Source organism: Streptomyces sp. CB02058, assembly GCF_001905505.1.
Taxonomy (GTDB): domain Bacteria; phylum Actinomycetota; class Actinomycetes; order Streptomycetales; family Streptomycetaceae; genus Streptomyces.
In genome coordinates, this window is record NZ_LIPG01000003.1 from 690,068 (window position 1) to 919,187 (window position 229,120).

General features: G+C 71.9%; 205 protein-coding genes and 1 tRNA gene (2 of these 206 cut by a window edge). 138 read left to right on the top strand and 68 right to left on the bottom strand.

Features of this window, described 5'->3' with window-relative positions; all coding sequences use genetic code 11:
* Positions 1–529, top strand: partial view of an 8-oxoguanine deaminase gene (locus AMK10_RS16620; protein ID WP_073748569.1) — the 3' portion only. The gene continues 869 nt to the left of window position 1, outside the view; the window shows 529 of its 1,398 coding nt (coding positions 870–1,398); its start codon lies off the left edge, out of view; its stop codon occupies positions 527–529.
* Between the two features lie 232 nt (positions 530–761).
* Positions 762–2,204: a nucleobase:cation symporter-2 family protein gene (locus AMK10_RS16625; RefSeq protein WP_073748570.1), complete on the top strand. Its 1,443-nt coding sequence runs from the start codon at positions 762–764 to the stop codon at positions 2,202–2,204.
* A 67-nt stretch (positions 2,205–2,271) separates the two neighbouring features.
* On the opposite strand, the gene AMK10_RS16630 is transcribed toward AMK10_RS16625, so the two are convergent.
* On the bottom strand, positions 2,272–3,144 hold the full coding sequence (locus AMK10_RS16630) for a chitosanase (protein WP_073748571.1): 873 nt from the start codon (positions 3,142–3,144) through the stop codon (positions 2,272–2,274).
* Between the two features lie 38 nt (positions 3,145–3,182).
* Positions 3,183–3,986: a chitosanase gene (locus tag AMK10_RS16635; RefSeq protein ID WP_073748572.1), complete on the bottom strand. Its 804-nt coding sequence runs from the start codon at positions 3,984–3,986 to the stop codon at positions 3,183–3,185.
* 65 nt (positions 3,987–4,051) lie between these two features.
* Between AMK10_RS16635 and AMK10_RS16640 the strand changes: the two genes are divergently transcribed.
* Positions 4,052–4,735, top strand: a complete 684-nt coding sequence (locus AMK10_RS16640) for an alpha/beta fold hydrolase (RefSeq protein ID WP_073748573.1) — start codon at positions 4,052–4,054, stop codon at positions 4,733–4,735.
* On the opposite strand, the gene AMK10_RS16645 is transcribed toward AMK10_RS16640, so the two are convergent.
* Positions 4,725–5,375 carry a TIGR03086 family metal-binding protein gene (locus AMK10_RS16645; protein WP_073748574.1) on the bottom strand — a complete coding sequence of 217 codons (651 nt, stop codon included), beginning with the start codon at positions 5,373–5,375 and terminating at the stop codon, positions 4,725–4,727. The genes AMK10_RS16640 and AMK10_RS16645 overlap by 11 nt on opposite strands.
* A gap of 117 nt (positions 5,376–5,492) precedes the next feature.
* On the opposite strand from AMK10_RS16645, the gene AMK10_RS16650 reads away from it, so the two are divergent.
* A complete protein-coding gene (locus tag AMK10_RS16650) occupies positions 5,493–6,485 on the top strand; it encodes a fibronectin type III domain-containing protein (protein ID WP_073748575.1) in 993 nt (330 codons plus the stop codon).
* A 15-nt stretch (positions 6,486–6,500) separates the two neighbouring features.
* On the opposite strand, the gene AMK10_RS16655 is transcribed toward AMK10_RS16650, so the two are convergent.
* Positions 6,501–7,106: a GOLPH3/VPS74 family protein gene (locus tag AMK10_RS16655; RefSeq protein WP_073748576.1), complete on the bottom strand. Its 606-nt coding sequence runs from the start codon at positions 7,104–7,106 to the stop codon at positions 6,501–6,503.
* A 166-nt stretch (positions 7,107–7,272) separates the two neighbouring features.
* Here AMK10_RS16655 and AMK10_RS16660 point away from each other — a divergent pair, with 166 nt between their 5' ends.
* Complete coding sequence (locus tag AMK10_RS16660) at positions 7,273–7,866, top strand: QsdR family transcriptional regulator (RefSeq protein ID WP_079180724.1); 594 nt, start codon at positions 7,273–7,275, stop codon at positions 7,864–7,866.
* 90 nt (positions 7,867–7,956) lie between these two features.
* Positions 7,957–9,306: a hypothetical protein gene (locus AMK10_RS16665; RefSeq protein ID WP_079180725.1), complete on the top strand. Its 1,350-nt coding sequence runs from the start codon at positions 7,957–7,959 to the stop codon at positions 9,304–9,306.
* A 59-nt stretch (positions 9,307–9,365) separates the two neighbouring features.
* On the opposite strand, the gene AMK10_RS16670 is transcribed toward AMK10_RS16665, so the two are convergent.
* From AMK10_RS16670 to AMK10_RS16690, 5 genes are all read right to left on the bottom strand, one after another.
* Positions 9,366–10,538, bottom strand: coding sequence for a vWA domain-containing protein (locus AMK10_RS16670; protein WP_073748577.1), 1,173 nt, complete (start codon positions 10,536–10,538; stop codon positions 9,366–9,368).
* Positions 10,531–11,739 (bottom strand): AAA family ATPase, encoded by a 1,209-nt coding sequence (locus AMK10_RS16675; protein ID WP_073748578.1) that lies wholly within the window; start codon positions 11,737–11,739, stop codon positions 10,531–10,533. The genes AMK10_RS16670 and AMK10_RS16675 overlap by 8 nt, the downstream gene beginning before the upstream one ends.
* Entirely contained in the window at positions 11,736–13,493 is a 1,758-nt protein-coding gene (locus tag AMK10_RS16680; protein ID WP_073748579.1) for an ankyrin repeat domain-containing protein, read from the bottom strand. The genes AMK10_RS16675 and AMK10_RS16680 overlap by 4 nt, the downstream gene beginning before the upstream one ends.
* On the bottom strand, positions 13,490–14,632 hold the full coding sequence (locus AMK10_RS16685; protein WP_073748580.1) for a gala protein: 1,143 nt from the start codon (positions 14,630–14,632) through the stop codon (positions 13,490–13,492). Before AMK10_RS16685 ends, AMK10_RS16680 begins: the two co-directional genes overlap by 4 nt.
* Before the next feature lie 96 nt (positions 14,633–14,728).
* Positions 14,729–14,804 (bottom strand) — tRNA-Cys (locus tag AMK10_RS16690).
* A 135-nt stretch (positions 14,805–14,939) separates the two neighbouring features.
* On the opposite strand from AMK10_RS16690, the gene AMK10_RS16695 reads away from it, so the two are divergent.
* Entirely contained in the window at positions 14,940–15,290 is a 351-nt protein-coding gene (locus AMK10_RS16695) for a hypothetical protein (protein ID WP_143194960.1), read from the top strand.
* 34 nt (positions 15,291–15,324) lie between these two features.
* Here the strand turns inward: AMK10_RS16695 and aceB are convergent, their stop codons facing one another.
* Together aceB and AMK10_RS16705 are read right to left on the bottom strand one after the other, a co-directional pair.
* On the bottom strand, positions 15,325–16,944 hold the full coding sequence (gene aceB / locus AMK10_RS16700) for a malate synthase A (protein ID WP_073748582.1): 1,620 nt from the start codon (positions 16,942–16,944) through the stop codon (positions 15,325–15,327).
* Between the two features lie 298 nt (positions 16,945–17,242).
* Positions 17,243–17,848, bottom strand: a complete 606-nt coding sequence (locus AMK10_RS16705) for a nucleotidyltransferase family protein (RefSeq protein WP_073748583.1) — start codon at positions 17,846–17,848, stop codon at positions 17,243–17,245.
* Between the two features lie 203 nt (positions 17,849–18,051).
* On the opposite strand from AMK10_RS16705, the gene AMK10_RS16710 reads away from it, so the two are divergent.
* Positions 18,052–18,357, top strand: a complete 306-nt coding sequence (locus tag AMK10_RS16710) for a DUF5955 family protein (protein ID WP_198959745.1) — start codon at positions 18,052–18,054, stop codon at positions 18,355–18,357.
* A 43-nt stretch (positions 18,358–18,400) separates the two neighbouring features.
* Here the strand turns inward: AMK10_RS16710 and AMK10_RS16715 are convergent, their stop codons facing one another.
* Both AMK10_RS16715 and AMK10_RS16720 read right to left on the bottom strand, forming a co-directional pair.
* A complete protein-coding gene (locus AMK10_RS16715) occupies positions 18,401–19,033 on the bottom strand; it encodes a response regulator (protein WP_073748585.1) in 633 nt (210 codons plus the stop codon).
* On the bottom strand, positions 19,030–20,265 hold the full coding sequence (locus tag AMK10_RS16720) for a sensor histidine kinase (protein ID WP_073748586.1): 1,236 nt from the start codon (positions 20,263–20,265) through the stop codon (positions 19,030–19,032). The genes AMK10_RS16715 and AMK10_RS16720 overlap by 4 nt, the downstream gene beginning before the upstream one ends.
* A 110-nt stretch (positions 20,266–20,375) precedes the next feature.
* Between AMK10_RS16720 and AMK10_RS16725 the strand changes: the two genes are divergently transcribed.
* On the top strand, positions 20,376–21,455 hold the full coding sequence (locus tag AMK10_RS16725) for an ABC transporter permease (RefSeq protein ID WP_073748587.1): 1,080 nt from the start codon (positions 20,376–20,378) through the stop codon (positions 21,453–21,455).
* Positions 21,452–22,132: an ABC transporter ATP-binding protein gene (locus AMK10_RS16730; RefSeq protein ID WP_073748588.1), complete on the top strand. Its 681-nt coding sequence runs from the start codon at positions 21,452–21,454 to the stop codon at positions 22,130–22,132. Before AMK10_RS16725 ends, AMK10_RS16730 begins: the two co-directional genes overlap by 4 nt.
* Positions 22,133–22,234: 102 nt before the next feature.
* Here the strand turns inward: AMK10_RS16730 and AMK10_RS16735 are convergent, their stop codons facing one another.
* A complete protein-coding gene (locus AMK10_RS16735; protein ID WP_073748589.1) occupies positions 22,235–23,035 on the bottom strand; it encodes an IclR family transcriptional regulator in 801 nt (266 codons plus the stop codon).
* A 334-nt stretch (positions 23,036–23,369) separates the two neighbouring features.
* Here AMK10_RS16735 and allB point away from each other — a divergent pair, with 334 nt between their 5' ends.
* The 3 genes from allB (at position 23,370) to AMK10_RS16750 (ending at position 26,321) form a co-directional block, all read left to right on the top strand.
* Positions 23,370–24,713, top strand: coding sequence for an allantoinase AllB (allB, locus tag AMK10_RS16740; RefSeq protein ID WP_073748590.1), 1,344 nt, complete (start codon positions 23,370–23,372; stop codon positions 24,711–24,713).
* 2 nt (positions 24,714–24,715) lie between these two features.
* Positions 24,716–25,831 carry an allantoicase gene (gene alc, locus AMK10_RS16745; RefSeq protein ID WP_073748591.1) on the top strand — a complete coding sequence of 372 codons (1,116 nt, stop codon included), beginning with the start codon at positions 24,716–24,718 and terminating at the stop codon, positions 25,829–25,831.
* A 160-nt stretch (positions 25,832–25,991) separates the two neighbouring features.
* On the top strand, positions 25,992–26,321 hold the full coding sequence (locus AMK10_RS16750) for a putative quinol monooxygenase (protein ID WP_073748592.1): 330 nt from the start codon (positions 25,992–25,994) through the stop codon (positions 26,319–26,321).
* Positions 26,322–26,400: 79 nt separating this feature from the next.
* Here the strand turns inward: AMK10_RS16750 and AMK10_RS16755 are convergent, their stop codons facing one another.
* The gene (locus tag AMK10_RS16755) at positions 26,401–27,237 is read right to left on the bottom strand and encodes an aldo/keto reductase (RefSeq protein ID WP_073748593.1); all 837 of its coding nucleotides are present in this window, start codon (positions 27,235–27,237) and stop codon (positions 26,401–26,403) included.
* Positions 27,238–27,421: 184 nt separating this feature from the next.
* Here AMK10_RS16755 and AMK10_RS16760 point away from each other — a divergent pair, with 184 nt between their 5' ends.
* Positions 27,422–28,039, top strand: a complete 618-nt coding sequence (locus AMK10_RS16760; protein ID WP_073748594.1) for a dihydrofolate reductase family protein — start codon at positions 27,422–27,424, stop codon at positions 28,037–28,039.
* A gap of 33 nt (positions 28,040–28,072) precedes the next feature.
* On the opposite strand, the gene AMK10_RS16765 is transcribed toward AMK10_RS16760, so the two are convergent.
* Complete coding sequence (locus AMK10_RS16765; RefSeq protein WP_073748595.1) at positions 28,073–28,717, bottom strand: TetR/AcrR family transcriptional regulator; 645 nt, start codon at positions 28,715–28,717, stop codon at positions 28,073–28,075.
* A gap of 223 nt (positions 28,718–28,940) precedes the next feature.
* On the opposite strand from AMK10_RS16765, the gene AMK10_RS16770 reads away from it, so the two are divergent.
* From AMK10_RS16770 to AMK10_RS16780, 3 genes are all read left to right on the top strand, one after another.
* Positions 28,941–29,885 (top strand): DMT family transporter, encoded by a 945-nt coding sequence (locus AMK10_RS16770; RefSeq protein ID WP_073748596.1) that lies wholly within the window; start codon positions 28,941–28,943, stop codon positions 29,883–29,885.
* A gap of 84 nt (positions 29,886–29,969) precedes the next feature.
* Entirely contained in the window at positions 29,970–31,142 is a 1,173-nt protein-coding gene (locus tag AMK10_RS16775) for a cytochrome P450 family protein (RefSeq protein ID WP_073748597.1), read from the top strand.
* A 15-nt stretch (positions 31,143–31,157) separates the two neighbouring features.
* Positions 31,158–31,577 carry a PaaI family thioesterase gene (locus tag AMK10_RS16780; RefSeq protein WP_073748598.1) on the top strand — a complete coding sequence of 140 codons (420 nt, stop codon included), beginning with the start codon at positions 31,158–31,160 and terminating at the stop codon, positions 31,575–31,577.
* 22 nt (positions 31,578–31,599) lie between these two features.
* Here the strand turns inward: AMK10_RS16780 and AMK10_RS16785 are convergent, their stop codons facing one another.
* On the bottom strand, positions 31,600–32,604 hold the full coding sequence (locus AMK10_RS16785; protein ID WP_073748599.1) for a Gfo/Idh/MocA family protein: 1,005 nt from the start codon (positions 32,602–32,604) through the stop codon (positions 31,600–31,602).
* A 93-nt stretch (positions 32,605–32,697) separates the two neighbouring features.
* Between AMK10_RS16785 and AMK10_RS16790 the strand changes: the two genes are divergently transcribed.
* The 7 genes from AMK10_RS16790 to AMK10_RS16820 all read left to right on the top strand — a co-directional run bounded on the left by AMK10_RS16790 (position 32,698) and on the right by AMK10_RS16820 (position 40,437).
* Positions 32,698–33,459, top strand: coding sequence for a GntR family transcriptional regulator (locus tag AMK10_RS16790; protein WP_073748600.1), 762 nt, complete (start codon positions 32,698–32,700; stop codon positions 33,457–33,459).
* Positions 33,460–33,671: 212 nt separating this feature from the next.
* Positions 33,672–34,685, top strand: a complete 1,014-nt coding sequence (locus tag AMK10_RS16795; RefSeq protein ID WP_443333122.1) for a substrate-binding domain-containing protein — start codon at positions 33,672–33,674, stop codon at positions 34,683–34,685.
* Positions 34,682–35,731, top strand: a complete 1,050-nt coding sequence (locus tag AMK10_RS16800) for an ABC transporter permease (RefSeq protein ID WP_073748602.1) — start codon at positions 34,682–34,684, stop codon at positions 35,729–35,731. Before AMK10_RS16795 ends, AMK10_RS16800 begins: the two co-directional genes overlap by 4 nt.
* Positions 35,728–36,588 (top strand): ATP-binding cassette domain-containing protein, encoded by an 861-nt coding sequence (locus AMK10_RS16805; protein WP_073748603.1) that lies wholly within the window; start codon positions 35,728–35,730, stop codon positions 36,586–36,588. Before AMK10_RS16800 ends, AMK10_RS16805 begins: the two co-directional genes overlap by 4 nt.
* A 132-nt stretch (positions 36,589–36,720) precedes the next feature.
* On the top strand, positions 36,721–37,887 hold the full coding sequence (locus AMK10_RS16810) for an ROK family glucokinase (protein WP_073748604.1): 1,167 nt from the start codon (positions 36,721–36,723) through the stop codon (positions 37,885–37,887).
* Positions 37,888–37,952: 65 nt separating this feature from the next.
* Positions 37,953–38,594: a hypothetical protein gene (locus AMK10_RS16815; protein WP_073748605.1), complete on the top strand. Its 642-nt coding sequence runs from the start codon at positions 37,953–37,955 to the stop codon at positions 38,592–38,594.
* 412 nt (positions 38,595–39,006) lie between these two features.
* Positions 39,007–40,437: a nucleobase:cation symporter-2 family protein gene (locus AMK10_RS16820; RefSeq protein WP_241839558.1), complete on the top strand. Its 1,431-nt coding sequence runs from the start codon at positions 39,007–39,009 to the stop codon at positions 40,435–40,437.
* 87 nt (positions 40,438–40,524) lie between these two features.
* Here AMK10_RS16820 and AMK10_RS16825 read toward each other — a convergent pair whose 3' ends face one another.
* The 3 genes from AMK10_RS16825 to AMK10_RS16835 all read right to left on the bottom strand — a co-directional run bounded on the left by AMK10_RS16825 (position 40,525) and on the right by AMK10_RS16835 (position 43,008).
* Positions 40,525–41,322, bottom strand: coding sequence for a thioesterase II family protein (locus AMK10_RS16825; RefSeq protein WP_079180726.1), 798 nt, complete (start codon positions 41,320–41,322; stop codon positions 40,525–40,527).
* A complete protein-coding gene (locus AMK10_RS16830; protein ID WP_241839559.1) occupies positions 41,309–42,724 on the bottom strand; it encodes an aldehyde dehydrogenase family protein in 1,416 nt (471 codons plus the stop codon). The genes AMK10_RS16825 and AMK10_RS16830 overlap by 14 nt, the downstream gene beginning before the upstream one ends.
* 65 nt (positions 42,725–42,789) lie before the next feature.
* Positions 42,790–43,008 carry an MbtH family protein gene (locus AMK10_RS16835; protein ID WP_073748606.1) on the bottom strand — a complete coding sequence of 73 codons (219 nt, stop codon included), beginning with the start codon at positions 43,006–43,008 and terminating at the stop codon, positions 42,790–42,792.
* A gap of 82 nt (positions 43,009–43,090) precedes the next feature.
* Here AMK10_RS16835 and AMK10_RS16840 point away from each other — a divergent pair, with 82 nt between their 5' ends.
* Positions 43,091–44,014, top strand: a complete 924-nt coding sequence (locus AMK10_RS16840) for a polysaccharide deacetylase family protein (protein WP_079180727.1) — start codon at positions 43,091–43,093, stop codon at positions 44,012–44,014.
* A 1-nt stretch (position 44,015) separates the two neighbouring features.
* On the opposite strand, the gene AMK10_RS16845 is transcribed toward AMK10_RS16840, so the two are convergent.
* Positions 44,016–44,711, bottom strand: coding sequence for an aspartate/glutamate racemase family protein (locus tag AMK10_RS16845; RefSeq protein ID WP_073748607.1), 696 nt, complete (start codon positions 44,709–44,711; stop codon positions 44,016–44,018).
* Positions 44,712–45,087: 376 nt separating this feature from the next.
* Here AMK10_RS16845 and AMK10_RS16850 point away from each other — a divergent pair, with 376 nt between their 5' ends.
* From AMK10_RS16850 to AMK10_RS16980, 27 genes are all read left to right on the top strand, one after another.
* Positions 45,088–45,450 carry a phosphopantetheine-binding protein gene (locus AMK10_RS16850; RefSeq protein ID WP_073748608.1) on the top strand — a complete coding sequence of 121 codons (363 nt, stop codon included), beginning with the start codon at positions 45,088–45,090 and terminating at the stop codon, positions 45,448–45,450.
* Positions 45,451–45,635: 185 nt separating this feature from the next.
* Entirely contained in the window at positions 45,636–46,580 is a 945-nt protein-coding gene (locus AMK10_RS16855; RefSeq protein ID WP_073749303.1) for a fatty acid desaturase family protein, read from the top strand.
* Positions 46,581–46,593: 13 nt separating this feature from the next.
* The gene (locus tag AMK10_RS16860; RefSeq protein WP_143194961.1) at positions 46,594–47,970 is read left to right on the top strand and encodes a condensation domain-containing protein; all 1,377 of its coding nucleotides are present in this window, start codon (positions 46,594–46,596) and stop codon (positions 47,968–47,970) included.
* Between the two features lie 2 nt (positions 47,971–47,972).
* Entirely contained in the window at positions 47,973–49,844 is a 1,872-nt protein-coding gene (asnB, locus tag AMK10_RS16865; RefSeq protein ID WP_073748610.1) for an asparagine synthase (glutamine-hydrolyzing), read from the top strand.
* A gap of 44 nt (positions 49,845–49,888) precedes the next feature.
* Positions 49,889–51,778, top strand: a complete 1,890-nt coding sequence (locus tag AMK10_RS16870; protein WP_073748611.1) for a non-ribosomal peptide synthetase — start codon at positions 49,889–49,891, stop codon at positions 51,776–51,778.
* A gap of 1 nt (position 51,779) precedes the next feature.
* The gene (locus tag AMK10_RS16875) at positions 51,780–54,338 is read left to right on the top strand and encodes a condensation domain-containing protein (RefSeq protein WP_073748612.1); all 2,559 of its coding nucleotides are present in this window, start codon (positions 51,780–51,782) and stop codon (positions 54,336–54,338) included.
* On the top strand, positions 54,335–58,846 hold the full coding sequence (locus tag AMK10_RS16880) for a non-ribosomal peptide synthetase (RefSeq protein ID WP_079180730.1): 4,512 nt from the start codon (positions 54,335–54,337) through the stop codon (positions 58,844–58,846). Before AMK10_RS16875 ends, AMK10_RS16880 begins: the two co-directional genes overlap by 4 nt.
* Positions 58,843–60,642, top strand: a complete 1,800-nt coding sequence (locus tag AMK10_RS16885; protein WP_073748613.1) for an ABC transporter ATP-binding protein — start codon at positions 58,843–58,845, stop codon at positions 60,640–60,642. Before AMK10_RS16880 ends, AMK10_RS16885 begins: the two co-directional genes overlap by 4 nt.
* Positions 60,642–62,468 carry an ABC transporter ATP-binding protein gene (locus AMK10_RS16890; RefSeq protein ID WP_073748614.1) on the top strand — a complete coding sequence of 609 codons (1,827 nt, stop codon included), beginning with the start codon at positions 60,642–60,644 and terminating at the stop codon, positions 62,466–62,468. The genes AMK10_RS16885 and AMK10_RS16890 overlap by 1 nt, the downstream gene beginning before the upstream one ends.
* Positions 62,458–64,002, top strand: coding sequence for a class I adenylate-forming enzyme family protein (locus AMK10_RS16895; RefSeq protein ID WP_073748615.1), 1,545 nt, complete (start codon positions 62,458–62,460; stop codon positions 64,000–64,002). Before AMK10_RS16890 ends, AMK10_RS16895 begins: the two co-directional genes overlap by 11 nt.
* Positions 63,999–67,727, top strand: coding sequence for a condensation domain-containing protein (locus AMK10_RS16900; RefSeq protein ID WP_073748616.1), 3,729 nt, complete (start codon positions 63,999–64,001; stop codon positions 67,725–67,727). The genes AMK10_RS16895 and AMK10_RS16900 overlap by 4 nt, the downstream gene beginning before the upstream one ends.
* Complete coding sequence (locus AMK10_RS16905) at positions 67,724–70,342, top strand: lantibiotic dehydratase (protein ID WP_073748617.1); 2,619 nt, start codon at positions 67,724–67,726, stop codon at positions 70,340–70,342. The genes AMK10_RS16900 and AMK10_RS16905 overlap by 4 nt, the downstream gene beginning before the upstream one ends.
* A gap of 14 nt (positions 70,343–70,356) precedes the next feature.
* Positions 70,357–73,806, top strand: a complete 3,450-nt coding sequence (locus AMK10_RS16910; RefSeq protein WP_073748618.1) for a non-ribosomal peptide synthetase — start codon at positions 70,357–70,359, stop codon at positions 73,804–73,806.
* Between the two features lie 8 nt (positions 73,807–73,814).
* Positions 73,815–75,338, top strand: coding sequence for a condensation domain-containing protein (locus tag AMK10_RS16915; protein ID WP_073748619.1), 1,524 nt, complete (start codon positions 73,815–73,817; stop codon positions 75,336–75,338).
* Complete coding sequence (gene uvrA / locus AMK10_RS16920) at positions 75,335–78,115, top strand: excinuclease ABC subunit UvrA (RefSeq protein ID WP_073748620.1); 2,781 nt, start codon at positions 75,335–75,337, stop codon at positions 78,113–78,115. Before AMK10_RS16915 ends, uvrA begins: the two co-directional genes overlap by 4 nt.
* A 32-nt stretch (positions 78,116–78,147) precedes the next feature.
* Positions 78,148–79,713: an amino acid adenylation domain-containing protein gene (locus AMK10_RS16925; RefSeq protein ID WP_073748621.1), complete on the top strand. Its 1,566-nt coding sequence runs from the start codon at positions 78,148–78,150 to the stop codon at positions 79,711–79,713.
* Positions 79,714–79,809: 96 nt separating this feature from the next.
* Entirely contained in the window at positions 79,810–80,943 is a 1,134-nt protein-coding gene (locus AMK10_RS16930; RefSeq protein WP_073748622.1) for a hypothetical protein, read from the top strand.
* A gap of 41 nt (positions 80,944–80,984) precedes the next feature.
* Positions 80,985–82,289 (top strand): nucleotide sugar dehydrogenase, encoded by a 1,305-nt coding sequence (locus tag AMK10_RS16935; RefSeq protein ID WP_073748623.1) that lies wholly within the window; start codon positions 80,985–80,987, stop codon positions 82,287–82,289.
* Positions 82,282–83,262, top strand: coding sequence for an NAD-dependent epimerase/dehydratase family protein (locus tag AMK10_RS16940; protein ID WP_073748624.1), 981 nt, complete (start codon positions 82,282–82,284; stop codon positions 83,260–83,262). The genes AMK10_RS16935 and AMK10_RS16940 overlap by 8 nt, the downstream gene beginning before the upstream one ends.
* A 5-nt stretch (positions 83,263–83,267) precedes the next feature.
* Positions 83,268–84,359 (top strand): glycosyltransferase family 4 protein, encoded by a 1,092-nt coding sequence (locus AMK10_RS16945; RefSeq protein ID WP_079180732.1) that lies wholly within the window; start codon positions 83,268–83,270, stop codon positions 84,357–84,359.
* Positions 84,356–85,108 (top strand): nucleotidyltransferase family protein, encoded by a 753-nt coding sequence (locus AMK10_RS16950; protein ID WP_079180733.1) that lies wholly within the window; start codon positions 84,356–84,358, stop codon positions 85,106–85,108. Before AMK10_RS16945 ends, AMK10_RS16950 begins: the two co-directional genes overlap by 4 nt.
* Complete coding sequence (locus AMK10_RS16955) at positions 85,105–86,256, top strand: DegT/DnrJ/EryC1/StrS family aminotransferase (protein ID WP_073748627.1); 1,152 nt, start codon at positions 85,105–85,107, stop codon at positions 86,254–86,256. Before AMK10_RS16950 ends, AMK10_RS16955 begins: the two co-directional genes overlap by 4 nt.
* Entirely contained in the window at positions 86,238–88,160 is a 1,923-nt protein-coding gene (locus AMK10_RS16960; RefSeq protein WP_107428435.1) for a beta-galactosidase trimerization domain-containing protein, read from the top strand. The genes AMK10_RS16955 and AMK10_RS16960 overlap by 19 nt, the downstream gene beginning before the upstream one ends.
* The gene (locus AMK10_RS16965) at positions 88,157–89,047 is read left to right on the top strand and encodes an amidohydrolase family protein (protein WP_073748629.1); all 891 of its coding nucleotides are present in this window, start codon (positions 88,157–88,159) and stop codon (positions 89,045–89,047) included. Before AMK10_RS16960 ends, AMK10_RS16965 begins: the two co-directional genes overlap by 4 nt.
* A complete protein-coding gene (locus AMK10_RS16970) occupies positions 89,044–90,090 on the top strand; it encodes an alcohol dehydrogenase family protein (RefSeq protein ID WP_073748630.1) in 1,047 nt (348 codons plus the stop codon). Before AMK10_RS16965 ends, AMK10_RS16970 begins: the two co-directional genes overlap by 4 nt.
* Positions 90,087–93,227, top strand: a complete 3,141-nt coding sequence (locus AMK10_RS16975) for a non-ribosomal peptide synthetase (protein WP_073748631.1) — start codon at positions 90,087–90,089, stop codon at positions 93,225–93,227. Before AMK10_RS16970 ends, AMK10_RS16975 begins: the two co-directional genes overlap by 4 nt.
* A gap of 8 nt (positions 93,228–93,235) precedes the next feature.
* Positions 93,236–95,602 (top strand): M20/M25/M40 family metallo-hydrolase, encoded by a 2,367-nt coding sequence (locus AMK10_RS16980; protein ID WP_158070876.1) that lies wholly within the window; start codon positions 93,236–93,238, stop codon positions 95,600–95,602.
* 59 nt (positions 95,603–95,661) lie between these two features.
* On the opposite strand, the gene AMK10_RS16985 is transcribed toward AMK10_RS16980, so the two are convergent.
* Both AMK10_RS16985 and AMK10_RS16990 read right to left on the bottom strand, forming a co-directional pair.
* A complete protein-coding gene (locus AMK10_RS16985; protein ID WP_073748633.1) occupies positions 95,662–95,928 on the bottom strand; it encodes a Rieske (2Fe-2S) protein in 267 nt (88 codons plus the stop codon).
* On the bottom strand, positions 95,925–96,590 hold the full coding sequence (locus AMK10_RS16990) for an iron-containing redox enzyme family protein (protein WP_241839561.1): 666 nt from the start codon (positions 96,588–96,590) through the stop codon (positions 95,925–95,927). The genes AMK10_RS16985 and AMK10_RS16990 overlap by 4 nt, the downstream gene beginning before the upstream one ends.
* Before the next feature lie 255 nt (positions 96,591–96,845).
* Here AMK10_RS16990 and AMK10_RS16995 point away from each other — a divergent pair, with 255 nt between their 5' ends.
* On the top strand, positions 96,846–97,772 hold the full coding sequence (locus tag AMK10_RS16995; RefSeq protein WP_073749305.1) for a hypothetical protein: 927 nt from the start codon (positions 96,846–96,848) through the stop codon (positions 97,770–97,772).
* A gap of 15 nt (positions 97,773–97,787) precedes the next feature.
* Here the strand turns inward: AMK10_RS16995 and AMK10_RS17000 are convergent, their stop codons facing one another.
* Complete coding sequence (locus tag AMK10_RS17000; RefSeq protein ID WP_079180734.1) at positions 97,788–98,546, bottom strand: aspartyl/asparaginyl beta-hydroxylase domain-containing protein; 759 nt, start codon at positions 98,544–98,546, stop codon at positions 97,788–97,790.
* 407 nt (positions 98,547–98,953) lie between these two features.
* Here AMK10_RS17000 and AMK10_RS37425 point away from each other — a divergent pair, with 407 nt between their 5' ends.
* From AMK10_RS37425 to AMK10_RS17020, 4 genes are all read left to right on the top strand, one after another.
* A complete protein-coding gene (locus tag AMK10_RS37425; RefSeq protein WP_073748636.1) occupies positions 98,954–99,406 on the top strand; it encodes a peptidoglycan-binding domain-containing protein in 453 nt (150 codons plus the stop codon).
* A gap of 367 nt (positions 99,407–99,773) precedes the next feature.
* Positions 99,774–101,033, top strand: a complete 1,260-nt coding sequence (gene pcaDC / locus AMK10_RS17010; protein WP_382565035.1) for a bifunctional 3-oxoadipate enol-lactonase/4-carboxymuconolactone decarboxylase PcaDC — start codon at positions 99,774–99,776, stop codon at positions 101,031–101,033.
* A gap of 12 nt (positions 101,034–101,045) precedes the next feature.
* Positions 101,046–101,693 carry an MBL fold metallo-hydrolase gene (locus AMK10_RS17015; RefSeq protein WP_073748638.1) on the top strand — a complete coding sequence of 216 codons (648 nt, stop codon included), beginning with the start codon at positions 101,046–101,048 and terminating at the stop codon, positions 101,691–101,693.
* Between the two features lie 34 nt (positions 101,694–101,727).
* Positions 101,728–102,507, top strand: coding sequence for an exodeoxyribonuclease III (locus AMK10_RS17020; protein ID WP_073748639.1), 780 nt, complete (start codon positions 101,728–101,730; stop codon positions 102,505–102,507).
* 52 nt (positions 102,508–102,559) lie between these two features.
* Here the strand turns inward: AMK10_RS17020 and AMK10_RS17025 are convergent, their stop codons facing one another.
* Positions 102,560–102,853, bottom strand: a complete 294-nt coding sequence (locus AMK10_RS17025; protein WP_073748640.1) for a mycoredoxin — start codon at positions 102,851–102,853, stop codon at positions 102,560–102,562.
* A gap of 110 nt (positions 102,854–102,963) precedes the next feature.
* On the opposite strand from AMK10_RS17025, the gene AMK10_RS17030 reads away from it, so the two are divergent.
* From AMK10_RS17030 to AMK10_RS17040, 3 genes are all read left to right on the top strand, one after another.
* Positions 102,964–103,758 (top strand): hypothetical protein, encoded by a 795-nt coding sequence (locus AMK10_RS17030; protein ID WP_241839562.1) that lies wholly within the window; start codon positions 102,964–102,966, stop codon positions 103,756–103,758.
* On the top strand, positions 103,745–104,347 hold the full coding sequence (locus AMK10_RS17035; protein WP_241839563.1) for a Fic family protein: 603 nt from the start codon (positions 103,745–103,747) through the stop codon (positions 104,345–104,347). The genes AMK10_RS17030 and AMK10_RS17035 overlap by 14 nt, the downstream gene beginning before the upstream one ends.
* Before the next feature lie 88 nt (positions 104,348–104,435).
* Positions 104,436–105,185, top strand: a complete 750-nt coding sequence (locus AMK10_RS17040) for a Clp protease N-terminal domain-containing protein (RefSeq protein WP_073748641.1) — start codon at positions 104,436–104,438, stop codon at positions 105,183–105,185.
* Positions 105,186–105,354: 169 nt separating this feature from the next.
* Here AMK10_RS17040 and AMK10_RS17045 read toward each other — a convergent pair whose 3' ends face one another.
* The gene (locus AMK10_RS17045; protein WP_073748642.1) at positions 105,355–106,134 is read right to left on the bottom strand and encodes an SDR family NAD(P)-dependent oxidoreductase; all 780 of its coding nucleotides are present in this window, start codon (positions 106,132–106,134) and stop codon (positions 105,355–105,357) included.
* A gap of 500 nt (positions 106,135–106,634) precedes the next feature.
* Here AMK10_RS17045 and AMK10_RS17050 point away from each other — a divergent pair, with 500 nt between their 5' ends.
* The 5 genes from AMK10_RS17050 to AMK10_RS17070 all read left to right on the top strand — a co-directional run bounded on the left by AMK10_RS17050 (position 106,635) and on the right by AMK10_RS17070 (position 110,395).
* A complete protein-coding gene (locus AMK10_RS17050) occupies positions 106,635–107,096 on the top strand; it encodes a DUF6278 family protein (protein WP_073748643.1) in 462 nt (153 codons plus the stop codon).
* Between the two features lie 102 nt (positions 107,097–107,198).
* Positions 107,199–107,942: an amino acid ABC transporter ATP-binding protein gene (locus AMK10_RS17055; protein ID WP_073748644.1), complete on the top strand. Its 744-nt coding sequence runs from the start codon at positions 107,199–107,201 to the stop codon at positions 107,940–107,942.
* 11 nt (positions 107,943–107,953) lie between these two features.
* Positions 107,954–108,868 (top strand): glutamate ABC transporter substrate-binding protein, encoded by a 915-nt coding sequence (locus AMK10_RS17060; protein WP_073748645.1) that lies wholly within the window; start codon positions 107,954–107,956, stop codon positions 108,866–108,868.
* A 16-nt stretch (positions 108,869–108,884) separates the two neighbouring features.
* Positions 108,885–109,529: an amino acid ABC transporter permease gene (locus AMK10_RS17065; protein ID WP_073748646.1), complete on the top strand. Its 645-nt coding sequence runs from the start codon at positions 108,885–108,887 to the stop codon at positions 109,527–109,529.
* Positions 109,526–110,395 carry an amino acid ABC transporter permease gene (locus tag AMK10_RS17070; RefSeq protein WP_073748647.1) on the top strand — a complete coding sequence of 290 codons (870 nt, stop codon included), beginning with the start codon at positions 109,526–109,528 and terminating at the stop codon, positions 110,393–110,395. Before AMK10_RS17065 ends, AMK10_RS17070 begins: the two co-directional genes overlap by 4 nt.
* A gap of 398 nt (positions 110,396–110,793) precedes the next feature.
* Here the strand turns inward: AMK10_RS17070 and AMK10_RS17075 are convergent, their stop codons facing one another.
* From AMK10_RS17075 to AMK10_RS17090, 4 genes are read right to left on the bottom strand one after another with little or no spacing between them, the layout of a single operon-like run.
* A complete protein-coding gene (locus AMK10_RS17075; protein ID WP_079180736.1) occupies positions 110,794–111,609 on the bottom strand; it encodes an ABC transporter permease in 816 nt (271 codons plus the stop codon).
* Between the two features lie 34 nt (positions 111,610–111,643).
* Positions 111,644–112,465, bottom strand: coding sequence for an ABC transporter permease (locus AMK10_RS17080; RefSeq protein WP_073748648.1), 822 nt, complete (start codon positions 112,463–112,465; stop codon positions 111,644–111,646).
* Between the two features lie 49 nt (positions 112,466–112,514).
* Positions 112,515–113,495, bottom strand: a complete 981-nt coding sequence (locus AMK10_RS17085; RefSeq protein WP_073748649.1) for an ABC transporter ATP-binding protein — start codon at positions 113,493–113,495, stop codon at positions 112,515–112,517.
* On the bottom strand, positions 113,488–114,906 hold the full coding sequence (locus AMK10_RS17090; protein ID WP_158070877.1) for a condensation domain-containing protein: 1,419 nt from the start codon (positions 114,904–114,906) through the stop codon (positions 113,488–113,490). Before AMK10_RS17090 ends, AMK10_RS17085 begins: the two co-directional genes overlap by 8 nt.
* A gap of 401 nt (positions 114,907–115,307) precedes the next feature.
* Here AMK10_RS17090 and AMK10_RS17095 point away from each other — a divergent pair, with 401 nt between their 5' ends.
* The 13 genes from AMK10_RS17095 to AMK10_RS17155 all read left to right on the top strand — a co-directional run bounded on the left by AMK10_RS17095 (position 115,308) and on the right by AMK10_RS17155 (position 130,443).
* Complete coding sequence (locus AMK10_RS17095; protein WP_107428436.1) at positions 115,308–116,666, top strand: nitroreductase family protein; 1,359 nt, start codon at positions 115,308–115,310, stop codon at positions 116,664–116,666.
* Positions 116,663–118,087, top strand: coding sequence for a class I adenylate-forming enzyme family protein (locus AMK10_RS17100; RefSeq protein WP_073748651.1), 1,425 nt, complete (start codon positions 116,663–116,665; stop codon positions 118,085–118,087). Before AMK10_RS17095 ends, AMK10_RS17100 begins: the two co-directional genes overlap by 4 nt.
* Before the next feature lie 105 nt (positions 118,088–118,192).
* A complete protein-coding gene (locus AMK10_RS17105; RefSeq protein WP_079180738.1) occupies positions 118,193–118,462 on the top strand; it encodes a hypothetical protein in 270 nt (89 codons plus the stop codon).
* A complete protein-coding gene (locus AMK10_RS17110) occupies positions 118,452–119,198 on the top strand; it encodes a dihydrodipicolinate reductase C-terminal domain-containing protein (protein ID WP_073748653.1) in 747 nt (248 codons plus the stop codon). The genes AMK10_RS17105 and AMK10_RS17110 overlap by 11 nt, the downstream gene beginning before the upstream one ends.
* A 13-nt stretch (positions 119,199–119,211) precedes the next feature.
* Positions 119,212–119,931 (top strand): class II aldolase/adducin family protein, encoded by a 720-nt coding sequence (locus AMK10_RS17115; RefSeq protein ID WP_073748654.1) that lies wholly within the window; start codon positions 119,212–119,214, stop codon positions 119,929–119,931.
* The gene (locus AMK10_RS17120) at positions 119,916–120,680 is read left to right on the top strand and encodes a 4'-phosphopantetheinyl transferase family protein (protein WP_073748655.1); all 765 of its coding nucleotides are present in this window, start codon (positions 119,916–119,918) and stop codon (positions 120,678–120,680) included. The genes AMK10_RS17115 and AMK10_RS17120 overlap by 16 nt, the downstream gene beginning before the upstream one ends.
* A gap of 97 nt (positions 120,681–120,777) precedes the next feature.
* Positions 120,778–121,941 (top strand): acyl-CoA dehydrogenase family protein, encoded by a 1,164-nt coding sequence (locus tag AMK10_RS17125; RefSeq protein WP_073748656.1) that lies wholly within the window; start codon positions 120,778–120,780, stop codon positions 121,939–121,941.
* Between the two features lie 402 nt (positions 121,942–122,343).
* Positions 122,344–123,483: a ThiF family adenylyltransferase gene (locus tag AMK10_RS17130; RefSeq protein ID WP_073748657.1), complete on the top strand. Its 1,140-nt coding sequence runs from the start codon at positions 122,344–122,346 to the stop codon at positions 123,481–123,483.
* 620 nt (positions 123,484–124,103) lie between these two features.
* The gene (locus tag AMK10_RS17135; RefSeq protein ID WP_073748658.1) at positions 124,104–125,438 is read left to right on the top strand and encodes an ABC transporter substrate-binding protein; all 1,335 of its coding nucleotides are present in this window, start codon (positions 124,104–124,106) and stop codon (positions 125,436–125,438) included.
* Between the two features lie 78 nt (positions 125,439–125,516).
* On the top strand, positions 125,517–126,461 hold the full coding sequence (locus AMK10_RS17140; RefSeq protein ID WP_073748659.1) for a carbohydrate ABC transporter permease: 945 nt from the start codon (positions 125,517–125,519) through the stop codon (positions 126,459–126,461).
* A 133-nt stretch (positions 126,462–126,594) separates the two neighbouring features.
* Complete coding sequence (locus AMK10_RS17145; protein WP_241839605.1) at positions 126,595–127,455, top strand: carbohydrate ABC transporter permease; 861 nt, start codon at positions 126,595–126,597, stop codon at positions 127,453–127,455.
* Between the two features lie 124 nt (positions 127,456–127,579).
* Entirely contained in the window at positions 127,580–129,184 is a 1,605-nt protein-coding gene (locus AMK10_RS17150) for a glycoside hydrolase family 13 protein (RefSeq protein WP_073748660.1), read from the top strand.
* A 248-nt stretch (positions 129,185–129,432) separates the two neighbouring features.
* On the top strand, positions 129,433–130,443 hold the full coding sequence (locus AMK10_RS17155; RefSeq protein WP_073748661.1) for a LacI family DNA-binding transcriptional regulator: 1,011 nt from the start codon (positions 129,433–129,435) through the stop codon (positions 130,441–130,443).
* 298 nt (positions 130,444–130,741) lie between these two features.
* On the opposite strand, the gene AMK10_RS17160 is transcribed toward AMK10_RS17155, so the two are convergent.
* Positions 130,742–131,488, bottom strand: coding sequence for a hypothetical protein (locus tag AMK10_RS17160; protein WP_073748662.1), 747 nt, complete (start codon positions 131,486–131,488; stop codon positions 130,742–130,744).
* Between the two features lie 105 nt (positions 131,489–131,593).
* Here AMK10_RS17160 and ggt point away from each other — a divergent pair, with 105 nt between their 5' ends.
* Together ggt and AMK10_RS17170 are read left to right on the top strand one after the other, a co-directional pair.
* Positions 131,594–133,399 (top strand): gamma-glutamyltransferase, encoded by a 1,806-nt coding sequence (ggt, locus tag AMK10_RS17165; protein WP_073748663.1) that lies wholly within the window; start codon positions 131,594–131,596, stop codon positions 133,397–133,399.
* A gap of 152 nt (positions 133,400–133,551) precedes the next feature.
* Positions 133,552–134,244, top strand: a complete 693-nt coding sequence (locus AMK10_RS17170; RefSeq protein WP_198959714.1) for a glycoside hydrolase family 75 protein — start codon at positions 133,552–133,554, stop codon at positions 134,242–134,244.
* Positions 134,245–134,271: 27 nt separating this feature from the next.
* Here the strand turns inward: AMK10_RS17170 and map are convergent, their stop codons facing one another.
* Positions 134,272–135,039, bottom strand: a complete 768-nt coding sequence (gene map, locus AMK10_RS17175; RefSeq protein ID WP_073748665.1) for a type I methionyl aminopeptidase — start codon at positions 135,037–135,039, stop codon at positions 134,272–134,274.
* A 41-nt stretch (positions 135,040–135,080) separates the two neighbouring features.
* Between map and AMK10_RS17180 the strand changes: the two genes are divergently transcribed.
* From AMK10_RS17180 to AMK10_RS17235, 12 genes are all read left to right on the top strand, one after another.
* Entirely contained in the window at positions 135,081–135,362 is a 282-nt protein-coding gene (locus AMK10_RS17180; RefSeq protein WP_073748666.1) for a helix-turn-helix domain-containing protein, read from the top strand.
* Positions 135,363–135,382: 20 nt separating this feature from the next.
* On the top strand, positions 135,383–135,763 hold the full coding sequence (locus AMK10_RS17185; protein WP_073748667.1) for a PPOX class F420-dependent oxidoreductase: 381 nt from the start codon (positions 135,383–135,385) through the stop codon (positions 135,761–135,763).
* A gap of 132 nt (positions 135,764–135,895) precedes the next feature.
* Positions 135,896–137,218 carry a hypothetical protein gene (locus AMK10_RS17190; protein ID WP_198959715.1) on the top strand — a complete coding sequence of 441 codons (1,323 nt, stop codon included), beginning with the start codon at positions 135,896–135,898 and terminating at the stop codon, positions 137,216–137,218.
* 238 nt (positions 137,219–137,456) lie between these two features.
* Positions 137,457–137,639, top strand: a complete 183-nt coding sequence (locus tag AMK10_RS17195) for a hypothetical protein (protein WP_073748668.1) — start codon at positions 137,457–137,459, stop codon at positions 137,637–137,639.
* Complete coding sequence (locus AMK10_RS17200) at positions 137,636–138,373, top strand: hypothetical protein (protein ID WP_073748669.1); 738 nt, start codon at positions 137,636–137,638, stop codon at positions 138,371–138,373. The genes AMK10_RS17195 and AMK10_RS17200 overlap by 4 nt, the downstream gene beginning before the upstream one ends.
* Positions 138,370–139,287 carry a DUF6895 family protein gene (locus tag AMK10_RS17205; RefSeq protein ID WP_073748670.1) on the top strand — a complete coding sequence of 306 codons (918 nt, stop codon included), beginning with the start codon at positions 138,370–138,372 and terminating at the stop codon, positions 139,285–139,287. Before AMK10_RS17200 ends, AMK10_RS17205 begins: the two co-directional genes overlap by 4 nt.
* 4 nt (positions 139,288–139,291) lie before the next feature.
* Positions 139,292–140,311 carry a serine hydrolase domain-containing protein gene (locus tag AMK10_RS17210; RefSeq protein ID WP_079180739.1) on the top strand — a complete coding sequence of 340 codons (1,020 nt, stop codon included), beginning with the start codon at positions 139,292–139,294 and terminating at the stop codon, positions 140,309–140,311.
* A 140-nt stretch (positions 140,312–140,451) separates the two neighbouring features.
* Entirely contained in the window at positions 140,452–141,294 is an 843-nt protein-coding gene (locus AMK10_RS17215; RefSeq protein WP_073748671.1) for a nitrilase-related carbon-nitrogen hydrolase, read from the top strand.
* Positions 141,291–142,574, top strand: coding sequence for an aspartate aminotransferase family protein (locus tag AMK10_RS17220; RefSeq protein ID WP_073748672.1), 1,284 nt, complete (start codon positions 141,291–141,293; stop codon positions 142,572–142,574). The genes AMK10_RS17215 and AMK10_RS17220 overlap by 4 nt, the downstream gene beginning before the upstream one ends.
* 209 nt (positions 142,575–142,783) lie before the next feature.
* Entirely contained in the window at positions 142,784–144,157 is a 1,374-nt protein-coding gene (locus tag AMK10_RS17225; protein WP_073748673.1) for an MBL fold metallo-hydrolase, read from the top strand.
* Positions 144,158–144,223: 66 nt separating this feature from the next.
* Entirely contained in the window at positions 144,224–144,583 is a 360-nt protein-coding gene (locus AMK10_RS17230; RefSeq protein ID WP_073748674.1) for a rhodanese-like domain-containing protein, read from the top strand.
* Entirely contained in the window at positions 144,580–145,323 is a 744-nt protein-coding gene (locus AMK10_RS17235; RefSeq protein ID WP_073748675.1) for a sulfite exporter TauE/SafE family protein, read from the top strand. Before AMK10_RS17230 ends, AMK10_RS17235 begins: the two co-directional genes overlap by 4 nt.
* A 63-nt stretch (positions 145,324–145,386) precedes the next feature.
* Here the strand turns inward: AMK10_RS17235 and AMK10_RS17240 are convergent, their stop codons facing one another.
* The gene (locus tag AMK10_RS17240; RefSeq protein WP_073748676.1) at positions 145,387–145,665 is read right to left on the bottom strand and encodes a metal-sensitive transcriptional regulator; all 279 of its coding nucleotides are present in this window, start codon (positions 145,663–145,665) and stop codon (positions 145,387–145,389) included.
* A gap of 69 nt (positions 145,666–145,734) precedes the next feature.
* Here AMK10_RS17240 and AMK10_RS17245 point away from each other — a divergent pair, with 69 nt between their 5' ends.
* The 3 genes from AMK10_RS17245 to AMK10_RS17255 all read left to right on the top strand — a co-directional run bounded on the left by AMK10_RS17245 (position 145,735) and on the right by AMK10_RS17255 (position 147,549).
* Positions 145,735–146,307 (top strand): rhodanese-like domain-containing protein, encoded by a 573-nt coding sequence (locus AMK10_RS17245; protein WP_073748677.1) that lies wholly within the window; start codon positions 145,735–145,737, stop codon positions 146,305–146,307.
* 163 nt (positions 146,308–146,470) lie between these two features.
* Positions 146,471–146,947 carry a hemerythrin domain-containing protein gene (locus AMK10_RS17250; RefSeq protein WP_073748678.1) on the top strand — a complete coding sequence of 159 codons (477 nt, stop codon included), beginning with the start codon at positions 146,471–146,473 and terminating at the stop codon, positions 146,945–146,947.
* A gap of 110 nt (positions 146,948–147,057) precedes the next feature.
* Complete coding sequence (locus AMK10_RS17255) at positions 147,058–147,549, top strand: MarR family winged helix-turn-helix transcriptional regulator (protein WP_073749313.1); 492 nt, start codon at positions 147,058–147,060, stop codon at positions 147,547–147,549.
* On the opposite strand, the gene cofC is transcribed toward AMK10_RS17255, so the two are convergent.
* Together cofC and AMK10_RS17265 are read right to left on the bottom strand one after the other, a co-directional pair.
* On the bottom strand, positions 147,519–148,184 hold the full coding sequence (gene cofC / locus AMK10_RS17260) for a 2-phospho-L-lactate guanylyltransferase (RefSeq protein WP_241839564.1): 666 nt from the start codon (positions 148,182–148,184) through the stop codon (positions 147,519–147,521). The genes AMK10_RS17255 and cofC overlap by 31 nt on opposite strands.
* A 14-nt stretch (positions 148,185–148,198) precedes the next feature.
* On the bottom strand, positions 148,199–148,657 hold the full coding sequence (locus AMK10_RS17265; protein WP_073749315.1) for a nuclear transport factor 2 family protein: 459 nt from the start codon (positions 148,655–148,657) through the stop codon (positions 148,199–148,201).
* 118 nt (positions 148,658–148,775) lie between these two features.
* Here AMK10_RS17265 and AMK10_RS17270 point away from each other — a divergent pair, with 118 nt between their 5' ends.
* Positions 148,776–149,030: an acyl carrier protein gene (locus tag AMK10_RS17270; RefSeq protein WP_073748679.1), complete on the top strand. Its 255-nt coding sequence runs from the start codon at positions 148,776–148,778 to the stop codon at positions 149,028–149,030.
* Here the strand turns inward: AMK10_RS17270 and AMK10_RS17275 are convergent.
* Positions 149,012–150,064 carry an acyltransferase domain-containing protein gene (locus AMK10_RS17275; protein ID WP_073748680.1) on the bottom strand — a complete coding sequence of 351 codons (1,053 nt, stop codon included), beginning with the start codon at positions 150,062–150,064 and terminating at the stop codon, positions 149,012–149,014. The two genes, AMK10_RS17270 and AMK10_RS17275, sit on opposite strands and share 19 nt — an antisense overlap.
* Before the next feature lie 174 nt (positions 150,065–150,238).
* Here AMK10_RS17275 and AMK10_RS17280 point away from each other — a divergent pair, with 174 nt between their 5' ends.
* The 7 genes from AMK10_RS17280 (at position 150,239) to AMK10_RS17310 (ending at position 156,790) form a co-directional block, all read left to right on the top strand.
* Positions 150,239–151,501 (top strand): beta-ketoacyl-[acyl-carrier-protein] synthase family protein, encoded by a 1,263-nt coding sequence (locus AMK10_RS17280; RefSeq protein WP_073748681.1) that lies wholly within the window; start codon positions 150,239–150,241, stop codon positions 151,499–151,501.
* Positions 151,498–152,790: a ketosynthase chain-length factor gene (locus AMK10_RS17285; RefSeq protein WP_079180742.1), complete on the top strand. Its 1,293-nt coding sequence runs from the start codon at positions 151,498–151,500 to the stop codon at positions 152,788–152,790. The genes AMK10_RS17280 and AMK10_RS17285 overlap by 4 nt, the downstream gene beginning before the upstream one ends.
* Before the next feature lie 90 nt (positions 152,791–152,880).
* Entirely contained in the window at positions 152,881–153,138 is a 258-nt protein-coding gene (locus AMK10_RS17290; protein WP_073748682.1) for an acyl carrier protein, read from the top strand.
* Between the two features lie 17 nt (positions 153,139–153,155).
* Complete coding sequence (locus AMK10_RS17295; RefSeq protein WP_073748683.1) at positions 153,156–153,950, top strand: SDR family NAD(P)-dependent oxidoreductase; 795 nt, start codon at positions 153,156–153,158, stop codon at positions 153,948–153,950.
* A gap of 119 nt (positions 153,951–154,069) precedes the next feature.
* Positions 154,070–155,059 (top strand): aromatase/cyclase, encoded by a 990-nt coding sequence (locus tag AMK10_RS17300; RefSeq protein ID WP_073748684.1) that lies wholly within the window; start codon positions 154,070–154,072, stop codon positions 155,057–155,059.
* A complete protein-coding gene (locus AMK10_RS17305; protein ID WP_073748685.1) occupies positions 155,056–156,003 on the top strand; it encodes an MBL fold metallo-hydrolase in 948 nt (315 codons plus the stop codon). Before AMK10_RS17300 ends, AMK10_RS17305 begins: the two co-directional genes overlap by 4 nt.
* Complete coding sequence (locus tag AMK10_RS17310) at positions 155,996–156,790, top strand: 4'-phosphopantetheinyl transferase family protein (protein WP_079180743.1); 795 nt, start codon at positions 155,996–155,998, stop codon at positions 156,788–156,790. The genes AMK10_RS17305 and AMK10_RS17310 overlap by 8 nt, the downstream gene beginning before the upstream one ends.
* Here AMK10_RS17310 and AMK10_RS17315 read toward each other — a convergent pair.
* Positions 156,733–157,866 (bottom strand): hydrolase, encoded by a 1,134-nt coding sequence (locus AMK10_RS17315; RefSeq protein ID WP_073748686.1) that lies wholly within the window; start codon positions 157,864–157,866, stop codon positions 156,733–156,735. The two genes, AMK10_RS17310 and AMK10_RS17315, sit on opposite strands and share 58 nt — an antisense overlap.
* A 306-nt stretch (positions 157,867–158,172) precedes the next feature.
* On the bottom strand, positions 158,173–158,760 hold the full coding sequence (locus AMK10_RS17320; RefSeq protein ID WP_241839565.1) for a TetR/AcrR family transcriptional regulator: 588 nt from the start codon (positions 158,758–158,760) through the stop codon (positions 158,173–158,175).
* Positions 158,761–158,894: 134 nt separating this feature from the next.
* On the opposite strand from AMK10_RS17320, the gene AMK10_RS17325 reads away from it, so the two are divergent.
* Both AMK10_RS17325 and AMK10_RS17330 read left to right on the top strand, forming a co-directional pair.
* The gene (locus AMK10_RS17325) at positions 158,895–159,362 is read left to right on the top strand and encodes a nitroreductase family deazaflavin-dependent oxidoreductase (protein WP_073748688.1); all 468 of its coding nucleotides are present in this window, start codon (positions 158,895–158,897) and stop codon (positions 159,360–159,362) included.
* Between the two features lie 3 nt (positions 159,363–159,365).
* Positions 159,366–160,433, top strand: a complete 1,068-nt coding sequence (locus tag AMK10_RS17330; protein ID WP_073748689.1) for an aldo/keto reductase — start codon at positions 159,366–159,368, stop codon at positions 160,431–160,433.
* Positions 160,434–160,502: 69 nt separating this feature from the next.
* Here AMK10_RS17330 and AMK10_RS17335 read toward each other — a convergent pair whose 3' ends face one another.
* Genes AMK10_RS17335 through AMK10_RS17355 form a run of 5 tightly spaced genes read right to left on the bottom strand, consistent with a single transcriptional unit; the run spans position 160,503 to position 164,112 of the window.
* Entirely contained in the window at positions 160,503–160,961 is a 459-nt protein-coding gene (locus tag AMK10_RS17335) for a PPOX class F420-dependent oxidoreductase (RefSeq protein ID WP_241839566.1), read from the bottom strand.
* A 4-nt stretch (positions 160,962–160,965) separates the two neighbouring features.
* The gene (locus AMK10_RS17340; protein ID WP_079180744.1) at positions 160,966–161,382 is read right to left on the bottom strand and encodes a lipocalin-like domain-containing protein; all 417 of its coding nucleotides are present in this window, start codon (positions 161,380–161,382) and stop codon (positions 160,966–160,968) included.
* The gene (locus AMK10_RS17345; RefSeq protein WP_079180745.1) at positions 161,379–162,458 is read right to left on the bottom strand and encodes a DUF6081 family protein; all 1,080 of its coding nucleotides are present in this window, start codon (positions 162,456–162,458) and stop codon (positions 161,379–161,381) included. Before AMK10_RS17345 ends, AMK10_RS17340 begins: the two co-directional genes overlap by 4 nt.
* Before the next feature lie 59 nt (positions 162,459–162,517).
* Positions 162,518–163,195 (bottom strand): HAD family hydrolase, encoded by a 678-nt coding sequence (locus AMK10_RS17350; RefSeq protein ID WP_079180746.1) that lies wholly within the window; start codon positions 163,193–163,195, stop codon positions 162,518–162,520.
* The gene (locus tag AMK10_RS17355) at positions 163,192–164,112 is read right to left on the bottom strand and encodes a pseudouridine-5'-phosphate glycosidase (protein WP_073748690.1); all 921 of its coding nucleotides are present in this window, start codon (positions 164,110–164,112) and stop codon (positions 163,192–163,194) included. The genes AMK10_RS17350 and AMK10_RS17355 overlap by 4 nt, the downstream gene beginning before the upstream one ends.
* A gap of 171 nt (positions 164,113–164,283) precedes the next feature.
* Between AMK10_RS17355 and AMK10_RS17360 the strand changes: the two genes are divergently transcribed.
* Positions 164,284–165,345, top strand: a complete 1,062-nt coding sequence (locus AMK10_RS17360; RefSeq protein WP_079180747.1) for a DUF6081 family protein — start codon at positions 164,284–164,286, stop codon at positions 165,343–165,345.
* A 178-nt stretch (positions 165,346–165,523) separates the two neighbouring features.
* On the opposite strand, the gene AMK10_RS17365 is transcribed toward AMK10_RS17360, so the two are convergent.
* The 3 genes from AMK10_RS17365 to AMK10_RS17375 form a co-directional block, all read right to left on the bottom strand.
* Positions 165,524–166,348, bottom strand: coding sequence for an AfsR/SARP family transcriptional regulator (locus tag AMK10_RS17365; RefSeq protein ID WP_073748691.1), 825 nt, complete (start codon positions 166,346–166,348; stop codon positions 165,524–165,526).
* Between the two features lie 349 nt (positions 166,349–166,697).
* Positions 166,698–167,264 carry a DUF1579 domain-containing protein gene (locus tag AMK10_RS17370; protein ID WP_143194962.1) on the bottom strand — a complete coding sequence of 189 codons (567 nt, stop codon included), beginning with the start codon at positions 167,262–167,264 and terminating at the stop codon, positions 166,698–166,700.
* Between the two features lie 157 nt (positions 167,265–167,421).
* Positions 167,422–168,957, bottom strand: a complete 1,536-nt coding sequence (locus AMK10_RS17375; RefSeq protein ID WP_073748693.1) for an MFS transporter — start codon at positions 168,955–168,957, stop codon at positions 167,422–167,424.
* Between the two features lie 88 nt (positions 168,958–169,045).
* Between AMK10_RS17375 and AMK10_RS17380 the strand changes: the two genes are divergently transcribed.
* A complete protein-coding gene (locus AMK10_RS17380) occupies positions 169,046–169,549 on the top strand; it encodes a MarR family winged helix-turn-helix transcriptional regulator (protein WP_073748694.1) in 504 nt (167 codons plus the stop codon).
* Between the two features lie 7 nt (positions 169,550–169,556).
* Here AMK10_RS17380 and AMK10_RS17385 read toward each other — a convergent pair whose 3' ends face one another.
* Positions 169,557–170,162 carry a response regulator gene (locus tag AMK10_RS17385; protein ID WP_073748695.1) on the bottom strand — a complete coding sequence of 202 codons (606 nt, stop codon included), beginning with the start codon at positions 170,160–170,162 and terminating at the stop codon, positions 169,557–169,559.
* A gap of 235 nt (positions 170,163–170,397) precedes the next feature.
* Between AMK10_RS17385 and AMK10_RS17390 the strand changes: the two genes are divergently transcribed.
* From AMK10_RS17390 to AMK10_RS17410, 5 genes are all read left to right on the top strand, one after another.
* A complete protein-coding gene (locus AMK10_RS17390; RefSeq protein WP_073748696.1) occupies positions 170,398–171,405 on the top strand; it encodes a beta-ketoacyl-ACP synthase 3 in 1,008 nt (335 codons plus the stop codon).
* Entirely contained in the window at positions 171,402–171,944 is a 543-nt protein-coding gene (locus AMK10_RS17395; protein WP_073748697.1) for a flavin reductase family protein, read from the top strand. Before AMK10_RS17390 ends, AMK10_RS17395 begins: the two co-directional genes overlap by 4 nt.
* Before the next feature lie 358 nt (positions 171,945–172,302).
* Positions 172,303–173,691: a dihydropyrimidinase gene (gene hydA, locus AMK10_RS17400; protein WP_073748698.1), complete on the top strand. Its 1,389-nt coding sequence runs from the start codon at positions 172,303–172,305 to the stop codon at positions 173,689–173,691.
* A 288-nt stretch (positions 173,692–173,979) separates the two neighbouring features.
* On the top strand, positions 173,980–174,981 hold the full coding sequence (locus AMK10_RS17405; RefSeq protein ID WP_073748699.1) for a TIGR03842 family LLM class F420-dependent oxidoreductase: 1,002 nt from the start codon (positions 173,980–173,982) through the stop codon (positions 174,979–174,981).
* A gap of 84 nt (positions 174,982–175,065) precedes the next feature.
* A complete protein-coding gene (locus AMK10_RS17410) occupies positions 175,066–176,619 on the top strand; it encodes an NCS1 family nucleobase:cation symporter-1 (protein WP_073748700.1) in 1,554 nt (517 codons plus the stop codon).
* Here AMK10_RS17410 and AMK10_RS17415 read toward each other — a convergent pair.
* Complete coding sequence (locus tag AMK10_RS17415; RefSeq protein WP_073748701.1) at positions 176,582–177,343, bottom strand: hypothetical protein; 762 nt, start codon at positions 177,341–177,343, stop codon at positions 176,582–176,584. The two genes, AMK10_RS17410 and AMK10_RS17415, sit on opposite strands and share 38 nt — an antisense overlap.
* A gap of 201 nt (positions 177,344–177,544) precedes the next feature.
* Between AMK10_RS17415 and AMK10_RS17420 the strand changes: the two genes are divergently transcribed.
* Positions 177,545–177,901, top strand: a complete 357-nt coding sequence (locus AMK10_RS17420) for a hypothetical protein (RefSeq protein ID WP_073748702.1) — start codon at positions 177,545–177,547, stop codon at positions 177,899–177,901.
* 178 nt (positions 177,902–178,079) lie between these two features.
* On the top strand, positions 178,080–179,567 hold the full coding sequence (locus AMK10_RS17425; protein ID WP_073748703.1) for an amidase: 1,488 nt from the start codon (positions 178,080–178,082) through the stop codon (positions 179,565–179,567).
* On the opposite strand, the gene AMK10_RS17430 is transcribed toward AMK10_RS17425, so the two are convergent.
* Entirely contained in the window at positions 179,545–180,354 is an 810-nt protein-coding gene (locus AMK10_RS17430) for a class I SAM-dependent methyltransferase (RefSeq protein WP_073748704.1), read from the bottom strand. The genes AMK10_RS17425 and AMK10_RS17430 overlap by 23 nt on opposite strands.
* Positions 180,351–181,331 carry a carboxymuconolactone decarboxylase family protein gene (locus AMK10_RS17435; RefSeq protein WP_073748705.1) on the bottom strand — a complete coding sequence of 327 codons (981 nt, stop codon included), beginning with the start codon at positions 181,329–181,331 and terminating at the stop codon, positions 180,351–180,353. Before AMK10_RS17435 ends, AMK10_RS17430 begins: the two co-directional genes overlap by 4 nt.
* Positions 181,332–181,499: 168 nt before the next feature.
* Between AMK10_RS17435 and AMK10_RS17440 the strand changes: the two genes are divergently transcribed.
* The 5 genes from AMK10_RS17440 (at position 181,500) to AMK10_RS17460 (ending at position 187,782) form a co-directional block, all read left to right on the top strand.
* Complete coding sequence (locus AMK10_RS17440) at positions 181,500–182,636, top strand: sensor histidine kinase (protein WP_073749323.1); 1,137 nt, start codon at positions 181,500–181,502, stop codon at positions 182,634–182,636.
* On the top strand, positions 182,633–183,325 hold the full coding sequence (locus AMK10_RS17445) for a response regulator (protein WP_073748706.1): 693 nt from the start codon (positions 182,633–182,635) through the stop codon (positions 183,323–183,325). The genes AMK10_RS17440 and AMK10_RS17445 overlap by 4 nt, the downstream gene beginning before the upstream one ends.
* 99 nt (positions 183,326–183,424) lie before the next feature.
* The gene (locus AMK10_RS17450; protein ID WP_073748707.1) at positions 183,425–185,644 is read left to right on the top strand and encodes an NADP-dependent isocitrate dehydrogenase; all 2,220 of its coding nucleotides are present in this window, start codon (positions 183,425–183,427) and stop codon (positions 185,642–185,644) included.
* A 259-nt stretch (positions 185,645–185,903) separates the two neighbouring features.
* The gene (locus AMK10_RS17455) at positions 185,904–187,133 is read left to right on the top strand and encodes a YncE family protein (protein ID WP_241839567.1); all 1,230 of its coding nucleotides are present in this window, start codon (positions 185,904–185,906) and stop codon (positions 187,131–187,133) included.
* 142 nt (positions 187,134–187,275) lie between these two features.
* Positions 187,276–187,782, top strand: coding sequence for a nucleoside deaminase (locus tag AMK10_RS17460; protein ID WP_073748708.1), 507 nt, complete (start codon positions 187,276–187,278; stop codon positions 187,780–187,782).
* A 67-nt stretch (positions 187,783–187,849) separates the two neighbouring features.
* Here AMK10_RS17460 and AMK10_RS17465 read toward each other — a convergent pair whose 3' ends face one another.
* On the bottom strand, positions 187,850–189,034 hold the full coding sequence (locus AMK10_RS17465; RefSeq protein ID WP_073748709.1) for a spore photoproduct lyase family protein: 1,185 nt from the start codon (positions 189,032–189,034) through the stop codon (positions 187,850–187,852).
* 267 nt (positions 189,035–189,301) lie between these two features.
* On the opposite strand from AMK10_RS17465, the gene AMK10_RS17470 reads away from it, so the two are divergent.
* From AMK10_RS17470 to AMK10_RS17485, 4 genes are all read left to right on the top strand, one after another.
* Positions 189,302–190,939: a PucR family transcriptional regulator gene (locus AMK10_RS17470; RefSeq protein ID WP_073748710.1), complete on the top strand. Its 1,638-nt coding sequence runs from the start codon at positions 189,302–189,304 to the stop codon at positions 190,937–190,939.
* Positions 190,940–191,093: 154 nt separating this feature from the next.
* Entirely contained in the window at positions 191,094–192,479 is a 1,386-nt protein-coding gene (locus AMK10_RS17475; protein ID WP_073748711.1) for a diaminopimelate decarboxylase, read from the top strand.
* A gap of 294 nt (positions 192,480–192,773) precedes the next feature.
* Positions 192,774–194,222, top strand: a complete 1,449-nt coding sequence (locus AMK10_RS17480) for a Na+/H+ antiporter NhaC family protein (protein WP_107428438.1) — start codon at positions 192,774–192,776, stop codon at positions 194,220–194,222.
* 74 nt (positions 194,223–194,296) lie between these two features.
* Positions 194,297–195,895 (top strand): N-acyl-D-amino-acid deacylase family protein, encoded by a 1,599-nt coding sequence (locus AMK10_RS17485; RefSeq protein ID WP_073748712.1) that lies wholly within the window; start codon positions 194,297–194,299, stop codon positions 195,893–195,895.
* A gap of 95 nt (positions 195,896–195,990) precedes the next feature.
* Here AMK10_RS17485 and AMK10_RS17490 read toward each other — a convergent pair whose 3' ends face one another.
* Positions 195,991–197,055, bottom strand: a complete 1,065-nt coding sequence (locus AMK10_RS17490; protein WP_073748713.1) for a lipoate--protein ligase family protein — start codon at positions 197,053–197,055, stop codon at positions 195,991–195,993.
* 261 nt (positions 197,056–197,316) lie between these two features.
* Positions 197,317–198,054, bottom strand: a complete 738-nt coding sequence (locus AMK10_RS17495) for a translation initiation factor IF-2 (protein WP_073748714.1) — start codon at positions 198,052–198,054, stop codon at positions 197,317–197,319.
* A gap of 385 nt (positions 198,055–198,439) precedes the next feature.
* Between AMK10_RS17495 and AMK10_RS17500 the strand changes: the two genes are divergently transcribed.
* From AMK10_RS17500 to AMK10_RS17535, 8 genes are all read left to right on the top strand, one after another.
* Complete coding sequence (locus AMK10_RS17500) at positions 198,440–200,023, top strand: ABC transporter substrate-binding protein (RefSeq protein ID WP_107428439.1); 1,584 nt, start codon at positions 198,440–198,442, stop codon at positions 200,021–200,023.
* Positions 200,020–200,973, top strand: coding sequence for an ABC transporter permease (locus tag AMK10_RS17505; protein ID WP_073748716.1), 954 nt, complete (start codon positions 200,020–200,022; stop codon positions 200,971–200,973). Before AMK10_RS17500 ends, AMK10_RS17505 begins: the two co-directional genes overlap by 4 nt.
* Complete coding sequence (locus tag AMK10_RS17510; protein WP_079180749.1) at positions 200,970–201,860, top strand: ABC transporter permease; 891 nt, start codon at positions 200,970–200,972, stop codon at positions 201,858–201,860. Before AMK10_RS17505 ends, AMK10_RS17510 begins: the two co-directional genes overlap by 4 nt.
* Positions 201,857–203,056 (top strand): ABC transporter ATP-binding protein, encoded by a 1,200-nt coding sequence (locus AMK10_RS17515; RefSeq protein ID WP_073748717.1) that lies wholly within the window; start codon positions 201,857–201,859, stop codon positions 203,054–203,056. The genes AMK10_RS17510 and AMK10_RS17515 overlap by 4 nt, the downstream gene beginning before the upstream one ends.
* Before the next feature lie 80 nt (positions 203,057–203,136).
* On the top strand, positions 203,137–204,093 hold the full coding sequence (locus AMK10_RS17520) for an ABC transporter ATP-binding protein (protein WP_073749326.1): 957 nt from the start codon (positions 203,137–203,139) through the stop codon (positions 204,091–204,093).
* Between the two features lie 184 nt (positions 204,094–204,277).
* Entirely contained in the window at positions 204,278–206,083 is a 1,806-nt protein-coding gene (locus AMK10_RS17525) for a gamma-glutamyltransferase family protein (protein WP_073748718.1), read from the top strand.
* 45 nt (positions 206,084–206,128) lie between these two features.
* Positions 206,129–206,980, top strand: a complete 852-nt coding sequence (locus AMK10_RS17530; RefSeq protein WP_073748719.1) for an inositol monophosphatase family protein — start codon at positions 206,129–206,131, stop codon at positions 206,978–206,980.
* 149 nt (positions 206,981–207,129) lie between these two features.
* Positions 207,130–208,545: a phytoene desaturase family protein gene (locus AMK10_RS17535; RefSeq protein WP_073748720.1), complete on the top strand. Its 1,416-nt coding sequence runs from the start codon at positions 207,130–207,132 to the stop codon at positions 208,543–208,545.
* Between the two features lie 68 nt (positions 208,546–208,613).
* Here AMK10_RS17535 and ssuE read toward each other — a convergent pair whose 3' ends face one another.
* The 10 genes from ssuE to AMK10_RS17585 form a co-directional block, all read right to left on the bottom strand.
* Positions 208,614–209,171, bottom strand: a complete 558-nt coding sequence (gene ssuE / locus AMK10_RS17540; protein ID WP_073748721.1) for an NADPH-dependent FMN reductase — start codon at positions 209,169–209,171, stop codon at positions 208,614–208,616.
* Between the two features lie 123 nt (positions 209,172–209,294).
* Positions 209,295–210,068 carry an alpha/beta hydrolase gene (locus tag AMK10_RS17545; protein ID WP_073748722.1) on the bottom strand — a complete coding sequence of 258 codons (774 nt, stop codon included), beginning with the start codon at positions 210,066–210,068 and terminating at the stop codon, positions 209,295–209,297.
* A gap of 82 nt (positions 210,069–210,150) precedes the next feature.
* Positions 210,151–211,491 carry an NtaA/DmoA family FMN-dependent monooxygenase gene (locus AMK10_RS17550; protein WP_073748723.1) on the bottom strand — a complete coding sequence of 447 codons (1,341 nt, stop codon included), beginning with the start codon at positions 211,489–211,491 and terminating at the stop codon, positions 210,151–210,153.
* Between the two features lie 81 nt (positions 211,492–211,572).
* Positions 211,573–212,445, bottom strand: coding sequence for an ABC transporter ATP-binding protein (locus AMK10_RS17555; RefSeq protein WP_073748724.1), 873 nt, complete (start codon positions 212,443–212,445; stop codon positions 211,573–211,575).
* Positions 212,442–213,359, bottom strand: coding sequence for an ABC transporter ATP-binding protein (locus tag AMK10_RS17560; protein ID WP_073748725.1), 918 nt, complete (start codon positions 213,357–213,359; stop codon positions 212,442–212,444). Before AMK10_RS17560 ends, AMK10_RS17555 begins: the two co-directional genes overlap by 4 nt.
* Positions 213,356–214,252, bottom strand: a complete 897-nt coding sequence (locus tag AMK10_RS17565) for an ABC transporter permease (protein WP_073748726.1) — start codon at positions 214,250–214,252, stop codon at positions 213,356–213,358. Before AMK10_RS17565 ends, AMK10_RS17560 begins: the two co-directional genes overlap by 4 nt.
* A 2-nt stretch (positions 214,253–214,254) precedes the next feature.
* Positions 214,255–215,283: an ABC transporter permease gene (locus tag AMK10_RS17570; RefSeq protein ID WP_073748727.1), complete on the bottom strand. Its 1,029-nt coding sequence runs from the start codon at positions 215,281–215,283 to the stop codon at positions 214,255–214,257.
* Positions 215,284–215,319: 36 nt separating this feature from the next.
* Positions 215,320–216,891, bottom strand: coding sequence for an ABC transporter substrate-binding protein (locus AMK10_RS17575; RefSeq protein WP_073748728.1), 1,572 nt, complete (start codon positions 216,889–216,891; stop codon positions 215,320–215,322).
* A gap of 480 nt (positions 216,892–217,371) precedes the next feature.
* Complete coding sequence (locus AMK10_RS17580; RefSeq protein ID WP_073749328.1) at positions 217,372–218,238, bottom strand: DsbA family oxidoreductase; 867 nt, start codon at positions 218,236–218,238, stop codon at positions 217,372–217,374.
* 50 nt (positions 218,239–218,288) lie between these two features.
* Positions 218,289–218,723 (bottom strand): RrF2 family transcriptional regulator, encoded by a 435-nt coding sequence (locus AMK10_RS17585; protein ID WP_073748729.1) that lies wholly within the window; start codon positions 218,721–218,723, stop codon positions 218,289–218,291.
* Between the two features lie 137 nt (positions 218,724–218,860).
* Here AMK10_RS17585 and AMK10_RS17590 point away from each other — a divergent pair, with 137 nt between their 5' ends.
* The gene (locus AMK10_RS17590) at positions 218,861–219,370 is read left to right on the top strand and encodes a cupin domain-containing protein (protein ID WP_073748730.1); all 510 of its coding nucleotides are present in this window, start codon (positions 218,861–218,863) and stop codon (positions 219,368–219,370) included.
* 271 nt (positions 219,371–219,641) lie between these two features.
* On the top strand, positions 219,642–220,010 hold the full coding sequence (locus AMK10_RS17595) for a nuclear transport factor 2 family protein (RefSeq protein WP_073748731.1): 369 nt from the start codon (positions 219,642–219,644) through the stop codon (positions 220,008–220,010).
* Positions 220,011–220,139: 129 nt separating this feature from the next.
* Here AMK10_RS17595 and AMK10_RS17600 read toward each other — a convergent pair whose 3' ends face one another.
* Both AMK10_RS17600 and AMK10_RS17605 read right to left on the bottom strand, forming a co-directional pair.
* Positions 220,140–220,478: a P-II family nitrogen regulator gene (locus tag AMK10_RS17600; RefSeq protein WP_073748732.1), complete on the bottom strand. Its 339-nt coding sequence runs from the start codon at positions 220,476–220,478 to the stop codon at positions 220,140–220,142.
* On the bottom strand, positions 220,475–221,797 hold the full coding sequence (locus AMK10_RS17605) for an ammonium transporter (RefSeq protein ID WP_073748733.1): 1,323 nt from the start codon (positions 221,795–221,797) through the stop codon (positions 220,475–220,477). Before AMK10_RS17605 ends, AMK10_RS17600 begins: the two co-directional genes overlap by 4 nt.
* A 458-nt stretch (positions 221,798–222,255) precedes the next feature.
* On the opposite strand from AMK10_RS17605, the gene AMK10_RS17610 reads away from it, so the two are divergent.
* Complete coding sequence (locus tag AMK10_RS17610) at positions 222,256–222,819, top strand: hypothetical protein (protein ID WP_143194963.1); 564 nt, start codon at positions 222,256–222,258, stop codon at positions 222,817–222,819.
* Positions 222,820–222,955: 136 nt separating this feature from the next.
* On the opposite strand, the gene AMK10_RS17615 is transcribed toward AMK10_RS17610, so the two are convergent.
* Positions 222,956–224,188, bottom strand: coding sequence for a right-handed parallel beta-helix repeat-containing protein (locus AMK10_RS17615; RefSeq protein WP_073748735.1), 1,233 nt, complete (start codon positions 224,186–224,188; stop codon positions 222,956–222,958).
* Positions 224,189–224,581: 393 nt separating this feature from the next.
* On the opposite strand from AMK10_RS17615, the gene AMK10_RS17620 reads away from it, so the two are divergent.
* Complete coding sequence (locus AMK10_RS17620) at positions 224,582–226,054, top strand: AlkA N-terminal domain-containing protein (protein WP_073748736.1); 1,473 nt, start codon at positions 224,582–224,584, stop codon at positions 226,052–226,054.
* Between the two features lie 17 nt (positions 226,055–226,071).
* A complete protein-coding gene (locus tag AMK10_RS17625; protein ID WP_073748737.1) occupies positions 226,072–226,590 on the top strand; it encodes a methylated-DNA--[protein]-cysteine S-methyltransferase in 519 nt (172 codons plus the stop codon).
* 119 nt (positions 226,591–226,709) lie between these two features.
* On the opposite strand, the gene AMK10_RS17630 is transcribed toward AMK10_RS17625, so the two are convergent.
* Positions 226,710–227,294 carry a TMEM165/GDT1 family protein gene (locus AMK10_RS17630; protein ID WP_073748738.1) on the bottom strand — a complete coding sequence of 195 codons (585 nt, stop codon included), beginning with the start codon at positions 227,292–227,294 and terminating at the stop codon, positions 226,710–226,712.
* A 317-nt stretch (positions 227,295–227,611) separates the two neighbouring features.
* Here AMK10_RS17630 and AMK10_RS17635 point away from each other — a divergent pair, with 317 nt between their 5' ends.
* Positions 227,612–228,022, top strand: coding sequence for a hypothetical protein (locus tag AMK10_RS17635; RefSeq protein ID WP_073748739.1), 411 nt, complete (start codon positions 227,612–227,614; stop codon positions 228,020–228,022).
* 220 nt (positions 228,023–228,242) lie between these two features.
* Here the strand turns inward: AMK10_RS17635 and AMK10_RS17640 are convergent, their stop codons facing one another.
* The gene (locus tag AMK10_RS17640; protein WP_073748740.1) at positions 228,243–228,971 is read right to left on the bottom strand and encodes an SIR2 family NAD-dependent protein deacylase; all 729 of its coding nucleotides are present in this window, start codon (positions 228,969–228,971) and stop codon (positions 228,243–228,245) included.
* 70 nt (positions 228,972–229,041) lie between these two features.
* On the opposite strand from AMK10_RS17640, the gene AMK10_RS17645 reads away from it, so the two are divergent.
* Positions 229,042–229,120, top strand: partial view of a type II toxin-antitoxin system VapB family antitoxin gene (locus AMK10_RS17645; protein WP_073748741.1) — the 5' portion only. Its footprint extends 122 nt past the window's final position; 79 of the gene's 201 nt are visible here — the first part of the coding sequence; the start codon lies at positions 229,042–229,044; its stop codon lies beyond the right edge, outside the window.

Here is a 229,120-nt window from a genome sequence, read left to right on the forward strand (position 1 = left end):
CTTCGCCCGCACCGGCACCGGTGTCGCGCACTGCCCGTCCTCCAACGCCCGCCTCGCCGCGGGCATCGCACGCGTCCCCGACATGCTCGCCGCCGGTGTCCCGGTCGGGCTCGGTGTCGACGGCACCGCGTCCAACGAGTCCGGCGAACTCCACACCGAGCTGCGCAACGCCCTCCTCATCAACCGCCTCGGTGCCCACCGCGAGAAGGCCCTGAACGCGCGTCAGGCGCTGCGCCTGGGCACGTACGGCGGAGCCCGTGTGCTCGGCCGCGCCGACGAGATCGGCTCCCTGGAGCCGGGCAAGCTCGCCGACCTGGTGCTGTGGAAGCTGGACACCCTCGCCCACGCCTCCATCGCCGACCCGGTGACCGCCCTGGTCTTCGGCGCGGCGGCCCCGGTCACCCTCTCCCTCGTCGACGGCAGGCCCGTCGTCGAGGACGGCCGCCTCATCACGGCCGACGAGGACGCCATCGCCCGCGCGACCCGCGACGAGGCCCGGCGCCTGGCGCAGATCGCCGCAGGAGCCTGACGCTCCGCACCCCCCCATGACAGGCCGGCCGAGGGGGACGGCCCTCGGCCGGCCGTAGTGGACCCAGCAGGGTTCACCGAAGCCTGCCCGGGTGCGCGTACGCCCTGTACGCGCACCCGCGCAGGTGAGCTCCGAGCTGCCCGCACCAGCTGCACGACCTGCACCAACGCACCACTCAGCACCACCTCCCTGACACCCACGTCGCCCGATGTGTACCCGACCGGAGGAAGCCGTGGCAGCTACGCCCAGGTTTCGCAAGAACGCAGTCGAAGGAAGCACCCCGGAGGGAAGCGGACCGGAAGAGAAGCATCCGGTCGACGAGAGGCTTCCGCCCCTCAGGATGTTCACCAGCGGCCTCCAGCACGTGGCCGCGATGTACGCGGGTGTGGTGGCCCCGCCCATGATCGTCGGCCCCGCCGTGGGCCTCAGCGCCAAGGAGACCGCCTTCCTCATGGGGGCGAGTCTCTTCACCGCGGGGATAGCCACCCTGCTCCAGACGCTCGGCTTCTGGCGCATAGGCGCCCGGCTGCCGTTCGTCAACGGCGTCTCGTTCGCCGGTGTCACCCCGATGATCGCGATAGGCAAGGACCGCGGCCACGACGGCATCGCCGTCATCTTCGGAGCGATCATCGTCGCCGGTCTGCTCGGCTTCGTCCTCGCCCCGTACTTCTGCAAACTGGTGCGGTTCTTCCCGCCCGTCGTCACCGGCACGGTGATCACCCTGATCGGTGTCTCGCTGCTGCCGGTCGCCTTCAACTGGTCCCAGGGCGGCAACGCGACCGCCGACGACTACGGTTCGACGACGAACATCGCGATGGCCGCCGTTACCCTCGTCATCGTCCTGGCCCTGCGGAAACTGCTGCGGGGCTTCCTCCAGCAGATCGCGATCCTGCTCGGCCTCGTCGTCGGCACCCTGATCGCGATCCCCGCCGGCATCACCGACTTCGGGGCACTGGGCGACGCCGACCTGGTCGGCTTCCCGACGCCGTTCCACTTCGGCGCACCGCAGTTCGAGGTCGCCGCCATCATCTCGATGTGCATCGTGATGCTGGTCTGCATGACCGAGTCCACCGCCGACATGCTGGCCCTCGGCAAGATCGTCGGACGCCCCGCCGACGAGCGGACCATCGAGGGCGGGCTCCGCGCGGACACCCTGGGCAGCGCCGTCAGCCCGCTGTTCAACGGCTTCATGTGCAGCGCCTTCGCCCAGAACATCGGTCTGGTCGCCATGACCAAGGTCCGCAGCCGGTTCGTCGTCGCCGCGGGCGGTGTCATCCTCGTCCTGCTGGGGCTCGTCCCCGTGGCCGCGTCCGTCATCGCCCTCGTACCGCTCCCGGTGCTCGGCGGCGCCGGCATAGTCCTCTTCGGTTCGGTCGCGGCGAGCGGCATCCAGACGCTCGCCACCGCCGCCCTGGAGAAGGGCGAGAACGCCCTGATCGTCGCGGCGGCCGTCGGCGTCGGCCTCATCCCGATCGCCGCGCCGGACTTCTACCACGCCTTCCCCGAGGACCTGCTCGTCGTCCTGGACTCGGGCATCTCCACGGGCTGTGTGGTGGCGATCGTGCTCAACCTGGCCTTCAACCACTGGGGCCGGAGGGCGGACGAGGACCCGGAGGCCGGTGCCCCGGCCGGCGAGCGGCCGAAGGACCCCATGGCGGTGCCCGTCGCCCACTGAACCGCCGGTGCGCGTACGCGGCCCCCTCGCGGGGAGCGCGTACGCGCACCCGTGTGCGGCCGGGCGGTCAGCCGATGTGGAAGCTGTCGCCGTAGACCTTCCAGTCCAGCGGCGGGTCCAGGTCCATGTTGCGCTCGCGCAGGAACACCCGCTGGGCCGTGTCCACCCGGCTGGTGTCCGAGTGGGCCTCCTCCCGCTTCATGGCGCGGACCCGCACGTCCAGGAACGCGTTCAGATACGCGGCCTCGTCGCCGCCGAGCGACGGCGGCCGGGCCTTGTCCAGCGCCGCCCGCCGGATGCCGCCGAAACTGTCGGCGTCGTCGCCCTCGCCGTGCATGACGGCCGCGTCGTAGTACACGAACTGGCCGAGCGTGCCGAGACCGTCCTTCTTGGCGGCGCGTACCGCCGGATCGAAGTACACCCGGTCGCGCTCGTCGCGCTGTGCCTTGCGGAACGACGCCCCGGAGGCCGCCTTCACCCAGTCCCGGGTGAAACCGGGGTCGAGCCCCTCGTGGGAGTCGGTGCCGTCGACCTCCCGCAGCGCGGGCAGGTACTTCGCGAGTACGTTGCCCGGTTCGCGCCCGGTATGGTGCCGGACCAGCTCCAGCATGTCGCTCGTCCCGGAGCAGAAGCCGACGATCCCGGCGGTGTAGCCGCGGCCGTCGCCGATGTCCTCGATGTAGTCGTACTGGGCTTCCCAGTCCAGTGTGGAGTTCTCGGCGCTGGACACCAGCTGCATCGCGATGTCCTTCTTCACGAGGTCGTCGAGCCCGGACGTGGCTGCCTCCAGGAGGTGAGCGGCCGGCACCGTGGGGACGCCGGCCTGTGCGGTGAGGGGCGCCGCGGCGAGCGCGAGCCCGATGATCGTCGAGGCGGTACGGATGAGGCGTTCGCGCCGGGCCGTGCGGCGGCGAGCGGTGCCGGTGTGGGGGTGGTGCACCAGTCCTCCCGGAGATCTCTTCCCCGCCGTGGCGGGGTTCAGCCCCCGTCGATGCGGAAGCTCTCGCCGTACACCTTCCACGCCAGCGGTGTCTCCAGCTGCAGTTTCCCCTCGCGCACGAAGACGCGTTGCGCCGTTTCCACCCGGCTGGTGTCGCTGTGGGAGGGCTCCTCGCGGATCGCGGCCACCCGGGCGTCCAGGAAGGCGTTCAGATACGCCTCCTCGTCCCCGCCCCCGGACGGCGTGTCCGCCTCGGCCACGGCCTGGGCGCGGATCGTACGGAAGCCGACGGTGCCCGGGGTGTCGGCGTAACCGTGCATCACATAGGCGTCGTAGTAGATGAACTGACCGAGCGCGCTCAGCCCGTCGGCCTCCGCCCGCGCGACCGCCGGATCGAAGTACGCCGAGTCGCGCTCCTCGTCCTGCGCCGACCGGAAGGCCGGGTCCGACGCCGCCTTCTTCCAGGCACCGGTGAAGGAGCTGCCCAGCCCTTCGTGCGAATCCGTGCCGTTCACCGCGCGCAGCGCCGGGAGGAACGCGGCGAGCGCGTTCCCCGGACGCTTCACCGTGTAGCGCTCCACGACCTTCAGCAGGTCGCCGGTGCCGGAGCAGAACCCGATGATCCCGGCGGTCCAGCCGCGGCCGTCGCCGATGTCCTCGATGTAGCCGTACTGGGCTTTCCAGTCCAGTGTGGAGTTCTCGGCGCTGGACACCAGCCGCATGGCGATGTCCTTCTTCGCGGGGTCGTCGAGCCCCTTCTCGGGGGCGCCGGAGCCCTCCCCGGAGCAGCCGGTCAGGACGAGGACCGCGACGGCGGCGAGGACGAGACATCTGTGCTTCACGCACCAAGCCTGCCAGGCCGGGGGGCCGGGAACGGCAGCCGTCCGGCGCCTGTAGCGTTCGGGACATGGAAGATCAGTCTGTTGTGGATGTCGGCGATGTGCGGCTGGCGTACCGGACCTGGGGGGAGTCGCTCGGCTCCCCCGTCGTGCTGCTGCACGGCCTCGGCGGCTCGTCGGCGAACTGGGAGGCGGCCGGGAGCCTGCTCGGCGAGGACTGGCGGGTGTACGCCATCGACCTGCGCGGCCACGGCGAGAGCGACTGGCCCGACGAGTACGGCTTCGAGCTGATGAGGGACGACGTCGCGGAGTTCCTGGAGGCCTGCGAGATCGACCGGGTCGGCGTCGTCGGCCACGGGATGGGCGGAGTCGTCGCCTGCATGCTCGCCGAGGAGCACCCGGACCGGGTGGAGCGGCTGGTGCTGGTCGAGACACCGCCGCCGTTCCGGCCCGAGGAGCCCGCCGAGTTCGTCCCGGAGGGCCCGGTCGACTACGACGAGAACGCCGTGCCCGCCGTCATGGCGCAGATCAACGACCCGGACCCGGGCCTGGAGGAGCAGCTCGGCCAGATCGTCGCCCCCACCCTGATCCTCGCCGGCGGCCCGGAGAGCACCATGGACCAGGGACGCCTGGCCGACATGGCCTCCCTGATCCCGGACTGCCAGCTGGTCACCCTGGGCGGCGGCCACCGGCCGCACGAGCGGGACCCCGGTCAGATCGCGTCCCGCGTCTCGGAGTTCTTCACGAGCTGATCCCCGCGGTGCCGTCCCCGGGCGCCCCGGGCCCTCCGTCCGGCCGCCAGTCGGGCCGCCGTCCGCTCAGCGCGATCACCCGGTCGAGCAGCGGCGCCCCGGGCGGGACGGGGACCGGCGGGCCGAAGATCGCGTCCGGGCCCGACCTGTCGTCGTCGCCCGGGGCGAGCATCACCTCCGACGCGCGCAGACTCTCCTCGTCCGCCCGGAACTCCTGCCCGGTCGCCCTGGCCAGGTCCCAGCCGTGCACGAGCAGCTCGTTCCTCGCGACCGCCCCGGCGATCGGGCCCGGCAGATCGATCCCGCCCGCCTGGGTCATGCCCTCCAGGGAGTCCGGGGAGCGCCAGGCCGCCACCAGCTCGTCCAGCAGCGGCGGCATCGTCTCGCGCCAGTCGCCGGGCAGCACCGGGAGCGCCGAGCCGGGGGAGGTGCCGGTCGTCGGGCCCAGCTCCTTGCGCCCCGCGTCGCGGAAGGCGACGGTCAGCCCCAGCAGATGGCCGAGCAGCTCCCGCACCGAGTAGCCCGGGCAGGGCGTCGGGCCCGCCAGCTGCCGGTCGTCGACGGAGCCGACCAGCTCCCGGACCTGCCGCGCCACCGGTTCGAGGTCGAGTCCGGGCGCGGTGCCGTTTCGTGTGTCCATACCCTTCAGACCGCTTTCGCGCCCGGAACTCATCGCGGACATTGCGGAACGTTCCGATCCGCCCCCTTGTGGCGGGCCCCACCCGCATGGCATATAGGTCTGGACCATTGCTGTCGGATGGAAGGCATCACCGTGCAACGCCCCCACGCACGCACCGCGTTGGCCTGCTCCGCCACCCTGCTCCTCGCCGCACTCACCGCCTGCGGGGGTTCCGCCGAGGCGGACACCGGAAAACCGACGGTCCCCGAGGGGGTGACGGCCCAGGCGGGCAGCGCCACCTCCGTACACGTCATGTGGGAGCGCGCCTCGGACAATGAGGGGATCGCCGGTTACGACGTCTACCGGGAGGGGAAGAAGGCCGCCTCGGTCGACGCGGCGAAGCTGATGACCGACATCGACGGGCTCACCGCCTCCACGGCCTACTCCTTCACCGTCCGGGCCCGCGACGCCGCGGGAAACGTCTCCGCGCCGAGCGCCGCCGTCCCCGTCACCACGCCCGCCGCCGCACCCGCCGACGAGGAACCGCCGACCGGGCCCACGAAACTGCGGGGCACGGCGGACAGCGGCCGGACGGTCTCCCTGTCCTGGGGCGGTTCCACGGACGACGTGGGCGTGACCTCGTACGACATCTACCAGGAGGACTCCAGGATCCACAGCGTCCCCGGCACGCGCACCACGGCCCGTATCGGCGGGCTGCGGCCCGGCACCGTCTACACCTTCACCGTCCGCGCCCGCGACGCCGCCGACCGCTCCTCACCGGACAGCAACGCCCTCGACCTCAGCACCCCGTCCGCCCCGGGCGACCCCGCGAGCACGGCGCCCACCGGGCTGCGGACGAAGCTGACGGCCGAGGGCCAGGAGTTCCTGGTCGACCTCTCGTGGGACCAGCCGGACACCGGCGGCACGATTCCCGCGTACCAGCTGTTCCTGAACGGGAAGGCGACCACCACGATCGTCTGGGGCGGTACGCCGCCCAAGGGCCGCGCGACGTACCGGCTCACCCTGAGCGACCCGCCGGGCACCCGCTACTCGCTCAAGATCCGGCCCAAGCTGCCCGACGGGAAGTGGGGTGACTTCTCGGCCCAGCGCACGGTGGTGCTGGGCGGCTGACCGGAGGCCGGCCGTTCACGGGCCGCGCCAGAGGTTGGCGAAGGCGGAGTTCTCGATGTTCCGCCGCTGGCGTACGGCCTCCAGCTCCATCACCGCGTCGTGGACGGCGGCCACCACCGTCGCGACCGCCTCGTCGTCCAGGCCGCTCTCCTCGCCGGACCGGCCGTCGTCGATGCCCACGGCCGAGGCGAGGGCGGCCAGCACGGGTTCCCCCGCCTCCCGGCGCCCGGCCGCCCGGCGGCGGCCGGGCGTATCGGCCGGTTCGACCCGCTCCGGACCGAAGGGCGACCGGCCGCTCCGCTTCCGCGTCAGCTCGCCGTCCTTCTCCAGGCCGGCCTGGTACGCGGCCGAGAGGCCCTCGCCCCGGCGCCACAGCCAGTCGTCGATCCGCTCGTGGGGCGGCTGGCGGGTGAGCCCGGCCGCGGCATCGCCGAGGAGCGCGTCGTCCGGCGTCCGGGGCTCACCCGGCACGATGCGGTCACCGTCCACGGTGACGGCCCCCGCACCGATGAGATCGATCAGCTCGGCTCCCGCGAGCGCGAGCGACAGGTCACCCTGTCCCACGGCATGCTCGGGCCGCGGGTCCAGAGTGATGATGAACAGGTCCTTCGCCGTGGTCATGTACGGCTCCCCTCGCAGGCATCGACAGAAATGCGTCCCCACCGGTCCCGTGCGCAGCCGGTGCGGCGGGGCGACCGTCACGATCAGTATCGCCCCCGGGCGTGCCGGCGCGCTAAGGTACCGGCCCCCGGCGGCGGCGCCGGAGTCGTCACAGGAGGCGGTCGGCATGCGGGACGCGCGGCCCTCCCGGCGTGTCGTCACCCGGGGCCATGTCGTGCGCGGGGCCTGCCGGTTCTTCCTGCGGCACGGCACCGTGGACATGGACGCGCTCGCGCAGGACCTCGCGGTCAGCCGGGCGACCCTGTACCGCGTGGTGGGCAGCCGCGACGCGCTCCTGGCCGACGTGCTCTGGAAGCTGGCCGACCACCTGCTGGAACGGGCACGGCGGCGGCGCACCCGCGCGGGCGTGGACGGGGTCCTGGAGATCACCCGGTACTTCGTCGGTGCGCTGCGCGGCTCCGCCCCCTTCGAGGACTTCCTGCGGGCCGAACCCGAGACGGCGCGGCGCCTGCTGACCGGCGGCTGCGTCCACCGGCGGGCGGTGCTGGCCCAGCGGAGCATCCTGCTGGAGGCGGGGGAGAGGGACCGACTGTGGCCCCGCGCGGGCATCGACGATCTGGCCTACCTCTACGTCAGGGTCGTCGAATCCGCCCTGTACGCCGAACTGCTGAGCAGCCGACGGCCGGACCTCGCCCTGGCCGAGCGCACTGCCCGCGCGGTGCTCCAGCAAACCCGCGGGACGTCGCCCCGCGCGAGCTGAGACCGCCGTCTCAGCCTCGGTCCCGCGACTGGTGGGCCCCTCGGCACCGGCCGTAGCTTCCCCTCCGACGACGGCAACTCGGAGGACACGATGACCGGTTCCCAGCCGGCCCTGACGGGCCGGGCCACGCTGCTCGCTGTGTTTCTGGCACTCGTCGGAACACTCGCCGCCCTGGCGGCCCCGACCCGGGCCGCGACCGTGCCGCGCGCCACGGTCAACCCCGTGATCTTCGTCCATGGGCAGGAGGGCTCGGCCCAGCAGTGGCAGGCGCAGGCCAAGCGGTTCTCCAGCAACGGCTACCGCGACGACCTGCTGTACGTCCATGAGTACGACACATCCATCGCCACCGACGACCACGCGATCGCCGGACTCGAGACACTGGTCGACTCCGTCCGGGCGCGCACCGGCGCTTCCCGGGTCGACCTCCTGGCGCACTCGCGCGGGACACGGGTCGCGCAGGCGTACCTCTCCGTGCCGGAGCGCGCGGCGGAGGTCGCGAAGTACGTGAACCTGGACGGCCGCACCGCCGCCGCCCAGCCCGGCGGGGTGCCCACCCTGGCCATCTGGAGCAGCCTCCAGCCGAACGGGTCGATCGGCGGCGCGCTCAACGTCCACGAACCGCAGGCGGGCCACACGGAGAGTGCCACCTCCGCCGAGAGCTTCGGCCACATCTACGCGTTCCTCCGGGGCAGGGAGCCGCTCACCACACGCGTCCTGCCCGAGCCTCCCGCCTCCGTCGTGATCGCGGGACGCGCCGTGCACTTCCCGCAGAACAAGGGGCTTCCGGGCCGGCTGGAGGTGTGGCGGCTGGACCCCGCCACCGGAGCCCGGGCGGGTCTCCTGCCGCAGCACGTGGTGAAGACCGGCGCGGACGGAGCCTTCGGCCCGCTCGCGGTCGGCGGACGCGGACACTACGAGCTCGCCCTCGTCCGCTCCGGCGAGCGCACCAACCACTTCTACTTCGAACCCTTCGAGCGCGACGACCGTTTCGTCCGGCTGCTCGTCTCCCCGCCCGGCGGGGTCGCGGACTCCATCGACGCGTGCCCGGGACAGACGGCGCTCACCGTGGTCCGTGCGCGCGAGTGGCGGGCCGGCACGGCCGACGACGACCGGCTCCGGATCGGCGGGGCCGATGTGCTCAACCCCGCCGTGTCTCCGCAACTCCGGCAGATCCTCGGCCTGTTCGCCTTCGACAAGGGGTGCGACGGGGTCAGTCATCTGGATGCGGCACTGCCGCCCTTCGACCGCGTACCGTTCCTGACGGCGACCGACCTGTCCCTCCCGGCCGACGAGCGGGGCAGGGGCCCGATCCCGGTCACGCAGACGATGCGCGGGACCGGCGGGGTGGACGAGACCGTCGTGGTGCCGAACTGGCCGTCCGACCGGCACACCGTGTCGTTGCTCTTCAAGGACTACGTGGACGTCCCGTCCGGTGGGTGAGCCTCGACGACCGTACGACCGGTGCGCCGCTTCCAGGCACGGGAGCGGCGCACCCGGGCTCAGTTCGTGACGCGCACCGTCTCGACCCACGCGGGAGCGGCGGGCGCGGACGGGCCGACGAGCGCGGCGACGATCCGGCAGGACGGGATCTCGTCCGGCCACGGGGTGAGGCCGTCCGTCAGGACGACCACGACGGAGGGGCGCTCGCGCACGGCCAGCGCCGCCGCGATCCCCACCCGCATGTCGGTGCCACCGCCGCCGGCGAGCGCGATCTGCTCGGCGGACGTCACTCGGGAGACGGCCCGGACATCGGCGTCGCAGGCGAGGACGGTGACCCGGTTGCCCCGGATCCCCACCTCCCGCAGCACACCGGTCACCTCGGCGAGCGCGGCGGCGATCTCCTCGTCACCCATCGAGCCCGAGGTGTCGATGACGACCGCCACCCTGGGCAGGGGCCGGCGCAGGCTGGGCAGCACGACGCCGCGCAGGGCCGTGCTCCGGCGCGCGGGGCGGCGGTAGGTGTAGTCCACCGCCCCGGCCGCCCAGGCGGCTGCCTCCCGTACGGCCCCCGCGAGCACCTGCCGCCAGTCGACCGTGGGTTCGAGGACCTCGTCCGCCCACCGCTTCCAGCCACCCGGCAGGGTCCCTCTGGCCCGCACATGGGCGCGCATGGCCTCCGCGGTGTGATGGCGCAGCGACTCCGCCTCCACGCCGCCGACTCCCGGCGGCCCCGAGGTCGCGCCCGATTCCCAGGGGGACGGCTCGCCATGGGCGCCCGACCCGCAGTCGTGGATCCAGGTGGAGCGCGGCAGCTCCGTCAGATACGCCTCGAAGAGCTGCCCCTCCGGGAGACCGAAGAGGCGGGGCTCCAGCCGCCCGGCGGGCAGGGGCAGCCCGTCGGCGACCAGGTCGTCGTTGATCTCGCAGTCCTGGGCGACGTTCACCCGGTGCCTGTCACGCCGGTCCGCCGCCGGCAGCAGATCCGCGCGGCCGTGATGGTCGCGCAGCAGATGCGCGACCTCGTGCACCCAGACCGCCGCCAGCTCCGCCACCGGGGTCCGGTCGACGAAGCCGGGCGAGACGTAGCAGCGCCAGTGACGGTCCACGCCCATGGTCGGCACCTCGTCGCTGGGCACCACCGTCAGGGCGTACAACGCCGAGGCGAGGTACGGACGGTCCGTCGCCGCCCGGTACCGCGCCGCGAGCAGCTTGGTGGTGTCCAGCTCAGCCACCCCGCGGCAGGGCGCCGGACTGCCGCAGCAGGTCCAGGAAACCGTCGATGCCCGGCGGCACCGGCCAGTCCAGGCTGCGCATGGCCGCCAGGTCGACCGCGGCCCGGGCCGCCACGTCGGGCACCCCCGCGTCCACGGCCTTGGCCAGAACCGCCCACCCGGCCTCCCAGCGCTTCCGGGTCGGCTCGCCCTGCACCGCGGCGACGACCGCGATCAGGAAGGCGAGCTGCCGGTCGCCCCGCTCGGGCAGCGCGAAGGCGTCCGGGTCCGCGAGCACACGGTCCGGGTCGGGCAGGTCGAGGTGGTCCAGGTACGACAGCAGCTCGATGCCCGCACCGTCCCCGACGGCGCCGGTGAGCGCCGCGGCGACCGCCTCCCGCCCGGTCCCCGCCGCGTAGCCGGTGGCCAGCAGCCGCAGGGCCATGTCCCAGGTCCTCGGGGACGGCCACGCGCGGCCCCGGCTCTCCGCGTCGGCCGGGATGTGGTGGACCAGCCCCGGACGTGCCGTCAGGAACCCGGAGACGGCACCCCGGGCCCGCGCCGCGGCGCCGGAGACCTTGGCCGGGTCGACCACCGGCACCCCCAGGGCCGGCCAGGTCCCCGCCATGCCGCGGGCGACGGTACGCGGGTCGTGCGTCCACCGGAGATGGACGAAGCGGTTGGCGAGCGGCGGGCTGAGGTGCCAGCCGTCCGCCGCGCTCGACGGAGGATTGGCCGCCGCGACGATGCGCACGCTCTCCGGCAGCCGCAGGCTGCCCACCCGCCGTTCCAGTACGACCCGCAGCAGCGCGGCCTGCACGGCGGGAGGCGCGGACGACAGCTCGTCGAAGAACAGCAGCCCCTGACCGGAGCGGGCGAGCCGGACCGCCCAGTCCGGGGGCGCCATCGGCACACCCGTCACCGCCGGATCGTCCCCCACGACCGGCAGCCCCGCGAAGTCCGACGGCTCGTGGACGCTCGCGATGACGGTCTCCAGCTCGAGCCCCAGGCCGGCGGCGAGCTGCTCCAGGCCGGCGGACTTGCCGATGCCGGGCTCGCCCCACAGCAGGACCGGCTGATTGGCCGTCACCGCCAGGGCGAGCGCCTCGAGCTGCGGGCTCTCGGCGGGCTCGGTGCGGGTGACGCGCAGGCGCCGGTTGAGCTCGTCGGCCGCTTCGAGGGGGCCGGAGGGGCGGGCCCGGTCCCCCGTGGTCGTGCTCACTGCTGCCCGTCCTCCCCGTCCTTGTTCATGAACCACCGCTGGTACCAGTCGGCACCCGTGCCCGGGTGCTCCGCGGCCAGCCGCTCCCGGAGGAACGCGAGGTCCTCGCGCTTGTACCGGTGGATCAGCTGGTCGAGGGAGAGTCCCTGCGTGTCCGTCACGTCGATCCTGGCCCCCGCGTCGATCAGCGCCCGTACGAGCGTGGGGGAACCCCGCTCGCTCACCGCGACGCTCAGCGGGGTCCGGCCGAGCTGGTCCCTGGCCTCCAGGTCGAGCCCTGCCGCCAGCAGCCGTGGCAGGACCGCCTCGTGGTCGAGCAGTGGCAGCACGTGCAGCAGTCCCCGGCGTCTGGCGTTGCGCACGCGGAGGTCGACCCCGGCGTCCAGCAGCTCCAGGACTCCGGCGGTGTTCCCGTGCTGGATGTGCAGGAACAGCTCCTTGCGCTGTGCACGCAGCGCCTTCGGGAGACGCCCCTGCCCCGTCGTGCAGGAGTGCTCCACCGCGAAGCAGCCCGAGACCGCTCCACCGAACGCCCGCATGGCGCTCTCGCGCTGCCGTTCCTCCTCGGTGTGCGGCGAACGCAGGGCACCGGCACGGAAGGACACCTCGTGCCACTCGCCGCGGCAGCGCACGCGCACCGGAGCCGGCAGGGACGGCCCGGGCGGCCCGAAGGGCCCTTCGAGCGCGGGGAACAGGGCCCTGGCCACCAACGGGTGCAGCCACTGCGGCGGTACGACACCCGCCCGCAGCAGATCGAGGTCGCGCGGACGCCGCCAGGCCGTCTCCGGCAGGTAGGCGGCGGGAACGGTGGAGGAGGCCTCCACGATCGTGGCCCTGAGCCGGCCCCCCGCGCTGTGGTCCGTGAGCTCCAGCAGGATGTGCCTCCGCCAGTGGCCGGCGGCCAGGAAACCCTCGCTGCCGACGGCGGCCGTCGCCCGGCGCACGGCCGACTCGAGGCGGGGAAGGTCGATCGCGGACGCGCGGAGGATCGCCCCGGGGTCCATCCGGTACATCGACCGCTCGGAGGCGGGAGGCGTCGGATCCCACTCGATCCCCGCCGCGGCGAACGCCTCCGAGATCTCTCCCCGCTCGTACAGCAGTGTCACCCGCTCCGCCCGGGCGGCGGCGTCACCGTCACCGGACGCCCCGAGCTCCTGGCGTGTGAGCGGGGTGCCGTCGTCGTGGAAGAAGGGGACCCGGCCACCTGCTCCCACGGCCGCCCGCAGACCGTCCGTACGCCGGGAGTCCCACAGATGCCGGACCGAGCGCCAGTCCTCGGTGCCGAGGGCGAACAGACCGGGGGAGGACTCCCCGGGCACGGCACCGAAACGCAGCGAGAGCCGCTGGCTGCCCTCCACCATCGGGGGCGTACGCAGATGGAGGTACGGCGCGTGCGGCAGACCGGACCCGACCCGGTGCCCGGCGTATCCGGCGAGCACCACGGTCCGGTCGGGGGCGAGCGTCGAGCGCCCTCCGAGGACCCGGGGCAGGTGCCAGCGCACCAGGTCGGGCACCAGATGGAGCAGGTCGGCGACGAGGGCCTCCGCCACGGCCGTACTGTGCGTGGAGGCCACCTCGACGGGATCGAAGTCCACGTCGACGTGGGCCGCGGCGAGCGCGCCCCGCCAGTCACCGGCGCGCCGACGCTCCGCGGAGCGCTCGATCATGCCGCGGGGCACGGCGTACCGCCGGACCTGCCAGAGGCTGGTGGCCTCCTCCGCGGTGAGGAACCGGTCCTCCGGACGGAGCCTCACCGGTAGACGCTCCGGATCGCGCGCAGGTCCGGGTGGGCGCCGTGGTCCGGGCGCAGCCGGGTGGCGAAGGACCGCTTCACCTTGCGGGGGAGCCCGGGGCCGAGCCCGACGTACTCCAGCCGGCAGTCCGCGCCGACCGCGCCCAGCAGGGCCTTCGCCCCTCGCCCCGTCAACCCGGTGTGGGCCAGTTCGAGGCGTCGCAGAGGGCTTCCGGGCAGGGCCGTGGCCAGCGCGTGGGCGCCCGCGTCGCCGGTCGTGTTGCCGGTCGCCCCGAGGCTGCGCTCCGACATGGGCCGCCCGAGGTCGAGGGACTCGATGCCGCCGAGCGCGTCGGCCAGGGCGCCGGCGCCGGCCGGCCCGATCCCGTTGCCGCCGAGCCCGAGCCGCACCGGGCGCTCCGGACCGGCCGCGGCACCGGCGAGCACGGCGGCCCCCGCGTCGCCGAGGTGGTTGGCCGACGCGTACAGCTCCCGCACCCCCGCGTCCCGGATCAGCGCGGCGAGGAGCGGAGCGTCGTCCGGGCCGAGCCCGTTGCCGCCGAGGAAGAGCCGCTCCAGCGGCTCTACCCGCGCGGTCAGCGCGTCGAGCAGTGCCTCCAGACCGGCGGTGGTGACCCCGGTGTTGACGAGGTCCAGCGTGCGCAGCGAGGTGGTGCGGGCCAGCATCGGCACGAGCGCCCGGACGCCCGCGTCGCCCAGCGGATTCCGCTTCAGCCACAGCGCCCTGACGGTGGAGTCCTCGCTCAGCGCGCCCGCGAGCGCGGCGGCGCCCTCGGCCCCGATGCGGTTGCAGCCGAGATAGACCGTCCGCAGCCCGTGTCCGCGTACGTCGCGCAGAGCGTCCGCCACCGAGCGCGCGCCCTCGTCGCCGAGGGAGTTGGTGCCGAGCAGGACGTGACCGGCGTGCGGCGACCGGGCGAGGGCAGGCATCAGCAGGGCGGCACCGGCCGCGCCGAGACCCTGCTTGCAGAGATCGACGCGCCCGTCGGCCCGCAGTGTCCCGACCGGGAACACCTCGTCGGACCCGACCGTTCGCTCAGCTCCGAGCCGCTCCACCAGCGGGTCCAGCGCGGCCGCATCGACGAGCGGAACGTCCGGGTGCTCGATCGCGGGGCAGCGCACGGGCATCGGCTGCGACAACAGAACTCCCCCAGTCCCCTCGCCGGACGCCGGGCCGGACGGGGACCGTTCACGCCCACCACCCGCCCAGCGCGGGCGCGTTCCTCCACGAACAGGTGGCAAGACCGGCCGGATTCGAACCGGCGTCCTCCAGCTTGCTGCGTGGGCGCGACGACCTCTGCGCTACAGCCTTGCCGTGCGTGATCATAGCGGCCACCGGCTCGAAATCGCACTCCAGTACGTCGAACGACGTGGGGGTGCGTAGAGTTTCGAACATGTTCAATAATGGCCGGGTCCAGTCACCCCGTGCACCGAGAGGCCCGTCACGATGAGCCGTACCCGTATTTCTCGCGCTGCCCGGATCACGGCCGTCGCCTATGTCGTTGCCATGGCGGCCGGTGGACTGATCGTGGGGGCCCAAGCCCCCTCGTCCGCGGAGTCGTTGCTCTTCGAGCTGTCCCAGCCCGGGCTGAACGTGCTGTACGTGTTCGTCCTCATGCCGCTCGTCGCGCTTCTCGGTGACACCGGCGGGGGAGCGGGCGACGCCGGGAGCCTCGCTCTCGCCTGCGGGCTGGGGGCGGCCGTGAACGTCCTGCTCGTGCGGGCGGCCGTCTGCGCGGCCCGCGCGGTCGCGGCGGACCTCCCCGTGTGCAGGAAGCGCCGCACCCCCGCGCGGTGAGGCGCGGGGGTGCGGCGCTCGGGTCCGCGGAGGGTCAGCCCAGCTGCTCGTACGCCGGCAGCGTCAGGAAGTCCGCGTAGTCCTGGTCCAGCGAGACCTGGAGCAGCAGGTCGTGGGCCTGCTGCCACGTGCCGGACTCGAAGGCCTCGTCGCCGATCTCGGCGCGGATCGCGGCCAGTTCCTCGGCCGCGACCTTGCGGGCGAGGTCCGCGGTGGCGTGCTCGCCGTTCTCGAAGACCACGTCCGCGTTGATCCACTGCCAGATCTGCGAGCGCGAGATCTCGGCGGTGGCCGCGTCCTCCATCAGGTTGAAGATGGCGACCGCGCCCATGCCCCGCAGCCATGCCTCGATGTAGCGGATGCCGACCGCGACGGCGTTGCGCAGGCCGTCGTACGAGGGCTTCGCGTCCAGGGTGTCGATGGCGATCAGGTCGCCCGCCGCCACCGAGACGTCCTCGCGCAGACGGTCCTTCTGGTTCGGCTTCTCGCCGAGGACCGCGTCGAAGGAGGCCATCGCGATCGGGACCAGGTCGGGGTGGGCGACCCAGGAGCCGTCGAAGCCGTCGTTCGCCTCGCGGTCCTTGTCGGCCTTGACCTTCTCGAAGGCGACCTTGTTGACCTCGGCGTCACGCCGCGAGGGGATGAAGGCCGCCATGCCGCCGATGGCGTGGGCGCCGCGCTTGTGGCAGGTGCGGACGAGGAGTTCGGTGTACGCCCGCATGAACGGGGCGGTCATCGTGACCAGGTTGCGGTCCGGCAGGACGAACTTCGAGCCGCCGTCTCGGAAGTTCTTGACGATGGAGAAGAGGTAGTCCCAGCGGCCGGCGTTCAGCCCGGAGGCGTGGTCGCGGAGCTCGTAGAGGATCTCCTCCATCTCGTACGCGGCGGTGATCGTCTCGATCAGGACGGTCGCGCGGACCGTTCCCCGCGGGATGCCGACGTAGTCCTGGGCGAAGACGAAGATGTCGTTCCAGAGGCGGGCCTCCAGGTGCGACTCCGTCTTCGGGAGGTAGAAGTACGGGCCCTTGCCGAGGTCGATCAGGCGCTGCGCGTTGTGGAAGAAGTAGAGGCCGAAGTCGACCAGCGCGCCCGGCACCGGGGTGCCGTCCAGCTGGAGGTGGCGCTCGTTCAGGTGCCAGCCGCGCGGGCGCGTGACGACGGTCGCGAGCTCCTCGGCGGGCCTGAGGGCGTACGACTTGCCCGACTTCGGGTCGGTGAAGTCGATGTTCCGGGTGTAGGCGTCGATCAGGTTGAGCTGGCCGGTGATCACGTTCTCCCACGTGGGGGCGGACGCGTCCTCGAAGTCGGCGAGCCAGACCTTGGCGCCCGAGTTCAGGGCGTTGATGGTCATCTTGCGGTCGGTCGGACCGGTGATCTCCACCCGGCGGTCGTCCAGCGCGGCGGGGGCCGGGGCGACCTTCCAGGTGTCGTCCACCCGGACCGCCTCCGTCTCCGGCAGGAAGTCCAGCGTGGAGGTGCGGGCGATCTCGGCCCGGCGCTCGCCGCGACGGGCGAGCAGCTCGTCACGCCGGGGCGTGAACCGCCGGTGCAGCTCGGCCACGAACGCGAGGGCCGCATCGGTCAGGACCTCGTCCTGCCTCGGCAGGGGCTCGGCATCGACGATGGCCAGCGGGGACGGCGCTGGTGCGGACATGAGCTGTCACTCCTTCAGCGGGTGGTGCGGTGGCATCCCGTGGCCGCCGGGTCGCCCGGGGCGGCACGGGGTGCCAGGGCTCCGAGATACGGCCACGGGGCGCCTCCGGGGACCGGAAGCGGAACCATGGGCTTCTGATCAGTGGATATTAGTTTCCTCATGGTGGAAGTTCAATGGTTTGTTGATATCGAGATTCTCCGGGTCGAGGCACGTGCGGCCGCGGTGGCGCGGCGTGCCGCCCCCGGCACGGACCGTCTTCCCCCGGGGGCGCCGTCCACCCGGCCGCCTCGCCCGGCCGTCACTCCAGGTGCGTCAGGTCCTCCGCCGTGTCGATGTCGTACGCCTGAGCCACATCGGAACACTCGACGAGCGTGATCGCATCGCGGTGCGCCCGCAGATACGCCCGCGCCCCCTGGTCGCCGACCGCGCCCGCCGCGATGTCCGCCCAGCGGTCGGCCCCGAACAGCACGGGGTGCCCCCGTTCACCGGCGTACGAGGCCGCCGCGAGGCTCGCCCGGGAGCGGTACGCCGAGCGGACCCGCGCCACCGCCTCCGCCCCGATGCCCGGCTGGTCGACCAGGAGCACGAGCACCGCGTCCGCGTCCGAACCGGCGAGGGCGCCGAGACCGGCCCGGAGCGAGGAGCCCATGCCCTCCTCCCACAGCGGGTTCACGGTCACCGCGCACCCCGGCAGTTCCGCCCGCGCCCGCACCTCGTCGGCCGCGGCGCCCAGGACGACATGGACGGGGCCGCAGCCGCCGTTGCGCAGGGTCCGCACCGCGTGTTCGACCAGAGGGCGGCCGCGATGCTCCAGGAGCGCCTTCGGCCTGCCGCCGAGGCGACGGCCGCCGCCCGCGGCGAGGAGGAGCCCGGCGACCACGGGGTTTCGTTCTGAGTGATCCATGCGCCCTGGATACCACTGCCCCGCTCGGACCGGCGGAAGGAATGTCACCCCCCGGAGGTACGCTCGTTCTGTGTCCGCACGGTGGCGCACGCCACCTTTCATGGCGTTAACTTGCGGACGAACCCAGGCGTTTGACCGCCGCCCGGGGGTCGTTCGACACACCGGCACAATGACGTGCGAGGGGGAGTGCTTTGTTGCGAAGCGTGGGGCAGGAGCGGTTGGCCGGCAGCGGTGAGGACCCGAGAGTGGCGGAGCTGCGCACGGCGGTCTCCCGGCTCCGCCGGGAACTGGCCGGTCATCCCGTCGAGTTCCCCGACCGGGGCATAGCCGAGGACGAGCTCGCGGCGCTGGACGCCATGGCGGCCGGCGGCATGCCCGAGATCCCCCGGCTGCGGCGCTCCCTGCTGCTGGTCGCCGGAGCGATCGGCTCGGTCAGCGCGCTGGCCCCGCGCCTCCGCGAGGTCAGGATCGCGATCGAGCTGTTCGGGGAGCCCCCGCGCCACCCGTGAGGTCAGCGGTGGGTCAGGCGGGGGCCCCGCGCCACCCGTGAAGTCAGCGCCGGATCAGGCGGCGGGCGGTCGCGGCGGCCACCGCCGACGTGCGTGAGTCGACGCCGAGCTTGGCGTAGATGTGCACCAGATGGGACTTCACCGTCGCCTGGCTCAGAAAGAGCCGCTTGCTGATCTGCTGGTTCGACAGGCCCTCACCCACCAGCTGGAGCACCTCCAGCTCCCGCTTGGTCAAGGCCTGGGCCGGTGTCCGCATGCGGTCCATCAGCCGGTGCGCCACCGCCGGAGCCAGCGCCGAGCGTCCGGAGGCCGCCGTGCGCACGGCGGCCGCCAGCTCCTCGGGCGGGGCGTCCTTGAGCAGATAGCCCCCGGCGCCCGCCTCGACGGCGGCCAGGATGTCGGCGTCCGAGTCGTACGTGGTGAGGATCAGCACGCGCGGGGCGTCCGCGGCGGCGGTGATCGCCGCGGTGGCCTCCGCCCCGTGCATGCCCGGGCCGAACTGCAGGTCCATCAGGACCACGTCGCACACGCCGGTCGCGGCCAGCGCGACGGCCCGTTCCGCGGTGGGGGCCTCGGCGACGACCTGGAAGTCCGGCTCGGTGTCCAGGACCGCGCGCAGGCCCGCCCGCACCACCGGGTGGTCGTCGGCGAGGAGCAGCCGGATCGGCCCGGTCATGCCGCCCTGCCCTTCCGGTCCTCCGCGCTCTCCGCACCCTCCGGGCCATGGCCCTCGGCGGCCGGGAGCGGCAGGGTGACGGCGACGGCGGTGCCCTGGCCCGGCCCCGACTCCACACTCAGCGTCCCGCCCAGCGACCGGGCCCGCGCACGCATCGCGAGCAGCCCGAAGCCACCGCCGGAGGCGCGCGCGGGTTCGGCGGCCGTGTCGAAGCCGTGGCCGTCGTCCACGACGTCCAGGGAGACCGACGTCTCCATGAAGCTGAGGGTGATCTCCGTCCGGCGCGCCCCGGAGTGCTGGACCGCGTTGGCCAGCGCCGACTGCGCGGCGCGCAGCAGCGCCACCTCGTACGGGGTGGGCAGCTCGACCGGTCTGCCGCTGACGGCGAACTGCACCGTGAGGTCCGGCGCCGAGCTGCGGGAGGAGAGGCGGGACAGGGCCGCCGCCAGGGAGCCCTGCTGCAGGTCCGGCGGGGTCAGGGCCCGGACGAAGCGGCGCGCCTCGGCCAGATTGTCCTGGGCGGCCTCGCGGGCGCGCCGGACATGGGGGGCCGCCGGCGCGTCCCCGGGGAGCGAGCGCTCGGCGGCCCGCAGCAGGAGCTGGATGCTCGACAGCCCCTGGGCGAGGGTGTCGTGGATCTCCCGGGCCAGCCGCTCCCGCTCGGCCAGCGTGCCCGCGGCGCGCTCCGCGTCGGCGAGCTCCGCCCGGGTGGAGACGAGCTCGTCGATGAGCTCGCGGCGACGCTCGCTCTCGCGGAACAGCACGTCGTACCCCTGTACGGTCGCGACGGCCACCGCCGCGCCGAGCAGCGGACCGATGAAGGCGCCCGGGGTGACCTCCTGCTCGTGCAGCAGGAAACTGCTGATCGCGGCCGCGGCCGTGACCGCGACGGCGGGCAGCCCCCACCGCAGCGGCAGCAGGTGCAGCTGAAGGAAATAGAGGGGGAACGCCACCCACAGCGCTTCGGGCGACAGGGCGAGCAGCGCCAGCCACGCCGCCCCCAGCGCGGTGAGCCAGAGGGACGCGGCGCGGGTGTGCGGCTGGACGACGGGAGCGAGCGCGCCCGCCATGTACAGGGCGGCCATCGCTCCCGCCACCACGACGACGGCCGTGGCGTGCGGTGTGCCGTCGCCGGTCGCGCGCAGCGCGGCGAGCATCAGCAGCCCCACCAGCAGCGCGTGCAGACAGAGCCGCAGTGCGGTGGTGACGGGAGTGGGGGCACGCAGATCCATGGTCGTTCCAGCGTAGACGCGCCGGGCGCCGGGCCGGTCAACCGAAAGGTTGACGTGGGCCCCGTCCGGCGCGCGATGTCTCCGGCGGCCCGGAACCCGAGTCTGGAGCCATGTTTGTCGCATGGAGAGATCTACGGTTCGCCCGGGGCCGCTTCGCCCTCATGGGCACGGTCGTCGTGCTGATCACGCTGCTCGTCGGGCTGCTGTCGGGCCTCACGGCGGGGCTGGGCAGGGAGAACACCTCGGCCGTCACGGGGCTGGACGCCGACCGTGTCGCGTTCGCCGCGCCGCCGGACGGCCGGTCGGTGTCCTTCTCCGACTCGGCCGTCGAGGAGAGCGCATGGCGCGCCTGGGCGGAGCAGCCGGGGATCCCGGCCGCCCGGCCACTGGGCATCCGGACGCTGAACGCCTCGGCCGACGAGGGGAGGCGTACGGCCGCCGTGTCGGCGTTCGGAGCCGAACCGGGCGGTGGGCTCGCGCCCTCCGGCGTGGGGGCGGGCCGGATCGTGCTGTCGGAGCAGGCCGCCGCCGAACTCGGCGCACGGACCGGTGACACGCTCGGACTCGGCGGCCGGCGGCTGACCGTGTCGGCGATCGGCGGCGACGCCTCGTACAGCCACACCCCGGTGGTGTGGACCTCGCTCGCCGACTGGCAGCGCATCACGGGCACCGGTGGGCGGGCGACCGTGATCGCCCTGACCACGAGCGCGGGCGCCGACCTCGCCGCCGGGGACGAGGCGGCGGGCACCAGCACGCTGACCCTGGAGGACTCCCTCACGGCGATCGGCTCCTATCAGGCCGAGAACGGCTCGCTCCAGCTGATGCGCGGCTTCCTCTTCGCGATCTCCGCGCTCGTCATCGGCGCCTTCTTCACGGTCTGGACGATCCAGCGCAGTGGCGACGTGGCCGTGCTCAAGGCGCTGGGCGCCTCCACCCCGTATCTGCTGAGGGACGCGCTCGGGCAGGCCGTGGTGATGCTGGCCGCGGGTACCGGCCTCGGTGCCGGGCTCGCGGCGGCGATCGGTGCCCTGCTCGGCGGGGACGGCGGCGCCGTGCCGTTCGTCCTCGACGCGTCGACCGTGCTCGTCCCGTCCGGCGTGATGATCGTCCTCGGCGCGCTCGGGGCAGCCCTGTCCGTCCGGCGGATCACCGCTGTCGACCCCCTCACCGCACTCGGGAGCGCCCGATGACCCTCACCCTCACCGACGTCACACTTACCTACCCCGACGGTGACACCCGGCTCACCGCCCTCGACCGGGTCTCCCTGGACGTGCCGGCGGGCACACTCACAGCGGTCGTCGGACCGTCCGGATCGGGGAAGTCCAGCCTCCTCGCCGTGGCGGCCACGCTCGTCACCCCGGACCACGGGAGGATCACCGTCGCGGGTACCGAGACCGCGGGGCTCAGCCGCGCCGACAAGGCCGCCCTGCGCCGGGACCGCATCGGCGTCGTCTTCCAGCAGCCCCATCTGCTGCCGTCCCTCACCGCCGTCGAGCAGCTCCAGGTGATGGCGCATCTGTCGCGGCGCTCCGCGCGCGCGGCCCGGGGCCGGGCCATGGATCTCCTGGACGCGGTCGGGCTTGCCGACGGGGCGGGCCGCAGGCCGCATCAGATGTCGGGGGGCCAGCGTCAGCGGATCAACATCGCCCGGGCCCTGATGAACGAACCGGCGGTGCTGCTCGTCGACGAGCCGACCAGCGCCCTCGACCACGAACGGGGCGCGGCGGTCCTCGACCTGCTGATCGGCCTGACCCGGGAACGCTCCACGGCCACGATCATGGTCACCCACGACCGGGCCCACCTCGACCGGGTGGACAGGACGGTGAGCATGGAGGACGGGCGTCTGTCGGTGCCCGCCCCGGCCTGAGGGACCGGCCGGGGGAGAACCGGCGCCGGGCGCCGGAGAGGCCGGCCAGGGGGAACCGGGCGCCGGAGAGGCCTGCCGGTGAGTGCCCGTGGTCCCCGTGACTCAGGCCGCCGGGCCGCTGCTCGCCAGCGCCTCGGAGAGTTCCTTCGCGATCTGCTGGAGGATCGGCACGATCCGCTCCGTCGCCGTCTCCGTCACCCGGCCCGCCGGCCCCGAGATGGAGATGGCGGCCGAGGTCGGGGAGTCGGGCACCGAGACCGCGAGGCAGCGGACCCCGATCTCCTGCTCGTTGTCGTCCACCGCGTAGCCGGCCCTGCGCACCTGTTCCAGCGCGTCGAGGAAGCCGTCGGGGGTGGTGATCGTCTTCTCGGTGGCCGCGGGCATGCCCGTACGGGCGAGCAGCGCGCGCACCTCGTCGGCCGGGGTGTTCGCGAGGAGGGCCTTGCCGACGCCCGTGGAGTGGGGCAGCACCCGGCGGCCCACCTCGGTGAACATCCGCATCGAGTGCTTCGACGGCACCTGGGCGACATACACGATCTCATCGCCGTCGAGCAGCGCCATGTTCGCCGTCTCGCCCGTCTCCTCGACCAGCCGCTGGAGATACGGCCGCGCCCAGGTGCCCAGCAGCCGGGACGCGGACTCGCCGAGGCGGATCAGGCGGGGGCCGAGCGCGTAACGCCGGTTGGGCTGCTGGCGCACATAACCGCACACGACCAGGGTGCGCATCAGGCGGTGGATCGTCGGCAGGGGCAGTCCGCTGCTCGCGGAGAGTTCGCTGAGACCGACCTCGCCCCCGGCGTCCGCCATGCGCTCCAGCAGATCGAAGGCGCGCTCGAGGGACTGGACGCCGCCGCTGGGACCGGCGGGCTTGGAGTCGGAAGTGCTGGCGTGGGACGGCGGCACGTCAACGGTCCTTTCGAAGCGGAGGCAAGGCAGCAGCCTACCGGGCTGTTCCCGATCGGCCCACTGCTCCCGGTGCGGCGTCCTTGCCGGTCAGGACCTGTTTTGTCCTGGTGTCGACGGTCCGGCCCGCCTTCGGCCCGGTGTCCGGCGAGGCCGCCCCTGACTCATTCTACGTTCCGCCTGCCGAAAATGAACTTTTACTTCGTGGAAATCTACAAACCTTGCCTTCCATGATCCTCCGGGGGTTCCATGGAAGAGGTGAGGCCTTGACGGGTCGCCTCCCCGAGTGAAGACTCCTTCAACAGTTCGTTGAAATCTGCCCTGAGGAGCACAGGTGCCCGGTGTGGACTTGAAGCTGGTGCTGCGCTCGACGCGCGTCGTCACCCCGGAGGGGACCCGTGCCGCCGCGGTCCTCGTCGCCGACGGGGCGATCGAGGCGGTCCTGCCGTACGACGCCGAGGCGCCCGACGGTGCCCGGGTCGAGGACTTCGGCGACGACGTCCTGCTGCCGGGCCTCGTCGACACCCACGTCCATGTGAACGACCCCGGCCGCACCGAGTGGGAGGGCTTCTGGACCGCCACCCGCGCCGCGGCCGCCGGCGGCATCACGACCCTGCTCGACATGCCGCTCAACTCCCTCCCGCCGACGACCACGGTCGAGAACCTGCGCGTCAAGCAGCAGGTGGCCGCCCCCAAGGCGCACATCGACACCGGCTTCTGGGGCGGTGCGATCCCCTCCAACACCAAGGATCTGCGTCCGCTGTACGAGGCCGGGGTCTTCGGCTTCAAGTGCTTCCTCTCGCCCTCCGGCGTCGAGGAGTTCCCCGAGCTGGACCAGGAGCAGCTGGCCCGCTCCATGGCCGAGATCGCGGGCTTCGGCGGACTGCTGATCGTGCACGCCGAGGATCCCCACGAGCTGGCGTCCGCGCCGCAGCGCAGCGGTGGGAAGTACGCCGACTTCCTCGCCTCCCGGCCCCGCGACGCCGAGAACAACGCGATCGAGGGCCTCATCGCCCACGCCAAGCGGCTGAACGCGCGCGTCCACGTCCTGCACCTCTCCTCCAGCGACGCCCTGCCGCTGATCGCCGCCGCCAAGCGCGAGGGCGTCCGGATCACCGTCGAGTCGTGCCCGCACTTCCTCACGCTCACCGCCGAGGAGGTCCCGGACGGGGCGACCGAGTTCAAGTGCTGTCCGCCGATCCGCGAGGCCGCCAACCAGGACACGCTCTGGGCCGGGCTCGCCGACGGGACGATCGACTGCGTCGTCTCCGACCACTCGCCCTGCACGACCGACCTCAAGACCCCCGACTTCGCCTCCGCCTGGGGCGGCATCTCCTCCCTCCAGCTGGGTCTGCCCGCCATCTGGACCGAGGCCCGCCGGCGCGGTCACACCCTCGACGACGTCGCCCGCTGGATGTCCGCCGCGCCGGCGGAGCTCGCCGGGCTCACCCGCAAGGGCGCCATCGAGGCCGGACGGGACGCCGACTTCGCCGTCCTCGCGCCCGACGAGACCTTCACCGTCGACCCCGCCGGACTCTTCCACCGCAACCAGGTCACCGCCTACGCCGGGAAGACCCTGCACGGCGTGGTGAAGTCCACCTGGCTGCGCGGCACGCGGATCGCGGCCGACGGCGTACTCGCCGAGCCCACCGGCCGCCTCCTCGAAAGGAACCACTGACCATGACGGCGACCCCGCACTTCACCGGTGACGCGAGCCCGTACGGAGGCGGCGACCCGTACGCCGACTACCGCACCGCCGACTTCCCCTTCACCCACCTCGTCGACCTCGCCGACCGGCGTCTCGGCGCCGGTGTCATCGCCGCCAACGACGAGTTCTTCGCCGAGCGCGAGAACCTCCTGAAGCCCGGGCCCGCGGAGTTCGACCCAGAGCACTTCGGGCACAAGGGCAAGATCATGGACGGCTGGGAGACCCGCCGCCGACGGGGCGTGAGCGCCGACGAGCCGCACCCCGCCGACGAGGACCACGACTGGGCGCTCGTACGCCTCGGAGCACCCGGTGTGATCCGCGGACTGGTCGTCGACACCGCCCACTTCCGCGGCAACTACCCGCAGTCGGTCTCCGTCGAGGCGGCCTCGCTGCCCGGCTCCCCGTCCCCCGAGGACCTCCTCGCGCCCGACGTGAAGTGGACGACCCTCGTGCCCCGCACGGCCGTCGGCGGTCACGCGGCCAACGGCTTCGCGGTGGACGCCGGGCAGCGCTTCACCCATCTGCGGGTCAACCAGCACCCCGACGGCGGCATAGCGCGCCTGCGGGTCCACGGAGAGGTCGCCCCCGACCCCGCCTGGCTGGCCGCACTCGGCACGTTCGACCTCGTGGCCCTGGAGAACGGCGGCGAGGTCGAGGACGCGTCCGACCGCTTCTACTCCCCGGCCACCAACACCATCGCCCCCGGCCGTTCCCGCAAGATGGACGACGGCTGGGAGACCCGCCGCCGCCGCGACAAGGGCAACGACTGGATCCGCTACCGGCTGGTGGAGCAGTCGGAGATCCGGGCCGTCGAGATCGACACCGCCTACCTCAAGGGCAACGCGGCGGGCTGGGCGCGGATCTCGGTGAGCGACGGGGAGGCCGGCGAGCCCGCCGAGCTCCTGCCCCGCACCCGGCTGCAGCCCGACACCAGTCACCGTTTCGTCCTGCCGGAGCCCGTACGCGGCACGCATGTGCGGATCGACATCTTCCCGGACGGCGGGATCTCCCGGCTGCGGCTCTTCGGCTCGCTCACCGAGCAGGGCGTGGCACGGCTGGCGGACCGTCACGAGGCACTCGGAGGCTAGGGCCTCTCGTTTGCATCCTGGCGGGCTCGCGACGTGGCGGGCGCACGCCGGCCAGGGAATGCGGGGCAGCCCCGGAGGCCGCCGGGTGTGCCGGTTCCTGTCCGGTCTGCGGCATATGGGACCCTGGTCGGGACGCTGCCGTCCCGACCAGGGAGTCACCATGATCTTCATCGCCGTCAAGTTCACCGTGCGTACCGCCGAGCGCGACAACTGGATGCCGGCCGTCGAGGACTTCACCCTCGCCACCCGCCAGGAGCCGGGGAACCTCTTCTTCGACTGGTCCTACAGCGTCGAGAACCCGGACCAGTTCGTGCTGCTCGAAGCGTTCGCCTCGCAGGAGGCGGGCGTGGAGCATGTGAACTCCGATCACTTCAAGGCGGCGATCGAGACCATGTCCGAGCTCGTCAGCGAGGTGCCGGAGATCATCAACGTCGAGGTGCCCGGGGACGACTGGTCCCGGATGTCGGAGGTCACCCCGCGCAACCGGTGAGAACCGCCCCGCGACCGGTGGGCCGCGGCCGGTGGGAACCACCGGCCCGGCCGGGTGACCGCCTGTCCGACGGCCGCGGTCAGAACTCCTCGTGCGTATCGGGGTCCCCGCCGAAGCGGTGCGGCGGCCGTGCCCCGATCCGGTCCAGCTCCTGCCGCGTCAGTTCGAAGCCGAACAGGTCGAGATTCTCCCGCTGCCGGCCCGGATCGGCGGACTTCGGGATCGGTACGGCACCCAGCTGGGTGTGCCACCGCAGGACGACCTGGCCCGGCGTCACCCCGTGCGCCTCGGCCGCGGCGACGACCTCCGGGGCCTCCAGCACCCGACGCCCCCGGGCCAGGGGACTCCAGCTCTCGGTGACGATGCCCTTGGCGGTGTGCACCGCGCGCAGCTCCTCCTGCGGGAGCAGTGGATGCATCTCGATCTGGTTCACCACGGGCAGCACGCCCGTCTCACGCTCCAGCCGGTCCAGGTGTTCCGCCGTGAAGTTGGAGACGCCGATGGAGCGTACGAGACCGTCCTCGCGGAGTTTGATCATCGCCTTCCAGGTGTCGACGTACTTGTCCACCCGGGGCAGCGGCCAGTGGATGAGATACAGGTCGACGTAGTCCAGGCCCAGATTGCTCCGCGACTCCTCGAAGGAGGCGAGCGTCTCCGCGTAGCCGTGGTGCCGGCCGGGCACCTTCGTCGTGACGAAGAGCTCCTGGCGGGGCACCCCCGAGCGGGCGATCCCGCGGCCGGTTCCGGTCTCGTTCCCGTAGTTCAGCGCGGTGTCCACGAGCCGGTAGCCGAGCTCCAGCGCGCTCGCGACGGCCTTCTCCGCGGCCTCGTCGTCGAGCGGCCAGGTGCCGAGGCCCACCGCTGGGACCGTGCTGCCGTCGTGGAGGTTGCGGACGGGGGTCGGTGTCCGGTGCATGGTCTCCCGTTTCGTTTCGTGTGCCGTCCCCGCCAGCGTAGGACGCGCCGCCGGGCGGGGCGCGACGCGGCGGGGCCGCGCGGTCCACCGGGCGCACCGGCGGAATACGCCGGAAGGTGGGGTCGGAAGGGTGGAACCACAGGGGCCGCCGGGAGCCACGGCGGCGATGCGGAGGAGCGGGACCATGACGAAGCTGACCCTTACCACGTTCGTGTCCCTCGACGGCGTGACGCAGGCCCCCGGCGGGCCCGAGGAGGACACCTCCGGCGGGTTCCGCCACGGCGGCTGGGTGGCGCCGTACGCGGACGAGGGCATGGGGGCCTTCATGGTCGAGGTCTTCGACCGTGCGGGCGCCTTTCTCCTCGGGCGGCGTACATACGACATCTTCTCGTCCTACTGGCCCAGGGTCACCGATCCGGAGGACCCGATCGCCTCACGCCTCAACACGCTGCCCAAGCACGTCGTCTCCACCACGCTGACGGACCCGGAGTGGGAGAACACCACCGTCGTCCGGGGCGACGTGCCCGCCGAGGTGGCCCTGATCGAGGAGCGGACGGCGGAGGGCGAGCTGCAGATCCACGGCAGCGGCACCCTGGCCCGGTCACTCCTGGAGCACGGGCTGATCGACGAGCTCAACCTGCTCGTCTTCCCGGTCTGCCTGGGCAGCGGCAGACGGCTCTTCCCGGAGGGCGGACAGCCGACGGCCTTCGAACCGACCGGCGAGCGGACCACCGGCAGCGGCATCGCGATCCACACCTACCGGACCGCGGGGCCCGCCCGCTTCGGAACCGTCGGCGAGTGAGCGGGCTCCGGACGCCCCGGGCACCTGTGCCCCTCAGGGAGCCGGGGGCAGCGCCGAGCGGCCGGTGGACGCGGCGCGCAGCCGCCCCAGGATGGCCCGGGCCGCCTTGGTGTAGCCGGGGTTGTTGTTGTGCAGCACGGACTCCGCGTTGGCCAGCTCCATGAACGCGATGAGTTCGAACGCCAGTTGCGAGACATCCGTGTCCGCCGCGAGCTCGCCCCGCACCCGGGCCTCCTCGACGGTCTCCTCGACGAAGGTGACCCAGCCGGTCTGCGTGGAGGCCAGGGCGTCGTGCACCTTGCCCTCCCTGGAGTCGAACTCGGCGATCGTCGCGTAGAAGAAGCAGCCGCCGCTGAACACCCGGCGCTGTGAATAGGAGAGCCAGCTCTCGCACATCCGCCAGACGCGGTCCAGCCCCGGCGGCGCCGCTCTGGTCGGGGTCAGCACGTGCTCCACGAACACCGTCACGGCGGCACGCACCGTGGCGAGCTGCAACTCCTCCTTGGAGCCGAACAGGGCGAACACCCCGCTCTTGCTCAGCTTCAGCTCCGTCGCCAGCCGGCCGAGCGACAGCCCCTCCAGCCCTTCGGTCGAGGCGACCTGGACCGCGCGCCCCAGCACCAGCTGCCTGGTCTGGTTCCCCCGCTCGATCCGTCCGTCCAGCCGCGCTCCACCCATGTGCCAACTCCGTGTTCCCGAGCGTCCCAAGACCGACATTCTAGGAGGAGCCGGCGCCCCCGGAGGACCGCTTCGGGCCGGGACGACCCCTGGGGGCGGACGGCCGGCCCAGCCTGCGGACAGAGGTTCCCGAGGGGGGTGTCCGTTCGGTACCGTGACCGCTTCCCGTGTGAGCCGGCGAGGTCTCCACATCGTTCCCGTTGTGGAGAACCAGGAGCACCAGATGTCCGCTGCCGTCGTGCCCGCCCTCGCCCCGCCCCGCCGCGTGTGGGTCACCGATCTGCCGCTGCTGCTCGTCGCGGCCGTCTGGGGTGCCAGCTATCTCGCGGCCAAGGGCATCACCACCACGCACACCGTGATCGCCGTCCTCGTGCTCCGCTTCGCGATCGTGCTGCCCGCCCTGGCCGTCGCGGGGTGGCGCGGACTCCGGGCGCTCAGCGGGGCGCAGTGGCGGGGCGCGGGCCTGCTGGGGCTCGTACTCAGCGGGATCTTCCTGCTGGAGACGTACGGCGTCGTGCACACCTCGGCGACCAACGCCGGACTCATCATCAGCCTCACGATGATCTTCACCCCGCTGGCCGAGGCCGCCGTGACCCGGGTCCGGCCGTCCGGGGCCTTCCTCGCCGCCGCCGGGCTCTCCGTCCTCGGTGTGGTGCTCCTGACACAGGGCGGCGGATTCACCAGCCCTTCCGGCGGCGACCTCCTGATGCTGCTCGCGGCCCTCGCGCGCACGGTCCACGTCCTGGCGATGGCCCGTATCAAGGCGGTCCAGGACGCGGACTCGCTCTCCCTGACCACGGTGCAGCTCGGCAGCGCCGTCGCGGTCTTCGCCGTACTGGCCGCCGCCCCCGGCACCGGGCCCGCGCCCTGGAGGGTGGCGGCGGACTTCGGCGCCGCCGAGTGGGCCGGGCTGATCTTCCTCTCCGTCTTCTGCACGCTGTTCGCCTTCTTCGTGCAGATGTGGTCCGTGCGCCGCACCTCGCCCTCCCGGGTCAGCCTGCTCCTCGGCACGGAACCGCTCTGGGCCGCAGCCGTCGGCATCGCGATCGGGGGTGAACGCCTCGGCGTCCTGGGGGTGGTGGGCGCGGTGCTGGTGCTGGCGGGCACCGCGTGGGGGCGCCGCCGTGCCGATGCCGAGCCGGGCCCCGACCGTCCTGCCTCCGCATGACAGCTGTCTCCTCCACGAGGACGAGGCCCGGACGTGAAGGGGCCCCTAGGCTGAAGCGGTCAGCCTAGGGATGGGGGCGGGAGCATGTCCGTGGTCGATCTGCGCGGAGCGGAGGACTTCAGCGCGAATCCGTACCCGTACTACGCGAAGATGCGCGCCGAGGGGCCCGTGCACGCGGTCCGCACCGACGACTTCGAGCGGATCTGGATGGTCGTCGGCTACGAGGAGGCCCGCGCCGCCCTCGCCGACCAGCGGTTCAGCAAGGACTGGCGGACGACCGACCTCTGGTCGGCGCGGAGCAATCCGATCAACGCCAACATGCTGGAGATGGACGCCCCGCACCACACCCGGCTGCGCAAGCTCGTCGCACGCGAGTTCACCGCCCGGCGGATCGAGGCGCTCCGCCCGCGCGTCGAGGAGATCACCGCGGGCCTCCTCGACGCGATGGTGCCCGAGGGGAGCGCCGACCTCGTCGACGCGTTCGCCTTCCCGCTGCCGATGACGGTGATCTGCGAGCTCCTCGGCGTACCAGACATCGACCGTGAGGCCTTCCGCCTGCTGTCCAACGCGATCGTCGCCCCCGTCTCCCAGGAGGAGGAGGACGACGCGGTGCACAGGATGGGCGCCTATCTCGTCGAGCTGATCGAGGACAAGCGCCGCGCCCCGGGCGACGACCTGATGAGCGCCCTGATCCAGGCACGTGACGACGACGGCGACCGGCTCTCCCCGGACGAACTCATCGGCATGGCCTTCCTGCTCCTGGTCGCGGGCCACGAGACGACCGTGAACCTGATCGCCAACGGCGTCCGCGCGCTGCTCGACCACCCGGAGCAGCTGGCCCTGCTCCGCTCCCGGCCGGAGCTGATCGACGGCGCGGTCGAGGAGATGCTCCGCTACGACGGGCCCGTCGGGACGGCGACCTTCCGTTTCGCCCGTGAGTCCGTGGCCTTCGGCTCGGCCGTCATCCCCCGGGGCGAGGCCGTACTGGTCGCCCTCGGCTCGGGGGACCGCGACCCCGGTCGCTACCCGGACCCGGACACCTTCGACATCCGGCGCGAGGCCCGGGGCCATCTGGCGTTCGGCCACGGCATCCACTTCTGCCTGGGCGCGCCACTGGCCCGCATGGAGGGCCGCATCGCGGTCCAGGCGCTGCTGGAGCGGTGCCCCGGCCTGGAGCGGGACCCGGACGGCGGCGAGCCCGACTGGCTGCCCGGCCTGCTGCTGCGGGGCGTCCGGCATCTGCCGGTGCGCTGGTGAGGTGGGACGGGCATCATGAGCGACCTCTCCATCGACCAGGCACAGCAGGTCCTCGACAGCCAGCCCTTCAGCCGGCTCGTCGGCGCGCGGATCACGGAATTCGGGGACGGCACGGCCGTACTCGAAGTCGGCGTACGCGAGGAGCTGACCCAGCAGAACGGCTTCCTGCACGGCGGTGTGCTGTCCTACGCCGCCGACAACGCGCTCACCTTCGCCGCCGGGACGACGCTCGGTCCGGCGGTCCTGACCGGCGGCTTCTCCATCCAGTACGTCCGCCCGGCGAGCGGCCGCACCCTCACCGCCCGGGCCGAGGTGGTCCACACCGGCCGCAGGCAGGCGGTGGTGCGCTGCGAGCTGTTCACCGCCGACGACGAGGGCGCCGAGACCCTGTGCGCGGTGGCGCAGGGGACGGTGCTCTCCGCCCGGCCGGCCTGACGCCCCGTCCGGCGTACGGCGGTCAGGCCTCGGCGATCTCCGTGAGCCGCACCGGGCGTCGTTCCGCGCGCGACAGCTCGCACGCCTCGGCGATGCGCAGCGCGTGCAGCGCCTCCCGGCCGTCGCACGGGTTCGCCCGCTCGCCGCGTACGACGCCGAGGAACGCGTCCAGTTCGGCCTCGTACGCCGGGGCGAACCGCTCCAGGAACCCGGGCCACGGCTTGGCCGGCGCGGGCGGGCCCTGCGGTTCGGCGGAGGTGAGCGGCGTACGGTCGTCGAGGCCCACGGCGATCTGGTCGCGCTCACCCGCGAGCTCCATGCGTACGTCGTACCCCGCCCCGTTGCACCGGGTCGCCGTCGCCGTGGCGAGCGTGCCGTCGTCCAGGGTCAGCAGCGCGGCGGCCGTGTCCACGTCCCCGGCCGCCCGGAAGATCGCGGGGCCGGCGTCCGATCCGGTGGCGTACACCTCGCTCACCTCACGGCCCGTCACCCAGCGCAGGATGTCGAAGTCGTGCACGAGGCAGTCCCTGAACAGGCCGCCGGAGAGCGGCAGATAGGCGGCGGGCGGGGGAGCGGGGTCGGACGTCGCCGCCCGTACGGTGTGCAGCCGGCCCAGCGCTCCGCCGCGCACGGCGGCGCGCGCCGCGGCGTAACCGGCGTCGAACCGTCGCATGAACCCGAGCTGGAGTACCCCGCCCGCCCGCTCGACCTCGCGCAGCGCGCCGAGCGTGCCCGGCAGGTCCAGCGCGATCGGCTTCTCGCAGAAGACGGGCAGACCGGCCCCTGCCGCGCGGCCGATGAGCTCCGCGTGCGCCGAGGTCGCCGAGGCGATCACCACCGCGTCCACCCCTGCGGCGAGGACCTCGTCGGCGGAGGCGAGGGCGACGGCTCCCGTCCGCGCCGCGACCTGGGAGGCGCGGCCGGCGTCGGGGTCGGTCACCACCAGGGAATCGACTCCCGGATGGTGTGCCAGGACGCCCGCGTGGAAGGAACCGATCCGGCCCGTGCCGATGAGTCCGATGCGCATGGACCCAACGTGCCGCCCTCCCGGCGCACTGTCAACTATATGTCCTGACAAAGTGCAGGGTGCGGCGCGCCCGTACGCGGTACGCTCCCTGCCGTGCCCAAACCCGCCGCCGACTCCGCTGCCCTGGGGCTGGGCGTGGACCGCACCAGTCCTGTCCCGCTCTACTACCAGCTGGCCCAGCAGCTGGAGGCGGCCATCGAGCAGGGGCGGCTGGCGCCCGGCAGCCTCCTCGGCAACGAACTGGAGCTCGCCGCGCGGCTCGGACTCTCCCGGCCCACCGTCCGCCAGGCCATCCAGTCGCTGGTCGACAAGGGGCTGATGGTGCGCCGCAGGGGCGTCGGCACCCAGGTCGTGCACAGCCGCATCAAGCGGCCGCTCGAACTGAGCAGCCTCTACGACGATCTGGAGGCGGCCGGCCGGCACCCCGCCACCCGGGTCCTGCGCAACACGCTCGAACCCGCCACGCCCGAGGTCGCCGCCGCGCTCGGCGTCGAGGAGGGCGCCGACGTCCATCTGGTGGAGCGCGTGCGGTACGCGCACGACGAGCCCATGGCGCTCCTGCGCAACCACCTCCCGCTCCAGCTGCTCGACCTCGGCACCGAGCGGCTGGAGACGACCGGCCTGTACCGGATGATGCGCGCCTCGGGGATCACCCTGCACAGCGCCCGCCAGTCCGTGGGGGCCAGGGCCGCGACCGCGGAGGAGGGCGAGCTGCTCGCCGAGCCCCCGGGAGCCCCGCTGCTGACGATGGAGCGGACCACCTTCGACGACGGCGGCCGGGCGGTCGAATTCGGCTCGCACGTCTACCGGGCCTCGCGGTACGCCTTCGAGTTCCAGCTGCTCGTGCGGCCCTGAGGAAACCGGATGGCGAGCCTCCGGTCCGTATGTTCGGACAAAAGTGTTGACGCGGTCATGCTAGGTCGTTAGAACGACGGAAGGGCGCGGCCCGCGCCCCTGCCGGGCATGGCGGGACCGGGCTCGGGGATACTTGGCCCGCCGGGCGGCGAGTCCGCTCCCCCCGGCCTCACCAGGCAGCACAACGAGCAGCACTAGAAGGGCACGGCGTCGTGGCAAGGGTTCGGACAGGGGTACGCGCGATGGGCGCCGTGCTGGCAGCGGTACTGGCGGCCTCCCTCGCGGGATGCAGCAGCACCGGCGGCAAGCGGGCGGAGGAGCGCGCCGCCCAGCAGGCCGCCGAGGGCCGGTCCGCGGTGAACACGCCCCGCTGGACGTTCGCCATGGTCACCCACTCGGGTGATGGCGACACCTTCTGGGACATCGTCCAGAAGGGTGCCAAGCAGGCGGCCCAGAAGGACAACATCAACTTCCTGTACTCGCACAACGACGAGGGCCAGCAGCAGGCCGAGCTCGTCCAGACCGCGATCGACAAGAAGGTCGACGGCCTGATCGTCTCCCTCGCCAAGCCCGACTCGATGAAGGCCGTCGTGGCCAAGGCCGTCAAGGCCGGCATCCCCGTCATCACGGTGAACTCCGGCTCCGCCGAGTCCAAGGCGTTCGGCGCGCTCACCCACATCGGCCAGGACGAGTCCATCGCGGGCGAGGCCGTCGGCGACGAGCTGAACGCGCGGAAGCGCGAGAAGGTGCTCTGCGTCCTGCACGAGCAGGGCAACGTCGGCCACGAGCAGCGCTGCGCCGGGGCGAAGAAGACCTTCGAGGGGACGATGCAGAACCTCTACGTCGACGGCACCAACATGCCCGACGTCCAGGCGTCCATCGAGGCCAAGCTCGACTCGGACAAGAGCATCGACGCGGTCGTCACCCTCGGCGCCCCCTTCGCCGCCGCCGCGGTCAAGGCGAAGAAGACCGCGGGGAGCAAGGCCGAGATCGACACCTTCGACCTCAACGCGAGCGTCGCCACCCAGCTCCAGGACAAGACCCTCGGCTTCGCCGTCGACCAGCAGCCCTACCTCCAGGGGTACGAGGCCGTCGACCTGCTCTGGCTCTACCGCTACAACCAGAACGTGCTCGGCGGCGGCCTGCCCGTCCTGACCGGACCGCAGGTCATCACCGCCGACGACGCCGAAGCGCTCGCCGAGTACACGCAGCGGGGGACCCGATGACGGCGACCGGGCAACCGGTGGCGCCCCGCACCGACGAACGCCTGATGCGCACCTCCCCGCTGCGCAAGCTGCTCGGCCGCCCCGAGCTGGGTTCCGTCGTCGGGGCGGTGGCGGTCTTCCTCTTCTTCGCGATCGCCGCCGACAGCTTCCTCCAGGCCTCCAGCCTGGGCACGGTGCTCTACGCGGCCTCCACGATCGGGATCATGGCGGCGCCGGTCGCGCTGCTGATGATCGGCGGCGAGTTCGACCTCTCCGCCGGTGTGATGGTGACCAGCTCCGCGCTGATCTCCTCGATGTTCAGCTACCAGATGACCGCCAACGTCTGGGTCGGCGTCTTCGTGTCGCTGCTGGTCACGCTGGGTTTCGGCGCGTTCAACGGCTTCATGCTGACCCGCACCAAGCTGCCCAGCTTCATCATCACGCTCGGCACGTTCCTGATGCTGACGGGCCTGAACCTCGGCTTCACCAAGCTGATCAGCGGCACCGTGTCGACCAAGACCATCGGCAACATGGAGGGCTTCGAGTCCGCCCGCAAGGTCTTCGCCTCGTACCTCACCATCGGTGACGTCGAGCTGAAGGTCACCATCCTGTGGTGGGCCGCGCTGGTCGCGGTCGCCACCTGGATCCTGATCCGCACCCGCTTCGGCAACTGGATCTTCGCCGTCGGCGGCGAGGCCGACGCGGCCCGCGCGGTCGGCGTCCCGGTCATCCGCACCAGGATCGGCCTCTACCTCGGCGTCGCCTTCGCCGCCTGGGTCTCCGGGCAGCACCTGCTCTTCTCGTACGACGTGGTGCAGTCGGGCGAGGGCGTGGGCAACGAGCTGATCTACATCATCGCCGCCGTCATCGGCGGCTGCCTGATCACCGGGGGCTACGGCTCCGCGATCGGCTCGGCGGTCGGCGCGATCATCTTCGGCATGACCAGCAAGGGCATCGTGTACGCGGAGTGGAACCCCGACTGGTTCAAGTTCTTCCTCGGAGCGATGCTGCTCCTGGCCACCCTGCTCAACGCATGGGTACGCAAGCGCGCGGAGGCGACGAAATGACGGCCACCCAGGCTCCGGCCCCCAGGGACACGGCCGGTCCGGCGCTCGTCGAGCTCGACGGCGTAGCCAAGTACTACGGCAACATCAAGGCCCTGGAGAACGTCTCGCTCGAGGTCCGCGCGGGGGAGATCTCCTGTGTCCTCGGCGACAACGGCGCCGGCAAGTCCACCCTCATCAAGATCATCGCGGGGTTGCACCGGCACGACGCCGGTACCTTCCTGATCGAGGGCGAGGAGACCACGCTCGCCAATCCGCGCGACGCGCTCGACCGGGGCATCGCCACCGTCTACCAGGACCTGGCCGTCGTCCCGCTCATGCCGGTCTGGCGCAACTTCTTCCTCGGCTCGGAGCCGACGAAGGGAAGCGGCCCGTTCAAGCGGCTCGACGTACGGCTGATGCGGGAGACGACCCGTGCGGAGCTGCTGCGCATGGGCATCGACCTGCGCGACGTGGACCAGCCCATCGGCACCCTCTCCGGCGGTGAGCGCCAGTGCGTGGCCATCGCCCGCGCCGTGTACTTCGGCGCCAAGGTCCTCGTCCTGGACGAGCCGACCGCGGCGCTCGGCGTCAAGCAGTCGGGCGTCGTGCTCAAGTACGTCGCCGCCGCCAGGGACGCCGGGCTGGGCGTGGTCCTCATCACGCACAATCCTCATCACGCCTATCTCGTGGGAGACCGTTTCGTGCTGCTGAAGCGTGGCGCGATGTCCGGCAGCCACACCAAGGACGACGTCACCCTGGACGAACTGACGCGTCAGATGGCCGGTGGGAGCGAGCTCGACGAGCTCAGCCACGAGCTCGAACGAGCCCCGTCGCCGGACCACCTCGGTGGCCGTCCGGTCGGGGACGACACACCATAAGTCACGGTTTGTCCACCGCGCCCCCGACCCGGAGACCGGTTCCGGGGGCGCGGGAGTGGCAGAATCGTGCACGGCGGACGCCGTCCGCCGCCGGACCGACGACCGCCCGGCCCCCCGACCTGCGCAGGGACGATGAGCACGTACCGCGACTTCACACACCGCGGCTCCGCCCGCGCCACGGTCCTGCGGACCGTCGGCACCAGGGAGCGGCGCTCGCACCTCACGGCGCCCCGGGTGCCCACCGTCGGCATCGACATCGGCGGCACGAAGGTGATGGCCGGGGTCGTCGACGCCGACGGCAACATCCTGGAGACCCTGCGCACCGAGACGCCGGACAAGTCCAAGAGCCCCAAGGTCGTCGAGGACACCATCGTCGAGCTGGTCCTGGACCTCTCCGACCGGCACGATGTGCACGCCGTGGGCATCGGCGCGGCCGGCTGGGTCGACGCGGACCGCTCCAAGGTGCTGTTCGCCCCGCACCTCGCCTGGCGCGACGAACCTCTCCGTGACGCCATCGCCTCCCGCCTCGTGGTCCCCGTGATGGTCGACAACGACGCCAACACGGCGGCCTGGGCGGAATGGCGCTTCGGCGCCGGGCGCGGCGAGGACCACCTGGTCATGATCACGCTGGGTACGGGCATCGGCGGCGCGATCCTGGAGGACGGGCACGTCAAGCGCGGCAAGTACGGCGTCGCGGGTGAGTTCGGGCACATGCAGGTCGTGCCCGGCGGGCACCGCTGCCCGTGCGGCAACCGCGGCTGCTGGGAGCAGTACAGCTCCGGCAACGCCCTGGTGCGCGAGGCCCGGGAGCTGGCCGCGGCGGACTCCCCGGTGGCGCACGGCATCATCGAGCGGGTCAAGGGCAACATCCCCGAGATCACCGGACCGCTCATCACGGAGCTGGCCCGCGAGGGCGACGCGATGTGCGTCGAGCTCCTCCAGGACATCGGCCAGTGGCTCGGGGTCGGCATCGCCAATCTCGCCGCCGCCCTGGACCCTTCCTGCTTCGTCATCGGCGGCGGCGTCAGCGCGGCGGACGACCTGCTGATCGGCCCGGCCAGGGACGCCTTCAAGCGCCACCTCACCGGCCGCGGCTACCGCCCCGAGGCCCGCATCGCGAAGGCCCAGCTCGGCCCCGAGGCCGGCATGGTCGGCGCCGCCGACCTGGCCCGTCTCGTCGCCCGGAGGTTCCGCCGGACCAACCGCCGCCGGGTCGAGCGCTACGAGCGGTACGCGCAGTTCTACGACCAGGCCGCGAGCACCATCCGCAGCACGCGCAGCACCCGGGCCGTCGACTGACCCGCTGCCGCCAGGCGGCACCCGGCCACCCGCACTCCGAACCGCAGCTTCGAGGGACCACGACCATGACCGCAGCCGAGCACCACATCGTGCCGCGCCAGCCCCCTTCGTCCGGCTCTTCGGGCTCCGCCGGCTCCTCGGACTCCACGGGTGCGCCCGGCGACGGCGGGGGAACGCCCCCTCAGGACCGGCGCAGGGTGATCCGCCGGCGCCTGATCACGCTGACCATCATCGTGCTGCTCATCGGCATCCCGGCCGGCTACCTGGTGATCTCCGCGGGCCAGAGCCGTCGCTCCGGCAAGGACAAGGAGGCCGAGGCCGCGGCCCAGGGGCTGCGTGAGGACTGGCCGTCCGGGATGCAGCGCCGGATCTTCGAGCTGCCCATCCCGGGCAACGCGATCGGGGTCCAGTACTACGAGACGAACAACTGGAAAGCCAGCCGGATGTACGTGAAGTTCCGCACGACATCCGCCGGGCTCGACCGCTTCCTGAGCGGCATGGGCACCGGCCGGGCCGCGCTGGAGACCGGCAAGGTCACCATCGGCGAGCGGGACATCAAGATCACCGGTTGGTACTTCGGGCCCGGGGTCGACTGGGCCGGCACGGTCCACAAGAACAAGGACCCGCGCCCCACCCAGAACATCACCGTCAACATGACCGACCCGGCCGCACCCGTCGTCTACGTGGTCTCGGCCGCCACCCCCTGAGGCCGTCGGGGGACCGGCCGGTGATCCGGGCCGCGACCGGGCCGTATACGGCCCTGCGGGCCGCGCGGAGCTGAGGGGCGCGCGGCCCGCGGAGCCTGAGGAAGGCCGTCGGGCGCGGGGCGTCCGCCTCTCGGGATGCGGACGGTGTCCAGGGGCACCGGCTCCGGGAACAGACGGTGACGTATCGCCCTATCGGGGCCGTACCGCACCTGCCGGCAGGGGATGTCCGGAGGCGCGGAAGACCGTCGCAGGACCGGCGACAGCAAAAGCAACACCGCTGTGCGTCCGGGGAAACGCGAGTGAAACAGCGTCAACAAAAAGTTGACCCGCTGCTCGGGCCGGTGGGCCCGGACCGTCCCGCTCGTGTTCCTTCCCCGTTCCGCTGCTCCGCTTCGCCTCCCGGAGGCCCGCCGTGTCCCAGTCCCCCGACGCATCCGCGTCCGCCACCACCGCACCACCCCGACACCCGGTCGACGAGGTCCTGCCACCCGCCCGGCTGGGGCTGCTCGGTCTCCAGCACGTGCTGGTGATGTACACCGGCTGCGTCACCGTGCCGCTCGTCTTCGGTGCCGCGGCCGGCCTCGACACCTCCACCATCGGTCTGCTCATCAACGCCGACCTGCTGGTGGCGGGACTGATCACCCTGCTCCAGGCACTCGGCATCGGCAACGTGCTCGGCGTACGGCTGCCGGTCGTGGCGGGGGCGACCTTCGCCGCCGTCACCCCGATGATCCTCATAGCCGGCGAGTACGGTCTGCAGGCGGTGTACGGCTCCATGATCGCCGCCGGTGTCTTCGGACTGCTGGTCGCGATACCGTTCGCCCGCGCGGTGCGGTTCTTCCCGCCGCTGGTCAGCGGATCCGTCATCACCGTGATCGGACTCTCCCTGATCGGCGTCGCGGCCGGGCTGATCGCCGGCCAGGATCCCGCCGCCAAGGACTACGCGGCACCCAGCCATCTCGCCCTGGCCGGCGGCATCGTCCTGCTCATCGTCCTGGTCAACCGCTTCACCAGCGGCTTCCTCTCCCAGCTCGGCGTGCTGCTCGGGCTGATCGTCGGTACGGCGATCGCCGTACCCATGGGCCTGACCGACTTCTCGTCCGTGGGCGGGGCCGACTGGTTCGGCCTGGCCTCCCCGTTCCACTTCGGTGCCCCGCAGTTCCCCGTCGCCGCCGTCATCTCCATGTGCGTCGTCATGCTGGTGATCTTCACCGAGTCCACCGCGGACATGCTCGCCGTCGGCGAGATGACCGGCCGTCCCGTCACCCGCAAGGACCTGGCGCGAGGACTCGCCGCCGACGGCCTCTCCGGCGTCCTCGGGGGTGTCATGAACGGCTTCCTCGACACCGTGTTCGCGCAGAACGTCGGCCTGGTCGGCATGACCAAGGTGCGCAGCCGTTACGTCGCCGCCGTCGCCGGCGCGATCCTCGTGGTCCTCGCCCTCATCCCGAAGCTCGGAGAGATCGTCGCCTCCCTGCCGGGCCCGGTCGTCGGCGGCGCCGGGCTCGTCATGTTCGCCACGGTCACCGCCGTCGGCATCGGCACCCTGCGCAAGGTGGAGTTCGAGGGCACCAGCAACCTGCTCATCGTCGCCGTCGCCATCGGTGTCGGCATGCTTCCGGTGGTGGCGCCGGACTTCTACCACGCCTTCCCGACCTGGGTGCAGATCATCGGCGGCAGCGCGATCACCAGCGCCACCGTCGCGGCGTTCCTGCTGAACCTGCTGTTCAACCACACGCCCGGACGGAAGAAGCCCGCAGGTCAGGGGTCGGAAGCGGCCCTCGAGCCCGCCCCGGAAGCGGCCCTCGACCCCGCCCCGGAACCGGCACCCGGCCGTCCCTGAGGCACCCCGGTGCGGAGTCCCGGTGCGCGCAACCGCGCACCGGGACACGGGAGTTGTGCGGCCGGCTCGCGGAGCGGCCGTCCCGGGTCAGGAATCGGGAGCGAGTGCCCGTCCCGTTCCGGGGCGGTGGCCCGCCGTCAGACGCTCCGAGACGTGCGCCAGCAGGTCCTCCTCCTGCTCCATGAGGTAGAAGTGGCCCCCGGGGAAGGTCCGGACGTCCAGTTCGTGTGAGGTCGTCCGGGCCCAGGACAGCAGTTCCTCCCGGGTGCACACCGGGTCCGACTCGCCTCCGAACGCCGTGACCGGTGCGCTCAGCGCCACCGGGTCGGACGGCCGGTAGTCGTGCAGCAGCTGGAAGTCGCCGCGCAGCGCGGGCATGATCAACGGCGCCAGGGTCGGCTCGTCGTACGCCGCCGCGTGCCGCCCGCCCAGTCCTCGTGCGTAGCCGATCAGCGTCCTGTCGTCCAGCGGCCCGCGGAAACGACCGCGGACGGAGTACGGGGCACCCCGGCCGGAGACGAAGAGATGGTCGACCACGAAGCCGTGCTTCTGTTCGAGTGCCTTGGCCGTCTCGTACGCCGCCGAACTGCCCATGCTGTGCCCGAAGACCGCCAGCGGCAGATCGAGGAGTGGCCGCACCGCCGCGGTGATGTGGCCGACGAGCTCGTCCATGTCCGTCACGCACGGCTCCGCGAGGCGGTCCTGCCGTCCCGGGTACTGCACGGCGACCACTTCGACATCCGGGGGCAGCCGCTTCTGCCAGCTGTGGAAGAGCACGGCGGACCCGCCGGCGTGCGGCAGGCACAGCAGCCGGATCCGGGCACCGTCGACGGGGTGGCGGCGGAACCACGCCGTGCCCAGGTCTCCGGAGTCAGCGCGTGGCACGGTTCAGCACCTTGATACGGGTGTATTCGAGCAGGCCCCAGTGCCCGTACTCGACGCCCACCCCGGAGCTGCGGGCACCGCCGAACGGCACGTTGTGCCTGAGGTCGCCGTGGGTGTCGGTCCACACGGTGCCGCAGTCCAGCGAGCCGGCGAGCGAACGGGCCGTCTCGGGGTCGCCCCAGAGAGAGGCTCCGAGGCCGAAGCGGGTGCCGTTCGCCCGGTCGACGGCCTCGCTCACGTCGTCGTACGCGATGACGGGGATGGCCGGCCCGAACTGCTCCTCCTGTTCGAGGGCGGTCCCCCCAGGCAGGCCGGTGACGACGGTCGGCCGGTAGAAGTGGCCCTCGCCGTCGAGCGGTTGTCCGCCGGCGACCACCCTGGCCCCGGCCGCCACCGCGGCGTCCACCAGCCCGGCGACGCGATCGCGCTGGGCCCGGCTGATCAGGGGGCCGAAGTCGGTGGCGGGGTCCATGCCGTCCCCCACGGTGACGGACCCGGCCAGGTCCGCCAGGGCGTCCACGAAGGCGGGGCCGCTCTCACGCGGCACGTAGATCCGCTTGACCGCCGCGCAGAACTGGCCGTTGTTCGCCATCGCGGCGAAGAAGAGCGACCGGGCGACCGACGCCGGGTCACTGCCCCGCAGCACGATCGCAGGGTCGTTCCCGCCCAGTTCGAGGACGACCCTCCGGAAGTCCCCCGCGGCCTGCTGGGCTATGGCGCGTCCGGTCTCCACCGATCCGGTGAAGGAGATCATCCGCACCCCGGGGTGCGTGCAGAGCGCCGCTCCGAGGTCGTTGTCGCCGGAGACGACGTTGAGCACCCCGGGTGGCAGACAGTCCTGGAGGATCTCGCCCACCCGCAGGGTCGAGAGCGGAGTCTGCGGCGACGGCTTGAGCACGACGGTGTTCCCCGCGAGCAGAGCCGGTGCCACCTTGCACATGGAGAGGATGATGGGGAAGTTCGACGGGGCGATGGCCGCCACGACGCCGTGCGGCACCCGGGCCATGTCGATCCGGGACGCCTCGTCGGCGACGAGGCTCTCCGGCTCCAGGGTGAGTGCCGCCGTGTCGGCGAACCAGCCCGCGGCCAGCTGTACTTCCGCCCGTGCGTCGCCCAGCGGTTTGCCCTGTTCACGGGTGAGGAGTCCGGCGACCTCGTCCACCCGGTCGGCGAGCGCCTTCCCGCAGGCGAGCAGATGGCCCCTGCGCACGTCCTCGGTCGCCGCAGCCCAGTCGTGGCCGGCGGAGCGAGCGGCCGCCACGGCTTCGTCGAGCTGATCCGGGGTGCAGAGCGGAGCGTGGGCGAACGTGCGGCCGAGGGCGGGATTCTCGACGGGCGCCAGGCCTGTGCCGCCGTGCGGCCGGCCTCCGATGGACATGGCGATGGTCGTGCTGACAGACACGAGACAGTTCCCCTGTGGTGTGTGCTGGACACGTGGTGCTGCGCTGCGCGGTGGAGGCCGGGCGGCTACGAGGTGGTGCCGTTCTCCATGTGGAGCCGCAGGCTCAGAGGCCTCATGTCGGTCCAGATCCGGTCCACATGGGCGAGGCAGTCCGCCTTCGGTCCCCGCGTCCCCTCGTCGCTCCAGCCTGCGGGAAGGTCGCGTCCCAACGGCCAGATGGAGAACTGCTGTTCATGGTTCACTACGACCCGGAAAAGCGTCGTGTCCTGGGCTTCGTCGCTCATGGCTGATCCCCCCGTTGCTGTCGTCCGAGCGGTCGTCTCGGTCCGTGGGCAGGCGCGCTTCGAACAAGTGGAGGCATGCTACATGACGAACGATCACTGTCCAGGGGACGCTTCGACGACCGAGGGCATCCCCGGAACCGGGGTGCTGGACTATCCCGAACGGCTCCCGTCCGGTGAGTGGTTGCAGGGTGCCTCGGCCGTGGTGGTGCTGTCGTTCGACGTGGACGCGGAGTCGCCCGTGCTGGCACGGGGCGAGCACTACGCGAACCATCTGACCACCATGACCCACCAGGCGTACGGGCCGCGGGTGGGCGTCGGCAGGATCCTCGACCTGCTCGACCGCTACGACCTTCCGTCCAGCTTCTTCATCCCCGGTGTGAGCGCCGAACGCTGGCCGTCCGTGGTGGAGTCGGTGCGGGAGCGGGGCCACGAGATCGCCCTGCACGGGTACACGCACCGGCACCCCGTGCATCTGACACCGGACGAGCAGCGCGAGGAACTGGAGCTCGCCCTCAAGGCGCTGGGCCGCTTCGGTGTGGAGCCGACCGGATACAGGGCTCCCAACTGGGAGATGACCCGGTGCACTCTGGACATGCTGGGCGAGTTCGGTCTGCGCTACGACTCGTCGCTGATGGACGACGACCGGCCGTACACGCTCCGCGCGGGTGGTCACCGGATCGCCGAACTCCCGCCGCACTGGCTGCTGGACGACTGGGAGCAGTACGCGTTCCTCCCCGAGCCGAACATAGGCCAGCTGATCGAGGCCCCCTCGAAGGTCCTCGATCTGTGGAGCTCGGAGCTCGACGCGATGCGGCAGCACGGTTCGCTGTGCATGCTGACCATGCATCCGTTCCTGAGCGGGCGGCCCTCGCGACTGCACGCGCTCGAACAGTTCATCCAGTTCGCCCTGGGGAGGGGGGACGTCAGGTTCGCGAGCGCCGCCGATGTCGCGGATCTCGTGCTCGACGCCCCGCCCGTACCCCCCGGGACCGGCGACGGTTCCTGAGTCACCCCCGGTACAGCTCCTCGGCGCAGGCCATGGCGAGGGCGTCCAGGCTGGACACCGTCATGTCCGGGGGGAGACCGGTCGCGGCGTAGGCGATCGGCAGCTCCGTGCAGGCTGCCAGGACCGGCAGCTCCTCGCGCTGCCACAGCGACCGGATCGCGCGCTCGTAGCGGTCGCCGGCCTCGTCCGTGCGGTTCGCCTTCACCAGCACGCTGGTCTCGTGGATCTCCTTCTGCTCGGTGTCCTGCGGTACCAGCAGCCGGTAGCCGACCCGCCGGGCGTACTCCTGGTACAGCCCGCCGACCAGAGTGCCGGTGGTGGCGGCGAGCCAGCCGCCCCGGGGTGACACGCGCATCGCCTCGCGCATCGTGGCGTCCACGATGTGCACGACGGGGACGGGCAGTTGGGTGCGGACACGGTCCACGAAGGCATGGGCGGTGTTGCACGGCACGGCCAGCAGATCGGCCCCCCAGCCGGCGAGGCTCAGCAGCCCGTCCCTGATGTGCGGCAGCGGTGCGTCGCTTCCGGTCAGGATGGCGTCCGTCCGCTCCGGTATGGCCGGGTCGGAGAGCATGATGATGCGCGGATGCTCCTGATCGGTCCGTGCCGGTACCCGTACGGCGAGTGAGGCGAGAAACTCCGCCGTCGCGGCGGGTCCCATCCCGCCGAGGACTCCGAGTGTTCGATGGGGCGACATCGGCACAGCCGACTCCTATTCATCCGAAAGTTCCCGGCGATTGAGGTCCGGGGGACGTCAGGGTCACTCCGATGCGGCAGGCCGTCTCTGCGGGCCGGGGCCGGGCGGGAGGAACCGTACAGCGAATTCGGCGGCCGGATCCAGCATTCCGCTGGTTCCCGGTGTTGCTTCACCATCTGACCGGTTTGGGCAGTATGACGCTCCGTCAAATGGCTTTTTCATGATCCCACTTGTGGACGCTCTGGCGGTGTGGTTCGATTCGGAGCATCTCAGAGGGCCATGCCGGCGAGGGACCACGACCGCAAGATGCTTGCCATGGCATTCCACTGCACCAGGTTCAGCGAAGCCGAGTACACGCACGGGGGGTTGGAATCAGTTGACTGAGGAACGCGCGGACCAGGGACCGATATCGGAGAACGGTGGAACGGACTATTCCGCCGAGGCGGCCCCTGTCGCCGAAATCGTGGCGGACGTCTGGGCCGAGACCCTGGAGCGACCGCGGGCGGACATCGACCCGCAGAAGAGCGACTTCTTCGAGCTCGGGGGCTACTCGCTGCTCGCGCTGCAGGTCATCGCCCGGGTCCTGGAGCTTTCCGAGGTGACCGAGGACCAGTCCCTCGAGCTGGAAGGCCTGCTGCTCAACAGGCTCTTCGAGGAGGCCACGCCGCTGGCGCAGGCCCGGTGCCTCGTCGAGAACGGGGTCAGCCCCAGCCGCTTCGAGGGTGTCACCTCCCCCTGAAGCCCCTGCGGGTCCGGCGTCCGTGACGCCGTTGTGGTCGATTCCTCATGTGGTGTGCACGGGCCCTGTCGTCCGCCGTCGCGGGCAGCGAAGTCATTGACGAGCCCGGCCGCCTCTTACGCATGCATTTTCTTGCGGTCCTTGTCTCTGAACCTTTGCGAATGTTCGTCGAGGGGGTACCAGTCATGGCTGTAGATCCGGATGCCACTGCTTCTCATCTGCTTTTCCGTCGGGACAAAGTGGCGCCGCAGGACCAGTTCAACTTCATCCTCAAACTTATTGTCGCGTTAATACTCGGCGCCGCCGCCGTGCTACTCATTCTCTTTACGGGGTGGCCGGGGCAGACCGTAGGAATTATTCTGCTGGCTGCTGTCTACGTTCATATGGTGGAACTCCAGCACCAGTGTCTTCATCATTCTGCTTTCAGATCGGCGCGTCCGCACCGCCCCGTAGGTTTCCTTCTCGGTCTGCCGATGCTGGTTTCCTACAGCCATTACCGTGTGCTTCATCTCCAGCATCACCGTTTCCTGGGAACCGCCCAGGACACCGAATTCTTCGGGTTCGACACCCGTCAGCCCCTCACCTGGGGCGTGCTGTTCCGCGAGTCGTTCAACTACGGGCGGCTGCTCTCACCGCTCGCCACCATCGGCCGCTGCTGGGCCGGCCGCTGGGAGTACACCGCCGGGCAGATCTCCCGGCGGCGCCGGGCCGACGTGATCAACGAGTACCGGGCCCTCGCCGTGCCGGTCGTGGCCGCTCTCGCGGTGACGATCATGGGTCATGGAGAACTGGTGCTGAAGTTGTGGCTGCTCCCCCTGGTGATCGCGGTACCCATGCACTTCTGGCTGGAGCTGCCCGAACACATCCTGTGCGATAACGACAGCACGGACGTTTTGCGGAACACGCGCACGATCACCGGAAGTTGGCTCAGCCGCTGGTTCACCAATGGCAATAATCTTCACGTGGAGCACCACGCCGCGATGATGGTGCCGATCAACCGGCTCCCGGAGCGTCACGCCGTCGCCAGGGAGCTCGCACTTCATGTAGAGCGCAGCTATCCGGCGTTCTTTCTGGCCGTCGGGCGCGAGGTGCGTCGCAATGCGCTGAAGAAGCGCCACGAGCGTAGTTGAGGTGCCCCCCATCATGGCCAGTAACCGTGTGCCACTGTCCGTCACCCAAGAGCAACTGTGGATACTCGACCGCCTCGCGCCGGACAGCCCTTTCTACAACACCGTCGTCATGGGCCGGCTGGACGGAGCGCTCGATCCCGAAGCGCTGAATGCCGCCTTCCGCGGCGTCATGGCCCGTCAGGAGATGCTGCGTTCCTCGGTGGGCGACTCGGGCGGTGAGCCGTTCCAGGAGATACACGCCGAGGTCGGGCTGCCGCTCGAACGGACGGACCTCACGGACCTCGACCCGGACGAGCGTCAGGCCGAGGCCGACCGCATCGTCGACGCCGAGGTGCACCGGCCGTTCGACCTGACGAGCCCTCCGCTCTTCCGGCTCCAGCTGATCAGGCTCGCCGACCAGGAGCACCTGCTGCTCCTGGTCGTGCACCACATCGTCTGCGACGGCTGGTCGGTGCAGGTGATGTTCCAGGAGGTCGGTGACCTCTACAGCGGCTTCGTCGCCGAGCAGCCGGTGGAACTCCCGCCACTTCGCGCCCAGTTCGCCCAGTACGCACAGGAGCAGCGCCGCCAGCTGGCCGGACCCCGGCGCGACGCGCTCGTGTCGTACTGGAAGAGGCAACTGGCGGGCGCCCCCGGCACCTTGGAGCTGCGCACCGACCGGCCGCGCCCCGCGGAGGCGTCCTACCGGGGGGACCGTCATCTCTTCCCCGTGCCGGACGAGCTGTACGAGAAACTGAAGGAGTTCAGCAGGAAGTCCCGGGCCAGTCTCTTCATGACCTGCCTGGCCGGCTTCGACGTGCTCCTCGCCCGCGCCTCGGGGCAGTACGACATCCTCGTCGGCACCCCCGTCGGCAACCGCGACCGGGCCGAATGGGGCCCCGTGGTCGGCTACTTCGCCGACACGCTCGTGATGCGGGCCCGGCTCGAGGACGATCCGACCTTCCAGGAGCTGCTGAACCGGGTGCGGACCACCACCCTCCAGGGGTTCGTCCACCGCGGACTTCCGTTCAGGTCCCTGGTCGAGGAGCTGACCCCGGAGCGCCGGCCCGACCGCAACCCGTTCTTCCAGGTGATGTTCATCCTGCAGAACATCCCGCCGCGCCCCCGGCAGACCGAGCTTCCGGGCTTGACGATGACCCGACTCGACGACGTGCGGAAGACCTCCATCTTCGATCTGCGGCTCGACCTGTTCGAGTTCGGCGGGGCTCTGCACGCACAACTGGAGTACAGCACCGACCTGTTCGACCGGTCCACGGCCGAACGCCTCGCCGATCAGTACGTGCAACTGCTGGCCGACGTCTGCGCCCACCCGGACCGCCGGGTGTCGGCCCTGTCGCTCGCCGCGGCGGGTTCGGCAGCGGGCTTCAACGACGACCTGGAAGGGGCCTGACCATGTGCGGCCTCACTGGATACGTCTCCGTGCCGGGCGCCCCCGCGACCGAGGAGCGCCATCTCGACGCGATGACCGCGACCCTGGTCCACCGGGGACCCGACTCGGGCGGCCGGTTCGTGGACGAGGGCGTGGGCATCGGCTTCCGCCGGCTGTCCATCATCGACCTGGCAGGCGGTGACCAGCCGATCTACAACGAGGACGGCTCGGTCGTCCTCGCCTGCAACGGCGAGATCTTCAACTACCGCGAGCTGCGCGCCGAACTCGTCGCCAAGGGCCACACGTTCCGCACGGAGTGCGATGTCGAGGTCCTCGTGCACCTCTACGAGGAGGAGGGCACCGGCTTCCTCGACCGCATCAACGGGCAGTTCGCCTTCGCGATCTACGACCGGCGCAGGCGGCGGCTCTTCCTCGCCCGCGACCACGCCGGCATCCTGCCGATGTACTACGCGCGTACACCCACGGCCTTCGTCTTCGGCTCGGAGATCAAGGCGGTCCTCGAGCACCCGGCCGTCGAACGCGCCGTCGATCTCACCGGTCTCGACCAAGTGCTGACCTTCCCCGGACTGGTGAGCCCCCGGACCATGTTCCGCGGCGTGCGGAGCCTGGAGAACGGCCACTACCTGACCGTCGAGGACGGCGTCGTACGCGATGTCACCTACTGGGACCTGGACTTCCCCGTGGAGGGCGAGGAGCCGCCCGCGCGCTCGGAGGGGAGCTACGTCGAGGAGCTGCGGGCCCTGCTGGACCAGTCCGTGGCCCGCCGGCTGCGGGCCGACGTGCCCGTCGGCTACTACCTCAGCGGCGGCCTCGACTCGTCCCTGATCGCGGCGCTGGTCCACGCGCAGCGGCCGGCGGCCCGGCCCCACTCCTTCTCCATCTCGTTCGGCCAGGCCGGTATCGACGAGTCGGGCTATCAGCGGCTCATGGCCCGGCAGGTCTCCTCCGTCCACCACGAGACCGAGTTCGACCCCGCCGACGCGGAGGCCGAGCTGTCCCGCATGGTGCGCCACGCGGAGTGCCCGGTGAAGGAGACGTACAACACCTGCTCCCTCGCGCTGTCGGCGTCGGCCCGGCGCTCGGGCACGCGGGTGATCCTCACCGGCGAGGGCGCCGACGAACTCTTCGGCGGATACCTCGGCTACCGCTTCGACCGGGCCGGGAACCGTGCCGCGAACCGCGCGGGCGACCTGGAGACCCAGCTGGAGGACGAGGTCCGCCGGCAGCTCTGGGGCGATCCGGGGATCTTCTACGAGCGCGACTACCACGCCTGGCGCGAGGCCAAGCTCGATCTGTTCTCGGACGAGCTGGCCGACGCGCACGCGGACTTCGACACGCTGGCGGCTCCGCTGGTCGACCCCGAGCGACTGCGCGGCCGCAGCCCTCTCCACCAGCGCTCCTACCTCGACTTCAAGCTCCGGCTCAGCGACCACCTGCTCTCCGACCACGGGGACCGGATGGCGCTCGCCAACTCGATCGAGGCCCGGTACCCCTTCCTCGACATCGACGTGGTGCGCTTCGCGGCGAGGCTTCCCGCGCGGTTCAAGGTCACGGAGAAGACCGAGAAGTACGTGCTCAAAGAGGTCGCGAAGGGCCTCGTCCCGGACGAGATCGTGCGCCGGGAGAAGTTCGGGTTCCGCGCTCCGGGCAGTCCCGAGCTGCTGCGCCGCAACGCCGAGTGGGTGCAGGACATGCTGTCGCCCGCCCGGATCAAGCGGCAGGGCTACTTCAACCCGGCGGTCGTGGAGCGCCTCGCCGAGCAGTACCGCCGGCCCGGTTACGAAGTCCACCCGCATCTCGGCGACGACCTGCTGCTCGTCGTGCTCACCTTCGGCCTGTTGCTCGACCTTTTCGATCTGCCCGACCACGCATGAACCGCAGGAACGGCACGAGCCGTTCCAGTCAGGGAGGAAGCACGATGGCGTTCGAACCCATTCAGTCACTCGTCCGCGCGGCGGCGGAGCGGTTCGCGACACGGGTGGCCATCGAATGTCCCCAGGGTGACCTCACCTATGGAGAGCTCGAGGCCCGGTCCGACCAGGTGGCCGCCGACCTGAGAGCGGCCGGTGCCGGACCGAGCTGCATCGTCCCCGTGCTGGCGGACGACCGTCGGGAGCTGGTCGCCGCCCTGCTCGGCGTCCTGAAGATCGGCGGAGTCTTCGTACCCCTCGATCTCTCCGCCCCCGCACTCCGCCTGCGCTCCATGCTCGCCACGACGGCGGCCGAGTGGATGGTCGTCGGTGCCGGGGTCCGCGAACGGGCCGGGCAGCTCGCCGACGAGGCGCTGCCCGCGGCCCGCCGCCTGGAGGTCGATCTGAGCCTCCCCGCCGTCGGCGGGAAGCCGGACGAGGACTACGTACCGCACGGCGACGACGCCGCCTACATCTTCTTCACCTCCGGCTCCACCGGTGAACCGAAGGCCATCGTCGGCCGGCTGAAGAGCCTCGACCACTACATCACGTGGGAGAGGGACCTCCTCGGCACCGACTCGGGATGGCGCGTCAGCCAGCTCGCGTCACCGGCGTTCGACGCGATGCTGCGCGATGTCTTCGTGCCGCTGGTCTCCGGCGGCACCGTCTGTGTGCCGCCCGCCGGCATCACCCTGGACGGGGCGGCGCTGACCCGGTGGATCGACGAACAGCGCATCGAGCTGGTGCACTGCGTCCCCTCGGTGTTCCGGGGGATCGCGGCGGCGGTGGCCTCCGACCCGACGACCGGGCTGGCCGCGCTGCGCTGCGTCGCGACGGCGGGCGAGCCGCTCTCCCCGGCGGACGCGGCGCTCTGGTTCGACCGGTTCGACGGGCGCGTCCCGTTGCTGAACCTGTACGGACCGTCCGAGACGACCATGACCAAGACCTTCCACTTCGTCACCCGGCAGGACACCACGCGCGCGTCCGTGCCGGTGGGGAAGGCCATGGACGGGGCCCGCGTCGTGGTCCTCGACGGGCGTGGCAAGCCGTGCCCGGAGGGCATCATCGGCGAGGTCTACATCCGCACGCCGTACCTGTCGCTGGGGTACTACCAGCAGCCCGACGCCACACTGCGGGCGTTCGTGCCCAACCCGCTCGGCTCCGACCCGGACGACATCGTCTACCGGACGGGGGACTACGGGCGCACCCTCCCGGACGGATCGCTGGAGTTCGCCGGCCGGCGCGACAACCAGGTCAAGATCGGCGGGGTGCGCGTAGAGCTCGGCGAGGTCGAGAGCGTACTGCGGTCCCACCCCGCGGTCCGCGAGGCGGCCGTCGTCGTCGCCGACGCGGGAGGCGAACTCCCGTACCTGTGCGCCTTCGTGGAGCTCGAGCGGGAGATCGAGCCGGACGAGGTCCGCGGGCATCTCGCACCCCGGCTCGCCGACTCCGTGATCCCGCAGGTCTTCGTGCCCGTCGAGGCCATGCCCCGGACCATCAGCGGCAAGATCGACCGCCGCGCCCTGCCGGCGCCGGTGCTCACCCAGGCCAGGTCGGCGCGCGAGTACGTGGCCCCCAGCACCTCCACGCAGGAGGCCCTGACCAGGATCTGGGCGGAACTGCTGCCCGTCGAGAAGATCGGCATCCGGCACGAGTTCTTCGAGGTGGGCGGGCACTCCCTGCTGGTCATGAGGCTGCTGTCGCGGATCACCGAGGAGTTCGGCGTCGAGGTCCGGCTCCAGGAGTTCATCGGCGCACCGACCATCGAGGCGCTCGCCGACCGGGTCGAGACCGCCATCCTCGCCGACAGCGCGGAGTTCGACGACCTGCTCGAATCGGTCGCGGATCTGGACGAAGAAGAGGCCGAGCGGCTGCTCGCCCAGGGAGAGGGCAACTGACATGGACGCCATAGGCCCCTCGGCCGATCAGGCCCGCGTCATCGAACGCGACGTCGAGACCGCCGTGCTCAGGCTCGACGCGGTCACCGACTGCGCGGTCGTCCTCCAGGGACAGCGCGAGGACGACGCCCCGCCCGCCGTCTGCGCCCGCTGCGGCATGGACGAGAACTACCCGGGCATCACGCTGGACGGCGCGGGGGTGTGCAGCCTCTGCACGCTCTACGCCGAGCACGGCGACGACGTCCACGCCTACTTCGGACGGGGTGTCGACGGTCTCGAGGACCATCTGCGGACACGTGCCGCGGCCGCCCCCGACGCCCCGTTCGACTGTCTGCTCCTCTACAGCGGCGGCAAGGACAGCACCTATGTGCTGTACAAGCTCGTCGCCATGGGGCTGCGGGTGATGACGTTCACCTTCGACAACGGGTTCATCTCGCGGACCGCGCTGGACAACGTCGACCGCATCACGGGCGCCCTCGGCATCGAGCACGTGACCGCGACCCGCGCGGACCAGAAGAAGATCTTCGTGGAGAGCCTGACGCAGCACAAGAGCGTCTGCAACGGCTGCTTCCGCTCGCTCCTCGACCTCAGCAACCAGCTGGCGCAGGAGCGCGGGATCCCCAGCATCGTCACGGGCCTCTCGCGCGGCCAGATCATCGACGAGCGGCTCCAGTGGTTCTACCAGCAGGGCCAGTTCGACCCGGTGGAGATCGAGCGGCAGCTCGCCGTCGGCCGGCAGGTCTACCACCGCAACGAGGACGCCGCGGGGCTCGACGCCGTCGAGGTCGTCGACTACTACCGCTACTCCGACGTGACCAAGGACGAGATCCGGTCCTTCCTGAACAGCGGCGACACCCTGTGGTCCGAGCCCCGCGACACCGGCTTCTGCAGCTCGAACTGCCTGATCAACGACGTCGGTGTCTACGTCCACAAGATCGAGCGCGGCTTCCACAACTACGAGGCGCCGACCCGCTGGGAGGTCAGGCTCGGCCATCTCGCGCGGGCGGAGGCCGACGCGGAGCTGCGTACCCCGGTGAACATCCCCCGGGTCAAGTCGATGCTCGCCAGGATCGGCTACAACGACCCCGGCGCGCGTGAGCAGCTGGGGAAGCGGCTCGCGGTGTACTACGTGCCCCGCGAGGCCGCGGCGAACGGGGACACCGCCCGGGCGCGCGAGGAGCTGCGCGCCGCGCTGAACAGCACCCTCCCCGACTTCCTCGTGCCGGAGCACTGGATTCCACTGGACCGGATACCCCGGTCCGGTGCCTCGGTGGAGCGGCGCCTGCTGCCCAGCCCCGCCGCGAAGGCGGAGTCCCGCTTCGAGTGGCGCACCTCGCAGGAGGACGGCGAGGCGGGCGAGGCGGCGGATGCCGCCCCGCTGACCACGGCGCAAGGGCTCGCGCTGAACGGCCGTACGGCACAGGCCGACGGTGGACGGGCCCTGCTGCTCGAGCTCGGAGCCGGGACGGACGCGGTGACGGTCCGCAAGGCCGTCCTGCGGCTCATCCTCCACCACGAGGCGCTGCGCCTCAGGTTCACCCAGGACGAATCCGGCGCATGGCGCCAGGAGGTCGGCGGGCTGGCCGGCTCGGTGCCGGTGGCCCGGCTCGACCTGTCGGGCCAGGACCCGGCGAAGGAGGCCGCCGTCGTCCGCAGGGTCACCGAGCGGCTGCGCACCCGGCTGGACCCGGCCGCCGGATCACCGGTCCAGGCGGCCCTGCTCGACCGGGGCGACCGGCCGTCCGGGCTGCTGCTGGTGATCGACGAGTCGGCGGCCGACGGACGCTCCTGGAAGATCCTTCTGGAGGACCTCGCGACGGCCCTGGGCGCCGGCGAGCAGGCACGGCTGCCACAGGCGCCTTCCTTCACCGAATGGGCGGCATCGGCGTCCCGCCCGGCGGCCGGGGGCGCCCCGCGCACCGTGCCGTCGGACGCCTCCCGGCTGCCGGTGGGTCCGCGTGGCGGCACCCGGCGGGTGCTCCGTACCGGCTGGGACGCCCCGTCGGCGGCGCCGGGCGAGGTCGCCTCCGCGGTCGCGACGGCGATCGGCGCGTGGCTGGACGGCGCTCCGCTGGCCCTCGACGTCACCGACCACGCCCCGGACGCGGGCGTGGCGGTACCGGAGCGGCTCGTCGGAGCGCTCGCCACCCCGGCCACCGTGCTCCTCGCCCCGGCGGGCGAGGGCTTCGAGGACCTGCGGGCGGGAGAGGCCGCGGCCCAGCTGGCCGAGCGGCTCCCCTGGGAGGAGCCGCAGCCGGACGGCGCCGACGGCGCCCCGCCCCGGCAGATCCGGCTCAGCCACTTCGGCGACCCGGCCGCCCTGCTGCCTGCCGGCGGACCGTTCACCCTGGCGCCGTCCGCCGATCCGGCCGCCTTCGCGGTGCCCGGCGCCGGGCCCTACGACCTGGAGCTCGTCGCCTACGTCCACGAGGGCCGCGCCCATCTCGACTGGTGGTGCGACGAGGTCCTCGCCGACCGGCTGTCCGCCGCCGCGGTGCCCGAGCGCGTCGCGGCGAAGCTGGCGCGCTCGGCCCGCGAAGCACAGGAGGCGGCGGCGTGAGCGATACGTCACCCAAGGCCGGGATGCTGCGCGAACTCTCGCCGGCCAAGTACGAGTTGCTGCTGCGGGCCCGCAAGGCACGGCAGCAGCGGAGCGCGGCACCGGCGTCGGTGCCCCGCCCCCGGCCGTCCGGCGCCGACACCCCGCTGTCGTACCCGCAGGAACGCCTCTGGTTCCTGGACGGCCTGGCCCCCGGCGACCCGGTGTACAACATGCCGTTCGCCATCGAGCTGCACGGCGTACTCGACGTCCCGACCGTGGAGCGGGTGCTCGGCGCCCTGGTGGAGCGGCACGAGACCCTGCGTACGACGTTCGGGACCGTCCGCGGTGTGCCCGCGCAGCTGGTCGGCCCCGCCGCCCCGGTGCCGGTGCGGGTCGTCGACCTGCGGGGCACGCCCGAGGCCGGGCAGGAGGCCGAGACCAGGCGGCTGGCCGCCGAGCACGCCGCCGCGCCGTTCGACCTCGCGGCCGGGCCGCTGATCAGGATGACGCTGGTCAGGCGGGCCGACGCACACACCGTCGCGCTGCTCTGCCTGCACCACATCATCTCGGACGACTGGTCGATGGGCGTCCTGACCGAGGAGTTCGGGCAGCTCTACGCGGCCTTCCGGGCCGGCCTGCCCAGCCCGCTGGCGCCGCTCCCCGTCCAGTACGCCGACTACGCGCTCTGGCAGCGCCGGGAGCTCTCCGGCGGCGAGCTGGAACGGGGACTCGACCACTGGCGGTCCAGGCTCGGCGGCGAACTGCCCAGCCTCGAACTGCCCCTGGACCGGCCGAGGCCGCCCGCACAGACCTACGCGGGCCGTACCCACTCCGTCCTGCTGCCCGAGGAACTCGTCGAGAGGACCGCCGAGCTGGCGAAGTCGTCCGGCTCGACGATGTTCATGACGCTGCTCGCCACCTACACCGTGCTGCTCCACCGCTACACCGGGCAGGACGACATCGTCGTGGGGACCACGGTCGCGAACCGGGCCCGGCCGGAGACCCAGAAGCTCATCGGCTTCCTCATCAACATCCTGCCGCTGCGCGCCGACCTGAGCGGCGCGCCCACCTTCCGCGACGTGCTGCGGGCCACCCGGGACATGAGCCTGGAGGCGTTCGCACACCAGGAGGTCCCCTTCTACAAGATCGTCGAAGAGGTGCTGCCGGACCGCGATCCGAGCCGCTCCCCGCTCGTCGAGACCATGTTCACCCTGCACAACGCGCCCCAGGGTTCCCTCGAACTCCCGGAGCTCCGCATCACGACCTATCCCGCTCCGGACAAGGAGAGTTCGCCGTTCGACCTCAGCCTCGACGTGGTCGAGGCCGGTGGCCGGCTGCGCTGCGACTGGGAGTACAACACCGGGCTCTTCGACGCCGCGACCGTCGAGCGCATGATGACGCACTTCACCCGGCTGCTCGAGGCGGTCGTCGCCGACCCGGACCAGCGCATCGGCGAGCTCTCCATGCTCTCCGTCGAGGAGCGCGACGACGTCCTCACCCGGGACAACGAGGTCACCGTCACGGTCGGACCGCACGAATGCGTGCAGGGACTGTTCGAGGAGCACGTCCGGCGCACCCCCGACGCCGTCGCGGTCGTCGACGCGGGCGTGCGGGTCTCGTACCGCGAGCTGGACCGGCGGGCGGAGCTGATCGCCGCACGGCTGCGGGCGCACGGGGTCGGCCCCGAGGTGCGCGTCGCCCTGTGCGCGCCGCGTTCGCCCGACACGATCGCGGCGCTGCTCGGGGTGCTGAAGGCGGGCGGTGCGTACGTCCCGCTGGACCCGGCCAACCCGGTGGACCGGCTCAACTTCGTGCTCGACGACGCCGAGGCGCGGCTGCTGCTGACCCGGCGCGACGTCGCGGACCAGCTGCCCGGCCTCGCGCCCGGCACCGAGGTGGGCTACTTCGACGCATGGCTGGACGATACGGCGGCCGTGGAGGACACGGGCCCCCGGTCCGAACCGAGCGCCGCGCACCTCGCCTTCATCGTCTACACCTCGGGATCCACCGGCCGGGCCAAGGGCGCGATGATCACCCAGTCCGCCCTGGTGAGCGCCTTCCGCTCGTGGGAGCGGGCCTACGGGCTCGGCACCGAGGTCAAGACCCATCTGCAGGCGGCCAACGTCGCGTTCGACGTGTTCACGGGCGACCTGGTGCGCGCCCTGTGCTCGGGCGGCACGCTGGTCCTCTGCCCGCGCGAGATCCTGCTCGACCCCGAACGACTCCACGCGCTGCTCGTCGAGGAACGCGTCGACTTCGCCGACCTCGTGCCCGTCGTGGTGCGCGCGCTGGCCTCCCACGTCACGGCGCGCGGCGGGACGCTCGGCAACTTCAAGGTGCTGGCGGTCGGAGCCGACATCTGGTTCATGCGGGACTACTGGCAGCTCAGCGCCCTCTGCCCGCCCGGCACCCGGCTGGTCAACTCGTACGGGATCACCGAATCGACCGTCGACAGCGGGCTGTTCGAGACGCCGATGCCCGACCGGGCCGACGGCGAACCGGTGCCCATCGGACGACCGCTCGCCAACACCGAGTTCTACGTACTGGACGCCGACCGGCAGCCCGTGCCGCCCGGGGTGCGCGGCACCCTGCACATCGGCGGACTCGCCCTGGCCCGCGGCTATGTCGCCCGCCCCGGCCTGACCGCCGAACGCTTCGTCCCGCACCCGTTCAGCACCGTGCCCGGCAGCCGGCTCTACGACACGGGAGACGTGGCCCGGCTGCTGCCCAGCGGTGACGTCGAGGTGCTCGGCCGTGCCGACCGGCAGGTCAAGATCCGCGGCTTCCGCATCGAACTGGAGGAGATCGAGGCGGTCCTCGGCCATCACCCCCAGGTGCAGGACGCCGCTGTCGTGGTCGTCGTCGACGAGCACGGCGAACGACGGCTGGCCGGCTACGTGCAGCCGGTGCCGGGCACCTCGCCGCAGGTCGCCGGGTTGCAGGAGTATCTGCGCGGGCGGCTGCCCTACTACATGGTCCCCGCGACCTTCACGCTGCTGGAGCGCATGCCGCTCAACGCGAACGGCAAGCACGACCGCAAGGCACTGCCCGCCCCGGTCGTGGAGACCGCGGAGACCGCCGCGCCCGTCGCCCCGGTGGCGCTGGGACCGGTCGAGAGCGCGGTCGCAGAGATCTGGGAGTCCGTGCTCGGCGCGGACGGGCTGACGGCCGAGGACGACTTCTTCGACCTCGGCGGCCACTCCATGCTGGTCCCGCAGGTCGTGTTCGCGCTGCGCCAGCGCTTCGACATCGACGTGCCGCTGCTCTCCCTGTTCGAGGCGACCACCATCGGCCAGGTGGCCCGGCTCGTCCAGGACTCCCAGGACGCGGCGGTGGCCGGCGAGGACGCGGCCCCGGATCTGCTCGCCGAGGCGGAACTCGGTCCCGGGATCACCGTCGACCCCGGACGGACCCCGCTCGCGGACCCCGCGGCGATCCTGCTGACGGGGGTGACCGGCTTCCTCGGCGTGCATCTCCTGGACGGTCTGCTCCGCTCCACCACGGCGGTGATCCACTGTCTGGTGCGCGCGGACGACCGGGCGAGCGGCCTGGACCGGATCCTCGCCTGCCTCGACGAGCACGGCCTGGAGGCCCCCGCCGACCCGGCCAGGATCGTCGCCGAGCCCGGCGACCTGGGCGAACCCCTGCTCGGCCTCGGGGAGGTGCGCTTCGCCCGGCTCGCCGAGGTGATCGACGCCGTCCACCACAGCGGGGCATGGGTCAACTTCGCGCTGCCGTACGGGAAACTGGCGCCCGCCAACGTCGGCGGCACCCGCGAGGTGCTGCGGCTGGCGGGACGCGCCGGGGGCGCCCCGGTCCACCACATCTCCACGGCGTCCGCCCCGCCCGCACCCGGCGGCGGCGACGGCAGCGCGGTGCCGGGCGGCTACAACCGGAGCAAGTGGGTGGCGGAACGGCTGGCGGTGAGCGCGCGGGAGCGGGGCATCCCCGTCCAGGTCTACCGGCCGGACTACATCGGTGGCCACAGCCGGACCGGCATCGGCAACCCCAAGGACCTGATCTGGGCCGTGATCAAGGGCTCGATCCAGCTCGGCAGCCACCCCGACCTGGACCAGCCGGTACACCTGGTGCCGGTGGACCAGGTCAGCGACGCCATCGTCCGCATCTCGCTGCGCGAGGCGGAGGACGGCGGCACGGGCTACGACCTGGGGCACCCCCGCCCCGTGTCCCTGGCGGACGTCTTCGGCTGGGTCCGGGAGTTCGGCTACGACCTGCGGACCCTGACGTACCGCGACTGGCTGGACGAGCTGGGCAAGTCGGCCGCCGAGTCACCGGACAACGCCCTCTACCCGTTCCTCGGACTGCTGGAGAGCGAAGCGGCGCTCGTCGAGTCCGAGGAGCCGTCGTCCGCCGCACTGCACGACGCCTACCTGGACTCCTCCACCCCCTGCCCGCAGCTCGGTCCCGAGCTGCTGCGCACCTATCTCGTCCACCTCGCCGGCCGGGGCTTTCTGCCCCCGGTCCCGGCCGCCGGCACCGCAGCACATGTCCAGGAGCGTTCGTGACCGTCCTCACGCAGCCCGAAGCGGCTGCGCCCGAAAGCAGCGCCCCCGCGGGCGTCGGCGCCTGGCTGCTGTCGCACCTGCGCCGCTACAAGCGGTACATCGCGGTGCACCTCCTCGGGAGTGTGCTGTGGCACGTCATGACGGCGGGCATCCCGATGGCCACCGGCATCGCCTTCGACGCGGTGCTCCAGGAGCACGCCGACTTCTCCGCCTTCAACGGCGCCGTCGCCGCGCTGCTGGTCATGGTGCTGGTGCGGGGGCTGGCGGGAGGCAGCGCGATCTACGCCCTGGAGGCGTTCGCCTGCGGCCTCGAACGCGACGCCCGCAAGGACATCTTCTCGTCGCTGCTCCGCAAGAGTCAGACCTTCTTCAACCGGCGCCCCGTCGGTGACCTCTCCGCCCGCGCCACCGGGGACGCCGAGGCGATGAACCTGATGATGTCGCCCGGTGTGGACATGGCCGTGGACCTCGTCCTCAGCCTGCTCGTACCGATCGTCTTCGTCGCCCTGATCGATCCGGAACTCCTGCTCTCCCCGGTCGTGTTCATCATCCTGTTCGTCGTGGCGCTGCTCGAACACGGACGCCGGCTCGAACCGGTGTCGCTCGCCACCCGCAAGCGGTTCGGCCTGATGAGCGCCCAGGTCTCGGAGGCCGTCACCGGCATCGAGTCGGTCGAGGCGACCGGCCGACGGGCCGCCGTCCAGAAGCACTTCGCCGAGCTGGCCGACGACTACCGGGCCGCCTTCGTCGCCCAGGGCCGCACCCAGGCCCTGTACATCCCGCCGCTCCTGCTCACGCTGGCGCTCGCGCTCGGACTGCTGCACGGCGTGAACCTGGTGCGGTCCGGGGACATCAGCATCGGTGAACTCGTCGCGTTCCTCGGCCTGATGGGCTCCCTGCGGGCTCCGACCCAGCTGGCCTCGCTGTCCATCGGACTGATCTACCTGGGTGTCGCGGGCGCCCGGCGCATGCTCGAAGTGATCAACGACCCGTCCGGCGACGACGAGCAGCAGGGCGGGCACAGCGCCGTGATCGACGGCGGGATCTCCTTCGAGAACGTCACCTTCGGTTACGGGGACACCCCCGTGCTGCGCGACATCTCCTTCACCGTGCCCCCCGGCGCCACCGTGGCGCTGGTCGGCACCACCGGCAGCGGCAAGTCCACGCTGCTGCACCTGCTGAACCGTACGTACGAGGCGGACGAGGGACGCGTCGTCGTCGACGGTGTCGACGTCACCGACTGGAACCTGCGGTCGCTCAGGTCCCAGATCGCCGTCATCGAGCAGGACGTCATGCTGTTCTCCACCTCGATCGGCGACAACCTCGCCTTCGGCGCGGGGGCCGACATCAGCCGGGAGCGGTTGGAGGAAGCCGCCCGCATGGCCCAGGCCCACGACTTCATCACCGCGTCCGAGCACGGCTACGACACGATGGTCGGCGAACGCGGCATCACCCTCTCGGGCGGGCAGCGCCAGCGCATCGCCATCGGGCGGGCCCTCGTCACCGACCCGCGGGTCCTCGTCCTCGACGACTCGACCAGCGCGGTGGACAGCGCCACCGAGGCGCAGATCCAGCAGGCGGTCCGGCAGGCCTCCAGCGGCCGGACCACGTTCCTCATCACGACCAGACTGTCCCGGATCCGGTCGGCCGACCACATCCTCGTGCTGGACCGCGGCCGGATCGTCGGTCAGGGCGATCACGACGGCCTCATCGAGAGCTGCGACCTGTACCGCAGGATCTTCGCCCCGTATCTGACCGAGAGCCGTTCCCCGCGCACCGACGAAGGGGTCAGCTGATGGCCGCCATCCTCCAGGGGCTCAACCCCGACAGCTACGACCGCGTCTACACCGACCGGCAGCTCCTGAAGCGGATCAGGCCGCTGTTCGGTTCGCGGGCGCCCCTGGTGGCGCTGATCGCCGGATGCGCGCTGATCGCCGCCGTCGCCGGCGCCGCCCTCCCGGTGCTGCTCGCGCACGTCATCGACACCGCGGACACCGACGCGGTCGACGACGGCATCGCCCCGCTGATCTACGGCATCATCGGGGTCGGCACCGCCGCCTGGGCGTTCACCTGGCTCCAGCAGCGGTTCAGCGCCGGGCTGGTCGGCGGTGTGGTCCTGGAGATGCGGACCAAGGCCTTCGACGCGGTCGTGCGCCAGGAGATGGCCTTCTTCGACGCGCAGTCCTCGGGGGCGATAGCCAGCCGTATCACCACCGACACCCAGGCGTTCTCGACCCTGGCGGTCCTCACCCTGGACCTGCTCAGCCAGTCGCTCATGATCCTCATCGTGATGGCCGCACTGTTCGTGATCAGCCCGATGCTCGGCACGATCACCGCACTGGTCGCGGTGGTCATCATCGCCGTGAGCCTCGGCTTCCGGCGGATCTCGCGCGGCGCCTCGCGGCAGCAGCAGCGCGCCACGGCGAAGGTCAACGGCTATGTGCAGGAGACGCTGCGGGGCATCGCGGTGGCCCGCAACTTCCGCGGCGAGGAGGCCGCGGGCGCCGGCCTGGAGGAGGTCAACGGGCGCTGGTACCGGGCCAGTGTCCGCACGAACCGGATCTTCAGCGGCATCTTCCCGCTGCTGCTCACCCTGACCGGGCTCGGCACGGTCGCCGTGGTGCAGTTCGGCGGACACCAGGTCGCGGACGGCCACGTCAGCGGCGGCGAGTGGGTGCTCTTCATGGAGGCCCTGATGTTGTTCTGGTTCCCGCTCACGAGCATCGCCTCGTTCTGGAGCCAGTTCCAGCAGGGACTGGCCGCGGGGGAGCGGATCTTCTCACTGGTCGACCGCGAGACGCAGGTGCGCCAGTCCGCGCAGGAGCCCGTCGAGTCGATCGACGGCCGCATCGAGTTCCGGGAGGTCACCTTCGGCTACGGGTCCGGTGAGCCGGTCCTGCGGGACTTCGACCTGAGCGTCGGCGCGGGCGAGACGGTCGCCCTGGTCGGCCACACGGGCGCGGGCAAGTCGAGCATCATCCGGCTGATCAGCCGGGCGTACGAGTACCGGTCCGGCAGCGTCCTGGTCGACGGACGGGACGTCCGCACCCTCGACCTCGACGACTACCGGCGCCATCTCGGTGTCGTCAGCCAGACGCCGTTCCTCTTCTCCGGCACCGTCGGCGAGAACATCGGACACGGCCGCCCCGGCGCCTCGCAGGAGGACATCCTCGCCGCGGCCCGGTCGGTGGCGGACGGCGACTGGGTCGACCTCCTCCCCGAGGGGCTCGACACCCCGACCACCGAGGGCGGACGCAACCTGTCCATGGGGCAGCGGCAACTGGTGGCCCTGGCCCGGATCGTGCTCCAGGACCCCGAGATCTTCGTACTGGACGAGGCGACCGCGAGCATCGACCCGCTGACCGAGTCGCTGATCCAGGAAGGGCTGGACGTGCTGTCCAGCAAGCGGACGTCCGTCATCGTCGCCCACCGGCTGCCGACCGTCCGCAAGGCCGACCGGATCGTCGTGATCGACGCCGGACGCGTGCTGGAACAGGGCACGCACGACGCCCTGCTGGCCGCCGGCGGGGCCTACGCCGAGCTGTACGACCACTACTTCCGCCACCAGCAGCTCGACTTCGACGAGCAGATCGCCGAGGGGGTGGCCGCCCGTGCCCGCTAGCTCCGACCGTCCCGCCCCGTCCCGCACCCTGTGGTCACTGGTCGACGAAGCGGCGCGCACCAGGCCCGACGCGGCCGCGGTGCGCCACGGCGCCGGGACCATGACGTACCGGCAGCTGCGCGACCGTGTGGAGGGCACCGCGCGGCGCCTTCGCGCGGCGGGCCTCGGGCCCGGTACCACCGCCGGGCTGCTCTTCGACAACACCCCCGACGCGGTCGTCGCCTTCCTCGCGGTGGCCGGCACCGGTGCCCGGCTGGTGCCGCTGGAACCGGACACCGGTGCCCGGGCCCTGCGGGAGCTCGCGGACGAACTGGGCGACGGGGCGGTACTGGGCAGCGAGGCACGGCTGCGGGCGCTGAGCTCCGCCGACCCGGCCCCGGCGTGGACGCCCGTGCCGACCGGGGAGCACGGCGCGCCGGAGGACGCCGGGGCCGGGGAACTCCCGGCCGACACGGACCCGGAGGCGCCGTTCCTCCTCCAGTACACCTCCGGATCGACCGGCGCGCCCAAGGCCGCGGTCCACTCCCAGGCCAACCTGGTCCGGGGCGGCGAGATCTACCGGCGGACCTTCGGTGTCACCGAAGCCGACCGGGTGCTCGCCGCCGTCCCGCTGCTGCACTCCTTCGGCATGGTGTCCGGCCTGGTCACCTCGCTGCTGAGCGGGGCCTGCCTGGTCCTGACCGGACGGTTCGTCCCGGCCCGCACCCTGGAGACACTGGCCGGGGACCACTGCACGGTGCTGCTGGCCACCCCGCTGGCGTACGACCTGCTCGCCCGCGCCGCCGCCGCCGCCGGCCCGCGTCCCGCCCGCCTCCGGCTGTGCCTCTCGTCGGGCGCGCCCCTGCCCGCCGAGGTCGCCGACCGGTTCCGCGCCCGCTGCGGCCAGGACGTGCAGCAGATCTACGGCAGCACGGAGGCCGGCATCATCGCCTGCCAGGTGCCCGAGGACACCACGACGCGCGAGCGCGGCGTCGGCAGACCGGCGCCCGGGGTGAGCGTCCGGCTCACCGACGACGAGGGCCGGCCCGTCCCGGAGGGGACGGCGGGACAACTCCTCGTACGGACCCCGGCGATGTTCGCGGGCTATCTCGGACAGCCCGCCGTGACCGCGGGGGTGCTCCTCCCGGACGGCTGGTACGTCACCGGGGACATCGCCCGGTCCGACGAGGACGGGCGCCTCCATCTGGTCGGCCGCAAGGACTCGTTCATCAACGTCGGCGGCAAGAAGGTCAACCCGCACGACGTCGAGCACGCCCTGACCGCCCACCCGGACGTCGCCGAAGCGGTGGTCTGGGGCGAGGACCTGGGCGGACTCGGCCAGCGGGTACGCGCCACCGTGGTCGCCACCGCGGAGCTGACCGCCCATGACCTGACCGCCCACTGCCGCGCACGCCTGCTCCCGCACCAGGTGCCCGGGCAGGTCGAGTTCGTCACCGAGATACCCCGCACCTCGCTGGGCAAGATCCGCCGCGCCGCGGTCGCCCGGAGCGCGGGCGATGCGGGCACTTCACTTCCAGGGGGACCCCGAGCATGAGCCAGTCGCTGGTAGATCTGCTGCGGAACCGGGCCGAGGACGGGCCCGGCGCCACCGCCTTCCGGTTCCTCAACGACGACGAGTCCGCCACCGAGGTCAGCTGTGCCGGACTCGACCGCGCCGCACGGTCGGTCGCGGCCGCCCTCCAGGAGCGGGGTGCCGTCCCGGGGGACCGGACACTGCTCCTGTACCCGCCCGGCCCCGCCTACCTCAGCGCCTTCTTCGGCTCCCTGTACGCGGGCACGGTCCCCGTCCCCGCCTACCCGCCGCGCTCCCTGCGCAACGTGGACCGGCTGACGGCCGTCGCCGAGGACAGCCGCGCCGCGTTCGCGCTGACCACGGCCGACATCCTCCCCCTGCTGGAGGCGGGCGCCGAAGGACTGGGCCTGCGGGACGCGCGCGCCCTGGCCACCGACACGCTGCCCGACGAGGCCGCCGACGCCTGGCGATCCCACGCACCCGCAGCCGACGCACCCGCCTTCCTCCAGTACACCTCCGGTTCGACGGCCACCCCGAAGGGCGTCGTCCTCACCCACGCCCAGCTCCTGCACAACCTCGGGATGATCAGCGAGTCGTTCGGTTGCGACCCGGAGACCCGCGGGGTCATCTGGCTCCCGCCGTACCACGACATGGGGCTGATCGGCGGCATCCTCACCCCGCTGTCCGTCGGGTTCCCGGTCACCCTGATGTCGCCCATGAGCTTCCTCCGCAGCCCGGCGCGCTGGCTCCGGACGATCTCCCGCGAGCGCGCGCACATGAGCGGCGGCCCGAACTTCGCGTACGAGATGTGCGTCCGCTCGGTAACCGAGCAGGAGAAGGCGGAGCTCGACCTCAGCTCGTGGCGCGTCGCGTTCAACGGCGCGGAGCCCATCCGGGCCCGGACCCTCGACGCGTTCAGCGAGGCCTTCGCCGCATGCGGGTTCCGCCGCAGCGCCTTCCTGCCCTGCTACGGGCTGGCCGAGGCCACGCTCTACGTCACCGGAGCCCGGGCGGCGGACGAACCGTCCGTCCTGCCGGTGGACCCCGCCCCCCTGGAGAAGGGCCTGGTCCAGGCCCCCGCACCCGGCACGGCCGGACGGCTCCTGGTGGGCAGCGGGAGGCCGCTCGACGGCCAGGAGGTGCTGGTGGTCGACCCGGACGCCAGGACCGCGCTCGCCGACCGGGCCGTCGGCGAGATCTGGACGCGCGGCGCGTCCACGGCGTCCGGCTACTGGGACAACGCGCGGGCGACCCGGGAGGTGTTCGGCGCCACCCTCGCGGACACCGGCGAAGGGCCGTACCTGCGCACCGGAGACCTCGGCTTCCTCGCCGACGGCGAACTCTTCGTGACGGGACGCCGCAAGGACCTCATCATCGTCCGGGGCCGCAACTTCTACCCCACGGACATCGAGGTGACCGTGGAGCAGGCGCACCCGTCGTTCCGTACCGGCTGCGGGGCGGCGATAGCCGTCGAGGAGGACGGCACGACGGCGCTGGTGGTGCTCCAGGAGGTGGAGGGGCGGGCCATCGCCACGCTCGACTCCGAGGCGGCCGTGGCCGCGGTCCGGGCCGCGGTGGCGCAGACCTACGACCTGGCGGTGCGCGAGGTCGTCCTCCTCAAGCCGGGCAGCATCCCGAAGACGACCAGCGGAAAGGTGCAGCGCGGCCAGTGCCGGCAGACCTACGCCGCGGGGGAGTTCGCCAATCTGTGGACCGGCGCCGACGAGGCTCCGGCCGAACTGCCGGACGCCGCCGCCCTGGCCACGCTGGAGCCGGCCGAGCGGACGGCCGTGATCACCCGCTATCTGCGTGAGCAGGTGGCCCAGGTGCTGGGCACCGGAGCCCGGGCGGTCGACCCGGCCGCCTCCCTCCTGTCGCTCGGCATCGACTCGCTCGGGGCGGTGCGGATCGCCAACCGGGCCCGCCGGGACCTGGCCGTCGTCGTGCCGCCCGCCCGCATCCTCGACGGCGCGGACATCGAGTCGCTCGCGGCGCGGGCCGAGGCGGCACCGGCGGACACCGACGGCGCACCGGACACCGGACCGGGCGCGGCGGAGCTGTCGTACGGGCAGCTCTCCCTCTGGCACGTGCAGGCACAGGACCCGGCATCCGCCGCGTACAACATCCCGGTGGCGCTCACCCTGCGCGGCCCGTTCGACCGCGACGCCTTCGACCGGGCGCTCGCCAGGGTCGTGCGGCGGCACGAGGTGCTGAGCAGCCGCTACGAGGCGGCCGACGGCTCCGTCCGCGCGGTGCACGGCCGGCCGGTGGCGGGCACCCGGTACACGGACGCCTCCGCGTGGGACGACGAGCAGCTGGCGGACCGGCTGCGGGAACTGGCCCACCAGCCGTTCGACCTGGAACGGGAGGCGGTGCTGCGCACGCACGTGCTGTCCCGGTCCGACCAGGAACAGGTGCTGCTCCTGGTCGTCCATCACATAGCGGCCGACCTCTGGACGGTCGTGCTGCTGATGGACGAGCTGGGCCGCGACTACCGGGAGGAGAGCGAGGGGACCCCGGCCGGGCTTCCCTCCCGCGCGCCCCGGTACTCGGACTTCGCGCGCGAGCAGCGGCGGATGCTCGCCGGACCGGCCGGCCAGGAGCTGGAGGAGTACTGGCGTGACCGGCTGGACGGTCCGCTCCCCGTCCTCGACCTCCCGCTGGACGGGGACCGCCCGCAGCAGATGACGTACCGCGGGGGCAGGCGTCCGTTCACCGTCGGCCGCGAGGAGACGGCGGCGCTGCGCGCCTTCGCGCGGAAGGAGGGCGTGACCCTCTACACCCTCATGCTCTGCGCGTTCGAGATCCTGCTGCACCACGCCTCGGGCCAGGACACCGTGCTCGTCGGCTCACCCGCGGCCAACCGCGGCCGGGAGGACGCCGAGCGTGTCGCCGGGTACTTCACCAACCCGGTGGTCCTCACGTCGCGCCTCGCCCCGGACACGACCTCCCGCGCCCTGCTCGCGCAGACGCACACCACGGTGCTCGACGCGCTCGGCCACCAGGCGTACCCGTTCCCCCTGCTGGTGGAGAAGATCCGCCCGGAACGCGACCCGAGCAGGTCGCCGGTCTTCCAGACCCTGTTCACGTTCCAGAAGCCCCAGGACCACCCCGAGGCCGCGGCCTTCGTGCTGGGCGCCTCCGACACCACGGTCCCCTGGAGCGACGCGCTCTCCGTCTCACCCCTTCAGGTCCGGCGCACCACCGCGCAGTACGAACTCGCGCTGGAGGTCGTGGACCTCGGTGGAGAACTGCACGCCTGCCTGGAGTACAACAGCGACCTGTTCGCCGAGGCCACGGCGGAGCGGCTGGCCGCGCACTACCGGGATCTGCTCTCGTCCGTGCGCACCGGCGCCGACGTGCCGGTGGCGCAGCTGTGCCCCGCCGACCTCACGGAACGCCGGAGCGCGGCCCGGCGGCCGGCGCCCGAGGTGCTCGGGCTCTCCGGCTACGAACCACCCGAGACGGAGACCGAGCGGATCCTCGCCGGGATCTGGGCCGACGTCCTGGACGTCGACCGGGTCGGCGCCGAGGACGACTTCTACGACCTGGGCGGCCACTCCCTGCTGGTGACGCAGCTGATCGGGGCGGTCAAGGAGGAGTTCGGGGTCGACCTCCCGGTCAGGGCGGTCATGCGGTCCCGGACGGTACGGCAGGGCAGCGCGTACATCGACGCGCTGGTGTGGGCCCGTCAGAGCGCGGCCCCGGCCACCGCGAACGACGGCCGGGAAGAGGGCGAACTGTGACATCCGCACCGTCGCGAGCCGCGGCACGACCGGCCTCCGGAGCGGAGCCGGACCGCGCCGCCGAAGCCCTGCCCGCACACCTCACACGTCTGCCGGGCGGGCCCTGGAGGGTCTGGCGGCAGGTCGGCCTGCGCGGCGCGGGGTTCCCCGCCGACGACGTGCTGCGGCTCGCCGAGCCCGGCTGCGCCGCGGCGGCCGACCGGCTCATCGAGGCCGCGGCGGATGCCGACCGGCTCCGGGAGAGCGCGCTCGACACGTTCCGGGAAGCGCTGGACGCCCTGCGGGCCGCCGGCGACTGGGAGGACCTGGACCGGCGCAAGCCCCTGCTGCGCGCCATCTCCCGCGTACGCAAGGGGCGTTCGCCGGGAGGCGCGTACGACACCGACCCGGCGGTCGTACGGCTCGGCGAGGCCGAGGGCCGCGCCGCCGCCGAGGCTGCCGCCTACCGGACGGCCTTCGACGCGGCCACCGTCGCGACCGGCGAAGCGCTGCGTGAGACCGCCGCCGACCTCCGCTTCCAGGAAGCGGTGATCTGGCAGAACCGCAAGGCGTACGAGACCGGCATCCGCAAGCTGGGGGAGGCCACCGACGGCGGAGGGACCGCCAAGCGCAACGCGCGGCGACGTGAGCACGAGGCCCTGGTCGTGAAGTACCTCCAGCGGTACTGCGTGAAGAACGACTCCATCGGATTCTTCGGACCGGTCGGCTGGGCGCGGACGCGGGACACGGGACCGGCGCTGACCGTCACGAACGGGCCGGGCCTGCTCGACCACCGCGAGGTGTACTTCGACCAGTGGTGCGTGGACGCGCTGGCCCACGAGATCGGCCAGGACCCCGCGCTCGCCCGCTGGATCCCGCCGCGCCGGCTTCCCCATGTCCACCTCGGCGCCGAGACCCTGCACATCGGCGGCCGAACGGTGGCGCTGCCCGCCGACCGGTCGGCGCCGCTGCGCACCGTCCTCGGCCTCTGCGACGGCACCCGGACCGCCGAGGAGGTCTGCCGGGCCGCCGGCGAGCGGCTCTCGGCGACGGAGGAGAAGATGTCCGGGCTCCTGGAGTCCATGCGTTCCTCCGGACTGATCGCCTGGGACCTGGAGTTCCCGCTCCAGCAGGACCCCGAGTCCGCGCTGCGGCAGGTCCTCGCCGGGGTCGGCGACGACGGGCTGCGGACGGCGGCCCTCGCCAGGATGGACCGCCTTGCCGACGCCCGGCTGCGGATCCGCGGCGCCGCGGGGAAGCCCGCCGAACTCGGCCGGGCCTTCGACCACCTGGAGTCCACGTTCACCGAGCTGACCGGGAAGGAGCCGACCCGCGCGCACGGCGAGACGTACGGCGCCCGCACCCTGCTGTACGAGGACTGCCGCCGTGACGACACCGTCGGGCTGGGCCCCGAGCTGCTGGAGGCGGCCGGAGCCCCCCTGACGCTGATGCTGACCTCGGCCCGCTGGCTGACGCACCGGGTGGCCGCCGGCTACCGGGAGGTCTTCCGCACCACGTACGACACGTTCGCCCGCCGCCCCGGGGCCGACGGCCCCGTGCGGTTCTCGGAGTACTGGCAGGCGATCCAGCCGCTGCTGCTCGGCCGGGTGCTGCCGCCCGTCGACGAGGCGGTCGAGGAGCTCCAGCGACGCTGGCACGCCGTCCTCGGCCCGTTCGACGGACGGCGGCGGCTCGAACTGCGCGTGGACGACATCCAGGACGCGGTGCGGGAGGCCTTCGCCGCACCCGACCCCGGGTGGAACGCGGCGCGGTACCAGTGCCCGGACCTGATGGTCGCCGGAGCGAGCGCCGAGGCCGTGGCGCGGGGCGACTTCCAGCTGGTCATGGGCGAACTGCACGTGGGCGCCAACACCCTGCGCAACCTGCTGTTCGTCAACCAGCACCCCGACCCGGGGCAGCTGTCCGAGGCGGTCGCGAGCGATGTGCCCGAGCCGCGCATCATCCCCGTACTGCCGAAGTACTGGCTGTACTCGTCGCGCGCCCTGCCGTTGCTGACGACGGACAAGGACCGGCTTCTGCTGCTCAGCGACGAGGCGTCCTGGTACGGCGCGGACCCCAGGGCCCTGCCCGTCGGTTCGCTGACCGTCGCGCTGGGGAAGGACGGCGAGGTCGTCGCCCGGGCCGAGGACGGTACCGAGTACGACATGGTCGAGGTGTGCGCCGAGGCCCTCAGCTTCAAGGTGGTGAGCCGGTTCCAGCCGCTCGCCCCCCACCCGCACACGCCGAGGATCACCATCGACCGGCTGGTGGTGTGCCGGGAGTCGTGGCGCTTCAGGGCCTGCGACCTAGCCTTCGCCCGGAGCGAGGACGAGGCGGACCGGTTCGCCGGGGCCAGGCAGTGGGCGCGGTCCCACGGGATGCCCCGCTTCGTGTTCGTCAAGGCCGCCCACGAGACCAAGCCGTTCTACGTCGACCTGGACAGCCCCGCGTTCGTGAACGCCTTCGCGCACGCGGTGCGGGGCGCCCCGGACGGCTCGGAGGAGAGCCCGACGATCACCGTCACCGAAATGCTGCCCACGGCCGAACAGCTCTGGCTGACCGGCCCGCAGGGACAGCGCTACACCAGCGAGTTCCGCTTCGTGGCTGTGGACAGCTCCGTGGCGGTGGACGAATGAGGAGTGGTGCGGGGATGACCCTGATCGAACTGATGACACGGCTGAGCGCTCTCGACATCCGGCTCCGCCTGGAGGACGGGGCGCTGCGCTTCAGCGCGCCGGACGGGGCGATGACCCCGGAGCTCCGGGACCTGGTGGCGGCCCGCAAGCCGGAGATCATGACGTTCCTCAGCGGCGCGGCCCCCACCGGCGACCAGGGCCCCCGGGCGCGCGCCGGAGACCCGACGGGCACCCGGCGGCTCTCCGCGGCCCAGGAGCGGCTCTGGCTGCTGGACCGGCTGGACCCCGGCAACAGCGCGTTCAACATGCACGCGGCCGTCCGCTTCACCGGCCCGCTGGACACGGCCCGCCTGGGACGCTGCCTCGACGCGATCGTGGCACGCCACGACATCCTGCGGACCACCTTCTCGGAGGAGGCCGGACACCCCGTCCAGCAGGCCCGTCCCGGACTGACGATCCCGCTGCACGAGACCGACCTGCGCGGCCTGCCCGAGGACGCACGCCGGGCCGAGGCCCGCCGGCTCGGCGAGGAGGAGTCCGGCAAGAGCTTCGACCTGACCCGGGACGCGCTCCTGCGCACCACGCTGCTGCGGCTCGGCGACGACGAGCACGTCCTGCTGCTCACCATGCACCACATCGTGTCCGACGGCTGGTCGGTCAAGGTCATCATCGACGAACTCAACGTCCTCCATGACGAGTCGGGGCTGCCCGGCGGGGCCGCCGTGAAGCCCCTGCCGTTCCAGTACGCGGACGTCGCCGACTGGCAGCGCGAGCGGCTCACCGGCGAGGCGGCCGAGCGGCAGCTGGCGTTCTGGCGCGACCGCCTCGGCGGAGAACTGCCCGAGCTGCGCCTCCCGTTGGACCACCCGCGTCCGGCGACGACCAGCTACCGGGGCGAACAGCACCGCCGTACCGTGCCCGCCGACGTCGCGCGGAGGCTGCGGGAGCTGGGCGGAGGCGAAGGCGCCACCCCCTTCATCACCATGCTGGCCGCCTTCGAACTGCTGCTGCTGCGCCACAGCGGCCAGGAGGACATCGTCGTCGGCATCCCCGACGCCGGCCGCGTCCACCCGGAGACCGAGTCCCTCGTCGGCTGCTTCGTGAACACCCTCGCCCTGCGCACCGGCCTCGGAGGGGACCCGTCGTTCCGGGAACTCCTCGGCAGGGTGCGGGACACCGCCCTGGACGCCTACGAGCACCGGGACGTGCCCTTCGAGCGGGTGCTGAACGAGGTGCAGCCGGAGCGACGCCTCGACCGCACCCCGGTCTTCCAGGTCTTCTTCAACATGCTTCCCTTCGAACCGGCGGCTCTGCGGCTGGACGGCGTCGAGGCCGAGATCGTCACCGCGCCCGAGGTCGGAGCGAAGTTCGACCTCACGCTGTACGTCAGCGGGGACGGCCGGGAACTCACCCTGGTCCACAACGCCGACCTGTTCACCTCCGAGCGGGCCGAGGAGATGCTCGACCAGTACGCAGGTCTGCTCGCCGCCGTCGCGGCCGACCCGGACGCCCCCGCCTCGGCCCACTCCCTGGTGACCGAGGGCGCCCGTACCGTCCTCCCGGACCCGGCCGCACCTCTGCGGCCGAGCTGGGACGGCTCCCTCCTCGACGCGTTCCGCGCGCAGGCGGGGCGCGTCCCCGACCGGGTCGCCGTCACCGATCCGCAGGTCTCCTGGACGTACCGGCAACTCGCGGACCGTGCCGCCGGTGTCGCAGGCCGGCTGCGGGCCGCGGGCATCGGCGCGCACGACGTCGTCGCCGTGCCCGGTCACCGGAGCGCGGGACTGGTCGCGGCGCTGCTGGGGGTCTGGGGTGCGGGCGCCGCTTTCCTGGTGCTCGACCCGGAGGAGCCACCGGCGCGGCTCGCCGAACAGGTCCGGCAGGTGGGACCGAAGGGCTGGATCAGCCCCCTGGGCGCGGGCGACGAGCTGCCGTCCGCCCTGCGCGAGGCGCTCGACGCGAGCGCGGTGCGCCTGGTGGACGAGGACCCCGGGGCCGACGTACCGCGCGCGTTCCCCGGAACGGCCACCGGGCCCGACGACCTCGCGTACGTGGGCTTCACCTCCGGTTCCACCGGCCGTCCCAAGGGCGTGCTCGGACCGCACGGCCCGCTGGCACACTTCGTGTCCTGGTTCCCCGGGGCCTTCGGGCTCACCGACACGGACCGGTTCGCGCTGCTGTCCGCGCCCGGGCACGACCCGATGCTCCGCGACGTCTTCGTCCCGCTCTCCCTGGGAGCCACCCTCTCGGTCCCCGACTTCGCGGCGGACGGCGCCGGGCAGCTGGCCGACTGGCTGACCGAGGACCGGATCACGGTCGCCGGCCTGACGCCCGCCACGCTCGACTTCCTGCTGGCCGGCGGCGAGTACACCGGGAAGCCGAACGACGTGCTGCGCCACGTCTTCCTCGGCGGCGAACGGCTGCACGGCCGGCACATCGAGCGGGCGCGCCGCTACGCACCCGGCGTGAACTGCGTCAATGTGTACGGGGCGACGGAGACCCCGCAGGTGATGAGCACGCACCAGGTCCAGGACCCGGCGGGGGAGATACCCGTGGGACACGGGATCGACGGGGTGCAGCTGCTCGTCACCACCCCCGCCGGGCGGCAGGCCGGGATCGGTGAGCTGGGCGAGATCCACGTCCGGACGCCGTACCTGGCCGCCGGATACCTCGACGATGCCGCGCTGACCGCCGAACGCTTCCTGACCGTGCCCGGGGACACCGTCCGCCGCTACCGCACCGGCGACCTCGGGCGCTACCTCCCGGACGGCGCGGTGCAGTTCGAGGGCCGGGCCGACCGGCAGGTGCAGATCCGCGGCCACCGGGTCGAACCCGCCGAGACCGAGGCACGGCTGCGTGAGCACCCGGCGGTCGCGGACTGCGCCGTGGTCCCGGACGGCGACGAGGGGCCGGGCCGCCGGCTGGTCGCCCACATCGTGCCGGCCGGTGACCCGGCGCCCACCGCCGACGAGCTGCGCACACACGCGCGGGCCGCGCTGCCCGCGCACATGGTGCCCGCCGTGTTCGCGCCGATCGCCGCCCTGCCGGTCCGGGGCGGCAAGGTCGACCACGCCGCCCTGCCGTCCGTCGCGGGCACCGCACCGGAGCCGTCCGCGGCCTACACGGCGCCCAGGGACCGCACCGAGGAACTGCTCACGGGCATCTGGGCCGACGTGCTGGCCGTACCCCGGGTCGGCGTCCACGACAACTTCTTCGCACTCGGAGGCCACTCCCTGCTCGCCACCGTCATCACCCACCGGGTCCGGGAGCAGTTCGGTGTGAACGTGGCCCTGCGCAGCCTCTTCGAACAGCCCACCGTGGCCGGTCTCGCGAAGGAGATCGCCCAGCAGGAGCCCGGGACGGAGACGGACGCCCCCGCGCCCATCACCGCCGTCGCGCGCACGGAGGCCGGTCTCGACGATCTCCTGCTCCGGCTGGGCGATCTCACCGGTGCGGAGGACTGAGGCACCCCATGAACTGGCACCGGAAACTGGCAGCCCTCGACCCGGCCGCACGGTCGCGTCTGGCGGGCCTGATCGAGGCCGAGGGCAGCGTCTTCACGCTGTTCCCGCTCTCGTACACGCAGGAAGTCGTGTGGTGGGGCAACCGGCTCCAGCCCGGCACGCCGATGTACAACACCCCGATGGCCCTGCGCCTGACGGGCGACCTCGACGTCCCGACGCTGGAGCGGAGCCTGCGCGAGATCGTCGTCCGGCACGAGGTCCTGCGCACCACGTTCCATCTGCTCGGCCGGACCCCGGTGCAGGCCGTGAACCCGGCACCCGACCGGCTGGACCTCCCCGTCACCGATCTGCGCGGTCTCCCCCTGGACGAGCGCGACGCCGAGGCCGAACGGCTGGCCTTCGAGGAGCGGCGACGCCCGTTCGCGCCGACCGAGGACCTCCTGCTGCGCGCCGGCCTGCTGCGGACCGACGACCGGACCCACATCCTGCTCCTCACCACGCACCAACTGGCCTTCGACGACTGGTCCGCCGGGATCGCGATCCGTGAACTGACCGCGCTCTACACGGCGTTCCGCGCGGGCGAGCCGTCCCCGCTGGAGCCGCTGCCCATCCAGTACGCCGACTACGCCCTGTGGCAGCGGCGCTGGATGGACGACGCGCGGCAGGACAAGGAGTTCGCCTACTGGAGCGAACGGCTCGCGGGCCTACCGGAGCTGCTGGACATGCCGGCCGATCTGCCGAGGCCCGCGCGCCGCGGTGTCGACGCGCACGTCCACAACTTCGCCCTTCCGGACGAGCTGACCGAGGCAGTCGTACGGCTCTCCGGGGACGCCGGGGTCACCCCCTTCATGACGCTGACGGCGGCCTTCCATCTGATGCTCTCCCGGCGCGGAGGCGAGCGCCGCTTCGTCACCAGCACCCTCACCGCGAGCCGGGACAGGCCCGAAACCGGCCCGGTCATCGGTGACTTCGCGACGCTGCTCTTCCTCCCGGCCGACCTCGGCGACCACGGGCTCACCTTCCGCGAGCTCATGGTGCGGACACGGGACACCCTGCTCGACGTCCAGGAGCACGCGGGCATGCCCGCCCACCGGCTGGCCGGCCGGCTGCGGCCCCGGCGCGATCCCTCCTGCAACCCGGTCAGCCAGGCGATGTTCTACCCGGTGCGGGCCATGCACACGGTGGCCACGCTCGCCATGGCGGACCTGGAGGTCGGATACGTCGCCTACTCCAGCCCCCGCGCGGGCACCGCCTTCGACGTGGAGCTCCGGCTCTTCGAGGAACCTGGGCGGATGAAGCTCCAGTTCATCTGCTCCAGCGAGCTGTACCTGCCCGACGGAGTGGCAGAACTCGCCCGCCACTTCGCCGGACTGGTGGAGGCGGCCGTGGCCGGTCCGGAGCGTCCGCTGGACGAACTCCCGGACCCGGCCGCATCGGTCGCGCGTTCCGGGCCGCGTCTCCCGTCCGTCTCCGGTGCGGACCGTGAGACTGCACAGGACGGCCGAGGGCCGAGCGGAAGGGACGATTCATGAGCACGGCGCACGACGGCGACACCGGGGCGGACGCCCGGACGGCGAAGGACTGGATACTGCTGCGCGAGGTCCACCAGCACAATCTGCGCATCGGTGAACTGGCCATCCCCAGGCAGGGGGTGTCCGTCATCACCGGTGTGTCCGGCAGCGGCAAGTCCTCGCTCGCCTTCGACACCATCCACGCCGAGGGGTACCGCCAGTACCTGGAGAGCCTGTCCGCGTACGTGCGGCGCAAGCTGCCCAAGGTCCCCAAGCCGGACGCCGGTGAGATCACCGGTCTCAGCCCGACGGTCGCCATCGAGCAGCGGACGATCAGCCGCAACCCGCGGTCGAACGTCGGCACGATCACCGAGATCTCGGACCGCATCCGGCTGCTGTTCTCCCGGGCCGGCCACCACCGCTGCCGCACCTGCGGGGAGGACGTCCATCCGCGCGATGTGGCCGCCCACACCGAGGAGCTCGTCGCCGCGGCGGCGGAACACCCGTTGGACCTGCGGGCACCGGGTGACGGACGTGTCGTCATGGTGCTCGGGCCCGCCCCGGACGCCGCACAGGTCACCCGGCTGAGGGAACTGCTCGGCCCCGCACTGCGCGGGGACGGGCTGGACGCCTACCGGGACGGCAGCCAGGTCCGGCACGTCCGCGCCGACTGGATCTGCCCGGGCTGCGGCTCCGAGGCCCGCGCCACGTCCTCGCACTGGTTCACCCCCAACTCCCTGTCCGGCATGTGCGACGAGTGCCAGGGCCTCGGTGACGTCTTCCGCGTCGACCCCCGGCTGCTCGTCGCCGACGAGGACGAGTCGATCCGGGCCGGGGCCCTCAGCTTCTTCGGGGACCGCCGCCGCTCCAAGAAGACCTGGTGGCCGCTGCGCGAACTCCCGGACGTGCTCCGCCTGTCGGGCACGAGCCTCGACACCCCCTGGCGGCTGCTGCCCGCCGGGGTCCGGGAACTGATCCTCTTCGGCACGGCCCGCAGTCCGCTGCCGCCGGAGCTGGCGGCGGAGTTCGGCGACGGCGGGATCGAGGGGCTCGCCCCCAGCATCCAGCGCCTCTTCCGCGACGCCGACTCACCCGAGCGCAAGTCGTTCTACGAGCCGTACATGAGCTCGGTGCTCTGCACGGTGTGCCACGGCACACGGCACCACCCCGAAGCCCTGTCGGTACGCCTGGGCGGACTCAACATCGCCGAGGTCAACGCGCTGCCGGCGGCCCGGCTGGGGGGGTGGCTCGACGGCGTACGGGACGAGGTGGCCAGGACCGAACTGGCCGGGATCGGCGAGGAGCTGATCGAGCAGACCGAGATGCGGCTGCGGTTCATGCTGGACGTCTCCCTGCACTACCTCACCCTCGACCGCCCCGCCCCCAGTCTCTCCGCGGGCGAAGGGCAGCGGCTCAGACTGGCGCGGCAGCTGGGCAGCGGGCTCGTCGGTGTCACCTATGTTTTGGACGAGCCGTCGATCGGGCTGCACCCCAGGGACAACGGCCGCCTGATCGGCACCCTGCGCAGCCTCGCGGGCCAGGGCAACGCCGTCATCGTCGTGGAGCACGACCGCGAGACGATGGAGTCCGCCGACTACCTCGTCGACCTGGGGCCCGGACCGGGCAGCAGGGGCGGCCTCGTCGTCGCGGCCGGCCCCACGGCCGACGTGATCGCCGATCCGGCGTCGGCGACCGCCGCCTACCTCCGCAACGAGCTGGCGGTGCGCTCGCCCCGTCCCGGCCGCCGCACTCCCGGCGAGCGCCGGCTGGAGGTGCGCGGAGCCCATCTGCACAACCTCCGCAAGGTGGACGTGCGGATCCCGGTCGGGCTGCTCACCGGGGTCACGGGTGTCAGCGGCAGCGGCAAGAGCTCGCTGGTCACGGGGACGATCGAACCCGCGCTGAGCGACGCCCTGCGCCGCCGCGCAGCCCCTTCCGGGCCGTTCGCCGAGATGAGCGGGCAGGAGCACTTCGACCGCGTGGTCACCGTCACCCAGGACTCGCTGGGAGGTTCGAGCCGTTCCACCCCGGCCACCTACGCGGGCGTGTTCGACGAGATCCGCAAGGTGTTCGCCAGGACCCCCGAGGCGGTCGCCCGCCGCTACTCGATCGCCCGGTTCAGCTTCAACGCCGAACGTGGCGGGGGCCGTTGCGACCGCTGCTCGGGCAAGGGCGTCATCCGGATCGAGATGCTCTTCCTCGCCGACTTCACCTCCGTGTGCCCGGCGTGCGAGGGGCGGCGCTACGCCCCCGAGACGCTGGAGATCCGCCACCGGGGCCTCGACATCGCCCAGACCCTCGATCTGGAGGTGAGTGAGGCACTGCGGCTCTACGAGGACCACCCGCAGATCGCCCGGCCGCTCCAGGTGCTCTGCGACGTCGGCCTCGGCTACCTCCAGCTCGGGCAGAGCACCACGGAACTCAGCGGCGGCGAGGCGCAGCGGCTGAAGCTCTCGCGCGAGCTGACACGGCCGGGGGAGGGGCGGACGCTCTATCTGATCGACGAGCCCACGACCGGGCTGCACTTCTCCGACGTGCAGGTACTCCTCGGCGTGGTGCACGACCTCGTCGACCGCGGCAACACGGTGGTCGTGATCGAGCACAGCGCCGAGTTCGTGTCCGGCTGCGACTGGGTGATCGACCTCGGCCCGGGGGGCGGGCCGGACGGCGGCACGGTCGTGGCGGCCGGGACTCCGGAACACATCGCGCGGTCGGAGACCTCCGCGATGGCGCCGTTCCTGGCCGCCCAACTGCGTCACCTGAACAGCACGGGCGGCCGGGCCGCCGAGGCCGGCTGAGACCACGCCGGCGAGACAGGAAAGAGGAGCACATGTCGGATCCGATTCTGCGCGACGCGCCGCCGGCCGCCGCCGGAGCGCCGGACGTCGTTGCCGCGTTCACGGCGTGGGCCACGCGTGAGCCGGACCGTGTCGCGGTGGTCCTGGGCGACACTTCGCTGACCTACGGCGAACTCGACGCGGCGGCGGACCGGGTGGCACGGCGGCTGCGCTCGGACGGCGTCGGCCGCGAGCACGTGGTCGGTGTGATGCTGGACCGCACACCGCGGCTGCTCACGGCGCTGCTGGGGGTGCTGAAGGCGGGGGCGGCGTACCTTCCGCTGGACCCCCGCTACCCCAGGGCCCGGCTGGAGTTCATGCTCGCCGACAGCGGAGCCTCGGTGGTGCTGACCGAGGCCGCGGTGACGGGCGCGCGGGAGCTCACCGGCCGCACGGTGTTCCTGGACGAGCAGCCGGACGAACCGCGGCTCCCGGACGGGCCCGCCGGGGCCGCGAGCGGCGGTCCGTCCGCGTCCCCCGTGGTGGGTGCCCAGGCGGCGTACGTCATCTACACCTCCGGTTCGACGGGTGTGCCCAAAGGCGTCGCCGTCCCCCGGGCCGCGATGTCGGAGCTGCTCCTGCGGGTGGGGGAGGCGCTCGGCGCGGAGCGGCTGGAGGCCGTACTCGCGTCGACGTCCGCCTCCTTCGACGTGTCCGTCTTCGAGCTGTTCGCGCCCCTCACGGTGGGCGGCCGGGTCGTGCTGGTCGAGGACGCGATGGAGCTGTGCGACCGGCCGGTGCCCGGCGCCCTGCTCAGCACCGTCCCGACCGTCCTGGCCCAGATGGTCGCGCTGGGGGCCCTCGACCGCTCGACCAGGACCGTGCTGTCCGCGGGCGAGGCGCTGCCCGAGGCGGTGCTGCGCGGTCTGTGGGAGCTCGGCGTGGAAGAGGTCTTCAACCTCTACGGGCCCACCGAGGCCACGGTGTTCGTCATCTCGACGCTGCTGGCGGACGAACCGGGCGCCCCGCCGATCGGCCGGCCGCTCGGCTCCACCGCCGCCTATGTGCTGGACGAGCGCTTGCGTCCGGTCCCGCCCGGGACCGAGGGCGACCTCTACATCGGAGGAGCCCAGGTGGCCCGGGGGTACCACGGGCGGCCCGCTCCGACCGCCGAACGGTTCCTCCCCGACCCGTTCTCCGCCGAGCCGGGGGCGCGCATGTACCGGACCGGGGACATCGCCAGGCTCCGGGTCCACGACGGGGCACTGGAGTACCGGGGGCGCGCGGACCATCAGGTGAAGCTGCGCGGTCACCGCATCGAACTCGGGGAGGTGGAAGCCGCGTTGGCGGGCCGTCCGGAGGTGGTGCACGTGGCCGTGACGGTCCGGGAGGACATGCGCGGGGGTCCGCGCATGGTCGCCTATCTGGTGACCGCCGGCGGTTCGGAACCGGCCGCGGAGGAGTTGCGGAAACATCTGCGGAGCACGCTTCCCGCGCATATGGTTCCCAATATGTTCGTACGCCTCGAGGACATGCCGCGCACTCCGGCCGGAAAGATCGACCGAAATGCCCTTCCGAAGCCGGTCCGAGCGGGCGCGAGGGTCAAGATGTCCTCATGAACCTCCCGGCAAGTCCTGTTCAGCAAAGCTCACTTCGGCAATATTCACCTTTCGGCGAGCAGGTTTCTGCACCCTTTTTCTGGAGGTCGAGGACCCGTGCATCTTCTGGCAACCGAGCGAGACCAGTTCGAGTCCCGTCTGCACAGCTTGTTCGGAGACAAGCTGCTGCCTGTCGAGAAATCCTTCGAGGTCATCCAGCAGTTCAAGGACGGCTCGTTCGCCATGGGGCACCAGGGCCTGATGCTCTATGCGAACGGCTACAACCTCCGTGGTTCCAGCACGCGGCATCCGAACGGTCTCGTCTACCACGACGGCAATACCATCTTCGGCGTCGGCCACTTCAGCAAGGAGGGGCACATCGCCAAGCATCTGCACATCGTCGCCCCGAAGGGCGAGGGCCGGATCGAGGCCGTGAAGGACTTCATATCCGCCGTGCGCGACGCCGGACTGGCCCGGACCTCGGTCTATGTCCGTCACCTGACGGCCGAGGACCGCGACGAGTTCCTGGAGGCGGGGTTCCGGGGGATCGACGCCGACCCCTGGCACCTGGGGGCTCCGGAGGAGGACGAGACCTTCCCCAACCGCGTCTACCACCTCGAGGAGATATTCGAGGAGACGGCCGACGGGGAGCTGCTCCTCAAGAAGCTGGAGGGCGAGGAGCACCGGAAGCACCGGGGAAAGAACCGCCTCGCCTACCGCCGCTTCCAGAATTTCCTGGACCGCAATCCCGGGACGTCCTTCCATATTTCTCCCTACGGCTACGAAGAGGCCGAGCAGGAAAAGGCCCAGGGGATTGTCGAGGGCTATTTCGCCAGCCGCAAGGAGCGCGGTGCGGTGGTCGGCTCCACCCCTGAGGACTACTACGCACTGATTCGCCAGAAGCCCGGTGGCACCAACGAGAAGGACTACTTCTCCTACCTCGGTCTGATGCGCACGTCCGACGGCGGCGAGATTCCCGCCCTGTTCTTCTCCGGTGAGCGGGTGAGCGACCGCAGGGCGTCGCTCTACTGCACCATGACGATGAGATTTCCCGAGCGTCTGAACGGCCTGCTCCAGGACAGCACGGGATTCACCGCCATTCCGCAGTTCGCCTGGCTCAACGTCTTCAAGCTGATGTGGCGCCAGGGCATCCGCGAGATCGACGCGGGCGGCTCCGAGGTGAAGGGGCTGGACGATCAGAAACGACAGCTGGGCGGGAAGGCCGAGAAGACCCACTGGGTCGTCGGCTGACGTCAGGCTTCCTGCCACTCCCACACCGAGGGGTTACTGCGTTGAATTCACGTACGTCATACGCTGATTACGATGTCTGCGTCGTCGGTCTCGGGTACGTGGGCATCACGCTCACATCCGCCCTGCTGGCCCGAGGGAAGAGGGTTCTCGGCTACGAGGCGAACAAGGCCGTGGCCGAGGACCTCGCCGCCGGCCTGGTCCAGCTCTCCGAACCGGGCGTCGAGGAGATGGTCCGCGAGCACGCGGGCGGCAACCTCCGCGTGACCGCGGAACTGACCGGCGAGCAGCTGCCGCCCACGGTCATCATCTGCGTCGGCACGCCGATCGCCGCCGGTGAGCAGCGCCCGGACCTGACGCAGCTGGAGGCGGCCGTCGCCGGCATAGCCCCCGGTCTCCGGGACGACACGCTCGTCATCGTCCGCAGCACCGTCCCGGTGGGCACCTCGCGCGGGCTCGTCCTGCCGACGCTGCGGCGGCACGTCGACGAGCCGCTGCTCGCCTTCTGCCCCGAGCGCACCATCCAGGGCCAGGCGCTGGCCGAGATCCTCTCGCTGCCGCAGATCGTCGGCGGCCTCGACGAGGAGTCCGTACGCCGGGCGTCGGAACTCTTCGGATCGCTCACGCCCGACCTCGTGCCGGTCTCCTCGCTGGAGACCGCCGAGATGATCAAGCTGATCTGCAACTGCCACACGGATCTGATCTACGGATTCGGCAACGAGGTCGCGCTGGTCGCGGAGCACCTGGGCCTCGACGCCATGGAGCTGATCAACAGCGCCAACACCGGATATCCGCGGCCGGATCTGAGCAAGCCCGGTTTCGTGGGCGGCAGTTGCCTCACGAAGGACCCCTATCTGCTGATGCACGCGCTGGAGGGGCACGACCACCGCCCGACGATGGTCGCCGCCGCCCGTTCGCTCAACGAGTCGATGCCCCGCCGCGTCGGTGAACGCGTCCTCGCCAAGCTCTGGGAGGGCGGCTGCGACCCGGCCGGCGCACGCGTACTGCTCACCGGCTTCGCCTACAAGGGGCGGCCGGAGACCGACGATCTGCGCGGCGCCCCCTTCGAGGCCCTGCTGGAGCTCCTCCGCGGCCGTGTCGGGGAGATAGTCGGCCACGACTTCGTCGTCCCGGACAGCAGGCTCGAAGAGCTGGGGGTCCGCCCCGTGTCCCTGGAGGAAGGGTTCACCGGGGCGCACGCCGCTCTCGTGCTCAACGATCATCTCTCCTACGGGCAGCAGGACTTCACGTCCCTGATCGCCCGGATGCACCAGCCCGCCGTGGTGTACGACACCTGGCGCGTCATTCCGTCGTCCCTTCCGAACGTCATGAGGCTCGGCCATGCCTAAGAAGATCCTGATCACCGGCGGAGCGGGCTTCATCGGTCTGCACCTGGCCCGCCGTCTCGCGGCGGAGCACGACGTCACGCTGCTCGACGACTTCAGCCGCGGACGCGTCGACCCGGACCTGGAGGAACTGCGGCGCAGCGTCACGGTCATCACGCACGACCTGACTCTTCCGATGCCGCAGGACCTGCCCCGGGACTTCGACGAGGTCTACCACTTCGCCGCCGTCGTGGGAGTGCAGTACTCCAACGAGGAGCCCGAACGGGTCCTGCGCACAAACCTGCTGACGACCATTCACCTCCTGGACTGGTTCAGCGGCCTCGACGGCGCCACACTCTGCTTCGCCTCCTCCAGCGAGGCCTACGCGGGCAGTGTGGAGGCCGGCCAGGCGCCGATCCCGACACCGGAGGGCGTGCCCCTCGTCGTCGCCGACCCGACCGTTCCCCGGTCCTCGTACGGCTTCAGCAAGATCGCCGGCGAGGTGCTCTGCCGCAACTACGCGGCCGCCCACGGCTTCCCGCTGCGCATGGTCCGCTTCCACAACGTGTACGGGCCGCGCATGGGGTACGAGCACGTCATCCCGCAGTTCATCGAGCGGCTGCTGGCGGAGAAGGACCCCTTCGAGGTGTTCGGAGCCGACCAGCGCCGTGCCTTCTGCTACGTGACCGACGCGGTGGAGGCCGTCATCGCCCTCACGGCGCTCCCGGACCGGGAGACGCTCCTCGTCAACGTCGGCAACGACGAGGAGGAGATCCTCATCGAGGACCTGGCGAAGAAGGTGTTCGCCGTGGTGGGCCGGAACCCCGCCCTGGCCGCGCACCCCGCCCCGCCCCTGTCGCCCGTCCGCCGGCTGCCGGACCTCACCCTCCTCCGGGAGCTCACCGGTCACCGGCCGAAGGTCGGTCTCGAGGAGGGCCTGTCCCTCACCTACGCGTGGTATCTCGGGGCGGCCGCCGAACGCATACAGGCGGGGTGAAGCGGATGCGTGTGCAATATGTGCATCGCGGCTACCTTCCGGCACGCGCCGGCGCGGAGCTGATGACCCAGTGCCTGGCGGTGGAGATGAGCCGCCGGGGCCGTTCCGTCGGGCTGTACTGCGCGGGGGTCGACGAGGGGTCGGCGGAGGCGATGACGGGCGCGGGCATCTCCGTGGCCGTGCTGCCCGGCGCCGGTGCCGGTGACGCCGCCGGGGACGACGGCCGTCCCGATCTGGTGCACGCGGTCGACGCCGTGTGGGCCGACTACCCGCAGGCCGCCCTGGAGCTGGCCAGGCGGTGGCAGGTGCCGTTCGTCTTCACGCCCGCCTCCGCCACCGAGGTCTGGCAGGACCCCGCCGCCGTCGAGGAGGTCTGCCGCCGGGCGGACGCGGTCCTCGTCCTCACCGAGGCCGAGCGGGCCACCATGCGGGCGGCGGGGGTACGGCCGGAGGCACTGCACCGCATCGGCCAGGGCGCGCATCTGGCCGGTGCGCCCGACCCGGACCGCTTCCGTGCCGAACACGGCATCGGCGACGCTCCGGTGATCCTTTTCGTCGGCCGGAAGATGCGCTCCAAGGGCTACCTCGTCCTGCTGGAGGCCGCCCCGCTCGTCTGGGAACACCATCCGGACGCGCGCTTCGTGTTCATGGGGCCGGACTGGGACGACGACTGCGGCGACCTCTTCGCCGCGCACGCCGACCCCAGGATCATCGATCTCGGCCTGGCAGGCGACGAGGAGAAGCACAGCGCCCTAGCCGCCTGCGCGATGCTCTGCCTGCCGTCGACCGTGGACGTCTTCCCGCTCGTCTACGTGGAGGCGTGGTCGCTCGGCAAGCCGGTGATCGCCGCGCCGTTCCGCGGCGGTGACGAGGTCGTCGAGGACGGTCACGACGGCCTCGTCGTCGAACCGGACCCCGGCACGGTCGCCGACGCGGTGACCACGCTGCTGTCCGACCCGGCGACGGCGGCGGCCCTGGGCCGCAACGGCCTCGCAAAGGTCCGGGAACACCACAACTGGCAGTCGGTCGCCGACCAGGTCGACCAGATCTACGCCTCCCTCGTGGAGCCGCAGGGGCGGGAGGGCAGCATCCGATGAGAGCGGTAGTGCTGGCAGGGGGCGAGGGACGCAGGCTACGGCCCGCCACCTTCGACGTCCCCAAGCCACTGATGGAACTCGACGGCGAACCGATGCTCCACATCATCCTCAGCCAGCTGAGGGACGCCGGCTTCACCCGGGTGACGCTGTCGCTCGGCTACCGGGCCCAGATGATCCAGGACAGCATCGAGGCCGCGGGCTGGCGCGGCGGCCTCGACATCGACTTCTGCCACGAGTCGGAGCCCCTGGGCACCGCGGGACCACTGGGCCTCGTCCCGCCCATCGAGGACTCGACCCTGGTCATGAACGCCGACCTGCTCACCGACCTCGACTTCGCGGCGCTGTGGACCGGCCACCGGAAGGCCGGGTCCGACGCCACCGTCGTCCTGGCCCCGCAGCACATCGACATCGCCCACGGCGTCGTACGGATCGACGAGGACCACCGCGTCGTCGGCTACGAGGAGAAGCCCCGGCTGAACTTCCTGATCAGCTGCGGCATCTACGTACTCGAACCGTCCGTGCTCGACCACCTTCCCGCCGGGAGCCGCTACGACATGCCCGCACTGCTCGAGTCGCTGCGCACCGCGGGCGGTCGCGTCGGCGGCCATGTCTTCGACGGCGACTGGTGCGACATCGGGACGCCCGAGCAACTCCGGCGCGCCGCGGCGACGTTCGGCTCCGACCGTGCCCGGTTCGTACGCGACGGCGTCGTGCGCGACAGGCGCCGCTCCGAGGCGGTCGGCCGATGACGGACTGGAAGGTGCCGCTCTACCGGCCCAGCCTCGGCGACGCGGAGGCCGCCGCTGTGGCCGACGTCGTACGGTCGGGCTGGCTGTCCACGGGCCCCGTCACCAGGGCCCTGGAGCAGGAGTACGCCGCCGCGCTCGGTGTCGAGGACTCCGTCGCCGTCAGCAACGGCACGGCCGCCCTGCACCTCGCCGTACTGGCGCTCGGCCTGACCACCGGCGACGAGGTCATCGTGCCGTCGCTCAACTTCGTGTCGGCCGCCGCGACGGTCGCCCTGTCCGGGGCGACGCCGGTCTTCGCCGACATCACCGGGGCGCACGACCTGTGCGTCGACCCGGCCGACGTCGAGGCCCGCATCACCCCCCGCACCAGGGCCGTCGTCGCCATGCACTATGGCGGTCACGCCGCGGACCTGCCGGCTCTGCGCGCCCTCACCACGCGGCACGGCCTGGCGCTGATCGAGGACGCCTGCCATGCCCCCGCCACCCGCTCGGAGCACGGCATGCTCGGCGCCGTGGGCGACATCGGCTGTTTCAGCTTCTTCGCCACGAAGAACCTGGCGGCGGGCGAAGGAGGCATGGTCGTCGCCCGTGACCCGGAGCTCCTCGCCCGGATCAGGCGGCTGCGGTCCCACGCCATGACGGTCTCCGCCCAGGACCGGCACCGTGGCGGCCCGTCCACGTACGACATCCCCGAGATCGGCCTGAACTACCGGACGACGGAGATCAGCAGTGCCATCGCCCGGGTGCAGCTCGGCGAGCTGGACCGCAGACGGGCCGGCCGGGAGGCCGTGGTGGCGCGGTACCGCGAGGAGCTCGGCGATCTGCCGGGCATCGTGGTGCCGTTCGCCGGACGGGCGCCGCGGCACGCCGCACACCACCTGTTCCCCGTACTGCTGCCCGCCGGCACGGTGCGCGAGGACTTCCAGGCGCGCCTCACGGCGGCCGGTGTGCAGAGCGGGGTGCACTACCCGCCGACCCATCTCTTCTCGTACTACCGCGAGCGGTTCGGGCTCGGCCCCGGCCTGCTGCCGGTGACCGAGGACATCACGGCCCGCCAGCTCTCGCTGCCGCTGTACGGGGACATGGAACAGGACGAGGTCTCCCTCGTCATCGCCGCGACGAGGGACGCATGGCAGACAGAGAACTGAGCCGGGCCGCCGGGCCCGGTGCCACCGGCACGCGGTTCACCTTGAGTGACGGCGTGCTGCACCGCGACGGGCAGCCGTTCTTCAGCGTGGGTTTCAACTACCACCCCTCGGAGACCGGCTGCCAGTACTGGCAGGAGTGGGACGAGGACCGGCTCGACGCCGACTTCGGAGCGATGGCCGCGTACGGCTTCAACACCGTGCGTTTCTTCGTCTTCTGGGCCGACTTCGAGCCCGAGGAGGGTGTGTACGACGAGGAACTGACGCGGCGCATACAGGATCTGGCGGCCGTCGCGCACCGCCACGGCCTGCAGATCCTCCCCTCGCTCCTCACCATCTGGATGAACGGCCAGCGCTTCGAACCCGCCTGGCGCGAGGGGCGCGACCTGTGGACCCGGCCCGAGATGGCCGAACGGGCCCGTGCCTTCGTGCACCACATCGCGGGCGCCCTGCGCGACGCCCCGAACGTGCTCGCCTACGACCTCGGCGACGAGGTCATCCACGTCGACCCCGCGGCGTCCTCCGCCCTGTCCCGGACCGCCGTCCAGGACTGGTGGCGGCTCCTGGCCACCGCGGTCCGGGAGGCCGATCCGGCGGCGCTGGTGCTCCAGGCCAACGAGGCGTCCGCCGTGGTCGGCGACCACGGGTTCCGCCCCGAGAACGCCGAGCCCCTCGACCTCGTCGGGCTGCACGGCTTCCCCGTCTGGTCACCGTTCCACATGGAATCGGTGTCCGCGTGGAAGGCCGGCACCTTCCTGCCCTACCTCGTGCGCCACGGGAGGGCCTCCACCCCCGTGCTGGTCGACGAGATGGGCAGCTACGGCTGCGACGAGGCCACGGCCGCCGCCTATCTGCGGGTCACCGCGCACAGCGCGTTCGCCGCCGGTGCCTGCGGGGTCGTCGTCTGGTGCTGGCAGGACTTCACCACCGAGCGCAAGCCCTACGCGCTGCGGCCGGGCGAGCGCTTCACCGGCCTGCTGCGGGCCGACGGCCGGGCCAAGCCGGCCATGGCGGAGTTCCGCGGCTTCGCCGACCGGGTCACGGGCGACCTCCTGGGCTTCCGCCCGCCCCCCGCGCCGGTCGGCATCTACCTGCCACCGGCGCAGGACGACGGCGACGCCGGCTACCTCACCTCGGCGGGCTCCGACGCGCCGGCCTCGTACTACGCGCACCTTCTGCTCCAACGCGCCCATCTGCCGCACGAGTTCACCCACGGCGACCTGGACAGGTACCGCGTGGTCGTGTGCCCGTCGGTACGCCATCTGTCCCGCGACGCCCAGCGCCGCCTGGAGGAGTACGCCGAGCGCGGCGGTGTGCTGCTCTACACCTGCGCCGACTTCCTGCACGGCTTCGGCGGCGAACACCTCCTCGGCGTGCGGATCAGGGACTTCACGCTGCGCACCGAGGACCTGGACTCCTTCGTCTGGGAGGGCGAGCGCTACCCCCTCGACCGGGGTACGGGGCAGCTGCCCGTGGTCGAACTCGCGGGTGCCAAGACCCTCGCGGAGTTCCCCGACGGTTCGCCCGCCGTGACCCGGCACAGCCTGGGCGCCGGGACCGTCCACTACTGCAACGCGCCGCTGGAGGCCCAGCTCAACGCCCCCCACCGGCTGACCGAGGCCCCCTGGCACACCCTCTACGAGGCCGTCGCCCGGGAGGCGGGCGTGCGCGCCGAGCTGACCGCCGACCACCCGGACGTCGAGGTGGCCGTGGTGCACCGCGGCGCCGAACGCCGCGGCCTGGTCATCAACCACTCCCCGCTCCCCGTGCGGACCACCGTGACCCGGCCCCCGGACGCGGCGGACCGGCACGGGTTCACCGAGCGGGTGGACCTGGAGGGCAAGGGCGTGCACATCGTCCACTGGACCGCGGACCCCTCCGGCACCGACGGGGAGGCGACCCGATGATCATCGACTCGCATGTGCACGCCGGGGAGTACTACCGGCACTTCACCGCGCGGTTCGCCGAGGACATGATGGCGACCACGGGACGGCCCCCGCAGGCGCTGACCGCACCCGAGGCGACGCTGCTCGCCGAGATGGACGCGGCCGGCGTCGACCGGGCGTTCCTGCTGGCCTTCGACGTCCGCAGGGTCGAGGGCTTCAGCGTCCCGAACGACTTCGTCGCCGACCTGTGCGCCCGCAACCCCGACCGTTTCACCGGATTCGCCTCGGTGGACGCGGGCTCCGACGGCGCCGCCGCCGAACTGCGCAGAGCCGCCACGGACCTGGGGCTGCGCGGCCTGAAGACCGCCCCCGCCTATCTCAGGATGTCGCCCGCCGACCGGGCCTGGTACGACGTGTACGACGTGGCCCAGGAGCACCGGATGCCGGTCCTCGTGCACACCGGGTACACCCCGTCCAAGCGCGCCGACCCGCGCTACCTCTCGCCCGCGCTGCTGCGCCCGGTGGCCCGGGACTTCCCCGGACTTCCCATCATCCTGGCGCACTTGGGGACCCCGTGGACCACGGTGAGCATCGACATGCTCGCCGACCACCCGAACCTGTACGCCGATCTGTCCATCTTCGGCTGGTACCAGCCCCCCGCCACCGTCGCGGCCGCCCTGGAGTACGCGCGTCGTCGCGGTGTCCTCGACCGGCTCCTGTGGGGGACCGACTACCCCTTCTGCACCATGATCGACTTCGTCGCCCGTATGGATCTGCTGGCCGACGACGCGTCGTTGTGGCCCGACGGCGTGCCGTTGACCCCTGACGAGCGCACGTCCCTGATGGGCGGAGCGGCGGCCCGGCTGCTGGAGCGGCAGCCGGTACATCCACGAGGAGGCGCGGCATGAAGGCAGTGGTGTGGGAAGGCCCGTTCGACGTCCGGGTGGCCGACGACGTGGCCATGCCCAGGATCACGGAGGACCGGGACGCGATCGTACGGGTCGTGCGCAGCGCCATCTGCGGCACCGACCTGCATCCGTACCGGGGCGAGATCCCCTCCTTCACCCCGGGCACCGTCACCGGCCACGAGTTCACCGGAGTCGTCGTCGAAGCCGGCCCCGGTGCCCACGGCCTCTCACCGGGCGACCGTGTCCTGGCGTCGGACGTCATCGCCTGCGGGCGCTGCTGGTACTGCGCCCGGGGCTGGCACTACCAGTGCGACCGGGTGGGCCTGTTCGGCTACGACACCGTGGTGGGGACGACCGCCGTCGCGGGCGGTCATGCCGAGTTCGTCCGCGTCCCGTTCGCCGACGTGGTGCTCTCGCCCATCCCGGACGAGGTCACGGACGAACGGGCCCTGCTGATCGGCGACGTGCTGGCCACCGGCTACAGCTGCGCCACGGGCGGGGACATCACCCCCGGGGACACCGTGGCGGTCGTCGGCTGCGGTCCGGTCGGTCTGCTGGCCCTCGAGTCGGCCCTCCTCCTCGGCGCGGGACAGGTCCTCGCCGTGGATCCGCTGGAGAGCCGCCGCGCACTGGCCGCGAGCCGGGGCGCCGTACCGGTACCCACCGACGGCGATCTCGCCGAGCGGGTGCGCGAGGTCACCGGGGGGCGCGGCGCCGACGTGGTCCTGGAAGCCGTGGGGGTGGACGCGTCGCTGCGTACCGCCATCGACATCGTCCGGCCCCGGGGCACCGTGTGCGCCGCGGGGGCGCACGCGTCGGAGGGCATGCCGATGCCCACGGGAACGCTCTTCGGCAAGGAACTGACCCTGCGCTTCGCGGTCGGCGACCCGATCAGCGTGCGGGAACCGCTGATGGCCCTGGTGAGCGCCGGCCGTCTCGACCCGACGTTCGTCGTCTCGCACCGGATGCCGCTGGACAAGGCGGTGGAGGGGTTCCGGCTCTTCGACGAGGCCGCCGCGACGAAGGTGGTCCTCACCCCATGACACACACCTCTGCGGGCACCCTGTCCGAGCTGATCGAGGAGCAGGCCCGCCGCACGCCCCTGGCCGACGCCGTGGTCTGCGGCAGCCACCGCGTCGGCTACGGCGAGCTCGATCACCTGGCGGGCCTGCTCGCGGCGCGGCTGCGGGCGTGGGGCGTGGGCCCGGACGTCCCCGTCGGCATCCATCTGGAGCGGTCGGTGGACCTGACCGTGGCGGTGCTCGCGGTCCTCAAGGCGGGCGGGGTCTGCCTGCCCCTGGACCCCGGATACCCGGCCGACCGGCTGTCCTTCGTCCTCGAGGACGCCGAACCACCGGTCGTCCTCACGCACGAGCGGCTGCGGCACGCACTGCCGGCCGGACACGTCGCCCAGGTGCTCTGCCTCGACGCGGAGGACGCGGAGAACGGGCAGGCCCCGGCCTTGCCCGTATCCGTACCCGTCGGCCCGGTGCATCCGGACAACCTGGCCTGGATCACCTACACCTCCGGCTCGACCGGCCGCCCCAAGGGCGTGGGCCTCTCCCACGGTCCACTGGCCACGCTCGCGCGGTCCATCGGGCAGCGGCTGGACCTGGAAGCGGGGGACCGCGTCCTCCAGTTCGCCGCGATCGGCTTCTCCGTCGCCGCGGAGGAGATCTTCTCCACCTGGCTGGCCGGCGCCTGCCTCGTGCTCGACCCCGAGGACAACCTGGCCGACAGCGCCCATCTCACGGCCGTCCTCGACAAGCACGAGGTCACGGTCGTCCAGCTGACCCCCTCGTACTGGTACGAATGGCTGCGCGAGCTCACCCGGGACGCCGCGCTCCGGCCGCCCCCCTCGCTGCGGCTGCTGGTCGTGGGCAGTGAACCGGTGGCACCGCACCGCGTCGCGGACTGGCTGGCCTCGGGGGTCCGCCTCGTCCAGGAGTACGGGGCGAGCGAGGCCACCGTGTCCCAGCTGCTCTACGAGACCGACGCGGACGAGGCACGGCTGCGAAGCCTGACCCGGCTCCCGATCGGCACCCCGCTGGAAGGGGCCCGGCCCTATGTGCTCGACCCCGACACGCTGCCGGTGCCCGACGGCGAGGCCGGCGAGCTGTACCTGGGCGGCAGCGGTGTGGCACGCGGATACCTGGCGCGGCCCGGCCTGACGGCGGAACGTTTCCTTCCCGACCCGTACGCACCGGCCCCGGGCGGCAGGATGTACCGCACCGGGGACCTCGTACGCCGACTGCCCGGCGGTGAGCTGGAGTTCCTCGGCCGTGCCGACTTCCAGCTGAAGATCCGGGGGGTGCGGATCGAGCCGGAGGAGGTCGAGACGGCGATCGCGTCCTTCCCGGGAGTGGTGAAGGGCGCGGTGTTCGCCAAGGAGGGGGCCGCCGGCGTCCTGCAGCTCGTCGCGTGCGTCGTGTGGCAGGGTCCTCCCGACGTCGGCGGGCTGCGCGCCCACCTCTCCACCCGGCTGACGGCCGACCGGATCCCCTCCCGCTACGTCTCCGTGCCCGCACTGCCGCTGAACCCCAACGGCAAGGTGGACCGCCGGGCCCTGCGGAACACCCCGGTCGACGACCGGGAGGACACCGCCCCCGGGGAGGCACCGCGTACGCCCGTGGAGGCCGCGCTCTGCGGGCTGTGGGACGCCGTTCTCGCCACCGGCCGGACAGGCGTGCACGACAACTTCTTCGAGCACGGCGGTGACTCGCTGCTCGCCACGAGGCTGACCAGCTGGATCCGTGAGGCACTCGCGACGGACCTGCCCCGGCGCGCGATCTTCGAGGCGCCCACCGTGGCCGCGCTCGCCACCCGTGTCGAGGCGGCCAGAGCGGCGGACACGGGCTCCGGCGCCCTCGTGGTTCCGCCCGTCGACACCGCACCGCTGACGGCCGCCCAGCGGCAGATGTGGTTCCTGCACAAACTGAACGGCGGGGACGCCCGGTACAACGAACCGGTGGTCCTCCGCCTCGACGGGGAACTCGACGAGCCGGGCCTGCGCACCGCCCTCGGCCGCATCGTGCAGAGGCACGCCGCCCTGCGCACCGTCTTCGTGGCGGAGGGCGGCGTCCCCCAGCAGGTGGTCCGCGCCCCGGACCCCTTCGACCTGCCGCTGACCGATCTGAACGGTGCCACGGAGACCCAGGCCCTGCGGGCCGTCACCGAGCAGGTGCGGCTGCCCTTCGACCTGACGAAGGGGCCGGTGTTCCGCGCGGCTCTCGTCCGCACCTCACCCCGGACCCACTACCTCGTCCTGATCGTGCATCACATCGTGTTCGACGGACGGTCCATGGCGATCCTGCTGGACGAACTGGCCGCCGGATACGGGGCCGGGGGAACGGCGGACCTCGCCCCCCTCGACTTCTCGTACCCCCAGCACGCGGTGCGCGAGGCCCGGTGGTGGGAGACGCCCGAGGCCGCAGCCGAGCTCGCCCACTGGACGGACCGGCTCGCCGACGCGCCCGCGACCACCCGGCTCCCCACCGCCGCACCGGCGCGCACCAGGCGCTCCGGGCGGGGAGCGACGGTGCGCTTCACCGTGCCCCCGGAGCAGGCCGCCCGGCTAGCGGCCCTCGCACGTACCGAACAGGCCACGCCCTTCATGGCGGCGCTCACCGGCTTCTACGCGCTGATCGCCCGCTCGACCGGAGCCGGCGACCTCCTCGTGGGCACGCTCACGCACGGCCGCGACCGCAGCGGTACGGACGATCTCGTCGGACTGTTCATCAACAGCCTCTGTCTGCGGACCCGACTGCCTTCCGGAGTCACCTACCGCGAGGCGCTCGTGCGCGTGCGCGCCACGGCCCTCGACGCCTTCGCCCACCAGGACGTACCACTGGAACGCGTCGTCGAGGCGCTGCGGCTGCCCCGCAGCGCGGAACACACCCCTCTCTTCCAGCTGCTCTTCTCGTACGGAGCCACGCCGGCCCGGCCGCCCGTCCTGCCAGGGCTCGCGGTCTCCCTGCTCCCCGTCTCCACGGGAACGTCGAAGTTCGATGCCGTCCTCCAGCTCGACGACACCGACGACGGCGGGCTGACCGGTCAGCTGGAGTACGACCTCGACCTATTCGACCCCGAGGCAGCCGAGTCCGTCGTCAGCGACTACCGCTCGATCCTCGACGCAATGGCGGCCGACCCCGACCGCGTGATCACGGACCGACAGGACTGATGGGACAGATGGACCTGCTGCAAGTGCGCTCAGAATCACCGGACCTGCCCGAGGAGCCGGTCTCGCGCGTGACGCCCCGGCGCGCCGGAGCCGTGCTCCTGCTGCTCCTGGCCGTACTGGCCGGAATGACCCTCTACACACTGCAGCCGCCGGACGCGAAGGGGTCGTCCGCGCCGGAGGGAGAGTTCTCGGCGGGGCGCGCCCTCACGGACGTCCGCGTCCTGGCCCGGGCGCCCCACCCGATCGGCAGCCCGGAGTCGGCCGCGGTGCGCGGGCATCTGATCGACCGGCTCACCGCCCTGGGCGGCCGGGCCGAGGACGAGACCCACGTGGTGGCCAGGAACGGCGAGGGCACCGCCGTCGTCGCCGAGGTGCACAACGTGCACGCCCGGTTCCCGGGCAAGGACTCCACGGGCAACGTGGTCCTGGTCGCGCACTACGACTCGGTACCCGCCGGACCGGGAGCCGCGGACAACGCGGCGAACGTCGCCGCCGTCCTGGAGGTCGTACGAGCCCTGCGCGCCGACGGCACCCAGCGCAACGACATCGACGTCGTCCTCACCGACGGCGAGGAGACGGGGCTCCTCGGAGCCCGCGCGTTCCTCGACAGCACCGACCTCGACCCCGAGCGCAGCGTGGTGATGAACCTGGAGGCCCGTGGCGTCTCCGGACCGTCCATCATGTTCGAAGCGGGGGACCGCAACAGCGGGCCGGTCGCCGCGCTCGGCGACGGGGACCGCCCGATCGCCACCTCGATGTCGGACGAGATCTACTGCCTGCTGCCCAACGCCACGGACTTCACCGAGTTCAAGGACAAGGGCTTCACCGGCCTCAACTTCGCCTTCGTGGACGGATCGGCGAAGTACCACACGCGTGACGACTCGGTGGCCTCGCTCTCCCGGGAGAGCGTGCAGAGCCAGGGCGACGTCGTGCTGGCGGCGGCCCGCGGACTCGCCGGCCAGGACCTCTCCGCCCTCTCGACCGGGAAGGACACCTACTTCTCGCTCTTCGGGCTGATCGTGCAGTACCCGCAACTGCTGGTCGTCGTGCTCGCGTTGCTCGCCGTCCTGGGGTACGCCGCCACCTTCTGGTACGCGGGCCGGCGCGGCGCGGCACGTGACGGGGTGCTGCGCACCGCCCTCACCTTCCCCCTCGTGCTCGTGGCGGCCGGCGCCGTCGCGTTCGGTGTCTGGCAGCTGATCTGCCTCTTCCGGCCGGGCTACGGCAGTCTGCTCTCCGGTGACACCTACCGGCCCCAGTGGTTCCGGGGCGCGTTCACCGCGCTCACCTGCGCGCTGGTGCTCGGCTGGTTCCTGCTGCTGCGCCGGAAGGCCCAGGCTGCCGGACTCGCGCTGGGCATCGGCGGCTGGCTGGCGGCCCTCACGCTGCTGACGGCGTTCCTGATGCCGGGGGCCGCCTATGTGTTCACCTGGCCGCTGCTCTTCGGCTGCGCGGGGCTCGCCGCCGCGCTGCGGTGGGGGAACGCGAGCCGGGACTGGGTGGCCGTGGGGGCCACGGCGGCGGCGCTGCCGGCGCTGCCACTGCTGATCCCCCTGGTGGTGCTGCTCTTCCCGACCCTGGGCGTGAGCTTCGCGGCGCCCTCGCTCGTGCTGCTGGCTCTGGTGGCGATCACGGTCGTGCCGCTGGCCGCGCTGCTGCCGCGCCGTGTCCCCTCGGTCACGGCGCTGGTGGCGGTGGCCGCGGGCGTCGTCCTGGTCGCGACGGGCCTGCGGGTCGACGGCTTCGGCACCGGGCACCCGCAGCCCACCAACCTCTTCTACGCCTGGGACGCGGACACCGGCAAGGGCCGCTGGCTCTCCGCGGACGGCGCTCCGCCCGCCTGGACGAAGGCGCGTGCCGGTACCGAACGTACCGATGTGTCCAAGGAGTTCCCGACATTCCCTCCCACGCTCCAGCGGGGCCTGGTGGCCGACGCGGAAGCTCCGGCGGTGCGGCCCGCCGCACCGGAGGTGAAGGTGCTCCAGGACTCGACCGCAGGGGGCGACCGGACGGTACGGCTGCGGATCGCACCGGGGGAGGGCACGGCGTACGTCGCCGTCAGCGCCGACACCTCCGCGCACACCGTGAAGGGGGCCACGGTGCTGGGCGCCGAGGTCGACGGAGGCCGCAACCAGACCTTCGCCCCGGGCCCGTGGCAGTGGGGCTTCGCGGCATGGGCCGTACCGGCGGCCGGAGTCGAGGTCGAGCTGCGGGTGCGCGGCGAGGGCGCGATCCCGCTCCGCGTCACGTCCTACCGTGAAGGGCTCCCGTCGGCCGGCGGCACGGAGACGGAGCTCCCGCCGGAGCTGACGTGGAGCACCTGGGGCGCCTTCCCGACGAACGTCACCGCGGTGGGCCGCACCGTCAAGGTGTGACACGCCCGCGCCCGCCGCCCCGTTCCCCGGGGTGGCGGGCGCGGCGTCGCGGGCGTTCCTCAGCCGGGCGTCCCCTGCTCGTGGATGCGCAACGCGTCGCAGACGGGACCCGCCAGCCGGCGGCCGTTCTCCAGGCTGAAGGTCGAGTGGTGCAGCGGGCAGGTGATGCGCATCCTGTCCGCGTCGACGTATCCGAACCTCAACCGTCCCTTGCGGTGCGGGCAGACCGCGTCGGTCAGCACCGTGCCGCCGGGCAGTTCGACGGCGATCACGTCCTCGCTCACCTCACGGACCCGCACCGGCTTCTGCTGTTCGTCTTCGCTCATGACTGTCCGACGCTCCTGGACCTGAATATCGCCATCTCGGTGGCGTGCCCAACGATCGCGCTGGTGATCCGGACGCCTGCCCAGACCTTCGCCAGATCGATGCCGGTCTCGGCCTGCTTCTCACGGATCGCTGTGCGCATCTGCTTGCTGTGGAAGTTGTCGATGTAGAGGTGCTCGGTGTAGTAGGCGTGGTTCTTGATCTTCAGCCGCCGGGCCGCGTGCGCGAAGCTCTGGAAGCCGTAGAGGACGCTCGCCTCGAAGTAGGCGTAACCGCCCAGAAAATACTCGGGTGATTCGGCCCTGTTCGCGAGCCAGTGGAAGAGATTCACATAGGAGTAGCTCTCGGGACCGATATCCAGATAGCTGTTCATGTCCGTGGGCATGTCGAGCTCGGTGAGCAGATCGCGGTAGAGCTGCGAATGGGCCTGGGCCTCGTTGCCGCAGCCGAGTTCGTCGATGAGCACCCGGAATACCGCCATGCCCGATCGGTACGGAAGGCGCGGGACCACGGCGAGCAGGGAGAGGGACTCGGTCAGTCCGTCCACCGCGAACTCGCGTACGACGTACTTGAATTGTTCGTACGTGGCGTCCTGGGCGAGGAATCGGTGGTTCTCCGACGAGCTCCTTCCCTCCTCCACGAGGAATTCCTTCATCGCGGTCATGAGTTCCGCGACGGACGTGAAGGAAGGGGCCTCGTCCGTGAATTGCCCAGCGAGCGGAACTATCCATTCCTGTTCCATTTTCAGCAGCTCGGCGTATGCCTGTGCGTCCGGCACGGATTGATACAGCTCGAAGAGTCGCTTCTGGTCGACTATGGTGCAGGGTGTCAGGGTCTGAGACGGTGGGGCCTGGGTCAGTTGCTCCATGGTGATACGCTGTCCGAATTTCTCTCGAACGTCAAGATGGAGATCTGCACCATGCGTTTTCCGTACGTGGGATCCGGTCCTTACTGTTACACCAACTCGCTGACGATGGTGTTGGGTGCAAAAGCCCCTGGAACGCACATCGTGGAGTGTCTGACCGGTTCACCGTTCGGTGTTCAGCTCATCGGAGGGACAGTTCCCTTTTTCGACCCGTACGGCTGGGATCCGGAAATCGGACTGAATGCGGCCGTCGAACTGCTGGGCCTGCGCTGCGAGCGCACCGAGGGCGGTTCCCCCGAGGACGCCGCGAAGCGGCTCCGTGCGGCGAGCGAGCAGGGGCCGGTGCTCGTCGGTCCGCTGGACATGGGTCTGTTGCTGCATCAGCCCGGCTCCGGTACGGCGCAGGGCGCGGACCACTACGTGGTCGTCCTCGAGGTGACCGAGGACATGGTCGTCTTCCACGACCCGCACGGCCACCCCTACGCGTCGATGCCGTCGGACGCCTTCATGGAGGCGTGGCGGGCCGACGAGGTCGCGTACATCGAGACTCCGTACGTCATGCGCACCGGGTTCCTGCGCGAGAGGGAGGTCGCCCCGGCCGACGCCCTGCGGGCCTCGCTCCCGGCGGCGGCGAGCTGGCTGGCCGGGCGGTACGACCTGCCCAACGCGCCCGGGTCGTCGGGCGGGGCCGACGCCCTCGCGGAACTCTCCGGCCGGCTGGAACGCGGACTCGACCCCGAGACCCGGCACATGCTGGAGAGCTTCGGCCTCCGGGCCGGCGCCCGCCGGCTCTCGGACGCCGCCACCTGCTTCGACCTGATCGGACTGTCCGGCGCCGCGGAGGCCGCGGCGGCACAGGCCCGGCGGCTCGGCGCCCTCCAGTACGAGCTGGTGACGGGGAACGACAAGGCGGTCGCCGCCGGACTGCGCGCACTCGCCCCCGGCTACGACCGGCTGCGGGAGCTGATCGAAGCCGCCTGACGTGCGGTCCGCGCCTCAGCTGGCGCTCATCATCTTCTGGATCTCGGTGACCAGTGCGGTCAGCGCCCTGCGTTCGGGGATCGTCGTCTCCGGGTGCCAGAGGTCGACGAGCAGGCAGGTGCGGGTGCGGTCGGAATGGTTCCACGCCTCATGTTCGAAGGAATAGTCGAACAACAGGCACTTTCCTTCCTCCCATTCCCGCGCCTCGCCCGCGACGCTGACCGCGCAGTCCCCCGGAATGTCGATGGCGAGATGCAGATTGATGCTGAAGTTCCACAGATCGCAATGGGGTTTGATCGCGGCCCCGGGGAGAAGCGTGGAGAAATGCGATTCCAGGAGCGGGCAGATCACATCCGTGTCGACCGCCGTTTCCTTCAGCACCTTGTACGCGGTCGGGGCGACCGGCGCCGAGTCCTCCACCAGAGCGCCGTCCCGGTAGAGGTAGAGAGCCTGCCAGTTCTCCTGGCGCACCAAATAATGTTCGTAGTCCGAGAACTGCTCGCGCTGCGTCGCCCAGGCCGTTTCCAGGTCACTCTTGATGGCGGCGTGGTTCTCCTCCAGCGCGTGCACCACGGGTGTCAGTTCGGGATAGGCGTAGGGGTCGTGCCACGGCTGCCGTGATATGCCGGGCAGTATCCACTTTGCGCCTTTTTGGAGCGGATGCCGCTGCTCACTCCTGCGCCGCGGCTCCAGCATGACCTCGACGCGTTCGATCGAGTCCTTGCCGTATTCCTGCTTGATGGCGGCGAAGCAAGTGTCAAGCTCTGGCGTCACGATTCCCCCTGCGAGACTGCGCATTGGCGTTCGATGAATGTTATGACGTCCGGTGCCGCACCGTCCACGGAATGATCTCTTTCTGTGCGGACGCCGACGGGAAGACGCGGGCGGCGGCCGCGGTCCAGCGCCACGACGGCACGGCACTGCGACGACACCTCGTGGGGCATCGCCGCGACGCCGGACGGTGGCAGGGAAGCCGAGCAGCTTGTTCTCCCCCTCGACCTGCGCTTTTGCGTTCAGCGGCAAGGGTGTGGCCGGGCGCCGGCCGGGCGGGCGACAGTTGGCTTCACCGGGCGGAACGCGAACGTCGCGACCCTGGACGGTCCACCTCTCGTTCCGGACGGTCACCTCGCATGCGGACGCCTTCACGGGAAGCGTCCACGCCAAGGAACCCAGGGGGAAGTATGAAGAAGCTCCGAGCACTGCGCGCTCAAGCCGGTGTCTCCGCCGCAGCGGTCGCGCTCGCCGCCGCCGGCATCGGGATGGTCGCCGCGACACCCGCCGCTGCCTATGCCGGCTACTGCAACGACACCGTCGGCAGGACGATCTCCAACTCCGGCTTTCACGCGAGCATTCCTGCCTACAACAACAACGTGGACTGCCAGATGTACCAGGGAGCCAGCGGACCCGAGGTCAAGGCGTTGCAGATCACGCTGAACAAGTGCTACGGCCGCAGTCTGAGCACCGACGGGATCTTCGGCGCCAAGACCAAGGACGCTCTTGTCCACGCCCAGGGCAAGGAGGGCATCGGCACCGACGGCGGGTACGGCAAGGAGACCCGGACGAACATCAAGTGGGCCTTCCAGTACAGCGGCGGCCTCGGTCAGTGGTCCTGCTTCTACATCACCAACTGGTAGCACCTCCCGGCCGGCGTCAGGGGCGGTGGTCAGGGCCTCGCTCGTGCGCCGGTCGGTGACGGGTGGGAGGCGGTGCCGTGGTCCGGTTCCTGCGTCCGGCGTCCCGGGGCCGCCGGACGCAGGCAGTCCTCACCCCGCTCGGCAGCGTCTCCGGATTGCTCCCCGGATCGCCGGCGATCCGGCATGACCGTCGCCCTGGCTCACACCGACGCCCGCACGACGATGCGTCGGTATGCGAAGCCGGATGTGGAGATTCTCGTCCGGTGATGGACATCTGAGGAGGTCTGGCGAGCGTCCCCCACCCCCTCCCGAGTGGAATTGTGAGATATGGGAGCGTGGGAGGGTGAGCGAGACGAGGACTGAAACCATGCAATACCGCTTCGACGGCCCCGAAGACGCCCCTGTCCTGGTGATCGGCCCGTCACTCGGTACGACATGGCACATGTGGGACCGCCAGATACCCGAGCTCTCCCAGCACTGGAGGATCTTCCGGTACGACCTGCCGGGGCACGGCGGGGCTCCCGCGCACCCCGCCGCCGCGGTCACCGACATCGCCGACCGTGTCCTCGCCACGCTGGACAGCCTCGGAGTGCAGCGCTTCGGGTACGCGGGCTGCGCCATCGGCGGCGCCGTCGGCGCCGATCTCGCGCTGCGCCACCCGCACCGGGTCGCCGCCCTCGCCCTGGTCGCCGCCTCGCCGCGCTTCGGCAGCGCCGACGAGTTCCGCCAGCGCGGGGTGATCGTCCGCAGCAACGGACTGGAGCCGATCGCGCGCACCTCACCGGAACGCTGGTTCACCCCCGGCTTCGCCGCCGCCCAGCCCGCCATCGTCGAGTGGGCCGTACAGATGGTCCGCACCACCGACCCCGGCTGCTACATCGCCGCCTGCGAGGCCCTGGCCGCCTTCGACATCCGTACGGAACTGCCCCGCATCGGCGTGCCGACCCTCGTCCTGGTCGGTGCCGAGGACAAGGTCACCGGACCCGCCGAGGCCCGGACCCTCGTCGCGGGCATTCCGGACGCGCGGCTCGCCCTCGTGCCGGGCGCCAGCCACCTGGCGCCGGTCGAGCAGCCGGCCGCCGTCACCGATCTGCTGCTCATGCACTTCTCGACGTCCTGGCAGGACACCCAGGCGTCCATCCCCGTACCGCCCTCCCCGGGTTTCGCCACCCCCTTCGCCCCGGTCGTCCCCGTCGCCGAGATCGCTCCCGCGACCGAGGTGCCCGACGCCTCCGCCCCGGCCCGCAGCGACCTCTACGACCGGGGGATGAAGGTCCGGCGCGAGGTGCTGGGCGACGCCCATGTGAACGCGGAGACGGCCGCGTCCGACGGGTTCAGCGACGACTACCAGGAGCTCCTGACCCGCTACGCCTGGGGCGAGATCTGGACCCGTGAGGGACTCGACCGCAGGTCGCGCAGTTGCGTCACGCTCACCGCGGTCGTCGCCTCCGGACACCTGGGAGGCCTCGCCCAGCACATCAGGGCGGCCCTGCGCAACGGACTCACGCCGGTCGAGATCAAGGAGGTGCTGCTCCAGACCGCCGTCTACTGCGGCATGCCGGCGGCCGGCGCGGCGTTCGAGATCGCGCAGTCCGTGATCCAGGAGGAAACCACTCCGCCCGCGTAGCAGGATGGGGGTATGAACGCTTCTTCTCTCACGCTGACCAAGAAGACCCACTCGTGCGTCCGCCTGGAGCGGGACGGCCGGTCGCTCGTCGTCGACCCCGGAGGGTTCTCCGAGGACGACGCCACCGCCGGGGCAGACGCGTTCCTCGTGACGCACGAGCACCCGGACCACTTCGACGAGGCGCGGCTGCGCGCGGGCCTGGAGTCCAATCCCGCCGCGCAGTTGTGGACCCTGCGCAGCGTGGCCGAGCAGTTGTCCGCCGCGTTCCCGGGGCGTGTCCACACGGTCGGCCACGGCGACACGTTCACCGCCGCCGGGTTCGACGTCCAGGTGCACGGTGAACTCCACGCCGTGATCCACCCGGACATCCCGCGGATCACCAACATCGGCTTCCTGGTGGACGGTTCCGTGTTCCACCCGGGTGACGCCCTCACGGTGCCCGATCACCCGGTGGACACGCTGATGCTGCCCGTGATGGCTCCCTGGAGCAAGATCTCCGAGGTCATCGACTACGTACGCGAGGTGAAGCCGCGCCGCGCGATCGACATCCACGACGCCCTGCTCACCGACCTCGCCCGCCCGATCTACGACATGCAGATCGGCGCCCTCGGCGGAGCGGACCACAGCCGGCTGACCCCGGGCGACGCGACCCGCCTCTGAGCCCGCTGTCGGTGGGAGCGGTTAGGTTGGCTGCATGCGTATCGCCACGTGGAACGTCAATTCGATCACGGCCCGGCTCCCGAGGCTGCTGGCCTGGCTGGAGAGCAGCGGCACCGACGTGCTGTGCGTCCAGGAGACCAAGTGCACGCTCGAGCAGTTCCCCGCCGAGGCGCTGCGCGAGCTGGGCTACGAGTCCGCGGTCAACGCCACGGGCCGGTGGAACGGCGTCGCGCTGCTCTCCCGCGTCGGCCTCACGGACGTCGTGACGGGCCTGCCCGACGGCCCGGAGTACGAGGGGGTGCAGGAGCCGAGGGCAATCTCGGCCACCTGTGGCCCCGCCCGGGTCTGGTCGGTCTACGTCCCCAACGGCCGCGAGGTCGACCACGACCACTACGCCTACAAGCTGCGCTGGCTGGAGGCCCTGAGGAAGTCCGTCGCGGCGGACGCCGCCGGGGCGCTGCCGTTCGCGGTACTCGGAGACTTCAACATCGCACCGACCGACGAGGACGTCTGGGACCCCGCGGAGTTCGTGGACTCCACCCATGTCACCCCCGCCGAGCGGGCCGCCCTCGCCGCGCTGCGCGAGGAGGGGCTCCTCGACGTGGTGCCGCGCCCCCTGAAGTACGCCCACCCGTACACCTACTGGGACTACCGCCAGCTGCGCTTCCCGAAGAACAAGGGCATGCGCATCGACCTGGTCTACGGGAACGCCCCCTTCCAGGCGGCGGTCAAGGACAGCTATGTCGACCGCGAGGAGCGCAAGGGCAAGGGTGCGTCGGACCACGCCCCGGTGGTCGTGGACCTGGAGGTCTGAGGAAGCGGGGCGGAGCCGGGGCGCGGGGGAGCCTCTCCGGCCCGCCGCGTGGTCAACTCTTCCCCGCCCCGTCCTTCGCGGGCAGCAGGTGCGGGGCGCGTGCGGTCACGGCCCGCACGACCTCGCGCTTGGAGGGGTTGACCATGGCGTGCCCCGCGACGGAGACCGTCGGCACGGTCTCGTTGCCGTCGGCGACCGAGCGTACGTAGGCGGCGGCGTCCTGGTCCCGCCAGATGTTCACCTCGGTGTAGGTGAGCCCGGAGAAGCGGAGCCGCAGCCGGAGTTTCATGCAGTACGGGCAGCCGGGCCGCCAGTAGACGACCATGCCGTCGCGGTCCCCGGCCATCGCACACCCCTCTGTCGCTCTTCCGTGCTGTCCAGGCCGTCCCGGTCTCCTGGCCGGTCACTCCAGCCGACGTGAGCCCCACGAGCGGTGGGATGATCCTAACGGCGTGCGTGTGCTCCCGACAGGAAGAGTGGCCGGCCCTGACGTACAACCGTGACACCCTGCCCTTCCCCGACAACCGTGTCCCCCGCCTCACCTACGAGGACATCGGGAACTGGGAGACGTTCGACCCGGCCCGCAACTCGTTCGTCTGGAACGAGGACGAGGATGCCCGCCTCCGTTCGCTCGTCCGCGCATGGGTGCCACCCGTGCTCTCCGGCATGGCCGGCTGGTGGGAGGGCGAGCGCTGGTGCGAGAGCCAGGTGGACGCGATGATCCGTGAGCGATACGGCAACTGGGCCTGGGGATGGAGCTGGTGCTACCGCGACGGCGGGCCCATCGGCAACTGGGTCAGCGGGGCGGACTCGGTGACGACCCCGGACGAGACCGCGGAACGCGTCGTGGCCGCGCTGCTGGAATGGCGTCAGTGGCTGCTGCGGACGGCCCAGCGCTTCGCCGAACTGGCGCCGCCGCCGGACATCTCGCCCGAGCACCGCAGCTGGCACCTCGAACGGGCCTGCGTCCGGCTCGTGACCCACGCGCTGGACTCGGGCGCGGAGGGCGCCTGGCACGGTCAGGCGGCGATCGTCCTGGGCTGGTTCCTCACCAGCTCCGGCATGGACCGGGCCGAGGCCACGCGGGCGGTGGAGAACGCCATCGGTGGCCGGTTCGCGAGCTGGGTCCACCCGGAACGGACGCTGATCGAATCCGTCGGTGAGGATCTCGCCGTCGGTCTCACCGGCCACGCCCCGTATCAGGACCACCGTGAGAGGGCGGCACTGGAGGATCTCCATGACCGCTACTGACAGCCTTTCGGTCTGGCTGCGCGTGCGCCGCGAGGTCGACTGGCAACGTGCACCGGCCCTCGAGCGGGTGCCACCCGGCCGCGACGGGTTCCGCTCCTGGTGCGAGGGGCCGGTGCGCCGACGCGACCCGCATCGCGCTGAACGTCTGCTCGCCGCATACGCCCTGGCCCGCGAGGACGCCGCACGCCGCACCCCGCTGGACTTCGCCCTGCTCGCCCGTTGGCAGCGCGAAATCCTCGGCGCGACACGGGCGCCGTTCCGTGTGAGCGACGCCTACGCGAAGGCCGGCCGCGAGCGCTACGGCCTGACCTCCCACACACGGGCCGACTTCGATTCCTGTCTGCGCGGGACGACCGACCCGGACATCCCGCCGGCGGCACGCGCGGCACGCGCATACCTCGACGTGGCGTTCTTCCACCCCTTCACCGATGGCAATGCCCGCGCCGCGCTGGTGACCCTGGTCCATGTCCTGGCCCGGGAGGACATCGTCCTTCCCGAGGTCGGCCCCCTTCAGACCACCCGCTACGCGGATGACCCGGCCGGCGCCGCCGACCTTGCCGATCTCATCGGACTGCTCAACCGCCGCTGACACCGAGGCGTCCGGGCACCACGGGCCAGGGCACTCCAGGTGTCAACTTCGGGTTGACGTTCATGGGGTGTCAACCTAGGGTTGCCTCATGACGAAGCCGTTGCGCCCCAACCCGCCGATCCGCCTCGACGACCTCATCGAGGCGATCAGGAAGACCCACGCCGACGCCTTGGAGCAGCTCTCCGGGGCGGTGATCGCCGCTGATCACCTCGGGGAGATCGCCGATCACCTCATCGGTCACTTCGTGGACCAGGCGCGCCGCTCCGGCGCCTCCTGGACGGACATCGGCCGCAGCATGGGAGTCACCCGGCAGGCCGCCCAGAAGCGGTTCGTGCCCAAGAAGCCCGGCGAGGCGTCGGAGCTGGACCCGAGTCAGGGGTTCGGCCAGTTCGACACGGAGGCCAGGAACGCCGTCATGGGCGCGAGCAACGAGGCCCACGCCGCCCGCAACGACGAGGTGGGAGTGGCGCACCTCGTCCTGGGTCTCCTCGCCCAGCCGGAATCGCTCGGCGCCCGGGTCGTCGCGGGGCTGGGGGTCTCGCCGGAGGCGGCACGGGAGGCGGCGGCCCTCGCGCTCCCGGCCGCGGCCGACGAGGTCCCCGAGCTCATCCCGTACGACGCCGGAGCCCGCAAGGTCCTGGAGCTCACCTTCAGGGAGGCGCTGCGCCTCGGCCATGAATGCGTCGGCAGCGGCCACATCCTGCTGGCCGTGCTGGAGTTCGAGGGCGGCGCGGGTCTCCTCACGGGACTGGGCATCGACAAGGACGCGGCGTCGTCCGCCGTCGCGGCAGCGGTGGCCGCCGAGGCGGAGGAGCCGGCTCCGGACGCCGGGAGCTGACGGGGCACGGCACCGGACCCGTTCCCTGCCCGGCCCTGCCCGGACGAAAGAACCTGGCTCCCAGGAGTCCGTGAACCGCCGGTGCCGCCCCTCACCGGGGCGGCACCGGCGTGATGGGCCGCTGGGCATCACCGGGCGGCGCACCGCTCGGTGGGTCCGGTGGACCCGCTCAGTGGACCGAGAACCCGCCGTCGACGAAGACCGACTGCCCGGTGACGTACGCCGAGGCCGTGCTCGCCAGGAACACCGCGGCGCCGGCGAAGTCCTCGGCCAGCCCGTTGCGTCCCACCATCGTGCGGGCGGCCAGGGCCGCCACCCGCTCGGGGTCCGACGACAGCCGCTCGTTCAGCGGCGTCATCACGAAGCCGGGCACAAGGGTGTTGCAGGTGACGCCGTACGGAGACCAGGCTTCGGCCTGCGAGCGCGCCAGCGACTCCAGCGCACCCTTGGAGACTCCGTACGCCCCGCTCTGCACGAACGCCCGGTGCGCCTGCTGGGACGTGATGTGGATGATCCGGCCGAAGCCGCGCTCGGCCATGCCGGGGCCGAACCGGCGGCCCAGCAGATAGGGCGCCTTGAGGTTCACCGTCATCGTGGTGTCCCAGGTCTCCTCGTCCAGCTCGCTCATCGGCGGCCGCAGATTGATGCCCGCGGAGTTGACCAGGATGTCCGGCTCACCGAACACGGCCGCGGCCTCGTCCCCCGCCAGCCGCACGCCCTCGGCGGTCCCGAGGTCGGCGCTCACCCAGGCCGCCCGGCAGCCGCCCGCGGTGAGTTCGTCGACGGTCTTCCTCAGCTCCGCCTCCCGGCGGGCCACGACCACGACGCTCGCGCCCGCGCGAGCGAGAGCCTCCGTGATGCCCCGGCCGATGCCTGAGCTGCCACCGGTCACCACAGCGACGCGGCCTTCCAGTGAGAACAGTTCGGAGAGATAGTTCTGCGACGTCATGCCCGTACCCTAGACACCAGCCCCGGCCCGCCCTCCGGCGAGGTCCCGGACGTGCCTCGCGATGGTGCGGGCCGCGTCCCCACCCGTGCGGACTCCGCCGTGCCGGTCCGGTCCGTGGCCGCAGGGGAGTTGGTGCCGAGGGCCGGGATCGTCCCGCCGATCCTGCCGCCGGATGCGGGGGCGGTCTGCCGTACCGTCCCGGGCGCCGGCCGCCGGGCGCCCCCGAGCTACCGTTCGGTAGTCGTGTGAGCAGGTCGTGTGCGCCCTCGAAGGTGCCGGGAACCGGGGCCGGTTTTGTGTCATGGTGATCCTGATGGCGGTGCTTCAGGACGAGTTGTTCCCCGTGGTGCCGTGGTGTGAATGGGAGCCGAGTGGGAGATGAACATGGCGAACGCAGGCCAACCGGAGCCATACGTGGCTCACTCGCCGATCAGGAGCGGCTCCTCCGGTGCCCGGTCCGGCCCGAAGCCCGGAGCTTCGGCCTCCCAAGGGAATCGATCATGAACATCCCCTTCCTGGACAACTGGCGCAAGCGACAGGGCGGTACGCCTCCGGGCTCCCTCGCGGCCGCCGTCCGGACCGACCCCGACGGGGTCGCCGAGCTGTTCGCGGAGTGCGAGCTGCTGCGCTCGCGCGCGGGGCAACGGGGTCTCGAACTCGACGACAGCCCGGCCTCGTTGGCCGCACTCGACCAGCTGACGCCGGTCTGGCGCGACGATCCCGAGGAGCTGCCCTGGGTGGGCAACGACGCGGGCCTGTACCTCGGCACCGTACTCGTGCGTACGGTCCCCGGCGCGGTCTGGGACATCCTGGCGGGTGGACAGCCCGTCGTGCGGCTGGCGTCGGGGCGCGAGATCGACGTGGTCGCCGCCGGCCTGGACTGGGCGATGTCCGGCAGCCCCGAGCTCTCCGAGATGTACGCGGAGTCGGCGGAGAGCGGGCCGGAGGCCAAAACGCGATAAACAGCCTTATGCGCTGTTGGTGCGTGTCGGCTCCGAAGTGCGTGTTCGCCCTGGATAGTTTGCGCTGACCTCGACACAAGCGATAAGTGGGTAGGGCAGCGTATGGCCGTCGATCCGTTGATCGAGCTGCGGGACGTCAACAAGTACTTCGGGAAGTTGCACGTACTGCAGAACATCAATCTCACCGTCGGCCGCGGGGAGGTGGTCGTGGTCATCGGCCCCTCCGGATCGGGTAAGTCGACGCTCTGCCGGACCATCAACAGACTCGAGACGATCGAGTCCGGTCACATCGCCATCGACGGGAAGCCCCTCCCCGAGGAGGGGAAGGGACTCGCGGAGCTCCGGGCCGAAGTGGGCATGGTCTTCCAGTCGTTCAACCTCTTCGCCCACAAGACCGTGCTGGCGAACGTCTCGCTCGCCCAGCTCAAGGTCCGCAAGCGCAAGAAGGACGAGGCCGACCGGCGCTCCCGGGAGCTGCTGGAGCGGGTCGGGCTCGCCTCGCAGGCCGACAAGCTGCCCGCCCAGCTCTCCGGCGGCCAGCAGCAGCGCGTCGCGATCGCCCGCGCCCTCGCCATGGACCCCAAGGCGCTCCTGTTCGACGAGCCCACCTCCGCGCTCGACCCGGAGATGATCAACGAGGTCCTGGAGGTCATGCAGCAGCTCGCCCGCGAGGGCATGACCATGGTCGTCGTCACCCACGAGATGGGATTCGCCCGGTCCGCCGCCAACCGCGTGGTCTTCATGGCCGACGGCCGCATCGTCGAGGACCGCACCCCGGAGGACTTCTTCACCGCGCCGGAGAGCGACCGCGCCAAGGACTTCCTGTCCAAGATCCTCAAGCACTGACGGGGGGCACCGTGTTGCGTACGAGAAACATCGCGGCCGTGCTGGCCTGCCTCCTGATCGTGGCGCTCGCCGCCGGCTGCGGCAGGGAGGGCAGCCCACCGGTCAAGGGGCCGAAGGCCGGGGCGCTGCCCCAGTACACCGTCGACACCGGCTTCGAACTGCCGGAGTCCAAGACCTGGACGAAGGCGAGGAAGCGCGGCTACCTCGTCGTCGGAGCCAAGGAGGACCAGCCCTACCTCGGAGAGAAGGACCCGGCCACCGGGATCTACTCGGGCTTCGACATCGAGATCGCCCGCATGATGGCGGCCTCGCTCGGCTTCGAGCCGGACACGATCCGCTTCCGGACCATCGCCTCCGCCAACCGCGAGACGGCGCTCCAGAACGGGCAGATCGACTACTACGTCGGCACCTACACGATCAACGACATGCGCAAGAAGCTCGTCGGCTTCGCCGGGCCGTACTACATGGCCGGCCAGGGCCTGCTGGTGCGCACCGACGAGAACGACATCAAGGGCCCGCAGGACCTCGCCGGCAAGACCGTCTGCTCGGCCGCCGGGTCCACCCCCTACCAGCGCATCGCCGCGGACTTCCCCGAGGCGGACCTCGTCGCCTACGACACGTACTCGATCTGTGTCGACAACCTGCTGACCTTCCAGGTCGACGCCGTCACCACCGACGACGCCATCCTGCTGGGCTTCGCGGCCAAGGCGCCGGACGAGATGAAGGTGGTCGGCAAACCCTTCTCCGAGGAGCCGTACGGCATCGGCGTCCCGCGCAGTGACAACGCGCTGCGCTTCGCGCTCGACGACGCGCTGGAGGCCAACGAGAAGAACGGGAACTGGAAGAAGGCGTTCGAGGCGACCCTCGGGCTGTCCGGGGTGCCCGCGCCGACACCCCCGCCCATCGACCGCTACCCGGCGACCTGAGGGGCAGGCCACCACCATGGATGTACTGACAGAGAACTGGTCGCTCTACGGCAAGGGCTTCCTCGGCACCGTCGAACTCACCGTGTACGCCTCCGTCCTGGCGCTGGTACTCGGGTTCGTGATGGCGTCCTTCCGGGTCGCGCCGGTCGGCTCGCTCCGGGTGATCGGCACCGTCTGGGTGGCGGTGCTGCGCAACACCCCGCTGACACTGCTGTTCTTCGCCGTGCTGCTGGGACTGCCGCGCTTCGGCCTGGTCCTCCCCTTCCAGGTCTTCGCGGTGCTCGCCCTCGGCTGCTACACCTCGGCCTTCATCTGCGAGGCCCTGCGGTCCGGGATCAACACCGTGCCGACCGGACAGGGCGAGGCGGCCCGCAGTCTGGGAATGTCCTTCAACCAGACGCTCGGCAGCGTGGTGCTGCCGCAGGCCTTCCGGTCGGTGATCCCACCCGTGGGATCGACCCTGATCGCGCTCGCGAAGAACTCCGCGATCGCCGGAGCCTTCAGCGTCACGGAGCTGCTCGGCACCTACAAGACGCTCAACGAACTCGGCTACAGCATCATCTGGTCCTTCGTCTGGATCGCTGTCGGATATCTGATCATCACCCTCGCCATCAGCGCCCTCTTCAACGTGTTGGAGAAGCGCTGGGGAGTCGCCCGATGACCCACTCCACCACCACCGCGACCGCGCTCTACGACATCCCCGGCCCGGTCACCCGCAAACGGCACTTCACCTACGGCGTCGTCTCGACGATCGCGATCCTCGCGCTGCTCGGCTGGATCATCTATCTGCTCTTCGACACCGGCCAGTTCACCAGCGCCAAGTGGACGCCCTTCACCTACGTGGGCATCCAGGAACTGCTGCTGAGAGGACTCGGCAACACCCTCAAGGCCTTCGCCTACGCGGCGGTGCTCTCCCTCGTGCTCGGGGCCGTGCTCGCCGTGGGGCGGCTCTCCGACCACAGGGCGGTGCGCTGGGTCTCGACCCTGCTGGTCGAGTTCTTCCGGGCGATGCCCGTGCTGGTGATGATCTTCTTCATCTTCGTCGCGCTCAAGGTCCAGCCGCTGCCCGCGCTGGTGGCCGGCCTGACCCTCTACAACGGCTCCGTGCTCGCCGAGGTCTTCCGCACGGGAATCAACTCGGTGGAGCGGGGCCAGCGGGAGGCGGCGTACGCGCTGGGCATGCGCAAGACGCAGGTCACCACCCATGTCCTGGCCCCTCAGGCGGTGCGGGCGATGCTGCCCACGATCATCAGCCAGCTGGTGGTGGCGCTCAAGGACACCTCGCTGGGCTATCTGATCACCTACGAGGAGTTCCTCCACGCGGGCAAGCTCATCGCGTCGAACCTCGACTACGATCTGCCGTTCATCCCCGTGGTCATGGTGATCTCGCCCATCTACATCGGCATGTGCATGCTGCTCTCCTGGTTCGCCACCTGGGTGGCCAGACGGCAGCGGCGCAACCCGAAGACGGAGGGGACGGGCGTCGCCTCCGCCGAACCAGGACCGCTGCTGCCGGGCGTGCGCTAGCCATCGGCCGGGTCCGTCCGGCAGCAGCCGGTGATCACTTGCCGCACCGTGGGACCGGGACGCGATCCGTCCCGTACCCGGTGGGGGAGAAGGTCAGCTGCGCGCCGGGCGTCTCGCGGCCGGAGGAGGGCCGGCGACGCCGGTCACCGGGCGACACACGGCCGGCCCGGGCGTCGTGGGCGTGGCGTGCGACTCCACACCTACGACGTCCTGGCCGGCCCCCGTGCGGCGAGCCGCCGGACCGTAGAGTTCCCCCGCGACCGGCGAACGACCGGACGCGCGGGGGGAGTTGTCATGCGCTACGCCGATGGGCCCGGTGCCCAGAGAGAAATACGGATCGCCGGGGACCCCGCGCGGGTCTGGGCGAAGGAGCTGTGCGGGGTGCGCCACGACCTCGCTCAGCTGCGCAGGGTCCGGTCCAGGCGGCGGAACGCGAGCACGAGGGCGAGGCCGCCCAGCACGAGGAGATAGGCGGCCGGGAGCAGCAGTTCGACGCCGAACCGGCCCAATGAGGGCTGCCGGATGAGCTCGATGCTCTGGTAGAGCGGCAGGCACTCCACCAGCAGCTGGACCGGACGGGGATACACCTCCAGGGGGTAGAAGGTGGTGGCGAACAGGAACATCGGCAGCATGGCCAACTGGATGTACTGGAAGTCCTGCCAGTCCCGCAGGTAGGTCACCACGGCCAGGCCCAGCGCCGCGAAGGCGAACCCGACGAGGAGCGCGCCGGGCACCACCAGCAGCACCAGCGGACTGTGCACGAGGCCGAAGACGGTGACGGCCACGAGGAACCCGGCCGTCACCAGAGCACCGCGCATCAGAGCCCAGCAGACCTCGCCCAGTGCCACGCCGCGCACGGTCATCGGCGTGGTCAGGATCGACTCGTAGGTGTGGTTCGTCTTCAGCTTGTTGAACAGGTTGAACGTCGTCTCGTTCATCGCGCCGTTCATCGCCGTGGTGGCGAGCAGGGCGGGAGCGACGAACTCCGCGTAGGGCACATCGGCGTCGGCGAGGCCCGGTACGTTGCCGACCAGCCCGCCGATGCCGACGCCGAAGGCGAGGAGATAGAGCACCGGCTCGAAGATCTCGGCCACGAGGAGCAGCCAGCTGTGCCGGTAGATCATCAGATTGCGCTCGACCATCGCCAGGGCGCCCCGGGGGCGCAGGACCGGCGTGGGACGAGCGGAGACGTGCGGGCCCAGCACGGCCGACATGGGATCCCTGCCTTTCAGGGGTGAGTGCTGGTGGTCATGAGTGCAGGTGCCGCTGGTAGGTGCGCCGCCCGAGCAGCAGACCGACGGCGGCCAGCACGGCCAGGTAGCCGACGTGGACGGCGGTGCCGGCGGTGGTGCCGGTGCCGAGCGCAGCCGTACGGCACAGCTCGACCCCGTGCCAGAGCGGTGTCGCCTGTACCACCGGCTGGAGCCAGCCGGGCAGTTGCGTCAGAGGGAAGAAGGTGCCGGAGAACATGAACATCGGCATCACGCCGAACCGTAGGACCGCGAGTACCGTCGGCTGGCGCTTCGCGGTCACCGCCCAGGCGGCGGACGGCGTGGCGAACGCGGCCCCGACCAGCAGGGTCGCGACCACCACGAGGGGGGCCCGCAGCGCGTCCACGGCGCCGAAGGCCGCCGCCACCGCGGTGAAGGCCGTTGCGGAGAGCGCCACCTTGAAGATGTTGAACAGCAGGTGACCGTAGTAGATGTCGACGGGAGACATCGGTGTGGCAGTCGCCGCCCAGTAGTGCCCTTTGGACTGCACCGACTGGTGGACCGGGTGGGCCGAGTCGATGTAGGCGGTCTGCATGGCCGAGGCGGCGAGCAGGCCGGGAGTGAGGAAGGCCAGATAGGACAGGCCGCCCAGGTCGGCACTGTTGTTGTGGTTGACAAGGGTGCCCAGTCCCGCGCCGATCCCGGTCAGGAACAGCAGCGGGTTGGCCACGTTCAGCACCACGGTCCCGCGCCAGGTGCGGCGGTAGCGATGCAGCCAGTAGGCGAACTCGCGCAGGGCGGGCGGGACCGTGCGGGCACGACCGGGTGGGACGAGGGAGCGGGAGGCATGCGTGGTCATCGGTACTCTCCGTGGCGACGCCTGGATGGTGGGCGGGGGCGGCGACGCTTCAGTCGACGAGGCTGCGGCCCGTCAGAGTGAGGAAGACATCCTCCAGGCTCGCTCTGCGGGTCAGGGCGGTCAGCGGGACGATGCCGCGCGCGTGGGCGGCCGCCATGGTGGCCTCCCCTTCGTCGGTGTAGAGAAGGATGCGGTCGGGCAGTTCCTCGATCCGCTCCACCAGGCCCCGCGCCTTGTCGGTCATGGCCTCGCGCTCGCCCGGGCCGAAGCGCAGTTCGAGGACCTCCCGGGTGCAGTACCGCTCGATCAGTCCGCGCGGCGTGCCCTCGCTGACGATCAGACCGCCGTCCATCACCACGAGCCGGTCGCAGAGCTGCTCGGCCTCGTCCATGTAGTGGGTGGTGAGGATCAGCGTGATGCCGTCGTCCTTGAGCCGGAACAGGCGCTCCCAGAGCAGATGGCGTGCTTGCGGGTCGAGGCCGGTGGTGGGCTCGTCCAGCAGCACGATCTCGGGCTCGTTGATGAGTGCCCTGGCTATGGTCAGGCGTCGCCGCATGCCGCCGGACAGCGCCTCGACCCGCTCGTCCGCCTTGTCGGTCAGCCGTGCGAAGTCGAGGAGTTCCGCGGCGCGCCGCCGGATCTCGGCCTTCGGAAGCCCGAAGTAGCGCCCGTAGATCAACAGGTTCTCTCTGACCGTCAGTTCGACGTCGACGGTGTCGTCCTGCGGCACCACACCGATCCGAGCGCGAATCCGGGAGCCCTCGGTCCGTGCGTCGAGCCCGAGTACCTCGAGGCTGCCGCCGGTGGCCGGTGAGGTGCACGCGATCATGCGCATCGTCGAGGACTTCCCGGCGCCGTTGGCACCCAGGATCCCGAAGGCCTCCCCGGGCCGGACGTCGAAGTCGATGCCCGCGACCGCGGTGAACCCTTCGCCACGAGCTGCCTCGTAGCGCTTGCGCAGTCCCTTCGCGCGGATCAAGGGCGTCTGCCCCGGCACCGTGCTCCGCGCCTGCGTGGTGGTCTCAGTCATGGTGGGTTCCTTGCGGATGGCGTCGGAACCGGTCGACGAGTTCGCCCACCGGGGTGCCGGGGTGCTGGGCCGCCCGCACCATCAACAGCTCGAGCTCCCGCAGGAAGTCGGCGGCGGAGGCGGGCAGGAAGCGCGGGTCCGTGCAGAGAGTGAGTGCGCAGGACTCGCGCAGCCCGTCCAGGAAGAGGAAGAACTTGGCGCCGGACTGCCGTCCCTCGCTGTCCAGACGGGTCAGGCGGGTACGAGCCAAGGCCTCGTCCAGCTGGGCGGGCAGCTTCGATCCGTCGATCGAGGGCGGCGGGGCGTTGCGCTCCTCGGCGCTGAACCGGATGTCGTTGAAGAAGCAGTAGCCGCCGGGCTCGATGCCGCGCCGGCGGGCGATCTCCTCCAGCTGCTCCTCCATCTTCACCGGGCAGGCCTCGGCGTGCCGGTAGGCGTTCAACGCGGTGCGGGCGGCACGGGTGAGGAACTGCTCGGTGGTCTCGTCGGCGAGTTGCAGGCGGACGATCGCGTTCTGGTTGAAGGCCCCGACGAGCTCTTCGTCCTCGGGCTTGAAACGGGTCGACACGATGACCCGCAGCGCCGCCTCGGGCTCGGCGAGGTAGGAGGCCAGCAGCAGCGACGTCGAGCCGAGCAGTGCTGTGGCCGTGTTGCAGCGGGCGCGTTCGGCCAGTGCGTGGGCGGCCAGTGCCAGGGCGGGGGAGTCGATGTGCGCCCAGTCACGGTCGAGCTGCTGCGGCGTCGAGGTGGTCGCCAGCATGCTCGCGGGAACCGTGTTCGCCTGGCGGGCCCAGTAGTCCAGCGTGCGACTCTCGCGCCGGACGCCGGCCTCGGAGGTCTCGAACACGGCCCGGTCGACGGGTTGCCGGGAACGCTCACGCAGGCCCGCCGCGCCGTCCGGGCCCGCGGTGAGGGCACGCAGTTCGTCCATGACGATCTGGAAACTCCAGCCGTCGACCGCCAGGTGGCTCGCGGCGATCGCCACGACGGCCGGTGTACCCGCGCGTAATCCGATCGCCGCGCGCACCGGCAGTCCGGCGGCGTTGTCGAAAGCGCCTGCCCGGATTCGCTCGCCGAGCGGGACGACAGCCTCGGTCGGGTCACCCGGTCCGAGTTCGGCGAGCAGGAACTCGATCTCGCCGGAAGCCGCCACGTGCTGCACCAGGCCGCCGTCATGCTCGGCGTAGGTCGTCCGCAGCGACTCGTGCCGCTCCACGAGCAGCCGGACCATGTCGCACACCTGGGCCACGGTGGCGGAGCCGACCGGCGCCCAGCCGATCTGGTTCAGTGAGTCGTCGTCGGGCGGCAGCCAGCGGATCACCTCCCAGATGGCGCGCTGACCCCAGGTCATCGGCCCGGTACGGGGGTGGCCCGCGTGGAACCGCACGCGGGCGGTCGTTGGGTGTGTCACCTGTCCTCTTCCCATTTGTCCTGCTCGCCGGAGCGTCCAGCCGTGAGCGGGCTCAAGAATGGCGCGGAACAGAGTCATTTCTCAACAGTCTTAGCTGAATTTTTTGACACATGAGTGGCACAGGATTGATGACCCTGGCAGCCCATGGAGGCCCTCGGTCCATTCGACGCTTATGTATGTGAGTTTTTGTCCCTGAATCTCCATGGTGATGCGTGCGTTACCGGAAGAGGACTGGTGCGGAGGATCGGCAAAATCCACTTTCCAACCATCTTGATTTTGCTACTTTCTATGCATACTTTGCATCCGTCTGGGCGCGGCGCAGGCTTCCGAGGCCGTACTCCAGGCCGTACTCCAGGCCGCACGCTGGGCTGCATCCCCAAGGAATCGAGGAGCAGATCACGATGGAAGTCCGTGCAAAACCGCTCTGGAAACGAATGGCGGTCGACTCCGCGGGGGGCGGACGGCCGCCCGTTCTCATGCCCGCCGCGGGACTGCGCACCGCCCTGGCCGTGCTCGACCTGGGCATGGTCGGTTCGGACAGCTCACGCCGGGCAGTGCCCTCGGCCGGCGCCTCGTACCCCTACGAGTGCTACATCCTGACCAGGGACGACGCCGGCACGACCGGCCTCCACCAGGTCGACCCGGGCCGGCGGCACTGTCAGTTACTCAGCTGCGGGCCCCACGTCGACGAGGCACTGTGCCGAGCGGCGCTCGCCCTCCCCGAGGGCGGCGCGGTGGTCGTACTGGCCACCAGACCGTGGCTGTCCATGCGGAAGTACGGTGACCGGGGCTACCTCTACACCCAGCTGGACACGGCGCACCTGCACATGAACCTCGTGCTGGCGGCCGACAGCCTCGGTGCGAGCATCGTGCTGCGCCAGCGCCCGCCGGGTCTGGAGCCTCTGGTCAGAGAGTACGGCGAGTGCGCCGAGGTCCACTCGGCTCTGGCCGTCACCGCGGTGCCGGCCGGCAACGGCCCCGATGCCGAACCGTCCGGCTGGGTGGTCCGCGACGCCCGCACCACCCGGCCGGCCTCGCTGCGCCGGCAGCCGCACTGGCTGGAGCGGCTCTGCTGGGAGTCTCTCGTCACCGGGTCCGAAGGGTCCGCGGCCGGTCCGGTCGGCGCGGCCATCTCGCTGCCGATGGCTGTACGGCGCAGAGGCAGGGCACCTCTCGTGCCGCGGACGGCGTTCCACAGCCGTCGGTCGGCTACCGGATTCGCGCCCGGCACCGTCCCCGCGCGTGACGTGCACGCCACCGTCGGCCGCGCGATGTCCGTCTTCCACGACCTGCTGCCCCTCGCGGGAACGCCGCCCCACGCCACCTTGGTCATGCGCCAGGAGAAGTGCGAACGAGACCGGTCGGCCGGGCCGGCCGGCCTGGGCGTCCGTTGGATACCCGAGCTGCCCGACGAATCGGTCACCGAGGCCTTCATGGCTCAACGCCATCTGGCCGACACAGCGGCCGTGCTGCTGCTGCACGCACCCACCGCCTCACTCATCGAAGAGGCGGGCGGCTCACAGCTGTGGACGGTCCTCTACCACGCCGGGGCGCTGGCCCAACTGGTCTATCTGGAGGCGGCCCGGTGCGGTCTCGCCGTCACGGGTGTCGGTGGTTTCGACAGCGGGCGGTGGCAGCGGCTGGCCGGACTGCCCGCCGATCACGATGTGGTGTACGCGGTCGCCATGGGCGTGGACACACCTGACGCTCCGAAGCTCGACCGCCTCGCGGTCGCCTACGCACAGAACGAGCGCTCATGATCCTCGCCGCTGAATTCGCACGGTGCGCCGACCGGTACGCGCACCGTCCGGCACTGTCCGGCCCCGACTCCCCGATCGGCTTCCGCGCCCTGCACGAGCGGAGTCTGCGTGCTGCCGAGTGGCTCAGCGGCACCCGAGCCGTGGACGACCGCCCCCGGATCGGTCTGGCCGCGCGCAACAGCACCACGTGGGTGACCGCCTACCTCGGCATCCTGCACGCAGGGGCAGTGCCGTTCCTCGTCGATGCCTCGGCCGGCGACAGCGAACTGGCACGTATCCACGAGGACTGCTCGCTCGACCTCGTCCTTCACGACCGCGACACGGCAGGCGACACGATCCCCGCGCTGCCGGGCCTGACCGCCACGTACCGCCGTATCGCCGAGCGCCGTCACCCGCTTCACCCCGACACCGAGGTCTGCCGCTTCACCTCCGGTACCACCGGCAAGCCCAACTGCCTGGAATTCTCCGGCCGGGCGGTGCGCGCGGCGGCGGAGAACTGGGCGGTGGGCACCTCCATGACGGCCGATGACCGCGTCCTGTGCTGCGCGGGCCTGTCCAACGGACTGGCCTTCAACACCTCCCTCCTGTCGAGCTTCCTGGTCGGCGCCCAGCTGCTCCTGTCGCACGGGCTGCCGACGAGCGGACGGATCCGCCGGCTCGTCGCCGAAGCCCGGCCCACCCGGCTGGTCGCCTTCCCCGCCCTCTACGACTCCTTCGTCCGCACCGGCGGGGGCCGCACGGACTTCGCCTCCGTCCACGTCGCCATCTCCTCCGGGGCTCCGCTGCGCGCGGACACCAAGAAGGGGTTCACGGAACTGACCGGGGTCCCGATAGGCAACTACTACGGCGTCGCCGAGGCCGGACCGCTGACCTACTCCACCGTCACCTCGGCGCAGAGCCTGGGCCGCCCGCTGCCGGGGGTGGACATCCAGACCCGTGGGGCCACTGCCGACCAGGACGGGGCCGTCCATGTGCGCAGCGCCTCGATGGCCACCCGCTACCTCAACGCCCCAGGCCTTCTGGAGAGCCGGATCGACGAAGGCGGCCACTACGGCACCGGGGACCGCGGGCGCCTGGAGGACGGCGAGCTGGTGCTCACCGGCCGCTCCAACCGGATGATCAACGTGGGTGGCCGCAAGGTCGACCCGGTCGAGGTCACCAACGCCGTCAATGCCGTGCCCGGCGTGGAGCAGGCCGTGGTCCTCGAAGTTCCCGACCAGCACGGCGAGCCCGCCGTAGCCGCCGTACTCGTCCTGTGCGACGGGCTCGACGCCGGCGAGGTCCGCCTGCGCATGCGCGACAACCTGGCCGCCCACAAGGTCCCCACACTGATCCGCGTCGTCGACGCCATCCCCACCACGGTGATCGGCAAGCCGGTGCTCCACGAACTGCGGAGCCTCTTCGACGCCGGCCCTTCCTGAGCCCGCCGTACCGCTCCGCCCCTTCCACACCGCTCTTCCCGGCACCCTGCCCGGGCACCCGCAGCCGACGGGGAGATCCGCCGGCCCCATCTCGAGGAGTCAGTCATGTCCGCCGGCCCGCAGCTGATACGTGAGGGCGTGCTCCGCCTGATCATCTCGTCCCACGAAGGCGACATCACCATCTCGGACATTCAGGCGCACGGAGGTGTGCTCGAAGCCGTCAACTACACCTCTCTCTCCTACATCCGGTTGCTCGACGCCATCGAGAACGAGTTCGGTGTCTATCTGGACGCCGACGAAGGGGCCGAGGCGCTCGGCACGGTGGACGGCATCCTCGCCGCCGTTCTGGCCGAGCTCGGCTCCGATGCCGCCTGACGCGCCGCCGGCCGCCCTCCAGCACGACGGCCCGCCCCTCACCGTCGGCATCATCGGTGCGGGACGGCTCGGAGGTGCGCTGCTGCAGGCCTGCACGGACGCGCGCATCCCCGTGAGCCTGCGGGCACGGGCGAGCACCGGCTGGACAGCCGAATCCGTGCCCGACGTCCTCATCGATGCCGGCGCCCCCGGTGGCTTCCCCGAAGTCGCCGCGTACTGCCTGAAGCACAGCGTGCCGCTGCTCGAATGCGTGTCCCACCTGCGGCCGCGGCACGCGGGCCGGCTCGACGAGGTCGCTGCCGCGGTGCCCGTGCTCGAGGCCGTCAACCTCTCCTTCGGCAGCTATCTGCAACGCAGACTGGCCGGCCTGGTCGCCACCGCCCACCACCTCACGACCCCCCATGTGGACGTCCTGGACCGTCACCCGGCACGCAAGGCGGCGCGGGTCAGCGCGACGGCCGAACGACTCGCCACGGCCTGGACGGACGGCGGCGGGCATCCGGAGGCGAAGCTGGGACTTCGCCGCGGAGGCCCGGAGGTCAGTGAACACTCCATCACCTGGACCTGGGGCGCCGACGAAGCCCTCACCGTCCACCACCAGGTGACCTCCCTGTGCGCCGTCGCCCGCACCGCCCTGGCCTTCGCCCAGCGTCTGCCGAGGCATCCGCCCGGCCTGATCGCCCTGGACGACTTCTTCCACGCCCTGTCGACGAGCCCCTTGGGCGACCACCCATGAGAGAGGCCTTTTGATGACACGCAGGCTGGCCAACCAGCTCGCCCTGGGCGGGCGGATGCTCTCCCTGGACGGACACGACGACTTCAACCAAGGGCAGATATCGGCCAGGACACCCGGCGCGGACACCTTCCTGATCAAGAACGCACTGTGCGGATTCGACGAGGTCACGCCGGAGGAGACCGTCACCGCGACGCTGGACCACACGCAACCGGCCCCCCGCATGGCGCCACCCGAACTCCCGCTCCACCAGGCGATCTACCGGGCCAGGCCGGACGTCAACGGCATCGTGCACAGCCACGCCCCGTACACCCTGCTGTTCGGTGCCTGCGACGTCGCACTGCGCCCCCTCTCCCACGAGGGTTCCTACTTCGCCGACGCGACCAGCGTCTTCACCACCACCAGCAACACGGTCCTCGACATCGCCACCGGCGACCGGATCGCGAAGGAGCTCGGGGACACCGGCCGCGCCGTCTTCCTGCGCAACCACGGAGGGGTGATCGTCGGCAAGAGCGTGCGCCATGCCGCGATATTCGCCCAGGTGCTGGAACGCGCCTGCCGCCTCCAGCTCGCCGCGCTCTCCACAGGACTGGCGTACCACTACTCCAGTTCCGAAGACGTCCGGCTCAAACAGGACTTCATCTACGCCGACCTGTCCGTACGCTCCTATTGGGACTACGCGGTGCGTCGAGCCGTACGGCGATGGCCCGAAGCCGAGCAGTGGCTGCCGGCCTGATCCCCGCCGGCTTCACCGCCCGGCCGGTCCTGCTGCCACTCGCGCACGGCGACGTCAGGACGGTGACGCTGCTCGGGCGCGTGGACGAGACGAACCTCCGGATCGCCGCCGGGGGAACCGACGACCTGCGGGCGCCGCACACGCTCTCCGCCGCGCGGCGCACGGAGTTTCTCGCAGGCCGCGCTCTGCTGCGGCTGGCCGTCGCCGAACTGACCGGCGCACCGGCCGAAGAGGTGCGGATCGGCACGCGGGACGGCAAGCGGCCGTTCTGCCCGAGCGCCCGCGAGGTGGACGTGAGCATCTCGCACAGCGCGGGCCGGATCGCGGTGACGGCCGCCCACGGCTGCGAGGTGGGGATCGACATCCAGATCCCCGTGCCGGTGAGTGCCAGCCTGCTGCACCGCTACGGTGTGGGCGGATCCGAACCCATCACCCGGGCCGCCTCCGGGTTGCGACGGGACAGCCGCGGTTCCGTCGGGACCGTCGCCGGCCTCGGCGAGGGCAACGAGGAAGCGCGAGCCGGCGAGCCCCATTACGCGTTCGCCGATGCCTGGACGGTTCGCGAGGCGTGTGCCAAGTCGCTCGGCCTGCGTGTCGGTGCGGACCTCTGGCGCATCCGTGTCCCGCCGGGTGTTCGGCGAGGCAACTGGCGCGGGACGCACTGGTACCGGATGCCCCCCTTCCAGGGCTGCCCCGTGGCGCTCGCGCTGCGTCCTCGCTCCCGTAACGCCGGACCGCGCTCTCGGTAGCGCCACGGCCGCACCCTTGGGGCCCCGCCCGACACCCGTGTTCACCCGTGCCGAAGAACCGACAGAGCACGAACCCGCCACACGTGAGGACGCCGCCATGCCCACCACCGCTCCCACCCGTCACTCCCGGCCCACCGGGCCCGCCTGGACGGAGGAGGCACAGGACCTGCTGAACCTCGTCCGGCAGTTGGCCGCCGCCGAACTCGCCCCCCGCGTCGAGCGGTTCGAGTCCGAAGCGACCTTCCCCCGCGACCTGCTGAAGACGCTCGGCCGGGCCGGGCTGCTCGGACTGCCCTACCCGCAACAGTACGGCGGAGGCGGCCAGCCCTACGAGGTGTACCTCACCGTGCTGGAGACCCTGGCCCAGCACTGGCTGGGGGTCGCCCAGTCGGTCAACATCCACGTGCTCTCGTGCTACGGCCTGGCCGCCTTCGGCACCGAGGAACAGCGGGCCGCCTGGCTCCCGGACATGCTGGGGGGCGAACTCCTCGGCGCGAACTGCATCTCGGAGGCGGAAGCCGGCTCCGACATCTCGGCCCTGCGGACGACGGCCACCCCGCACGAGCACGGCTACGTCGTGAACGGAGTCAAGTCCTGGGTCAGCCACGCGGGCGCCGCCGACTACTACAACGTGTTCTGCCGTACCGGAAGCGACGGGGTGCGCGGCCTGTCCCTGCTGCTGGCGCCCGCGGACACACCAGGAATCCGCCCGCAGGCCCCTGAGCGCAAGATGGGCGTCCGCTCCTCGCCGACCGCCCAGATCGTCTTCGACGGGGCGGAGATCGGCCAGGACCGACGGATCGGCAGACCCGGCAAGGGATTCCTGATCGCGATGGGCCTGTTCGACCGAGGGCGCCTCGGTATCGCCGCCTGCGCTGTGGGGCTGGCCCAGGCCGCGCTCGACTATGCCGTCTCCTATGCGAAGACCCGGCAGCAGTTCGGGAAGCCGATCATCTCCTTCCAGGGAATCGGCTTCATGCTCGCCGACATGGCAACCCAGGTCACCGCCGCTCGCGCGCTGCTGCTCGACGCCGCCCGCCGGCTCGATGCCGGGGAGCATTCCTCGGCCGCCGCCGCGAAGGCCAAGCTCTTCGCCACCGACACGGCGATGCGTGTGACCACCGACGCGGTCCAGGTCCTGGGCGGCTACGGATATGTGACCGACCACCCGACGGAACGCTGGATGCGTGAGGCCAAACTGCTCCAGCTCATCGAGGGCACGAACCAGATCCAGCGTCTGGTGATCTCGACCTCACTGTGACCGGCGCCCTGCGGGTGGCACATGCGAACCCGCCGCCCCACCGCGGAGCGGCGTGCCGTCCATCGCGGTGCACTCATGACCGGCCCCGCAGGCGCTTCGGAATCCGCACTCCGGCCGAGGGTGCCGTGTCCGGCCCCGGCCGGGTGGATCCACCCCCTGCTGAAGCACGGCAACGCCCGCCCCACCGCGTAGGACGCCGTCCCGCTGTTCCCGGTCGGCTCCCGCAACAGCCCTTCGCCCGCGCGCAGTTGAAGCGCGACCTGATCGCGCGACTGAAGCGGCTCCGGCGTACGGCGTGGGCGCGAGCACCGCCATGCCGAAGATCCCTCACGTACCCGACCCGGCCGTTGAGGCAGTCGCCCAGCAGCCGTGACCGCTCCCGGACACCCATAGGAGACCCTCATGCCGCTTCCCCCGCTGGCGCGACCTGCCACCGGCCTGCCCACCGGAGAAACGAAGCGCCAGGCACACCAGTTGATACTCGCCGGACACGGATCCGAGGGGCAGCGCCGGCTCGCCGGTGGCCGGGTCCTGGTCGTCGGCGCCGACGAGATGGGCGCCCCGCTCATCGCTCATCTCGCCGACTCCGGCGTGGGCATGATCGGTGTCGCCGACGGCTCGCCCATGGAACCGTGGGACCGCTACCTCGGATTCCCGGACGCGCGGCCCGCGGACCGGGCCGCTGCCTGGGCCCGTGCGCTCGGGCGTACCCATCCGGGCGTGCGTACCGTCGCGGAGAGCTGGTTCGAGCTGCCGCGCGCACGCGAACTGGTCCGGGACTACGACCTCGTGGTGTGCGCGGGGGAGGACCCGGCCCGATGTCAACTCGTCGACGACGTCTGCGCCGAGGCAGGCATTCCCTTCGTCTGGGGGGCCATGGGAGCCACCGGAGGACGCGTTTCGGTCTTCTGGGACCGGCACGGCCCGGGCATCAGGGACCTGTTCCCGAAGCCTCCCGCTCCCTACTTCCGGGGCGTGTCCGGCGCGCTGAAGGTGGTCGGCGCCTGGCTGGGGGTCGCCCTGGCCACCGAGGTGGTCAAGCTGCTCACAGGTCAGGGCGAGCCGCTGGTCGGCCGGGTGATGGAGTACGACGCCATGGCCGGCACCTGCGCGACCGTACCGCTGTGCCCGCACGAGTGTGCCGCGCGCCCGGCGGAACCCACCGCTGCCGAGCCCTTCTTCGGACTGCTCTCGCCGGCGGCGACCGAGGCCGCGCGGGAGTCCACCATCTCCGCGGAGCAGCTGAAGGAACTGCTCGATGCGGACGCGCCGGTCAACCTGGTCGACGTGCGCGAGCCGGACGAGTACGCCTTCGCCCACCTGCCGGGTTCGGTGCTCGTGCCGCAGGGCGAGTTCCTGCACGGCGACGCCTCCGCACGGCTGCCCACGGACCGCAGGACCGTGCTGCTGTGCCGGGCCGGTATCCGCTCCGCCGAGGTCCTCGCCGTGGTCAAGCGCGATGGTCACCCCGACGCGGTCCACCTGGGCGGGGGCATTCTGTCCTGGGCGGAGCGTATCGACCCGGAGATGCCCACCTACTGAGGTCTCACCGGCGGAGATCACTTCCAGGCGGCGTGCCGCCGGCGTCGGCAGTCGCCGCCGACAGCGCCGACCGGATTGTGAACCGCACGCACTCGACGCCGCGACTCCGGGGTCCGGCCCGCGCAAGGCCGAGGGGAGCGGACTTGCGCGGGCGGGGCTGCGGGGCAGGCTCACTCAGACATTTGGTTCAGATGGACAGAAGTTTCCAAGTGGGAACAGCAATTTTTCAACAGTCCGAAGAAAGAAATGACGACCGGGGAACGGTTGTGAGGGTCTTCCGGTGGCCTGCTCGCGCTCTGGGCTGACGGCTCCCCGGGTTGCCGGCGCTCGCGGGTGCGAGGCGCGACGGGCGCCCATCGGTCGTCCGTGTCACCGGCGTTGTCGCCTGCGGATTTCCAGGTCGCCGGGCACCGGGGCGGCGGTCGCGCACCTTCGGGGGTCCGGGGGAGTCGGCGACGGTCCCGTGGGGTGCAACCGGTAGGGGCTCATCAGTCCATCGCGCTCGTGACGCAGTCGTAATCATGCAATCTTGGGTCGAAATCTTGCGTCGCTCTGTTCTGCGTCCTAGTGTGACGCTCCGATCAGGGCAGTGCCCTGGGTATCACCTCGGAGGAGCCGCAATGAAGCCCCGCAACCTCGCGATCTTTCTGATCTCTTCAGGTCTTGTCCTGTCAGCCACGGCTTGCGGTGGTGATTCGGACGCCGGAGCCAAGGGGGATGTCACGATCACCGTGGCGTGTCAGCCGGCGAAGACGGCACCCAAGCAGCGCACGGCGTGGGACGCCGACGTCAAGGTCTTCGAGAAGGCGCACCCGGGCGTCAAGGTCAAGAGCACGGACCAGCAGCCGTGCTTCGACCCGAAGACCTTCGCCGCGAAGCTGGCCGGCGGTCAGATGGAGACGGTCTTCATGGCCCCCGTCACCAACTACGCCGATGTCATGGCCAAGGGACAGGCGAAGGACATCACCGCGTCCACGGATCTGGTGAAGAACTTCGGGAACATCCGCCAGGACGTCCGGGACATGCTCACCAAGGACGGCAAGACCTACGGCGTGCCCAACGTCAGCTACAGCGTCGGACTGGTCTACAACCGCAAGCTCTTCGAGCAGGCGGGCCTCGACCCCAACTCCCCGCCGAAGACCTGGGACGAGGTCCGTGAAGCGGCGAAGAAGATCGCGGATCTGGGTGACGGGTACGTCGGATACGGAGAGTACGGCGGCGGCAACGTCGGTGGCTGGCACTTCGCGCAGTCCATCTTCAGCCGCGGCGGCGAGATGGTCGTGGACGGCAAGGCGGCCTTCAACAGCGCCGAGGGCAAGCAGGTCCTGCAGACGCTGCACGACATGCGCTGGGAGGACGACAGCGTCGGCAAGAAGGTGCTGATCGGCTGGGAGGCGCTGATGCAGCAGATGGCGGCCGGCAAGACGGGCATGATGCTCGGCGCCCCGGACGTCGTCACCGACCTGGTGCAGAAGTTCCAGGGCAGCAAGGAGCAGTACGGCATCGCCCCCATCCCCGAGGGCAAGGCGTCGCTCACCGGAGGCGAGGCCTACATGATCAACCCGAAGGCGAGCGCCGCCGAGACCGAGGCCGGCCTGCAGTGGATCGACTTCCAGTTCAACACGCCGGGCAAGGGCCGTCACGACTACGCGCGCGGCAAGGCCAACGGTGAGGCCGTGGGCGTCCCGAACAACGACTACATGGGTGACTCGCCGACGGGCCAGGAGATCGCCGAACTCCGCGAGAAGAACGCGGTCCTGCCGGTCGAGTACTACCAGCCCTACGTCGACGGGTCGGCGAACGTCGATCTCAAGCTGGAGCCGGCGAAGGCACAGGAGCTCTACGCGGTGCTGGACGTGGCCATGTCCGCGGTCCTGACCCGTGAGGACGCCGACATCGACAAACTGCTCGCCGATGCCGAGGGCAAGGCGAACACGATTCTGGCGAAGAGCTGACCGTCGTGGGCCGGGTGCCGCATCCGTCGCTGACGGAGTGCGGCACCCCGACCCGCGGCGCTGGAACGGGAGATCATCATGGACACACCCACCGTGCAGGCGACACGGCCCCCGAGGCCGCGGCGCCGGCCACCCGCACGCCCCTCACGTCAGAGAAGGACTCTTCGCACCAACATCACCGCCTACGGATTTCTGTGCGCGGCCCTGTTCTGCTTCGCGCTGTTCGCCTGGTGGCCGATCGTCCGGCAGATCCTGCTCAGCTTCCAGGAGACCAACCTGGTCGACGAGCCCCGGTGGGTGGGCCTGGACAACTTCCGTGCGGTGGCGGAGGACCCGGCGTTCGGCCAGGCATGGAAGAACACCTTCGCCTTCACCTTCCTCGCCCTGCTGTGCGGCTACGTGATCCCGTTCGCGGTGGCGATCGTGCTCAACGAACTGCGGCACGCACGCGGATACCTGCGCTTCGTCGTGTACCTGCCGGTGATGCTGCCGCCGATCGTCTCCGTGCTGCTCTTCCGCTGGTTCTACGATCCCGGACCCGGCCTGTTCAACCAGGTGCTCGACTTCATGGGCCTGCCGGGCCTGTCCTGGCTGGACTCCACGGACACCGCGCTGATCTCCCTGGTCATCGTCTCCACCTGGATGAACATGGGCTCCGGGGTCCTGATCTATCTCGCCGCACTGCAGAACATCCCCGGTGACCTCTACGAAGCGGCCGAACTCGACGGAGCCGGTGTCTTCAAGCGGATCTGGAACGTCACCGTCCCGCAGACCCGGCTGATCCTGCTGCTCATGCTGATGCTCCAGATCGTCGCCACCATGCAGGTGTTCATCGAGCCCTACATGCTCACCGGCGGCGGACCGGAGAACGCGACGGTCACCGTCGCCTTCCTGATGTACCAGTACGCCTTCGTCTACGGCGGGAACTACGGCGGCGGCAGCGCGCTCGGCGTCATGCTCATGATCGTTCTCCTTGCGGTCGCCGCAGTCCAGCTCCGGCTGACCCGCGACGAGAAGAGGTAGTCCCGTGGCCCACACAGTCGACATCACAGCCCACCAGGAAACCGACGTGGAGACTCCCGGGGGAACGCCGCCGGCCGAGCGCACCCGGAGCAAGCGGCGCCGAGGCCACTGGGCCGAAGGCCACTCCCGCACCATCGTCTCGCCCCTCGAGCTCAAGTCCCGCTGGGGGTCGCGGATCTACTGGACGGTGCTGGCCGCCGTCCTGTCCGTGTTCACGCTCGTGTTCGTCTTCCCGCTGTACTGGATGGTCACGGGCGCGATGAAATCGGGCGAGGAGATCGCCCAGATGCCGCCGACCCTGTGGCCGAAGGACCCGGACTTCTCGGTGTTCGCGGACGCCTGGGAGCTCTTCGACGTCGGGTTGCTCCTGAAGAACACGCTCTTCTACTCGGTCGGTGCCTGGCTGTTCGCCCTCGCGGTGGATGTGACGGCCGCGTACGCGCTGTCCAAGCTGCGCCCGATGTTCGGCAACGTGATTCTCGGGGCGATGTTCGCGACCCTGATGATCCCGCCGATCGTCGTCATGATCCCGGCGTACATCACCGTCACGGACGTGCCGGTCTTCGGCTGGAATCTGCTCAACACGCCCTGGGCGATCTGGTTCCCGGTCGCGGCCAACGGGTTCAACATCTTCCTGCTCAAACGGTTCTTCGACTCGATTCCGGACGAGATCCTCGAAGCGGCGGAGATCGACGGGGTGCCGCCGTGGCGCGTGCTCGTCTCGATCATCCTGCCGATCTCGCGGCCCATCCTCGGTGTGGTGTCCATCTTCACCATCGTGATGGTGTTCAAGGACTTCGTCTGGCCGTTGCTCGTGCTGCCGGACAGCGAGAAGATGACGATCAGCGTAGGCCTGTCCCAGACCGCGGGGCAGGTGACGCAGAACCAGATCATGGCGGGTCTGGTCATGGCGAGCATTCCGATGATCATCGTGTTCGTCTTCTTCCAGCGGAGCATCATGGCGGGCCTCACCGCCGGCAGCCTGAAGGGCTGACCCGCGCTCCGCGCCCCTCACCTCCCCTTCGCCTCACCACCCATATGCACTCCGCCGCCGGCCGGCACTCTCCATGCCCCGTTCCGGCCGGCGGCGGAGTCCCACCTGCCCGAAAGGACCTCCCGTGGCAGCCGTGCACCCCTCCCGCACCCACGATTGGTGGCGTGACGCCGTCATCTACCAGGTCTATCCCCGCAGCTTCGCGGACGGCGACGGGGACGGCACGGGCGACCTCGCGGGTGTCCGCGCGAACCTGCCGTATCTCGCCCAACTGGGCGTGGACGCCGTGTGGTTCACCCCGTGGTACCTCTCGCCGCTCGTCGACGGCGGCTACGACGTGGCCGACTACCGCACCATCGACCCGGCCTTCGGCACCCTCGACGACGCCGAGAAGCTGATCTCGGACGCCGCCGAGCACGGCATCAAGGTCATCGTCGACATCGTCCCCAACCATGTCTCCGACCAGCACGCGTGGTTCCGGGCCGCCCTCGCTGCCGGGCCCGGCAGCGCCGAGCGGGAGCGCTTCCACTTCCGCCCCGGCCGCGGTGAGAACGGCGAACTCCCGCCGAACAACTGGCCCTCGCAGTTCGCCGGTGACACCTGGACCCGGGTGCCCGACGGAGAGTGGTACCTGCACCTGTTCACCCCCGAACAGCCCGACCTCAACTGGGACCACCCCGACGTCCGCCGCGAACACGAGGACGTGCTCCGCTTCTGGTTCGGGCGCGGCGTCGCCGGTGTCCGTATCGACTCCGCCGCCCTGCTCACCAAGCACCCGGACCTGCCCGACTTCACCGAGGGCGTCGACCCGCACCCCTACCTCGACCAGGACGAGATCCACGACATCTACCGCTCCTGGCGTGCCATCGCCGACGAGTACGAGGGCATCTTCGTCGGCGAGGTCTGGCTCCCCGACTCCGAACGCTTCGCCCGCTACCTGCGGCCCGACGAGCTGCACACCGCCTTCAACTTCAACTTCCTCGCCTGCCCCTGGGACCCCGAGCGTCTGCGCCGCAGCATCGACGACACCCTCGCCGAGCACGCCCCGGTGAAGGCACCCGCGACCTGGGTGCTCTGCAACCACGACGTGACCCGCACGGTCACGCGCTACGGCCGGGAGGACACCGGGTTCGACTTCGGCACGAAGGCCTTCGGTACGCCCACCGACCTGGCCCTGGGAACCCGCCGCGCCCGGGCCGCCGCACTGCTCACGCTCGCGCTGCCCGGCTCGGTCTACCTCTATCAGGGCGAGGAACTGGGCCTGCCCGAGGTGGACATACCCCTCGACCGGCTCCAGGACCCGATGCACTTCCGCTCCGCCGGCACCGACCCGGGCCGCGACGGCTGCCGCGTCCCGCTGCCGTGGGCGGCCGGCGAACCGCACAGCGGTTTCGGCGGTGCCGCGGAGCCCTGGCTGCCGCAGCCCGCGTACTGGCCGCAGTACGCGGTGGACGGCCAACTCGGCGATCCGGACTCGATGCTGGCCCTGTACCGCACGGCGCTGAAGCTCCGCCGCGACACCCCCGGGTTCGGTGACGGTCCGATGACCTGGCTTCCCTCCGAACACGGCATCCTCGCCTTCGCCCGCACCGACGGCCTGGTCTGTGTGGTGAACCTTCAGGAACACCCTGCCGAGCTGCCCGCCCACACCGAGCTGCTGCTCGCGAGCGAACCGCTCGACGCGGATGGGCGGCTTCCGGGGGACACGGCGGTCTGGCTGCGCGTCTGACCGGCGGATCCGGGTGGTGACCTGCCCTGCCCGGATCCGTCGCTCCGCGCGAGACCTGATCTCCGCGGACGGACCCGGCCCGCTTTCGGCGTGCGAAAGCGGGCCGGGCTGCTCGACGTGCCACCCGGGCCGTGCGCATGATGATGCTCTCGGTGGCGCGGGGCAGTTCCTCAGTTCTTTCTCAGGTTGCAGACAGAAATGGCAGGGCTCGCGCAACAGTTTGCGATTTTTGCGTTAGTCTTGCGTGTATGACGCGACGACTGGCCCAGGTGGCGAAGAAGGTAGGGGTCAGCGAGGCCACGGTCAGCCGTGTCCTCAATGGCAAGCCCGGTGTCTCCGAGGGAACACGACAGTCCGTGCTCACGGCACTCGACGTCCTCGGGTACGAACGCCCCACGCAGTTGCGCGGGGAGCGCGCCCGGCTCGTGGGCCTTGTGCTGCCGGAGCTGCAGAACCCGATCTTCCCGGCGTTCGCCGAGGTCATCGGGGGTGCGCTCGCGCAGTACGGACTGACACCCGTGCTGTGCACGCAGACCAGGGGAGGCGTGTCGGAGGCCGATTACGTGGACCTGCTGCTCCAGCAGCAGGTGTCCGGGGTGGTCTTCGCGGGCGGCCTGTTCGCCCAGGCCGACGCTCCGCACGAGCACTACCATCTGCTGGCCGAGCGGAACATACCGGTCGTCCTCGTCAACGCGCCGATCGCGGGCCTCGACTTTCCCTGCGTCGCGTGCGACGACGCGGTCGCCATCGAGCAGGCGTGGCGCCACCTCGTCTCGCTCGGTCACGAACGAATCGGCCTGGTCATCGGCCCCGCCGACCACATTCCCTCGCGTCGCAAGCTGGAAGCCGCGCACATGGCGGCCGAGGCGCTGGGCAGGGAGCTGCCCGACGAGTTCGTGCAGCGGTCGATCTTCTCGCTGGAGGGCGGCCAGGCGGCGACCGCGCAGCTCCTGGAGCGGGGCGTCACCGGCATCATCTGCGGCAGCGACCCGCTCGCACTCGGGGCGATCCGGGCGGCCCGCCGGCGCCGGCTCTCCGTTCCCGAGGACGTGTCGGTCGTGGGCTTCGACGACTCCGCCTTCATGACCTGCACGGAGCCGCCCCTGTCGACGGTGCGCCAGCCCATCGAGGCGATGGGCCGCGCCGCGGTCGATCTGCTGTGCGCCCAGATACAGGGCACGCATCCGCGTCTCGGGGAACTGCTCTTCGAGCCGGAGCTCGTCGTTCGCGGATCGACCGCGCCGCCCCCTGCCCACTGACAACCCGGCGCCCTACGTGCCCAACTGATTGTTCATCACGTCATCGGCGCCGGTATCGCCCTCCCGTGGAGCGGCGTCGATGCCGGTGCCGTTGACGTTTCGGCGACATTATCCCGTCATGATCCGTACGGAATCATTGGCGAAATCGGCACTGAATGGAAACCTCTCCGCCAAGCAGCGTAAACAAGTCGCCAAATTGCTCAAGTAGTCGTCTCATGCTCGCCGGCGCCGGCCCGTCGGCACCGACGAGGAGGCGGCGGAGCGGGAGAGGTGCCGCCGCCCCGCCCCTGCGCCTGGTTCAGCCGGCGGCCCGGTGCGAGGTGCGGGGCGCGGAGGGCAGCGGCGCCTGCGCGGTGCGTGTCACGTCGCCGACCAGCTCGACCACATCGGGCCCGTATGCCTGGGAGTTGACCACCTTCAGGAGGAGCACGAAGGAGCTGTTGCGGTGCTTGCGCTGCAACTTCTCGTAGTTGCGCATGAGATAGCGGGAGGCCGCCTGGTTGGTGATGGCCCGCTGGCCGCACAGCAGGAAGACGGGGCGTGCTTCCTGACCACCCGTCAGGCGGGCCAGGAGCACATGCTCGCTGGTGCCCGGCTCCAGCCGGTAGCGCTCCGAGCCGATCTGGAAGGCCGCGCGGTCGGGGCCCGGCTCCGGTCCGGTGTTGATCTTCACGCCCGGCAGCAGGGACTGCAGGTGCGCGGCCATCCGCCGGTTCGACCCGGGGCCGCCCACACAGAACTCCGTACGCTCGCCGAAGCCTTGCTGCGTGGTGTCGTGGGACACGATCTGCGCGTGCGCCGAACAGTCCTTGATCAGGGCGGAGAGCTCCAGCAGGGCGAAGACGTCGTGGCGGTGGACCGCACCGTCGCCCCCGGCCTCGCGATTGACGACGAGCAGGCACTCGGAGTTCCCCGGCAGGCCGAAGAAGGCCTGCTTGCGCCGGAGTTTGCGCCGCCACAGATACGTGCGGGCGAGCCAGCCGAGGGCGGCACTGATTCCGGCGGCTATGAGGCCGAGCACGATGTTGCGTACGTCGTCATTCATGAGCGGGCATATTAGCGGTCCGTTCGGACACACGGCCGAGGCGGTCCTGACGATCCGTGTGATGCGGCGTTACCCTGCGCGGACGATCCTTCACTGGAGGTACGGATGCGTGGTTCCGTCGGCCGGAATGTGTCGTTCCTGAGCGTGATCGCCGTCATCGGCTCGCTCGGCGCAGCGGCCCCAGCCTCACCCTCGCCACCGGCGCAGACCCCCAAGTCCCCGGTGGCGGTGGGATACGGGGGAGCGGTGTCCAGCGTCGACGCGGACGCGTCGGCGGCCGGCATCGAGGTGCTCCGGCAGGGAGGCAACGCCGTGGACGCGGCCGTGGCCACCGCCGCCGCACTCGGTGTGACCGAGCCCTACTCGGCCGGCATCGGCGGTGGCGGCTACTTCGTGCACTACGACGCCAGGACCCGCACCGTCCGGACCATCGACGGCCGCGAGACCGCCCCGCGCAGCGCCGACTCCTCGCTCTTCCTGGAGAACGGCAAGCCGATCCCCTTCAACGACGCGGTGACCAGTGGCCTGGGGGTCGGGACGCCCGGCACACCCGCCACCTGGCAGAAGGCGCTCGACGCGTGGGGCAGCAAGCCGCTCGGCCGGCTGCTGGCCCCCGCCGAGCGGCTGGCCCGTGACGGATTCGTCGTGGACGAGACCTTCCGCTCCCAGACCGCGGCCAACCAGGCGCGCTTCGCGGACTTCCCCGCCAGCGCCGAACTCTTTCTTCCCGACGGGGAGTTGCCGGTCACGGGCTCGGTCTTCAAGAACCCCGACCTGGCCCGCACGTACCGGACGCTCGGCCGCGAGGGCATCGACGAGCTGTACCGGGGCGAACTCGCCCGGGACATCGTGGAGACGGTGCGCACGCCTCCCGTGGACCCGGCGGCCACCCGTGTGGTGCGTCCCGGGGATCTGACGGCCAAGGATCTCAAGGCGTACCGCGCGCTGGGCCAGGCCCCGACGAAGGTCGGCTACCGGGGCCTCGACGTCTACGGCATCGCACCGTCCTCGTCCGGCGGGACGAGCGTGGGCGAGGCCCTCAACATCCTGGAGTCCACGGACCTTTCGAAGGCGGGCGAGGCGGGGTATCTGCACCGGCTCATCGAGGCGAGCCGGATCGCGTTCGCCGACCGGGGCCGCTGGGTCGGAGACCCCGCCTTCGAGAACGTACCGACGAAGGAACTGCTCAGCCAGCGCTTCGCCGACTCCCGCGAGTGCCTCATCAAGGACGACGCCGTCCTCACGAGCCCGCTCGCGCCGGGTGACCCGCGTGATCCCGCCCGCTGCGCCACCGGGGGAGAGGCCGCCCCGACGACGTTCGAGGGCGAGAACACGACTCATCTGACGACCGCCGACAAGTGGGGCAACGTCGTCGCCTACACCCTGACGATCGAGTCGACCGGCGGCAGCGGCATCACCGTGCCCGGCCGGGGCTTCCTGCTCAACAACGAGCTCACGGACTTCTCCTTCGCGCCGGCGAACCCGGCGGCCCACGACCCGAACCTGCCCGGACCGGCGAAGCGCCCGCGCTCGTCGATCTCGCCGACCATCGTGCTGGACCACGGAAAGCCCGTCCTGGCCCTCGGCTCGCCGGGAGGTGCCACGATCATCACCACCGTGCTGCAGACCCTGACGGGCCACCTCGACCGGGGGCTTCCGCTGGTCGAGGCGATCGCCGCGCCACGCGCCAGCCAGCGCAACGCGGCCACCACCGAGATCGAGCCGGGGCTCTGGGACAGCCCGGTGCGCGCGGAGCTGGAGGCGCTCGGACATGTCTTCAAGGCGAACCCGGAGATCGGGGCGGCCACGGGCATCCAGCGCCTCCCCGACGGCCGCTGGCTGGCGGCCGCCGAAAAGGTGCGGCGCGGCGGGGGCTCGGCCATGGTGGTGAATCCGAGCGGCCGTCGCTGACGGCTCGCCGCGTGCGGGAGCCCCGGGGCCGGTACGGCGCGACGCGTCCTGCCGGCCCCGGGGCCGTGCGGCGGCCGGGGCCGGACCGGGCCCCGTCGGCCAGGGAGGGCCCGCGCGGGCCCTCCGTGTCGAGTGAAAGGGCAACTCCCACGGTGCGTACGCGAATGCTCGCCCTCTCCGCGGCCTCCGGCGCAGCGGTGCTCGCCGCCGCGGCTCTTCCCGCCACGGCGGACACCCCGCAAGGCGGAGTCCCCGGGGAAGGGACCGTCACCGCCGCCGAGCTGCTGGCCGAGGTGAAGACCTGCGACCGGATCTCCAAGGGGCTGTACCGGACGGACCAGGGCCGCCCGGCGAAGATCCCGGTCTGCGGCACGAAGGGGGCCGTGTTCTGGGAGGCGGACATGGACATCGACTGCGACGGGAGGACCACCACGGTCTGCAACAAGAAGACGGACCCCTCGTTCCTGCCCTCCACGGCCTTCCAGACGTCGGCCGGCAAGCCGCTGGACTCCAGCACGTTGCCGTACGTCGTCGTGCCGGGTCCCGGCCCGCTCTGGAACTACGCCACGTCCGGGATCAAGGGCGGAGGCGTGGCCGCCGTGATCCACGGGGACAAGGTCCAGTACGCCGTCGTCGGGGACACCGGCCCCACCGGGATCATCGGGGAGGCCTCGTACGCCACGGCGAAGGCCCTCGGGATCGACCCCGACCCGAAGAGCGGCGGCACGGCGTCCGGCGTCACGTACATCCTGTTCCGCGACTCCGCCGTATCGCCCATCGAGGACCACGCGGCGGCGGTGACGGAGGGCGAGGCCCTCGCCCGGAAGTTCGTCGCGGCGGACTGAGCGGGCGGACCGGGAGCGGAGGGCCGCTCAGAGCGCCGTCAGGATGCGGGGCCCGTCGTCGGTGATGGCCACCGTGTGCTCCGCGTGCGCCGCGCGGCTGCCGTCGGTCGTACGCAGGGTCCAGCCGTCCTGGTCGTGGCGGTAGGTGTCCTGGCCGCCGCCGGTCAGCATCGGCTCGATGGCCAGCACCATTCCGTGCCGCAGCGGCATGCCCCGGCCGCGCTTCCCCTCGTTCGGCACGGACGGGTCCTCGTGCATCGACCTGCCCACGCCGTGGCCGCCGTAGTCCTCCATGATCCCGAAGCCCGCGCCCCGGCACACCGTGCCGATCGCGTGGGAGATGTCGCCGATCCGGTTGCCCACGACCGCCGCCGCGATGCCCGCGTCCAGCGCGGCGAACGCCGTGTCGACGAGCCGGGTGTCCTCGGGCGCGGCCGGGCCGACGACGAAGCTGATCGCCGAGTCGCCCACCCAGCCGTTCAGCTTCGCGCCCGCGTCGATGCTCACCAGGTCCCCGTCGCGGAGCCGGTAGTCGGTCGGGATCCCGTGCACGATCGCGTCGTTGACCGAGGCGCAGATGACCGCGGGGAACGGGGTCGGGGCGAAGTGCGGCTTGTAGCCGAGGAAGGGCGACGTCGCGCCCGCCTCGCGCAGGACCTCGCGCGCCGCCTCGTCGAGCTCGCGCAGGGTCACGCCGACCGCCGCCGCCTTCCGCGCCGAGGTGAGCACCTGCGCGACGACCCGGCCGGCCTCGCGCATCGCCTCGATGGATGAGTCTGTCTTGAGATGAACCATGCCAATTACTATACCGGTCCGACCGGTATTAGAATGACGGCATGGTTCGTAACCCCCTGACCCCCGAAGAGCGCCGCCGCGGCGAGCGGCTCGGCGAAGTGCTGCGCGAGGCGCGCGGCGGACGCAGCATGGTCGCGGTCGCCGCGAGCGCGGGCATCTCGGCCGAGACGCTCCGGAAGATCGAGACGGGCCGGGCGCCCACGCCCGCGTTCTTCACGGTCGCGGCGCTCGCCGGAGCTCTCGGCCTGTCGATGGACGAACTGCTCGCGCGCTGCGTCCCGCTGCCCGTGGCGGAGGCGGGGGCCCTGCCGCTCATCGCGTAGGGCGGAGTAGGGTCGCGCCCGTGACTCTCCAGGACTTCGCGCGCAGTGAGTACGTCAGCCTGACCACGTACCGGAAGGACGGCACGCCCGTCGCCACGCCCGTCTGGGCGGCGGCGGACGACGGTGTGCTGTACGTCTGGACGCGGTCCGACTCCTGGAAGGTCAAGCGGCTGCGCAACGACAGCCGGGTCCTCGTGACCGTCTGCGACGTCCGCGGCAGGATCGCCGAGGGCGCGCCGAGCGCCGAGGGCACGGCCCGGCTGCTCGACACGGCGGGGACCGCGGCGGTGCGCAAGGTGCTCGCCCGCAAGTACACGTGGAAGTTCTGGCTCGTGGACTGGCCCGCCATGGTCGTACGGCTCGGGAAGCGGCCCCACACCGGAATCGCCGTCACTCTCTGACCGGCGCGCGCCCCGTTCGGCGCACTCCGGACGCACCGAGCCGGAAAAGTGTGCGTAGCCCCCCTGTAACACGCCTGCGGTCGAATGCCTGCGGACCGGAAGATTCCAGTCGGGCGGCCGGTGAGGGCGACGGTGACAGTGCAACAGCATGCGGTGGAAGTAAGGGCGTTCGCACAGTACCTACGAGACCTGGCTGCCCTGCTCGACCCCGGGCAGGGCTGGTACGGAGTCTTCCGCGCCCGCGATCCCGAGGGCATGCGCGCCTGCTTCGACGGCACCGAGGTGCCGCCCTGGGACGTGGTGGAGTCGCTGCTCCAGGACCTCGCCGCCGCGCGCGGCGGCGCGTACGCCGCGCGGGAGTCCGTGCGCGCCGCCGAGCTGTGCGCCGCGTCGGCCGCCGCGCACGACAGGCGCCCGGGCGGTCGGCAGGCCCTCGCCGACCGGCTCGGCGTGATGCTCCAGGAGCAGGCTTACGCCGCCCGCCGGATGCGGGCCGCCGGTGCCGACGGGGCCGGTGCCCCGGACGAGGAGACCGACGCCCTGGCCTGGGCGCGCGACGACCACGCCCGCGCCACCGCGCGGTGTGCGGAGCTCCGCAACCGGCTGGCGGCGGTCGGGCGTACGGTGCCGGACGGCTGGTTCCGTGCCGAGGAGGAGCCCGGTGCGCCCGCCGTGGTCCCGGGACCGCGCCGCGCTCCGGAGGACGCCGCCCCTGCCCCCGCCCCCAAGCGCAGGAAGATGCGCGGGGCGCGTTTCGCCGGCCTGGAGATCGAGGACGACGCGGAGCCGAACCTCCTCCCGTCCGCCGTGCCCGTCCTCCCGGCCCCCTCGCCGGCCACCGCCACCCCGCGCGGCGCGCGTTTCAGCGGCGCGCCCGCCGAGGAGGGGGCCGCACGGGCCCCGCGTACGGAGGAACCCGACCCCGCCGCGCTCCGGGCCGCCGATGACGCCGTGGCCCTGCTCGTGCGCCTGCGCGCCGAGGGCCGCAGCGGTGAGGCGCACGTCGTGCTCTGCGAGGCGGCCGGCTGGCCCGCCGGGCATCTTCCGGTGCTCGCCGTGGCCCTCCACGGGGCGGGCCTGGACGCCGACTGGACCACCCTGCTGTGGGAGGTGTCCTCCCTGCCGCCCGCCGGACTCGCCGCCGCGGCCGGCGCGCTGGCGGCGGCGGGCCGTGACGGCGACTGCGGCCTGCTGCTGAGGCAGGGTGCGGCCCGGCCCGCCGGTGAGATCGCCGACGCCGTGGCCGCGCTCGACCGGGCGGGCCTGGAACCCGAGGTGCGGGCGCTGCTGGGCGCCTTCGTCCGCGCACGGACCCCGCAGGACGCCGCACGCGTCGCCGAGGGCGGACCGCGCACCCTCGTCCCGCGGCTGCTCGCCGCCGCGCGCGAGGTCTCGGCGGCGCGGGAGTGGGACCTCGTCCACGCCCTGCGAGTGGCGGGCATCGTGGCGCCGTAGACCGGCCTGCCCGGCGCGGTGGACCGACCCGACGCGGTGGACCGGCGGACTTTACGCGCGCGGCCGAGGCCGAACGCGCCCGGAGGCCACAGCGCGGTCTGCCGCCCTGCGCGGGTCGTGGGGGCTACGCGTGGCCAGATGCAAAGGGGTTGGGGAGATAAATCACAACAAACCCCCTATCGTCGATCGAGGCATCCCACAAAAGTGGTACATGTCACCCCAGTGATGTGGAGGCACCATGCTTACCAAGGAGTTCGCACTCACCGCGACACCGGCACAGACCACCACGCTGAGCGCCCTGATGGCGGAGCCCGAGGCGCCCGTCAGCGACGCCCCGCTCTACACCCCCGAGGCCGCGGGTTTCCTGCTCGCTCTCCTCCTCCTGTCTCCCAAGGAGCCGAAGGAGCCCCGGGGCAAGTGAGTTCCCACTCCGCATTCGCCGAGGCGGCCGACGCCCTGGCACTCGGTGTCCTCGGTGCCCTCAGCGGCACCGGGGGCGCCGTGCAGCTGGCGCGGTACGTCGACGACGCCCCCGACACCCTCGCCGCCCTGGCGGCCGTGCGGGTGCTGGGTGCCGACGTCTTCAGCCCCCATCTCCTCAAGGGCGACCTCCTCCCGGCGCAGGACGCCGCCGTCGTTGCCAAGGCTTTCGACGCGTTCCCCGCGTCCAACGCCCCCGAGGAGCCCGCGGTCGCCCACCGCGACCACGCCACCGCGGCCCTGCTGGCCCGGCTCAGCGGGGACGACACCCTGCGCACGGTCGCGCCGGCACCGCCGGAGGACGCCGCCCTCGCCCTCGCCCTCGCTGACGGCTGGAGCGGCTGGTGCGTCCGGATGGCTCAGCTTGCCCCGCTCGCGACCCTCGGTCTCGACGGGCCGGTCCACGCGGCAGCCCGTGACGGGGTGCTGTCCCTGAGCCGCGGGGTCAGCCGCTCGATCCTGCGCCGTGACTTCCCCACCGCCCTGCGCCTCGTGCGGTGGCTCGCCTGGCTGCGGCACGAGGGCGCCGAACTGCCACTGGACCCGGACGTCGCGGCCGAACACGCCTGGCTGGTGGGCGGGGCGGGCCCGCGTACCGCCCTGGACCTGGCGATCGCCCGGCACTTCCTCGAACAGCGGCCCGGCACGCCCCCCAAGGAGACGGCACGCCCATGACGACGATCCCCGAGCCGGTCACCCGGGCGGCCCGCAGCATGGCGGACCGTGCGCTGTCGTGGCTGCACGCGAACCGGAACCTTGGCGGCCTGCCACCGGGCACGACCGAGACCATGGCCGACCCCGACAGTGTCTACAAGCCCCTGGGGGAGACCACCCTCGCGGCCTCCCTGATCCTGCGCGACGGGGTCGCGGGCCCCGGCCGTCTGGCCGCCGCCCAGAGCCTGATGGATTACACCTGGGAACAGTTCAGGCGCGGCGACATGATCTACGAACGGCAGCTCCGCCACACCCTGATGACGGACCCCCTGGAGATGTACGCCCCCTTCGTCCGCTGCGGATACCGGCACGAAGGGCTCGACCACCTCCTCGCCCACCGTTCCCGGATGCGGTCGGCCAACAGCGTGGAGGTCCTGCCCAACAGACGCCTCGCCGTCGCCAACGCCGCCCGGATCGTGGGCCTGCGGCCCACGGACGACATGGGCGCACTCGCCGCGGCCACCTGGCTCGGCGCCCGTCCCGAGCCCTGGGCCATCAACTGGATCACGGCCTACGCGGTCACCCACACCGTCTTCCACCTCACCGACTGGGGCGGTAACCCGGGTGGGCTGCCGCCCGAACTCGCGGACTACGTACGTACCTGGCTCCCCGTCTGGATCGACGTCTGGCGCGAGGTGGGCCAGTGGGACCTGATCACGGAGCTGCTCGTCGTCGGGGCCTGCATCGAGGACCCGTACTTCCGGCCGGAGGACTGGGAGGCGGTTGCCGCGCTCCAGCACGAGGACGGACTCGTGCCCCGCGACAGCGACCCCGTGGACGACGACCCGCAGCAGCGGTTCACCGACCACCAGCACACGGTCGTCGTCGCAGCCGTCGCCGGATCCGTCGCACTCGCCAGGGCTGCGCAGCGGTGAAGCGGTGTCCCTGACCACGGCCCTCAAGCCCCTGCTGGAGACCGCCCGCGGCCCGGCCTCGGCGGTCGCGGCGGTGCGGGGCACGGAGCGCGCGGTGCTCTGCCGTGGGCCGGTCGGGGAGGGGGACCGGTTCGAGACGGGCTCGTTGACGAAGACCTTCACCGCCCTCCTGCTCGCGGAACTCGCCGCCCGGGGCGAGGTCCGCTACGGCGACCGGGCCGACCGCTACCTCCCGTTCCGGCTGCCAGGGCCGCCCCTCACCCTCCTTCATCTGGCCACCCACACCTCCGGCCTGCCGCGCCTGCCCCCGGGGCTCCTCAGCAGGGCGGTCCGAAGCGGATGGCTCACCAACCCCTACGCCGGTTTCTCCGAGGACGACCTGCTCGCCTCGCTGCGCCGCGCCCCGCTGCGGCACAGACCAGGAAGCAGGGTGCACTACTCCAACTTCGGCGGAGGGCTGCTCGGCCATGTACTCGCCAGGGCGGCGGGTGGCACCGGAGGGGACTACGCGGCCCTGCTGGCCGAGCGCGTCACCGGGCCGCTCGGCCTGCGCGACACGGACTGCGACCCCAACCGGCCCCAGCTGATGGGACATTGGCACGGCCGCTCCCGCCCCGCCCTGTTGATGCCCGGCCTGGCCGCGGCGGGGGCGGTGCGCTCCAGTGCCCGTGACCTGCTGGGCGTCCTGACGTTGCTGTTGCACCCGGACACGGCGCCGGACCCCGTGCTGCGCACCGCGCTGACCGAGGTGCAGCGGCCACGGCTGAGTGTGCCGAGGACGGGTTCACGGCTCTGTCTCGTCTGGAACCTCCGTCCGCGTCCGGACGGCGCACTGGTTCACCACTCCGGCGGGACCCGCGGATTCACCGCGTTCGCCGGCTTCCTCCCCGCGTCGGGCACGGGACTGGTGGCCCTCACGAACACGGCTCCCACGCCGCTCGCGCCGTTCGTCCAGTCCGCCTACGGAACTCTGTGCGGACTGGGTTCCACGCCCTCCGGGGGGATGTGGACCGCTCGGGTATGAAACATGATCGACTCCGCCGGTTCACGGCGATGGTCTTGCCCCGTTGTGTGACGGGGCTTACGTTCTCCTCCTATGCACCGTGTCTACGGGCGTAGAGAACGCGTAGAAGGCTCTCTGACGCCGCGTCGAAGGAGCAGCTCATGTCCCACGTCGTACGCGCCGCACTCGTCCAGGCGACCTGGACCGGCGACACCGAATCCATGATCGCCAAGCATGAGGAACACGCTCGCGAGGCAGCCCGGCAGGGCGCGAAGATCATCGGGTTCCAGGAGGTGTTCAACGCCCCCTACTTCTGCCAGGTGCAGGAACCCGAGCACTACCGATGGGCCGAACCCGTGCCGGACGGGCCGACGGTCCGGCGCATGCGGGACCTGGCCCGCGAGACCGGCATGGTCATCGTGGTTCCCGTCTTCGAGCTCGAACAGTCCGGCTTCTACTACAACACCGCCGCCGTGATCGACGCCGACGGCTCGTACCTCGGCAAGTACCGCAAGCATCACATCCCGCAGGTCAAGGGCTTCTGGGAGAAGTACTACTTCAAGCCGGGCAACGCGGGCTGGCCCGTCTTCGACACCGCGGTCGGCAAGGTCGGCGTCTACATCTGCTACGACCGGCACTTCCCGGAGGGGTGGCGCCAACTGGGACTCAACGGGGCCCAGTTGGTGTACAACCCGTCGGCCACCTCGCGGGGGCTCTCCAGTTATCTGTGGCAGCTGGAACAGCCCGCGTCCGCCGTCGCCAACGAGTACTTCGTCGCCGCGATCAACCGCGTCGGCCAGGAGGAGTACGGCGACAACGACTTCTACGGCACGAGTTACTTCGTCGACCCGCGCGGCCAGTTCGTGGGTGAGGTCGCGAGCGACAAGGAGGAGGAACTCCTCGTACGCGACCTCGACTTCGGCCTGATCGAGGAAGTCCGGAAGCAGTGGGCGTTCTACCGGGACCGGCGGCCGGACGCCTACGAAGGGCTGGTGGAGCCGTGACCGGACTGCACGAACGGCACCTCGCCGTCAGCCCCGAGTGGCTGGCGCTCTACTACCGCCGGCCCCTGGAGCTGACCCACGGCGAGGGCCGCCACGTCTGGGACGTGGACGGCAACCGCTACCTCGACTTCTTCGGCGGCATCCTCACCACGATGACCGCGCACGCCCTGCCCGAGGTCACCAAGGCCGTGGCCGAGCAGGCGGGCCGGCTCATCCACTCCTCGACCCTCTACCTCAACCGCCCGATGGTGGAACTCGCCGAACGGGTCGCCGCCCTCTCCGGCATCCCGGACGCCCGGGTCTTCTTCACCACGTCGGGCACCGAGGCCAACGACGCCGCCCTGCTGCTCGCCACCGCCCACCGGGGGTCCAACCAGATCCTGGCGATGCGCAACAGCTACCACGGCCGGTCGTTCTCGGCGGTGTCGATCACGGGCAACAGGAGCTGGTCGACCACGAGCCTGTCGCCGCTCCAGACGCTGTACGTCCATGGCGGGGTCCGCAGCCGGGGTCCGTACGCCGAGCTGAGCGACGAGCGGTTCATCAAGGCGTGCGTGGCCGATCTGGAGGACCTGCTCGGCCACACCCGGGACGCCGCGGCGCTGATCGCCGAACCCGTGCAGGGGGTCGGTGGGTTCACCATGCCGCCCGACGGGCTGTACGCGGCGTTCCGCGAGGTCCTCGACCGGCACGGCATCCTGTGGATCTCGGACGAGGTGCAGACCGGCTGGGGCCGCACGGGCGACCACTTCTGGGGCTGGCAGGCACACGCCGCGAGCGGGCCGCCGGACATCCTCACCTTCGCCAAGGGAATCGGCAACGGCATGTCCATCGGCGGGGTCGTCGCCCGCGCCGAGGTCATGAACTGCCTGGACGCCAACTCCATCTCGACGTTCGGCGGATCGCCGGTCACCATGGCCGCCGGGCTCGCCAACCTCTCGTATCTGCTGGAGCACGACCTCCAGGGCAACGCCCGGCGCGTCGGGGGGCTGCTCATCGAGCGGCTCCGTGCGGTCGGCGCGGCCTCGGACGCCGTGCGGGAGGTGCGCGGCCGGGGGCTGATGATCGGCATCGAGCTGGTGAGGCCCGGCACCGACGAGGCCGACCCGGACGCCGCGGCGGCCGTACTCGAAGCGGCCCGCGAGGGCGGACTGCTCATCGGAAAGGGCGGCGGCCACAACACCAGCGTCCTGCGGATCGCGCCGCCGCTCTCGCTCACCGTCGAGGAGGCCGAGGAGGGGGCGGCGATCCTGGCCGAGGCGCTGCGAGCGGCCGGATAGGAGCGGGGCGGCAGCCGCCCGTCGTCGAGCGCCCGGCCCGGAAGCACTGCTTCCGGGCCGGGCGCCTGCCGTTTCCGCCCCGGCCGGCCGCGGGCGGACCGCTCGCGTGACGGGCGTCGCACACTCCCATCAATACCCCCAGGGGTATCTCTGTTACGGTGGGATGCAGATACCCCGGGGGGTAAATGTGTGACGAGGGAGCGAGTGCCGTGTTCTTTGCCGACATCCTGGAGACCGAAGGTCTGGGCAACCGCAGCTATCTGGCCGGGGGCGCCGGGGCGGCGGTCGTGGTGGATCCGCCGCGGGACATCGACCGGGTGATCGCCGCCGCCGCGCGGCGCGGGGTGCGGATCGCGGCGGTCGCCGAGACGCACGTGCACAACGACTACGTCACCGGCGGTCTGGAGCTGGCCCGGCTGACCGGCGCCCGCTACCTCGTGCCCGCCGGGGCGTCGGTGGCGTACGAGCGGGTTCCCGTGGCCGACGGGGACGTGGGGAACGTCGACGAGGGCCTGACGCTGCGCGCCGTGGCCACTCCGGGACACACCCCGCACCACACCTCCTACGTGCTGGAGGACGACGGGCGTGCGGTGGCCGCCTTCACCGGCGGGTCGCTGCTGATCGGCAGCGTGGGCCGCCCCGACCTGGTGGAGCCGCGGCTGACCGAGCGGCTGGCGCGGGCCCAGCATGCCTCCGCGCACCGTCTCGCCGACGAGCTGGACGACGAGGTGGCGGTCATGCCCACGCACGGGTTCGGCAGCTTCTGCTCCTCCGCCCAGGCGGGCGGGGCGCACAGCACCATCGGGTCGGAGAAGGCGTCCAACCCGGCGCTGGCCCAGGACGTGGACACCTTCGTCGAGGAACTGCTGGCCGGTCTGGACGACGTTCCGGCCTACTACGCGCACATGGGTCCGGCCAACGCCTCCGGTCCAGCTCCCGTGGACCTGACCGCGCCGCGGCGGGCCGACGCGGGTGAGATCGCGCGGCGCCTGGCGGCGGGCGAGTGGGTCGTCGACCTGCGCAACCGGGTGGCCTTCGCCGAGGGGCACGTGGCCGGTTCGCTGAACTTCGAGGTCGAGGGGCAGCTCGCGACCTATCTGGCGTGGATGATCCCGTGGGGCAGGCCGGTGACACTGCTCGCGGGGAGCGCCGAGGAGATCTCCCTCGCCCAGCGGGAGCTGGCCCGGGTGGGCATCGACCGCCCGGCCGCAGCCGCCGTCGGCTCCCCGGCCCACTGGGTCACCGGGCAGGAGCGGCCGGCCTCGTTCCCGCGTGCGACGTTCGCCGGCCTGGCCGCTGCGCGCGAGCGGGGCGAGGACCCGGTGGTCCTGGATGTACGCCGCGACTCCGAGCGCGCGGGCGGCTGGATCGAGGGCAGTGTGCACATCCCCGTCCACCAGGTTCACCAGCGCCTGGACGAGGTGCCCGCCGGGACGGTGTGGGTGCACTGCGCGGGCGGGATGCGCGCGGCGATCGCCGCGTCGGTGCTGGATGCCGCGGGCCGTGACGTGGTGGCCGTCGACGACGGCTACACGGCCGCCGCCGACGCCGGCCTCACGCTCGTGACGCCCGCCCGGCACTGACCCGAATCAACCGGCCCGCCCGGCCGCCGACGGCTCCGGCGGCCCGGAAGCCCCTGAGGAACAGCGATGCTCTTGCCCCGAGGCGGCCCCGGCCGCATCTCCCCCGCACAGGCCCACCACATGATCCAGGAAGGTACGGCCGTGCTGCTCGACGTCCGCGAGGCGGACGAATACCGGGCCGGTCACGCGCCCGGCGCGCTGCACATGCCGCTGTCGCGGCCGGCGGCCGGCGCGGACCCGCCCGACGGCCCGGCCGGGCGCGGCCTGGTGCTGATCTGCCGGTCCGGCCGGCGCTCCCGGGACGCCGCACATCTGCTGGCCGGGCGGGGCGTGGCGTCGGTCGACGTCATAGGCGGCATGGACGACTGGGCCGCCCGGGGCCTGCTCGTCACGGACGCGCACGGGCGGGCGGGCGGCGTCATATGACCGCGTTCATCCTCGCCCTGCTCGCGGGGGCGCTGGTCGGCCTGGCGCTCGGCGCGCTCGGGGCCGGCGGCAGCATCATCACCGTCCCGGCCCTGATCTACCTGCTCGGCTTCAGCCCCGCCGAGGCGACCACCGCGAGCCTGGTCATCGTGATCGTCACCTCGGTCACCGCGCTGCTGGCGTACGCCCGCGCCGGGGAGGTGCGGTGGCGGGCCGGGCTGCTGTTCGCCGCGGCCGGGCTCCTGCCGGCCGCCGCGGCCGGTGTCCTGTCCGCGCACATCCCCGCCGTCGTGCTGACCCTGGCCTTCGCGGCGCTCGCCGCCCTGGCGGGCGTGCGCATGGTGCGCCGCCGCACGCCGCCGGAGAACGGGACGGTGTCGGGACCCCGCGCCGCGGGGGCCGGGGCCGGCCTGGGCGCGGTGACCGGGTTCCTCGGTGTCGGCGGAGGATTCCTGGCCGTCCCGGCCCTGGTGGCCGTCCTCGCCGTACCGATGGGCGCGGCCGTGGGCACCAGCCTGCTGGTCATCATCGCCAACGCTCTGGTGGCGCTCGCCGCCCGGGCCGCCACCGCGACCACCCTGGACTGGACCATGATCCTGCCGTTCGTCGCGACCGCCGTCCTGGGTGCCTGGGACGGCAAGCGGCTGAGCGCGAAGGTCTCACCGGTCACGCTGCAACGCTTCTTCGGCGGCCTGCTGCTGACCGTCGCCGGGGCCATGGGGGTCGGCGCCCTGCTGTGAGACGCCGAAGGGTCTGCTGCGGGCGCCCGTGTCACGGACGCCCGCAGCAGACCCCGCGGGGCTTCAGGCCAGTGAGAGGAAGAGCTTCTCCAGCCGGGCCCGCATCTGCACCGAGTCCCGCATCTGCGGGTCCTCGCTGGTCATGCACTGCTGCAGTCCGGTCGCGATGATCGAGAACCCGGCCCGGTCCAGGGCACGGGAGACGGCGGCCAGCTGCGTGACGACGTCCTCGCAGTCCCGGCCCTCCTCGATCATCCGGATGACCCCTGCGAGCTGACCCTGGGCCCGCCGCAGCCGGTTCAGCGCCGACTTCAGCTCGTCGGCGCTCATGTCGAGTTCCACACATCCTCCTCCATATACCCCTATGGGTATCTTACCGTGGAGGAACCGCCCACCGAAAGGCATTGTTCCGTGACCACCCCTGCCATTCTGGCCCCCGCCCGGGCCGCCGCCCGCCTCGGTGAGTTCACCGTCGTCGACGTGCGCGGCCCCGGCGAGTACGCCGCCGGTCACCTGCCCGGCGCCCACAACGTCCCCCTGGACCGCCTGGACGAGGCGGTCGGCGCGCTGAAGTCCGCCGCCGCCCGGGGGCCCCTGCTGGTGGTGTGCGCCTCCGGTGCCCGCTCGGCCAAGGGCTGCGCCCGGCTGGCGGCCCAGGGCGTCGACGCGGCCACGCTGGACGGCGGCACGAGTGCCTGGGCGGCGGCCGGATACGCCGTGGAGCGTCCGGCCGGAGCCCGCGCCACCTGGCCCATGGACCGGCAGGTCCGCCTCGCCGCCGGTTCCCTCGTCGTCATCGGCTTCCTCGCGGGCCTCGCCTGGGAGCCCGCGCACTGGCTGTCCGGAGCCGTCGGCGCGGGGCTGCTCTTCTCGGGCGTGACCAACACCTGCGGCATGGCCGCCGTCCTCGCCAAACTGCCCCACAACCGGCCCTCCGGGAACGCCGCCTCCTTCCAGGAGACCCTGCTGCGCCTGGCCGCCTGATCCACCGCCGCTCCACGGACCCGCTGCCGCACGCCCCGGTCCATGCCGGGCGGGCGGCGGCGGGTTCTCGGCGTGGAGGTCGTTGACGGAAGGCAGTGGCCCTCGGTAGGCTCAGAATGAGTTTGCTTTGAACACAAACCTTTCGCTTGCCGGAGGCGGCCTCATGCCCGTTCCCCAGGACATCGACAGTCAGGCCGCAGGCAGACAGCTGCTCACCGGGCACAGGGAACTGCGCGCCCAGCTCACGGCGCTGCGCGCGGCCCTCGACGCGGCGGACGGGCCCGCGGCCGTGCGCGACGCGGGGGAGAGCGCCTCGCTCGTGCGGCAGCTGCGCGAGCGCTGCCTGGAGTACTGCCTGGGGCTGCACCACCACCACACCATGGAGGACGGCGCCTTCCCCGTCTTCGAGCAGCGCTACCCCGAGATCGCCCCCGTCATCGAGCGGCTGCGCGAGGAGCACCGGCAGGTGGCCGCGGGGCTCGAACGCCTCGGCAAGCTGGTCGAGGCCGACGACGGCGAGGACGTGACCTGGCTGAGGGCCGAACTGGAGCGGACCGTCGCGAGCCTGGAGGAGCACTTCCGCTACGAGGAGACCCACCTGCTCCCCGCTTTGGGTGTGACGGTGCCCCCCGCCGTGTGACCGTGCCTCCTCACGGCCCCTCAGGGCCCGCACCGCCCTGGGAAGCCGTGCGGCACACACGGTCGGATACTGTGGCCGGCCTGGACGTAACCGTGGCGGAGGTCGGGAAGATGGCGAAGGGCCAGGACGAGCGGCCGGCGGACGAGGACGGCCGGCTGACCACCGAGGACGCGGTCCGCGCGATGCTGCTGACCATGCCCCGGCTCGTCTCACGAGCCAAGCGGACACCGGTGCCCGAACAGCTCCGCCGGCTGCGGCTGGCGCCCCGGCATCTGTCACTGCTGTCCTGCCTGCTCTTCGACGGCCCCACCCCGGTCAAGGACCTGGCCGCGCGCCTGGAGGTGGCGCCGACCACCGTCAGTCTGATGGTCAGCGACCTCCAGCGCGAAGGCGTCGTACAGCGCAGGCAGGACCCGGGCGACGGCCGCCGCAGCATCGTCTCCCTCTCCGAGGACCCCGCCACGCGCGAGGCGGTCGACGCCTGGCTGGCCAGCAGCGCCAAGGCCTGGCACAAGGTCCTCGACGGGCTCACCCCCGAGGAGCGTGCCACCTTCGTGCACGTCATCCAGGGCTACGAGGAAGAGCTCGCGGGCACTTCCTGACCCCGGCCGGGAGCGGGAGCCACCGCCCGCCGCATCCGCAGGACCGCCGTGGTGAACGGGCCCACTCCGTGCCGTACCGCCAGAGCCAGGTCCTCGGGGGTGTCCACGTCGAGCCGGAGGCCCTCACCCGCGCCGGACTCCACGGACACCGCCCCGCTCGCGGCGTGCAGCCCGGCGGAGCCGGAACCGAAGCAGGGGGAGAGCGCGCCCGGGACACGAGCCGTCAGGACGGTCGTCCCCGCACCGGTGTGGTCCGGGACGAAGGCCCGCCGGTGCCGGTGGGCCTCTGCCAGTGCCCGCTCCAGTTCCCGGGGACGCAGCCCCGGCAGATCCGCGGTGAGCGCCGCCACCGGCCCGCCCGGATTCAGCACCGAGGACAGGGCTGCTCCCGCCCGTACCGCCCCGTTCAGCCCCAGACCCGGGGTGTCCTGATGGACGACCGCGCCCATCGTGCGGGCCTGCGAGGCGGCGAGCGGGTCGGCCGTCACCACCACGACCGCGCGGATGCCGGGAGCGGCCCGCACCGCGCGCAGGGTGTCCAGGAAGAAGGCGTGCGCCAGTTCCCGCCGCCACGGGCCGAGTTCCGGCGCCAGCCGGCTCTTGCCCGCGGCGAACGGCTTGACCGGCAGCACCACCGACCACACGGTGCTCAGCCCTCCGCCAGGGCACGGACCGTCAGGTCGTCGCGCTCGATGTCCCGGGAACGGCTGCGCAGGGCGCCGTCCACCCGGACGAGGGTGTCCCGGACGAAGCACGTGGGCTCCACCAGCACGGAACCGTCGGCGGAGGCGACCGTCACCGTCGCGTAGTAGCTGGTGGACACCGTGCCGTCGTCCGCCTCCTCGACGGTCATCATGTCGAACCAGTGCCGGGGCTGCGCCCCGCCGAACCGGCCCGCCGCACCCCGGGCGGCCCGCTCGATCGCCTCGGGGCCGCGCAGTTCACCGCCGCCGGCGGGCCGGAACACCGAGTCCCGGACGAACGAGGCGGCGAATCCGCCGAAGTCACCGCCGTCCATCCGGTGCATCTGACGGGCGTAGAACTGGGTCACCTCCACATGGAGTTCGGGCGAGGGAAGCTTGGGTCCTGGTGTCTCGTCGATGGTCATGGACCGATGCTGGAGGCCCCGGCTGGAGGCGGGATCGAGCGGCGGCGGAGCCACGCCGCCAGACTGCCGTCGAGCGGGTCTCCACCCCCTGTCGAGTGCGGGCACCCACAGTGACCGCATGGCCGACTTCACCAGCACCGAGTTCCGCGACGTCGTGAGCGCTTGCTTCGGCGGAGCAACCAGCGAGGAGATCAAGGACTCCACGCTGGACACCGACTTCACCGATCTGGGCTTCGACTCGCTGACCGTCTACGAGATCGTCCTGCGCATCCAGGACGACTACGGCGTCACCATTCCCGACGACGACCTCGACGAGCTCAAGACCCCCGCCGCACTCATCCAGTACGTCCGTGGTCAGCTCACCGCGGTCTGACTCCCGGACTCCGCGAGCCGGTTCAGCGCCGCGGTGAAGACCCGCTCGTCCTCCGGGCCACCGCAGTCCCGGCCCCGGGCCAGCAGGGGAACGATCTCGCTGGCACCGTCCCGCACCGCGGGATGGTGCCGGGCGGGAGCGCTCAGGCTCCGGTCGGCGGAGCCGTCGAGCAGCAACAGACCGGGCCTGCGCCCCCAGGTGTCCAACAGGCGCAGCAGAGCGGGCCAGTAGCGCACCGGGGTGGCCAGCTGACCACCCCAGAAGTGCGGGTCCCGCGCCTGCCGCACGGTGACCGGGGCCGCCGTACGGGTCGAGACCACCGTGACCCCCGCCCGGGGTGCCCGCGGGCCGAGCGCCGCCAGTGCCTCCCCGTAGCGCAGCGCTCCGCCCGCCATGGCCGGGCTGTGGAAGGCGTGGCCCGAACGCAGGGCGCGCACCGTCGTGCCGCGCCCGCGCAGCAGCTCCGCCGTGGCCGCCAGCGCCTGTGCGGGGCCGGCCAGCACGGTCTGGCGCGGACCGTTCAGCGCGGCCACCGCCACACCGGGGCCCAGGGACGCGGGCAGATCCTCCGCCGCGCCGGCCACCACGAGCATCCCGCCCCGCCCCGAGTCCGTCAGCAGCCGGGACCTGGCCCCCGCGAGCACCGCGATGTCCGCCGCGTCGAAGACCCCGGCGAGCACGGCCGCCGCCAGCTCGCCCACACTGTGCCCGAGCAGCACGTCGGGCCCGGCGCCCGCCGCGCCCAGGGCCCGCCCCAGCGCGTGCCCGACGGCCAGCAGCAGCGGCTGGGTCACGGTGGCGTCGTCCATGCCGGGGCTCGGTGCCGGGCGCAGCCACGCCGTGCGCAGCCGCGCCCCGTCCCGTCCACGGGCGGAGCGCCCCGACGGGTCCGAGCCGGAGAAGGCGTCCATGCGCTCGAAGAAGGCCTCCATGGGTTCGGTGAACTCCTCCCGCACGCCGTGGAGGCCCGCGGCCATGCGTTCGCGCTGGGCGCCCTGACCGGGCAGCAGCAGCACCCGTCGACGTAACTCCACAGCTCCTCCTCGCCCGTCCGCCGGCCGTTCCGGCGGGCGGGCCGAGCCTCGCCCCGCCGTCTCGACACGGCCTGGAACGGCGGTGGACCGGCCGTTGCGGGGCGCCAGCCGTATTCGAGCGGTGGTCGAGGCGCGGCACCGACAGTCGGAAGCAGCCGAACGAGGGGCAGGACAGTGAACCGAAGTGTCGCAATCACCGGAATCGGCGTCATCGCGCCGGGTGGGGTGGGGAAGAAGGCGTTCTGGGACCTCCTGGTCTCGGGCCGCACCGCCACCCGTACGATCTCCTTCTTCGACCCCTCCCGCTTCCGCTCCCAGGTCGCCGCCGAAGTCGACTTCGATCCACAGCGGTACGGGCTCAGCCCGCGGGAGGCCCGGCGGCTGGACCGGGCAGCGCAGTTCGCCGTCGTCAGCGCCAGGGAGTGCCTGGCCGACAGCGGCCTGGAATTCGTGAAGCTCGACCCCCACCGCACCGGTGTCAGCATCGGCAGCGCGGTGGGAGGCACGACCAGCCTGGAACGCGAGTACCTCGTCCTCAGTGACAGCGGCCGGCTCTGGGAGGTGGACAGCGACTACGTCTCGCCCCATCTCTTCGACGCCTTCGTGCCCAGCTCCCTGGCCGCCGAGGTGGCCTGGACCGTGGGCGCCGAGGGGCCCGCCACGGTCGTCTCCACCGGATGCACCTCCGGGCTCGACTCCGTGGGTTACGCGCGTGACCTCATCGCCGAGGGCACCGTCGACGTCATGATCGCGGGGGGAGCGGACACACCGATCTCGCCGATCGCCGTCGCCTGCTTCGACGCCATCAAGGCCACCACCCCGCGCAACGACGACCCCGAGCACGCCTCACGCCCCTTCGACCGCACCCGCAACGGCTTCGTGCTGGCGGAGGGGGCCGCGATGTTCGTCCTGGAGGAGCTGGAGCACGCCAGGGCCCGGGGCGCCCACGTCTACGGGGTGATCGGCGGCTACGCGACCCGCTGCAACGCGTACCACATGACCGGACTGCGCCCGGACGGCACCGAGATGGCCGACGCGATCCGGCACTCCCTGGACCAGGCACGCCTGGCGCCCGACCGGGTCGACTACGTCAACGCGCACGGTTCGGGCACCAAGCAGAACGACCGGCACGAGACCGCCGCCTTCAAGGAGACGCTGGGGGAGCACGCCTACCGGGTGCCGGTCAGTTCCATCAAGTCGATGGTCGGGCACTCGCTCGGTGCCATCGGCTCGATCGAGATAGCAGCCTGCGCGCTGGCCATGGAGAACGGCGCCGTACCACCGACGGCCAACCTGCACGAACCGGATCCGGAGTGCGACCTCGACTACGTGCCCAACGAGGCCCGCGAACACACCGTGGACAGCGTCCTGAGCGTGGGCAGCGGCTTCGGCGGCTTCCAGTCCGCCATGGTGATCACCCGGGGTGAGGCCGCGTGACCACGCACACCGCACCCTCGGCCGCCCCCGCCACCGGCAAGGCCACCGGACGGCCCGTCGCCGTCGTCACCGGCATCGGTGTCGCTGCCCCCAACGGCCTCGGCACCGAACCCTGGTGGCAGGCCACACTGCGGGGCGAGAGCGGCATCGGACCGGTCACCGAGTACGACGCCTCCCGCTACCCCTCCCGGCTCGTCGGCCGGATCGCCGGCTTCGACGCGGCCGAGCACATCCCGGGCCGGCTGCTCCCGCAGACCGACCGGGTCACCCGGCTCGCCCTGGTCGCGGGCGCCGAGGCCCTGGCCGACGCCGGAGCCGATCCGGCCGAACTCGCCGGGCAGGACACCTATGGCGACTACTCCCTCGGAGTGGTGACCTCCAACGCCACCGGCGGCTTCGGATTCACCCACCGGGAGATCCGCAAACTCTGGACCCAGGGACCCCAGCAGGTCAGTGTCTACGAGTCGTTCGCATGGTTCTACGCCGTCAACACCGGCCAGCTGTCCATCCGCCACAAGCTGCGGGGACCGAGTGGCGTCCTCGTCTCCGAACAGGCGGGCGGCCTCGACGCCATCGGCCACTCCCGCCGCACCCTGGGCCAGGGCGTGAAGCTCTCGCTGACCGGCGGGATGGACTCCTCGCTCGACCCCTGGGGCCTGACGGCCCACTACGCGAGCGGCCGGCTCTCCCGCGGCACCGACCCGGCCACGGCCTATCTGCCCTTCGACGCCCGTGCCGCCGGCCATGTGCCCGGCGAGGGCGGGGCGATCCTCGTACTGGAGGACGCCACGGCGGCAGAGGCGCGAGGCGCGCGGGTGTACGGCGAGATCGCCGGATACGCCGCCACCTTCTCCCCGCGCCCCGGCTCCGGACGCCCGCCCGGCCTCGAACGCGCCGCGCGGCTCGCCCTCTCCGACAGCGGGCTCACCCCCGACGACGTGGACGTCGTCTTCGCCGACGCGGCCGGGACCCGAGCGGGCGACGACGAGGAAGCCGCGGTCCTGGGCGCCCTGTTCGGGCCCTACGGCGTTCCCGTCACCGCCCCCAAGACCCTCACGGGCCGGCTGTACGGCGGAGGCGCGCCGCTGGACGTGGCGGCGGCGCTGCTCGCCCTGCGCGACGGCGTCGTCCCGCCCACGGCGGGCATCGACCGCCCGGTGGCGGAACACCGGCTCGACCTGGTCCGGGACACGCCCCGTGAGACGCGGCCGCGCACCGCCCTGGTGCTGGCACGCGGCCAGGGAGGCTTCAACGCCGCCGTGGTCGTACGCGCCCCCGGGGCCTCCTGACCGACGTACCGCAGCACCCCACGGCATCCCGCCACACCCGGACGGCCTCCCGGCCGGCCGAAGACCCCGCCCCACACGAGGAGTTGTCCCATGGCAGTCATCACCCTGCACGACCTGGCCGGTGTGCTCACCGAGTGCGCGGGCTCCGACGAGGACGCCGTCCTGACCGCCGAGAGCCTGGACGTGGCCTTCACCGACCTCGGCTACGACTCACTGGCGCTCCTGGAGACGGCCGCGACCGTCCAGCAGCGCTACGGCGTCACGCTCTCCGACGACGAGGTCACCGGGATCGAGACCCCCCGGGAGTTCCTCGACCTCGTTAACCAGCCCGCCGCACAGGCCGCGTGAGAGGACGTACCGCCACCATGGACCAGGAACAGCGGACCACACGCGGCACCGCGATCGTCACCGGGGCGACCCGGGGCATCGGACGCTCCGTCGCCGAGACCCTGGGCGCGCTGGGGCACCCGCTCCATCTCTGCGCCCGCGACGGGGAAGCGCTTGCCCAGACCGTCAAGGAGCTCCGGGAGAGCGGACTCACGGTGGAGGGGCACGCGTGCGACGTCACCTCCGCCGAGGACGTGCGCACGTTCGTGCAGTCGGCCGTCGACCGGTCCGGGCCGGTGGAGGTGCTGGTCAACAACGCAGGCAGGAGCGGGGGAGGGGTCACGGCCGAGATCCCCGACGAGCTCTGGTCCGACGTGATCAACACCAATCTCAACAGCGTCTTCCTCGTCACCAAGCAGGTCCTGACGACCGGACGGATGCGGGAGCTGCCGCGCGCCCGCATCATCAGCATCGCCTCCACCGGCGGCAAGCAGGGAGTCGTCTTCGGCGCCCCCTACTCGGCGTCGAAGCACGGCGTGGTCGGGTTCACGAAGGCGCTCGGCCTGGAACTCGCCAAGACCGGCATCACCGTCAACGCCGTGTGCCCCGGCTACGTGGAGACACCCATGGCGGGCAACGTGCGCGCGCACTACGCCCGCATCTGGGACACCACCGAGGAAGAGGTCCTCGAACGCTTCAACGCCAAGATCCCTCTCGGCCGCTACACCGACCCCGAGGAGGTCGCCGGGATGGTCGCGTACCTCGCTTCGGACGCCGCCGCGGCGGTCACCGCGCAGGCGATCAACGTCTGCGGCGGACTGGGCAACTACTGAGGCCACCGGCACCACCTCACCGGGGCCCACCGGCACCCGCACACCGGCGACCCCGGCACACAGCCGCACCCGCACACCCGCACATCCCGGCACACACCCGGAATCTGGAGAGGCAACGCGTGGACACCACGACGCACGAGAGGCTCACGGACAGCCCCGCCGGCTCCGCCGAGCACATCACGGAGCTGGCCGCACCCGCCGGGCGCGCCTACGCGCTCATCGAGGACGTGGGCCGCTGGCCGCTGCTCTTCGCCCCCTGCATCTGGTCCCAGGAGCTGGAACGGGCCGACGGCGTCCAGCGCATCCGGCTCTGGGCACTGGTCGGACACGAGGTGCGCAGCTGGACCTCGCGCCGGACGCTCGACCCGGCGGGGCTGCGCATCGACTTCGCCCAGGAGAGCCCGGCACCGCCGCTGACCGAGATGGCGGGGCACTGGCGCTTCGAGGACGGCACGCCCGGCACGCTGGTGCTCGGCCACCGCTGGAACACCACGGGCGGACAGGGCGAGGCCGACCGGATCGCGGCGGCGCTCGACGCCAACAGCGACGCGGAGATCGGCGCGGTCCGCACCTGGGCGGAGCGCGAGGAGGCACCGGACTCGTTGATCCTGACGTTCAGCGACGAGGCGACCGTGGCCGCCCCGGCGGCCGAGGTCTACGACTTCCTCTACCGGGCCGATCTGTGGCCCGGCCGGCTGCCGCACGTCGCGGGGCTCGACCTGGAGACCGTTCCGGCCGAGGACACCGCGGCCGGCGCCGATGTGCAGACGATGGACATGCAGACCTCGGCTGCCGACGGCAGCACCCACAGCACCCAGTCGGTGCGGCTGTGCTTCGCCGGTGAACGGATCGTCTACAAGCAGACGACCCCGCCGCGCGGGCTGCTGGCCCACTCCGGCGCCTGGATCGTCACCGAGGCGCCCGGAGGGACCAGAGTCACCGCACAGCACTCCGTGGCCGTGGACCCCGCGGCCGTCGACGCCGTCTTCGGCGAGGGCACCACCACCGCGCGTGCCCTGGAGCGCGCCCGCGACATCATCGGCGCCAACAGCAGGGGCACCCTGCGCAGTCTGGACGAGTTCCTCGGCGGCGCGGAGCGCGGCCGGTGACCGCCGCCACCACCGGGGCGCCGCCCGGGACCCACGGCCGGCTGGAGGAGGTGGCCGAGGGGACCTTCGCCTACATCCAGCCCGAGGGCGGATGGTGCGTCAGCAACGCCGGGATCCTGCTGGAGCCGGGACGCGGCGGACGCCCCGTCCTCGTCGACACCGCGGCCACCCTGGCGCGGGCCCGGGCCCTGGGCGCGGCCCTGCGCGGGCTCACCCCGGAGTCCCCCCGGATGATCGTCAACACCCACTTCCACGGGGACCACACCTTCGGGAACTCCGCACTCGCGGGCCCGGACACCGTCGTCGTCGCCCACGAACGCACCCGGAGCGAGATGGAGGCCGCCGGGCTGGGGCTGACGGGCCTCTGGCCGGACGTCGACTGGGGTCATATCGAGCTGTTGCTACCCGAACTGACGTATCGTCATGAACTGACGATGCATCAGGGAGGGCGTCGGATCGAGCTGATCCACCCCGGTCCCGCGCACACCACCAACGACACGCTCGTCTGGCTCCCAGACGAGCGCGTGCTGTTCGCCGGTGACATCGTCCTGCCCGGGTGCACGCCGTTCGTGCTGATGGGATCCGTCGCGGGCAGCCTCGGCACCCTGCGCCTCATGCGCGACCTGGAGCCGCTGACCGTCGTGGGCGGCCACGGGCCGGTGGCAGGACCCGAGGAACTCGCCGCCACCGAGGCGTACTTCCTCCGTCTCCAGGAGACCGCGGCGGAGGGCAGGGCCGCCGGGCTCACCCCGCTCCAGCTCGCCCGTGAAGCCGGTCCCGGAGAGTTCGGCGGGCTGCGCGACCCGGAGCGGCTGGTCGCGAACCTGCACCGTGCCTACTCCGAACTGGCCGGGGAACCCCTCGGCCGTGCGCTGGACGTGGTGTCGGTCTTCGGCGAGATGGTCACGTACAACGGTGGTGTCCTGCCCCGCTCCCATGCCTGAACGGGCCCTGCAAGAAGGGCCGGCGGCACCGGCGGCCGTCCCGTCACCGGGGCTGTTCGGCGGGCTGCTGCCGGACGGGGCGCACGCCGCCGAGTGCTTCGGCGACCCGGCCGGGCTGCGCCCGCACCCGGAGGAGGAGGACCGGCTCGGCGAGGCGGTGGTGGACCGGCGGCGCCGGGAGTTCACCACCGCCCGCTGGTGTGCCCGCAGGGCGCTCGCCGCAGCGGGCGCGCCCACCGTCGACGCGCCTCTTCGGAGCGGGCGGCGGGGCGAGCCGCTGTGGCCGGCCGGGTTCACGGGCAGCATCACGCACACCGTCGGCTACCGGGCCGCCGTCGCCGCCCCGTCCGGAGGGCACGTCGTCCCCGGAAGCGAGGTCCGTGACGCCCCCGGGGACGACGTGCCCTCGTACGACGCTCTCGGGATCGATGCGGAACGCGCCGTCCCGCTGTCGCCCGCCGCGGCGGCGGCCATCGCCTCGGACGAGGAAACGGCGCACCTGGCGGCGCTGCCACCGGTCGAGGGGCTGCCCTGGGACACGCTGCTGTTCAGCGTCAAGGAGGCGGTCTACAAGGCGTGGTTCCCCCGGGTCCGTGTGCCGCTGACGTTCCGTTCGGCGCGCATCGTCCTCGTTCCGGACGGCGACGGCGGATCCACGGGCTCCCTGACGGCCGAGCCGGCCGGTCCCGCTCGTGGGGCCCGGCCGGCTCCTCCTGTGCTGTACGGCCGCTACCGCGCGGCTTCCGGGCTGCTGGTCTGTGTGGTCCACAGCCGCCCCTCCGCGTAGGACAGCGCCGCCGCGTCGAACTGCAACGCGATGTGCGTGGCCGACGCGTTGACGTCCCGCCAGTGGCGCTGCAACGGCTGGCTCTCGCCGAATCCGGTCGTCCCGCCGTTCGCCGTCAGCCGGTTGACCGCCTCGGCCAGCATCCGCACGGACAGCGCGGTGTCGCGCAGGGTGCGCCGTATCCGCTCCGGCGTGATGTCCGCCCCGAGGTCCGCGGTGCTCGCGCACCGTTCGAGCAGCAGCCGGGCGGCGTCCGTCTGCCCGGAGGCGAGCGCGAGCACCCCGGCCAGTGCCTCCCGGCTGGGCCCGGGCGCCTGCGGCCGCAGCACCGCGGCCCGTGCCTTCACCTCCGCGTACGCCGTCCAGTGGCCCAGCGCCCCCTCGACCGCGCCGAGCAGTGGCGCGGCGAAGGAGAGGCCGTTGGACGCCTCCAGCGGAACCCGGTGGCAGGCGGCCGTGGCGGAGACCGGGCTGCCGGTCAGCAGGTCGCCGCGGGCGAAGGAGCGCGGTCCGGGGACGAACACCTCCGAGGCGACGACGGTGTGGCTGCCGGTGGCCCGCATGCCGGCGCTGTCCCAGGTCTCCACCACGCGCACCGCGTCCCGGGGTACCGCGAAGACCCGGGGGGCCTCCCCGTCGCTCGAGGTGGCGCAGAGCAGCAGCCAGTCCGCGTACGTCACCGCGCTGACGTAGGGCCAGCGGCCCGACAGGGTGTGGCCGTCCCCGGCCGGCACGGCCTTGCCGAAGGGGGAGAGGGAGCCCGCGACCAGGGCGTCGGGGCCCTGCTCCCAGATCGCCCGCTGCCCCTCGGCGGGCAGATAGGCCGCCATCCGCCCCAGGTTGGCCGCCAGCGAGGCGCACCAGGCGGTGGCCGGACACGCGGCGCCGGTGCGTGCCACGGCGTCCGTCAGATCCGCGAAGGTGCCCTCGGTGCCGCCGAAGGCGCGGGGTGCGAAATGGCGGGCGAATCCGGCCGCCAGCAGAAGCTTGACCACGTCGGGGTCGAGTCTGCGGGCCTCCTCGGCCGTCCGCGCCGATGCCGCCGCCTGTACGGCCAGTTCCTCGGTGTCCAGCATTGGTGTGCCTCCCCATGGACCGCGTCGTGCGCACCGGCGGCCCCGCCGGCCGGCACCTCGCGCTCCGGGCTTGCCGTACCGGCGGCCCGCGTCCGCGCACCCGTCACGACCACGCTTCCGTCCGGCGCTGGAAGGCGGCTGGAGACCTGCTCGACAGGCGCCCTGCCCGGCCCCGTGTCACACCGTCCGGCCACCACACGGCCCTCGGCTCACACCGTCCGGCCGTACGTCACGGTGCCCGGCCACCCCATGGTCCGGCCCTCAGCTCGCGCAGCCCGGCTCCACGTCGCACCGTCCGGCCGTCCCTCAGACGCCGTCCCCCGGCGGCAGCACCCCTCGCAGCAGCTGGTCGAGGCCCGTCTTGAGCCGCTCCGGCGTGAGCCCGCCCGCACCCAGCTGGTGGTCGATCAGGCTGGGGGCGAAGGGGGCGAGCAGGGCGTCCGCCAGATACGGGGCGTCCGCGTCCGGGCGCAGCGCGGCCACCAGTTGGCTCGCGTGCGCGTGCTGGAAGGCGTACGAGGCGTGGCGGTAGCGCGCGGACGGCGAGCTGGACTCGGCGAGCAGCAGCAGAGGGCGCTGCGCGACGGACAGGTCGACGAGCGCGTGCAGGAAGGCGCGCAGCCGCTCCTCGGGACCGGCCGGTGGCCCCAGCGGCGGCGGACCGGACGCCACCCGGGCGCGGAAGAGCTCGTCCTGCTCCTCCAGCAGGGCGAAGACCAGGCCCGCGCGGTCACGGAAGCGCCGGTAGACCGTGCCGACCCCCACGTCCGCGGCCCGGGCCACCTCGTCCAGCGCCAGGCGCTCCACGTCCCCGTCCGCCACCATGCGGGCCGCGGCGGTGAGGATGCGGCGGCGGTTGCGCGCCGCGTCGGCGCGTTCGGGTGGTGCGGGCATGGGCGTGAGCATAGTTCCGCCGCTCCAGCGGCTCGCGAGGGAGTTCCTTGCGAAGTGGAAGTTTTTCCGCTTAGGCTCGGCGCAGACCACGCCGCAGAAGTGCTCCGCATGTCATGAGCGAGAGGAAGTCCCCCATGGCTCCTGTGCAGTTCGACCCCGCGCCCACCGCACCCGCCGAGGGCGACCCGGGTGCGTACAACCTTCAGGTCATCCAGCAGTTCCGGGAGAACGGGGGCAAGGTCGGAGGCCCCTTCGAGGGCGCGGCGCTCATCCTGCTCACCACCCGGGGCGCGAAGTCCGGCCAGGCCCGCACGGTGCCCACGCTCTACTTCGGCCAGCCCGACGGCAGCCTGCTGATCTTCGGCAGCAACGGCGGCGCCGACAGCCACCCGGCCTGGTTCCACAACGTCAAGGCCGACCCGAAGGTCACCGTCGAGTCCGGCGACGAGATCTACTCCGCCGTCGCCCGCGAGGTGCCGCCCGGCAGCGAGGAGCGCGACCGCCTCTTCGCCGAGGCGTCGTCCGAGGTCCAGGCCTTCGCCGACTACCAGGCGCAGACCGAGCGCCAGATCCCGCTGGTCGTCCTGTCCCGGAAGGACTGAGCCGTGCGCCATACGCTGCTGGGCAGGACCGGTGTCCGGATATCACGGCTGGCGCTCGGCACGATGACCTTCGGCGACGACTGGAAGCTGCCCGGGGCGGTGCACGAGCGCATCCTCGGGCAGTACGCCGACGCCGGGGGCAACTTCATCGATACGGCCGACGAGTACGGCGACGGGTCGGCGGAGACGACGCTCGGCAAGCTGCTGGCCGGGCGCCGCGACCGGTTCGTCCTCTCCACCAAGTACACGATGCAGACGAGGCCGGGCGATCCGAACTCCGCGGGCAACCACCGCAAGAACCTGGTGAGTTCCCTGGAGGCCAGCCTGCGCCGGCTGGGCACCGACCGGCTCGACATGCTCTGGGTGCACGCCCGGGACACCCTCACCCCGGTGCCGGAGGTGATGCGCGCGCTCGACGACCAGGTGCGCGCGGGCAAGGTGCTCTACGTCGGCGTCTCCGACTGGCCCGCCTGGGAGGTGGCCCAGGCCAACACCCTGGCCGAGCTGCGCGACTGGTCGCCGTTCGCCGGACTCCAGATCAGGTACAACCTGCTCGAACGCACCGTCGAGCGTGAACTCCTGCCCATGGCCCACGCCTTCGACCTCCCGGTCTTCGCCTGGGGGCCGCTCGCCGACGGCCGGCTCACCGGCAAGTACCTCCGGTCCGAGGGCGGCCGGCTGGACCATGTGGCCTGGGGGCAGGGCGGCAGGGGCCCGGGGGACGACGTCGTGGAGGAGACCGTACGCGTCGCCGAGGAGGCCGGGCTCAGCCCCGCACAGGTGGCGCTCGCCTGGCTGCTCTCGCGGCCCGGCAACGTGGTCCCCCTCCTCGGCGCGACCAAGGAGGAGCAGCTCGCCGACAACCTGGCCGCCGTCGACGCGGTCCTGGAGGACGAGTGGCTGGAACGCCTGGACCGGGTCAGCCGGGTGGCACCGGGCTTCCCGCACGACTTCCTCCGCTTCCCCGCGATGCGCGACGCGATCTACGGCGACGGCTGGCAGCAGGTCGACCATCTGCGTACGACCGCGCGGCGCGCCCCGGCCGACGACGTGTACTCCACGGGGGGATGAGCGGGCCGCACCACGACACCGAGGCGGCGGAGGGGAGTTGCTCCCCTCCGCCGCCTCACGTGCGGTCGGTCACCGATTCTCGACGTTCACGGTCTCCGAGAGGTTCACCTTGGCCACGACCGATTCGACCTTGACCCGCACGACCACACCGTTGGGGATCGTGAAGCGGTCGGAGAACTCCTCCTCGCGCGCCCGCCCGTGGTAGCGGCCGCCGATGCGGGCGGTCCAGGCCCGCAGCTCGTCCACGTCCTCGCTGAGCGTCGCCCGCCCGCGCACCAGCACGAAGGAGAACGGCGGACGCTCGTCGTCCCACAGCATCGCGATCCGGCCGTCCCGCTGGAGGGACCGGCCCTTCACGCTGTCCTTCTGGCAGGTGTAGATGATGTCCTCGCCGTCCATGATGACGCCGACCGGGACGACGTGCGGGCTGCCGTCCTTGCGTACCACCGACGCCTTCGCGGTCCTCGGCGGATCCGCCATGACGAACTCCTGCCACCAGCCCTCGGGGGCATCCACGTATCGGGGCACAGGCCTACTCCTTCTCGAGCTGTCGTGTGTCTTCGTCGCGGGCGCGCCGCCAGGTCAGGACGCGCTCGGGGGTCCGGCCGCCCACCGGGTTCACGGCGGTGCCGCGCAGTGACAGCGTCCTGCCGTCGAGCGCGGCGCGGCGCACCTGCCGGGTGCCCGCCATCCGCGGATGCGCGCTGACGACGACCTCGTGGGTCATCTCGTCGCCGGCCAGCAGCCACCGGCCCGAGTACCCCATGAAGGTCTCCCGGGAAGGGCCGTCCCCCGTCTTCATCATGCTCACCGCGACATGACCGTCCGCGGTGTAGATCAGCAGTCCCTCGGGCGCCTCGCCCAGAGGGCCCGCGACCGTCGACCCGTCCTCGTCCAGCTCCGTGTACGAGGCGAGCCGCCACACCCCGACGACCTCCAGGGGGGTCATCGAAGGCGCCTGCTGGAGACCTTGTACGGACCGAGCCGGAAGGACGCGCCCTGCCCGAAGAGCCGCCCGGCGTCCGTGCTCAGCTCGTCGGCGAAGTCCTGTTCCTCGGGCTCGCCCACCGAGGGCCGGTAGTACGTCGTGTGCGTGCGCGACGAGAGGCGCACCAGCCCCCGGCCGGTCGGCCAGGAGGCGTCCAGCAGGGTCAGCAGCCCCATGCCGGGGTTGAGCTGCCGAGGCCGGATCAGCGTCTCCTCGCCGCCCTCGTCGAGCGTCGCCGTCGACCGGTCCAGCCGGAAGCCGATGCGGTCCACCTGGAACACCTCCCGGCCGTCCAGCAGCCAGCGCACCACGCCGGCGGAGCGGTCGTAGGCGATGCCGAAGTCGTGGACGTCCTCGGGCCGGCGCGTGGCCAGCGGCACCGTGTGCGCGAACGAGGCGTAGTCGCCCAGCTCGCCGCGCATGAAGGTGGGCCGCCCGTACCAGGCGTAGATCCGCTTGTTGGTGACGACGAAGTCGAAGGAGACGGACGTCTCCGGATCGGTGGTCAGCATCATCGCGGACGCCAGGCGCAGGTCGTCCTCCGGATCGCTCACCGCGTCACCGAACGGGTGGCCCCCGGTGCCGTGGGTACGCCCGGTGAGCCGGGTCTCGAAGAGCAGCTCGTGTCCGTGATGGGCGTCGAAGCCGGGGTGGCCGCTCGTCGCGGTGTGACTGGTGTACGCGATGAACTTGGCGTGGTCGCCCGAGCCCGGCATCCCGATCGGGTTGTCGGCGGGGATGGTCTGGGTGAACGCCGGCTCGCCGGTCTCAGGGTGGCTGCCGCGCGCCCGTACGGAGAGCTCGCCCCTGCGGGTGGTGACGATCCCGTCGTCGGCCCGGTACGGCCCACCGGCCACATGGAACCAGCGGGCGTCGGGGCCGTCGGCCACGAAGCCGTCGGCGAAGTCGTCCCAGACCCGGTGGTAGTCGTGGCCGCGCCGCCCGGCGGTCGCCGTGCCCGGCGTGGCCATGACGGTGCCCAGAGCGGCGGCGGCCAGCAGCAGGCCGTGCCGGGAGACGAATGTTCTGCGCGGCATCGGAGCCGCCCCTTTCCTCGTGGGATTCGGTTGCGCGGGGCCCGGTTCCCGGTCCGCGCTCACCTGTGGCCCTCCAGTACGGCGGCCACCGCCGCGGGGAACGAGTCCACGACCGTGTCGGCCCCGGCCCGCTTCAGTTCCTCCGGGGTGGAGACGCCGTACGAGACGCCGATGACGCCCATCCCGGCGGCCCGCCCCATCTCGGCGTCGGGCACCCCGTCGCCGATCACCACACACCTGCCGGGCGGCAGCCCCAGCAACCCCGCGACGTGCAGGGCCATGTCCGGAGCCGGTTTGCCGTGCGGCACGCTGTCGTCGCCCGCGACGGCCGTCAGCCAGGCGTCCAGCCCGGTGATCGCCGCGATGGCGTGCGCGGCCTTCTCCACCTTCGAGGTCGCCAGGGCCAGCGCGAAGCCCGCCCGGGACAGCCGCTCCAGGCCGTCGAGGACACCGGGGTAGAGCAACCCCGGTCCCGCCTCCCGCACATGGGCGCCGAACCGCTTCCCGTACTCCTCGGTCGCCCCAATGACCCTGGGGTCGTCGACGGGCAGGCCCATCAGGCCGGCGAGGGACGCCGGCAGCGGGCGTCCGACCGTGGCCAGGACCGCATCGCGGGACACCCGGGTGCCGGACGCCGCCAGGACCTCGGTGGTGAGGGCGGCGATGGCCGAGGGGGTGTCGGCGAGCGTCCCGTCCAGGTCCAGGATCACCCCGGTGACCGCCGCGGGAGCGGTCACCGCTCGGCCTGTACGGCGCTCAGGGCGACGGAGAACTCTCCGGCGACCCGGGCGGTGCTCAGCAGCAGCGAGCGCCCGGCCCTGGGCATCAGCCCGTCCGACGCCTTGGCCAGCGCCTTCATCAGATACGGGCTGACCGCGTTGCCCACGACACCGGCCCGGTCGCACCGGTCGAGGGCGTCGGCGATGGCCGCCTCGACCAGCGCGCCGTTCACCGCGTCCCGTTCGTCGATCGGGCTGGTGAGCAGGACCGTGCCCGGCCCGTTCACCTGCCAGTGCGCCTCGGCCGCACGGGCGGCGGTGCGCAGGTCGTCCATCCGCGTCACGGGCACCTCGACGTCGCGCACCACGAAGGCCGGGAGCCTGTCGGTGCGGTAGCCGAACACCGGGATGCCCGCGGTCTCCAGGTACTCGGCGGTCAGCCGGTGGTCGAGGATGCTCTTGGCGCCGCCGGACACCACCGTCATCCGGGTGCGGCGGAACTGGAGCAGATCGGGGGAGATGTCGAGGGTGTCCTGCCCCCGCCGGTGCACCCCGCCGATGCCCGCGGTGGTGAACACCTGGATGCCGGCACGCTCGGCGATCACGATGGTGCCGGCCACCGTGGTGGCGCCCAGTCCGCCGCCCGCCAGCGAGGCGCCGATGTCCCGCGAACTGATCTTCGGGATGCCCTTGGTGGTCGCGAAACGCTCGATGAGGGTGTCCGTCAGACCGACGACCAGTTTCCCTCCGGCGATTCCGATGGTGGCCGGTACCGCGCCCGCGTCCCGCACCGCCTTCTCGATCAGCGAGGCGGTCTCGGACGAGGGGTCGGTGGTGATGAGCGACGATTCCAGTGCCACCACCGGACGGTGCTCCGCCAGCGCGGTGGCGATCTCCTCGCTCACCTCGAGCAGCGGGTCGGGCTGTCGTTCCATGTCCGGGGTCCTTCCTGACAGGGGGGAACTGACTCGGTGCCACCATCGGCGCCCGCGCTGGAGCGCCGGTCGAGCAGCCGTCGAAGCCGGCGCAGTAGCCGTACTCCAGGGAAATTCCGGCCCGGGCGGCCACGGTGACGCGCCAGGACACCGACGACACAGGGGGCAGTTGTGGCACGGCGAAGAGCAGGACGCGGACTGGCGTACGCGGTGGTGGCCGGAGCGGCGGTGGCAGCGCTGCTGCCGGCCACCACCGCGCAGTCGGCGGCGAGCACGCGGGGACCCCAGGTCCTCTTCCAGGACCGGTACGACAGCGGGTTCAGCACCGGTGAGGACGGCAACTGGATGGTCCTCGGCGACGCCGAATGGCCCGAGGGGGACGCGGTCGTCACCACCTCCGGCGGTGTGCTCGACGTCGTACCCACCGGTGTCAACCCGAAGACCGGCGACCCGGCGTACGCGCGCAGCGTGGGACCGGAAGGAGCGGAGGGCGCGGACGACCACATCAAGTGGATCGCCTTCCCCAACCGCTACACGGCCGAGGGCGTCCCCGGCTTCGACGTCCCCGCCACCGGTTCCATCAGCTGCGCGCACCGGGTGGCGGGCCGGACCTTCGGCACCGAGAACCCGTTCGGGGCCACCGTCGAGGACCCGGCGTCCGACATACGGCTGGCCTCCATCGCGCTCATCACCGCCGACTTCGAGTCGCAGGCCATCGCCGACTTCTCGGTGACCAACGACACGATCTACGCCATCTACGAGCGCCTGCCGAGCGAGACCGCCGACTACGCCTCGTACGGCTACGCGATACCGGTCGGCACCACCCGGCCGGGACGGATGCACGACCTGGAGGTACGCATCGACCAGGGCGGCAAGCGGGTCGGCTGGTACGTGGACGGAGTGCGCAAGCTCGGCACCGACAGGATCGGCACCCGGGCCTTCGACCGTAAGTACATGACACTCGACCACGGGGGTACGGAGGAGAGACTGACGCTGAACCAGATCACCTGCGGGATGGCCCTCGGCAGCCTGCTGGACGGGGCGAAGCCGGGCGTGAGCGACGGCACCGCGCTGATCAGGCTCAAGGACAGGCAGGACTTCTACTTCGATCCGCGCCGCGGCGAGCCCGTGGAGCAGACGTTCCTCGACGAGGAGAGCCTCCCCGCGAACCGGCTCTTCGGCCAGGGAGCCCAGATACGGCTCGACACCACCCAGGTGATCGTCAGGCCCTGAGTGCCCTCCCGTCGTGGGAGGCGGGAGACGAGGGAGCGGAACCGCCGGCCCGGCGGTTCCGCTCCCACTCGTGCGTCTCATCCTCTCCGCGGGTCCCGCCGCCGCACCGGCGGGACCCGCGGAGAGGGGTGCCCGGCAGGGCGCCGGCTGCCCGCGCCCTGCCGGGCGGTGAGCGGGTCTACGGGCGGGTCAGGTCCAGTTCGTAGGCGTGTCCCGCGTGGGAGTTCGAGAGCGGGCGGTCCTGACTCCCGTTCAGCACCTGCTGGTGCAGTGCCCTGATCCGGCCGGACGGCTCGACGCCGAGCTCGCCGACGAGGGTGGTGCGCAACTGCTGGTAGACCTCCAGGGCCCGCCAGGTGTGCCCGGAGCGGTACAGCGCGATCATCAGCTGCGCGTGGAAGGTCTCGTGCAGCGGATGCCGGGCCGCCAGCGTGCGCAGCTCCCCGATGAGTTCGGAGTGCCGTCCGAGCCGCAGATCGGCCTCCACCCGTAGTTCGATCGCCCGTGCCCTGGCCTCCTCGATGCCAAGGATCTCGGTGGCGAGGACGCTTCCGGTCGGTACGTCCACGAGTGCCGGCCCCTGCCACAGGCCGAGCGCGCTGCCCAGCAGTTCGGCGGCGTGGCCCGCCTCGCCCCGCTCCAGGGCGGCGCTGCCCTGTGCGGTGAGGCGCTGGAATTCCCCCGCGTCGGACCTGCCGACCGGTTCGCTCAGCTGGTAGCCGCCGAACCGGGTGGACAGGACGTCCTTGGCCGCCGGCCGCCGTGCGGCGGGCCGTGCGGCGTCGATCCTGCGGCGGAGCTGGAGGATGTAGGTCTGCAGCGTGGTCTGGGCGCTGCGGGGTATCCGGTCTCCCCAGATCTCCTCCATCAGGACGGGTACGGGGACGATCCGTCCCGCCCGGAGCGCGAGAAGCGCCAGTATCTGGCGGGGTTTGCCGGCGCTGGGAACTATTGATGTGCCGTCGAGGCGTACGTCGAGCGGTCCTAATATTTCGATGTCCATAGCTAGGCCCCCTGTTCGGAAATGCCAACCGGAGCCTTGCAGAGGCGCGTGAATCCTCACAGTGAATCCGTCATGAATGTACCCGTTAATTATTCACGTGCGGCCCGATGCCCGTTCGGGTTGAGCTGTTTCCAGCCAACCGAAGAATGCCCCACGGAACCGGCCCCTGGTATTGGCAGGGCCTCAAGTGTGAAATATGACACCCCTCCGCGGGAGTGGGAAGGGGGATGTAACGTTAATTTTTCGGAGGAGGGATACGGGCGAAAAAAAGCCCCCCGCTCCGATTGCTGGGCGGGGGGCTTCCGGGGTGTTCTGGCAGCTCCGGAGCGGCAGGGGTGGATCGGGAGGGTCAGTTCCGTCGGCAGTCCACATGGCTGATCTGCTTCCAGGCCTGGCCGGGGAAGCGAATGTATGCGTCATCCGTGAACCGTTCCGCGTCGACGATACGGAACTCGTCCTTGCTGTCGGCGCGACCGGCGGGTGTGACATACGGTCCCTGGAAGCGGATCATGCCAGACTTCCAGCCGCGCGAGACCGCGTGTCCGGTATTGCCCCAGGTATCCCAGTAGAAGGTGAGGAACTCGTCGTCGATGGCGTTCCTGCCGAACACCCAGCGCCCCTCGAAAGGAGGAGTGCTGCCCGTCAGGACCATTTCGTAGAATTTATCGTCAAGAGTCTTCACGGTCTTCCACTCCACCGTGACCGTGGTCGGTTCGGGAAGGGTGACGTCGGTGTACGCGCAGCTGAAGTCGCCGAGCAGGAAGTCCAGGCCGGTGAGCGGTCCCGCGCCCGTCCGGGCGCCTGCCGCGGACGGCTGTCCCCAGGCGGCGAGTGAGCCCGTCGCGACGAGTGCGAGTGCGCCGGCGAGCGCGGCGAGTGAGCGGCGGCCGGATCTCATGGCGGGTGAAGCGGGCATGGTGTGTCCTCTCGTGGAAGCCGATGTGCGGCTCACCGTCGCGGAGCGTGCTCGAGAGGTGGTCGAGGGAGCGCGGACAGCCCGGTGCCCCGCCGCGAGCGCTCGCGGCGGGGCACCGGTGGCAGAGATTGCTGCCGGCCGGGAAACAGGTCCGGGGTCAGGCTCCCGGCGGGGCGACACCGGTCGGCACGGCCGCTCCGGGCCGGTCGCCGGCGTCCCCGTCCCCGGCGTCCCCGTCCTCGTCGTCCTCGTCGGATTCGAGCTCGCTCATGTCGACCCGGCCCGGAGGCAGGACGAAGGCGAGCAGCCCGGCGAGCACATAGAGGCCGACGACCGTCAGCAGCCCGGTCACCGCCGAGTCGACGGGGGAGTGGTGGTCCTCCAGCAGGGTGAAGTAGACGGTGCCCACGATCGCGACGCCGGTCGCCGCGCCGACCTGGATGGCCGTGTTGACCAGCGAGGAGGCGGCTCCCGAGGACGACTTGGGCATCTTCGCCAGCACGATGGTCAGCAGGGTCCCGGCCACCATGGCGAGGCCGACGCCGGAGATCACCATGCCGGGGACCAGGTGCCACCACTCCAGCGAGCCGGACCAGTGGTCGACGGTCCAGGTCACGACGCCCATGCCCACGGCGATGACCGCGCAGCCCAGGAGCACGACCTTGCGGCCGAGGGGCATCAGCTGGGGGGCGACGGCCGATCCGATGCCCACGCCCACGGTGAAGGTGGCCAGCGCCACCGCCGTACGCAGCGGTGAGTAGCCCTCGGCCGTCTGGAGGTGGACCGTCAGCACCACCTGGTAGGCCATGCCGCAGAAGAACAGCACGGCGACCAGCAGTCCGCCCACCGAGCTGCGGTGGCGCAGCAGGTCCGGGTCGATGATCGGGGACTCGCCCCGGGCGGCGACCCGGCGCTCGTAGACGGCGAAGAGCCACAGCAGGACCGGGCAGGCGACCATCAGGGCGAAGGTCCACCACGGCCAGCCCAGTTCCCGTCCCTGGACGAGCGGATAGAGCAGGCTGACCAGTCCCGCGGTCGCGAGCAGGGTGCCGCGGATGTCGAAGGACTCCCGGGTGTCGGCGCGCGACTCCCGGGTGAGGTAGGCGGCAGCGGCGAGCGCGATCAGGCCGACCGGCACGTTGATGTAGAACACCGGCCGCCAGCCCAGGTCGAACAGGTCGGCCTGGAGCAGGATGCCGCCGAGCAGCGGGCCGCCGATGCCTCCGACGGCGAGCGACATCCCGTAAAGCGACATCGCCTTGGGCCGCTCGGACTTGGGGAAGTCGACCTGGAGCATCGCCAGGACCTGGGGGACCATCAGGGCCGCCGCGACGCCCTGGAGGACACGGGCGATGATGAGCATCTCCGCGTTGACGGCGGCGCCCGCAAGCGCCGAGGTGGCGACGAAGGCGCCGAGGCCGATCAGATAGATGCGGCGACGGCCCAGCTGGTCGCCGAGCCGGGCGCCGGTGATCATCGCGGCCGCGAAGGCCAGCGTGTATCCGGCCACGGACCATTCCAGCTGCGAGGACGAGGCGTCCAGGTCGCGCTGCACGGCGGGCAGCGCGACGTTGAGGACGGTGTTGTCCACCATGTCCATGAAGACGGCGAACAGGGTCACGGCCAGCGTGGCCCACCGCTTCGGGCTGTACTGCGGCGGCGGTGGTGATACGGCCAGATGTTCCACCGTCATGGGTCGGCCCTCCGGTAGGCTCGAGCTGTAGGGGAGAGTGGAGCGAATAGCTTTGCTTTCAAAACAAAGCTATTCCGGGGGGTGTGTCATGTCAAGCGCCGACCGGACCGGAGCCGACCCCTCGCACGACCTCGGAGTCGACGACGGGGTCCGCACGCTGCTGCTGCTGATGCCGCGCGTCGTCGCCCGTACCAAGCGCACACCGGTGCCGCCGCAGCTGGAGAAGTACAACCTCGCGCCGCGCCACCTGTCGCTGCTGGCCTATCTGTACTTCGACGGACCCCTCGCCGTCAGCGAGCTCGCGACCCGCCTGGAGGTCGCGCCGGCCACCGTCAGCCTGCTCGTGGGCGAGCTGAACGGTTACGGCGTGGTCGACCGCGACAGCGACCCCGCCGACCGGCGCCGCAGGATCGTCGGCATCTCCGAGGAGTACGTGGAGGCGGTGCGCGGCTGGCTGGGGAACGGCGTGCGGGCCTGGCGGACCGCCCTCGAACCGCTGAGTCCCGCCGAGCGCAGGACGTTCATCGACACCCTCCGGGTGTACGAGCGCGCGCTCACGGACGAGCGGGAGGGCCCGGCCGACGCCGGCTGACCCGGGGTCAGATGAGGCGGTTCTCCTGTGCGATGCGCACCGCGTCCACCCGGTTGCGCGCGCCGAGCTTGCGGCCGATCGCCGTGAGGTGGTTGCGGACCGTTCCGGTGCTCAGATGCAGCTCCTGGGCGATGTTCTGCACGTCCTCGCCGCCGGCGGTGAGGCGCAGGATCGTCGCCTCGCGGGGAGTCAGCCTGGGTAACGGTCTGTCCCAGGACGAGAGGGTGAGCTGCGGGTCTATGACCCGCTGTCCGGCCACCACCTTGCGGATCGCGCGGGCCAGATCGCTCGGCAGCGCGTCCTTGAGCAGATAGCCGTCGACCTCGACCCCGAGCGCCCGCAGCAGAGTCGCCGTGGCGGGGTGCCCCGTGATGATCAGGAGCCGGCAGGAGGGCAGGCACGAGCGGATCTTCGCCACCGCCTCCAGCCCGTCGGTGCCGGGAAGGTCGATGTCGATCACCGCGACGTCGGGGCGGAACTCCAGCACGGTGAGGAGGATGTCCTCCGCGCGGCCGGCCTCCGCCACGACGTGGAAGTCCTGCTCCATCTGCAACAGGGCCACCAGGGCCCCGCGCAGCATGGGTACGTGCTCAGCGATGATCAGCCGTATCACAGTGGCTCCCCCCGGATGAAGGTCAGTGTACGTCGAACGGCCTTGCTACACAGGGTTGTTCCTGCTGGGCGGGGTGTCGTCGGACCGTACCGGTCCGACGGCCCCGGCGCACCGCGTCCATGGCCTCCCACGAGCCCTGAGCGGGGTTCGAGGGCTTCTCCACCGCCCGCCCCGACGCTGGGCCCGGCAGGGCGTCCGGACCGCGGCGCCGGAGCCGAGAGGGAGGAAGACGGCTATGCCATGGACCATCAGCACGGCCGGGACGCGCCACAGCGCGCTGCTCGGGATCGGCGGATACCGGCCGCGCCGGGTGGTCGGCAACGCGGAGATCTGCCGGCTCATCGACTCCAGCGAGGAGTGGATCGAGACCCGCAGCGGCATCGTCGAGCGGCGCTTCGCCGCCCCCGACGAGAGCCTTCCGGTGATGGCGGCGGCGGCGGCCGAGAAGGCCCTGGCCCAGGCGGGTACTTTGCCCGCCGATGTCGACCTCGTCCTGGTGGCGAGCATGTCCAACCTCGTGCAGACCCCGCCGCTCGCCGTGCGAGTGGCCCACGAGCTGGGCGCACGGGCGGCAGCGGCCCTCGACCTCTCCGGCGCCTGCGCCGGCTTCTGCCACGCGCTCGCGCTGGCGTCCGACGCGGTCAGGGCGGGCAGCGCGCACCGCGTCCTGGTCGTCGGGGCCGAACGCATGACGGACATCGTGGAACCCACCGACCGCACCATCTCCTTCCTCTTCGCGGACGGTGCGGGCGCGGCCGTGGTCGGCGACTCCGCCACGCCGGGCATCGGCCCCGTCGTACGGAGGGCGGACGGCGCTCACGGCGACGCCCTGCGGATGACCGCTCCCTGGGCAGGCCCCGGCACCACCTCCGCGGGCCCGGGGGAGCGGCCCTGGATGCGGATGGACGGCCGTCGTGTCTTCCGGTGGGCCATGGACGAGGTCGCCCCGGCCGCGGCGCGGGCGCTGGAGGAGGCCGGCACGGCACCGGGCGAGCTCGACGCCTTCGTGCCGCACCAGGCGAACCTCCGGATGATCGACCTCATGTCCGAGCGGCTGGGCCTGACCGGCAGAACCGCGGTGGCACGCGATGTGACGCGCTCGGGGAACACCTCCGCGGCCTCAGTGCCGCTCGCCCTGGAGTCGATGCTCGCCTCCCAGCAGGTCTCCTCGGGGGACACCGCCCTCCTCGTGGGCTTCGGGGCGGGACTCAACTACGCCGCGCAGGTGGTGGTCCTGCCGTGAACCGCACCGACCGGGGGAGTACCGCCGCGCCGGAGTCCCCGCCGACCGGCGAGGACTTCCGCGCCGCCATGGCCCGGCTCGCGGGCGGGGTCGTCGTCGTCACCACATGGGACGCCGAAGGGGCCCCGCGCGGGTTCACCGCCACCTCGTTCTGCTCCGTCTCCATGGACCCGCCGCTGGTGCTCGTCTGCCTGGCCAGGACGTCGAGTTCGTACCAGGTGTTCAGCGAGTGCCAGGGCTTCGCCGTCAGTCTCCTGCGCGAGGACCAGAGCGCGCTGGCCACCCGGTTCGCCCGCTCCGGCGGCGACAAGTTCCGCAGCGAGGACACCGCTCCCACCCCGCGGCTGTTCCCGGCGGTCGCGGGCGCGCTCGCGGTGCTGGACTGCGCGGTGCACGCCCGTCACCCGGCCGGGGACCACATCATCCTGGTCGGCGCCGTCGGGCACGTCCTGCCCGGCCGGGGCGACCCCCTCGTCTACTACGACCGGGGCTTCCGGCAGCTGCGTCGGCCCGCCCACCCCGGACTGCCCGGCGCCTGACCGCGCGCCCGGCGCCCGCGCCGGAGTGCGCCCCGTGTTCGCGCGGGGGCCCGGTCCCCGGGACACCTCGGCGGCGCCCCCTTCCCAAGGAGCGGGAAGCGGTCCAGGATTGACCCCTCCGCGATGTCGGCGCACGGCGTCGTGGGACACGGACCGGCGTGGCTTCGTGTGGAAGGATCTGCCGGAGCGCGCCACTCGGGGCGGCGCCCGCACCGCCCGCCCGGGCGTGCCGGCGCACCCCGGGGGCGGCCCGAACGGCAGCCCGCCCGGTCCCTGGACGGACTCCCGGTGCGCCGAGGAGACCGGCCGGGCCGGTCGGTCCGGGCGGTCTGCGTACCGACGCGAATGGAGACGAGTTGTGACACGCACTCTGATCACCGGCGGCCTGGTCATCACAGCATCCGACGAACTCCATGTGGATGTGCTCGTCGACGGCGGACGCGTCGTCGCCCTCGCCACACCGGGGAGCCACGGGTGGACCGCCGACACGGTCATCGACGCGACGGGCAAGTACGTGATCCCCGGCGGCGTCGACGCCCACACCCACATGGAGATGCCGTTCGGCGGGACCTACGCCGCCGACACCTTCGAGACTGGGACCCGGGCCGCGGCATGGGGCGGTACCACGACCATCGTGGACTTCGCCATCCAGAGCATGGGCCGCTCGCCGCGCGAAGGACTCGACGCCTGGCACGCCAAGGCCGACGGCAACTGCGCCATCGACTACGGCTTCCACATGATCCTCTCCGACGTGAACGAGTCCTCGCTCAAGGAGATGGACCGTCTGGTCGCCGAGGGCATCACCTCGTTCAAGCTCTTCATGGCCTACCCGGGCGTGTTCTACAGCGACGACGGCCAGATCCTCCGCGCCATGCAGCGGGCCTCGGGCAACGGCGGCCTGATCATGATGCACGCCGAGAACGGCATCGCCATCGACGTCCTGGTCGAGCAGGCACTCGCCGAGGGCCGCACCGACCCGCGCTACCACGGCGACGTGCGCAAGGTGGCCCTGGAGGCCGAGGCCACGCACCGCGCCGTCCAGCTCGCCCGGGTCGCGGGGGCGCCGCTGTACGTCGTGCACGTCTCCGCGGACGAGGCCGTCGCCGAGATCGCGAGCGCCCGCCACAAGGGACTCCCGGTGTTCGGCGAGACCTGTCCGCAGTACCTCTTCCTCTCCACGGACAACCTCGCCGAGCCGGACTTCGAAGGCGCGAAGTACGTCTGCTCGACCCCGCTGCGCCCCCGGGAGCACCAGGAGGCGCTCTGGCGCGGGCTGCGCAACAACGAGCTCCAGGTCGTCTCCACCGACCACTGCCCGTTCTGCTTCTCCGGCCAGAAGGAGCTCGGCCGGGGCGACTTCTCGAAGATCCCCAACGGCATGCCGGGCGTGGAGAACAGGCTGGACCTCCTCCACCAGGCCGTCGTGGACGGCCACATCTCCCGCCGGCGCTGGATCGAGATCGCCTGCGCCTCCCCGGCCAGGATGTTCGGGCTCTACCCGAAGAAGGGCACCATCGCCCCCGGAGCCGACGCCGACATCGTGGTCTACGACCCGGGCGCGGAGCAGACGATCTCCGCCGAGACGCACCACATGAACGTCGACTACTCCGCGTACGAGGGCAAGAAGGTGACGGGACGGGTGGAGACGGTGCTGTCACGCGGGGTCCCGGTCATCAAGGACCGTGCGTACGTCGGGCACGCGGGCCACGGGACGTATCTGCCGCGGGGTCTCAGCCAGTACCTGTGACGTCCACAAGTTCCTCCCCGGGCCGCATGTGAGTCCACGCCGCGCCCCCCCGGGCGGTTTTGACGGTCCATCAGGCGACTCGGAAGGTCCTTGCCCGATGTTCCCCCGGACTCGAATGCTTCGCGCGTAGACTCCCCCTTCCCAAAGGCCGGGAAGCGGTCCAGGATTGTCCCCCCGCCCGGGTGCGCCGGTTGTCCGGCGTACGCGGGCGGGCGGATCGACGCTGCTCCGGTCACGGCATCGGCACCCGCGCGCCATGTGTCAGTACTTCGAACAGGAGCATCTGTCATGGATTTCGGACTCGTCCTCCAGACCGACCCGCCCGCCTCCGCCGTCGTGGGACTCATGCGCCGGGCGGAGCGCAACGGCTTCCGCTACGGCTGGACCTTCGACTCGGCCGTGCTGTGGCAGGAGCCCTTCGTCATCTACAGCCGGATCCTGGAGCACACCGAGCGGATGACCGTCGGGCCGATGGTGACCAACCCGGGCACCCGCACCTGGGAGGTCACCGCCTCCACCTTCGCCACCCTCAACGAGATGTACGGCAACCGCACCGTCTGCGGCATCGGGCGCGGGGACTCCGCGATGCGGGTGGCCGGGCGCAAGCCCAACACTCTGGCCAGGCTGGGCGAGGCCATCGACGTGATCCGCGATCTCGCCGAGGGACGCGAGGCCACCGTCGACGGCCAGCCGGTCCAGATCCCCTGGGTCAAGAACGGCAGCCTGCCCGTCTGGATGGCGGCGTACGGTCCCAAGGCCCTCGCACTGGCCGGGCAGAAGGCCGACGGCTTCATCCTCCAGCTGGCCGACCCCTACCTCACCGAGTGGATGGTCAAGGCGGTACGCGACGCCGCCGCCGAGGCCGGGCGCGACCCGGACTCCGTCACCATCTGCGTCGCCGCCCCCGCCTACGTGAGTGAGGACCTGGACCACGCCCGCGAGCAGTGCCGCTGGTTCGGCGGCATGGTCGGCAACCACGTCGCGGACCTCGTCTCGCGGTACGGGGAGCACTCCGGCCTGGTGCCCGAGGCCCTGACGGAGTACATCGCGGGGCGTTCCGGATACGACTACAGCCATCACGGCCGCGCCGGGAACCCGGACACGGCCTTCGTCCCCGACGAGATCGTCGACCGGTTCTGCCTGCTGGGACCCGCCGAGGCCCATGTCGAGAAGCTCCAGGTCCTGCGGGACCTGGGCGTCGACCAGTTCGCCGTCTACAACATGCACGACGCGCGGGAGGCGACGATCGACGCCTACGGCTCGACGGTCATCCCCGCGCTCTCCGCCTGACCCCTCCCGCAACCGGCAGGTGGTCCGGGCCCCACACGCCCACGCCCCGCACGGCACATCTCCCGAGCGAAGGGTCAAGCCAGGATGACCGCTACCGTCCCTCCCGTCCCACCGTCCACCCCGGGGGAGCCGATACCCGACCCCTCGGGCCGGATCGAGCTCACCCCCGGGTCCGTTCCCGACGACTCCCGCTTCGTCAACGACGACCTGCTGCCGGTCCCGCTGGAGCGGCGCACCTGGACGACGTACAGCTTCGCGGCCCTGTGGATCGGGATGGCCCACAACATCCCCTCCTGGCTGCTCGCCTCCGGGCTCGTCGCGCTCGGCATGGACTGGAAGCAGGCCGTCCTCACGATCGCGCTGGCCAACCTGATCGTGCTGGTCCCGATGCTGCTGACCGGGCACGCGGGTCCCAAGTACGGCATCCCGTTCCCCGTCCTGGCCCGTGCCTCCTTCGGGCTGCGCGGCGCCAACCTGCCGGCGCTGATCAGGGCGGCGGTCGCCTGCGCGTGGTTCGGCATCCAGACGTGGATCGGCGGCGTCGGCATCTTCACGCTGCTGGGCAAGATCTTCGGCGGCTGGGCGCAGGCCGGTGAGATCGGCGGGCAGCCCTGGACGCTCTGGCTCTGCTTCGTGCTCTTCTGGGCGCTGGAACTCGCCATCATCCACCGGGGCATGGACACGCTGCGCCGCTTCGAGAACTGGGCGGCGCCCTTCGTCCTCGTCGGCGCGGTCGTCCTGCTGGTCTGGATGGCGTCGAAGGCCGGCGGATTCGGCCCGCTCCTGGACCAGCCGTCGGCCCTCGGCTGGGGCTCGGACTTCTGGCCGGTCTTCTTCCCCTCGCTCATGGGCATGATCGCCTTCTGGTCCACGCTCTCCCTGAACATCCCCGACTTCACCCGCTTCGGCGCCGGCCAACGCGCCCAGATCCGGGGCCAGTCGCTGGGGCTGCCGACCACGATGACGTTCTTCGCGCTGCTCTCCGTCTTCGTCACCTCCGGCTCGCAGGCCGTGTACGGGGAGGCCATCTGGGACCCGGTCCAGCTCGTCGCGAGGACCGACAACGTCTTCGGGCTGCTCTTCGGGCTGATCACCGTGCTGGTCGCGACCATCTCCGTGAACATCGCGGCGAACGTCGTCTCACCGGCGTACGACCTGGCCAATCTGGCGCCGAAGCTCATCAACTTCCGTACGGGCGCGCTGATCACCGGTGTCGTCGGTGTCCTGATCATGCCGTGGAAGCTCACCGAGACGCCCGAGCTGTACATCTTCACCTGGCTGGGCCTCGTCGGCGGTCTGCTCGGTACGGTGGCCGGCATCCTGATCGCCGACTACTGGATCATCCGCCGCACCGTCCTCCACCTCCCGGACCTCTATCTGCCGGGCGGCCGCTACTGGTACACGAACGGGTGGAACTGGCGTGCCGTGGCCGCCTTCGTGGTCGGCGGCGTCCTCGCGGTGGGCGGTTCCCACTCCGCCCCGGGCAAGGGGCCGTTCCCGGCGGACGGGCTGATTCCTTTCCTCAGGCCACTGGCGGACTACGGCTGGGCGGTCGGGCTGGCCTCGTCGCTGGTGCTGTACGCCCTGCTGAGCTCCGGCGTCAGGACTGGGACGGAGCCCGGCCGAGCACGGCGCTGACGTCCACCGTGTCGTCGGCGGGCGGAGTGGCCGTGGGCACCGGCTTGTCGAAGCCGGAGAAGTCCACGGCCGCGTCCGCCCCGTCGCCCGCCACGGTGATCCGGACCGGCAGGTGCTCGCCCTCCGTGTCCACGTACGCCGTCAGTCTCTGATCGTGCACGGTCCGCGTGACCGGGATCGTGCGTACGCCGTCGACCGTCGTCACCTTCCCCTTGGTGAACGTCCCGGTGGCCGTGCCGGAGTTGTCGGAGACCAGCTCTCGGAAGGTGTCCAGATCGCACGCCTCCACGACGGGACTCAGCCGGGAGTCCGAGGCGTCGCCCTTCATGAACCGCCCGGCCAGTACCGCGTTGAAGGCCGAGCCGCCGATCGGTACCTGGTTCTTCCAGAAGTCCGCGTCCGGTTTCAGCCAGACCGAGTCGCCCCGTTTGATGATCTCGACGGAGCCCTGGTCGGTGCCGAGGTCCACGTCTCCCGCGCAGTTGCCGTCCCGGTCCAGGGTGAGATCGACCGTCATCGGGGTCCGGTCCTTCCCCAGGTCGCCCTGCGCGCGCAGATGCACGGACCGTACGTCGAGCAGCGCGTCGCGTGAGCGGTCGGCGATCTGCTCGGCGGGGAGCGACTCGATGTCGTCGTCCGCGTGGGCCGCCGTGCCCCCGGCGACGGCGATGACGACGACCGTAGCGCAGGCGGCGGCGCGAGCGGCTGTGCGCTGTTTCGTCACGGCGCCTCCTCGGAAACGTCCCTGGTCAGGGCCTTCACAGGCAGGGTTCACCTCTATTGGCGAGCGTACGCCCGCGCGCGGTTGCCTGCGCGGCGGACCGAGTGTACGGAGGGTGAGGTTCGGCGCTGTTTTTGGCTACGGAACGTGGGGGATGGCTGCCGTGAAGATCACCGGAACTCGACCGGAATCGAAGGGGAGACCATGAAGAAGCTGCTCAGGGGGAAGACCGTCCGCGCGCTCGTGCGAGGTGCGGCCGTCACGGGTCTGACCGTCGCACTCGCGGTGCCGGCCACCGCCGCGGTGGCCTTCGCACCCACCGCCATCCCGCCGGGGCTGTCCTGCCACACCGGCAAGCACGCCATCGACGACTACACCGGCTACGCGCTGTGCCGGAACGACGGCTCGGCCACACAGACCTTCTGGGTGCATCTGGTCTGCGGCTGGTCACCCGACGTGGACGGCGACCACGTCACGCTCAGGCCGGGCGAGTCCGGGCAGTCGACCGCCCACTGCGCCGGACTCGGCTCGGGCATCGGGGAGATCCACGTACACCCGTAGTCCCTCCCGGTCCACGGCACCCGTCTCCCCGGCGTTCGCGCGCCAGGAGACGGGCACCGCTCCGCGTGCGGCGTGCTTGAGTGGGCCCGCACGCCTCGTTACTCTCCAGTAGACCCGCTCGGGCGGCCCGGGGCGGACCCCGGGCCGGTGCTCCGGCGGACGCGAGGAGGCGGTGGCGATGTCTTCGGCAGACCCCATGGAGCGGACCGGACCGATCAGGCCGGCCGAGCCGCCCCCGCCGCCCGGCCTCGCCGACTGTGCCCGGGAGCTGGCCGAGGGCCGGACCACGTCCGCCGCGCAGGTCGCCGCCGCGTTCGCACGCATCGAGGCGAGCCGCCGCACCCTCAACGCCTTCCGCCAGCTGCGCACCGAGGCCGCGCTCGCCGAGGCCGCCGACGCCGACCGGCGGCTCGCGGCGGGGGAGAGGCTGCCGCTCCTCGGGGTGCCGGTCGCCGTCAAGGACGACACCGACGTCGAGGGCATGCCCACCTACTTCGGCTGCGACGGAACGCTGCCGCCCGCCGCCGCCGACAGCGAGGCGGTGCGCAGGCTCCGGGCGGCCGGGGCCGTCGTCGTCGGCAAGACCAACTCCTGCGAGTTCGGCCAGTGGGCCTTCACCGAGGGGCCCGCGTTCGGCACCACCCGCAACCCCTGGAACACCGCGCACACGCCCGGTGGTTCGTCGGGCGGCTCGGCGGCTGCCGTGGCCGCCGGACTCGTCCCCGCCGCGCTGGGCTCGGACGGTGCGGGCTCCATCCGCATCCCCGCCGCCTGGACGCACCTCGTCGGAATCAAACCGCAGCGCGGCCGGATCTCCGTACACCCCCACAGCGACGCCTTCCAGGGCCTCACTGTCAACGGCCCCCTCGCCCGCACCGTCGCCGACGCCGCGCTCCTCCTGGACGCGGCGGCCGGACCGCACCCCCGAGACCCGCACCGCCCGCCCGCCGTCGACGCGTCCGCCGCGGCCCGCCGCGACCCGGGCAGGCTGCGCATCGGCCTAGCCCTGCGGCCTCCGCCCACCCTCACCCGCAACGCGCCCCACCCGGAGGTCCTGCGCGCCGTCACCGCGCTCGCCGAGACACTCGCCCGGCTCGGCCACCACGTCGAGGAGGCACACCCCCGCTACGGGCTCATCGGCCTCTCCTTCGTGCCCCGCGCCACCGCGGGCATCGCCGAACTCGCCGCACTGCACCCGGAACCCGGGCTCCTGGACCCGCGCACCCGCAGCGCCCTGCGCACCGGGACCCGGCTCGGCGGCCGGATCGTGCGGGCCGCCCGCGCCCGGGAGGTGCGCCAGCACGCCAGGATCGGCGCGTTCTTCGACACCTCGCGCGACGGGGACGGGCGCGGATACGACGTGCTGCTCACCCCGACCACGGCCGCCCCGCCGCCGCGCGTCGGGGAGTTCGACCACCTCAGCGCCTGGCGCACCGACCTCTCCATGACCGCGGCCTGCCCCTACGCCTGGCCCTGGAACGTCCTCGGCTGGCCGGGCGTCAACGTCCCGGCGGGCTTCACACGCGAGGGCCTGCCCGTCGGCGCCCAGCTACTAGGCCCCTCCCGCAGCGAGGCGCGGCTCATCTCGCTCGCCGCCCAACTGGAGTCGGACCGCCGCTGGTTCGAGCACCGGCCGCCGGCGCTCAGCGCGGCCGGCGGGCGCTGACCACCCAGATCCCGGCCCCCAGCAGGACGCCCCCGGGTGTCTCGTAGGGCCGGAAGACGTCCGCGATCGCGGCGCGGGTGGCGTCCGGGACCGGTGGCCCCTGCGAGCGCGACACGAAGAAGTCCGCCGCGTCCTCGGCGTCGGCACCCCAGCGGGTCGCGGCGGCCACCGGCTTCGAGGAGATGTCCTCGAAGCCCGCCGAGTCCAGCACCGCACCGGTCCGGTCCGGATCGGACAGGGACGCCATGGCCTCGGCCACCGGGGTGTTCACCGCGTGGTCGCCGCCCGTCAGGGACGCGAGACGGGCCAGCGCCTCGCGTTCCCCACCGTCCGGCGGGGCGGGCCGCGGGCAGACGAACACCAGCCGGCCCGCGGGGCGCAGAGCCCGGCGGATGTTCCGGAAGGCGGTCACATGGTCGGCGAAGAACATCACCCCGCCCCGGCTGATCGCCAGGTCGAAGCCGCCCGGTTCGAACGGATGGACCTGCGCGTCCCCCAGTTCGAAGGTCACGTCTCCGTCCCGCGCGCGATCGGTCAGGGCCCTGGCCCGCTCGACCAGGGGCTCCGAGATGTCGACCCCGGTCACCCGGCCGCGCGGCGCGAGCCGCGCGGCGGCCCGGCTGGTTCCACCGGTGCCGCACCCGATGTCCAGGACCCGGTCGGCCGCTCCGAGGGCCGCCGCTTCGAAGAGCGCCGCGTCGAAGGGGGCCAGCATCGCGTCGTACCGCTCGGCGTGCGCGGCCCAGTGCCGGCCGAGGGGACCGTTCCACGCCTCCGCCGCGTTCACGCGTGCTCCCCGGCTGCCGTGTGCACGAGCGCCTCGACGCGCTCGACGGCACAGATCGCGCCGAAGGCGACGAGGTGGACCAGGCGGTGGTCCGTACGGGGCGGCACATGCCACGCGGCCACGTCCTCGTCGGTGATCCGGTAGGGAGCACGCGCCGCGAGCAGGGCCAGCCTGGCACCCGGCCGCTCCGCACGCGAGGGCAGTTCGGCGGTCAGGGGCAGGGGCGTGACACCGTCCCAGGCCGCCACCGAGTCCCGTACGGACGCGGCGTCCTCCTCGCTCAGCAGCCCCGCGCCCGTGCGGGCCGCGGTGCGCAGCGCCCCGTAGGCCGTGCCCACGGGGCTCTCCGCCGCCCAGGGCGGTGCCTCACCCTCGGTGCCCAGCAGCGGGAGCGAGGCGCCCGGTTCGAGCTCGCGGCGCACCGTACGGGCCAGGGAACGACCCGCGGTGCTCCGCACCAGCCGGTATCGCTCGACACCGCCGGGGAGCATCACCTCGGACAGCAGGGAGGAGACGACACGGTTGATGAAGTGGAAGGCGAGCGCCGTGCCCACGTACTCGGCCGTCTCGTGCGCCGGGAACGGCCTCGCCCCGGTCATGTCCTTGCCCCAGGCGAGCAGTTGCCGCTCACTCGGGTCCTCCGGCTCCTCTCCCCGCAGGAGCGTCTCGGCGAGCCGGTGGTCGCCGGTGGCGTGCAGCAGCACGCTGTGAGCGGTCACACAGAACGGACACCGGTTGGCCAGGGAGACCCCCGCCGCGACCACCTCCTTCCCGGTGCGCGAGGCACGTCCGGCGAGCAGGGACTCCCGCATCAGGGCCCAGGTGGCCGTCAGCAGGGAAGGGGAGGCGGAGAGGACGACGAAGGTGGAGGCGTCCTTGATGCCGAAGTCGGTGACCAGCTGGGCGTATACGTCGGCCACCGCTCCGGTGGCGGACTTGGGCGGTGCGGGCGAGGTGTACCGGAAGGGTCCTGTCATGACGACGATGCTCGCCCGCCCGACCGTGCCGGGTCGTCGTACGGCGGAAGGCAGTCGGGGCTGCGCCGCCGCGACGGGAGACCGGGAGCACTACTTCCCCGGGAGTAGCGGACACCCCGTCCTCCGGGACGACGCGGCCTTTGCCGCAAGGGAGTTAGTGTGCCGCTCATGCGGGGGGACATCGGCCGGCGGACACTGCTGGACACGGCGGGCGCGGCGGCCATCGGCGCGGCCGTGGTCACCGCCGCCTGCCTGGCGTCCTCGCCCGGCGCGCTCGACCTGCTGCTCGCCGCCGCGGGCTCCCTCGCGCTCGCCGCCCACCGCCGGGCGCCGCGCACGGTGCTCGCCGTGACGACGCTCTGCATGTTCGCGTACGCCGTCCACTCCCACCCGGGGAGCTGGGTGACGCTGCCCGTGGTGGTCGCCGTCCACGCCGCCGCGCGGGGCGGGTACCGGGCGCAGGGCGCCGCAGTCGGGGCGCTGTTCCTCGCCGGATACACCGTGGTGCTGCTGCTCGCCGGACCGGACGTACGGGAGACCGCGGAGCGCGTGCTGCTCCTGCTCGGCTGGTTCCTGTGCGCGGGGGTCACGGGCCTCATCGACAAGAACTGGCAGGCCTATCTGCGCCAGACCGAGCAGCGCGCCCTGGACGCCGAACGAACCCGCGAGGAGACCGCCCTGCGCCGGGCGGGCGAGGAGCGGCTGCGCATCGCCCGCGAACTGCACGACTCGCTCACCCACTCCATCTCGATCGTGAAGCTCCAGGCCGGCGTCGCCGTCCATCTCGCCCGCAAGCGCGGCACAGAGGTGGAGCCGGCGCTCCTGGCCATCCAGGAGGCGAGCGGCGAGGCGATGCGGGAGCTGCGCTCGACGCTGGAGGTGCTCCGCACCGATGTGATGGACCCCTGCACCGGCCTCGACCGCATCGACGAGCTCGCCGATCGGGCGCGGGCCGCGGGCATCGCGCTCGCGGTCGCCGTCGTGGGGGACCAGCGGCCTCTGCCCGCCTCGGTCGGCGGGGCGGCCTACCGCATCGTGCAGGAGGCACTCACCAATGTGGCCCGGCACGCCGACCGGGCCGGGACGGCGGTACGGCTCACCTACACGGACACCGCGCTCACGGTCGCCGTGGAGGACGAGGGCCCCTGCCTCCCCGGGGACCGGATCGTCCCAGGCACCGGGCTGACCGGCATGCGCGAGCGCGTCACCGCCCTGGGCGGCACCCTCGAAACCGTGCCCCGCGCCCGGGGCGGTTTCTCCGTCCGCGCGGAGCTGCCCCTCCCGCCCCGGGGGGCCGCCGGATGATCCGTGTCGTGATCGTCGACGACCAGGCCCTCATGCGCGCCGGATTCCGCGCGCTGCTGGACGCCGAGGAGGGCATCGAGGTGACCGGGGAGGCCGCCGACGGGAGGGCGGGCCTGGAGCTGGTCCGCCGGCACCGCCCGGACGTGGCGCTCATCGACGTACAGATGCCCGTCATGACCGGCATCGAGGCCACCCGCGAGATCGCCGCCGACCCGGCACTCGCCGGCGTCCACGTCGTCATCCTCACCAACTACGGGCTCGACGAGTACGTCTTCGACGCCCTGCGGGCCGGGGCCGCCGGATTCCTGCTCAAGGACACCGAACCGGCCGAGCTGCTGCGCGCCATCGAGGTCGCCGCGCGCGGCGACGCCCTGCTCTCGCCCGGGATCACCCGCCGGCTGATCGGCGAGTTCGTCTCCAGGCCCCCCGACCGTGCCACCGCTCCGGGGCTGGAGACGCTCACCCGGCGTGAGCGGGAGGTGACCGCGCTGGCCGCCAGGGGACTGACCAACGAGGAGATCGCCGTCCACATGGTGGTCAGCCCCTTCACCGCCAAGACCCACATCAGCCGCGCCATGACCAAGCTCGGCGCGCGCGACCGGGCCCAGCTGGTGGTGTTCGCGTACGAGTCCGGGCTGGTCGAGGCGCGCAGACGGCCCGGCACCCACCGCCCCGCCGGACAGGAGTGACCGGTTCCGCCGGAATGGGCGCGGGCCACTGTGGAGAGGGGGCCGGTCACGAGATATCTTGATGTCAAGCAATGTTGCAGACGTGGAGCGGAGCACCCGGTGACTGACTCGACCATCATCTATACGCACACCGACGAGGCCCCTGCCCTGGCGACGTACTCGTTCCTGCCGGTCATCGAGGCGTACGCCTCGACCGCGGGTGTCACGGTCGAGCGCCGTGACATCTCCCTGGCGGGGCGCATCATCGCCGGCTTCCCGGAGCGTCTCAAGGCCGACCAGCGTATCGATGACGCGCTCGCCGAGCTCGGCGAGCTGGCCAAGACTCCCGGCGCGAACATCATCAAGCTGCCCAACATCTCGGCCTCGATCCCGCAGCTGAAGGCCGCGATCGCGGAGCTCCAGGAGCAGGGCTACGCGCTTCCGGACTACCCGGACGACCCGCGGACCGACGAGGACAAGGACGTCCGCGCCCGCTACGACAAGGTCAAGGGCAGTGCGGTGAACCCCGTCCTGCGTGAGGGCAACTCCGACCGCCGCGCCCCCGCGTCGGTCAAGAACTACGCCAAGGCCCACCCGCACCGCATGGGCGCCTGGTCCGCCGACTCCAAGACGAACGTCGCCACCATGGGCGTCGACGACTTCCGCTCGACCGAGAAGTCCGCCGTCATCGGCGAGGCCGGCTCGCTGCGCATCGAGCTCGCGGGCGACGACGGCACCACCACCGTGCTGCGCGAGTCCGTCCCGGTCCTGGCCGGCGAGGTCGTGGACGCCGCCGTCATGCGCGTCGCCGCGCTGCGCGAGTTCTTCACCGCCCAGGTCGCGCGCGCCAAGGCCGAGGACGTCCTGTTCTCCGTGCACCTGAAGGCCACGATGATGAAGGTCTCCGACCCGATCATCTTCGGCCACGTGGTCCGCGCGTTCTTCCCGAACACCTTCGCCAAGTACGGCGACGTGCTCGCGGCGGCCGGCCTGACCCCGAACGACGGTCTCGGCGGCATCCTCAAGGGCCTCGAGTCCGTGGACGCGGGCGCCGAGATCAAGGCGTCCTTCGAGGCCGAGCTCGCCGAGGGCCCCGCCCTGGCGATGGTCGACTCCGACAAGGGCATCACCAACCTGCACGTGCCGAGCGACGTCATCGTCGACGCGTCCATGCCCGCCATGATCCGCACTTCCGGCCACATGTGGGGCCCGGACGGCAACGAGGCCGACACCATCGCCGTCCTTCCGGACAGCAGCTACGCCGGTGTCTACCAGGTCGTCATCGACGACTGCCGCGCCAACGGCGCCTTCGACCCGTCGACCATGGGCTCCGTACCCAACGTCGGTCTGATGGCGCAGAAGGCCGAGGAGTACGGCAGCCACGACAAGACCTTCGAGATCCCGACCACCGGCACGGTGCGGGTCGTCGACGGCAAGGGCGACGTCGTGCTGGAGCAGGCCGTCGGCGCCGGTGACATCTTCCGGATGTGCCAGACCAAGGACCTCCCGATCCAGGACTGGGTCAAGCTCGCCGTCACCCGCGCCCGCGCGACCGGCAGCCCGGCCGTCTTCTGGCTCGACGAGGGCCGCGCGCACGACGCCAACCTCATCGCCAAGGTCAACACCTACCTGGCCGACCACGACACCGAGGGCCTGGACATCTCCATCCGGACCCCGGAGGAGGCGACCGCGTTCTCCCTGGAGCGCATCCGCCGCGGCGAGGACACCATCTCGGTCACCGGCAACGTGCTGCGTGACTACCTCACCGACCTCTTCCCCATCCTCGAGCTGGGCACCAGCGCGAAGATGCTCTCCGTCGTCCCGCTCATGAACGGCGGCGGCCTGTTCGAGACGGGCGCCGGCGGCTCCGCGCCCAAGCACGTCCAGCAGCTGGTCAAGGAGGACTACCTGCGCTGGGACAGCCTGGGTGAGTTCCTCGCCCTCGCGGTCAGCTTCGAGCACCTGGCCACGACCACGGACAACGCGCGCGCCAAGGTGCTCGCCGACACCCTGGACCGGGCCACGGGCACCTTCCTCAACGAGGACAAGTCCCCGAGCCGCAAGCTCGGCGGCATCGACAACCGCGGCAGCCACTTCTACCTGGCGCTCTACTGGGCCCAGGAGCTGGCGCAGCAGACCTCCGACGCCGCGCTCGCCGAGGCGTTCGGACCGCTGGCCAAGACGCTGTCCGAGCAGGAGCAGACCATCGTCGACGAGCTCGTCGCCGTGCAGGGCAAGCCGGTCGACATCGGCGGCTACTACCAGCCCGACCCGGCGAAGGCGGAGGCCGTCATGCGTCCTTCGGCCACCTTCAACAAGGCCATCGCGACCCTGGGCTGATCCCCGCCCGCACCCCGCGATCACGACCGCCCCGGCAGGCACCCGCCCGCCGGGGCGGTCGTGCGTGGTCCGGACGTGAGCGCGGGGTCGTCCGATCGGACGACCCCGCCGTCAGCCGTTCCGCGCCGGGGCGGGAGGCCGGGCGGCCGATGACCGCGCGGGGAGGACCGGGCAGGGTGGAGGGAGCGGGCGGGGACACCCCGGCCGCACGAGGCGACAAGGAGCTGTCCGCGATGACTCACAGGGCGGAGGAGCCGCGATGACTCACGGGGCGGAAGAGGTGTCCTCTCCCACCGGTGCCGTACCCCCTCCTGCGCCGTCGGCGGAGCCGCGCGGCGCGGGTCCGGGCGCCGGGAGACGCCTGGCGGCCGTCACGGGCGCGGTTCTCCTCGTCGCGGCGCTCGCCGGATGCGCGGACGGCGGGGCGGACGGCGGGGCGGCCCCCGCGCAGGCGTCCGCGCGGCCGTCGACGGCGGCGTCCACCGCGGAGGGACCGGTCCGTACGCGCGACGGCATGCTCCTGGTCACCGATTTCGGGGCGGACAGCGTCACCTTCCTCGACCCCTCGGAGCCGGACGGCGGGTCCGGGCGTGGCTCGGTGAAGGTCGGCACCGCCCCGTACGGCATCGCGCTCGGCGACGACGGCACCGCGTGGGTGGCGACGGCGGAGGGCGTGGCCGCGGTCGACACCGCCACCCGCGCACGCACCGCGCTGATCCCGTACGAGACCGACACCGGCCCCGTGACGACCGGGGAGTACCGGGGCGGCGGCATGGGGATCGCGCTCTCGCCTGACGGGAAGCACGTCTACGTCGGGGTCAACGTCCCCGGAGGCAACGGCACCCTCGAGGTCGTCGACACCGGGAAGCGGAAGGTGGTCACCGCCGTACCGGTCGGGCGCCGCCCCTTCGACGTCGACGTCTCGCGCGACGGCCGGCAGGTCTACACGACCGACCACGACTCCTTCGGTGTCACGGTCGTGGACTCCGGCTCCTGGAAGAGCCGCCGCATCGAGGTGGCACCGTACGGCACGGAGGGCGGGCTCGGTTCCTGGCTGAAGCCGCACTACACGGCCGTACGCCCCTCGGACGGCGCGCTCCTGCTCCCCTTCGAGGGCGAACGCCTCGCGGTGGCCGACCCGGACACCGGGCGGGTCCGGATCGAGCGCATGACCGCCGACACGCACCAGCACGGAGCGACGGTCACGGACGACGGGACCCTGTACGTCGTCGGGACCGGTCCGATCGACCCCGCCGAGGACGAGGGCCCGTCCCTGACCGTCCGCGCGCCCGGCGGTGAGGAGCGCGTCATCCCCCTGGACGGCCCGCACGAGGACGTCGCCGTCTCGGCCGACGGCGACACCGCCTACGTCTCGGGCGGCTTCACCCGGGACGGGTACTGGAACGGCATCAGCGTCGTCGACATCGCGACGGGAGAGGTACGGCGCGTGGAGGCAGGCGAGCGGCCCCTCGGCGTCGTGGTGCTGTAGAGACCCGTCCGGAGCCCCGAGGACACCGGCGCCGGGGCCCCTCGTGGACACTGAGGGGGCGGACCTGCGCTTTCCTGGTCCGGACACGACTCCGGCGTTCCCCTGTCCGCGGGACGCCCTGGTACGAGGAACGGGTACGAGCATGACGACTGCGCCGCTGACCGACGCCGAACTCCGGCACGTGGCACGGGCCGTGGACCTGGCCGCCGAAGCCCTCGACGCCGGGGACGAGCCCTTCGGCTCGGTCCTGGTGAACGCCGAGGGGGAGGTCCTGCGGGAGGCCCGCAACCTGGTCCGCACCACCGGGGACCACACCCAGCACCCGGAGTTCGAGCTGGCACGCTGGGCGGCGGAGCATCTGGACCCCCGGGAACGGTCCCTCTCCGCGGTGTACACCTCGGGAGAGCACTGCCCGATGTGCGCGGCCGCGCACGGCTGGGTGGGCCTCGGGAAGATCGTCTACGCCCATTCCTCGGCAGAGCTCGCACAGTGGCTCGGCGAACTCGGCGTCGCACCCTCGGCGGTGGCCACGCTGGACATCCGGTCCGTCGTGCCGGGTCTGGAGGTGCAGGGCCCGGTTCCGGCCTTCACCGACCGGATGCGGGCGATGCACCGGGACCTGCACACCCGGGACCGGCACCGGTCCTGACCTGCCGCGTCGGTGCGGCTACGCCGCCTGGCTCCCCTGCGGAGCGCGCGGCGGGCGGCCTCGGCCGTCAGAACGCGTAGCGGATCGGCAGCCACGGCGTGTACGTGTGCACCAGGCGGCGCACGGTCTCGACCGCCTCCGCCTTGACGGCGTTGCGGTAACGCACGTTCCAGCTGCCGTTCTCCGAGCGCTTGGCCTGCTGGAGCCCGGGGCGCCAGATGGCGTCCTCGGCGCTCGGGTGCCAGGCCATGTTGACGTCGTGCAGATCCCGGTTGTGCGTCAGCATGATCACTTCGGCCGCCGCCTGCTCTTTCACCGAGCGGGGCAGCACGTCGTCCATGTTCTGGAGCAGCCGGGCCCAGGCCTGCTCCCAGCCCGGCCTGATCACCACGGGTGAGAAGTTGAAGTGCACCTCGTAGCCGGCCTCGACGAAGTCCGCCGCCGCTTCGATGCGCTGCTGGACCGGGCTGGTGCGGATGTCCAGCAGCCGTGAGTCGTCCGCCGGCATCAGGGAGAACCTCACCCGGGTACGGCCCCGAGGGTCGAGCAGCAGGAGATCGGGGTTGACGAACTTGGTCGCGAAGGACGCCTTGGCGGTCGGCCAGCGGGTGAAGGCGCGCACCAGATCAGCGGTGTTCTCGCTGATCAGCGCATCGACCGCACAGTCGTTGTTCTCCCCGATGTCGTAGACCCAGGCGCTCGGGTCGCACTGGTTCGGCTCCTTCTTCGGCCCCTGGGCGGTCACATGGCGCCGCAACCGGTGGATGAGCGCGTCGATGTTGGTGAAGACGGTGATCGGATTGGCGTAGCCCTTGCGCCGTGGCACGTAGCAGTACGCGCACGCCATGGCGCACCCGTTCGCCGCGCCGGGAGCGATCCAGTCCGCCGACCGCCCGTTGGGCCGTACGGTCAGTGTCTTCTTCTCCCCGAGCACCAGCACCGTGCTCTTGATCCGCACCCAGCGCTCGGCGTTCCCCTGGTTGCCGTGCAGCTCGGGGATGCGCCAGTGCGAATCCGTGGGGACGACCTCGGCCTCCGGGTACCGCGCCACGATCTGCCTGCCGCGCGGAGAGGCCGCGGCGGCCGGCTCGGCATGGATCCGGCGTACGGACAACATCCTGCGGGCTTCCTCGGAGTCACGGAAGAGCGGTCCGGCCGGACCTCCGGCTTCCGGCTCGCCGAGGACGTCTTCGAGGCCGAACAGACCGTCCTGGGCCGCCTCCGGCTCGCCGGCGGAGCGGGGGGTGTCCATGGCTGCTCCAGGGTCTGTCGTCGCTCGGGGCCGGTGGCAGGCACGCCCGTCCGGCTGTCGGACGGGGGCCTGGTGGTGGACGGTGGACCGGGGCGGAACGCCCACGACCGCACGGTCCCGGACCTCCGCTGCGAGCCGTGCCCGAGGGCGTGGCCCTGTCGTCCAGGTTAGTCGTCGTCCACGGCACGCCGAAAACGCCGGAGCACGCACGGTGCGCCCGCCCGGACGGCCGCCCGTCGGTGGCCGCGCGGCTCGTATCCTCGGCGCATGACGTCAGGCACCACCGGCAGCGGCCCGGACCACGTCACGCTCCGCCAGATCCTCGCCTACGACGAGGACGGCGTCCTGCGCCTCCTGCTCGCCCCCGCGGGGCAGGACGCCACGGTCCACGGCGTGATCATCGGCGACGAAGGGGCGGCCCGCCCGCACGACGGGCGGATCGTGCTGGCGGCGGGGCTCCCGCCGGACCTGACGGCCGCGCCCGCCGCCGTACGGGAGGCCGCCCGGCGCGGCGCCGCCGCGGTGGTGCTGCGGGAGGCCGAGGGAGCACCCGTACCGGACGAGGCCCTCGCGGCGGCCGAGGAGTGCGGCATCGCGCTGCTCGCCCGCGCCGCCTGGGCGGACTGGGGCGACACCATCGCGCTGCTGCGCTCGGCGACCGCCTTCGCTTCGGCAGGCCGCACCGACCCGATGGCGGACTACGCCGGCGGGGGACTGGCGGCTCTGGCCTCGGCCACCGCCCGTCAGTGCCGCGGCTCGATCACCGTGGAGGACACGCAGTTCCGTGTACTCGCCCACTCCGCGACGGGCCCGGACGCGGACGGGGTGCGCCGGTCCACGATCCTGAGCGGCCGGGTGCCCGAGCGGCGGGTCGCCGAGCTGCGCCGCAGCGGGCTGCTGCGCGCCCTCTGGACCTCCCAGGACGTCATCCACCGGGCCGCCGACGGCGACAGCCCCGAACGCCTCATCGTCGCCGTCCGCAGCGGCGGCGAGATGCTGGGATCGCTGTGGGCTGCGGCCGACGGACAGCGGCTCTCCCCCGACGCGGCCCAGGTGCTGCGCCGCGCCGCCGCCCTCGCCGTGCCCCATCTGCTCCGGCACCGGCTGCGCGAGAGCGGCACCGTGCGGCGCGAGGCGTACGCCCTGCGCGGCCTGCTGCACGGGAACGGCGACCGGCGGGCGCACCTGTGGTCGCTCGGCCTTCCGCCCGACACCCCGTGCGCCGTCGTCGTCGCCGTACGGGGAGACGCCGAGGCGGCGGGCGCCGACCGCACCCTGGAGGCGCTCGCGATCCAGGCCACCGCTTCGCGGCCCACGGCCCGCGCCCTGCGCGAACAGGACCAGGTCGCCGTGCTGCTGCCCGTGAGCGACGGCGCCGACGGCCGGCGCGAGGCCCTCGCCCTGGCCCGCGAGCTCGACGCGCTGGCGGCCGGCATCCCGGACGCGGCGCCCGTCTGGACCGGCGCGGGACAGACCGTACCGTCGGGGCTGGAGGCCTCACTGTCGTACGAGAAGGCCCTGCTGGTCGTCCGCGCACTGCGCGAGCGGGAGGCCCGGGGGCGCGACCCGCGCCCCGTGCGGCACGCGGGGCCCGGCGACGTGGGGCCGACGATCGACGCCCTGAACATGCTCGACGCGGTGCGTCCCGTATGGGAGGCGGGCACGGGACCCGTGCACGAGCTGATCCGCGCGGACCTCGCCACGGGCGGTGACCTGGTGCGTTCCCTCGCGGCCTATCTGGAGACCGCGGGGGACGTCCCGCAGGCCGCCAGGCGCCTGACGCTGCATCCGAACACCCTGCGGTACCGGCTGAGGAGGGTCCGTGAGCGCTTCGACATCGACCTCGACGACCCCGACACCCGGCTGGTCCTGGCCCTGGCGGTACGTCTGACCGGGGTGGTCTGAGCGGGTTTGGGACGGTGTTCGTGCGCCCGGCCAAAATACCGGCGCCGCTTTGTCCCGGACGACGAAGACGGGCGGGGGGTGCGGGGGCGAGCCTTTCCCCATCCCGCCACGCCGCTCGCGCACCCGTGGCACAGCCCCACCGGAAAGACCCCCCGTGACCTCTCCCAGCGACCTCTCCCAGGAACCAGCCGTCCTCCGTCCGGAACCGGCCGCCCTCTCCCCGGCGCAGCGTGTCTCCGCCGTGCTGCGGCGCGCCGTCGCCACCGGACTCATCTCGGAGGAACAACCGGTCGCCGGGTTTCTCGACACCGAGGGAATCCGCGCCTCGGTCGCGAGCCTCGACGCCGCCTTCGACCGCGCCCCCGACGTGCTCCACACCTTCGCCGTCAAGGCCGCCTCCCTCGTCCCCGTGCTCCGGCTGCTCGCCGGGCTCGGCATGGGCTGCGAGGTGGCGAGCCCGGGGGAGCTGCGCATCGCACTCGACGCCGGGGTCGAGCCCTCGCGGATCGTCCTCGACTCGCCCGCCAAGACACGGCACGAGATCGCCGAGGCACTCGCCCTGGGCGTTGCGGTCAACGCCGACAACCTCGACGAGCTGCGCCGCATCGACGAGCTCCGCCCGGCGCACAGCGCTTCGGTCGTCGGACTGCGCGTCAACCCCCAGGTCGGAGGCGGGTCCATCGGAGCGATGAGCACCGCGACCGCGACCTCGAAGTTCGGCGTGGCGCTGCGCGATCCGGGTGCGCGCGAGCGCGTCGTGCGCGCCTTCGCCGAACGCCCCTGGCTGACCCGGCTCCACGCCCACGTCGGCTCCCAGGGATGCCCGCTGGAACTCATCGCCGAGGGCATCGCGCAGACGTACCGGCTGGCCGAGGAGATCAACCGGACGCTGGGCAGGCGGCAGATCACCAGCCTCGACATCGGCGGCGGACTGCCCGTCAACTTCGACGACGACGAGACGCACCCGACCTTCGCCGAGTACACCCGGGCGCTCCTCGCGGCCGTCCCGGACCTCTTCGACGGCCGCTACGCGCTCGTCACGGAGTTCGGCCGCTCCCTGCTCGCCAAGAACGGGTTCATCGGTGCCCGCGTGGAGTACACCAAGGAAGCCGGAGGTCGGCGCATCGCCGTCACCCACGCGGGAGCCCAGACCGCCACGCGCACCGTCCTGATGCCCGAGGCATGGCCGTTGCGGGTCGGCGCCTTCGACGCCGAGGGCGGTCCCCGGACGGGCGCGCCGCTGAGCCAGGACATCGCGGGGCCGTGCTGCTTCGCGGGTGACGTCGTCGCCCACGGCCAGGAGCTGCCGGAGCTCGCGGAGGGCGACCTCGTCGTCCTGTACGACACCGGCGCCTACTACTTCTCGACGCACTGGGCGTACAACAGCCTGCCCCGGCCCGGCGTCCACGGCTTCACGGCCGATCGCGAGGGCGCCGTACGGCTGACGACGGTCCGCGCACCCCAGACGCTCGACGAGATCTCGGCGGAGAGCGGTTTCGCCCACGCCGACGCGCTGGTTTCCCGGGGCCGTTCGGTCTAGGGCCTTTCGTTTGGATCAGGGCACGCGAGCCCGCCAAGATCCAAACGAGAGGCCCTGAGGGCTCCCCGGACCCTCCCGGTACCACCGGCGCACCCCCTGCCGGTGCCACCTCCACCCGGTGCACCCACCGCAGGGGCACCGGCTGTCGGCGCACCCCCTGCCGGAACGTCACCGCCGGCGCCACCCGCCACCACAACGCCCCCGCACTCCGGTGCGTCCTGCACACGCCGGGCCCACCCCTCCCGCGCTCGCACCCGCCGCCGCCCCTTCCCCCGCCCGCCAGAAGGACTTCACATGACCCAGTCCGTCACCGCCGGACCCGCGGCCGGTACCGCATCCGCCCCGCCGTCCCCGCTACGGCGCGCGCTGCCGTGGGCGGCTGCCGCCGTCGCCCTCACGGCCTGCCTGGTGGCCGGTCTGCTCAGCACCGCGCCCACCATGTGGGGCCTGCTGCCGATCGGCCTCTACGCCGTCCTCGCGCTCACCGGCATGAACCTGGTGACCGTCACGGCGATCGCCGTGGCAGGCGCCGCACTCGTCGCGTTGCCCCCGGCCGGCGACACCGTCGGCGTCCTGGGCAGCTCCGTCACCGACCCGGTCACCGTCATCGGCCTGATCATCGTGCTCGGCGCGGCGGTCGGTGAGGTGCTCCGGGTCACCGGCGTCGCCGACTCCCTGGTCCGCGGCATCCTGCGCATCGCGGCGGGCCACGGCCGGATCGCCCTGATGTACGGGATGCTGTGCGCCTGCCTCGTGCTCGTCGCGGGCCTCGGCACCCTCGCGGGGGCACTCGCCATCGCCGCGCCGCTGCTCGTCCCCGTCGCCGCCAGGGCAGGCTTCACCAGGTCGGCGACCGCGGCGACCATGTTCCTCGGCGGCTGCGCGGGACTCGCCCTCGCCCCCTTCGCCGGTTCCAACATCGCGATCATGAAGACCGCCGACACCGGCTACCTGACCTATCTGCTGGTCGGTGCGGGTCCGTTGGCCGTGCTCTCGCTGCTCCTCGCCGCCGTCGTCGTGCCCTGGGTCCAGCGGCGCAGCGCGGCCAAGGACGACTTCTACCGGCCCGACGAGGTCACCGAGGACACCCCCGACGACAGCCCGGCCGACCCCGTCGCGGCGGCCCGCACACGCCATGCCACCTGGGCCTTCGTCACCGTGCTCGCGCTCACCGTCCTGTACGCGGCCCTGACCGAGGCCGGCACGACCTTCCCGCTGATGGCCCTGCCCCTGATGGCCGTGTGCACCGCCGCTGCCGCCCGGCTCTCGCCCCTGCGCGCCGTCAAGGCGTTCCTCACCGGGGCGCGGAGCCTGCTGCCGATGCTCCTGCTGTTCTGGCTGCTCTCCGCGCTGTTCGGCTTCATCGACCTGGTGCAGCCGTACGACGTCGTCCTGGAGACCTACGGCCCGGCCCTCAGCGGCATGTCGGCCCTGCCGTTCGCGCTGGCCGTGGCCGCGCTGGGCTGGGTCGGAGTCCCGGGTGCGACCGCGGCCCAGGTGGTGCTCATCGGCGAGGTGTTCGGCCCGCTGGGGACCGAACTCGGCATCGGTCCCGCGGCCTGGGTGATCATCCTGCTGTGGGCCTCCAAGGCGGACACCTACGGGCCGCTGCCCAACGCCAACATGGTCGGAGCCATGGGACTCGCCCGCGCGCGGAGGCTCCCGTATCTCCTGTGCACCGGATGGGCCCTGCTGATCCCCGCGTGTGCGCTGTACACGATCCTGCTGACGGTGCTGCTGTGACCGGTGGCGCGCCGCCGGTGCCCCACCCGTACGCACCGTCCGTACGGGAAGAACGTCGCGAGAGAGAGAAACCGATGTCCCACCCGACCACGCCCTACGACCTGCTCATCACCGGGGGTTCCCTGATCGACGGCACCGGGGCCGAACCCAGGTACGCCGACATCGGTGTGCGCGCGGGCCGTATCGTCCACGTCGGCGACCCGGATCCGGACGCACGCGCGGCCGAGGTGCTCGACGCCACGGGGCTGACCGTCACACCCGGGTTCATCGATCTGCACTCCCACGCCGACTTCTCCGTACTGGCGCAGCCCGACGCCGAGGCCTGTCTGCGGCAGGGCGTCACCACGGTGGTGACGGGCAACTGCGGGCTGAGCCCCTTCCCGCTGGCGCCCGGCGAGGACCCGGCCGCCGGCGGCCCCGGCACCCTCGCGGGGGCGCAGTGGCGCGATCTGGACGGTTTCGCCGCAGCCGTGGACTCCGCCGCACCGGCCCTCAACATCGCGCCGCTCGTCGGCCACGGTGCCCTGCGCGCCGCGGCCATGGGAGACGCGCGGACCGTGGCGGGGCCCGCCGAACTCGACGCGATGCGTGCCTTCCTGGCGACGGCCGCGGAGCAGGGTGCCTTCGGGATGTCCACCGGGCTGATCTACGCGCCGGGGTCCTTCGCCGGCACAGACGAGATCGTCGCCCTCGCCGCCGAAGCGGCCCGCCGCGGGCTGCTGTACGCCACCCACATGCGGGACGAGGGAGACCATCTGGTCGAGGCGGTCGAGGAGGCGCTGCTCGTCGCCAGGGAGTCGGGCGTACGGCTCCAGATCTCCCACCTGAAGGCCATGGGGCCGGCCAACCACGGCAAGGTCGACACCGCGCTCGGCCTCATCGGGGCGGCGGTGGCCGAGGGCGTCGACGTTGCCTGCGACGTGTATCCGTACACCGCGTCCTCGACCCGTCTGACGTCCCGGCTCCCCGACTGGGCCATGGACGGCGGTTCGGCGGGGCTCCTGGAACGTCTCGGGGACCCGGAGACGCGGGCCAGGATCCTGGACGACCTGCGCCCCGCCGTCGGGCGCACCTTCCTGCCCGAGGGCGTCGTCATCGCCATGCTCGGCCCCGGCCGCTACGAGGACCGGGTCGGCGACAGCATCGCCGACATCGCGCGCGACGAGGACGTGGAACCCGCGGCCGCCGTCCTGAACGTGCTGGCCGCGCACCAGGGTGAGGTGATGATCGTCAACCACGCGATGGCGGAGGACGACGTTGACACCGTGCTGCGGTATCCCGGCAGCGCCGTGGCCAGCGACGGCTGGGTGTTGCGGGTCCCCGGCGACGGACACCCGCACCCGCGCAACTTCGGGACGTTCGCCCGGGTCATCGGCCACTACGTCCGCGAGCGCGACGTGCTGGGACTCGCCGACGCCGTACGGAAGATGACGTCCCTGCCCGCCTCCCGCCTGCCCCTCGCCGACCGCGGGACCGTAGCGGCCGGGCAGGTCGCCGACCTGGTCGTGCTGGACCCGGCGGCCGTGGCCGACCTGGCGACGTACGCCGAGCCGTGGCAGTACGCCGAGGGGACACGGCACGTCCTGGTGGCGGGCGAGTTCGTCCTGCGCGACGGCGGGACGACCGGAGCACGCCCCGGCCGCGTGCTGCGGCGCGAACCGGCCGCGGTCTGACGTGGCCCCGGCCGCCTCCCGGGCAGGGGAGGCGGCCGGCCGTCGGGGCGCGAAGACTGCCGGGACCCCACGGCCGGGAGCCCATGGCACCCTGTCTACGGCACCCGCGCGGTCCACTCCTCCGTGGCGAACTTCGTCCGCACCAGCTCCTCCGCCCGGGCCATCTCCTCGGCCGTGACCTCGCCGGTGGTCAGCCCGTAGCGGTCACGGAACGAGGCGATCATGTTCTCGATCACCTGCTCCCGGGCGAGCCCCGTCTGGCGGCGGAGCGGATCGACGCGCTTCTTGGCGCTCCGGGTGCCCTTGTCGGACATCTTCTCCTTGCCGATGCGCAGGACCTCCAGCATCTTGTCCGCGTCGATGTCGTACGACATCGTCACGTGATGCAGGACCGCCCCCGGACCGCCGTCGGGGCCGACGATCCGCTTCTGGGCGGCGCCCGCGATCTTCCCGGCCTCGGTGGCGATGTCGTTGAGCGGCTGGTACCAGGCCTTGATGCCCATGTCGCCGAGCGCGCCCAGGACCCAGTCGTCGAGGTAGGCGTAGCTGTCGGCGAAGGAGAGGCCCGAGACCAGCGACTCGGGCACCGAGAGGGAGTACGTGATCGTGCTCATGGGCTCCACGAACATGGCGCCGCCACCGGAGACACGGCGGACCACGGACATGCCGTGCTTCGCCACCCCTTCCGGGTCCACCTCGTTCCGCAGGGACTGGAAGCTGCCGATGATCACGGCGGGCGAGGCCCACTCCCAGACCCGCAGCGTGGGGGCCCGCCGCCCGGCGGCGACCTCCGCGGTGAGGACCTCGTCCAGCGCCATGTGCAGGGCAGGAGCCTGCGGCTCCATGTGCACCAACTGCCAGTCGTGTTCGGCCCACTCGGTCGCACGGGCCAGCGCCCGCCGGACGGCGATGCCGACGCCCTCCGCGGTCAGTCCGAGCATGACGGTCGACTCCGGCAGAGCCGCCGTGATCCGGGCCGCCAGCCCCGCGGCGTCGGTCGAGGAGGGAGCGCCCTCCAGGGCCCCGTCGATCGCGAGGATCGCCTCGTCGGGTTCCAGGAAGAAGTCCCCGGCGACCCTCACGTCGCGCAGGACGCCTTGTACGACGTCCAGATCCACGACGACCAGCTTGCCCCCGGGCACCTTGTACTCGCCATGCACGGCTTCGTTCCCTTCCGGCGCGCGGTACGGACCTGAGCCTGTCGCTCCGGCACCCGGCTCCGGCATCCGGAGATACGCGCACATTCTTCGTACAAAACACCCTAATGCTCGGCGTGGAGCACGGCCGTGCCGCCGCGGCGTCGGCGGCCATGGCGACCCGGTGGCCGACGCCGCGGCGGCACGGCCGCGCTCTCGCGGCACACGTTCGTGACCGTGCCGGTGATCAGCACGGTCTCGATCCGCGCTCCGTGAACAGCCCGTTCAGTGCGGGGCCGGCAGCGGGTCCAGGGCGTTGGCGATGGTGCAGCCGCCCTCTCCCGGCATCCGCTGCACCCGCGACGGCACCCACACCTCCGTGGCGCCGGGGGCCACGCGGGCGAGCAGGCAGTCCTGCGGGTCGAAGCCGTTGCCCTGCACCGACAGGAGTACGCCGACGCTTCCGCGCTCCCCCGTCCTCACCTCGGTACGGATCTCCGGATGCAGGTCCATGGCGGTGAGCGCCCGGCGCACCTCGGTCTCGTCCGCCCGGCCGCCCTCCGGCACCCGGGGAAGTTTCGCGCGGAGTTGCTCGTACGGCAGCGGGGGCGGTTCGGGCGCCGGGGCGAAGGCCAGCGGGAGGCCGTCCGGGCAGGCCACGTCGCCGGGCTCCTCGTCCCACTCCGACGAGGACGACACCCGCACCGAGAAGCAGCGCCGCACGGTGATCTCTTCGACGTCGAACCATCCGTTGTAGGCCGACCCCTCCGTGCGGACGACCACGTCGACGCCGTCCCCCTCGTGTGTCGAGGTACCCGTCAGCCGCATCACCTCCACGCCGTCGATGCCGGAGGCGGAGCGCCCGACCTCCTCCGCCGTGCGCGGGCGCTGGCTGTGCAGCAGCCGGCCCGCCTCCCTGGCCGTGTCCCGGGCCATGTCGGTGGCCTCGCCTTCGGAGGACTGCACCACACCGCAGCCGACGGTGAGCACCAACAGCGGGCCGAGCAGCAGGAGTCGACGCATGCGGGTGATCGTACTCAGCCGGTGCGACAGGCAGGGGCGGGCGTACCTCCGTAAGGCCCCGGCGGGGGTGTACGCGGCGATCAGCGGGCGGACGGGGAGCTTGCCAGAGGTGTGGAATGTCGGATTCCGGCTTTGGTATACGACCGGCGGGCGTCGGTGATTGCGCGGCGGCGGGCGGCCGGCGGGCGTGAGCCCCGCAGGTGGGGGGCATGGCGGGGCGGCGGTGTGGCCGTACGCGCGCCGTTGTCCGATCGTCACGTAAAACCTGTCCGCTCTGTGAGCTGAGGCCTTGCCTTGCGGACTGTATGCGAAATACGGTCTGCGATATTCCTTGATCACCCCTGGCTGGAGGTAGGCCCCCGTGCGCCGAAAAGCGGTTGCCCTGGTGGCGGTTGCGTTGGTGTCCTTCACCTCGGGCTGCGCGTCGTTGCAGTCCTCGGCGACCGAGGTCGGTGGCGTACGCAAGACCGATGACCGGTCCGTACGCGACGGCGGGACACTCACCGTCGCTCTCAACTCCGATCCGGACAAACTCGACCCCACGCTCGCGCAGACCCTCGTAGGCCGCACGGTCTTCGCGGGCATGTGCGAGAAGCTCTACGACATCGACGAGGACGGCACCGTCGTGCCGCAGCTCGCCGCGTCCCTCCCGGTCACCTCGGCCGACGGACGCACGGTCACCATCCAGGTGCGGCCCGGACTGAAGTTCAGCGACGGGACCCGGCTGGACGCCGACGCGGTCGTCACCTCGCTGCTGCGCCACCGCGATCTCCCCGGATCGGCGCGCGGCACCGAACTGGCGCCGGTCCGCAAGGCCGAGGCCACCGGACCGCTCACGGTCCGGCTGACCCTCGACCACGCCTACGTCCCGCTCACCGGTGTGCTCGCCGACCGGGCCGGGATGGTGATGTCACCGACCGCGCTCGAGAAGTACGGGAAGAACTTCACCAACCACCCTTCCTGCGTCGGCCCCTTCCGCTTCGTCGAGCGTGTCGGCGGTGACCGGATCGTGCTGAAGAAGGACCCGAACTACTACGACGCCGACCAGGTCCACCTGGACGGCGTGGTCTACAAGCCCATACCCGACGGCAACGTGAGGCTCGCCAACCTGCGCTCGGGCGATCTCCAGATCGGCGACCAGATGGCCCCCGTCGACGTGCGGAGCGCCCTGACGGAGCCGAAGCTCCAGCTGTTCAACTCGCCCTCGCTCGGCTACCAGGGCCTCGGCCTCAACGTCGGCAACGTGAAGGGCCTCGGGCAGAAGCCCGGGAGGATCGACACCCCGATCGGCCGGGACGTCCGCGTACGCGAGGCCTTCGAGCTGGCCATCGACCGCGACCTGCTCAACAAGGTCGTCTTCCAGGGCATGTACGAACCCGCCTGCGGCCCCATCTCCCCGCAGTCCGCCATCGCCCCCGGGATCGAGCCGCAGGACTGCCCGAAGCGCGATGTCGAACGGGCGAAGAAGCTGCTGAAGGAGGCCGGGGTGAAGACCCCGGTGAAGATCGAGCTCAAGACGTCCACCACCCCGGAGCAGGGGCGCGTCGGACAGGTGCTCCAGGCCATGGTCAAGGAGGCCGGCTTCGAACTGTCGCTGCGCCCCACCGAGTACGCCACCATGCTCTCGGAGACCGACGCCGGTGACTACGACGTCTTCACCAGCGGCTGGTCCGGCCGTCTCGACCCGGACGGCAACATCTCCAACTTCCTGAAGACCGCGGGCGCCATGAACGCCTACGGCCTCGGCGACCCGGAGATCGACAAGCTGATCGCGGAGGGCCGCAGCGTCGCGGACCCCGCGCGCCGCACCGAGGTCTACGACGAGCTCACCCGCCGCGTCCAGGACGCCCACGCCCTGATCTACCTCTACCGGCAGAAGAACTACGTCGTCGCCAGCAAGGACGTCGCGGGCATCCATGTCTACGGCGACGGACTGGTGCGGGTCAAGAATGCGGGGTACACCCGATGACGAAGTACCTGCTGACGCGCCTGCGTCAGTCACTCATCACGCTCTTCCTCGTCAGCGTCGTCGTCTTCGCCGGCATCCGGGCCCTGCCCGGCGACCCGGCGCTCGCACTCGCGGGTGAGGAACGCAGCCCCGAGGCGCTCGCCGCCATCCGCGAGAGCTACGGGCTGAACGACAACATCGTCGTCCAGTACGGCCGCTTCATCGGCCACGCCCTCACCGGCGACCTGGGCACCTCGTCCCGCACCGGGCTCCCGGTCGCCGACGCGATCGCCCAGGCCCTGCCCGTCACCCTGGAACTGGCCGCGCTCTCCCTGCTCCTGGCGATCGTGGTCGGCATCGGCGCCGGTGTGGTCGCCGCCGTGCGGCGCGGGAAGCCGGAGGAGTGGATCGCCAACGCGATCGCGCTGATCGGCCTCTCCATCCCCACCTTCTGGCTCGGAATCGTGCTCGTGCTCGGATTCGCCATCGCCCTGCCGGTGTTCGCGGCCTCCGGTTATGTCCCCTTCGGTACGGACCCCGTCGACAACCTGCGCCGTATGGTGCTTCCCGCGATCGTGCTCGGCTCCGGCCTCGCCGCCGTCGTGATGCGCCAGACCCGGGCCGCGATGCTCGACTCGCTCTCCGCCGACTACGTGCGGACCGCCCGCGCCAAGGGACTGTCCCGGGGCTCGGTCATCGGCGGCCACGCGCTGCGCAACTCGCTGGTCACCGTGGTGACCGTGCTCGGCCTCCAGCTCGGCCACCTGATCTCCGGTGCCGTCGTCACCGAGCAGATCTTCGTGCTCCCCGGCTTCGGCAAGCTCACCATCGACGCCGTCTTCACCCGCGACTACGCGACACTCCAGGCCGTGGTGCTCTGCACCTCCGCCGCGTACATCCTCATCAACCTGCTGGTCGACGTGGTCTATTCGGTCATCGACCCGCGCATCCGGCTCGGAGGTGCCCGGTGACCACCGCGACCACAGCGCTCCCCACCACGCCCGAGGCGGGCGGCCGCAAGGCCGGCGGCGGCCGGCTGCGCGCCCTGCGCAGGAACAGGCTCGCGCTCACCGGCGCGGTCATCGCCGCCGTCTTCATCCTGGCCGCCCTCCTCGCCCCGCTCATCGCCCCCTACGACCCGGCGCAGCCCGACTTTCAGAACGTGCTCGCCGAACCGAGCGCCGCGCACTGGCTGGGCACCGACGACCTCGGCCGTGACCAGCTCTCCCGGATCGTCCACGGGGCCCGCGCGTCCATGCAGGTCGGTCTGCTCGCCGTGGTGCTGGCCTTCCTGGTCGGCGTACCGCTGGGGCTGCTCGCGGGGTACTACGGCAGGTTCGCGGACACGGCCGTGTCCCGCCTCACCGACACCATGCTGGCGTTCCCCTTCCTGGTGCTCGCCGTCGGACTCGCCGCGATCCTCGGCCCGTCGCTGACCAACGCGACCATCGCCATCGGCATCTCGCAGATCCCCGCCGTCATCCGGATCACCCGCGCCGAGACCCTCCGGCTCAAGCATGTCGACTACGTCGCCGCGGCCGTCGCCAACGGAGGCGGTGACGGCACCGTCCTCTTCCGGCACATCCTGCCCAACGCCACCTCGGCCCTGATCGTCCAGGCGACCGTGGGCATCCCCGCCGCGATCATCGGCGAGGCGCTGCTGAGCTTCCTCGGCCTCGGTGTCCAGCCGCCGGACCCCTCGCTCGGCGTGATGCTCTCGGGCGCCCAGTCCTTCCTGGCGCCCGCACCCTGGCTGGCCGTCTTCCCGGGCCTCGCGATCGTCGCGGCGACGCTGGCCTTCAACCTGCTCGGCGACGGGCTGCGTGACGTCCTGGACCCCCGAGGAGGGACCCGATGACCGAGACCGTTCTCGAACCCGCGCGGAAGGCGGCGGCCGAGCCCGTCCTGAGCGTCCGTGACCTGTCGGTCTCCTTCCGCTCCGACACCCGCACCGTGCACGCCGTCGACGGGGTCTCCTACGACCTCGCACCCGGTGAAGTCCTCGCGGTGGTGGGGGAGTCGGGCTGCGGGAAGTCCGTCACCTCCATGGCGGCCATGGGTCTGCTCCCGCCGACCGCCCGCATCGGAGGGTCGATCAGGCTCGCCGGGCGCGAGCTGGTCGGGGCGTCGGAGAAGGATCTCCAGCGCGTCCGCGGCAAGGACATCGCGATGATCTTCCAGGAGCCGATGACCTCGCTGAACCCGGTCCTCACCATCGGCCGGCAGATCGGCGAAGTGCTGCGCAGGCACCAGGGGCTGAGCCGGAAGCAGGCCAGGGCACGCGCCGTGGAGCTCCTCGAACTCGTCGGCATCCCGGCACCGGCACGCCGCATCGACGAATATCCGCACCAGCTCTCCGGCGGTATGCGGCAGCGCGTCATGATCGCCATCGCCGTCGCCTGCGACCCCGCCGTCCTCATCGCCGACGAACCGACGACCGCGCTGGACGTCACCGTCCAGGCGGGCATCCTCGAAGTCCTCCAGTCCCTGCGCGAGCGCCTCGGCACCGCCATCGTCCTGGTCACCCACGACCTCGGGGTCGTCGCCGACGCGGCCGACCGGGTGCTCGTGATGTACGCGGGACGTGCCGTCGAACAGGCCCCGGTGCACGAGCTGTTCGCCTCCGGACGCCATCCCTACACCCGTGGCCTGCTCGGCGCCGTGCTGCGGCCCGGCGGCGAGGGCAAGCGGCGGCTTCCCGAGATCCCCGGCCTGGTCCCCAGCCTGGACAGCCAGCCCGACGCCTGCACGTTCGCGCCCCGTTGTTCCCGTGCCGACGACACCTGTACGGGCAGCCGCCCGGGCTTCCGGGCCATCGATCCGGAGGCCGGAGCGGACGCGCCGCACCGGGCCGCGTGCTGGCACCCGTACTCCGGAGACACCGACGTGATCGACGGCACCGACGCGGCCGACGTCATGGACGCCGTGGACGGGACCGGTGCGACCGAGCCGGCCGGGAGCGGTCCGGACGCCCCCGAAGCCCCCGCAGTTCCCGACACCCCCGCACGCCCCGAGGACCCGGCGCCGCGACCCGACCAGGAGGCCGGACAGTGACCACCGCACAGACCGTCCCCGCACCGCGCGAAGGCGAGGCCGGCGGCGGCCCGCGCCCCCCGGTGCTGGAGATCAGCGCCATGGAACGGCACTTCGGTGCCTCCGGCGGCGGCACCGTGAGGGCCGTCGACGGGGTCTCGATCACCGTCGGCCGCGGCGAAGTCGTCGGCCTCGTCGGCGAGTCGGGCAGCGGCAAATCGACCGTCGGCCGGTGCGCCGTGCGCCTCGACGAGCCCACCGCCGGCACCGTCCACATCAACGGCACCGACGTCACCCACCTCTCCCGCCGCGCGCTGCGCCCCCTGCGCAAGGACTTCCACCTGGTCTTCCAGGACCCCTCGTCCTCCCTCGACCCCCGGATGACCGTCGGCCAGATCATCGCCGAGCCCATCCGGCTGCACCGCCACGCACGCGGAGCGGCCGTACGGGAACGGGTCGAGCAGCTGCTCGGCCAGGTCGGGCTGCGCCCCGAGCACGCCGACCGGCACCCCCACGAGCTGTCCGGAGGGCAGCGCCAGCGCATCTCGATCGCCCGCGCCCTGTCCTGCGACCCCGATCTGGTCATCGCCGACGAGCCCACATCGGCGCTCGACGTCTCGGTCCAGGCGTCCGTGCTCAACCTCCTCGCCGACCTCCAGCGCGACCGGGGCTTCGGCTGCCTGTTCATCACCCACGACCTGGCCGCCGTCGAATTCCTCGCCGACCGGATCGCCGTGATGTATCTCGGGCAGATCGTCGAACAGGCCCCGACCGCCGAACTGTTTGCCGCCCCCAAGCACCCCTACACCCAGGCGCTGCTCTCCGCCGCCCCGGTCCCCGACCCCGTCGCCCAGCGCTCCCGCGAGCGCATCGTGCTGCACGGCGAACTGCCCAGCCCCCTCGACCCCCCGCCCGGCTGCCGCTTCCACACCCGGTGCCCGCTCGCCGTCGACCGCTGCCGCACCGAGGTCCCCGCCCTGCGCGAGATCCCCGGCGGCCGGCAGGTCTCCTGCCATCTGGTGACCGACGACGGCACCGCCCCGGACGCCGCCGCCTGACCCGGGGCCTCCCGTCCGGATCGGGCCTCCCGCCCGGATCGGGTGGGGCCGGCCCGCGTGCCCCGGCACCCCGGCCCGGCCCGATCCGGACGGAAGACCCTGCCCCGCCGGGGCCCGACCTCCCGTCCGTACGATCCGCGAAGCACCACAGAACCCCCGCACGCCGCAGCAAGGAGCCGCATCCGTGTTCACCACCCGCCCCACCCTCCAGGGCACCTTCGGCATGGTGTCCTCGACCCACTGGCTCGCCTCGCAGTCCGCGATGGCCGTCCTGGAGGACGGCGGCAACGCCTACGACGCGGCCGTCGCCGCCGGATTCGTCCTGCACGTCGTCGAGCCGCACCTCAACGGCCCGGCCGGCGAGGTCCCCATGATCCTGGCGCCGAAGGACGGTGACGTGCGCGTGCTGTGCGGGCAGGGCCCCGCCCCCGCCGGAGCCTCGGCCGCGCACTACCGCTCGCTCGGCCTCGACCTGGTCCCCGGCACCGGACCGCTCGCCGCCGCCGTGCCCGGTGCCTTCGACGCCTGGATGCTGCTGCTGCGCGACCACGGGACCAAGACCCTCGCGGAGGTCCTCAGGTACGCCATCGGTTACGCCGAGGACGGCCACGCCCCCGTCGAGCGGGTCGGGGAGACCGTGGAGACCGTCCGCGAGCTCTTCGAGACCGAGTGGCCCACCAGCGCCGAGGTCTACCTGCCCGGCGGGAAGGCCCCCGAGCCCGGCACGCTGTTCCGCAACCCGGCCCTCGCCGCAACCTGGCGCCGTCTGACCGCCGAGGCCGAGGAGGCGGGCGGCGAGGACCGGTCCGCGCAGATCGACGCCGCCCGCGCGATCTGGCGCACCGGCTTCATCGCCGAGGCACTGGTCCGCCAGGCCGCAGTCCCCACCATGGACACCAGCGGGACCCGTCACACCGGCACCCTCACCGCCGCCGACCTCGCGGACTGGTCCGCTTCGTACGAGGCGCCCGCCACCTACGAGTGGAACGGCTGGACGCTCGCCAAGGCGGCCGGCTGGAGCCAGGGCCCCGCCTTCCTCCAGCAGCTCGCCCTCCTCCCGGCCGAGCTCCCCGCGTACGGTTCGGCCGACTACGTCCACCTGCTGATCGAGGGCTGCAAGCTCGCGATGGCCGACCGCGAGGCCTGGTACGGCGACGCCGCCGACGTGCCGCTGGAGACGCTGCTCTCCGCCCCGTACAACGCCGAGCGCCGCCCCCTGATCAAGGACACCGCCTCCCTGGAGCTGCGGCCCGGCAGCCCCGACGGCCGCACCCCGCTCCTCAGCGAACACGCCCACGCCGTCGCGGCCGGTGAGGCCGGCTTCGACGCCATGGGCATACCGGCCGCGGGGGCGGGTGAGCCGACCGTCGCCAAGGACGGCGCGACCCGCGGCGACACCTGCCACCTCGACATCGTCGACCGCTGGGGCAACATGATCGCCGCCACGCCCAGCGGCGGCTGGCTCCAGTCCAACCCGGTCGTGCCCGAGCTGGGCTTCCCCCTCGGTACCCGGCTGCAGATGGCCTGGCTCGACGAGGGCCTGCCGAACACGCTGACCCCGGGCCGCCGGCCGCGCACCACGCTCACCCCGTCCCTCGCCCTGCGCGACGGGGTGCCCGTCATGGCCTTCGGCACACCGGGCGGCGACCAGCAGGACCAGTGGCAGCTGCACTTCTTCCTCGCCGTGGCCCTGCGCGGGCGGGTGCGCGGCGGGCTCGACCTCCAGGGCGCCATCGACGCCCCGAACTGGCACAACGACAGCTTCCCCGGCTCCTTCTTCCCGCGCGGGATGCGGCCGGGCAGCGTCACCGTCGAGGAGCGCATGGACGCCGGTGTCGTGGAGGAGCTGCGCCGCCGGGGCCATGACGTCACGGTCGGCGAACCCTGGTCCGAGGGCCGGATGTGCGCGGTCGCCAGGGACCCGGAGACCGGCGTCCTGTCCGCCGCGGCGAACCCGCGCGGAATGCAGGGATACGCGGTGGGCCGCTGACCGCCTGCCCGGAGCGTCCCCGGCGGACCGTGCTTAGCTGGAGGCATGATCGATGACTTCCTGTACGGGACCGCCGGGGACGCCGGGCAGCTGACGAGGGTGGAGGCGGCCGTCCGCGCGGCTGCCGCCGCCGAGATCCTGCCGCGCTACCGGCAGCTCGCCGCGCACGAGATCATCGAGAAGAGCGGCCCGCACGACCTGGTCACGGCGGCGGACCGGCTCGCCGAGGAGTACCTGACCGCGGCCCTGACCCGGCTGCTGCCCGGCTCCGTCGTCGTCGGCGAGGAGGCGGTCCACGCCGACCCCGCGGTCTACGACGCGCTCGGCGGTGACGCCCCCGTGTGGATCGTCGACCCGGTCGACGGCACACGCCAGTTCGTCCGCGGCGAACCCGGCTTCTGCACGCTGGTGGCCCTGGCCCTGCGCGGGGAGGTGTACGCCTCATGGACGTACGCCCCCGTGCTCGACGAGTTCGCCGTCGCGGTCAAGGGCCGGGGCGCCACGCTCAACGGCACCGCGCTGCACAGCGGTTCGCCCGCGCCCGGGGCGGTGCTCAAGGTGGCCATGTCCCACCCCGACTACACGTCCGACGCCCAGAAGCGCGCCCTGCTCGGCCTGCGCACCGAGGGCATCGACGCCCGCTCCTGCGGATCGGCGGGCCTGGAGTACCTCGCCGTCGCCTCCGGTGCTTCCGACGCCGTCGCCTTCAACTGGGAGTTCGCGTGGGACCACGCGGCGGGCCTGCTCCTGGTCACCGAGGCGGGTGGGACCCAGTCGACGCTCTCCGGAGCCCCGTTCCGCATCACCGGTGGCAACGACCTGCCGTTCACGGCGGCCAGGGACGAGGCGACGGCGGAGCGGATCCTCCAGGCGCTGCGGGCCGGCGGGCAGGACTGAGCCCGGTGACCGAGGGGGAGGGCGCGCCGCTGTCGCCTGTCGTGTCGCCCACCGGGTCGTCCACCGGACGGGAGGCCACCCGGGGGTCCGTTGTCGGTGCGCCGGAATATCCTGGTGATCTGGCCGTTCGCTGACAAAGGAGTCCGCAGGTGCCATCGATGCTTGACGCCGTCGTCGTGGGGGCGGGCCCCAACGGGCTGACGGCCGCGGCCGAGCTGGCCCGTCGCGGCTTCGCCGTCGAGGTGTTCGAAGCGGCGGAGACCGTCGGAGGCGGCGCGCGCACGGAGGAGTTGACGCTGCCCGGGTTCCGCCACGACCCGTGTTCCGCCGTGCACCCGCTGGGCATAGGCTCGCCGGCCTTCAAGGCGATGCCACTGGCCCGGCACGGCCTCGAATGGCTCCAGGCGCCCCTCTCGCTCGCCCACCCCTTCCCGGACGGCTCCGCCGCGGTGCTCACCGGTTCCGTCGGGGAGAGCGCGATGTCGCTCGGACCGGCGGACGCGGGCGCCTACCGCAGGCTCGTCGCCCCCTACCTCGGCCACTGGGACACCCTCGCCGAGGACTTCCTGCGCACCCCGTGGGACGGGCTGCCCCGCGATCCCTACCGCTGGGTGCGCTTCGGGCTCGACGCGCTCCAGCCGGCCGCCCTGCTCTCCCGGCGCTTCCGGGGCGAGAAGGCGCGTGCGCTGATCGCGGGTCTCGCCGGGCATGCCATCGCGCCCCCCGGAAGCCTCGCCACCGCGGGCGTCGCGCTGCTCTTCGCGCTGGCGGCCCACGAGAACGGCTGGCCGGTGCCGCGCGGCGGGTCGCAGGCCGTCTCGGACGCCCTCGCCTCCCTTCTGCGGGAACACGGCGGCGCGATCCGCACCGGCACGGAGGTGAAGCGCCTCGACGAACTCCCGCCCGCACGCGCGTACGTCTTCGACACCTCACCCACCGCGCTCGCCCGGATCGCCGGGCTCGGGGGCGCCTACGACCACTACAGGTACGGCGCCTCCTGCTTCAAGATCGACTACGCGCTGTCGGGCCCCGTGCCCTGGACGGCGGAGGAGGCCCGGCGGGCCGGCACGGTCCATGTCGGCCCGACGGCCGGTGAGATCGAGGCGGCCCTGCGTGCGGCCGTGTCGGGCCGCGACCCGAGTGTCCCCTTCCTCATCACCGCGCAGCCCAGCCTCGTCGACCCGACCCGGGCGCCCGAGGGCCGCCATGTCTTCTGGGTGTACGGGCATGTCCCGGCCGGCTGGGAGGGCGACGCCACCGAGGTCATCGAACGACAACTGGAGCGGTTCGCACCGGGGTTCCGCGATCTGGTCCTGGCCCGCGCGGTCGCCGGCCCGCCCGGTATCGCCCGGCGCAACGCCAACTACGTCGGCGGCGACATCGCGACCGGCGCGTTCGCCGGGCTGCAGACGGTGATCAGGCCCAAGCTCGCCCGGGTGCCGTACGCCACCGCCCACCCCGCGGTCTTCCTCTGCTCGTCGGCCACCCCGCCCGGCCCCGGGGTGCACGGCATGTCGGGCCACCATGCGGCGAAGGCGGTGTGGCGGCGCCTCAGGGCCGCGTGAACGGCCTCGGCCCATGGGCGCCGGCACCGCCGACGGCCCGCGTCCACGGGTACCGGCGGCACACGGCCTCAGCCCGTGGGTGCCAGCACCGCCGTACGCCCGCCCAGCACACGCGAGAAGGTGTCCGTGACCTGCGCCAGCGCCTCGGCCGTACCGGGGGCGATGGTCAGCGTGCCGTCCACACCCGGGCTGATGTCCTTGTCCAGCGTGAACCAGCCGGGGACGATGTGCGCCGCGCCCATCGAGCTCAGCACCGGCCGGAGCGCGTAGTCGATGGCCAGCACATGGGCCGTGCTGCCGCCGGTGGCCAGCGGCAGCACGGTCTTGCCGGTCAGCGCGTACTGCGGGAGAAGGTCCAGCAGCGACTTCAGCAGCCCCGAGTAGGCGGCCTTGTAGACGGGGGTGCCTATGACCACCCCGTCCGCCTCCTCGAACAGCGCCGCGGCGCCGACGACGGCCGGGTGCCCGAAGTCGGCGCCGAGCAGTGCCTCGGCGGGAAGCGTGCGCACATCCAGCGGCGTCACGTCGTGGCCCTGCTCCCGGAGCCGGTCGTCCAGGTGGCGCAGGAGCCGCGCGGTCCGTGACGTGGCGGAGGGGCTTCCGGAGACGGACAGGATGGTTGCCATGAGGGCGGGCCTTTCTCTTCGGGGCTCTTCGGATCTCGTGGATCTCTTCGATCCCGGGGACTCTTCGGGTCTCGCCGGGTCAGAACGGCCGGCGGCGGGGGGCGCGGCCGGGCGCGCCGGGACTCACCACGCGCTCGAATCGACCGTGACCACCGGCACCAGCTCGTTGCGCAGCGTCTCCAGGAAGGTGACGATCTCCGCGGCCACCGAGCGGTGCTGCATGTCGTTCAGCACGTCGTGGTGCGCGTCGCGGACGACCGAAAGGCGGGCGCGCCCCAGGGACTTCGCCGTACGGACGAGCGCCTCGCGGTCCGCGAGCGGATCGGCGTCACCGACGAGGAGCAGCGCGGGGACGCCGAGTTCACCGTCGTACGCCGCGGAGAGCAGCTCCTGCGGTACGGCGTCGTCGAGCGCGCCCCGCCGTATCCCGGTGTCCTCGGTGAGCGTGCTCCGGTGGGCGGGGCACGCCGTACGCACGTCCAGCTCCTCGTCCCAGCCGCCGCCGACGGTGGTGGCGGCGCGGCCCGGAATCCCCGCGAGGACGACGGCGTCCGGGTGCCCGGCGGCGGAGGCGTCGCCCCGGCCGAGGAGCGCGGCGACGGCGACGGCTCCGGTGTCCGCACCCAGTAGCACGAGCGGGCGGACGGCGCCCTCGTCGCCCGGGGCCGAGTCCTCGGCGGCCGCGGCGAGGACGCCGGCGAGGCGGGTCAGTGATCCGGCCGGGTCCGCGTCGTCGATGCCGGGGGCGTCGACGACGCGGACGCGGTAGGCGTCGGCCGCCAGCCGTTTGCCCAGCCGGGCGTAGGCCGCCCGGGTCTCGCCCCGGCCGGGCACGACGACGACGGTGCCGCGGGTGCGAAGGCCGTCGGGGCCGTAGTAGTCGGTGTACTCGGTCATTTGTACTCCTGCGAAGGGCGGGTGGTGGGTGCGTGGGTCTCCGGTCCTGCGGGGCCGGAGGAGGGGGTGCGCGGCACGCACGTCAGCCGTTCGCGCGCTCGCGCTCGACGGTGTGGCGGTTGCCGGGGACGGGCAGGCCGAGGTTGCCGCGCAGGGTGTCGGCCTCGTACTCGGTGCGGAACAGTCCGCGCTTCTGGAGGAGCGGCACCACACCGTCCACGAAGCGGTTGAGGTCGTCGTTGTTGCGGAAGGCCAGGTTGATGCCGTCCAGGGTGCCCGCGTCGAACCACTGCTCGATGGTGTCCGCGACGGTCTCGGGAGCCCCGACGAACGGCGAGGCGCGGAAGGAGTTGACCGAGTCCGCGACCTGGCGCAGGGTCAGGTTCTCGGCCTTCGCCCGCTCGATGATCTTCGCGGCTCCTGTCCGGCCGCCCTTCTCCGCGAGGTGAGCGACGTCCGGGAATGGCGCGTCCAGGTCGTGCACGCTGAAGTCGTACGCGCCGAAGGACCGGCCCAGCAGCGCGAGGTTGCTCGCGAAGTCGTTGTCCTCCTCGAAGATCTCCCGCTCCCGGCGCCTGGCCTCCTCGTCGGTCGCGCCGACGATCGGACCGCCGTGGATGAAGACCTTGATGTGCTCGGGGTCGCGCCCGTAGGCCGCCGTGCGCTTCTTGATGTCGGCGTAGTACTCCCGCGCCTGCTCCAGGGTGCCGCCCGGTGCGTAGATGCCCTCGGCGACGCGCGCGGCGAGGTCGCGGCCCTCGGGGGAGACGCCCGCCTGGAAGATCACCGGCTGACCCTGCGGTGAGCGGGAGAGGTTGAGCGGACCGGCGACCTTGAAGTGCTCGCCCTCGTGATCCAGCGCGTGCAGCCTGGACGGGTCGAGGAAGACGCCGCGCTCCACGTCCGCCGGGAAGGCGTCGTCCTCGTAGGAGTCCCACAGACCGCGCGCGACCTGCACGAATTCGAGCGCGCGGCCGTAGCGCGTGGCGTAGTCGAGGTGTTCGTCCAGCCCGTAGTTCCTGGAGGTGCCGGTGTCGAAGCTCGTCACCACGTTCCAGCCGGCGCGTCCGGAGCTGATGTGGTCGAGCGAGGCGAAGCGACGGGCCAGGTTGAACGGGGAGTTGTACGTCGAGCTCGCCGTGCCGACCAGACCGAGGTGCTTGGTGTGGGTGGCGACCGCGGACAGCAGTGTGAGCGGCTCCAGGCGGTTCAGGTAGTGCGACGGGTAGGTGGAGTTGATGAACTGGCTGTCCACCACGAACAGCGCGTCGAAGAGGGCGTGTTCCGCCGCCTGCGCCTGCTGGATGTAGTAGTTGATGTCGATGCTGGCGTTCTTCGCGACGCCCGGGTCCTTCCACAGGCCGTGCTGGCCGGGGCCGCCGACGCCGTAGGGGTGCAGTGCGAGATGGAGCCTGCGGGACATGGGGTGTTCCTCTCAGTGGTACGTGCGATGTGCGGGGGCCGGCTGCCGATGCCGGCGGGACGGGACGCGGGTGCCCGGTGGTCAGCCGCCGAGCTGCGCGCGCAGGGCCTCGCGCTCGGTCCGGTCGGCGGCCCGTGTGTGCAGCGTGGGCGCGGAGCCGACGAGCAGCCGTGTGTACACGTGGCGCGGGTGCTTGATGACGTCGCGGGCCGCCCCGACCTCGACGAGCTCCCCCCTGTAGAGCACGGCGATGCGGTCGGCGGTCCCCGCGATGGAGCCCAGGTCGTGGGAGATGAAGACCAGGGAGGTCCCGGCGGCGCGGAGCTCCTTGAGGATCTCCAGCACCTGGACGCGGTTGGCGGAGTCCAGCGCGCTGACGGGCTCGTCGAGGATGACCAGGGCGGGTTCGGTGACCAGGGCGCGGGCCACGGCGATCCGCTGGCGCTGGCCGCCGGAGAGCTCGCCCGGCAGCCGCTGGAGCAGTTCGGTGGTCAGGTGGACCCGGTCGAGGAAGGCACGTGCCTTCTCCGCCGCCTCCGTGCGTGGCACCCCCTGGATGAGCAGCGGCTCGGTCAGCGACTCCTCGACGGTGAGGTCCGGGTCGAGGCTGCGCAGCGGGTCCTGGAAGACGTACTGCACGACGCCGCGCCGGCGCAGCGAGCGCCACTGGCGGTTCCCGAATCCGGTCACCTCCTCGCCACCGACGAGGATCGAGCCGGCCGAGGCGCGGACCAGGCCGAGCACGGCGCGGGCGAGCGTGGACTTCCCCGAGCCCGTCTCGCCGATGACGCCGACGGTCTCCCCGGGGGCGACGCTCAGCGAGACCCCGTGCAGGGCGCGCCTGGCCCGGCGGCCCCTGCCGTAGCGGACCTCCAGGTCCCTGACGTCCAGGACGGCGGCCGGAGCCTGGGTCTCGACGCCCGTCGGCCGGGACTCCGGCGACGTGACGGTCATGACGCCTCCTTCGGGGCGAGGAACGTGTCGAGGCCGTAACTCTCGTGCTCGGCCATGAGGAGCCGGGTGTACTCGTGCCGCGGGTCGTGCAGCACGGAGCGCGTCGGGCCCTGCTCGACCACCTCGCCCTGCCGCATCACCAGCACCTCGTCGCACAACTGGGCGACGACGGCCAGGTCGTGGGAGACGACCACCAGGGCCAGCCCTGTGCGCTCACGGAGTTCGGCCAGCAGGTCGAGGATCTCGGCCTGGACCGTCACGTCGAGTGCCGTGGTGGCCTCGTCCGCGATGAGGGCACGCGGCTCGACGGCGATCGCCGCCGCGATCAGGACGCGCTGGAGCATGCCGCCCGAGAGCTCGTAGGTGTACTGGCTGTGCACCAGCTCCGGGTCCCGCAGGCGCACGGCCCGCAGGAGTTCGAGTGACTGCCTGCGCGCCTCGCGCCGCTTGACGCCCTTCTTGACCCGGATGACCTCGGCTATCTGGGCGCCCACGCGGATCGACGGGTTCAGATAGGACGCCGGGTCCTGGAAGACCGCGCCGACCGTGGTCCCGCGCAGGTCCGTCCACTGCCGCGGTGTCAGGGTCGAGATGTCGGTGCCGTCGATCTCGACCGATCCGCCGGACACCTCGAAGTGCGGGGGCAGGATGCCGAGCACGGCACGGCAGGTGAGCGTCTTGCCGCTGCCGGACTCGCCGACGATGCCGACCGACTTCCCGGGGGTGAGCTCGAAGCCCACCCCGTGGACGATCTCCCGGTCGGTGACGCGGTCGCTGATGCGCACGTCGCGGACGGCGATCACCGGCGGAGCCGTCGCGGCCGACGTGGCGGACGGTTCGGAGGGGGCCGACGGGTCCGCTGCCACGGACTCCCGGGCGCTCTCGGGAACGGTGTTCTGGGACAGGGTCCTCATCGGGAACCTCCCACGGAGACGGAAGCGGAGGCGGAGGCGCCGGAGCGACGTGCCTTGGCCTTGCGGTTGTTGACCAGTGCCCGGCCCGCCTCGCCGGAGACGTCGCGGATGGCGTCGGCGAGCAGGTTGCAGGCCCAGACCGTGACCATGATCAGCAGGGCCGGTGCCACCGGGGCCCACGGCTGGTGGCTGAGATAGCCCAGGTCGGAGGCGAGCAGACCGCCCCAGGTGGGAGCGGGCGGCTGTACGCCGATGCCCAGGAAGGTCAGGCTGGAGACGATGACGAAACCGACGCCGATGGTCTGCGCGAGCGCCACCGCGATCGGCGGGAGCACCTTGACCCAGACATGGCGGCGTACGACCCAGCCGACGGAGGCGCCCGACACGATCGCGGCCTCCACGTACGGCGAGCGGGCCACCGCCAGGGTGGCGGCACGGGCGACCCGGTAGAAGAGCGGTGAGACCAGCGCGCCCGTGACGAGCATGGCCTGGGTGATCCCGTTGCCCAGCAGGGCGATCACGGCGATGGCGAACAGCAGGAACGGCAGGGCGACCAGGGTGTCGGCCAGACGGAGGGTCAGCCACTCGAAGACCCGGCCGGAGTAGACCGACAGGATTCCGGGGACCGCGCCGACGACCAGGGCCATCAGCGCGACCTCCAGCGAACCGAGCACGCTGATCCGTGAGCCGTCCAGCAGGCGGCTGAACACGTCACGGCCCAGGTAGTCCGTCCCCAGCCAGTGGGCGCCGGACGCCGAGGCGAGGGTGTTGTCGCTGGTCGCCAGGGGGTCCTGCGGGGCGAGCCAGGGACCGCACACCGCGAGGAGGGCGACCAGTACGAGGACGGCCACGGCGATCCGGCCGGACGTGAGTGAGAGGACGCGGCGCACCATCGTCAAACCCCCCGCTGGGATGCCGGCATCACACGGGCCAGCACCAGATTGATGATCAGGTTGAAGGAGACGACCAGCACGATCGACACCACGAGCACGCCTTGCACCGCGGGCACGTCGCCGGCCTGGGCCGAGTCGTTGGCGAACCGGCCGAATCCCTGGAGGCCGAAGATCCACTCGGTGACCACGGAGGCACCGACCAGCGCGGGGAACTTCTGCCCGATCGTGGCGAGTGCGGGGCCCAGGCCGTTGCGCAGTACATGGGCGAAGAAGATCCGCCGCGGGCTCAGGCCCCTCACCACCGCGCCCGTCACGTAGTTCTCGCCGTACGCCGCGACGAGGCTGGAGCGCAGCTGCCGGGCGACGTCGGCGATGACGTCGAAGCTCAATGCCAGGGCGGGGAGCGTGATGTGGGCGATCCACGGGCCGAAGCCCTGCTCGGCCGGGATGTATCCGGCCGAGGGGAACAGCCCGAGCCCGACCGCGAGGATCGCGACCAGCACGATGCCGACGACGAAGGCCGGCATCACCGAGATCACGGTGACGAACCCCGTGATCGCACGGTCGAGCAGGGTGGTCCGCCGCAGCGCCGCCACCGTGCCCAGGACGAAACCGACGACCACGCCGATCACCAGCGCGAAGGTCGCGACCGAGAGGCTCACGCCCAGCCCCAGGCCGATCAGCGTGGAGATGTCGGCCCCGTTGACCCAGCTGGTGCCCAGCTGCCCGTGCAGGACGTCGGTGAACCAGTTCCAGTACTGGGTGAGGAAGGGCTGGTCGAGTCCCCACTCGGCCTCGATGCGCTGGATCGCCTCGGGGGTCGCCTCCTCACCCAGCTGGATGCGGGCCGGGCTGAGCCCGCTCATGGACCGCAGCGCGAACGTCACGAACGTCGCCACCAGGAACACCGGTACGAAGATCGCGACCGACCGGCCGAGGGCGGCGGCCACCCGCCCCGCGGCGTGCCGCGCCCTGGCGGTGGCGAGCCGGCGGCGGCGCTCGGAAGTGACCTCTGGCGTGGTCGTCGTCATGGGGCTGCCCCCTCTCTGCAGTGGATGGATGGGTGGTCAGGAACCGTTGGTGATCTTCACGCCGGTCCAGTCGATGTGCGCGGGGTTCTTCGGCAGATCGGAGACGGACGGGCTCTTGGCGAAGAGGTTGGGCGACGAGAAGGTGAAGATGAGCGCCTTGCTGGCGAGGCCCGCGCGCGTCGCGGACTGGAGGACCTTCGTGTAGTCGGGCGAGTCCAGCGGTGTCCGGCGGACCTCGGCGACGGCCTCTTCGAAGCCCTCGGGCTCGTACGGAGTGCTCAGGTTCAGCGGTCCGTCGGGGCCGAAGTGAGCGGTGAGCGTCTGCACGGCCGAGTCGCGGCCCGTGGTCGCGTACAGGGAGAAGGCCAGATCCTTGGCGAAGAACGGGGTGGCCCAGTTCTTGTCGATCTTGATGGTGACCTTGACGCCCACGGCGGCCAGCTGCGACTGGACGATCTCGGCCTGCGGGTCCTCGGCCGGGATCACCAGGTTCAGCTTGAGGTCGCCTGCCTCGTGGCCCGCCTCGGCGAGCAGCTTCTTCGCCTTCGCCGGGTCGTAGGGGTAGGCGTTCTCGGACTCGGAGTCGTAGGCCACGTAACCCTTGGGGAACGGCTGGTCGGTCGTCTCGCCGTGGCCGAAGGTCAGCTTCTCGACGAACTCGTCGCGGTTGATCGCGTGGCGGAAGGCGTCCACGACCTTGTCGTCGTCGAACGGCGCCTTGTTGACGTTCAGGCTGATGTTGGAGGCGTTGAAGCCGGGCTGGGAGAAGACGTCCAGGCCCGCCTTGTCCGCGGCGTCGGCCTGGCTGGGGGCGATGTCGGCGAAGTTGTAGACACCGGTCTGGAGACCGGAGACGACGGTCGAGGCGTCCGGGGCGGAGACCAGCTCGACGTTGTCGATGTGGATGTTCTTCGCGTCCCAGTAGTCCGGGTTCTTGCGCAGGACCGCCTTGGTGCCGGGGATCAGCTGGTCGACGACGAACGGTCCCGCGCCGATCGGGCCCTGGTCGAGCTTCGCCGGGTTCGCCGCGGCCTTCGGGCTGGCGATCTGCAGCACGCGCTCGCCGAGCAACTGCGGTATCTGGTAGTCGACCTGAGTGAGGTTCAGCGTCGCGTCGAGTCCGTCGGCCGTCACCGAAGCGATCGACGTCAGGTCGCCGAAGAGCGCCGAGTTCTTCTGCTTCTGGGCCCGCTCGATGGCGGCCTTCACGGCAGCGGCGTCGACCGGCTCACCGTCACTGAACTTCAGGCCGGGGCGGACGTGGAAGGTGATCCGGTCGCCCTTGTCGTTGTACTCCCAGCTCTCCGCGAGATCGGGGACGGCCTTCCCGTCCTCGTCGGTCCGGGTCAGCGAGGCGTAGACGAGGGCGAGTGCGCGGAACTGCGCGCCGCTGCCCGACACCACCGGGTCCCAGTGGCTGGGGAAGGAGGAGGAAGCCCACTTGAGGGTGGCGTTGCCGGCCGACGACGAGGCACTGCCGCCGCAAGCGCTCAGAGCCGGGACGAGCAGGGCGATGGCAGCGGTTGTGAGGGCTGCGACCCTCAGGCCGCCCGCCCGTCGGACCGACCGGGCGTCCGGTCGGCTGCGGATCGTGAGTCGTGCGGACATCTCGTTCTCTCTGATGGGTCCCGACCTGGAAAAGGGCAGGAGGAGGCGGGGAAGCGTGAAGGGGCGGCACTCGCACAAGTCCGTCGTCGGGTGTGCGGGCATGCGTCGTCGAGGCGACGGCGCACGGCGTGGCAAGGGTGGGCCCGGTACAGGGCGTCGAGGAACTCACGGCCCGGTACGGGTGACGACGAAGAGGCGCGACGGAATGCGGAGAGCCGACGCGGGAGCACAGGCGCGGATCAGTGGATCGGCATGGCCGGCGAGGAGCCGGTGCCGCCGACGGAGGTCAGGCGGCGCCTGTGGAACGAAGGTGCTGGGCGGTCAGCGACAGAGTGCGCTGGAGGTGCGCCGCAGGTCCACGTAGCGGCACACCACACCGGGGTGCGTCGTGAGCATGTGCTCATCCTGGAGGCAGCCGAACACCCCTGTCAATGGACACCCATTGGTGTCTCATTCAGCGGGACGGTGCTCAACCGCAGCTCAGGGCCTTGCGGAAGGCCGGGAGGGGGCGGCCGGGTGAACTGACGCCTCGTCAGGATGCAGCCACACATGGCCGTTCGCGGTTCGCACCGGCACCGCTCCGGGCGGCGGCCAGGGCCCCTCCGCCAGCAGCTCCCGCTCGGGCTCCGTCAGGCTCCGGTCGCGCTCCAGCGCCTCGGCGGGGGAGCGCGGGGCGGACGGTGCGAGCAGTCCGGGGCGGAGCTCCTCGAAGACCGCCGCGTATGCCGCGTACGGCCGCCAGCCGGGGACGGCGCGGTGGCCGGACGGGGCGCGCACCAGGAGCGTCGGCAACGCGTAGCGGAACCCGCCGTCGGAGGTCTCCTTCGCCGCGCCCGGATGCGGCGATTCGCTCTGTACGGACCGGACTTCGGGGACCGGCCGCCGGGCCTCCGCGCGGTCGGCCCGTACCCGCTCGCGTACCCCGCCGGAGGCCGCGTCGTACCTGAGCCGGTCCGTGTCCAGCCCCGGGACGCCCCGCGTGGCGGCCACGGCGGAATCGAGGGTGTCCGCCGGTTCGCCCAGCACGAAGACGGTCTCCCGCAGCCGGCGCAGCACCCGCTCGGCCACGTCGGCCCCTTGGAGCTCCGCGGCCACGGCGACGAGCGACGACGGCCAGGAACTCGCCGCCACCCGGCTCAGCACGGCCGCGCGGGGGGCGCCGGTGTGCGAGCAGATCTGCTCGACGTACCCCGCGTACCAGGCGGTCTCGGCCGCCGGATCGGGTGCCGGGTCGTCCACCTCGTCGTCGAACAGGACGGCGTACGCCCGCCGCCAGCGGACCGTGCCCGCCAGTGCCGTCCGCAGCCTGCGGAAGACCGGCTCGGAACCCCAGGCCCAGGGGCACATCGGGTCGGTGTACTCCACCACCTCCAGCGGTGGCGCGTCCCGCCCGCCGGTCACGCGGCTCCGATCGCGGACGGCCGCTCGCGCGCTTCGGAGGGCAGCAGCGCGGCCAGGCTCAGCCCGCCGAGCACGGCGGCGGCGTCCGACTCGACCCGCCGCCACACGCCGGGGAGACCCGCGGCGGGACCGGGGTAGTCGAGCCCGTCCAGCGACTCGCCCCGCAGGGTGATCAGTTCACCGTCCACGGCGCGCAGAACGTCCAGCAGGGCGATGTCCTCGGCGGGTCTGCCGAGCCAGTAACCGCCTTCGCAGCCGCGCTGGCTCCGGACGAGTCCCGCCTTGCGCAACTCGCCCACGACGGACTTCAGGAACCTGAACGGAATGTGTTGTGAGGAGGCGATGGCTTCACAGGAGAGCGGACGGCCGGGATCACTCGCGAGCTCGAGAAGGGCGCGCGTGGCGTAGTCCGCCTTCGCGGAGATATGCATCCCCACATCATGCCCGGCGACGGGTTCCAGACGAAGAATTCGCTCGTTCCGTTCATATATTGCGGGAACATTGCCGCAGGTGAAGGGGAAAGGACACCTCTTGACATCCTTTTCGGGGGCGTCCTAGCGTCCCCGTCATGAGCAAGCCGTTGACGACCCCCGGTGAAGGGTTCCACCCTCATCTCCACGAAGCCCAGGGCAGCGCCACGACACCCCTGCGCACCCGCCTGCACCACATCAGGGCGGACGATCTCGACGGGGACACGGCGCAGACCGGTGGCATGCGCAGGTTCAGCGCCATCAGCGGCAGGACCGTCGGTTCCGAGAAGCTGTGGATGGGGCAGACCCACGTGGCCCCGGCGACCGCCTCGTCCGACCACCACCACGGCGAGTCGGAGACCGCCATCCATGTGGTCAGCGGACACCCGGAGTTCGTCTTCCTGGACGACACGGGGGAGGAGCCGGAGGAGATCCGGCTGCGCACCTCGCCGGGCGACTACATCTTCGTCCCGCCGTTCGTCCCGCACCGCGAGGAGAACCCGGACCCCACCGAGGAGGCCGTGGTGGTGATCGCCCGCAGCACCCAGGAGGCGATCGTGGTCAACCTCCCCCGCCTGTACGCCCTGGACCTCGACGCGAACGCCTGACGGCACCTGCGACCCACGGCCGGACCCTTCGTGTCGCGGCGCAACGGAACAGCCAGGTGGACGAAGCCCCGGCGGCTGGACGCGGCCCCGGGATTACCTCAGCGGTAATCGACCCTCCGCGAGGACTGCGACAGGCTGCGGAGCACAAGGGAGGGCGGCACACCGAGGGTGAGCCGCCTCCGGCCTGGCTTCCCGCCGGTGGGGCGGGGTAGCGCGGCCGCTCCCGCGGGCCCGCCGTCCGGCGCACCCGCAGAGACGAAGGGACACCGCAGTGACCACGCACCAGGACGCCGTCGAGCGCTACTTCACCGCTTGGAATGCCGCCACCTCCGAGGAACTGGCCAAGGCCGTCGCCGCGGCGTTCACCGAGGACGGCACCTACACCGACCCGCTGGGTGAGGCGAAGGGGCACGAGGGGATCGCCGCTGCGATCACGGGTGCCCACCAGCAGTTCCCCGGCTTCACCTTCCAGCTCACCGGTACGCCCGACGCGCACCACAACCTGGTGCGCTTCACCTGGGACCTGGTCTCCACCGCCGACGGGTCCGCTCCCGCCGCCGGCTTCGACGTGATCACGCTCGCCGACGACGGCCGCATCAGCAGCGTCGCCGGCTTCCTGGACCGCCTGCCGGGTGCGTGACCTCTCCCTCAGCGGGCCTCCTGAAGGGTGGCGGCGGTCTCCGCGCAGCTTGCGCCGGCCCCGCAACAGGCTTCCGGCGGTCCCGTCATCGACCGTGCCGGCCATGGCAGTCGTCTTGCCAGGACCGTACTAGAGCGCCTCAGGCCCCCGCTCGCCCGTGCGGACCCGTACGGCCGTCTCCACCGGCATTGCCCAGACCTTGCCGTCGCCGATCTTGCCGGTGCGGGCGGCGCGGACCACCGCTTCGATCACCGGCTCGGCGTCCGCGTCCTCGACGAGTACCTCTATGCGGATCTTGGGCACCAGGTCCACCCGGTACTCCGCGCCCCGGTAGACCTCGGTGTGGCCGTGCTGGCGTCCGTATCCGCTGGCCTCGGTGACCGTCAGCCCGTTCACGCCGAGGTCCTGCAGCGCGGTCTTCACCTCGTCGAGGCGGTGGGGCTTCACGACGGCGGTGATGAGCTTCATGGGGCGGTGCTCCTGTCCTGGGAACGATCTGCGAAGTGGCCCGGGCTCTGCGCGGTGGCGTGAGTGAGGCCGCCGTGATCGTAGGCGCTCTCCGCGTGCACCGTCTGGTCGAGGCCCGTGAGCTCCTGGTCCTCGGAGGCCCGCGCTCCCATCAGCCGGTCGATCGCCCTGCCGATGCCGTACGTCACGAGGAAGGTGTAGGCGGCCACCGCGAGCACGGCGACGCCCTGGCGGAGGAGCTGGCCCGTTCCGCCGCCGTGGAGGAGACCCTCCGGGCCACCGGTCATCGTGGCCGTCGCGAACAGCCCGATCAGCAGGGTGCCCACCACGCCCCCGATGAAGTGCACACCGACGACGTCCAGCGAGTCGTCGTAGTCGAACCTGAACTTCCACGCGACCGCGTACGAGCAGACGACACCGGCCACGAGGCCGACGACCGCCGCGCCCAGGACACCGACCGTCCCGCACGCGGGTGTGATGGCCACCAGGCCCGCCACCACGCCGGACGCCGCGCCGAAGGTGGTCGGGTGACCGTCGCGCCGCTGCTCGACGAAGAGCCAGCCGAGCAGCCCGGTACATCCGGCGACGAGGGTGTTGAGGACCGAGGCGGCGGCCAGGCCGTTGGCGCCGAGCGCCGAGCCGCCGTTGAAGCCGAGCCAGCCGAACCAGAGCAGTCCGGCGCCGAGCATCACCATGGGCAGGTTGTGGGGACGCATCGCGTCCTTCTTGAAGCCGATGCGCGGGCCCAGCACCAGGGCGAGGGCCAGCCCCGACGCCCCGCACGCGATCTCCACGACGAGGCCCCCGGCGAAGTCCAGCGCGCCGAGTGCGTCCTTGATCCAGCCGCCGGGACCCCAGACCCAGTGGGCGACGGGAACGTATACGAGCAGGGTCCACAGCGGCACGAAGAGCAGCCAGGCCGAGAACTTCATGCGGTCCGCGACCGCGCCGCTGATCAGCGCCGCGGTGAGGATCGCGAAGGTGAGCTGGAAGGTCGTGAACAACAGGGTGGGCACGCTGCCGGTGAGGTCGTCGGGGCCGATGCCGACCATGCCCACATGGTCGAGCCCGCCGATGAGCCCGCCGAAGGTGTCGTCACCGAACGCCAGCGAATAGCCCGCGACCAGCCACACGACGGTGACCAGCGCGATCGACACGAAGCTCATCATCAGCATGTTGAGGACGCTCTTCGTGCGGACCATGCCGCCGTAGAACAGGGCGAGTCCCGGAGTCATCAGCAGGACGAGCGCGGTGGCGGCGAGGAGCCAGGCGGTGTCACCTGTGTCCAGGCCCGCCGAGGCCAGGGTCGCGGGGGTCAAGAGGGGTCCTCCTCGGAGCGGCGTGGGGTCCGGCCCGAAGAGAGTTGCGGGCACGCGTTTCACGGAGGACGCCATCGCGTTTCCGGGATGTTTCATTGCGCGAAGGTGACCGAAAGCTCACAGGCGGGCGGCGTTCCGGTGTCCCGGACTCACCGCGTGCCGCCTGTCCGGCGGAGGCGGGCACGGGCGGACGCGGGCATCGGCTCGTGCGGGCGGAGGCGGGCATCGGCTCGTGCGGGCGTATGCGGTGACCCGGCGCGATCGCGGCGCTCCCGCCGGGCGTGGGTGGCGCCGCCGGACAGGGCGGTCGAAGGACGCCGGGACGCCCCTTCGCGGTCCGCGGTCCGTGCGTCAACAGGGCCTGGAACCCACGGATATGTGGCGCCGAACGGCGTTCGGTCCGGCGATACGATCACGCCTGCGCCGGGAGCCCGTCCCGCCGCGAAATGGAGACGTCCGTGCCCCTTGCGATCCTGAGTGACCCCGATGCCGTCATCGCGCGGCTGCGCACCCCCTCCCAGGAGTGGGTGGAGGCCTGCACGGGCCTGTCGGGGACGCTGTTCCCCGACGTCGACATCGACCAGGCCGGATACGAGGCCAAGGCCGGCTGGGTCGCCGAACCCGCCGAGATCTTCGCGGGCTACTACCACGAGGACGACGAGATACCGGAGTCGTGCCTCTGCATCGGCATCTACGGGGGCGAGTATCACCTGATGGAGATGCCGTCCGGTGAGATCTCGGTCTACAACCCCAGCGGCTGGGACAACGCCTCCGGAATGGCATCCGCCCATGAGTTCACCGGCGAAGGCCACGCAGGCGCCGCCGTCTCCCTGCTCGCGGCCGTCGTCAGGGAACTGGAGCCCCTGGACGACATCGAGGACGACGACGCGCGTGAGGCGGTCCTCAAACCGGCGCTCGAAGCGTTCTACGCCTTCGTCGAGGCGCTCCCGGACGACCTGGACGGCTCCCACTTCTGGAAGAAGGCCGCGGAGGGCCTGGCCGACCACTACGAGACCTGGTGACCGGCGCGGCAGGGACCGGTGGACCCCGCGGGTCCACCGGTCCCTGTCAGCGGGACGTCCGTGCGGTCCGGCCGCGATCCCTCCGTCCGTCAGGGGACTTCGGGTGCCGCACCCGCCACCGGACCGGTCCGCAGCGCTACGGCGTCACCGTGTTGCCGCCGAAGGTCACGACGAGCTTGCCGTCCGAGGCGAAGGACCAGTCCATCGCGCCGGAGTACGCGGAGCACGCGGACCCGTTCGAGCCGGTCCAGAACTGGTTGGAACTGTCGGCGTCGCCCACGGTCTTGTCGTTCGAGCCGTCGTCCTTGCGGCAGGAGACGTTGCCCCGGTACACCGAAGTGCCCTTGTCGAAGGAGAAGTTGCGCTCGGCGTTGTCGATGCCGACGTTGTCGGACACCGTCATCGAGCCGGGGTTGCTGTTGTAGGTGAAGCCGTGGTGCCCGTTGTCGTAGGCGATGTTGCGCCGGACGACGTGGTCGACCTCGATGTCGTCGCCGCCGAGCTTGAAGCCGTTGCGGTCGCCGTCCTCGTTCACGGTCCCGTCGGAGAGCGTGCCGTTGCCGTAGGAGAGGGAGTCCTCGATGGTCACCGGGCCGATCGGGCCGGTCTCGCTCTTGGTGTAGAGGTCCCAGCCGTCATCGATGTTGTGGTGGGAGACCGTGTAGCGGAAGACGTTGCCGGGGCCCGAGGTGAGCTTCGAGGCGAAGCCGTCGGCGTCCTCGCCGTCGGAGTCGGCGTTGTCGTGCGACTCCGAGCTCAGGATCAGGTTGTTCGCGGGCCATTCGTCGTCGGGGGTGTCGGACGCGATCCGTGAGATCTGCAGGCCCGAGTCGTGGTTGAAGCGCGTCACGACGTGCTCGACGATGTTGTTGCTGCCGCCCACGAAGATGCCGTTGTCGCCGGCGTGCTCGACGACGATGCCGTCGATGTGCCAGTAGGCGCCGTTCACGGCGAGCCCGCGGTTGGCCGGGTCCTCGCTCATGGCCGAGAAGTTCAGGACCGGCTTCTCACCGGGGTAGGCGGCCAGGGTCGTACGGGCGCTCGCGGTGCCGTCGTTGCCCGGCGGGATGGTGACCGTCGCGGAGTGCGCGTACGTCCCGCCGCGCAGGTAGATCGTTCCGCCGGACGCGACACGGCTGATCGCCGAGGCGAGCGTCGTCGGGTCCGACTCCGTGCCGGCCGCGTCGTCGCCGCCGTCCGGGGCCACGTACAGCGCGTCGGCGGCCACCGCGGCGGGGGCGCTGACCGAGCCGGTGCCGGTCGGTGCCGCGCCGGGGGCGGGCGTGGCCTGCGCCATGGTTCCGGACAGCGCGAGAGCCGAGCCTGCCAGCAGGCCGACACATGCGATGACGGGATTGATCTTCTGCATCGTTCGTCTCCAGGGTGGGGTGTTCGTCTGACCAGTGGGGGGTCGAGCGGCGAAACCGGAAACTCCTCGACGGGTCGTGCTGGGTTCGGTGGGGGAGTGGCCGGGCGTGTGGGGGGCGCCGTGGGGGTGTGGCCCTTCCTGCGGACGTCGGCTCCGGGTGCCGTCGCACGGTCCGTTCGAGTGTCTGAACGGCTCGTGCGCCCGACACCACGCTGGGTGTGGAGCAAGCGCTTTCTTGGACCGTAGGCGCCTGTCGTGAGCGCGTCAATACACCTGTACGTGATGGCAGTTCATGAACCTGAACAGCGAGTCGGAGTTCGCGCGGGCGGACCGTCGAGCGCGATGTCGGATTTCCGCCAGCCGGATGGGCTCCCGGTGCCCGATGCTTGGACCATGCACACCGACACCGAGCGCTGCGTGCGGGCCGTACGGTCGAAGGACGCCCGCTTCGACGGCTGGTTCTTCACCGCCGTACTGACCACCCGGATCTACTGCCGCCCCAGCTGCCCTGTCGTCCCGCCGAAGGTCCGGAACATGACCTTCTACCCGAGCGCCGCCGCCTGCCAGCAGGCCGGGTTCCGTGCCTGCAAGCGGTGCCGCCCCGACACCAGTCCCGGCTCCCCGGAGTGGAACGCCCGCGCCGACTCGGTCGCCCGGGCCATGCGCCTCATCCAGGACGGCGTCGTCGACCGGGAGGGCGTGCCGGGGCTCGCCGCACGCCTCGGCTACTCCGCCCGCCAGGTCGAGCGCCAGCTGCTCGCCGAACTGGGCGCGGGGCCGCTCGCCTTGGCCCGGTCGCAGCGCGCCCAGACGGCCAGGGTGCTCATCGAGACGACCGCGCTCCCTATGGCCGAGGTGGCGTTCGCGGCGGGGTTCTCGTCCATCCGCACCTTCAACGACACCGTGCGGGAGGTCTTCGCGCTCGCCCCGGGCGAACTGCGCGCCCGAGCGGCCCGCGGCGGCACGGCACCCGGCACTCCCGGAGTCATCGCCCTGCGCCTGCCCTACCGGGCCCCGCTCACCCCCGGCAACCTCTTCGGGCACCTGGCCGCGACCGCCGTCCCCGGCGTCGAGGAATGGCGCGACGGAGCGTACCGCCGCACCCTCACCCTCCCGCACGGACACGGCATCGTGGCGCTCGCCCCCCGCTCCGGCCACATCGACTGCCGGCTCTCCCTCACCGACCCGCGTGACCTCACGCAGGCCATCAGCCGCTGCCGCCGGCTCCTCGACCTGGACGCCGACCCGGTCGCCGTGGACGACCAGCTGCGCTCCGATCCGCTGCTCGCGCCGCTGGTCGAGGAGGCCCCGGGGCGCCGGGTTCCCCGCACGGTCGACGCGGCGGAGTTCGCCGTACGCGCGGTGCTCGGCCAGCAGGTCTCCACCGCTGCGGCCCGCACCCACGCGGCCCGGCTGGTCCGTGCGCACGGGGTGCCGGTGGAGGACCCCGAGGGCGGGCTGACCCATCTCTTCCCGTCCCCCGAGGCCCTGGCCGGGCTCGATCCCGAGGCACTCGCCCTGCCGCGCAGCCGCCGCGCCACGCTCACCACGCTGGTCGCGGCCCTCGCCGACGGGTCGCTGCACCTGGGGGAGGGAGCGGACTGGGACAAGGCCCGCGCGGAATTGACCGCGCTGCCCGGCTTCGGCCCCTGGACCGTCGAGGTGATCGCCATGCGGGCCCTCGGGGACCCGGACGCCTTCCTCCCCACCGACCTCGGCATCCGCAGGGCGGCCGAACGGCTGGGACTCCCGGCGACCCCCGCCGCCCTCACCGCACGCGCGTCCGGCTGGCGCCCCTGGCGCGCGTACGCCGTGCAGTATCTGTGGACCGTCGACGACCACCCCATCAACCATCTGCCCGCCTGAGGGCGTGAGGACCGACCATGACCACCACATCCACGGTGACCCGGCAGCACACGGTCATCGACAGCCCGTACGGGCCGCTCACCCTGGTCGCGACCGACGGGATGCTGTCCGGCCTCTACATGACCGGACAGCGGCACCGCCCGCCCGAGGAGACCTTCGGTCTGCCGGACGCCCGCCCGTTCGGCGAGGCCGCCCGCCAGCTGGAGGCGTACTTCGCGGGCGAGCTCACCGAGTTCGACCTGCCGCTGAGACTGGACGGCACCCCGTTCCAGCGCGGCGTCTGGGCCGAACTCGTACGGATTCCGTACGGCGAGACGCGCTCCTACGGCGAGCTGGCCGAAAACCTCGGCAAACCGGGGGCCTCCCGCGCGGTGGGCCTGGCCAACGGCAAGAACCCGGTCGGGATCATCGTCCCCTGCCACCGCGTCATCGGGGCCTCGGGGAGCCTCACCGGGTACGGCGGCGGGCTCGACCGCAAGCAGCGGCTGCTCGCCTTCGAGCGGGGTACGGAGGACGAGGCGCCGGCCCTGTTCTGAGCGGGGCGGCAGGGGGCAGAGGCGCCGGGCGGAGGCGGACGGCAGAAGTACGGAGACGGGCGGCAGGGGCGGACGGCAGGGGCGGACGGCCCCCGCTCCGCCCCCGCTCCGCCCCTTGCTCAGCTGGTGAAGATCTCGACGACCGACCAGATCGCCAGGCCGAGCATGCACAGTCCGCCGATGCGCTGCACCGTCTTCAGCGGCACCCGCTTGGCGATGAACCGTCCCGCGAGGAGCGCCAGCGCCGACACGGACATCAGGGCGACGGCCGAGCCGATGGCCGTGGACCACGCGCCGTTGCTCGCGGCGAGGTTCGCGGTGGTGATCTGCGTCAGGTCGCCCCACTCGCTGATGAACACCGCCATGAAGGCCGTCGAATAGACCGGCCAGAAGCCGGTGACCGTCTTGACCTCCTCGTCCTCGTCGTCGTCACCGCCGCCGCTGCGCAGCAGCATGAAGGCGCCGAAGGCGAAGAGGGCGGCCGAGACCAGCTTGACGATCCAGTCGGGCAGCAGACCGATCAGCCCGCCCGCACCGACGGCGATGGCGACGTGCACGATGAACGCCGAGGAGGTGCCGAACCAGACGTAGAGCGGGCGCATGCGCGTGCCCATGGCCAGCGAGGCGAACATGGTCTTGTCGGGGAGCTCCGCGAGGAAGATCAGCCCGAAGGCGGTGAGGATCGCCAGGGGGTCGAGATGCATTCCGGGTGGCTTTCTGTGAGAGCCGGGCCCCGGGCCTTCCGCGAAGTGCCGCTCGGGCTTTTTCGGAGGACCACTCGGCCCGGCATGACCGCAGCGCCCGCAGGGCGCGGGCGTGTCATACCTGACCGAAGGTCTCGCCCACCCGTAAGCATCTACGAGCCCGGCCACCGGGAACCCGAAGGCTCCAGTGTGTCGACGACCGGTTTGCGGGGCTACTCCCCTTCGCAGCCGTCAACACTACCCCACCGGACCTGCGGGGGAACAGCTCGGTACAGTCCTACGGTGATCATCCGCGCCACCCACGGGAGTGTCCCCGAATGAGCCGCCGACCGCGCCGGACCGCCGGAGCGGGCCCCTCCCGTCCCACGGTGAGCGTCTGCCGGGGCTGCTGCTGCGGCACCCCGAAGATCCCCGGCGTGGACCACGCCGGGCAGCTCGCCCAGCTGCGGGAGTCCATCGGCGGGGCCGCTACGGTGCGCGCGGTGGAGTGCCTGGACGCGTGCGAGCACGGCAACGTCATCGTCGTACAGCCCTCGGCCGACGGCCGCCGCGCGGGCGGGCGCCCCGTCTGGCTCGGCCTGGTCAACGATCCGCACGCCGTCGCCGACATCGCCGCCTGGGCGGCGGACGGCGGACCCGGACTCGCGGACCCGCCGGAGATCCTGGACCTCTACGCCTTCAGCCCCTCCCGCCGCATCCGGGCCGGACTGGACGGCGAAGGGGCTTGAAGACCCGGAGGCGCGGCAGGAGCGGGGCGAGGAGCCGGCGGGCCCTGCCCTCGTGCCGGCGATCGGCGGGTGCTGAGCGGATGCGGATCCGCTCCGGTGCGCACGGAACATCCCCCGGCGGAGGAGCCGTTATGGCAGGCCGAGTTCGGCGGGGCCGCGGCCACCCCGGCGAGGGCCGCGCCTGACCGTCCACCGGGCGACCGCCCGCCGAACGGCCACCTCACCCCGGGTCGGCGGACAGCCGCTCCAGCAGCGCGGGCAGCGCGGTCCCGATCGGCTCGCGGACCGTCTCCTCGGCCAGTTCGTCGTACGGCGTCGGCTCGGCGTTCACCACGATGAGCCGGGCGCCGTGCTCCACCGCGATCCCCGCCAGCGAGGCGGCCGGCTGCACCTGGAGCGTCGTACCCACCGCGATGAACACCTGGCTCGCCTTGGTGATCGCCATGGCCTCGGCCAGCACCCGGGGGTCCAGGCGCTCGCCGAACATCACCGTCGCCGACTTCAGGACGCCGCCGCAGACCGCGCACGGCGGGTCCGTCTCGCCGGCCTCGACCCGGGCCAGGGCCTCCGCCATCGCCGACCGGGCATGGCACCGGGTGCAGACCACCTCGCGTGCCGTGCCGTGGAGTTCGACGACCTTGCGGGCGGACAGACCGGCCAGTTGGTGCAGCCCGTCGACGTTCTGGGTGATCACGCGGACCGGAGTCCCGGACCGCTCCAGCGCGGCCACCGCACGATGCGCCGCGTTCGGCTCGGCGGCCCAGGTCGCGCTGGCGCGCCGCATCTGCCAGGAACGGCGCCGGATCTCCGGATCGGACATGTAGAAGTCGTACGTGACGAGCTTCTCCGCCTCCGGGTCCTTCCTCCAGAGCCCCTGGGGCCCGCGGTAGTCGGGGATGCCGGAGTCCGTGGAGATGCCGGCGCCGCTGAGGATCGCGACGAGAGTCATGCCCCGAGCCTACGGACGGGCCGGTCCCGCGGCGATGACATTTCCACGGGCACCCCATAGGGTCCGGGCCATGGCCACAGTGAACGTCAGTCTGGACGCGGAACTCGTCGTCGAGGTCATGGTGCTCGCGGGCGTGGGGAATCCGCAGG

Excerpts from the sequence above, each read along its gene's own strand:
- AMK10_RS16640 (WP_073748573.1), top strand. The coding sequence starts at position 4,052 with ATGGAAGATCAGTCTGTTGTGGATGTCGGCGATGTGCGGCTGGCGTAC.
- AMK10_RS16645 (WP_073748574.1), bottom strand. The coding sequence starts at position 5,375 with ATGGACACACGAAACGGCACCGCGCCCGGACTCGACCTCGAACCGGTG.
- AMK10_RS16650 (WP_073748575.1), top strand. The coding sequence starts at position 5,493 with ATGGAAGGCATCACCGTGCAACGCCCCCACGCACGCACCGCGTTGGCC.
- AMK10_RS16655 (WP_073748576.1), bottom strand. The coding sequence starts at position 7,106 with ATGACCACGGCGAAGGACCTGTTCATCATCACTCTGGACCCGCGGCCC.
- AMK10_RS16660 (WP_079180724.1), top strand. The coding sequence starts at position 7,273 with ATGCGGGACGCGCGGCCCTCCCGGCGTGTCGTCACCCGGGGCCATGTC.
- AMK10_RS16665 (WP_079180725.1), top strand. The coding sequence starts at position 7,957 with ATGACCGGTTCCCAGCCGGCCCTGACGGGCCGGGCCACGCTGCTCGCT.
- AMK10_RS16695 (WP_143194960.1), top strand. The coding sequence starts at position 14,940 with ATGAGCCGTACCCGTATTTCTCGCGCTGCCCGGATCACGGCCGTCGCC.
- aceB (WP_073748582.1), bottom strand. The coding sequence starts at position 16,944 with ATGTCCGCACCAGCGCCGTCCCCGCTGGCCATCGTCGATGCCGAGCCC.
- AMK10_RS16705 (WP_073748583.1), bottom strand. The coding sequence starts at position 17,848 with ATGGATCACTCAGAACGAAACCCCGTGGTCGCCGGGCTCCTCCTCGCC.
- AMK10_RS16715 (WP_073748585.1), bottom strand. The coding sequence starts at position 19,033 with ATGACCGGGCCGATCCGGCTGCTCCTCGCCGACGACCACCCGGTGGTG.
- AMK10_RS16720 (WP_073748586.1), bottom strand. The coding sequence starts at position 20,265 with ATGGATCTGCGTGCCCCCACTCCCGTCACCACCGCACTGCGGCTCTGT.
- AMK10_RS16725 (WP_073748587.1), top strand. The coding sequence starts at position 20,376 with ATGTTTGTCGCATGGAGAGATCTACGGTTCGCCCGGGGCCGCTTCGCC.
- AMK10_RS16730 (WP_073748588.1), top strand. The coding sequence starts at position 21,452 with ATGACCCTCACCCTCACCGACGTCACACTTACCTACCCCGACGGTGAC.
- alc (WP_073748591.1), top strand. The coding sequence starts at position 24,716 with ATGACGGCGACCCCGCACTTCACCGGTGACGCGAGCCCGTACGGAGGC.
- AMK10_RS16750 (WP_073748592.1), top strand. The coding sequence starts at position 25,992 with ATGATCTTCATCGCCGTCAAGTTCACCGTGCGTACCGCCGAGCGCGAC.
- AMK10_RS16755 (WP_073748593.1), bottom strand. The coding sequence starts at position 27,237 with ATGCACCGGACACCGACCCCCGTCCGCAACCTCCACGACGGCAGCACG.
- AMK10_RS16760 (WP_073748594.1), top strand. The coding sequence starts at position 27,422 with ATGACGAAGCTGACCCTTACCACGTTCGTGTCCCTCGACGGCGTGACG.
- AMK10_RS16765 (WP_073748595.1), bottom strand. The coding sequence starts at position 28,717 with ATGGGTGGAGCGCGGCTGGACGGACGGATCGAGCGGGGGAACCAGACC.
- AMK10_RS16770 (WP_073748596.1), top strand. The coding sequence starts at position 28,941 with ATGTCCGCTGCCGTCGTGCCCGCCCTCGCCCCGCCCCGCCGCGTGTGG.
- AMK10_RS16775 (WP_073748597.1), top strand. The coding sequence starts at position 29,970 with ATGTCCGTGGTCGATCTGCGCGGAGCGGAGGACTTCAGCGCGAATCCG.
- AMK10_RS16780 (WP_073748598.1), top strand. The coding sequence starts at position 31,158 with ATGAGCGACCTCTCCATCGACCAGGCACAGCAGGTCCTCGACAGCCAG.
- AMK10_RS16785 (WP_073748599.1), bottom strand. The coding sequence starts at position 32,604 with ATGCGCATCGGACTCATCGGCACGGGCCGGATCGGTTCCTTCCACGCG.
- AMK10_RS16800 (WP_073748602.1), top strand. The coding sequence starts at position 34,682 with ATGACGGCGACCGGGCAACCGGTGGCGCCCCGCACCGACGAACGCCTG.
- AMK10_RS16805 (WP_073748603.1), top strand. The coding sequence starts at position 35,728 with ATGACGGCCACCCAGGCTCCGGCCCCCAGGGACACGGCCGGTCCGGCG.
- AMK10_RS16810 (WP_073748604.1), top strand. The coding sequence starts at position 36,721 with ATGAGCACGTACCGCGACTTCACACACCGCGGCTCCGCCCGCGCCACG.
- AMK10_RS16815 (WP_073748605.1), top strand. The coding sequence starts at position 37,953 with ATGACCGCAGCCGAGCACCACATCGTGCCGCGCCAGCCCCCTTCGTCC.
- AMK10_RS16835 (WP_073748606.1), bottom strand. The coding sequence starts at position 43,008 with ATGAGCGACGAAGCCCAGGACACGACGCTTTTCCGGGTCGTAGTGAAC.
- AMK10_RS16840 (WP_079180727.1), top strand. The coding sequence starts at position 43,091 with ATGACGAACGATCACTGTCCAGGGGACGCTTCGACGACCGAGGGCATC.
- AMK10_RS16845 (WP_073748607.1), bottom strand. The coding sequence starts at position 44,711 with ATGTCGCCCCATCGAACACTCGGAGTCCTCGGCGGGATGGGACCCGCC.
- AMK10_RS16855 (WP_073749303.1), top strand. The coding sequence starts at position 45,636 with ATGGCTGTAGATCCGGATGCCACTGCTTCTCATCTGCTTTTCCGTCGG.
- AMK10_RS16860 (WP_143194961.1), top strand. The coding sequence starts at position 46,594 with ATGGCCAGTAACCGTGTGCCACTGTCCGTCACCCAAGAGCAACTGTGG.
- asnB (WP_073748610.1), top strand. The coding sequence starts at position 47,973 with ATGTGCGGCCTCACTGGATACGTCTCCGTGCCGGGCGCCCCCGCGACC.
- AMK10_RS16870 (WP_073748611.1), top strand. The coding sequence starts at position 49,889 with ATGGCGTTCGAACCCATTCAGTCACTCGTCCGCGCGGCGGCGGAGCGG.
- AMK10_RS16875 (WP_073748612.1), top strand. The coding sequence starts at position 51,780 with ATGGACGCCATAGGCCCCTCGGCCGATCAGGCCCGCGTCATCGAACGC.
- AMK10_RS16890 (WP_073748614.1), top strand. The coding sequence starts at position 60,642 with ATGGCCGCCATCCTCCAGGGGCTCAACCCCGACAGCTACGACCGCGTC.
- AMK10_RS16900 (WP_073748616.1), top strand. The coding sequence starts at position 63,999 with ATGAGCCAGTCGCTGGTAGATCTGCTGCGGAACCGGGCCGAGGACGGG.
- AMK10_RS16910 (WP_073748618.1), top strand. The coding sequence starts at position 70,357 with ATGACCCTGATCGAACTGATGACACGGCTGAGCGCTCTCGACATCCGG.
- AMK10_RS16915 (WP_073748619.1), top strand. The coding sequence starts at position 73,815 with ATGAACTGGCACCGGAAACTGGCAGCCCTCGACCCGGCCGCACGGTCG.
- uvrA (WP_073748620.1), top strand. The coding sequence starts at position 75,335 with ATGAGCACGGCGCACGACGGCGACACCGGGGCGGACGCCCGGACGGCG.
- AMK10_RS16925 (WP_073748621.1), top strand. The coding sequence starts at position 78,148 with ATGTCGGATCCGATTCTGCGCGACGCGCCGCCGGCCGCCGCCGGAGCG.
- AMK10_RS16940 (WP_073748624.1), top strand. The coding sequence starts at position 82,282 with ATGCCTAAGAAGATCCTGATCACCGGCGGAGCGGGCTTCATCGGTCTG.
- AMK10_RS16945 (WP_079180732.1), top strand. The coding sequence starts at position 83,268 with ATGCGTGTGCAATATGTGCATCGCGGCTACCTTCCGGCACGCGCCGGC.
- AMK10_RS16950 (WP_079180733.1), top strand. The coding sequence starts at position 84,356 with ATGAGAGCGGTAGTGCTGGCAGGGGGCGAGGGACGCAGGCTACGGCCC.
- AMK10_RS16955 (WP_073748627.1), top strand. The coding sequence starts at position 85,105 with ATGACGGACTGGAAGGTGCCGCTCTACCGGCCCAGCCTCGGCGACGCG.
- AMK10_RS16960 (WP_107428435.1), top strand. The coding sequence starts at position 86,238 with ATGGCAGACAGAGAACTGAGCCGGGCCGCCGGGCCCGGTGCCACCGGC.
- AMK10_RS16965 (WP_073748629.1), top strand. The coding sequence starts at position 88,157 with ATGATCATCGACTCGCATGTGCACGCCGGGGAGTACTACCGGCACTTC.
- AMK10_RS16970 (WP_073748630.1), top strand. The coding sequence starts at position 89,044 with ATGAAGGCAGTGGTGTGGGAAGGCCCGTTCGACGTCCGGGTGGCCGAC.
- AMK10_RS16975 (WP_073748631.1), top strand. The coding sequence starts at position 90,087 with ATGACACACACCTCTGCGGGCACCCTGTCCGAGCTGATCGAGGAGCAG.
- AMK10_RS16980 (WP_158070876.1), top strand. The coding sequence starts at position 93,236 with ATGGACCTGCTGCAAGTGCGCTCAGAATCACCGGACCTGCCCGAGGAG.
- AMK10_RS16985 (WP_073748633.1), bottom strand. The coding sequence starts at position 95,928 with ATGAGCGAAGACGAACAGCAGAAGCCGGTGCGGGTCCGTGAGGTGAGC.
- AMK10_RS16990 (WP_241839561.1), bottom strand. The coding sequence starts at position 96,590 with ATGACCGCGATGAAGGAATTCCTCGTGGAGGAGGGAAGGAGCTCGTCG.
- AMK10_RS16995 (WP_073749305.1), top strand. The coding sequence starts at position 96,846 with ATGCGTTTTCCGTACGTGGGATCCGGTCCTTACTGTTACACCAACTCG.
- AMK10_RS37425 (WP_073748636.1), top strand. The coding sequence starts at position 98,954 with ATGAAGAAGCTCCGAGCACTGCGCGCTCAAGCCGGTGTCTCCGCCGCA.
- pcaDC (WP_382565035.1), top strand. The coding sequence starts at position 99,774 with ATGCAATACCGCTTCGACGGCCCCGAAGACGCCCCTGTCCTGGTGATC.
- AMK10_RS17015 (WP_073748638.1), top strand. The coding sequence starts at position 101,046 with ATGAACGCTTCTTCTCTCACGCTGACCAAGAAGACCCACTCGTGCGTC.
- AMK10_RS17020 (WP_073748639.1), top strand. The coding sequence starts at position 101,728 with ATGCGTATCGCCACGTGGAACGTCAATTCGATCACGGCCCGGCTCCCG.
- AMK10_RS17025 (WP_073748640.1), bottom strand. The coding sequence starts at position 102,853 with ATGGCCGGGGACCGCGACGGCATGGTCGTCTACTGGCGGCCCGGCTGC.
- AMK10_RS17035 (WP_241839563.1), top strand. The coding sequence starts at position 103,745 with ATGACCGCTACTGACAGCCTTTCGGTCTGGCTGCGCGTGCGCCGCGAG.
- AMK10_RS17040 (WP_073748641.1), top strand. The coding sequence starts at position 104,436 with ATGACGAAGCCGTTGCGCCCCAACCCGCCGATCCGCCTCGACGACCTC.
- AMK10_RS17045 (WP_073748642.1), bottom strand. The coding sequence starts at position 106,134 with ATGACGTCGCAGAACTATCTCTCCGAACTGTTCTCACTGGAAGGCCGC.
- AMK10_RS17050 (WP_073748643.1), top strand. The coding sequence starts at position 106,635 with ATGAACATCCCCTTCCTGGACAACTGGCGCAAGCGACAGGGCGGTACG.
- AMK10_RS17055 (WP_073748644.1), top strand. The coding sequence starts at position 107,199 with ATGGCCGTCGATCCGTTGATCGAGCTGCGGGACGTCAACAAGTACTTC.
- AMK10_RS17065 (WP_073748646.1), top strand. The coding sequence starts at position 108,885 with ATGGATGTACTGACAGAGAACTGGTCGCTCTACGGCAAGGGCTTCCTC.
- AMK10_RS17070 (WP_073748647.1), top strand. The coding sequence starts at position 109,526 with ATGACCCACTCCACCACCACCGCGACCGCGCTCTACGACATCCCCGGC.
- AMK10_RS17075 (WP_079180736.1), bottom strand. The coding sequence starts at position 111,609 with ATGTCGGCCGTGCTGGGCCCGCACGTCTCCGCTCGTCCCACGCCGGTC.
- AMK10_RS17080 (WP_073748648.1), bottom strand. The coding sequence starts at position 112,465 with ATGACCACGCATGCCTCCCGCTCCCTCGTCCCACCCGGTCGTGCCCGC.
- AMK10_RS17085 (WP_073748649.1), bottom strand. The coding sequence starts at position 113,495 with ATGACTGAGACCACCACGCAGGCGCGGAGCACGGTGCCGGGGCAGACG.
- AMK10_RS17095 (WP_107428436.1), top strand. The coding sequence starts at position 115,308 with ATGGAAGTCCGTGCAAAACCGCTCTGGAAACGAATGGCGGTCGACTCC.
- AMK10_RS17100 (WP_073748651.1), top strand. The coding sequence starts at position 116,663 with ATGATCCTCGCCGCTGAATTCGCACGGTGCGCCGACCGGTACGCGCAC.
- AMK10_RS17105 (WP_079180738.1), top strand. The coding sequence starts at position 118,193 with ATGTCCGCCGGCCCGCAGCTGATACGTGAGGGCGTGCTCCGCCTGATC.
- AMK10_RS17110 (WP_073748653.1), top strand. The coding sequence starts at position 118,452 with ATGCCGCCTGACGCGCCGCCGGCCGCCCTCCAGCACGACGGCCCGCCC.
- AMK10_RS17115 (WP_073748654.1), top strand. The coding sequence starts at position 119,212 with ATGACACGCAGGCTGGCCAACCAGCTCGCCCTGGGCGGGCGGATGCTC.
- AMK10_RS17125 (WP_073748656.1), top strand. The coding sequence starts at position 120,778 with ATGCCCACCACCGCTCCCACCCGTCACTCCCGGCCCACCGGGCCCGCC.
- AMK10_RS17130 (WP_073748657.1), top strand. The coding sequence starts at position 122,344 with ATGCCGCTTCCCCCGCTGGCGCGACCTGCCACCGGCCTGCCCACCGGA.
- AMK10_RS17135 (WP_073748658.1), top strand. The coding sequence starts at position 124,104 with ATGAAGCCCCGCAACCTCGCGATCTTTCTGATCTCTTCAGGTCTTGTC.
- AMK10_RS17140 (WP_073748659.1), top strand. The coding sequence starts at position 125,517 with ATGGACACACCCACCGTGCAGGCGACACGGCCCCCGAGGCCGCGGCGC.
- AMK10_RS17155 (WP_073748661.1), top strand. The coding sequence starts at position 129,433 with ATGACGCGACGACTGGCCCAGGTGGCGAAGAAGGTAGGGGTCAGCGAG.
- AMK10_RS17160 (WP_073748662.1), bottom strand. The coding sequence starts at position 131,488 with ATGAATGACGACGTACGCAACATCGTGCTCGGCCTCATAGCCGCCGGA.
- ggt (WP_073748663.1), top strand. The coding sequence starts at position 131,594 with ATGCGTGGTTCCGTCGGCCGGAATGTGTCGTTCCTGAGCGTGATCGCC.
- map (WP_073748665.1), bottom strand. The coding sequence starts at position 135,039 with ATGGTTCATCTCAAGACAGACTCATCCATCGAGGCGATGCGCGAGGCC.
- AMK10_RS17180 (WP_073748666.1), top strand. The coding sequence starts at position 135,081 with ATGGTTCGTAACCCCCTGACCCCCGAAGAGCGCCGCCGCGGCGAGCGG.
- AMK10_RS17195 (WP_073748668.1), top strand. The coding sequence starts at position 137,457 with ATGCTTACCAAGGAGTTCGCACTCACCGCGACACCGGCACAGACCACC.
- AMK10_RS17205 (WP_073748670.1), top strand. The coding sequence starts at position 138,370 with ATGACGACGATCCCCGAGCCGGTCACCCGGGCGGCCCGCAGCATGGCG.
- AMK10_RS17215 (WP_073748671.1), top strand. The coding sequence starts at position 140,452 with ATGTCCCACGTCGTACGCGCCGCACTCGTCCAGGCGACCTGGACCGGC.
- AMK10_RS17230 (WP_073748674.1), top strand. The coding sequence starts at position 144,224 with ATGCTCTTGCCCCGAGGCGGCCCCGGCCGCATCTCCCCCGCACAGGCC.
- AMK10_RS17235 (WP_073748675.1), top strand. The coding sequence starts at position 144,580 with ATGACCGCGTTCATCCTCGCCCTGCTCGCGGGGGCGCTGGTCGGCCTG.
- AMK10_RS17250 (WP_073748678.1), top strand. The coding sequence starts at position 146,471 with ATGCCCGTTCCCCAGGACATCGACAGTCAGGCCGCAGGCAGACAGCTG.
- AMK10_RS17255 (WP_073749313.1), top strand. The coding sequence starts at position 147,058 with ATGGCGAAGGGCCAGGACGAGCGGCCGGCGGACGAGGACGGCCGGCTG.
- AMK10_RS17265 (WP_073749315.1), bottom strand. The coding sequence starts at position 148,657 with ATGACCATCGACGAGACACCAGGACCCAAGCTTCCCTCGCCCGAACTC.
- AMK10_RS17270 (WP_073748679.1), top strand. The coding sequence starts at position 148,776 with ATGGCCGACTTCACCAGCACCGAGTTCCGCGACGTCGTGAGCGCTTGC.
- AMK10_RS17290 (WP_073748682.1), top strand. The coding sequence starts at position 152,881 with ATGGCAGTCATCACCCTGCACGACCTGGCCGGTGTGCTCACCGAGTGC.
- AMK10_RS17295 (WP_073748683.1), top strand. The coding sequence starts at position 153,156 with ATGGACCAGGAACAGCGGACCACACGCGGCACCGCGATCGTCACCGGG.
- AMK10_RS17310 (WP_079180743.1), top strand. The coding sequence starts at position 155,996 with ATGCCTGAACGGGCCCTGCAAGAAGGGCCGGCGGCACCGGCGGCCGTC.
- AMK10_RS17315 (WP_073748686.1), bottom strand. The coding sequence starts at position 157,866 with ATGCTGGACACCGAGGAACTGGCCGTACAGGCGGCGGCATCGGCGCGG.
- AMK10_RS17320 (WP_241839565.1), bottom strand. The coding sequence starts at position 158,760 with ATGCCCGCACCACCCGAACGCGCCGACGCGGCGCGCAACCGCCGCCGC.
- AMK10_RS17325 (WP_073748688.1), top strand. The coding sequence starts at position 158,895 with ATGGCTCCTGTGCAGTTCGACCCCGCGCCCACCGCACCCGCCGAGGGC.
- AMK10_RS17340 (WP_079180744.1), bottom strand. The coding sequence starts at position 161,382 with ATGACCCCCCTGGAGGTCGTCGGGGTGTGGCGGCTCGCCTCGTACACG.
- AMK10_RS17345 (WP_079180745.1), bottom strand. The coding sequence starts at position 162,458 with ATGCCGCGCAGAACATTCGTCTCCCGGCACGGCCTGCTGCTGGCCGCC.
- AMK10_RS17355 (WP_073748690.1), bottom strand. The coding sequence starts at position 164,112 with ATGGAACGACAGCCCGACCCGCTGCTCGAGGTGAGCGAGGAGATCGCC.
- AMK10_RS17365 (WP_073748691.1), bottom strand. The coding sequence starts at position 166,348 with ATGGACATCGAAATATTAGGACCGCTCGACGTACGCCTCGACGGCACA.
- AMK10_RS17370 (WP_143194962.1), bottom strand. The coding sequence starts at position 167,264 with ATGCCCGCTTCACCCGCCATGAGATCCGGCCGCCGCTCACTCGCCGCG.
- AMK10_RS17375 (WP_073748693.1), bottom strand. The coding sequence starts at position 168,957 with ATGACGGTGGAACATCTGGCCGTATCACCACCGCCGCCGCAGTACAGC.
- AMK10_RS17380 (WP_073748694.1), top strand. The coding sequence starts at position 169,046 with ATGTCAAGCGCCGACCGGACCGGAGCCGACCCCTCGCACGACCTCGGA.
- AMK10_RS17390 (WP_073748696.1), top strand. The coding sequence starts at position 170,398 with ATGCCATGGACCATCAGCACGGCCGGGACGCGCCACAGCGCGCTGCTC.
- AMK10_RS17405 (WP_073748699.1), top strand. The coding sequence starts at position 173,980 with ATGGATTTCGGACTCGTCCTCCAGACCGACCCGCCCGCCTCCGCCGTC.
- AMK10_RS17410 (WP_073748700.1), top strand. The coding sequence starts at position 175,066 with ATGACCGCTACCGTCCCTCCCGTCCCACCGTCCACCCCGGGGGAGCCG.
- AMK10_RS17420 (WP_073748702.1), top strand. The coding sequence starts at position 177,545 with ATGAAGAAGCTGCTCAGGGGGAAGACCGTCCGCGCGCTCGTGCGAGGT.
- AMK10_RS17425 (WP_073748703.1), top strand. The coding sequence starts at position 178,080 with ATGTCTTCGGCAGACCCCATGGAGCGGACCGGACCGATCAGGCCGGCC.
- AMK10_RS17435 (WP_073748705.1), bottom strand. The coding sequence starts at position 181,331 with ATGACAGGACCCTTCCGGTACACCTCGCCCGCACCGCCCAAGTCCGCC.
- AMK10_RS17440 (WP_073749323.1), top strand. The coding sequence starts at position 181,500 with ATGCGGGGGGACATCGGCCGGCGGACACTGCTGGACACGGCGGGCGCG.
- AMK10_RS17445 (WP_073748706.1), top strand. The coding sequence starts at position 182,633 with ATGATCCGTGTCGTGATCGTCGACGACCAGGCCCTCATGCGCGCCGGA.
- AMK10_RS17455 (WP_241839567.1), top strand. The coding sequence starts at position 185,904 with ATGACTCACGGGGCGGAAGAGGTGTCCTCTCCCACCGGTGCCGTACCC.
- AMK10_RS17460 (WP_073748708.1), top strand. The coding sequence starts at position 187,276 with ATGACGACTGCGCCGCTGACCGACGCCGAACTCCGGCACGTGGCACGG.
- AMK10_RS17465 (WP_073748709.1), bottom strand. The coding sequence starts at position 189,034 with ATGGACACCCCCCGCTCCGCCGGCGAGCCGGAGGCGGCCCAGGACGGT.
- AMK10_RS17470 (WP_073748710.1), top strand. The coding sequence starts at position 189,302 with ATGACGTCAGGCACCACCGGCAGCGGCCCGGACCACGTCACGCTCCGC.
- AMK10_RS17480 (WP_107428438.1), top strand. The coding sequence starts at position 192,774 with ATGACCCAGTCCGTCACCGCCGGACCCGCGGCCGGTACCGCATCCGCC.
- AMK10_RS17485 (WP_073748712.1), top strand. The coding sequence starts at position 194,297 with ATGTCCCACCCGACCACGCCCTACGACCTGCTCATCACCGGGGGTTCC.
- AMK10_RS17495 (WP_073748714.1), bottom strand. The coding sequence starts at position 198,054 with ATGCGTCGACTCCTGCTGCTCGGCCCGCTGTTGGTGCTCACCGTCGGC.
- AMK10_RS17505 (WP_073748716.1), top strand. The coding sequence starts at position 200,020 with ATGACGAAGTACCTGCTGACGCGCCTGCGTCAGTCACTCATCACGCTC.
- AMK10_RS17515 (WP_073748717.1), top strand. The coding sequence starts at position 201,857 with ATGACCGAGACCGTTCTCGAACCCGCGCGGAAGGCGGCGGCCGAGCCC.
- AMK10_RS17520 (WP_073749326.1), top strand. The coding sequence starts at position 203,137 with ATGGAACGGCACTTCGGTGCCTCCGGCGGCGGCACCGTGAGGGCCGTC.
- AMK10_RS17530 (WP_073748719.1), top strand. The coding sequence starts at position 206,129 with ATGATCGATGACTTCCTGTACGGGACCGCCGGGGACGCCGGGCAGCTG.
- ssuE (WP_073748721.1), bottom strand. The coding sequence starts at position 209,171 with ATGGCAACCATCCTGTCCGTCTCCGGAAGCCCCTCCGCCACGTCACGG.
- AMK10_RS17545 (WP_073748722.1), bottom strand. The coding sequence starts at position 210,068 with ATGACCGAGTACACCGACTACTACGGCCCCGACGGCCTTCGCACCCGC.
- AMK10_RS17550 (WP_073748723.1), bottom strand. The coding sequence starts at position 211,491 with ATGTCCCGCAGGCTCCATCTCGCACTGCACCCCTACGGCGTCGGCGGC.
- AMK10_RS17555 (WP_073748724.1), bottom strand. The coding sequence starts at position 212,445 with ATGACCGTCACGTCGCCGGAGTCCCGGCCGACGGGCGTCGAGACCCAG.
- AMK10_RS17560 (WP_073748725.1), bottom strand. The coding sequence starts at position 213,359 with ATGAGGACCCTGTCCCAGAACACCGTTCCCGAGAGCGCCCGGGAGTCC.
- AMK10_RS17565 (WP_073748726.1), bottom strand. The coding sequence starts at position 214,252 with ATGGTGCGCCGCGTCCTCTCACTCACGTCCGGCCGGATCGCCGTGGCC.
- AMK10_RS17570 (WP_073748727.1), bottom strand. The coding sequence starts at position 215,283 with ATGACGACGACCACGCCAGAGGTCACTTCCGAGCGCCGCCGCCGGCTC.
- AMK10_RS17575 (WP_073748728.1), bottom strand. The coding sequence starts at position 216,891 with ATGTCCGCACGACTCACGATCCGCAGCCGACCGGACGCCCGGTCGGTC.
- AMK10_RS17580 (WP_073749328.1), bottom strand. The coding sequence starts at position 218,238 with ATGTGCCCCTGGGCCTGGGGTTCCGAGCCGGTCTTCCGCAGGCTGCGG.
- AMK10_RS17585 (WP_073748729.1), bottom strand. The coding sequence starts at position 218,723 with ATGCATATCTCCGCGAAGGCGGACTACGCCACGCGCGCCCTTCTCGAG.
- AMK10_RS17590 (WP_073748730.1), top strand. The coding sequence starts at position 218,861 with ATGAGCAAGCCGTTGACGACCCCCGGTGAAGGGTTCCACCCTCATCTC.
- AMK10_RS17600 (WP_073748732.1), bottom strand. The coding sequence starts at position 220,478 with ATGAAGCTCATCACCGCCGTCGTGAAGCCCCACCGCCTCGACGAGGTG.
- AMK10_RS17615 (WP_073748735.1), bottom strand. The coding sequence starts at position 224,188 with ATGCAGAAGATCAATCCCGTCATCGCATGTGTCGGCCTGCTGGCAGGC.
- AMK10_RS17620 (WP_073748736.1), top strand. The coding sequence starts at position 224,582 with ATGCACACCGACACCGAGCGCTGCGTGCGGGCCGTACGGTCGAAGGAC.
- AMK10_RS17625 (WP_073748737.1), top strand. The coding sequence starts at position 226,072 with ATGACCACCACATCCACGGTGACCCGGCAGCACACGGTCATCGACAGC.
- AMK10_RS17630 (WP_073748738.1), bottom strand. The coding sequence starts at position 227,294 with ATGCATCTCGACCCCCTGGCGATCCTCACCGCCTTCGGGCTGATCTTC.
- AMK10_RS17635 (WP_073748739.1), top strand. The coding sequence starts at position 227,612 with ATGAGCCGCCGACCGCGCCGGACCGCCGGAGCGGGCCCCTCCCGTCCC.
- AMK10_RS17640 (WP_073748740.1), bottom strand. The coding sequence starts at position 228,971 with ATGACTCTCGTCGCGATCCTCAGCGGCGCCGGCATCTCCACGGACTCC.